At 61.9% G+C, this 229,387-nt stretch carries 202 protein-coding genes, 6 tRNA genes and 1 other RNA gene (1 of these 209 only partly in view); 91 read left to right on the top strand and 118 right to left on the bottom strand.

Translation table 11 applies throughout. The features are described 5' to 3' along the window. The 3 genes from ACQY4G_RS12075 to ACQY4G_RS12065 form a co-directional block, all read right to left on the bottom strand. On the bottom strand, positions 1-2,540 hold the 5' portion of the coding sequence (locus ACQY4G_RS12075; RefSeq protein WP_421991210.1) for an error-prone DNA polymerase. 1,300 nt of this gene lie to the left of the window's left edge; 2,540 of the gene's 3,840 nt are visible here — the first part of the coding sequence; it begins with the start codon at positions 2,538-2,540; the stop codon falls past the left edge of the window. 122 nt (positions 2,541-2,662) lie between these two features. Then, a complete protein-coding gene (locus ACQY4G_RS12070; RefSeq protein ID WP_421991208.1) occupies positions 2,663-4,111 on the bottom strand; it encodes a UdgX family uracil-DNA binding protein in 1,449 nt (482 codons plus the stop codon). A gap of 91 nt (positions 4,112-4,202) precedes the next feature. Beyond that, positions 4,203-5,447: a putative DNA modification/repair radical SAM protein gene (locus tag ACQY4G_RS12065; RefSeq protein ID WP_421991206.1), complete on the bottom strand. Its 1,245-nt coding sequence runs from the start codon at positions 5,445-5,447 to the stop codon at positions 4,203-4,205. A 218-nt stretch (positions 5,448-5,665) separates the two neighbouring features. Between ACQY4G_RS12065 and ACQY4G_RS12060 the strand changes: the two genes are divergently transcribed. Further along, complete coding sequence (locus tag ACQY4G_RS12060) at positions 5,666-6,256, top strand: phosphoribosyl-AMP cyclohydrolase (RefSeq protein WP_421991204.1); 591 nt, start codon at positions 5,666-5,668, stop codon at positions 6,254-6,256. A 53-nt stretch (positions 6,257-6,309) separates the two neighbouring features. Here ACQY4G_RS12060 and ACQY4G_RS12055 read toward each other — a convergent pair whose 3' ends face one another. Then, a complete protein-coding gene (locus ACQY4G_RS12055) occupies positions 6,310-7,815 on the bottom strand; it encodes a Y-family DNA polymerase (RefSeq protein WP_421993650.1) in 1,506 nt (501 codons plus the stop codon). 65 nt (positions 7,816-7,880) lie between these two features. Then, a complete protein-coding gene (locus tag ACQY4G_RS12050; RefSeq protein ID WP_421991202.1) occupies positions 7,881-8,630 on the bottom strand; it encodes a hypothetical protein in 750 nt (249 codons plus the stop codon). Between the two features lie 182 nt (positions 8,631-8,812). Between ACQY4G_RS12050 and ACQY4G_RS12045 the strand changes: the two genes are divergently transcribed. Further along, positions 8,813-9,298: a pyridoxamine 5'-phosphate oxidase family protein gene (locus ACQY4G_RS12045; RefSeq protein WP_421991200.1), complete on the top strand. Its 486-nt coding sequence runs from the start codon at positions 8,813-8,815 to the stop codon at positions 9,296-9,298. A gap of 62 nt (positions 9,299-9,360) precedes the next feature. On the opposite strand, the gene ACQY4G_RS12040 is transcribed toward ACQY4G_RS12045, so the two are convergent. Beyond that, positions 9,361-10,791: a sodium-dependent transporter gene (locus ACQY4G_RS12040; RefSeq protein WP_067688545.1), complete on the bottom strand. Its 1,431-nt coding sequence runs from the start codon at positions 10,789-10,791 to the stop codon at positions 9,361-9,363. A gap of 127 nt (positions 10,792-10,918) precedes the next feature. Between ACQY4G_RS12040 and panB the strand changes: the two genes are divergently transcribed. Then, positions 10,919-11,791 carry a 3-methyl-2-oxobutanoate hydroxymethyltransferase gene (panB, locus tag ACQY4G_RS12035; RefSeq protein ID WP_067688542.1) on the top strand — a complete coding sequence of 291 codons (873 nt, stop codon included), beginning with the start codon at positions 10,919-10,921 and terminating at the stop codon, positions 11,789-11,791. Positions 11,792-11,953: 162 nt separating this feature from the next. Here the strand turns inward: panB and ACQY4G_RS12030 are convergent, their stop codons facing one another. From ACQY4G_RS12030 to ACQY4G_RS12000, 7 genes are all read right to left on the bottom strand, one after another. Further along, a complete protein-coding gene (locus ACQY4G_RS12030) occupies positions 11,954-12,955 on the bottom strand; it encodes a bile acid:sodium symporter family protein (protein WP_421991198.1) in 1,002 nt (333 codons plus the stop codon). A gap of 40 nt (positions 12,956-12,995) precedes the next feature. Then, positions 12,996-14,762 carry a tetratricopeptide repeat protein gene (locus tag ACQY4G_RS12025; protein WP_421991196.1) on the bottom strand — a complete coding sequence of 589 codons (1,767 nt, stop codon included), beginning with the start codon at positions 14,760-14,762 and terminating at the stop codon, positions 12,996-12,998. Then, on the bottom strand, positions 14,746-16,113 hold the full coding sequence (prsR, locus tag ACQY4G_RS12020; protein WP_421991194.1) for a PEP-CTERM-box response regulator transcription factor: 1,368 nt from the start codon (positions 16,111-16,113) through the stop codon (positions 14,746-14,748). Before prsR ends, ACQY4G_RS12025 begins: the two co-directional genes overlap by 17 nt. Next, the gene (gene prsK, locus ACQY4G_RS12015) at positions 16,113-18,221 is read right to left on the bottom strand and encodes an XrtA/PEP-CTERM system histidine kinase PrsK (protein WP_421991192.1); all 2,109 of its coding nucleotides are present in this window, start codon (positions 18,219-18,221) and stop codon (positions 16,113-16,115) included. The genes prsR and prsK overlap by 1 nt, the downstream gene beginning before the upstream one ends. Further along, on the bottom strand, positions 18,221-19,606 hold the full coding sequence (locus ACQY4G_RS12010) for a TIGR03013 family XrtA/PEP-CTERM system glycosyltransferase (RefSeq protein WP_421991190.1): 1,386 nt from the start codon (positions 19,604-19,606) through the stop codon (positions 18,221-18,223). The genes prsK and ACQY4G_RS12010 overlap by 1 nt, the downstream gene beginning before the upstream one ends. Before the next feature lie 135 nt (positions 19,607-19,741). After that, positions 19,742-20,035 (bottom strand): hypothetical protein, encoded by a 294-nt coding sequence (locus tag ACQY4G_RS12005; RefSeq protein WP_421991188.1) that lies wholly within the window; start codon positions 20,033-20,035, stop codon positions 19,742-19,744. An 83-nt stretch (positions 20,036-20,118) separates the two neighbouring features. Next, entirely contained in the window at positions 20,119-21,501 is a 1,383-nt protein-coding gene (locus tag ACQY4G_RS12000) for a helix-turn-helix domain-containing protein (protein WP_421991186.1), read from the bottom strand. A 195-nt stretch (positions 21,502-21,696) separates the two neighbouring features. On the opposite strand from ACQY4G_RS12000, the gene ACQY4G_RS11995 reads away from it, so the two are divergent. Together ACQY4G_RS11995 and ACQY4G_RS11990 are read left to right on the top strand one after the other, a co-directional pair. Next, positions 21,697-23,277, top strand: coding sequence for an isocitrate lyase (locus ACQY4G_RS11995; protein WP_421993648.1), 1,581 nt, complete (start codon positions 21,697-21,699; stop codon positions 23,275-23,277). An 11-nt stretch (positions 23,278-23,288) separates the two neighbouring features. Next, complete coding sequence (locus tag ACQY4G_RS11990) at positions 23,289-23,480, top strand: hypothetical protein (protein WP_369815330.1); 192 nt, start codon at positions 23,289-23,291, stop codon at positions 23,478-23,480. A 94-nt stretch (positions 23,481-23,574) separates the two neighbouring features. Here the strand turns inward: ACQY4G_RS11990 and ACQY4G_RS11985 are convergent, their stop codons facing one another. The 5 genes from ACQY4G_RS11985 to efp all read right to left on the bottom strand — a co-directional run bounded on the left by ACQY4G_RS11985 (position 23,575) and on the right by efp (position 28,471). Continuing rightward, positions 23,575-24,906 (bottom strand): amidohydrolase, encoded by a 1,332-nt coding sequence (locus ACQY4G_RS11985; RefSeq protein ID WP_421991184.1) that lies wholly within the window; start codon positions 24,904-24,906, stop codon positions 23,575-23,577. Positions 24,907-25,030: 124 nt separating this feature from the next. Further along, positions 25,031-26,830 (bottom strand): SLC13 family permease, encoded by a 1,800-nt coding sequence (locus tag ACQY4G_RS11980; RefSeq protein WP_421991182.1) that lies wholly within the window; start codon positions 26,828-26,830, stop codon positions 25,031-25,033. 48 nt (positions 26,831-26,878) lie between these two features. Then, positions 26,879-26,963: transfer RNA gene (locus ACQY4G_RS11975), tRNA-Leu, on the bottom strand. Positions 26,964-27,006: 43 nt separating this feature from the next. Then, the gene (locus tag ACQY4G_RS11970) at positions 27,007-27,828 is read right to left on the bottom strand and encodes an inositol monophosphatase family protein (protein ID WP_067688519.1); all 822 of its coding nucleotides are present in this window, start codon (positions 27,826-27,828) and stop codon (positions 27,007-27,009) included. 79 nt (positions 27,829-27,907) lie between these two features. Continuing rightward, positions 27,908-28,471 carry an elongation factor P gene (efp, locus tag ACQY4G_RS11965; protein WP_067688516.1) on the bottom strand — a complete coding sequence of 188 codons (564 nt, stop codon included), beginning with the start codon at positions 28,469-28,471 and terminating at the stop codon, positions 27,908-27,910. Between the two features lie 142 nt (positions 28,472-28,613). On the opposite strand from efp, the gene ACQY4G_RS11960 reads away from it, so the two are divergent. Next, positions 28,614-28,982 (top strand): elongation factor P, encoded by a 369-nt coding sequence (locus ACQY4G_RS11960; protein WP_421991180.1) that lies wholly within the window; start codon positions 28,614-28,616, stop codon positions 28,980-28,982. Here ACQY4G_RS11960 and ACQY4G_RS11955 read toward each other — a convergent pair whose 3' ends face one another. The 4 genes from ACQY4G_RS11955 to ACQY4G_RS11940 all read right to left on the bottom strand — a co-directional run bounded on the left by ACQY4G_RS11955 (position 28,983) and on the right by ACQY4G_RS11940 (position 32,783). Further along, positions 28,983-29,681: a M23 family metallopeptidase gene (locus ACQY4G_RS11955; protein WP_421991178.1), complete on the bottom strand. Its 699-nt coding sequence runs from the start codon at positions 29,679-29,681 to the stop codon at positions 28,983-28,985. Between the two features lie 17 nt (positions 29,682-29,698). Then, entirely contained in the window at positions 29,699-30,937 is a 1,239-nt protein-coding gene (locus tag ACQY4G_RS11950; protein ID WP_421991177.1) for a L,D-transpeptidase family protein, read from the bottom strand. Positions 30,938-30,992: 55 nt separating this feature from the next. After that, entirely contained in the window at positions 30,993-31,616 is a 624-nt protein-coding gene (gene thiE / locus ACQY4G_RS11945; RefSeq protein WP_421991175.1) for a thiamine phosphate synthase, read from the bottom strand. A 279-nt stretch (positions 31,617-31,895) separates the two neighbouring features. Next, positions 31,896-32,783 carry a fructose bisphosphate aldolase gene (locus tag ACQY4G_RS11940; RefSeq protein WP_421991173.1) on the bottom strand — a complete coding sequence of 296 codons (888 nt, stop codon included), beginning with the start codon at positions 32,781-32,783 and terminating at the stop codon, positions 31,896-31,898. Between the two features lie 231 nt (positions 32,784-33,014). On the opposite strand from ACQY4G_RS11940, the gene ACQY4G_RS11935 reads away from it, so the two are divergent. Together ACQY4G_RS11935 and ACQY4G_RS11930 are read left to right on the top strand one after the other, a co-directional pair. After that, complete coding sequence (locus ACQY4G_RS11935) at positions 33,015-33,773, top strand: flavodoxin family protein (RefSeq protein WP_421991171.1); 759 nt, start codon at positions 33,015-33,017, stop codon at positions 33,771-33,773. Positions 33,774-33,824: 51 nt separating this feature from the next. Then, positions 33,825-35,051: an APC family permease gene (locus ACQY4G_RS11930; protein ID WP_421993646.1), complete on the top strand. Its 1,227-nt coding sequence runs from the start codon at positions 33,825-33,827 to the stop codon at positions 35,049-35,051. A 19-nt stretch (positions 35,052-35,070) separates the two neighbouring features. On the opposite strand, the gene ACQY4G_RS11925 is transcribed toward ACQY4G_RS11930, so the two are convergent. From ACQY4G_RS11925 to tkt, 5 genes are all read right to left on the bottom strand, one after another. Then, on the bottom strand, positions 35,071-36,150 hold the full coding sequence (locus tag ACQY4G_RS11925) for a serine hydrolase domain-containing protein (protein WP_421991169.1): 1,080 nt from the start codon (positions 36,148-36,150) through the stop codon (positions 35,071-35,073). Positions 36,151-36,154: 4 nt separating this feature from the next. Next, positions 36,155-36,610, bottom strand: a complete 456-nt coding sequence (locus ACQY4G_RS11920; protein ID WP_067688487.1) for a PaaI family thioesterase — start codon at positions 36,608-36,610, stop codon at positions 36,155-36,157. Then, positions 36,607-37,806: a phosphoglycerate kinase gene (locus ACQY4G_RS11915; protein WP_421991167.1), complete on the bottom strand. Its 1,200-nt coding sequence runs from the start codon at positions 37,804-37,806 to the stop codon at positions 36,607-36,609. Before ACQY4G_RS11915 ends, ACQY4G_RS11920 begins: the two co-directional genes overlap by 4 nt. Positions 37,807-37,898: 92 nt before the next feature. After that, complete coding sequence (gene gap / locus ACQY4G_RS11910) at positions 37,899-38,906, bottom strand: type I glyceraldehyde-3-phosphate dehydrogenase (protein ID WP_421991165.1); 1,008 nt, start codon at positions 38,904-38,906, stop codon at positions 37,899-37,901. A 16-nt stretch (positions 38,907-38,922) separates the two neighbouring features. Beyond that, complete coding sequence (gene tkt / locus ACQY4G_RS11905; RefSeq protein WP_421991163.1) at positions 38,923-40,914, bottom strand: transketolase; 1,992 nt, start codon at positions 40,912-40,914, stop codon at positions 38,923-38,925. A 179-nt stretch (positions 40,915-41,093) separates the two neighbouring features. Between tkt and ACQY4G_RS11900 the strand changes: the two genes are divergently transcribed. The 5 genes from ACQY4G_RS11900 to ACQY4G_RS11880 all read left to right on the top strand — a co-directional run bounded on the left by ACQY4G_RS11900 (position 41,094) and on the right by ACQY4G_RS11880 (position 42,761). Continuing rightward, positions 41,094-41,300: a hypothetical protein gene (locus ACQY4G_RS11900; protein ID WP_067688475.1), complete on the top strand. Its 207-nt coding sequence runs from the start codon at positions 41,094-41,096 to the stop codon at positions 41,298-41,300. Continuing rightward, complete coding sequence (locus ACQY4G_RS11895; protein WP_421991161.1) at positions 41,297-41,620, top strand: cell division protein ZapA; 324 nt, start codon at positions 41,297-41,299, stop codon at positions 41,618-41,620. Before ACQY4G_RS11900 ends, ACQY4G_RS11895 begins: the two co-directional genes overlap by 4 nt. 11 nt (positions 41,621-41,631) lie before the next feature. Then, positions 41,632-41,801: non-coding RNA, 6S RNA (gene ssrS / locus ACQY4G_RS11890), on the top strand. Between the two features lie 175 nt (positions 41,802-41,976). Then, complete coding sequence (locus ACQY4G_RS11885; protein ID WP_421991159.1) at positions 41,977-42,549, top strand: 5-formyltetrahydrofolate cyclo-ligase; 573 nt, start codon at positions 41,977-41,979, stop codon at positions 42,547-42,549. After that, on the top strand, positions 42,546-42,761 hold the full coding sequence (locus ACQY4G_RS11880) for a DUF2842 domain-containing protein (protein WP_291178218.1): 216 nt from the start codon (positions 42,546-42,548) through the stop codon (positions 42,759-42,761). The genes ACQY4G_RS11885 and ACQY4G_RS11880 overlap by 4 nt, the downstream gene beginning before the upstream one ends. Here ACQY4G_RS11880 and ACQY4G_RS11875 read toward each other — a convergent pair. Then, positions 42,758-43,282 (bottom strand): SRPBCC family protein, encoded by a 525-nt coding sequence (locus ACQY4G_RS11875; RefSeq protein WP_421991157.1) that lies wholly within the window; start codon positions 43,280-43,282, stop codon positions 42,758-42,760. The genes ACQY4G_RS11880 and ACQY4G_RS11875 overlap by 4 nt on opposite strands. Beyond that, on the bottom strand, positions 43,275-43,541 hold the full coding sequence (locus ACQY4G_RS11870; protein WP_421991155.1) for an ArsR/SmtB family transcription factor: 267 nt from the start codon (positions 43,539-43,541) through the stop codon (positions 43,275-43,277). The genes ACQY4G_RS11875 and ACQY4G_RS11870 overlap by 8 nt, the downstream gene beginning before the upstream one ends. Before the next feature lie 174 nt (positions 43,542-43,715). Between ACQY4G_RS11870 and ACQY4G_RS11865 the strand changes: the two genes are divergently transcribed. Further along, complete coding sequence (locus tag ACQY4G_RS11865) at positions 43,716-45,140, top strand: MFS transporter (protein ID WP_421991153.1); 1,425 nt, start codon at positions 43,716-43,718, stop codon at positions 45,138-45,140. Between the two features lie 5 nt (positions 45,141-45,145). After that, positions 45,146-46,219: an MBL fold metallo-hydrolase gene (locus tag ACQY4G_RS11860; protein WP_421991151.1), complete on the top strand. Its 1,074-nt coding sequence runs from the start codon at positions 45,146-45,148 to the stop codon at positions 46,217-46,219. An 11-nt stretch (positions 46,220-46,230) separates the two neighbouring features. Here ACQY4G_RS11860 and ACQY4G_RS11855 read toward each other — a convergent pair. Continuing rightward, positions 46,231-46,307: transfer RNA gene (locus ACQY4G_RS11855), tRNA-Asp, on the bottom strand. Between the two features lie 115 nt (positions 46,308-46,422). Between ACQY4G_RS11855 and ACQY4G_RS11850 the strand changes: the two genes are divergently transcribed. Beyond that, on the top strand, positions 46,423-46,668 hold the full coding sequence (locus ACQY4G_RS11850) for a hypothetical protein (RefSeq protein ID WP_421991149.1): 246 nt from the start codon (positions 46,423-46,425) through the stop codon (positions 46,666-46,668). Here the strand turns inward: ACQY4G_RS11850 and ACQY4G_RS11845 are convergent. The 5 genes from ACQY4G_RS11845 to thyA all read right to left on the bottom strand — a co-directional run bounded on the left by ACQY4G_RS11845 (position 46,665) and on the right by thyA (position 51,964). Then, positions 46,665-47,243, bottom strand: a complete 579-nt coding sequence (locus tag ACQY4G_RS11845) for a YdeI/OmpD-associated family protein (RefSeq protein ID WP_421991147.1) — start codon at positions 47,241-47,243, stop codon at positions 46,665-46,667. The two genes, ACQY4G_RS11850 and ACQY4G_RS11845, sit on opposite strands and share 4 nt — an antisense overlap. 18 nt (positions 47,244-47,261) lie before the next feature. Then, positions 47,262-48,563, bottom strand: coding sequence for a dihydrolipoamide acetyltransferase family protein (locus tag ACQY4G_RS11840; RefSeq protein ID WP_421991145.1), 1,302 nt, complete (start codon positions 48,561-48,563; stop codon positions 47,262-47,264). A gap of 5 nt (positions 48,564-48,568) precedes the next feature. Next, entirely contained in the window at positions 48,569-49,630 is a 1,062-nt protein-coding gene (locus tag ACQY4G_RS11835) for an alpha-ketoacid dehydrogenase subunit beta (protein WP_421991143.1), read from the bottom strand. Then, on the bottom strand, positions 49,630-50,946 hold the full coding sequence (locus tag ACQY4G_RS11830; RefSeq protein ID WP_421991141.1) for a 3-methyl-2-oxobutanoate dehydrogenase (2-methylpropanoyl-transferring) subunit alpha: 1,317 nt from the start codon (positions 50,944-50,946) through the stop codon (positions 49,630-49,632). The genes ACQY4G_RS11835 and ACQY4G_RS11830 overlap by 1 nt, the downstream gene beginning before the upstream one ends. Before the next feature lie 91 nt (positions 50,947-51,037). After that, entirely contained in the window at positions 51,038-51,964 is a 927-nt protein-coding gene (gene thyA / locus ACQY4G_RS11825) for a thymidylate synthase (protein ID WP_425061754.1), read from the bottom strand. A gap of 141 nt (positions 51,965-52,105) precedes the next feature. On the opposite strand from thyA, the gene ACQY4G_RS11820 reads away from it, so the two are divergent. Continuing rightward, positions 52,106-52,182 (top strand) — tRNA-Pro (locus ACQY4G_RS11820). A gap of 24 nt (positions 52,183-52,206) precedes the next feature. Here the strand turns inward: ACQY4G_RS11820 and ACQY4G_RS11815 are convergent. Further along, positions 52,207-54,216: a TonB-dependent receptor gene (locus ACQY4G_RS11815; protein WP_421991139.1), complete on the bottom strand. Its 2,010-nt coding sequence runs from the start codon at positions 54,214-54,216 to the stop codon at positions 52,207-52,209. A 106-nt stretch (positions 54,217-54,322) separates the two neighbouring features. On the opposite strand from ACQY4G_RS11815, the gene acs reads away from it, so the two are divergent. The 4 genes from acs (at position 54,323) to ACQY4G_RS11795 (ending at position 58,937) form a co-directional block, all read left to right on the top strand. Further along, positions 54,323-56,272 (top strand): acetate--CoA ligase, encoded by a 1,950-nt coding sequence (gene acs, locus ACQY4G_RS11810; protein WP_421991137.1) that lies wholly within the window; start codon positions 54,323-54,325, stop codon positions 56,270-56,272. Positions 56,273-56,431: 159 nt separating this feature from the next. Then, positions 56,432-57,631, top strand: a complete 1,200-nt coding sequence (locus tag ACQY4G_RS11805; RefSeq protein WP_421991135.1) for a sensor domain-containing diguanylate cyclase — start codon at positions 56,432-56,434, stop codon at positions 57,629-57,631. Positions 57,632-57,670: 39 nt separating this feature from the next. Then, on the top strand, positions 57,671-58,144 hold the full coding sequence (locus tag ACQY4G_RS11800) for a low molecular weight protein-tyrosine-phosphatase (protein WP_067688415.1): 474 nt from the start codon (positions 57,671-57,673) through the stop codon (positions 58,142-58,144). Beyond that, a complete protein-coding gene (locus tag ACQY4G_RS11795; RefSeq protein ID WP_421991133.1) occupies positions 58,131-58,937 on the top strand; it encodes a fructosamine kinase family protein in 807 nt (268 codons plus the stop codon). The genes ACQY4G_RS11800 and ACQY4G_RS11795 overlap by 14 nt, the downstream gene beginning before the upstream one ends. Here ACQY4G_RS11795 and recG read toward each other — a convergent pair. After that, complete coding sequence (recG, locus tag ACQY4G_RS11790) at positions 58,934-60,997, bottom strand: ATP-dependent DNA helicase RecG (protein ID WP_421991131.1); 2,064 nt, start codon at positions 60,995-60,997, stop codon at positions 58,934-58,936. The genes ACQY4G_RS11795 and recG overlap by 4 nt on opposite strands. Before the next feature lie 151 nt (positions 60,998-61,148). Between recG and ACQY4G_RS11785 the strand changes: the two genes are divergently transcribed. Together ACQY4G_RS11785 and mfd are read left to right on the top strand one after the other, a co-directional pair. Beyond that, a complete protein-coding gene (locus ACQY4G_RS11785) occupies positions 61,149-61,427 on the top strand; it encodes a succinate dehydrogenase assembly factor 2 (protein ID WP_291170518.1) in 279 nt (92 codons plus the stop codon). Between the two features lie 116 nt (positions 61,428-61,543). Beyond that, the gene (mfd, locus tag ACQY4G_RS11780) at positions 61,544-65,035 is read left to right on the top strand and encodes a transcription-repair coupling factor (RefSeq protein WP_421991129.1); all 3,492 of its coding nucleotides are present in this window, start codon (positions 61,544-61,546) and stop codon (positions 65,033-65,035) included. Here mfd and ACQY4G_RS11775 read toward each other — a convergent pair. Then, positions 65,032-66,333 carry an EAL domain-containing protein gene (locus ACQY4G_RS11775; protein ID WP_421991127.1) on the bottom strand — a complete coding sequence of 434 codons (1,302 nt, stop codon included), beginning with the start codon at positions 66,331-66,333 and terminating at the stop codon, positions 65,032-65,034. The two genes, mfd and ACQY4G_RS11775, sit on opposite strands and share 4 nt — an antisense overlap. Positions 66,334-66,485: 152 nt before the next feature. Between ACQY4G_RS11775 and ACQY4G_RS11770 the strand changes: the two genes are divergently transcribed. Both ACQY4G_RS11770 and ACQY4G_RS11765 read left to right on the top strand, forming a co-directional pair. Next, entirely contained in the window at positions 66,486-67,268 is a 783-nt protein-coding gene (locus ACQY4G_RS11770; protein WP_421991125.1) for an NAD kinase, read from the top strand. Between the two features lie 97 nt (positions 67,269-67,365). Continuing rightward, positions 67,366-67,440 (top strand) — tRNA-Asn (locus tag ACQY4G_RS11765). A gap of 6 nt (positions 67,441-67,446) precedes the next feature. Here the strand turns inward: ACQY4G_RS11765 and ACQY4G_RS11760 are convergent. After that, positions 67,447-68,187 carry a sulfite exporter TauE/SafE family protein gene (locus ACQY4G_RS11760; RefSeq protein ID WP_421991123.1) on the bottom strand — a complete coding sequence of 247 codons (741 nt, stop codon included), beginning with the start codon at positions 68,185-68,187 and terminating at the stop codon, positions 67,447-67,449. Between the two features lie 63 nt (positions 68,188-68,250). Here ACQY4G_RS11760 and ACQY4G_RS11755 point away from each other — a divergent pair, with 63 nt between their 5' ends. Further along, a complete protein-coding gene (locus ACQY4G_RS11755) occupies positions 68,251-68,868 on the top strand; it encodes a GNAT family N-acetyltransferase (RefSeq protein WP_421991121.1) in 618 nt (205 codons plus the stop codon). A gap of 21 nt (positions 68,869-68,889) precedes the next feature. On the opposite strand, the gene secA is transcribed toward ACQY4G_RS11755, so the two are convergent. After that, the gene (gene secA / locus ACQY4G_RS11750; protein WP_421991119.1) at positions 68,890-71,649 is read right to left on the bottom strand and encodes a preprotein translocase subunit SecA; all 2,760 of its coding nucleotides are present in this window, start codon (positions 71,647-71,649) and stop codon (positions 68,890-68,892) included. Between the two features lie 96 nt (positions 71,650-71,745). Further along, positions 71,746-72,018: a hypothetical protein gene (locus ACQY4G_RS11745; RefSeq protein ID WP_067688388.1), complete on the bottom strand. Its 273-nt coding sequence runs from the start codon at positions 72,016-72,018 to the stop codon at positions 71,746-71,748. A gap of 163 nt (positions 72,019-72,181) precedes the next feature. On the opposite strand from ACQY4G_RS11745, the gene ACQY4G_RS11740 reads away from it, so the two are divergent. From ACQY4G_RS11740 to ACQY4G_RS11730, 3 genes are read left to right on the top strand one after another with little or no spacing between them, the layout of a single operon-like run. Next, a complete protein-coding gene (locus ACQY4G_RS11740; RefSeq protein ID WP_421991117.1) occupies positions 72,182-74,248 on the top strand; it encodes a spermidine synthase in 2,067 nt (688 codons plus the stop codon). 39 nt (positions 74,249-74,287) lie between these two features. Further along, the gene (gene argJ, locus ACQY4G_RS11735; protein ID WP_421991115.1) at positions 74,288-75,514 is read left to right on the top strand and encodes a bifunctional glutamate N-acetyltransferase/amino-acid acetyltransferase ArgJ; all 1,227 of its coding nucleotides are present in this window, start codon (positions 74,288-74,290) and stop codon (positions 75,512-75,514) included. A 29-nt stretch (positions 75,515-75,543) separates the two neighbouring features. Beyond that, complete coding sequence (locus ACQY4G_RS11730) at positions 75,544-76,308, top strand: inositol monophosphatase family protein (RefSeq protein WP_421993642.1); 765 nt, start codon at positions 75,544-75,546, stop codon at positions 76,306-76,308. A gap of 75 nt (positions 76,309-76,383) precedes the next feature. On the opposite strand, the gene trxA is transcribed toward ACQY4G_RS11730, so the two are convergent. The 8 genes from trxA to ahcY all read right to left on the bottom strand — a co-directional run bounded on the left by trxA (position 76,384) and on the right by ahcY (position 89,207). Continuing rightward, complete coding sequence (gene trxA, locus ACQY4G_RS11725; protein ID WP_067688379.1) at positions 76,384-76,704, bottom strand: thioredoxin; 321 nt, start codon at positions 76,702-76,704, stop codon at positions 76,384-76,386. A 51-nt stretch (positions 76,705-76,755) separates the two neighbouring features. After that, positions 76,756-80,232: a double-strand break repair helicase AddA gene (gene addA, locus ACQY4G_RS11720; RefSeq protein ID WP_421991113.1), complete on the bottom strand. Its 3,477-nt coding sequence runs from the start codon at positions 80,230-80,232 to the stop codon at positions 76,756-76,758. After that, entirely contained in the window at positions 80,229-83,240 is a 3,012-nt protein-coding gene (gene addB / locus ACQY4G_RS11715; protein ID WP_421991111.1) for a double-strand break repair protein AddB, read from the bottom strand. The genes addA and addB overlap by 4 nt, the downstream gene beginning before the upstream one ends. Continuing rightward, positions 83,233-83,955 (bottom strand): nucleotidyltransferase family protein, encoded by a 723-nt coding sequence (locus ACQY4G_RS11710; RefSeq protein WP_421991109.1) that lies wholly within the window; start codon positions 83,953-83,955, stop codon positions 83,233-83,235. The genes addB and ACQY4G_RS11710 overlap by 8 nt, the downstream gene beginning before the upstream one ends. After that, positions 83,952-84,941, bottom strand: a complete 990-nt coding sequence (locus ACQY4G_RS11705; protein ID WP_421991107.1) for an aminoglycoside phosphotransferase family protein — start codon at positions 84,939-84,941, stop codon at positions 83,952-83,954. Before ACQY4G_RS11705 ends, ACQY4G_RS11710 begins: the two co-directional genes overlap by 4 nt. Then, positions 84,938-85,375 (bottom strand): tRNA (adenosine(37)-N6)-threonylcarbamoyltransferase complex ATPase subunit type 1 TsaE, encoded by a 438-nt coding sequence (gene tsaE / locus ACQY4G_RS11700; protein ID WP_421991105.1) that lies wholly within the window; start codon positions 85,373-85,375, stop codon positions 84,938-84,940. Before tsaE ends, ACQY4G_RS11705 begins: the two co-directional genes overlap by 4 nt. Continuing rightward, positions 85,372-87,717, bottom strand: a complete 2,346-nt coding sequence (locus tag ACQY4G_RS11695; RefSeq protein ID WP_421991103.1) for a PAS-domain containing protein — start codon at positions 87,715-87,717, stop codon at positions 85,372-85,374. The genes tsaE and ACQY4G_RS11695 overlap by 4 nt, the downstream gene beginning before the upstream one ends. Before the next feature lie 83 nt (positions 87,718-87,800). Continuing rightward, on the bottom strand, positions 87,801-89,207 hold the full coding sequence (gene ahcY, locus ACQY4G_RS11690) for an adenosylhomocysteinase (protein WP_421991101.1): 1,407 nt from the start codon (positions 89,205-89,207) through the stop codon (positions 87,801-87,803). A 355-nt stretch (positions 89,208-89,562) separates the two neighbouring features. Between ahcY and ACQY4G_RS11685 the strand changes: the two genes are divergently transcribed. Together ACQY4G_RS11685 and ACQY4G_RS11680 are read left to right on the top strand one after the other, a co-directional pair. Then, positions 89,563-90,042 (top strand): peroxiredoxin, encoded by a 480-nt coding sequence (locus ACQY4G_RS11685; RefSeq protein ID WP_421991099.1) that lies wholly within the window; start codon positions 89,563-89,565, stop codon positions 90,040-90,042. A gap of 582 nt (positions 90,043-90,624) precedes the next feature. Then, positions 90,625-90,960: a LuxR C-terminal-related transcriptional regulator gene (locus ACQY4G_RS11680; RefSeq protein WP_421991097.1), complete on the top strand. Its 336-nt coding sequence runs from the start codon at positions 90,625-90,627 to the stop codon at positions 90,958-90,960. A 6-nt stretch (positions 90,961-90,966) separates the two neighbouring features. Here ACQY4G_RS11680 and folE read toward each other — a convergent pair whose 3' ends face one another. Genes folE through ACQY4G_RS11665 form a run of 3 tightly spaced genes read right to left on the bottom strand, consistent with a single transcriptional unit; the run spans position 90,967 to position 93,626 of the window. Beyond that, positions 90,967-91,578, bottom strand: coding sequence for a GTP cyclohydrolase I FolE (folE, locus tag ACQY4G_RS11675; protein ID WP_421991095.1), 612 nt, complete (start codon positions 91,576-91,578; stop codon positions 90,967-90,969). Further along, entirely contained in the window at positions 91,575-93,116 is a 1,542-nt protein-coding gene (locus ACQY4G_RS11670) for a phospholipase D-like domain-containing protein (RefSeq protein WP_421991093.1), read from the bottom strand. The genes folE and ACQY4G_RS11670 overlap by 4 nt, the downstream gene beginning before the upstream one ends. Before the next feature lie 18 nt (positions 93,117-93,134). Beyond that, complete coding sequence (locus ACQY4G_RS11665) at positions 93,135-93,626, bottom strand: hemerythrin domain-containing protein (protein WP_421991091.1); 492 nt, start codon at positions 93,624-93,626, stop codon at positions 93,135-93,137. A 91-nt stretch (positions 93,627-93,717) separates the two neighbouring features. Between ACQY4G_RS11665 and ACQY4G_RS11660 the strand changes: the two genes are divergently transcribed. Continuing rightward, complete coding sequence (locus ACQY4G_RS11660) at positions 93,718-94,113, top strand: metallopeptidase family protein (protein WP_421991089.1); 396 nt, start codon at positions 93,718-93,720, stop codon at positions 94,111-94,113. A gap of 49 nt (positions 94,114-94,162) precedes the next feature. On the opposite strand, the gene ACQY4G_RS11655 is transcribed toward ACQY4G_RS11660, so the two are convergent. Together ACQY4G_RS11655 and ACQY4G_RS11650 are read right to left on the bottom strand one after the other, a co-directional pair. Beyond that, positions 94,163-94,239 (bottom strand) — tRNA-Arg (locus ACQY4G_RS11655). A 50-nt stretch (positions 94,240-94,289) separates the two neighbouring features. Beyond that, a complete protein-coding gene (locus tag ACQY4G_RS11650) occupies positions 94,290-94,637 on the bottom strand; it encodes an NUDIX domain-containing protein (RefSeq protein ID WP_421991087.1) in 348 nt (115 codons plus the stop codon). A 158-nt stretch (positions 94,638-94,795) separates the two neighbouring features. Here ACQY4G_RS11650 and ACQY4G_RS11645 point away from each other — a divergent pair, with 158 nt between their 5' ends. Both ACQY4G_RS11645 and ACQY4G_RS11640 read left to right on the top strand, forming a co-directional pair. Next, on the top strand, positions 94,796-94,975 hold the full coding sequence (locus ACQY4G_RS11645) for a Flp family type IVb pilin (RefSeq protein ID WP_291181893.1): 180 nt from the start codon (positions 94,796-94,798) through the stop codon (positions 94,973-94,975). Positions 94,976-95,098: 123 nt separating this feature from the next. After that, the gene (locus ACQY4G_RS11640; RefSeq protein WP_067688334.1) at positions 95,099-95,263 is read left to right on the top strand and encodes a Flp family type IVb pilin; all 165 of its coding nucleotides are present in this window, start codon (positions 95,099-95,101) and stop codon (positions 95,261-95,263) included. Between the two features lie 85 nt (positions 95,264-95,348). Here ACQY4G_RS11640 and ACQY4G_RS11635 read toward each other — a convergent pair whose 3' ends face one another. The 5 genes from ACQY4G_RS11635 to ACQY4G_RS11615 form a co-directional block, all read right to left on the bottom strand. Then, on the bottom strand, positions 95,349-96,827 hold the full coding sequence (locus ACQY4G_RS11635; RefSeq protein WP_421991085.1) for a M48 family metalloprotease: 1,479 nt from the start codon (positions 96,825-96,827) through the stop codon (positions 95,349-95,351). 126 nt (positions 96,828-96,953) lie between these two features. Next, positions 96,954-97,898, bottom strand: coding sequence for an acetyl-CoA carboxylase carboxyltransferase subunit alpha (locus ACQY4G_RS11630; protein WP_421991083.1), 945 nt, complete (start codon positions 97,896-97,898; stop codon positions 96,954-96,956). Between the two features lie 9 nt (positions 97,899-97,907). Further along, the gene (locus tag ACQY4G_RS11625) at positions 97,908-98,759 is read right to left on the bottom strand and encodes a tyrosine recombinase (protein ID WP_421993640.1); all 852 of its coding nucleotides are present in this window, start codon (positions 98,757-98,759) and stop codon (positions 97,908-97,910) included. Positions 98,760-98,799: 40 nt separating this feature from the next. Beyond that, positions 98,800-100,437, bottom strand: a complete 1,638-nt coding sequence (locus ACQY4G_RS11620; RefSeq protein WP_421991081.1) for a hypothetical protein — start codon at positions 100,435-100,437, stop codon at positions 98,800-98,802. A 215-nt stretch (positions 100,438-100,652) separates the two neighbouring features. Then, on the bottom strand, positions 100,653-100,787 hold the full coding sequence (locus ACQY4G_RS11615; RefSeq protein ID WP_255356003.1) for a hypothetical protein: 135 nt from the start codon (positions 100,785-100,787) through the stop codon (positions 100,653-100,655). A gap of 75 nt (positions 100,788-100,862) precedes the next feature. Here ACQY4G_RS11615 and ACQY4G_RS11610 point away from each other — a divergent pair, with 75 nt between their 5' ends. Genes ACQY4G_RS11610 through ACQY4G_RS11600 form a run of 3 tightly spaced genes read left to right on the top strand, consistent with a single transcriptional unit; the run spans position 100,863 to position 103,310 of the window. Further along, positions 100,863-101,429 carry a shikimate kinase gene (locus ACQY4G_RS11610; RefSeq protein ID WP_421991079.1) on the top strand — a complete coding sequence of 189 codons (567 nt, stop codon included), beginning with the start codon at positions 100,863-100,865 and terminating at the stop codon, positions 101,427-101,429. Then, positions 101,420-102,529: a 3-dehydroquinate synthase gene (aroB, locus tag ACQY4G_RS11605; RefSeq protein ID WP_421991077.1), complete on the top strand. Its 1,110-nt coding sequence runs from the start codon at positions 101,420-101,422 to the stop codon at positions 102,527-102,529. Before ACQY4G_RS11610 ends, aroB begins: the two co-directional genes overlap by 10 nt. A 10-nt stretch (positions 102,530-102,539) precedes the next feature. Next, positions 102,540-103,310 carry a cyclase family protein gene (locus ACQY4G_RS11600; RefSeq protein ID WP_421991075.1) on the top strand — a complete coding sequence of 257 codons (771 nt, stop codon included), beginning with the start codon at positions 102,540-102,542 and terminating at the stop codon, positions 103,308-103,310. A gap of 18 nt (positions 103,311-103,328) precedes the next feature. Here ACQY4G_RS11600 and ACQY4G_RS11595 read toward each other — a convergent pair whose 3' ends face one another. From ACQY4G_RS11595 to ACQY4G_RS11545, 11 genes are all read right to left on the bottom strand, one after another. Continuing rightward, positions 103,329-105,395 carry a biotin carboxylase N-terminal domain-containing protein gene (locus ACQY4G_RS11595; protein WP_421991073.1) on the bottom strand — a complete coding sequence of 689 codons (2,067 nt, stop codon included), beginning with the start codon at positions 105,393-105,395 and terminating at the stop codon, positions 103,329-103,331. 122 nt (positions 105,396-105,517) lie between these two features. Then, positions 105,518-106,528: a biotin synthase BioB gene (gene bioB / locus ACQY4G_RS11590; RefSeq protein ID WP_421991071.1), complete on the bottom strand. Its 1,011-nt coding sequence runs from the start codon at positions 106,526-106,528 to the stop codon at positions 105,518-105,520. Positions 106,529-106,551: 23 nt separating this feature from the next. Next, positions 106,552-106,965: a hypothetical protein gene (locus tag ACQY4G_RS11585; protein WP_421991069.1), complete on the bottom strand. Its 414-nt coding sequence runs from the start codon at positions 106,963-106,965 to the stop codon at positions 106,552-106,554. Between the two features lie 11 nt (positions 106,966-106,976). Then, the gene (locus ACQY4G_RS11580; protein WP_421993678.1) at positions 106,977-107,132 is read right to left on the bottom strand and encodes a hypothetical protein; all 156 of its coding nucleotides are present in this window, start codon (positions 107,130-107,132) and stop codon (positions 106,977-106,979) included. Then, positions 107,132-108,421: an O-acetylhomoserine aminocarboxypropyltransferase gene (locus ACQY4G_RS11575; protein WP_421991067.1), complete on the bottom strand. Its 1,290-nt coding sequence runs from the start codon at positions 108,419-108,421 to the stop codon at positions 107,132-107,134. Before ACQY4G_RS11575 ends, ACQY4G_RS11580 begins: the two co-directional genes overlap by 1 nt. Before the next feature lie 37 nt (positions 108,422-108,458). Continuing rightward, entirely contained in the window at positions 108,459-110,615 is a 2,157-nt protein-coding gene (gene scpA, locus ACQY4G_RS11570; protein ID WP_421991065.1) for a methylmalonyl-CoA mutase, read from the bottom strand. A 174-nt stretch (positions 110,616-110,789) separates the two neighbouring features. Continuing rightward, positions 110,790-111,575, bottom strand: coding sequence for an enoyl-CoA hydratase-related protein (locus tag ACQY4G_RS11565; protein WP_421991063.1), 786 nt, complete (start codon positions 111,573-111,575; stop codon positions 110,790-110,792). Between the two features lie 106 nt (positions 111,576-111,681). Beyond that, on the bottom strand, positions 111,682-112,131 hold the full coding sequence (mce, locus tag ACQY4G_RS11560) for a methylmalonyl-CoA epimerase (protein WP_067688299.1): 450 nt from the start codon (positions 112,129-112,131) through the stop codon (positions 111,682-111,684). 77 nt (positions 112,132-112,208) lie between these two features. Continuing rightward, positions 112,209-114,248, bottom strand: coding sequence for a S9 family peptidase (locus tag ACQY4G_RS11555; protein ID WP_421991061.1), 2,040 nt, complete (start codon positions 114,246-114,248; stop codon positions 112,209-112,211). A 669-nt stretch (positions 114,249-114,917) separates the two neighbouring features. Further along, positions 114,918-116,450, bottom strand: a complete 1,533-nt coding sequence (locus ACQY4G_RS11550; RefSeq protein WP_421991059.1) for an acyl-CoA carboxylase subunit beta — start codon at positions 116,448-116,450, stop codon at positions 114,918-114,920. Between the two features lie 133 nt (positions 116,451-116,583). After that, positions 116,584-117,321, bottom strand: coding sequence for a TlyA family RNA methyltransferase (locus tag ACQY4G_RS11545; RefSeq protein ID WP_421991057.1), 738 nt, complete (start codon positions 117,319-117,321; stop codon positions 116,584-116,586). Positions 117,322-117,355: 34 nt separating this feature from the next. Here ACQY4G_RS11545 and ACQY4G_RS11540 point away from each other — a divergent pair, with 34 nt between their 5' ends. Further along, positions 117,356-117,928, top strand: coding sequence for a hypothetical protein (locus ACQY4G_RS11540; RefSeq protein WP_421991055.1), 573 nt, complete (start codon positions 117,356-117,358; stop codon positions 117,926-117,928). 587 nt (positions 117,929-118,515) lie between these two features. Continuing rightward, entirely contained in the window at positions 118,516-119,598 is a 1,083-nt protein-coding gene (locus ACQY4G_RS11535; RefSeq protein ID WP_421991053.1) for a branched-chain amino acid aminotransferase, read from the top strand. Here ACQY4G_RS11535 and ACQY4G_RS11530 read toward each other — a convergent pair whose 3' ends face one another. From ACQY4G_RS11530 to ACQY4G_RS11520, 3 genes are all read right to left on the bottom strand, one after another. After that, the gene (locus ACQY4G_RS11530; RefSeq protein WP_421991051.1) at positions 119,599-120,408 is read right to left on the bottom strand and encodes a DMT family transporter; all 810 of its coding nucleotides are present in this window, start codon (positions 120,406-120,408) and stop codon (positions 119,599-119,601) included. 2 nt (positions 120,409-120,410) lie between these two features. Continuing rightward, positions 120,411-122,480 (bottom strand): NAD(+) synthase, encoded by a 2,070-nt coding sequence (locus ACQY4G_RS11525; protein ID WP_421993638.1) that lies wholly within the window; start codon positions 122,478-122,480, stop codon positions 120,411-120,413. 292 nt (positions 122,481-122,772) lie between these two features. Beyond that, positions 122,773-123,774, bottom strand: a complete 1,002-nt coding sequence (locus ACQY4G_RS11520) for a DNA topoisomerase IB (RefSeq protein WP_421991049.1) — start codon at positions 123,772-123,774, stop codon at positions 122,773-122,775. A gap of 94 nt (positions 123,775-123,868) precedes the next feature. Between ACQY4G_RS11520 and yghU the strand changes: the two genes are divergently transcribed. From yghU to ACQY4G_RS11485, 7 genes are all read left to right on the top strand, one after another. Continuing rightward, positions 123,869-124,720, top strand: coding sequence for a glutathione-dependent disulfide-bond oxidoreductase (gene yghU, locus ACQY4G_RS11515; protein ID WP_421991047.1), 852 nt, complete (start codon positions 123,869-123,871; stop codon positions 124,718-124,720). Positions 124,721-124,789: 69 nt separating this feature from the next. Then, positions 124,790-126,199, top strand: a complete 1,410-nt coding sequence (locus ACQY4G_RS11510) for an MFS transporter (RefSeq protein ID WP_421991045.1) — start codon at positions 124,790-124,792, stop codon at positions 126,197-126,199. Positions 126,200-126,213: 14 nt separating this feature from the next. Next, positions 126,214-126,288 (top strand) — tRNA-Gln (locus ACQY4G_RS11505). Between the two features lie 240 nt (positions 126,289-126,528). Beyond that, positions 126,529-128,682: a TonB-dependent siderophore receptor gene (locus tag ACQY4G_RS11500; protein WP_421991043.1), complete on the top strand. Its 2,154-nt coding sequence runs from the start codon at positions 126,529-126,531 to the stop codon at positions 128,680-128,682. Further along, positions 128,682-129,920, top strand: coding sequence for a PepSY-associated TM helix domain-containing protein (locus ACQY4G_RS11495; RefSeq protein ID WP_421991041.1), 1,239 nt, complete (start codon positions 128,682-128,684; stop codon positions 129,918-129,920). The genes ACQY4G_RS11500 and ACQY4G_RS11495 overlap by 1 nt, the downstream gene beginning before the upstream one ends. Positions 129,921-130,156: 236 nt before the next feature. After that, the gene (locus ACQY4G_RS11490) at positions 130,157-130,450 is read left to right on the top strand and encodes a putative quinol monooxygenase (protein WP_421991039.1); all 294 of its coding nucleotides are present in this window, start codon (positions 130,157-130,159) and stop codon (positions 130,448-130,450) included. Between the two features lie 4 nt (positions 130,451-130,454). After that, entirely contained in the window at positions 130,455-130,898 is a 444-nt protein-coding gene (locus ACQY4G_RS11485) for a MarR family winged helix-turn-helix transcriptional regulator (RefSeq protein ID WP_421991037.1), read from the top strand. Positions 130,899-131,189: 291 nt separating this feature from the next. Here ACQY4G_RS11485 and ACQY4G_RS11480 read toward each other — a convergent pair whose 3' ends face one another. Genes ACQY4G_RS11480 through ACQY4G_RS11470 form a run of 3 tightly spaced genes read right to left on the bottom strand, consistent with a single transcriptional unit; the run spans position 131,190 to position 135,431 of the window. After that, a complete protein-coding gene (locus tag ACQY4G_RS11480; RefSeq protein ID WP_421991035.1) occupies positions 131,190-132,680 on the bottom strand; it encodes a PepSY-associated TM helix domain-containing protein in 1,491 nt (496 codons plus the stop codon). Position 132,681: 1 nt separating this feature from the next. Beyond that, positions 132,682-133,260, bottom strand: coding sequence for a hypothetical protein (locus tag ACQY4G_RS11475; RefSeq protein ID WP_421991033.1), 579 nt, complete (start codon positions 133,258-133,260; stop codon positions 132,682-132,684). An 11-nt stretch (positions 133,261-133,271) separates the two neighbouring features. Continuing rightward, positions 133,272-135,431: a TonB-dependent siderophore receptor gene (locus ACQY4G_RS11470; protein ID WP_421991031.1), complete on the bottom strand. Its 2,160-nt coding sequence runs from the start codon at positions 135,429-135,431 to the stop codon at positions 133,272-133,274. Positions 135,432-135,746: 315 nt separating this feature from the next. Between ACQY4G_RS11470 and ACQY4G_RS11465 the strand changes: the two genes are divergently transcribed. Next, positions 135,747-137,252 carry an acetyl-CoA acetyltransferase gene (locus ACQY4G_RS11465; RefSeq protein WP_421991029.1) on the top strand — a complete coding sequence of 502 codons (1,506 nt, stop codon included), beginning with the start codon at positions 135,747-135,749 and terminating at the stop codon, positions 137,250-137,252. A 2-nt stretch (positions 137,253-137,254) separates the two neighbouring features. Here the strand turns inward: ACQY4G_RS11465 and ACQY4G_RS11460 are convergent, their stop codons facing one another. The 3 genes from ACQY4G_RS11460 to ACQY4G_RS11450 all read right to left on the bottom strand — a co-directional run bounded on the left by ACQY4G_RS11460 (position 137,255) and on the right by ACQY4G_RS11450 (position 141,614). Then, positions 137,255-138,433, bottom strand: coding sequence for a molybdopterin molybdotransferase MoeA (locus ACQY4G_RS11460; protein ID WP_421991027.1), 1,179 nt, complete (start codon positions 138,431-138,433; stop codon positions 137,255-137,257). Further along, a complete protein-coding gene (moaC, locus tag ACQY4G_RS11455) occupies positions 138,430-138,906 on the bottom strand; it encodes a cyclic pyranopterin monophosphate synthase MoaC (protein WP_421991025.1) in 477 nt (158 codons plus the stop codon). The genes ACQY4G_RS11460 and moaC overlap by 4 nt, the downstream gene beginning before the upstream one ends. A gap of 296 nt (positions 138,907-139,202) precedes the next feature. Beyond that, positions 139,203-141,614, bottom strand: a complete 2,412-nt coding sequence (locus tag ACQY4G_RS11450) for a PAS domain S-box protein (RefSeq protein WP_421991023.1) — start codon at positions 141,612-141,614, stop codon at positions 139,203-139,205. Between the two features lie 893 nt (positions 141,615-142,507). Between ACQY4G_RS11450 and ACQY4G_RS11445 the strand changes: the two genes are divergently transcribed. Both ACQY4G_RS11445 and ACQY4G_RS11440 read left to right on the top strand, forming a co-directional pair. Beyond that, positions 142,508-142,729: a hypothetical protein gene (locus ACQY4G_RS11445; RefSeq protein WP_421991022.1), complete on the top strand. Its 222-nt coding sequence runs from the start codon at positions 142,508-142,510 to the stop codon at positions 142,727-142,729. Between the two features lie 154 nt (positions 142,730-142,883). Beyond that, positions 142,884-143,675 carry a hypothetical protein gene (locus ACQY4G_RS11440; RefSeq protein ID WP_421991020.1) on the top strand — a complete coding sequence of 264 codons (792 nt, stop codon included), beginning with the start codon at positions 142,884-142,886 and terminating at the stop codon, positions 143,673-143,675. Between the two features lie 376 nt (positions 143,676-144,051). Here the strand turns inward: ACQY4G_RS11440 and ACQY4G_RS11435 are convergent, their stop codons facing one another. Continuing rightward, positions 144,052-144,954, bottom strand: a complete 903-nt coding sequence (locus ACQY4G_RS11435; protein ID WP_421991018.1) for an IS1595 family transposase — start codon at positions 144,952-144,954, stop codon at positions 144,052-144,054. Positions 144,955-145,013: 59 nt separating this feature from the next. Between ACQY4G_RS11435 and ACQY4G_RS11430 the strand changes: the two genes are divergently transcribed. After that, positions 145,014-145,649 carry a hypothetical protein gene (locus tag ACQY4G_RS11430; protein WP_421991016.1) on the top strand — a complete coding sequence of 212 codons (636 nt, stop codon included), beginning with the start codon at positions 145,014-145,016 and terminating at the stop codon, positions 145,647-145,649. 800 nt (positions 145,650-146,449) lie between these two features. Here the strand turns inward: ACQY4G_RS11430 and ACQY4G_RS11425 are convergent. After that, the gene (locus ACQY4G_RS11425; RefSeq protein WP_040464221.1) at positions 146,450-147,079 is read right to left on the bottom strand and encodes a DUF2231 domain-containing protein; all 630 of its coding nucleotides are present in this window, start codon (positions 147,077-147,079) and stop codon (positions 146,450-146,452) included. A gap of 215 nt (positions 147,080-147,294) precedes the next feature. Next, entirely contained in the window at positions 147,295-147,732 is a 438-nt protein-coding gene (locus tag ACQY4G_RS11420) for a hypothetical protein (protein WP_086438296.1), read from the bottom strand. A gap of 175 nt (positions 147,733-147,907) precedes the next feature. On the opposite strand from ACQY4G_RS11420, the gene ACQY4G_RS11415 reads away from it, so the two are divergent. Both ACQY4G_RS11415 and ACQY4G_RS11410 read left to right on the top strand, forming a co-directional pair. Beyond that, on the top strand, positions 147,908-148,195 hold the full coding sequence (locus ACQY4G_RS11415; RefSeq protein WP_007163866.1) for a hypothetical protein: 288 nt from the start codon (positions 147,908-147,910) through the stop codon (positions 148,193-148,195). Positions 148,196-148,222: 27 nt separating this feature from the next. After that, positions 148,223-148,729, top strand: coding sequence for a hypothetical protein (locus ACQY4G_RS11410; RefSeq protein ID WP_421991014.1), 507 nt, complete (start codon positions 148,223-148,225; stop codon positions 148,727-148,729). Between the two features lie 13 nt (positions 148,730-148,742). Here ACQY4G_RS11410 and ACQY4G_RS11405 read toward each other — a convergent pair whose 3' ends face one another. The 7 genes from ACQY4G_RS11405 to ACQY4G_RS11375 form a co-directional block, all read right to left on the bottom strand. Further along, on the bottom strand, positions 148,743-149,477 hold the full coding sequence (locus ACQY4G_RS11405) for a PepSY domain-containing protein (protein WP_421991012.1): 735 nt from the start codon (positions 149,475-149,477) through the stop codon (positions 148,743-148,745). Positions 149,478-149,497: 20 nt separating this feature from the next. After that, a complete protein-coding gene (locus tag ACQY4G_RS11400) occupies positions 149,498-149,983 on the bottom strand; it encodes a YybH family protein (RefSeq protein WP_086438295.1) in 486 nt (161 codons plus the stop codon). A gap of 91 nt (positions 149,984-150,074) precedes the next feature. After that, positions 150,075-151,391 (bottom strand): copper resistance protein B, encoded by a 1,317-nt coding sequence (locus tag ACQY4G_RS11395; RefSeq protein ID WP_421991010.1) that lies wholly within the window; start codon positions 151,389-151,391, stop codon positions 150,075-150,077. Further along, the gene (locus tag ACQY4G_RS11390) at positions 151,388-153,229 is read right to left on the bottom strand and encodes a copper resistance system multicopper oxidase (protein ID WP_421991008.1); all 1,842 of its coding nucleotides are present in this window, start codon (positions 153,227-153,229) and stop codon (positions 151,388-151,390) included. Before ACQY4G_RS11390 ends, ACQY4G_RS11395 begins: the two co-directional genes overlap by 4 nt. A gap of 48 nt (positions 153,230-153,277) precedes the next feature. Then, positions 153,278-153,835 carry an RNA polymerase sigma factor gene (locus tag ACQY4G_RS11385; RefSeq protein WP_371876727.1) on the bottom strand — a complete coding sequence of 186 codons (558 nt, stop codon included), beginning with the start codon at positions 153,833-153,835 and terminating at the stop codon, positions 153,278-153,280. A 15-nt stretch (positions 153,836-153,850) separates the two neighbouring features. Then, positions 153,851-154,285 (bottom strand): periplasmic heavy metal sensor, encoded by a 435-nt coding sequence (locus ACQY4G_RS11380; protein WP_086438292.1) that lies wholly within the window; start codon positions 154,283-154,285, stop codon positions 153,851-153,853. Between the two features lie 3 nt (positions 154,286-154,288). After that, positions 154,289-154,585 carry a hypothetical protein gene (locus ACQY4G_RS11375; RefSeq protein WP_007163858.1) on the bottom strand — a complete coding sequence of 99 codons (297 nt, stop codon included), beginning with the start codon at positions 154,583-154,585 and terminating at the stop codon, positions 154,289-154,291. 148 nt (positions 154,586-154,733) lie between these two features. On the opposite strand from ACQY4G_RS11375, the gene ACQY4G_RS11370 reads away from it, so the two are divergent. The 10 genes from ACQY4G_RS11370 to ACQY4G_RS11325 all read left to right on the top strand — a co-directional run bounded on the left by ACQY4G_RS11370 (position 154,734) and on the right by ACQY4G_RS11325 (position 162,272). Further along, the gene (locus tag ACQY4G_RS11370) at positions 154,734-155,420 is read left to right on the top strand and encodes a class I SAM-dependent methyltransferase (RefSeq protein WP_086438291.1); all 687 of its coding nucleotides are present in this window, start codon (positions 154,734-154,736) and stop codon (positions 155,418-155,420) included. Beyond that, positions 155,417-155,884, top strand: a complete 468-nt coding sequence (locus tag ACQY4G_RS11365; protein WP_007163856.1) for a DUF411 domain-containing protein — start codon at positions 155,417-155,419, stop codon at positions 155,882-155,884. The genes ACQY4G_RS11370 and ACQY4G_RS11365 overlap by 4 nt, the downstream gene beginning before the upstream one ends. Before the next feature lie 44 nt (positions 155,885-155,928). Next, complete coding sequence (locus tag ACQY4G_RS11360; RefSeq protein ID WP_007163855.1) at positions 155,929-156,204, top strand: hypothetical protein; 276 nt, start codon at positions 155,929-155,931, stop codon at positions 156,202-156,204. A 281-nt stretch (positions 156,205-156,485) separates the two neighbouring features. Further along, a complete protein-coding gene (locus ACQY4G_RS11355; protein WP_232725834.1) occupies positions 156,486-157,769 on the top strand; it encodes an APC family permease in 1,284 nt (427 codons plus the stop codon). Between the two features lie 112 nt (positions 157,770-157,881). After that, entirely contained in the window at positions 157,882-158,631 is a 750-nt protein-coding gene (locus ACQY4G_RS11350) for a glutaredoxin family protein (protein ID WP_090480206.1), read from the top strand. Further along, positions 158,628-159,041, top strand: a complete 414-nt coding sequence (locus ACQY4G_RS11345; RefSeq protein WP_086438290.1) for a potassium channel family protein — start codon at positions 158,628-158,630, stop codon at positions 159,039-159,041. The genes ACQY4G_RS11350 and ACQY4G_RS11345 overlap by 4 nt, the downstream gene beginning before the upstream one ends. After that, complete coding sequence (locus ACQY4G_RS11340) at positions 159,038-159,565, top strand: DUF305 domain-containing protein (RefSeq protein WP_007163851.1); 528 nt, start codon at positions 159,038-159,040, stop codon at positions 159,563-159,565. The genes ACQY4G_RS11345 and ACQY4G_RS11340 overlap by 4 nt, the downstream gene beginning before the upstream one ends. Next, positions 159,562-160,050 (top strand): DUF6692 family protein, encoded by a 489-nt coding sequence (locus ACQY4G_RS11335; protein WP_007163850.1) that lies wholly within the window; start codon positions 159,562-159,564, stop codon positions 160,048-160,050. The genes ACQY4G_RS11340 and ACQY4G_RS11335 overlap by 4 nt, the downstream gene beginning before the upstream one ends. A 92-nt stretch (positions 160,051-160,142) precedes the next feature. Further along, complete coding sequence (locus tag ACQY4G_RS11330) at positions 160,143-160,847, top strand: NAD(P)-dependent oxidoreductase (protein WP_421991006.1); 705 nt, start codon at positions 160,143-160,145, stop codon at positions 160,845-160,847. Positions 160,848-160,919: 72 nt separating this feature from the next. Then, positions 160,920-162,272 (top strand): MBL fold metallo-hydrolase, encoded by a 1,353-nt coding sequence (locus ACQY4G_RS11325; RefSeq protein WP_086438288.1) that lies wholly within the window; start codon positions 160,920-160,922, stop codon positions 162,270-162,272. 11 nt (positions 162,273-162,283) lie between these two features. Here ACQY4G_RS11325 and ACQY4G_RS11320 read toward each other — a convergent pair whose 3' ends face one another. From ACQY4G_RS11320 to ACQY4G_RS11250, 15 genes are all read right to left on the bottom strand, one after another. Further along, a complete protein-coding gene (locus tag ACQY4G_RS11320; RefSeq protein ID WP_007163847.1) occupies positions 162,284-164,614 on the bottom strand; it encodes a heavy metal translocating P-type ATPase in 2,331 nt (776 codons plus the stop codon). A gap of 12 nt (positions 164,615-164,626) precedes the next feature. Beyond that, on the bottom strand, positions 164,627-166,171 hold the full coding sequence (locus tag ACQY4G_RS11315; protein ID WP_086438287.1) for a multicopper oxidase family protein: 1,545 nt from the start codon (positions 166,169-166,171) through the stop codon (positions 164,627-164,629). Between the two features lie 56 nt (positions 166,172-166,227). Continuing rightward, positions 166,228-166,611: a copper-binding protein gene (locus ACQY4G_RS11310; protein ID WP_234990067.1), complete on the bottom strand. Its 384-nt coding sequence runs from the start codon at positions 166,609-166,611 to the stop codon at positions 166,228-166,230. Further along, on the bottom strand, positions 166,590-169,757 hold the full coding sequence (locus ACQY4G_RS11305) for an efflux RND transporter permease subunit (RefSeq protein WP_421991004.1): 3,168 nt from the start codon (positions 169,755-169,757) through the stop codon (positions 166,590-166,592). The genes ACQY4G_RS11310 and ACQY4G_RS11305 overlap by 22 nt, the downstream gene beginning before the upstream one ends. Next, entirely contained in the window at positions 169,754-171,244 is a 1,491-nt protein-coding gene (locus ACQY4G_RS11300) for an efflux RND transporter periplasmic adaptor subunit (protein ID WP_007163843.1), read from the bottom strand. The genes ACQY4G_RS11305 and ACQY4G_RS11300 overlap by 4 nt, the downstream gene beginning before the upstream one ends. Further along, the gene (locus ACQY4G_RS11295; protein ID WP_086438284.1) at positions 171,241-172,476 is read right to left on the bottom strand and encodes a TolC family protein; all 1,236 of its coding nucleotides are present in this window, start codon (positions 172,474-172,476) and stop codon (positions 171,241-171,243) included. Before ACQY4G_RS11295 ends, ACQY4G_RS11300 begins: the two co-directional genes overlap by 4 nt. A 121-nt stretch (positions 172,477-172,597) precedes the next feature. Then, entirely contained in the window at positions 172,598-172,999 is a 402-nt protein-coding gene (locus ACQY4G_RS11290; protein ID WP_421991002.1) for a hypothetical protein, read from the bottom strand. Between the two features lie 64 nt (positions 173,000-173,063). Next, positions 173,064-173,702: a cation diffusion facilitator family transporter gene (locus ACQY4G_RS11285; RefSeq protein ID WP_138615244.1), complete on the bottom strand. Its 639-nt coding sequence runs from the start codon at positions 173,700-173,702 to the stop codon at positions 173,064-173,066. Beyond that, positions 173,699-176,191 carry a heavy metal translocating P-type ATPase gene (locus tag ACQY4G_RS11280; RefSeq protein ID WP_421991000.1) on the bottom strand — a complete coding sequence of 831 codons (2,493 nt, stop codon included), beginning with the start codon at positions 176,189-176,191 and terminating at the stop codon, positions 173,699-173,701. The genes ACQY4G_RS11285 and ACQY4G_RS11280 overlap by 4 nt, the downstream gene beginning before the upstream one ends. Beyond that, on the bottom strand, positions 176,191-179,412 hold the full coding sequence (locus ACQY4G_RS11275; protein ID WP_138616261.1) for an efflux RND transporter permease subunit: 3,222 nt from the start codon (positions 179,410-179,412) through the stop codon (positions 176,191-176,193). The genes ACQY4G_RS11280 and ACQY4G_RS11275 overlap by 1 nt, the downstream gene beginning before the upstream one ends. 46 nt (positions 179,413-179,458) lie before the next feature. Beyond that, positions 179,459-180,610, bottom strand: a complete 1,152-nt coding sequence (locus tag ACQY4G_RS11270) for an efflux RND transporter periplasmic adaptor subunit (protein WP_007163837.1) — start codon at positions 180,608-180,610, stop codon at positions 179,459-179,461. An 11-nt stretch (positions 180,611-180,621) separates the two neighbouring features. After that, positions 180,622-181,860, bottom strand: coding sequence for a TolC family protein (locus tag ACQY4G_RS11265; RefSeq protein WP_086438279.1), 1,239 nt, complete (start codon positions 181,858-181,860; stop codon positions 180,622-180,624). 62 nt (positions 181,861-181,922) lie between these two features. Next, the gene (locus ACQY4G_RS11260) at positions 181,923-182,336 is read right to left on the bottom strand and encodes a hypothetical protein (RefSeq protein WP_421990998.1); all 414 of its coding nucleotides are present in this window, start codon (positions 182,334-182,336) and stop codon (positions 181,923-181,925) included. Between the two features lie 2 nt (positions 182,337-182,338). Beyond that, the gene (locus tag ACQY4G_RS11255) at positions 182,339-182,983 is read right to left on the bottom strand and encodes a class I SAM-dependent methyltransferase (protein ID WP_421990996.1); all 645 of its coding nucleotides are present in this window, start codon (positions 182,981-182,983) and stop codon (positions 182,339-182,341) included. 8 nt (positions 182,984-182,991) lie between these two features. After that, positions 182,992-183,354: a DUF3703 domain-containing protein gene (locus ACQY4G_RS11250; protein ID WP_421990994.1), complete on the bottom strand. Its 363-nt coding sequence runs from the start codon at positions 183,352-183,354 to the stop codon at positions 182,992-182,994. Positions 183,355-183,436: 82 nt separating this feature from the next. Between ACQY4G_RS11250 and ACQY4G_RS11245 the strand changes: the two genes are divergently transcribed. After that, positions 183,437-183,823, top strand: coding sequence for a MerR family transcriptional regulator (locus ACQY4G_RS11245; RefSeq protein ID WP_007163832.1), 387 nt, complete (start codon positions 183,437-183,439; stop codon positions 183,821-183,823). 47 nt (positions 183,824-183,870) lie between these two features. On the opposite strand, the gene ACQY4G_RS11240 is transcribed toward ACQY4G_RS11245, so the two are convergent. Then, positions 183,871-184,137 (bottom strand): AlpA family transcriptional regulator, encoded by a 267-nt coding sequence (locus ACQY4G_RS11240; protein WP_086438276.1) that lies wholly within the window; start codon positions 184,135-184,137, stop codon positions 183,871-183,873. A 1-nt stretch (position 184,138) separates the two neighbouring features. Then, on the bottom strand, positions 184,139-184,600 hold the full coding sequence (locus ACQY4G_RS11235; RefSeq protein ID WP_138615241.1) for a hypothetical protein: 462 nt from the start codon (positions 184,598-184,600) through the stop codon (positions 184,139-184,141). A 363-nt stretch (positions 184,601-184,963) separates the two neighbouring features. Here ACQY4G_RS11235 and ACQY4G_RS11230 point away from each other — a divergent pair, with 363 nt between their 5' ends. Genes ACQY4G_RS11230 through ACQY4G_RS11145 form a run of 18 tightly spaced genes read left to right on the top strand, consistent with a single transcriptional unit; the run spans position 184,964 to position 202,562 of the window. Then, positions 184,964-185,290, top strand: coding sequence for a hypothetical protein (locus tag ACQY4G_RS11230; protein ID WP_011413834.1), 327 nt, complete (start codon positions 184,964-184,966; stop codon positions 185,288-185,290). Between the two features lie 26 nt (positions 185,291-185,316). Next, positions 185,317-185,604 (top strand): type IV conjugative transfer system protein TraL, encoded by a 288-nt coding sequence (gene traL, locus ACQY4G_RS11225; RefSeq protein ID WP_011413833.1) that lies wholly within the window; start codon positions 185,317-185,319, stop codon positions 185,602-185,604. A gap of 12 nt (positions 185,605-185,616) precedes the next feature. Continuing rightward, the gene (locus tag ACQY4G_RS11220; protein WP_011413832.1) at positions 185,617-186,186 is read left to right on the top strand and encodes a type IV conjugative transfer system protein TraE; all 570 of its coding nucleotides are present in this window, start codon (positions 185,617-185,619) and stop codon (positions 186,184-186,186) included. Next, positions 186,183-186,938, top strand: coding sequence for a type-F conjugative transfer system secretin TraK (locus tag ACQY4G_RS11215; RefSeq protein WP_011413831.1), 756 nt, complete (start codon positions 186,183-186,185; stop codon positions 186,936-186,938). The genes ACQY4G_RS11220 and ACQY4G_RS11215 overlap by 4 nt, the downstream gene beginning before the upstream one ends. Next, positions 186,938-188,221 (top strand): TraB/VirB10 family protein, encoded by a 1,284-nt coding sequence (locus ACQY4G_RS11210; RefSeq protein WP_138615240.1) that lies wholly within the window; start codon positions 186,938-186,940, stop codon positions 188,219-188,221. Before ACQY4G_RS11215 ends, ACQY4G_RS11210 begins: the two co-directional genes overlap by 1 nt. Continuing rightward, complete coding sequence (locus ACQY4G_RS11205) at positions 188,218-189,096, top strand: DsbC family protein (protein WP_007163824.1); 879 nt, start codon at positions 188,218-188,220, stop codon at positions 189,094-189,096. Before ACQY4G_RS11210 ends, ACQY4G_RS11205 begins: the two co-directional genes overlap by 4 nt. Positions 189,097-189,140: 44 nt before the next feature. Beyond that, positions 189,141-189,677: a hypothetical protein gene (locus ACQY4G_RS11200; RefSeq protein ID WP_011413828.1), complete on the top strand. Its 537-nt coding sequence runs from the start codon at positions 189,141-189,143 to the stop codon at positions 189,675-189,677. Further along, positions 189,674-192,223 (top strand): type IV secretion system protein TraC, encoded by a 2,550-nt coding sequence (gene traC / locus ACQY4G_RS11195; RefSeq protein WP_011413827.1) that lies wholly within the window; start codon positions 189,674-189,676, stop codon positions 192,221-192,223. The genes ACQY4G_RS11200 and traC overlap by 4 nt, the downstream gene beginning before the upstream one ends. Then, positions 192,220-192,627: a hypothetical protein gene (locus tag ACQY4G_RS11190; protein ID WP_011413826.1), complete on the top strand. Its 408-nt coding sequence runs from the start codon at positions 192,220-192,222 to the stop codon at positions 192,625-192,627. The genes traC and ACQY4G_RS11190 overlap by 4 nt, the downstream gene beginning before the upstream one ends. Then, positions 192,620-193,000 (top strand): TrbI F-type domain-containing protein, encoded by a 381-nt coding sequence (locus ACQY4G_RS11185; RefSeq protein WP_421990992.1) that lies wholly within the window; start codon positions 192,620-192,622, stop codon positions 192,998-193,000. The genes ACQY4G_RS11190 and ACQY4G_RS11185 overlap by 8 nt, the downstream gene beginning before the upstream one ends. Next, a complete protein-coding gene (locus ACQY4G_RS11180) occupies positions 192,997-193,503 on the top strand; it encodes a S26 family signal peptidase (RefSeq protein WP_421990990.1) in 507 nt (168 codons plus the stop codon). Before ACQY4G_RS11185 ends, ACQY4G_RS11180 begins: the two co-directional genes overlap by 4 nt. Next, positions 193,503-194,135 (top strand): type-F conjugative transfer system protein TraW, encoded by a 633-nt coding sequence (gene traW, locus ACQY4G_RS11175; RefSeq protein ID WP_011413824.1) that lies wholly within the window; start codon positions 193,503-193,505, stop codon positions 194,133-194,135. Before ACQY4G_RS11180 ends, traW begins: the two co-directional genes overlap by 1 nt. Then, positions 194,132-195,145, top strand: coding sequence for a conjugal transfer pilus assembly protein TraU (traU, locus tag ACQY4G_RS11170; protein WP_421990988.1), 1,014 nt, complete (start codon positions 194,132-194,134; stop codon positions 195,143-195,145). Before traW ends, traU begins: the two co-directional genes overlap by 4 nt. After that, complete coding sequence (gene trbC, locus ACQY4G_RS11165; protein WP_421990986.1) at positions 195,142-195,897, top strand: type-F conjugative transfer system pilin assembly protein TrbC; 756 nt, start codon at positions 195,142-195,144, stop codon at positions 195,895-195,897. The genes traU and trbC overlap by 4 nt, the downstream gene beginning before the upstream one ends. Further along, on the top strand, positions 195,894-197,615 hold the full coding sequence (locus ACQY4G_RS11160) for a conjugal transfer protein TraN (protein ID WP_421990984.1): 1,722 nt from the start codon (positions 195,894-195,896) through the stop codon (positions 197,613-197,615). The genes trbC and ACQY4G_RS11160 overlap by 4 nt, the downstream gene beginning before the upstream one ends. Continuing rightward, positions 197,612-198,424, top strand: a complete 813-nt coding sequence (locus ACQY4G_RS11155; RefSeq protein WP_421990982.1) for a conjugal transfer protein TraF — start codon at positions 197,612-197,614, stop codon at positions 198,422-198,424. The genes ACQY4G_RS11160 and ACQY4G_RS11155 overlap by 4 nt, the downstream gene beginning before the upstream one ends. Beyond that, positions 198,414-199,850 (top strand): conjugal transfer protein TraH, encoded by a 1,437-nt coding sequence (locus tag ACQY4G_RS11150; protein WP_421990980.1) that lies wholly within the window; start codon positions 198,414-198,416, stop codon positions 199,848-199,850. Before ACQY4G_RS11155 ends, ACQY4G_RS11150 begins: the two co-directional genes overlap by 11 nt. Before the next feature lie 9 nt (positions 199,851-199,859). Further along, positions 199,860-202,562 (top strand): conjugal transfer protein TraG N-terminal domain-containing protein, encoded by a 2,703-nt coding sequence (locus ACQY4G_RS11145; RefSeq protein ID WP_421990978.1) that lies wholly within the window; start codon positions 199,860-199,862, stop codon positions 202,560-202,562. 6 nt (positions 202,563-202,568) lie between these two features. Here ACQY4G_RS11145 and ACQY4G_RS11140 read toward each other — a convergent pair whose 3' ends face one another. Beyond that, positions 202,569-202,778, bottom strand: coding sequence for a hypothetical protein (locus ACQY4G_RS11140; protein ID WP_421990976.1), 210 nt, complete (start codon positions 202,776-202,778; stop codon positions 202,569-202,571). A 157-nt stretch (positions 202,779-202,935) separates the two neighbouring features. Between ACQY4G_RS11140 and ACQY4G_RS11135 the strand changes: the two genes are divergently transcribed. From ACQY4G_RS11135 to ACQY4G_RS11120, 4 genes are all read left to right on the top strand, one after another. Then, entirely contained in the window at positions 202,936-203,463 is a 528-nt protein-coding gene (locus ACQY4G_RS11135) for a thermonuclease family protein (protein WP_421990974.1), read from the top strand. After that, positions 203,454-203,594 carry a hypothetical protein gene (locus tag ACQY4G_RS11130; RefSeq protein WP_421990972.1) on the top strand — a complete coding sequence of 47 codons (141 nt, stop codon included), beginning with the start codon at positions 203,454-203,456 and terminating at the stop codon, positions 203,592-203,594. Before ACQY4G_RS11135 ends, ACQY4G_RS11130 begins: the two co-directional genes overlap by 10 nt. A 29-nt stretch (positions 203,595-203,623) precedes the next feature. Beyond that, entirely contained in the window at positions 203,624-203,785 is a 162-nt protein-coding gene (locus tag ACQY4G_RS11125; protein WP_421990970.1) for a DUF6961 family protein, read from the top strand. 303 nt (positions 203,786-204,088) lie between these two features. Then, positions 204,089-204,724, top strand: coding sequence for a S24 family peptidase (locus ACQY4G_RS11120; protein ID WP_421990968.1), 636 nt, complete (start codon positions 204,089-204,091; stop codon positions 204,722-204,724). Positions 204,725-204,915: 191 nt separating this feature from the next. On the opposite strand, the gene ACQY4G_RS11115 is transcribed toward ACQY4G_RS11120, so the two are convergent. Beyond that, positions 204,916-207,267 carry an AAA family ATPase gene (locus ACQY4G_RS11115; protein ID WP_421990966.1) on the bottom strand — a complete coding sequence of 784 codons (2,352 nt, stop codon included), beginning with the start codon at positions 207,265-207,267 and terminating at the stop codon, positions 204,916-204,918. Between the two features lie 75 nt (positions 207,268-207,342). Here ACQY4G_RS11115 and ACQY4G_RS11110 point away from each other — a divergent pair, with 75 nt between their 5' ends. Both ACQY4G_RS11110 and ACQY4G_RS11105 read left to right on the top strand, forming a co-directional pair. Beyond that, positions 207,343-208,350 carry a hypothetical protein gene (locus tag ACQY4G_RS11110; RefSeq protein WP_421990964.1) on the top strand — a complete coding sequence of 336 codons (1,008 nt, stop codon included), beginning with the start codon at positions 207,343-207,345 and terminating at the stop codon, positions 208,348-208,350. A gap of 38 nt (positions 208,351-208,388) precedes the next feature. After that, entirely contained in the window at positions 208,389-209,840 is a 1,452-nt protein-coding gene (locus ACQY4G_RS11105) for a serine/threonine protein kinase (RefSeq protein ID WP_421990962.1), read from the top strand. 152 nt (positions 209,841-209,992) lie between these two features. Here ACQY4G_RS11105 and mobF read toward each other — a convergent pair whose 3' ends face one another. The 7 genes from mobF to ACQY4G_RS11070 form a co-directional block, all read right to left on the bottom strand. Next, the gene (mobF, locus tag ACQY4G_RS11100; RefSeq protein WP_421990960.1) at positions 209,993-212,902 is read right to left on the bottom strand and encodes a MobF family relaxase; all 2,910 of its coding nucleotides are present in this window, start codon (positions 212,900-212,902) and stop codon (positions 209,993-209,995) included. Between the two features lie 46 nt (positions 212,903-212,948). Further along, positions 212,949-215,273: a type IV secretion system DNA-binding domain-containing protein gene (locus tag ACQY4G_RS11095; RefSeq protein ID WP_421990958.1), complete on the bottom strand. Its 2,325-nt coding sequence runs from the start codon at positions 215,271-215,273 to the stop codon at positions 212,949-212,951. Continuing rightward, complete coding sequence (locus ACQY4G_RS11090) at positions 215,263-215,592, bottom strand: hypothetical protein (RefSeq protein ID WP_421990956.1); 330 nt, start codon at positions 215,590-215,592, stop codon at positions 215,263-215,265. The genes ACQY4G_RS11095 and ACQY4G_RS11090 overlap by 11 nt, the downstream gene beginning before the upstream one ends. Before the next feature lie 581 nt (positions 215,593-216,173). After that, positions 216,174-216,395, bottom strand: a complete 222-nt coding sequence (locus tag ACQY4G_RS11085) for a hypothetical protein (protein WP_421990954.1) — start codon at positions 216,393-216,395, stop codon at positions 216,174-216,176. A gap of 798 nt (positions 216,396-217,193) precedes the next feature. Then, positions 217,194-217,592 carry a single-stranded DNA-binding protein gene (locus ACQY4G_RS11080; protein ID WP_421990952.1) on the bottom strand — a complete coding sequence of 133 codons (399 nt, stop codon included), beginning with the start codon at positions 217,590-217,592 and terminating at the stop codon, positions 217,194-217,196. A 356-nt stretch (positions 217,593-217,948) separates the two neighbouring features. Continuing rightward, positions 217,949-219,304 carry a sensor histidine kinase gene (locus ACQY4G_RS11075; RefSeq protein ID WP_421990950.1) on the bottom strand — a complete coding sequence of 452 codons (1,356 nt, stop codon included), beginning with the start codon at positions 219,302-219,304 and terminating at the stop codon, positions 217,949-217,951. Beyond that, positions 219,301-219,960: a response regulator gene (locus tag ACQY4G_RS11070; RefSeq protein WP_421990948.1), complete on the bottom strand. Its 660-nt coding sequence runs from the start codon at positions 219,958-219,960 to the stop codon at positions 219,301-219,303. Before ACQY4G_RS11070 ends, ACQY4G_RS11075 begins: the two co-directional genes overlap by 4 nt. Before the next feature lie 122 nt (positions 219,961-220,082). Here ACQY4G_RS11070 and ACQY4G_RS11065 point away from each other — a divergent pair, with 122 nt between their 5' ends. The 3 genes from ACQY4G_RS11065 to ACQY4G_RS11055 are packed head-to-tail and all read left to right on the top strand — an operon-like array spanning position 220,083 to position 225,492. Next, entirely contained in the window at positions 220,083-221,150 is a 1,068-nt protein-coding gene (locus ACQY4G_RS11065; protein WP_421990946.1) for an efflux RND transporter periplasmic adaptor subunit, read from the top strand. 6 nt (positions 221,151-221,156) lie between these two features. Further along, positions 221,157-224,261: an efflux RND transporter permease subunit gene (locus ACQY4G_RS11060; protein ID WP_421990944.1), complete on the top strand. Its 3,105-nt coding sequence runs from the start codon at positions 221,157-221,159 to the stop codon at positions 224,259-224,261. 34 nt (positions 224,262-224,295) lie between these two features. Then, positions 224,296-225,492 (top strand): TolC family protein, encoded by a 1,197-nt coding sequence (locus ACQY4G_RS11055; protein WP_421990942.1) that lies wholly within the window; start codon positions 224,296-224,298, stop codon positions 225,490-225,492. A 6-nt stretch (positions 225,493-225,498) separates the two neighbouring features. On the opposite strand, the gene ACQY4G_RS11050 is transcribed toward ACQY4G_RS11055, so the two are convergent. The 3 genes from ACQY4G_RS11050 to ACQY4G_RS11040 are packed head-to-tail and all read right to left on the bottom strand — an operon-like array spanning position 225,499 to position 227,330. Beyond that, entirely contained in the window at positions 225,499-226,041 is a 543-nt protein-coding gene (locus ACQY4G_RS11050; protein WP_421990940.1) for an aspartyl/asparaginyl beta-hydroxylase domain-containing protein, read from the bottom strand. Between the two features lie 40 nt (positions 226,042-226,081). Beyond that, complete coding sequence (locus ACQY4G_RS11045; protein WP_421990938.1) at positions 226,082-226,828, bottom strand: anti-sigma factor family protein; 747 nt, start codon at positions 226,826-226,828, stop codon at positions 226,082-226,084. Continuing rightward, a complete protein-coding gene (locus ACQY4G_RS11040; RefSeq protein WP_421990936.1) occupies positions 226,812-227,330 on the bottom strand; it encodes an RNA polymerase sigma factor in 519 nt (172 codons plus the stop codon). The genes ACQY4G_RS11045 and ACQY4G_RS11040 overlap by 17 nt, the downstream gene beginning before the upstream one ends. A 254-nt stretch (positions 227,331-227,584) precedes the next feature. Here ACQY4G_RS11040 and ACQY4G_RS11035 point away from each other — a divergent pair, with 254 nt between their 5' ends. Beyond that, entirely contained in the window at positions 227,585-229,276 is a 1,692-nt protein-coding gene (locus ACQY4G_RS11035; protein WP_421990934.1) for a S8 family serine peptidase, read from the top strand. Positions 229,277-229,387: the final 111 nt, after the last annotated feature.

Below are 229,387 nucleotides of genomic sequence, written 5' to 3'. Positions count from 1 at the left end.
AAGCCCATCGGCTGCGAGTTAAGCAGCGCGCAGCCGAAGGCAGCGGGGAAGTGGCATTTGAGCCAGCTCGACACATAGACGAGATGCGCGAAGCTGGCCGCGTGGCTTTCGGGGAAGCCGTATTCGCCGAAGCCGCGGATCTGGTTGAAGCAGCGCTGCGCGAAATCGCGGTCGTAGCCGCGGTGGACCATGCGCTCGACCATCATGTCCTGCAACTCGTCGACCATGCCGCGACTGCGGAAGGTCGCCATCGCCTTGCGCAGCCGGTTGGCCTCGAGCGATGAGAATTTCGCCGCGTCGAGCGCGATTTTCATCGCCTGTTCCTGGAAGATCGGCACGCCCAATGTGCGCTCGAGAATGCTCGAAAGCTCGTCGGGCGGCCCATGCCTGGGGCTCGGGGCCGGTATGACCACCTGCTCCGCCCCGCGCCGGCGCTTGAGATAGGGGTGGACCATATCGCCCTGGATCGGCCCGGGCCGTACGATCGCCACCTGGATCACCAGGTCGTAGAATTCGCGCGGTCGCAGGCGCGGTAGCATGTTCATCTGCGCGCGGCTTTCGACCTGGAACACGCCGAGCGAATCTCCCTTGCGCAGCATGGCATAGGTTTCCGGATCCTCGCGCGGGACGCTGGCCAGGCTCAGCGGGCGATTGTGATGGTCGTCGAGCAGGTCGAGGCACTTGCGGATACAGGTCAGCATGCCCAGCGCCAGCACATCGACCTTGAGGATGCCCAATGCCTCGATATCGTCCTTGTCCCACTCGATGAACGTGCGCTCGGGCATGGCGCCATTGCCGATCGGCACCGTCTCGGTCAGCGCGCCTTCGGTAAGGATGAAACCGCCGACATGCTGCGATAGATGACGCGGCATACCAATCATTTGCTCGGTCAGTTTGAGGACACGTCGCAGGTGCGGATCGGTCACGTCCATGCCGGTTTCCGCCGCGTGGCGTTCGCTGATCTCGCGACCCCATCCGCCCCAGACGGTCTTGGCCAGCGCGGCGGTGACATCCTCGGTCAGCCCCATCGCCTTGCCCACCTCGCGGATCGCCATGCGCGGGCGATAGTGGATCACCGTGGCGCACAGGCCCGCGCGGTGGCGACCATATTTGCGATAGATGTACTGGATCACCTCCTCGCGCCGCTCGTGCTCGAAATCGACGTCGATATCGGGCGGCTCCTTGCGCTCCTCGGAGATGAAGCGGTCGAACAGCAGCGCATGCTTGGCCGGGTCGACACTGGTGATGCCGAGGCAGTAGCACACGGCGGAATTGGCCGCGCTGCCGCGCCCCTGGCACAGGATGGGCGGGTCGACGCCGGTCCGCGCGAAATCGACGATGTCCTTGATGGTGAGGAAATAGCGCGCAAGCTCGAGCTTGCCGATCAGCGCCAGCTCGCGCTCGAGCGTCTGGCGCACGCTGTCGGGCAAGCCGCCGGGATAGCGCCACTCCGCCCCCTTCCAGGTCTCGCCTTCGAGGAATTGCTGGGGGCTCTGCCCGTCGGGGTAGATTTCCTCGGGATATTCGTAGCGCAGCTCGTCGAGGCTGAAATTGCAGGCATCGGCGACCTCGCGCGTGGCGGCGATGGCGTGCGGCCAGCGCTCGAACAGGCGCACCATGGTCTCGGGCGGCTTGAGATACCGCTCGCCATTGCTGTGGAGCAGGTGCCCTGCGGCGGCGACCGTGGTCTTGTGGCGGATCGCGGTCATCACGTCCTGCAGCGGGCGTTTGTCGGGCGCCGCATAATGCACATCGTTGGTGGCGAGGATGGTGAGGCCATGCGCGTGGGCAAGCGCGTCGAGCCGCTCGATCCTGGCAATGTCGCTGTCGGTGTAGAGGAAGGCCACAGCGATATGGCGCAGTGTGGGGAGCTGAGCGGCAAGATGGGGAAGGATGTCGGCCAGACTTCCGTCCATTGCCACCTTTTCCACGTCACCCCGGCCCCCGAGCCGGGGTCCTGCTTCTTCTGGTTCAGTGCTGGAAGAAAAGCGGGGCCTCGGATCAAGTCCGGGGTGACGGAAGGGGATGATGTTGCTTTCGACTTCGATGGTGAAGCGCTGATCGAGATCGCGCGGCGGGAGGAGGATGAGTTGCACGCCCTCGGCATGCGCGGCCAGCATCGCAAGGCTGATGTCGCAGGCGCCCTTCTCCTGCCATTCGCCGTCGAGCGTGCGCATCCGGCCCGCTGAAATCAGGCGGCAGAGGCGGCCATAGGCGGCGCGATCGGTGGGATAGGCGAGGAAGGCGAGACCCTCGACCGTTTCTATCCTGCAGCCGATAAGCGGCTTCATTTTAAGCGTTTTTGCCTCTGTATGAATGCGCACCACGCCGGCCATGGTGTTGGCATCGGCGATCCCGATCGCGTCATATCCCAGCCTGCGTGCCTGCAGCACGAGATCGACCGCATCCGAAGCCCCGCGCAGGAAGCTGAAGCAGGAGACGAGGCCCAGTTCGACGAACGGGCTGCGCGGTGGCGCATCGATACCGTCCGGGTCGAGCACGATCGTCCGCTTGGGTATCTGGAGGTTGTTTTCGGGCATGGCGGACGGGCCTCGAAGCCGCCGTCATGCCTGCGAAGGCAGGGATCCATCCATCTTTGCGCATCGGCGAAAGCTTGGCTGGACCCTCGCCTTCGCGGGGGTGACGAGGGACATTAAGGGCTTCATGGCGCAGATAGTTCCGCCAGCCGGGCGCGCACCGCGGCGAGATCGGCATCGAAGAGGCGCGCCTGTTCTTCTCGCGCAGGCCCCTCCAGGCGCAGCAGGTAGGAGGGATGCGCGGTGACCCACAATTCGCTGCCGTCCTCCAGCGGGATCGGCGCGCCGCGCACCTTCGAGATGCTCACCGTCTTGCCCAGAATCGCGCGCGCTGCACTCGTACCCATCGCCAGCACCAGATTCGGCTGCACGATCGCGCGCTCGCTTTCGATCCACCAGCGACAAGTGTCGATCTCCTTCGCACCCGGGTTCTGGTGCAGCCGCCTTTTGCCGCGCTGGACATATTTGAAGTGCTTCACCGCATTGGTGACGTAAGATCCGCGCCGGTCGATCCCGGCCTTTTCCAGATGCACATCGAGCAATTGCCCGGCCGGGCCGACGAAGGGGCGCCCCGCCTGATCCTCCTGATCGCCCGGTTGCTCGCCCACGATCATTAGCGCTGCGTCCTGCGGCCCCTCGCCCATCACCGCATGGTTGTCGAGTTGGCCGATGGGGCACTTGCGGCAGGCGTGGATGGCTTTCTCGATCGCTGCCAGCGTGTCGGGCCGTTCCTCGAACTCCAACGCACCTTTCTCAACCATAGCGCTCTCCCGCTTCTGCGCGCCCGCCACCAGCTCGGGGATGAGCGATGCCTCCGGCATGTTCTTCCAGTATTTCCTGGGCATTTCCTTGAGCATCGCGCCGACCTTCAGCCGCGCGGGGTTGAAGATCGAGGCGTAATAGCTGCGCCACAGGTCCTCCATCGGATCGCCGCCGGGCGCATCGCTCCGCTCGGCGGGCGGGCCCTCGGACATGGTCTCACCGTCCCAATGCAGGCTCCCGCGCGGGGTCAGGATCGACCAGCGCATGTTGGCAAAGCGTCGCATGAAGAAACCCGCATTGGCGCGCAGGATATGGTGATCGGGTTCGAACCAGGCCACGTAATGCTCGCCCGCATCGCCATCCTCATCCTCGTTCTCGACCAGGCGGAAGCGGACGAAGGCGCGCATTTTGTGGCTGTCTCGCCGCACGTTCCTGGCGAGGTCTTCCACCCGCCGCACGTCGGGGTCGGCCTTGTCCTCCATGATGCGCGGGGTCGCCTGCAGCCGCCACAGCAGGCGAAAGAGCAGCGCGAAACGTTCGGGCTCGGAATGGAGGATGGCGTTGCGGGCCAGGCTCACGAAGCGCTTGCTCGCGCGGACCTGGCGAGCCTCCTCCGGCGGTACCGGCATGCGCCGCTCCCCGTGCGTAAAGAGATCGCCGCTGCCGCCCGGCTCGACCCAGGCGATACGATCGGGCGGGACCTCGCATTGGACCAGCGCGCGCGCCCGCTCGCGCCAGAAGTCGAAATCGTCCGGTTCGGGCAGGTGCACCACGTAATAGGTGCCGAGCTTGACGTGTTGGAGCGCGGTCATAGCCACCTCCATTCGCCTCGAGCGCAGTCGAGAGGCATTCGGGCAGAGTGTCTCGATTTCGCTCGACACGAACGGAAGGAAAGAACGAACCTCATGCGGCAAACAGCTCCAACTGCTCGGTTTTGGGCGCGAGCAGGCCCCTGAGGTCGGCGCGGTCGGTGATGGTCACGGGCCGCCAGTCGACGGTGCAGACGAAGGGGCGCACCTTGGCGATCGACTGGGTCAGTCTCGCCACATCGTCGAGCCGCAAATTGCGGTGGCGGCGGCTGGCGAGGATCCTGCCCACCGCCTTCACGCCAAGTCCCGGTACGCGCAGCAATTGCTCCTTGCTCGCGCGGTTCACATCGACCGGGAATTGCTCACGAAACTTGAGCGCCCAGGCGAGTTTTGGGTCGATATCGAGCGGCAAATTCCCGTCCGCCTCGGTCGCCTGCATCACCTCGGCCGGTTTGTAGCCATAGAAGCGCATCAGCCAGTCGGACTGGTAGAGCCTGTGTTCGCGGATCAGCGGCGGGCGTTTCAGCGGCAGCACCGCGCTGGCATCAGGGATCGGCGAGAAGGCGCTGTAGTAGACCCGGCGCAAACCGAAGCTGTCGTAAAGCCTGCTGGCCTTGCCGACGATGTCCGCATCGCTCGCCGCATCGGCCCCGACGATCATCTGGGTCGACTGGCCCGCCGGCGCGAAGCGTGGAGCGTGCTTGAATCTTTTGTGCGCGTCTTTCAGCTCGGTAATGTCGCTTTTGACCTTCCCCATCGCGCCTTCGATCTGGCGCGCATCCTTGTCGGGCGCGAGACGGGTAAGCCCGCTGTCGGTCGGCAGTTCGACATTGATCGACACGCGATCGGCATAAAGCCCCGCCTGGTGGACGATCTCTGCATCCGCCTCGGGGATGGTCTTGAGATGGATATAGCCGCGAAAATCGTGCTCTTCCCGCAGGATGCGCGCGACTTCCACCAGCTGTTCCATCGTGTGGTTCGAGCTCTTCACGATGCCCGAGGACAGGAACAGCCCCTCGATATAATTGCGCCGGTAGAAGGCCAATGTGAGGTCGACCACCTCCTGCGGCGTGAACCGCGCGCGCGCCACGTTCGAACTCTTGCGGTTGATGCAGTAGTGGCAATCGAAAATGCAGTGGTTGGTCAGCAGTATCTTGAGCAGGCTGATACAGCGGCCATCGGGCGCATAGGCGTGGCAGATGCCCATCCCCTCGGTCGAGCCGATCCCCTTCCCGCCCATCGAATTGCGCTTGGCCGTGCCCGACGAGGCGCACGATGCATCGTATTTCGCCGCATCGGCGAGAATTTCGAGCTTCTGGAGGATGGTTCGCGCGGACATTCGTTCCTTATATGTTCCGCAGCAGGATTCGCCAATATCAAAAGCTATTCGTTCGACGGGAACCGAAATTCGATTCGCGCGTAAATGCGACGCGGACCGGGCCCCTCTGGCGAGCTTCTGCTCGTGATGTCGGACGTATACTGGGGGGTTAGCCATATTCTCACATGCTGCCCTTCGGTGCCCATCCGGGCGTCAATCAATCCTGAGAAGGGAAAGACATGACCAAGATCTTGCTTACGACTATCCTTGCCGGCAGCTCGCTGGCTCTTGCTGCATGCAGCGAAACGACCACGGAAGCCGGAGACGGCAGTGCAACCGCCGAAACGGCGGCAGCAGCCGACCCCATTACCGAAGCCGAGGTCGAAGCGGCGCAGCAGGCCTGGGGCGAAGGCATCGTGGCCATCGGCCAGACCTACACCGAAGAAGGCGACTATCGCGCCCGCGCGCAGGAACACATCGCCACGCACTATGCCTATGGCGACGACCAGACGATCCTGTTCAAGCCCACGCTGGCTGCGGAGGATCAGTTCCGCGAGAATGACGGCGAGGCGCTCAGCTATTTCGTCGGCACCGAAGGGACCGAAGACGGCGGTTTCGCCATCGCACCCTATACCGGGGTTCGCTGGGAAAATAACGGCACGGTCATTTCCGACAGCGGTGACATGGCCGTGGCGATGGGCAATTACTATTTCACCGGTACCGATGGCAGCGACACGAAGGTGGAATATTCCTTCGCCTATGAGCGCGGCGATGACGGCGAGCTCAAGATCGTGCTCCATCACAGCTCGCTGCCCTACAGCGCGAACTGATCGGAGTTTTTCACGCCAAGGGCCGCTCTTCGGGGCGGCCCTTTCTTTTCGTCTCAGGCACACAATCCCTGCAGGTACCAGTCGGGCGCACCGCCGCGCCCATCACCGATGATACCCTGGCGATAAATCCAGTAGCGCCGCCCTTCCCCATCTTCGATCCGGTAATAATCGCGCAGACGTGCCCCGCCCCGTTCGCGCCACCATTCGGGCGCGATGCGCTCGGGCCCTTCCACCCGCGCAACCTCATGCACCCCGCCGCGCCAGCGAAAGCGCTGAGGATGGCCGTCGGGCGTTGCATAAAGCACCGCGATCTTCTCGGGATTATCGAGCAGCTTGAGCGGCCGCGCATGGAAGGCCAATTGCCCCTGCGAAGCCGGTTCGGGTTCGAGCGGCGGCAGCCAGCGCTGCGCGCGCTCGGGGATATAGCTGGCGAAGGGCACCGGGCGACTGACCGCCTTCGCGCCAAGACGGACCGTCAGCCGGTCGATACAGGCGGCAAGGCTGGTGCCCCGGGTCTCCGCCGCGGTCTCGATATCGCTCTGCTCCAGAGCAAGCGGCTCGGCCCAGCTGGCGCGCAGGCGCAGCATCTCGATCCCGAACCCTGCGTCGATATCGTCGAGACGTGCGGCGAACAGGCGGACGATATGCGCCGGATCGCGCGTGGCGGCGGCCATTTCGAGACGGCGCACCACCACCTCGCCATCGACTCGCCACAGCTGCAGTTCGAGTCGCCGCGCACCCTGCCCCTGCCCTTCGAGTTCGCGCGCCATATCCGCGGCAAGGTCGGCCACCACCCGGTCGAGCAATGCCCGATAGCGGATCGGCTCCAACAGCCGTCGCTGGACCAGCGGCATCTGTTGCGGGACGACGGGCAGCAGCGGCTCGGGCACGCGACCGAGCAGCTGGTCGAGGCGGATCAGGGGATTGGCGGCGGGCGATTTGCGGTTGCGGAACCGCCGCTGGATCGCATCGCGCCCAATGGTGGCGATCTCGCCCATGCGTTTGAGGCCGAGGCGGCGCAGCACCGTGACCACGTCCTCGTCGAGGCGAAGCGCGGCCACGGGCAGGTCGGCCAAGGCCCGCTCGATCGCATCGTGCCCCTCCACGATCGCGGCATCGGGGCCGTAGTGCGCCAGCGCCCAGGCTGCACCGGCGGTAGGCGCGATGGCGGCGCGGATGGACAGTCGGCGCTTGGCGAAGGCCTCGTGGACATCGGCCAGCAGATGTTTCTCGCCACCAAAGAGATGCGGTACCGAAGTCACGTCGACCAGCAGGCCGTCGGGCGCATCGAGCGCCGACCACGGCCCCCAACGCTGCGCCCAGATGGCGAGATCTTCGAGGAAAGTCAGATCGCCCGCCGGATCGGAAGGCGCGGTGGCGATTTCGGGACAAAGCGTGCGCGCATCGGCGAGCATCATGCCCCTACGCGCACCGGCAGCAGCCCCGGCGCGATTGACCGCCTCGATCCGCGGCCCATGCGCGGTATCGCCGATCAGCACGAGCGGCCCGGCATCGAGGGCAGCACCGCTCTCGCCCATCGCCATGCTCCAGCGATCCATCGCCAGCGCGGGAAGCCAGATCGACAGGATGCGGCGGGAACGCGATACGCCCGCAGGCGGCACGCTCACGCCCGGCGCGGCGGGTGTCGCAGGCACAATCCCGCCGTCCAGTCGGCCACCGCTTCGTCGGCCTCGCGCCGGGCCTTGCTCGCGGTGAGAGAGCCCTGCTCCTCAGCCAGCACCCACTCGCCCGGCGCATGCGAACGCGCACGGAACAGTTCGGCCCGCCAGCGCGGCGCCCCGGGAGCCTGCGCATTCCAGTGCGGCGACAGCGAGGGGGCCGAGGTTATCTCCCACCGCATGCGTGCAGAGGACAGGTCGCGCGCCGCATCGATCCGGACGAGAAAAAGCGGCACGCCGTGCTTCTCGCTCGCCAGCGTCAGGCGGCGCGAGGCGGTGAGATCGAGCGGCTTGGGATTGCCCGCAACCTCCCCCACCACGAAGGCCAGATCACGGCAGCGCAACCCTTCCTCGAGCGCGAAGAGCGCATCTTCCGCCTTCTCCGCCAGCACATGGATGACCCGCGCCTGCAATTCTTCGGGCAATCCCGCACGGTAGGGACGTCCGACCCGCCGCACTGCCTCGCGCGTCTGGACCCACAGTACGCTGCGCCGATCCTGCGCTTCGCCTACATCCTCGCACGGCAGGCTGCGCCAATCGTCGAGCGCCAGGGCCAATGCCGCAGCCGCCCCCACCCCCTCGCACGAGGAAGCAAAGACTTCGTTGTGCAGCGCCAGCCCCTGATTTGCCGCCAACCCCGGTCGCCAGCGTGCGTTGCGCCGCGCAGACAGCGCAGCGACGTCTTCGAAGGCCATGAACGGCAATGAGGCAAGCTCTGGTCGGGACATAGGGGAACGACTCATTCGTTCTCATTATGTTCCATATCGGATCGATTCGCAATTCGTCCTTCCATCACCCCGCCCCAGCGCAACCGAAGGAACATCCGCGCCCTAGCAGCCGTTTGAAAAACAAACGCTATCACGAAAGGACGTCACCCATGAAATATTCCGCAGGCAATCCCGACGCGCTGAAGGAGAAATTTTGGCTGGCGCTGGCCGACTCGCCGTTTCTCTTCCTCGAACTCGACGGACAATCGGACACTTCGGTGCCGATGACCGCCCAGCTCGACAAGGACGCAAACAGCGCAATCTGGTTCTTCACCAGCAAGGGCAGCAGCTTCGCCAAGCTGGGTAAGGCCACCGCCAGCTTCGCCGGCAAGGATCACGACATGTTCGCTCGTTTCGACGGCATGCTTTCCGTCGAGACCAGCAAGCAACGCTTCGACCAGTTCTGGAACAATTTCGTCGAGGCCTGGTACGATGGCGGCAAGGACGATCCCGACATCTTGTTCCTGCGCATGGATTTAGGCGATGCCGAGATCTGGAGCGGCGAATTGGGCATGCTCAACACCGCCAAGATGGCGCTCGGCATGAATGTCCGGGATGAAGCCGAAGAGCGCCACGTCGAAAAGGTCGATATCTAGCGCGACCTCACGGCCAACCGATTGCAAAGGGCCGCTCCCCAACCGGAGCGGCCCTTTGCGCGTCAGGAGCCGAGAATGCCCGGGAACAGACCGGTCACCAGGATGATCGAGACTGCCAGGGGGCACAACCAGGCGATCAGGAAGCGCCACAGGCCAAAGGCCCAGGGCGACAGTCCGGTTGTCGTGCGCAGCAGGTTCTCATCTGCCTTCCACCCGATGAAAATCGAGGTCAGCAGCGCGCCGACCGGCAGCATCACCTTGCCAGTAAAGCCATCGACCGTGTCGAGGATATCGGTGTTCTCAAACAGTGGCCAGAAACCCAACGGGCGGACATCGGCCCAAACATTGTAACCGAGCAGGCAGGCGATCCCGATAAGGAATGCTCCGCCGCCGAAGATCAGCGCCGATTTCGGACGGCTCCATCCCCGCTCGCCGATCCCGTAGGCGGTCGGCACCTCGAGCAGCGAAATAGAGCTGGTAACCGCCGCGACGAGGATCAGGACGAAGAACAGGAACCCGAACAATGCACCACCCGGCATCGTCTGGAACGCGAAGGGCAGGGTCTGGAACACCAGCGTCGGCCCTGCCGCCGGATCGAGACCGACAGCGAAGACGATCGGGAAGATCATCAGACCAGCCAGCAGCGCAACACCGGTGTCCATGACTGCGATTACGCCCGCGGTGGGCCCGAGCCCGCTATTCTCCTTGATATAGGAACCATAGGTAATCAGCCCTGCCACACCTAGCGAGAGCGAGAACAGGGCCTGGCCCAGGGCGGAATTCATCACCTGCGGGGTCAGCTTCGACCAGTCGGGAGTGAACAGGAACGCCAGCGCATCGCCGATATCGCCCTCGATCGCGCCATAGATCACGAGCCCGACCAGCAGGACGAAGAACATCGGCATGAGATAGGTCGCCGCCTTCTCGATCCCCGAGCTCACCCCACGCGCAACGATATAAAGGGTGAGGCCCATGAACAGCAAATGCATGCCAAGCAGCAGGCTCGGGCTGGCGAACATATCGCCCAACCTTTGCTGAATCTGTTCCTGGCTCTCGCCTGCAAGCGCGCCGCGGAACGGGTCGCCTGCCGCGATTGCGGAGACGAGGTCGCTTCCCATCACACCCGCGTAATAGAGCACCCAGCCGGCAACCACCGAGTAGAAGGAAACGATGAGAAAGGCCGCCAGCGCACCGACTGCGCCGAACACCGACCAGCTCGGCGACGACTGCGATTGCGCCGCCACGCGTCGGATCGATCCGACAGCGTCGGTCTGCCCCACCCGGCCGATGAAGATTTCCGACAGCACCAGCGGCAGGCCCAACAGGAACACGCAACCGATGTAGACGATCACGAAGGCCCCGCCCCCGCTTTCGCCCGCCAGTGTCGGAAAGCGCCAGATATTACCCAGCCCCACCGCGGCGCCGACCGCTGCGAGGATGAATGCCGTACGCGAGGACCAGCCCTCGCCCGTCGAAGTCGTGGTGGCGACCATGTTCAGATTGTTCCTCTCCAGGCGCGGTGATCCCTGCCGCGTGTCAGATGCGCGCTCTTAAACACGCAATTCCGCAGAATTCCAAGCTTCGCTTTGCCATCGTCCACGCGCTTGCTAGTGGAGCGCCATGTCGACCACATTCAAGCTCGATACGAGCACCAGCCGGGCCAACCCCACTCCGCAGCCGATGAAGCGCCTGACGGTGCCGAAAATTCGCGCCCACAAGGCCGATGGCGAGACCCGCGAACCGCTCGTCATGCTGACCGCCTACACCGCCCGGCAGGCACAGCTGCTCGATGCGCATTGCGACATCCTGCTGGTCGGAGATTCGCTGGCTCAAGTGATCTACGGCCTGCCGACGACCATTCCGGTCACGCTCGACATGATGGCCAACCATGCCGCCGCCGTCGTTCGCGGAAGCTATCATTCGGTTGTCGTGGTCGATATGCCGTTCGGCTCCTACGAGCAATCGCCGCAGCAGGCCTTCGAAAGCGCGACCTTCCTGCTCAAGCAATCGGGAGCGGCAGCGGTCAAACTCGAAGGTGGCGAGCAGATGGCCGAGACCGTCTCGTTCCTCAACCAGCGCGGTATCCCGGTAATGGGCCACGTCGGCCTGACTCCCCAGGCCGTGAATGTACTTGGCGGTTATGCCGCGCGCGGACGCGACGATGCGGAAGCGAAGAAGATCGTCGGCGATGCCAAGGCGCTCGATGAAGCCGGAGCCTTCGCCATCGTTCTCGAAGGCGTTCTCGAACCGATCGCGATCGAGGCGACGAAGGCGGTATCGTGCCCGACCATCGGCATCGGAGCTTCGGCCGAATGCGACGGGCAAGTCCTGGTAACCGAAGACATGCTCGGCATGTTCGAACGCGTGCCCCGCTTCGTGAAGAAGTACGAAGACATCGCCAGCGTGATCGAAAAGACCGTGGCCCAATATGCAGGGGAAGTGCGCTCGCGCAGCTTCCCGACGCAAGACCAAACCTACCAGCCCAAGGGCTGATTTCAGGAATCCCTTTCCATAGCTACGCTTCGGCGTGTCTGCGGCTTTCTGCTCGTCTTCACTCTATTCCGCCTTAGCCTCTCCGTCTGGTACGGTTTGCCTTTCGCCTTCCTCGCGATAGTGGGAACGGGCACCGGGCTGATCGGCGCGGTCCTATCGGGCTCAGCTTCTGGTGGTCGGGGCGCCATGAGCGGCGGCATCAGCCGGATGCTGATGCGCCAGCCGAGTAGCGATCGGTGCCGCCACGACCAGTTGGCAGAAGTGATAGAGCAACAGCGCGATCACGATGAAACCCGCTTGTTCGGGCGCAAAAAGTATCGTGGCCAAGGGCGCGCCCACTGCGGCGCTTTTCTGCGCTCCCGCAAACAGAAACGCGATCCGGTCCGCACGCACCAGACCGAGAGCTCCGCCGGCAATCCATGCGCCGAGATTGGCCAAGACAAGAAACACCCCGACGAGCAAACCGATCAGCACCCAATCGTAGCCATCCACTCGCGACCAGATCCCCTGCTCGACCGCGCCCGAAAAAGCGACGTAGATAGCCGCCGATATGGCGAAGCGATCCACCCAGGCGATCTTCGGTTTGTGGCGCGAAATGAACTCGCTGGTGAGATTCTGGACCGCCTGGCCGAGGGCGAAAGGCAGGATCAGCAGCAGCATGATCTTGCCGATCACCTCCATTCCCACCGCGCCGCTCCCGCTGCCTCCCAGCGCCAGGAAAATCGGGACGGTCACGAAGACCCCGAGGATGTTGAGCAATGCCGCGCCGACGACCGACAGCGCGACATTGCCTCCAGCGAGCGCGGTGTAGGACGTGGCCGATTGCACGGTGGAAGGAAGCGTGCCCAGATAGAGGAAGCCTAGCGCAACCGACGGAGTCAGCCAGCCTTGTCCCAGGGATGCAAGCGCAAGCCCCATAAGCGCCATGGCACCGAAAACCCACAGGACGAGCGGGAGGAGAAAGCGCCAGTTGGCAATTCCGGCGGCGATATCGCGTCGCGCAATCCGCATGCCGTTGAGCAGGAACAGGATGAAGATCGCCGCATTGGCGACGCCCTGTGCCACCCCCCTAGCTTCACCCGTCGCCGGAAGCAGCGCGGCCAGGCCTATGGCGGCCACGAGCATCCGCAGCATGGGGTCGGCAAATAGCGTTCTGAAAGCCATGCGCTGCACCTGCCGCTGCCTTAAGAGCTTGTCGAGACCTTCAACCCGCGCCCAGCGATCGCAGCTTGGCCTCGAGCTCGCGCCGAGCGGCTTCATCTCTTTCGGGCAGGGTGGCAATGAGAGCCGAAATCGCCAGGGGATTCATCGGCTGCAAGTCATGCGCCGCCAGCGCGAAATCGAGCGCAGTTTCGCGATCGTCGAGTTGCAGCGCACCAACGCTTCGTGCTGCGAGCACCCACGGCACCCGCACCATGCCAAGCCCCATCGAATGATCGAGAAGTCGGATAGCCCGCTCCCAATCGCCCTCTGCCGCCAACGCATCGGCAAGGATTGCTGCGGCCTCTCCGTTCATCGGATTGTCGCGCACATAGTCTTCGAGCAACTCGCGCGCGCTTTCCGGGCTGTCCTGCGCGCCTGCAAGCCGCAAGGCTAGCGGCCACGGTCGCCGTACTCGCGCAGACCGAGCATAGGCCTCGCGCGCGGCACGCTTGTTCCCGCGCGCGAATTCGGCATCGCCGAGAATGGCCTGAGCGTCGGCCGAGCCGGGAAAGCGCTTTGCGAAATCGCGTGCCCTGCGAACCGCGGCCACCGCTTCGCGTCCGGCGATGGCACTGCGCACATAGTCGCGCGTTTCGAGCCCGCCGCCGTTGCTGCCGCCAGAAATCGCCAGCAATTCATATGGGGTCATGCTGGGCAGTACCGACAGATTGGCTTGCCCGATAGCCGCGAGGTCGAGGAACATCGCTGCCCGCTCGCGATTTCCCAGCGCCTCGTAGGCGCGCCCCACCAGGGTTCGCAAATAGGCGGAACCCGAACCGCTCGAAGCAGTGGTGGCAAAGCGATAGACCAGTTCGCGTTCGCCCCCGTCGCGTGACAAGGCATAGGCGAGGAGATCGCGGATACGGGCGTTGTCGGGCTGGCGCGTGTATAAGCGGTCGAGGGCCTGCGCCGCGCTGGCGTAGTTTCCCTTTTGCAGGTCGATGATCGCCGACAGGAGGTGCGCCGACGCAAGACCATCACGCTGCAATCCTGATTTCGTCAGCAGATTCCGCGAAAGGCGGAACTGGCCCCCGCGCGCTGCGATGACCGCCTGGACGAAAAGTCCCCGCGGTGTCGCCGCAGCCGACCCATCTTCTGCCCGCAGGACCTGTAATGCCTCGTCCGCGCGCCCTGCATCGCCGAGCGTGGCGGCATATTCGACCCGTAGATCGATATTTTCAGGCTGGATCTCCAGGGCTCTTCCCAGCAGCTCTGCACCCTTTACCAGCCCCTCTGCATCGCGCGCCAGCTGACCGCGAAAACGAAGCGCCTCGCCATTGTCGGGATCGATCGCCAGCGCGCGTTCGGCCGCCTCAATTGCCTCCAACTGCTCACCGCCACGATAGCGCAACCGCCCGATATCGACCCACAATTCTGCATTGTCCGGCCTGACTCGATAGGATTGGTCGAATGCGGCACCTGCTGCCGGAAGGTTTCCTTCGGCCATTTCCAATCGGCCAAGCAATCGGAATCCACGGGCCCTTGTCTGCTCCGAAAATTCGCCCGGGGCGAGCCATTCGCGCGCTACCTGCAAATTTCCGGCGAGCAGCGCCGCCTCACCGAGCAGCGCAGCGAGTTCCTCGCGCGGCGTGCCTTCATCCAGTGCGCGATCCAGAAACACCTGCGCTGCAAGAAAATCACCGCGCGCAAGTTCGATCCGCGCGCTCTCAACAGCCGATCGATCCGGAACGGTCTCCTCGCAGCCTCCGAGCGCCGCAAGCGCAAGCGCGAGCCCAGCAATCAGCTTGAGGTCACGTCTGGAGATCATATTGCTTGAGCAAGTCGTACAGCGTCGGCCGACTTATGCCGAGCAGCTTGGCCGTGTTGGAGATATTGCCCTCGCTACGCGCCAAGGCCTGGCGGATCATCCGCCTGTCCGCCTGCTCGCGCGCCGCCTTGAGGTTGAGAGCGATGTCCACACCTTCCTCGTCGGTCTGCGCCAGATCGAGATCTTCGGCGGATACCAGCTTGGCGTCCGCCATGATCACCGCTCGTTTCACCCTGTTCTCGAGCTCGCGAACGTTGCCCGGCCAGTTCCAGCCGTCGATGGCGGCAAGCGCATCTGGCGCGAAACCCTTGACCTGCGGATTCATCTCCTTGGCAAAGCGCGCCAGAAAATGCTTGGCAAGCAGTATCGCATCGCCCGGCCGTTCGGCCAGCGTCGGCACTTTCACCACGATCTCCGCCAGCCGGTAGAAAAGATCTTCGCGAAAGCTGCCCTCGCCGATCATCACCTCGAGATCCTGATGCGTGGCGCAGACGATGCGGGTATCGACGGGAATCGGCTTGCGACCGCCGATGCGCTCGATCGTGCGTTCCTGCAGGAATCGCAGCAGCTTGACCTGCAGCGGGAGCGGAATGTCGCCGACCTCGTCGAGAAAGAGCGTGCCCCCGTCAGCCAGTTCGATCTTGCCCTCGGTCATCTTGACCGCACCGGTAAATGCGCCTTTTTCATGCCCGAACAGCTCGCTTTCGAGCAGGTTTTCGGGAATCGCTGCGCAATTGATGGCAATGAAGGCACCGTTGCGGCGGTCGCTGGAATCATGAACCCCACGCGCGAGCAATTCCTTGCCCGTACCGCTTGCGCCGAGGAGCATCACCGAGACGTTGGTCGGCGCCACACGCTCTATCGTACGCGCGACCTTGGCCATTTCCGGAGCTGCCGTCACCATCGAGCCGAGCACCGTGCGATCCTCACCGACCTTCTCGGCCAGGCGGCGGTTCTCCTTTTCGATCTGATGCAGGCGAAAGGCGCGCTGCACGATCAGCCCCAAAGTGTCGATGTCCACCGGCTTCTGGTAGAAATCGTAAGCCCCCTGTTCGACCGCGCGCAGAGCACTCTCGCGTGCACCATGCCCCGATGCGACGATGACCTTGGTGTCGGGCTTCATCGCCATGATCGCTTCGAGAACCGCGAAACCCTCGCTCGTCCCGTCAGGATCGGGCGGAAGGCCAAGGTCGAGCGTGACAACCGCCGGTTCTTCGCACCGCAATGCAGCAAGCGCCGCCTCGCGGGTTCCCGCGATTACGACGTCGAAATCGTCATAGGCCCATTTCAGCTGTGCCTGCAGGCCCTCGTCGTCCTCGACGATCAACAGTTTGGGCTTGGATTGTGCCATCAAGCGACCTCGTTTTCTCTATTGGTTCGGCCGCGTCCGATGATCGATGCCGCCGCTTTGAGCGGCAGGCTGACGGTAAACCGGGACCCGAGACCCTCGCGCGACTGCACATCCAGCCGTCCGCCCATCGAACGAATCAGTTCGCGCGCCTCGAAGGCGCCAATGCCGAAACCGCCGGTTTTCGAGGAGACGAACGGCTTGAACAATCCATTGCGCAGGAACTGGGGAGACATGCCGCAGCCATTGTCGATCACCGTCACTTTCCCCGAAACGCCGTCGCTGTACGCCTCGATCATGACCGCGCTGTCCGCTTCGCTGGCATCGACCGCATTCTGGACGAGATGGACCAACGCCTGATCGAGCGCTTCTCGATTGCCTTCCACTTTCACCGGCTCCGCTCGAAGCATGGTCACCGGATGCGTCTTGTCCAGCCGATCCGCGACCTTTTGTGCCGCTTCGGCCAGATCGAACTGGCTGCTCTTCTCGCTCTCGGGGGTACCATACCGACCCAGGCGTGCGAGCAGCGAATTGAGCTTGTCGGTGCTGTTGCGCAGCGTCACCAGCATGTCCTTGCGGAATTCGGGTTTGTCGGCGTGTTTTTCGGCATTGCGCAGCAAGAGCGACATCTGGCTCGACAGGTTCTTGATGTCGTGCATGACGAAAGCCATGCGACGGTTGAACTCGTCGAAACGGCCGGCTTCGAGCAGCGCGGCCTGGCCGGCCTGTTCCGCAAGGTAGCTCGCCAGTTGGCGCCCCACCACGGCCAGAAGATCGAAATCCTCCCAGTCGAGTTTACGCGCGACGACCGGACGCGCAAGCACTACCAGCCCGATGAGCCGGTCGAAATGAAGCAGCGGCACGGCTGCCCAGGCGCGCCTGTCTTCGCGCATCCAGTCGGGAACCAACGCCTGTTCGCCATGGTGGTCGATACCTTCTCGCACTTCATCCAGATCGATGATGAGCTCGCTTCGCTCGAGGACGTAACCCAGCGCGGCAGGTGCTGCCCGCGCGGGGATATCGCTGTCCGGCCAGCGCCAATTGGCCGCGATCTCGAACCCGCTGTCGTCGTCGGGCACCAGCAGTATACCCGACGGACTGTCGGTGATATCCGCCAGCGCCTTCACCGCCCTTTCCTGCAGTGTCGTGTTGTCGAAGCCCGTCGAGCCGATCGTGCGGGTAAACCGGATCCACTCGTTGCGATAATCGTAGCGATGTTTGAACAGATGCTTGATTGCGGTCACCCGCAACCATCCGCGCAGACGATTCGAGGGAAGCCAGATCAGCGCCAGCGCGCCAGCCGCGATGATCAGGCCGACCTGCGTCATGCGGGCCAAATCGCCGGTCAGCATGTCGAGCGAGCGGGCCAACGCCAGCATCAGACCGAAATAGGCACCGATCACCAAGAGCGAAAGGAAGCGAAAGGTTGCCGCCCGAGACGGGCGAAACTCGAGTTTCGACGAAGTGCCGGTATATCCGAGCGCAAAGGGTACGGCCACGACCGCAGCCGCAATGCCGCGCAGAGCCGCCAGTTCGGCGGGCACCGAGCCAACGATGTAACCGATAGTGAAGTAATTGAGATCGAAGGCCCACAATCCGGCCAGCGCCGCGACATTCCAGCGCAAAATCAACCGCGACGAGGCTGCGGCACCGACATAGAGATTGTGCAGCAAGACAAGCGCGCCCACCGCAACCATTACCCGAAACAGCGCCGCCGTCTCGAAAATCAGCTCGGCAATCTCTCCAGTCACGGCATAGCGATACGCCAGCAAGAGCAGCGCGAATTGAAGCACTTCGACGAAAGCGAGCGCGGCCACTGCCGGACGCACGACCCTGAGCGTTTCGTCGCGACCATCATTGGCGAAAAGCCGGAATAGCGTGAACAGCCATGCCAGATTGCGCGCGATTTCGGTCAGTTCTACGATCGGCTTGCCGGGTTCGAAACTGGCGGCGGCGAAACACCAGTTGGCGGTCAGGGCCAGCGAGACGATCGCCGGCGTGCGATCGCTGCGGGCCTGGTCGCCCTTGCGGGCAATCCAGATGGCCGCAAGCGCGCAGACGATGGCGCCGAGCGTATAGGCCACATAGGACAAGCTTGCCATCCAGCCCATCAGCGCGCTCCATCCGGCCAGAGTATCACGCGTGCGGTTTGCAGCAGGATAAGAATGTCGAGGAAAGGCGTGTAATTCTTGGCGTAATAGAGGTCGTATTCAAGCTTGTGCCGGGCATCCTCCGTGCTTGCGCCATAGGGATAATTGATCTGAGCCCACCCGGTGATCCCGGGCTTCACGACATGCCGCTCGGCATAATATGGCAGTTCCTCTTCCAGATCGACGACGAAAGCCGGCACTTCGGGTCGCGGTCCGACGAAGCTCATTTCGCCCTTCAGCACGCTCCACACCTGCGGCAACTCGTCGATCCGTACCGTTCGGATCAAGCGGCCTATCCGTGTGACTCGCGGATCGTCCTCTTCCGCCCACTTCGCGCCCGAATCGTCGGAGCCCACGCGCATCGAGCGCAGTTTGACGAGCGTGAAATGCTGACCGTACAGCCCGACGCGGGTCTGCCGGAAGAAGGCCGGTCCCTTGCTTTCCAGCTTCACCAGAAGCGCGAAAATGCCCATTAGCGGCAAACCGACTACCAAAATCAACAGGCTGACTACGATATCGAAGATACGTTTGCCGATGCTCGACAAGCGGCGACCGGCGGAAAAGCCGTCGGAAAAGATCAGCCAGCTTGGATTGAGTGTATCGAGATCAACGCGGCCCATTTCGCGTTCGAGGAAACTCGAAAAATCGCTGACCTGAACGCCCTTCGTCTTCACTCGCAGCAAATCCTTGAGCGGCAACGAATTTCGCCGTTCCTGCAGGGCCAGGACGACTTCGGTGGCGCCGACACGCTCGACGAATCTACCGAGATCGGAAATGGTTTCGCGCGGGACGGCCGCGTGAAGCGTGGGTGGAGAATCGCCCATGGCAATGAAGGCCGCCACTGTAAATCCGCTCTCCTCGCGATGCGAAAGCTTGAGCAATCGTTCGGCGCGTTCACCTGCGCCGAGAACGATGACCGTCCGGCGGAAGGCCTCGATTCCCAACAATCTGCCGGAAAGAATACGATTGGCGATCAGGACGACAATCGAGATGCCCATCGCGTAGAGCAGCACAGAGCGCCACAGCGCCGAGCCGGGAAACATGAAATTCATCAACGAGATCGCCAGAACGCCGAGGCTTACGGCCACCAGCAGCCGTGCGGTCGCAAAGCGGGTCGAGCGCAGGGCTTCGGGCCCATAAGTCCCCACCGCGATCATCGCCAGCCAGATGACGCCCGCAAAACCGCCAATTTCGAGCGCACGATCGGAAAAGTCCCCGACGCTCACCCCGATTTGCGCCACGCGCAGACGCCATGCGGCCTCGCCCGCCAGAGCGAGCAGCGCAAGGTCTATCAGGGACAGCAGCACGACATTGTGGGAAATGTAGTGCTTGAAGAGGCGGATCATCCGGACCGGCTCGCAAATTGCTAGTGTCGGAAATCTTGACTAGCAGAGAGGGATGAACCGTCGGTAAATTTTACAGTCGAAAAGAAAGGGCGGCACGCGTTATGCATGCCGCCCTTCTGAAATGAATTGAACGCGTTAGTTAGCGACAGCGTCTTCGACTGCCTCGCCCGCATTCTGGGCCGCGTCGCCGACCTGGTTGGCGGCCTCGCCAACCTCGTTCGCCGCATCCGCGATCGCGTTGTCTTTCGCCACTTCCGCGCTGTTCATCTGGGTGAAGAAGAAGATGCCGATAATCGCAATGGCAACGACCAGCATGATCAGCACCCAGTTCGTCCCTCCGCCGCGGTTGTCGCCATCGGTAACTACGGTGTGCGTCGTGTGGGTATTGCCGGAAGAATCGGTCGTTTCGGTAATGCGTTCTTCAGTCATGTAAATTCCTCCCTGCGATGGAGATCATGCGCCCAAAAACGCCGTTACGCATAGGCCGGTTCCCCGATCGCGACGATTAGTGGTTAGCCCTGCTCGAATTCGAAGGGCGTGACGCCGCGGCGGATCGTGTCGAAGGCGAGTTTGCGCCCGGCAGGAGGAAGCGAACGCTGGCTGCAGCGGATACGGTGGCAGCGAGCACATCCCGGACCGATCGGCTGCGCATCGTCCGGGCGCAACGAGATACCGCGTGCCTGGGCCAGTTCGGATGCCAGCACCGCCTCGATCCCCACAGCCACGACGAACTGGGCTTCCCCCGGCGCTCCGCTGCCTTCGACCGTGCGCGCCATCGTCAGCCATCCGCCGTCGCGGTCGCCGGTGTTGTCGAGCGACACGAACTGGACCTGCAATTCGCCCGCGCGATCGAACGCGCGATGTGCGTGCCACAGCGGGCAACTGGTCTCGGATTCCACGAAACGGGCGGTACTGGCACCGGTGAAAGTTTTCGAAAACTGCCCCGCCCTGTCGAGACGCACCATGAAGAAGGGCAAGCCGCGCTGCCCGACGCGTTGCAGTGTCGTCAGACGGTGCGCGAGCTGCTCGAAACTGACCCCGAAACGACGCTCCAATACTGGCAGGTCGTATCCCGTGGCCTCGCACGCGCGAAGGAAGCGCCCATAGGGCATGATCAGCGCCGCCGCGACGTATCCGGTCAGATGGCGAGCAAACAGGGCGCGGGCGGCCTCGTCTTCAAACCGTGCGCCCTTCGCCACCGCGTCGATATCGTCCGCGAACTCAAGCTGCGCCAGTTGCAGTGCAAGCTGGAAATTGCGCGAGGCAGAGCTGAGCATTTCCGACAGTTGGACTTGCCTGGCATGCAGATCGAGGCGCCGCAGACTATCGGGCAAGACCTCGCGCGGCAGGATGCGGACCGATAGCTGGTGTCGCTCGCGCAACCGCTCGGCCAGCGCGACGCTCATGTCTCCGCGCGAAAGTCGCATCTCATCGGCCAGCTCTTCCGCAGCCCGATCGAGATCCGCGAAATGGTTGCGCCACCGTTCGATTTCGCGTCGCGATTCCGACAGCGGGTCGCTCGACGGGCCTCCCGCGTCCCCGGCATTGTCGTAGAGACGCGCAAAAGCCGCCGCTGCCTGCGGGGCCGAGGTCAGGAATTCTTGTAGTTCCTCCCGGTCTATTCCGAGGTCGGCAAAACGTTCGTCGGCGAAACGCCTCACCAATCCGTCGATGCCACCGATCGATTCGTCTTCCCGCAGCGAGCGGGGATCGAAATCGAATTGCTCGACCAACTGCATCATCACGCGCGCGCTGACTGGGCGCTGGTTCCGCTCGATCAGATTGAGGTAGCTCGGCGAAATATCGAGCCGCGCCGCAGTGGCGGCCTGCGTCAATCCCTCGCGCTTGCGCAGGCGGCGAACGGCGGGCCCGGCAAAAAGTGCTTCCTCGGCCATTTGTCACTTTCTTTACATCATTACATATTCGATAGCGCCAAACAGCCCAGATAGACAAGATATTTTGTAAATTTCCCTGTCGCCGGATCATTCAATGCCCCATCAAGAAGCCAAGGCGAACACGCCGCAATACGACGTCCCACTCAACGGCGTCCCAATTCGACAAGGAGCTTCCTCGTGACCTATTCGGCCCGGATCACCGAACTGAACGAAACCATCGCAGCCAACGGCGCACCCTGGGGCGCGATCGACGCCGAAAGTGCCGCGCGCATGGTCGTCCAGAACCGTTTCCGCACAGGGCTCGATATTGCGCGCTATACCGCCAAGATCATGCGCGAAGACATGGACGCCTATGATGCTGACCCGACCAACTACACCCAGTCGCTCGGCACCTGGCACGGTTTCATCGCCCAGCAGAAGATGATCTCGATCAAGAAGCATTTCGGCAGTACCAAGCGCCGGTACCTCTACCTTTCGGGCTGGATGGTCGCCGCACTGCGTAGCGAATTCGGTCCGCTGCCCGACCAGTCGATGCACGAGAAGACTTCGGTGCCCGGACTGATCGAGGAGCTCTATACCTTCCTCAAGCAGGCCGATGCCCGCGAACTGGGTATGCTGTTCCGCGATCTGGACGCTGCGCGCGATGCCGGCGACGAAGTCGAAGCCCAGCGCCTGCAGAAAGCGATCGACGATCACGAAACGCACGTGGTTCCGATCATCGCCGATATCGATGCGGGCTTCGGAAATGCCGAGGCGACCTACCTGCTCGCCAAGAAGATGATCGAGGCTGGAGCCTGCGCGCTGCAGATCGAGAACCAGGTGTCCGACGAAAAGCAGTGCGGCCACCAGGACGGCAAGGTTACCGTGCCGCACGAGGACTTCCTCCAGAAGATCCGCGCGATCCGCTACGCCTTCCTCGAACTCGGCGTGCCGGAGGGCATCATCGTCGCCCGCACCGACAGCCTCGGCGCCGGCCTGACCAAGCAGATCGCTTATTCGAAGGAGCCCGGCGACCTCGGCGACCAGTACAACGGCTTCCTCGATTGCGACGAAGTCGATCCGGCCGATATCACCAACGGTCAGGTATTCATCAGCCGCGACGGCAAGCTGATGGCGCCGAAGCGGCTGCCCAGCAATCTCTACCAGTTCCGTCCCGGAACGGGCGAAGACCGCTGCGTGCTCGATTGCATCACGGCGCTGCAGCATGGTGCCGACCTGCTGTGGATCGAGACCGAGAAGCCGCATGTCGAACAGATCGCCGGCATGGTCGACAGGATTCGCGAAGTGATCCCCAACGCCAAGCTGGTCTATAACAATTCACCGAGCTTCAACTGGACGCTCAACTTCCGCCAGCAGGTTTACGATGCCTGGGTGGAAGCGGGCAAGGACGTCTCGGCCTACGATCGCGACAAGCTTATGAGCGTCGATTACGACGGCACCGTGCTTGCCGCCGAAGCTGACGAGAAGATCCGCACATTCCAGGCCGATGCCTCGAAGCGCGCCGGTATCTTCCACCACCTCATCACGCTGCCGACGTATCACACGGCCGCGCTGAGCACCGACAATCTCGCCCGCGAATACTTCGGCGAACAGGCGATGCTGGGCTACGTCAAGAACGTCCAGCGCGAGGAAATCCGCCAGGGTATCGCCTGCGTTAAGCACCAGAATATGGCGGGCTCCGACATGGGCGACGACCATAAGGAGTACTTCGCCGGCGAAGCCGCCCTCAAGGCCGGCGGCAAGGACAATACGATGAACCAGTTCGCTGCGGCGTAAGGAGAGGAAGGATGACGACCATGACAGACGACATTCCAAAGACCGAGCCGGGCCGCGCCCGGGCACTGTTCTCGACCGCCGATTTCCGGCTCTTGCGTACCGCCCTCACCCATTATGCCAGGGCCACCGAAGATCGCGACGAACTGGCCCGGATCAACGCCCTGCACCACAGGCTCGGCACCTACGTTCCCTCGGACGGCTGAGCCGCCGGCATCCTAATCAACAATTCTCCTGGGGAGGAGAATACGGCCGTCGGAGCACCCCCAATGCTCCGGCGGCCACACTTTTGCCCTGCGACTAGTTTCCGCCAACGGGCATCAGATCGATCGCCGCGCTGGCGAGCGCTTCCGCGCCGGTCGCGATCACTGCTTCCGCATCGGGCGCCCAGAACGGCGAGTGCAGCGATGGCAAGGGCGTACCATTCTCTTCCAGTGCATCGAGCATCGCCTGCGGCGTGCCACTGATCCAGAAGATCATCGATTCGACGTCGTCGGGCGCGGCGCGACGGAACTGACTGAAATCCTCGCCGCCCATGACCGCAGGCCATTGCATCACGCGGTCTTCGCCAAACCTTTGCCTGAAACTCTCGGCACGCGCTTCGCTGAAACCGGGATCGTTGAAGGTCGAAGGCGTATAGGGCTCTTCGACCGTGATCTCGGGCATCAGTTCATCCGGCAGGCCGGCGGTGATCGCCTCACCCCTCGCCACGCGGCGAATGCCGTCGAGCAGTAACTGTCGGCTTTCGTCCGAGTAGCTACGCACGGTCAGCTGCAGCCTGGCCTCGTCGCTGATGATGTTGTGCTTTGCGCCGGCATGAAAACTGCCCACCGTAATCACCGCCGGATCGAGCGGCGAGGAATTGCGGCTGACCACCGTCTGCAGTTTCATCACGATCGCGCTGGCGAGCACCACGGGATCGACCGTGGTATGCGGATAGGCCCCATGGCCGCCGATGCCCTTCACCGTGATGTCGACGCTATCGACATTGGCCAGCGCATAGCCGGGGGTATAGCCGATGGTTCCGGCCGGGACCGGAGCGGCCGCATCGTGGAAGGCAAGTGCGTAATCGGGCTTGGGGAAGCGGGTGTAGAGTCCATCCTCGAGCATGGCGAGCGCGCCAAGGCCCAACTCTTCGGCCGGTTGCAACACCATCACCAACGTGCCCTGCCACTTGTCCTTGTGGTCCACCAGCAACTGCGCGGCGCCGATGAAACCCGCCATATGCGTGTCGTGCCCGCAGGCATGCATCACCCCCGTGGTCACGCCGCTTGCCGGAGTGGCCGTGACCGTCGAGGCATAGGGCAGCCCGGTCCGCTCGACCACCGGAAGCGCGTCCATATCCGCGCGCAGCAGCACGGTCGGTCCCTCGCCATTGCGCATCACAGAGACGACACCGGTCTTGCCGATCCCCTCGGTCACTTCGAAGCCGAGATCGCGCATCCGCGTGGCCAGCTTGGCCGCCGTCTCATACTCTTCGAAACTGAGCTCGGGGTTCGCGTGGAGGTCGCGGTAGAGTTCCATCAGGCCGGGCATGTCGGCCGCCAGATCCGCGCGCAGCTCATTTGCCGCGGCGGGGGTGGCAAAGGCGATCGCTGCGGCGACCAGTGCTGTAGGACATATCTTGGACATTCTGAGCGCTCTCCCTGCGCGATGGAGCACATGGAACCGGTCCATGGGCAAAGATTCATGACCGGCGATCGGCCGCTTCGTTAGCCCGCCGAATGTTGCAGACAGGAGAGCGGCAGGAAAGCCCCTAGAGTTCGTAGGTGACCACGAGCGCGAGCGAGAGCATCAATACCATGATCAGAACGAGTGGCACGCCCGTGCGAACGTAGTCGCGGAACTCATACGACCCTTCCGCCATGATCAGCATATTGGTCTGGTAGGCGATGGGCGTCGCATAGCAAAGATTGCAGCCGAACAGCACGGCCAGAACCAACGGTTCGGGAGGCAGGCCCAGCTTGCTGGCTATGGCAAAGGCAATCGGCGTGCCGACCGTTGCCGCCGTGGCATTCGAGGCGAAATTCGTCAGGAAAGTCATCGCCAGCATGATCGCCGCCAGCGCAGCGGCTGGAGAGAGGTAGTCGAGACCGGCCGCCATGACCGTCCCGATCCAATCCGCCGCCCCGCTGTCGAGAATGATGCGGCCCAAGGCGATACTGGCTGCCACCAGCACGATCACGCTGCCGGACAGGCCGCGCCCGACACGATCGAACCGTACGCAGCCGGTTACGAACATCAGAATCGCACCCGCCAGCGAGGCAATGGCAATGGGGACCAACCCGACTGACGCGAAGGCGATGGAACCACCCATTATCCCCGCTGCCAGTGCGGCCTTGGAGCGACGCGGCAATTCGCGCATCCCTTCGAGCTGGAGCAGGCTGTCCGCGCGTGCGAAATGCTGCATGTCGTCGGGTAGGCCCATCACCAGCAGCACGTCACCCTCGGCGAACCGATGGTCGCCGCCTTCGGAGAATTGCTCCTTCTCGCCCACCAGGCGATCGGGCCGGTGCGTACCGATCACCGCAACACCGTAGAGATCGGCGATGCCCGAACTCGGTAGCGTGCGCCCTATCAGCCGCGAATCCGCCGTGACGATCATTTCGCCCACCGCGATATCCGTCCCGGTCTCGCTCGACCGGCGGCGAATGCGGTCGATCACCCAGCTCGGCGCCGCGTCACCGCGCAGCGTCGCCATGGCTTCCTCGATCGCTTCATGTGTGCCGGTCATGCGCAGGCGATGTTGCGGACGGAGCAGGCCGACCGGGACATCGTGAAACTCGATTCCCGAGGGAAGGCGCGATTCCAGCTCCGACAGCTCACGCCCGTTGAGGATCGAATTTTCGGTTACGCGCAGCCGCGTCTCGAACAAGCGCTGGGCATGGACCGTTTCGATCCGATTGTCGCCGAGCATTCGCGGCATGACGATCCAGACGAAGGGGAGCGCGACAAGCGACGCGAACAGCACGATCGGCGTGAAGTGGAAAACGCCCATTTCGGGCATGCCCAGATCGACTGCGATCGACACCACCAGAATATTCGTCGAAGTGCCGATGGTGGTGGCCATCCCACCCATCAGCGAAGCGGCATTGAGCGGGATCAGGGTCTTCGAGGCGGCCATCGCCCCGCGCATCGCCAGGTGCACGAAAATCGGCATCAGCAGCACCAGCACCGGCGTGTTGTTAACCCCCATCGACAGCACGAAGGTGACCAGCAGCGAAAAAATCAGGCCGAGCTGAAGATTGACCTTGAACAGCCGCTCCAGAAAGCGCGCCGCAGGTTCCAATGCGCCGGTCACCACCAGCCCACGCCCCATGATCATCAGCGCGCAAATGGTGATGAGCGCGTAATGGCCGAAACCCGAGAAGGCGAGGCTGAGCCCGTCGGTCGGCTTCGTATCGGGCAGCGGGAAGAAGTAGAGCCCGACCGCGATCACCGCGATCGTCAGCAGCGAAATGATCTCCACGGACATGCGCCCGCGCGCAAAAGCGACGAACATGGCGATAGTGATGACCATCGCCGCAATCGCATGGTAGGAAGGAACTCCGATCATCCGAGAGCCGGAATCCCAGTTTATCCCGCTTTGCGCAAGGATTTAGTTTGGTACCCCTGGCCGGACTCGAACCGGCACTTCAGAAGAAACTCGATTTTGAGTCGAGCGCGTCTACCAATTCCGCCACAGGGGCACTGCGTCGGGACCGCAGGCGTTAGCCGCGCCCCGGTGCGGCATCAAGCCTTGAGCGCATTGACGAGCAATTTGTGCAGTTTCGAATGCAGCGCATCGTTGGCAGCCAGCACCTGTGCCGAATGGATAGGTTGCGACCGGCCGCGGAAATCGGACACGAAACCGCCCGCCTCGCGCACGATCAGGCAGCCGGCGGCGGTATCCCAATCGTTGAGCCCACTTTCCCAGAACCCGTCGTAGCGCCCCGCGGCAAGCCAGGCGAGATCGAGCGAGGCGGCACCGAACCGGCGCACGCCCGCGACCTGCGGGCCGATGGCGCCGAAGATTTTCGTCCATTCGCCGAAATCGCCATGCCCCTGGAAAGGGATGCCGGTCGCGATCAGCGCCTCGGGCAGCTGGCGGCGGGCCGAAACGCGCAGCCGGCCATCGTGAAGCCAGGCGCCGCGGCTCTTTTCCGCCCAGAAAGTCTCGTCGGTGATGGGATTGTAGATCACCCCGGCGGAGACGTCGCCCCAGCCGCCACCACCGAGCTTGGGTTCCTGCACCGCGATGCTGATCGCGAAATGCGGAATGCCGTGGAGGAAGTTGCTCGTCCCATCGAGCGGATCGACGATCCAGCGCGGCTTGCTCTCGTCGCCTTCGATGATTCCGGCTTCTTCCATGACGAAGCCCCAATCCGGCCGCGCCGTGAGAAGTTCATCGTAGATCGTGCGTTCGGCGATGCGATCCGCCTTGGAGACGAAGTCGGCCGGACCCTTGCGGCTGACCTGGAGGTGCTCGACCTCGCCAAAGTCGCGGCGCAGGCGCCCCCCCGCCTTGCGCGCGGCTTTCTCCATTACGCGGATGACACCCGATAGAACGGCCATGGAAACTCTCTTATTCGGTCAGGGCGCGGATTGTGCGCGCCGGAAAGTGGACGGTGGCCCGATCGCGGGCCACGCGCAATCAGCTGGCCTTGCCGACGTAGCTCTGCTCGTACACGTCGACGACGATCCGCGTGCCGCTTTCGATATGCGGCGGGACCATGATGCGTACGCCGTTGTCGAGCACGGCGGGCTTGTAGCTGGAGGAGGCGGTCTGGCCCTTCACCACGGCGTCGGCCTCGACGATCTCGGCTTCGACCTGCTGCGGAAGCTCGACCGAGATGGGCTTTTCCTCCCACAGCTCGAGCTTCACCTGCATCCCATCCTGCAGGAACGGGCGGGCATCCCCCAGCAGATCGCTGGGCAGGTTGATCTGTTCGTAGGTGTTCTGGTCCATGAAGACGAGCATATCGCCGTCCTCGTAGAGGAACTGGTAATCTGCCGTATCCAAGCGCACCTTTTCGACCGTGTCGGCGCTGCGGAAGCGGACATTGGTTTTGCGGCCGTCCTGCAGGTTCTTCATCTCGACCTGCATATAGGCGCCGCCCTTGCCGGGCTGGGTGTGTTGGATCTTGGCGACCTTCCAGATGCCGCCTTCGTATTCGATGATGTTGCCCGGACGGATGTCCACGCCGCTGATCTTCATGGGGAAGCTACCTTCGACTTGTAAAAGAGCATGCCGCCCGCAAGCGGCCCGTGTGCGGCGCGCCTTAGCGGAGCCGGGCCGTGCGGGCAAGCGAGTGGAAAAACGCTGGCGACGTTGCTATGGACGTCGGCGGACGCATCGCATGAAAACTTCGACCACCCTTGCCTCGATCGCCGCATTGGCGGTCCTCGCCACTGCTCCCGTGTCTGCGCAGGGGCGGCTATCGTTGCTCGACCGTGGCGAATATGTCTGCGCGCTTCCCGGTGATGCGACGAGTTCGGCCTGGGTCGAACAGGAAGGCCGCGGTTTCGCCATCACCGGCGGTTCGAGCTATCGCACCGCGCGCGGCAGCGGTACCTATCTGATGGAGGGAAAGCAGGTCACTTTCACGCGCGGCCCGATGCGGGGCACCCGGATGATGCGGCTTGGATCGGGTATGCTGCAAGAGGTAGGACGCGACGGCAAGCTCGGCCGCTTGCGCTGCCATCGCACGGGACCGGTGGCCGACTGATCACTCGCCGCGGAGCAGCGGATAGGGGTTGACTGCATGCGCGGGTTCCCACCACGCGGCATCCGCCGTTGTCTGCAGGATGGCGAAATGCAAATGCGGCGCGTCTTCGGACGCATTGCCCGAGCTGCCCACGGTGCCCAGACGCTGGCCGCGGCGCACGCGCTGGCCTTCCTGCAGCCCTTCGGCATACTCATCGAGATGGGCATAGTAATAGATCGTTTCGCCGTCGGTCGATCGCACATAGATCGTCTTCCCGCCTGCGTCCGAACGGAAGAGCTTCTCCACCGTGCCGGGCGCCGAGGACTGCACGGTGGTGCCCTTGGGCGCCATGATGTCGATCGCCTCGTGCAAGCGTGCTCCTCCGTCACGCGAATCGCTGTAAGTGTCGGTGAGATCGGCGGGACGGATGTTTTTGACCGGGATCAGCAACTGGCTGGCCTGCGACGCGCTGGGCGTTTGCGGAACCTTCGTGTCGAGCGCGCTCGCGACCGGTGTATCGGTCGCTTCGCTCGCCACATCGGCCACGCCCGCGGCGGTCTCGCCGGGTGACGGACTGGGCGCCGCTTCGGCGGGGCGCGTCCGCTCGCGTTGGCTGGCGCTGGTGGCATTCTCGATCAGACTGCCACCGGCCACGATCCATACCGCGCTGGTGATCGTGGCCGTGATGACGATGGTGAGGATGCGATCGACGAGGTTCATGCAGCGACCCTAACGGCTTACGCTTCGAAAATCACCTGCGTCGATTGCGAGACCATCCCTGCGAGCCGCGCCGCATCCCAATTGGTCAGGCGCACGCAGCCGCTCGATTGCGCGCGCCCGATGGTTTCGGGATCGGGCGTGCCATGAATGCCGTAATGCTCCTTGCTGAGGTCGATCCATACCACTCCGACGGGTGAGTTCGGGCCTGGCGGAAGAGTGTACTCCTTGCCATCCGGGTCGTCCTTTCCCAGCACCGCGGGATCGTAACTGTAGGGCGGATTGTAAGCCTCGCCGAGAATATCCCATTCGCCGAGCGGCAGGGGGAACTCGCTCGATCCGGAACTTACGGTAAACAGCGCGACAAGTTTGTCATCGCGATAGGCCTTCAGGGTCTTGCCCGCCTTGCTCACCACGATCCGGTCGACTTCCGGCTGCTCTGTGCCGACCCCAAGCGAGGCGAGCGTGCGCTGCCAATCGCCGTCCTCCACCGAGCCGGGCGCAATCCGATCCCCGCCGATATTGGGCACGCGGACTTGCTGGCCCGCGGCGAAATAGTCCTGGTTTTCCGAAGTGCCGGATGCAGTCGTTTCAGCGGTTTCCGCCTCGTCGGTTGACGCGCTTCCGGAAGCTCCAGCAGGCCTTCCATCGGGGTTGAGGGTCCTGAGCACATCCACTGTCGTATGGAAACGTTCGGCAAGGCGTTCGTCGAGGGATTTGTAGCCGAGCCGCTGGAGCTTGGCCTTCTCGGCAACGTCTTCGGGCATGTCGGTATAGGTAGCATCACCCCAGCTTGCCGGGATGGTAACGAGTCGGGTAGCTGGAATGCGCTCCCAATCGGAAAGCGCGTTCTTGGTGGCCTCGTCGAGTTTGCCGGTTATGTCGAGATCGTTGGCTTCCTGAAAACCGCGCAGGGCATTTTCGGTGCTCATGCCCATCTTGCCATCGATCACTCCGGGCGCGAAACCGACCCGATCGAGTACGACTTGTGCCTGCATAATCGGGCGCTCTTCGGGATCGGGAGTTTCCGAAGCCTGCGCCTTCTCGCCAGCCGCGTCCTCGCCGATCTCGTTCAGATGGCGATCGTCGTTCGAGGCCATCGTGTCGGCGAGGTTGTCGTCGCCATATGTCTCGTAGCCGTAGTCGGTGCGATTATCCGCGCTGGCGACGGTTTCGCTCCCCTGGTCATTGTCCTGACCCTGCATTCCGCATGCGGTTAAGGCGAGCGAAGAAACGGCGGCAAGAATGATGGTGCGCATGAGAGAGCCTCTCCTGAATCACGGGACGCGACCCGTCCCGTTCAGGATAGCCAACTCACGCCGCGCCGATTTGCTCCGCGAAAGCCCTCACTGCCGCCGCCTCGTCGCCGTTCCACACCGCACCCGACACGGCGAGAAAATCGGCCCCGGCCTCGACCAGCGGCTTGCAATTGGCAGGCGTGATGCCCCCGATGGCGACGCAGGGGATTTCGAACAGCGCGCTCCACCAGCCGAGGATTTCGGGCTCCGGCCGATGCTCGCTCGCCTTGGTTGTACTGTCGAAAAAAGCGCCGAAGGCGACATAGTCGGCCCCCGCTTCGCCCGCCTCCATCGCGAGATGCCTCGACGCATGGCAGGTCACGCCGATCTGCGCCTCGCGCCCCAGCTGCTCGCGCGCGTCCCTTGGGTCGCCATCGCCCTGCCCCAGGTGTACGCCATCGGTCTTGAGGCGCTTCGACAGCGCGATGTCGTCATTGACGATGAAGGCCACTTCGCGCGCCGCGCAAATTTCCTGTAATGGCTCGGCAAGCCGCGCGGCCTCGTGCTGGTCGATTCCCTTCACCCGGAACTGGAAGGCCGTAACGAGCCCCGGCCCCGCACCAAGTGCGCGGTCGAGCCGCTTGGGGAATTCGCCCGACACATCGAGCGGCGAGATGAGGTAGAGTTGGCAATCGGTCATCGGCCGCGCTCTCTAATGCGCTAGTAGCAATTCGTCACGCGTGCAGACATGCGAAAGCGATCCGCATTTTTGGAGAGGCTATGAGATCCCTGTTGCCCGCCGCGCTTCCAAGACCCGTATCGCCGCCACCCGCTAAACGGAGGCCGCCCCAATCAGCTTTGGCGAACCTTATGAGGTGATGGACGCAGATACCTTCCGGTTTCGATATCGCCCGCGCGGATCACCGACCGGGCAATCCGCGGGGACGAGTATCGCTTCGTTCTCGAAAGGCTATGGGCCTCAGGCGACGCTTGCTGCGTGGATCTGGGTGATGGCACCCGACAGCGTGGCATCGAATTCCTCATCGCTCTGCGTTGCGCGCAGGTCCTGCAGGAGGCCGCGGCTGAAGCTGGCGATCATGCCAGGGTTCTTGGCGAGTTCGCGGCACGCCTCGTCGGTCGAATACCCGCCCGAGAGTGCGACGACACGCAGCACCTTGGGGTGGCGGGTGAGGCCGCCGTACAGCCCCGCTTCCTTGGGGATCGACAGCTTGAGCATGATCTGTTGGCCCTCGGGCAAAGCCTCGAGACCCTCCTCGATCGCTTCGAGCAGAATCTTTTCGCCCTCCGCGCGATCGGCGGCGGTGATATCGTATTCCGGCTCGAGGATGGGAACGAGTCCACAGCTGAGGATGCGCGCGCCTTCGGCAAACTGCTGGCGGACGACCGCCTTGATACCGACCGGGTTGGCCGACTTGATCACGCTGCGCATCTTCGTGCCGAAGACTCCGAGTTCCCGGGCACGGTTGCACATGTCCTCGAGGCCCGGATTGGGCTTCATCAGTTGCGCACCGTCGCGCTCGTCCTCAAGCCCCTTATCGACCTTGAGGAACGGCACGATGCAGCGTTCCTTGAGGCGCGCGGGCACGCTCTTGCCGCCGCTCGTGCCGTCCATCGTCTTTTCGAACAGGATCGCACCAATGACCTTGCCGTTACCGAAGCTGGGCGCTTCGATGATACGCTGGCGCATTTCATGGATCAGCGCGAACATCTCGTCTTCGGTACTCCAGTCGCCGTCCTCGACACCGTATCCCCTGAGTGCTTTGGGGGTCGAACCGCCCGACTGGTCGAGTGCCGCGATAAAGCCCTGGCCCTCGGCGATACGCGCCTTCATCTCATCGAAAGTCATCTGGAAAACCCCGTCGCTTAGGTGTGGTCTTGCATTCGTATGCGCGCCGCATACAAAAGCGATTTCGCACCTGCAACAGCGGTGGGGAACTTATTGTCAATGACAGCTCGATCGCCACCCATCTGGGCATGCGATCTAGGGCAACGCGACTTGCCCCAGCTACCGTTCCTATGAACGCAAGTAACCATCCCGCGTCCCGAGCGTATTTCTTACGATACATGGGGAGGAAACATGCTCGACGAGACCCAGCAGAAGCTTTGCGACGAGAACACGACCGATTTTTCGGACCTCAAGGCGCTGACGATCAACTGCACACTGAAGCCATCGCCGCAGGGTTCGCACACCGACAAGCTCCTTGGCGTGGTCGAAGCTATACTGGTCAAGAACGCCGTCACGCTCGATCAGCTACGGCTGGTGGATCACGATATCGCACCCGGCGTCTATCCCGACATGACCGAGCACGGATCCGCCAGCGACGACTGGCCGATCATCTGGAAGAAGGTGCGCGCAGCAGACATTCTTATCGTCGGTACGCCGATTTGGCTGGGGGAAAAAAGCTCGGTCTGCCAGCGGCTGATCGAGCGGCTTTATGGTCATTCGGGCCAGACAAACGACAAGGGCCAGTATGTCTTTTACGGCAAGGTCGGCGGGTGCATCGTCACCGGCAATGAGGATGGTATCAAACACGTCGGCATGGGCGTGCTCTACTCGCTGCAGCACGTCGGTTATACCATCCCGCCGCAGGCCGATGCGGGCTGGATCGGCGAGGCGGGCCCCGGGCCGAGCTATGGCGATCCGAAGGAAGACGGTGAGGGTTACGTCGGCTTCGACAACGACTTCACCCGCCGAAACACGACGTTCATGACCTGGAACCTGATGCACACAGCGCGCATATTGAAGGATGCGGGTGGTATTCCCGCGCATGGCAACTCGGTCGACCTGTGGAAAGAAGGGCACCGATTCGACGCCCCGAACCCCGAATACCGCTAAAACGATAGTGCCGTTCGGCAATCGCCGCCACCAAACGACAGGAGACACCAGATCTCATCGAAAGCTGAGAGTGCCGACGGTTTCAAACGCGACATCGGCCCTAAGACCCTCTCGCTCTATGGCATCGGCACCGTTGTCGGCGCGGGGATCTACGTCGTCATAGGCGATATTCTCGGCAGGGCCGATGCACTGGCGCCCTTCGCCTTTCTGCTTGCTGCATTCGCAGCGTCCCTATCCGCGCTTTCCTATGCCGAGCTGGCGGTGCGAGTACCGGAAAGTGGGGGAAGCGCCGCCTTCGTCGATGCCGGCTTCAGCAGGAAATCGCTCACCGTGGTGGTCGGATACGCAGTTGTCGCGACCGGCGTGATTTCCGCCGCGACCATTGCCACGGGCTTCGTCGGCTATGCCAATGTGTTTCTGGACATCTCCAAATGGTGGGCCATTCCGCTACTTGTCGGCATCCTGACGGGCATTGCCGCAACTGGAATACGCCAGGCCGGCTGGTTCATGGCGATAACGACCGTGCTGGGAATCGCTGGCCTTGTCTGGGTCGTCGGGCATGCGGGGAGCGACATGCTGGACTATCCGCAAATGGCGCTGGCACAATTCGAGGCTGGCAGTGGTCCGGTGATGGCATCGGCCGTCCTTCCCGCCGCCTTCCTCGCCTTCTATGCCTATATCGGTTTCGAGGATCTGGTGACGCTGTCCGAAGAAGCGGAAGAACAGGCAAGCGCGATGCCGCGTGCGATCGTTACCACCCTGATCGTTTCGCTGTTGCTCTATGTCGTCGTTTCCATTGCCGCGATAACCGTAATCCCGGCCGAAGAGCTTGCGCAAAGCGCCGCTCCACTCGTCGACGTCGTGCGAAGCGAAGGCTCCAGCGGCCAGCTACTCGGCGTGGTCAGTCTGGCGATGATCGTGAATGGCGCACTCGCCCAGATCGTCATGGCACCGCGGGTATTGCACGACCTTCACGAACATCACGGAGCCGTCCCACACTGGCTCGTGAGACTCGGTCACAGGTCCGCCACTCCGGTCAACGCCACTTTGCTTTGTGGAACGCTTGTCCTTGTCCTGGCCTTGTTTTTCCCGACCGTAACGCTTGCATCCTGGACGAGCTTCGTCGTCCTCGGCGTGTTCGCGGCCGCGAACGGCGCGCTGGTGGCCCTGAAATTGAAATCGAACGCGCGACGCGCCGGATTTGAAGTACCGCTGGTCGTGCCGATCCTCGGCATTGTCGTGTCTCTCGGGCTCATCGCAGGAGAGGCTGTGATCTGAGCGCGCAGTCGGCGGCAGCTTAGCTTGCGAATTGCTCGAGGAAACGCAGTGCGATCGCGCTTTCGACAATTTCGGCTTTTACCACCGAGTTACCCCACCAGATCGCTTCGGTATTGGCGAGGACGATCAGCGACAGCCGCTTCTCGGGCACCTTCAGATAGAGCGCGGAACCCTTCTTCTCGTTCCAGCCGGAGTGCCACAGCAGACGCTGGCCGTTCCAATCCTCCAGGAACCAGCCGGCGCGGTAGTCGCCAAGAGCGCCGATCTCCGCATCGGCGAGGTCGCGGATCATCGCGGAAGGGATCAATACACCGCTATCGAACGCGATATCGAAGGCAGCGAGCGCGCGTGGGCTGGCGATTATCCCCGCAGCAGCACGAAAATCATCATCGGGGAGCGGCTGCTTGATCGCCCTTCCCTCGACCACATGAAATGGTTCGGCAAGATAACGCAGCGCCGCGCCGCCCTCGGGGTCCCGCCAGCCGAGCGCGGTGTTTTCCATGCCTGCCGGTGTCGCTACCCGGTGACGTACGATCTCGCGCAGGTCGCGGCCCCCAGCGCCCAAAATGGCGCGATCGATCCGCGCAAAGGCGATTGGGTTGTAGACGAAGGCATCGCCATTCGCGCGCATGTCCAGCATGTCGGACAGCGTCGTCGGTTTCCTGCAATCCATCGGTGGGACGGGATTGCCATGGCGATCCTCGCCTCCTGCCATGAAGGGAATCGGCGTATTGGCGACGAAGAATTCGCACAATTCCTTCCAGCCGCCGTCGCTGGCCATCGAAGTATCGAGATGCAATTCCCCTGACGCGCTTTCCGCCAGAATCGCCGTAGCCGCTATCGGCTTCGTTACCGAAGCGATCTTATAGGTCGTCTCGGGCACAGTCGCCAGATCGCCTTCGTCGTCGTAAGTGCCGTAATAGCCCTCCCACGCGATCTGCCCGTCACGCACGATGACCGCGCTCAAGGCAGGAGTGCCGCTTTCCTTGCGGAACTCTTCGAGGAAGCGATCGAACGCTGCGAACTCGTTTTCCGGCTCACTCGCTTTTGCGCCCGTGACAGGGGCCATCAAAATAGCGAGCAGAAAGAAGAATCTCATCGCCCTATCTCCGGGTGATTTTCCGGATGATCCCGTTGAAGCTCAGCACAGGTTCGCCGTCGGCGCGGATCATGCCGACCACATAGATCGTCTTGCCCCCCGCTCGCACGACCTCTCCGCGGGCTTCGAGCAGCTGGCCAACCCGCGCGGGATCGAGGAAATCGCCGGCGAGGTGCATGGTCACTCCATGACATCCCGCCAGCGCATCGGTGGCAATGGTGAAGATCGCGCTGTCGGCGAAGGTCATCAAGCAGCCGCCGTGCATAAACCCGGCGCCGTTCATATGGCGCTCTTCCGCGCGGAAGGCCGCAAGCATCGAGCCATCCTCCTCGCGGCGCTCATAGAACGGCCCCGCGCGCTGTTCGAAGGCATCGCCCTGCCAGACCGACCAGCCCGCCCATTCGCCTTCGGTAACGGGTACGAGACCGCCGCTCGAACCTACGCCTTCGTTCTCGCTCATGCCATCAGCGCCGCCACGCCGGGCAGCGCCTTGCCTTCCATCCATTCGAGGAACGCGCCTCCGGCGGTCGAAACGAAGGTGAAGTCGTCCTTCACGCCTGCATGCGCGAGCGCGGCAACGGTGTCGCCGCCACCGGCAACCGAGGTGAGCGAGCCGTCCTGCGTCAGCGCCGCGGCTGTCTTGGCAAGCGCTACGGTGGCGGTGTCGAACGGTTCGGTCTCGAACGCGCCAAGCGGGCCGTTCCACACCAGCGTGCGACAGGTCTTGAGCACATCGCCCAGCGCTTCGGTGGCGAGCGGGCCGACATCGAGGATCATCTCGTCCGCCGCGACTTCGTGGACGTTGCAGGTACGCAGGCTTGGCGGATTGGCGGCAAATTCCTTCGCCACCACCACGTCGTAGGGCAGGTGGACCGTGCATCCCGCGTGGTCGGCCTCGTCCATGATTGTGTTCGCGGTGGCGGTCAGGTCATGCTCGCACAGCGACTTGCCGACATCGACGCCCTTTGCGGCAAGGAAGGTGTTCGCCATGCCCCCGCCGATGATCAGGTGCTGGACCTTGCCGACAAGGTTGGTGAGCACATCGAGCTTGGTCGAGACCTTGGCGCCGCCGACCACCGCCGCGACGGGCGGCTCGGGCGTGCCGAGCGCGGCATCGAGCGCCTTCAGCTCGGCTTCCATCGCGCGGCCCGCATAGGCCGGCAGGTGATGTGCGAGCCCCTCGGTCGAGGCATGCGCCCGATGCGCGGCGGAGAAGGCATCGTTGACGTAGAAATCGCCGTGAGCGGCAATACCTTTGGCGAATTCCGGATCGTTCGCCTCTTCGCCGGGCCAGAAGCGGACGTTGTCGAGCAGGCCGATATCGCCATTGCCGAGGATGCCGATCGACTGTTCGACTACCGGACCCATCACCTCGGGGATGAACATGATCTCCTTGCCCAGCACCTTTTCGACATCGCCCTGCACGAAGCTGGTCGACATGGTGGAATGGCGCTGGCCCTTGGGGCGCCCGAAATGGGCGAGCAGCAGGACCTTGGCGCCCTTGTCCGCCAGTTCGAGAATGGTGGGTTTCACCGCCTCGACACGGGTGACGTCGGTGGCCGAACCATCCTTCATCGGAAGGTTCAGGTCAACGCGCACCAGCGCGACCTTGCCGGTGATGTCGCCAAGGTCGTCAAGGGTTTTGAAATTACTCATATTCCCAACCTATCCGTTCGGTTCGAGCGAAGTCGAGAACCGCTGGCGTGGCCGTGTCTCGACTTCGCTCGACACGAACGATGATGTGGCGCTTAGAGAAACTTTGCCATCACGCCGGCGGTGTCGATCATGCGGTTCGAGAAGCCCCATTCATTGTCGTACCAGCTGACGACGCGGGCAAGCTTGCCTTCCATCACGCTGGTTTCGAGGCTGTCGATGGTCGAGCTTGCCGGATAGTGGTTGAAGTCCGAGCTGACGAGCGGCTGGTCGGTGTAGTCGAGCACGCCCTTCATCTTGCCATCTGCCGCTGCCTTGAGCGCCGCGTTCAGTTCCTCCGCGCTGGTGTCGCGGCCGGGAGTGAAGACGAGGTCGACGAGGCTGACGTTCGGGGTCGGCACGCGGACCGAGCTGCCGTCGAGCTTGCCGGCCAGTTCGGGCAGGACGAGGCCGACCGCACGGGCTGCACCGGTGGTGGTCGGGATCATGTTCTGCGCACCGCCGCGGGCACGACGCATGTCGCCATGCATCTGGTCGAGCATGCGCTGGTCGTTGGTGTAGCTGTGGATCGTGGTCATGAAACCGCGCTCGATGCCCACCGTATCGTGCAGCACCTTCGCCATCGGCGAGAGGCAATTGGTCGTGCAGCTGGCGTTCGAGACGATCACGTCATCGGCAGTCAGCGTCTCGTGGTTCACGCCATAGACGATCGTGGCGGAGACATTCTTCGCCGGGGCCGAGATGAGCACGCGCTTGGCGCCGGCCTTGAGGTGCGGTTCGGCGGCTTCGTGGCTCTGGAAGAAGCCGGTGCATTCGAGAACGATGTCGACGCCCTGGTCCGCATGTGGAAGGTCGCCCGGGTCGCGTTCGCTGGTCACCGCGATCGACTTGCCGTTCACGATGATGGCGTTGTCGCCAACCTCGACGGTACCGGGGAAACGGCCGTGGGTGGAATCGTACTGGAACAGGATCGCGTTCGACTTGGTATCGGCCAGATCGTTGATGCTGACGAGATCGAGATCGTGATCGTCACGCTCGAGGATGGCCCGCGCCACGAGGCGGCCAATACGTCCGAAACCGTTGATTGCAACCTTGGTCGCCATTGGTAAGAACTCCTGCTTATCCGTTCAATTTGTTCATGATTTGCGGAACGATCGCATCCGCCGTGAGACCGAATTTCTCGAACAGGTCGTTCGCTGGGGCGGAGGCTCCGAAGCTATCGATGCCGATGGTCAGCCCGTGCGTGCCGACATAGCGTTCCCAACCGAAAGTGGTTCCTGCCTCGATGCTTACCCGAAGGATTTCGTCGGAGGAGACGTCCGGCAGAATATCGGAGCGATAGGCTTCATCCTGCTCGTCGAAGAGCCGAGTACAGACCATCGAAACGACATCCGCCCCCACCCCTTCTTTCTCGAGCTTCTCTGCGCACTCCATCGCAAGGTGAAGTTCGGAGCCGGTCGCAATCAGGATGACCCGCCGCGGCACCTGCGCCGCCTTGAGGCGGTACCCGCCACGCTCGGACATGTTTTCGGAAAGCTGATGAGTCCGAACCTGCGGCAAATTCTGGCGGCTCAACGCGAGCACCGTTGGGCGATCCTTCTGCCGCAGCGCGACGTTCCAGCACTCGGCGGTTTCCACCGCATCCGCCGGACGCATCACGAGTACATTGGGCATCATGCGCAGCGACTGCACATGTTCGACCGGCTGGTGCGTGGGGCCATCCTCGCCGAGGCCGATGCTGTCATGCGTCATGACATAGATCACGCGCACCTGCTGCAATGCCGACAGGCGGATCGCCGCGCGGCAATAGTCGGTAAACACGAGGAAGGTTCCGCCATAGGGGATCACGCCGCCATGCAGCGCCATGCCGTTCATCGCTGCGGCCATGCCGAACTCGCGAATGCCGTAGTAGACGTAGCGCCCACCGTAATTGTCGGCTGTGAACGGCTCGACGCCGCCCGCCTTTGTGTTGTTCGACCCCGTAAGGTCGGCGCTGCCACCGATTGTGTCGGGCAGGCGAGGATTGATCTCGGCCAGCGCCATCTCGCTCGCCTTCCGGGTCGCGACATTTTGCGGTTCGGCAATCAGCGAGGCAATATAGTTTTCCGCAGCATCGCCATGCGGCAAATCGCCTGCCATGCGGCGTTCGAATTCGGCTCGCTGCTCATGGTCGACGAGCCGCCCGTGCCACTCGGCGCGCAGCTTCGCTCCACGCTCGCGCGTGCCGCGCCAGTCTGTCAGGACCTGGTCGGGAACTTCGAACGGCGGCGCATCCCAGCCCAGCACTTCGCGTGCCGCGGCAACCTCCTCGTCGCCGAGCGGTGCGCCGTGCGTGGCACTGGTGCCCTGCTTGTTCGGCGCACCCTTGCCGATCACCGTCTTGCAGGCGACGAGCGACGGCCGGTCGTCGGCCAGCGCTTCGTCGAGCGCGCGGCGGATATCGGCGAAATCATGACCGTCGCAGCCGACGACATGCCATCCGGTCGCTTCATAGCGCGCCTTGATGTCCTCGCTGGTCGACAGGTCGGTCGTGCCATCGATGGTAATGTTGTTGTCGTCCCACAGCACGATCATCCGCCCAAGCTTCAAATGCCCGGCGAGCCCGATCGCCTCGTGATTGATGCCTTCCATAAGACAGCCGTCGCCGGCAACCACCCAGGTCCGGTGGTCGACCAGGTCGTCACCGAATGTCGAATTCAGGTGCCGCTCGGCGATCGCCATGCCGACCGCCATTGCGAGGCCCTGGCCAAGCGGACCGGTGGTGCTTTCAACTCCGTCGAGAAGGAAGTTTTCCGGGTGGCCGGCACAGGGACTGCCGAGCTGGCGGAAGTTGCGGATGTCCTCCATCGTCGGGCGCGCATAGCCGGAGAGGTGGAGAAGGCTGTAGATCAGCATCGAGCCGTGACCCGCCGACAGCACGAAACGGTCGCGGTCGGCCCATTCGGGGGTCCGGGGATCGTGCTTGAGGTATTCGCCCCACAGAACGGTCGCTACATCGGCCATGCCCATCGGCATGCCGGGATGCCCCGATTTTGCCGCCTGCACCGCATCCATCGATAGTGCCCGGATGGCGTTGGCCATCTGGACCAGGCGGGCAGTGTCGAGACTCATAGGAAAAATTCTCCGGGAAAGAGGGCCGATTCGACGCGCGCGAAGCCTTCGCGGAGCACGCGCACGAGGTCAACCCGCACGGGCGACCCTGCACGGCCGCTCCTTCCCTCATCCCACTTATCAACAGATGAAGCCAAACCTTTGCATTACCGCGGCTATCTTGGTATTCGGACAACGTCATGAGTTCCGAACGCATCCAAAATGCCATGGACCGTATCGACCGTGCATTGGCGCGGATCGAAACACAGGCGGCACTGGCATCGCATACGGGCGCGGCGGGCGGCCCCGCCAATGCCGAGCTGGTCGCCCGGCACGAAGCTCTGAGGGAAAGCGTTTCGGCGACTGTCGCCGAACTCGACTCGCTCATCGAAGGGCTCGAAAAGTGAGCGACGTCACCCTGTCCGTAGGGGGCCGTAATTATACGGTGTCCTGTGCGGATGGGCAGGAAGAACACGTCCAGCGGCTCGCCGGCGTAATCGATGACAAGCTTGGTTCGATGGGGGCGAACCTGTCGAGCCAGGAGGCCAAGAATTTGCTCTTCGCCGCACTCTTGCTGGCCGACGAACTCGACGAGGCGAAAAAACAGGCGGTGCCCGCCGGGGCACCCGGTTTCGATACGGACAGGCTGGCAGGCCAGCTCGAGCGGATCGCACTCGCACTCGAGAATGCGGCATCCACCCTTGAGAGCGGCGCGGACTCATCCTAGATATCTCTACGGCGGGGCTGCCCGGCACGAGCCGCATGAACATCCCTGAGGCTATAAGCAATCCAAGGGAGCTGTCCCTGTCCCGGTCCACCGGTTCGGCCGTGGGATTGGGGCATACGGCACCCACCTGACGTTTAGGCGTCAGAGGATTTCGCCGGAAACGACCCATGGTGGTCCCGCCACTTTCCTGTTTAACCTTGAGCATGGGCGCATTTCTGCGGGCAACGCCGGAGGTTGCCCAAGGCCAGCCGCGTCTTCGACTTCGCTTTCAGTCTTGCCTGACCTGCCGCTTGGATCGGCATTCAGGAGCAAGGTGCGCATGGACGCTCTTCGTGGCTCCCGATAAGGAGGCCTGCGTGACCAAGGACGAACTTCGGAAACAACTGCGCGCCCGGCGCCGCGAGCATGTGGCCGCCCTGCCCGACAGCATGCGAACACTGGTCTTTATGCGTCCGCCTGCGCCGCTTCTCGAACTCGTGCCGGACGATGCGACCATCGGTCTCTATCGCGCAAATCCCTACGAAGCGCCGGCGGCATCGTATGCCAAGCACTTTTTCGAACAGGACCACGAGCTCGCTCTGCCGCGATTTGCCGACAGGGGCGCGCCGATGGAGTTTGCGCATTTTGCCGACCCCTTCGATGAAAGCGACTTGGAGATCGGCCCCTTCGGCTTGCTGCAACCCAAGGGCGACGTTCCCACCAGCGCACCATCGGTGCTTTTCGTCCCGCTGGTGGGTTTCACCGAGCGTGGCGACCGTCTCGGTCAGGGCGCTGGACATTACGATCGCTGGCTTGCCAGCCACTCCGTTACCGCTGCCATCGGGCTTGCGTGGGACTGCCAGCTGGTCGATGATTTGCCCAACGAGCCGCACGATATCCCGCTAACCGCCGTCGTTACGCCGACACGAATCTACGGACCCTTCGCATGAGGAAAGAACCCACCTGGCGCATCCCGGTCGGCCTGCTCGGCCTGCTGCTCGGCCTGACGATCTACGGGCTCGTCATCGCTCGCTACGCGCCGGGTCTTATCGGCGACTGGCCGACACTGGTGCAGACCGTGATCTACATCGTTCTGGGGCTGGTCTGGCTTCTTCCGCTGCGCCGCTTCCTGATTTGGATGGAGACCGGGCGTCGGGACTAGCCCACTTCGGCGTAATGATCTTCGAGCGCCATGTGCCGCGTCCAGAAATCGCGCGGATCGGTGCCCGCGAAAATATCGTCGAGCAGGTCGAAATGGGCGTGCCACCCGGCAAGCGCGCCGATTCGGAATTCGGCCGATCCAAGACCCCTGTGCGTGAGGACCAGATCGGTCCCGCCGCCATCCGCCTCGCTCAGGTCTATCTCGACCCTCGTTCCCTCGCCCTCTTCCTCGGGCCAGGTAAAGGCGAGACGGCGAAGTGGCGTGCAGGCGAAGATTTCGCCGTCGAAGCGGGCCGTCTCCTGGTCGGCGTATTTTTCGGGCGGGGGCGTGTCGGAAAGCCGACGGTGGTCGAATTCGAAAACGATTCGCCCGCCGACCCGGGCGTCGGTCTCGCCGCCGCAGAACCACCGCTTACGCTTTTCGGGATCGATCAGAAAGGCCCAGACAGTCTCGACGTCCGCATCGAAGTGCCGCCGGAATTGGATCGTATTCGCATCGACCAGCCTGCCGTAATCATTCATCGTCCAGCTCCTTCAATGCCCGGTCGAGCGCATCGAGCCGCTCGTTCCAGAATCCGACATAGCGCTCCGCCCAGTCGCGCACGGCCTCCAGCCCCCGCGGGTCGAGCGAACACACACGCTCGCGCCCGCGTTTTTGCCGTCTGATCAAACCGGCTTCCTCGAGTACGCCGATATGTTTCGAAGCGGCCGCAAGGCTCATTTCGAACGGTTCAGCCAAGGCGCCGACCGTCAAATCGCGTTCCGACAGTCTCTCGAGCATCGCTCGGCGCGTACTATCCGAGAGTGCGCGAAACAGAGAATCGGAGTCGGTGAATCGCTCAACCATTCGGTTAAATTAAGCCATAGAGATAGATAGTCAACCAGTTGGTTGATTATTTCATCCCATTGCAAACCCTTCCTCTGCCGCTTAGCCTCGACCGCAAGGGAGAGCATATTGGCGACGAGGGAAATGCCGGCGGAAAGGCCGACGGTCTGGCTCAAGCTTGCGCATGGTTCGGGTGCTGCCGCGTTCGGTATCAAAAACAACGGCTTCGACTATTTCCTGCTGCTGTTCTACGGTACGGTGATCGGTCACGAGCCCGGTCTGGTCGGGCTTGCCATTCTCATCGCATTGGTGGTCGATGCGATAAGCGATCCGCTGGTCGGCTATTGGTCCGACAATTTCCGCAGCCGCTGGGGCCGCCGCCATCCCTTCATGTACGCCGCCGCGCTGCCCGTAGCACTCAGCTACTTCCTGCTCTGGAACCCGCCGGACTGGGGACAAGGTGGGCTTTTTGCCTACCTGACGATCCTCGCGATTCTCATCCGCACTTTCATCACCTTTTACGAGACGCCCAGTTCCGCGCTGATCCCCGAATTGACGAGCGATTACGAGGAACGCACCAGCCTGCAGGCCTACCGCCTGTTCTTCGGCTGGTCGGGCGGCAACCTCATGAGCATCGTGATGTTCGGTGTATTGCTGACCGGCCCGCTCGGCATGCGCGACCAGCAGGCATACGTGACCTATGGCATAATCGGATCGCTGCTGATCTTTGCGGCGATCATGATTTCCGCGCTCGGCACGCACAGCCGTATTCCGCACCTCCACCGCCCGGTCGAAACCGGCGAACGCTACAGCATCCGCCGCATCTTCGGGGAAATGGTCGAAACGCTGAGCGAGAAGAGCTTCCTCGCGTTGTTCTTCGCTACGGTGCTCTTCGCCATCGCGACGGGGCTTTCGGCTGCGCTCGCCTTTCTGATGCTCAACTATTTCTGGGGCTTCAGCGAATTCCAGATCTTCATCTGGACCTGCACCGTGTTCCTCTCGGCGCTTCTCGGCTTCCTCCTCGCACCTTGGGCGACGCGCAAGCTGGGCAAGAAGCAGGCAACCATCGTGCTCGGCCTGCTCGCCTTCACCATCCAACCAGCGCCGGTGCTGCTTCGACTGGCCGGCCTGATGCCGGAGAATGGCGATCCGCTGCTGTTCCCGCTCGTGTTGGGCATCAATGTGATCGATCTGGCGTTGATCATCGCGGTGCAGGCGGTCGCCTATTCGATGATCGCCGACCTTGTCGAATCGAATCAGGTGAAGACGGGAAGGCGCTCCGAGGGAGTGTATTATGCGGCGATGACCTTCACGCGGAAAACCACCCAGGGCCTTGGCGTGCTGGCAGCCGGACTGATCCTGTCGTTAATCGCCTTTCCAGAAGGTGCCGACCCGGCCAGCGTCGATCCCGAAATCCTGTGGAACCTCGGCGCATTCTACGCGCCATCGCTGCTCTTCCTGTGGCTGACGGCGTTGTATTTCGTATCGCGCTATCGGATCAACAAGGAACGGCATGAGGAAAACCTGCGCAAGTTAGTGGAACGAGGAGGATAGCGAAAATGGCGCGCAGGATCGGGATCGGATTCATACTGCTTCTGCTCGCGGGGGTCCTGATTTTCGTTTTCGCGCAGCGGCAGATCGGAGAGCGCCTCTACACCCGCGCGGTCGAGCGCAATGCGGGAGTAGACCGCGTAGCCGAATGGCCCGACGGCCTTTATGCCTATGTCTGCGGTAGCGGATCGCCGATGCCGGATGCGCAGCGTGCCGGGCCCTGTATCGCGATTATCGCCGGTCAGCGCGCCTTCATTTTCGACGTCGGCTCCGGAGCCATCCGCAAGCTGCAGCCCCTGGCTTTTCCGATGGACCGGCTGGACGCGGCATTCCTGACGCATCTTCATTCCGACCATTTCGACAGCCTCGGCGAACTGATGCTCCAGGCATGGATCGCCGGGCAACGCGACTCCCCGCTGCCGGTCTACGGGCCAGAGGGCACCGATCGCGTCGTGTCCGGCTTCATCGAGGCCTATACGATCGACCGCGGTTTTCGGGTTGCGCATCATGGCCCCGAGGTTGCCCGGCCCAGCGGCTTTGGCGCCGAGGCAAGGATTATCGACGCCGCCGGCACGGCCCCTCATACAGTTTATCAGAACGACGGGGTGACGATCCGCGCGATAAGGGTCGACCATCGTCCGGTCGAACCGGCGCTTGCCTTTCGGGTCGAATATGCTGGCCGTGCCCTCGTCATCAGCGGTGATACGGTGCGGAGCGAACAGCTGGCGCAGCTTGCGCGGGGCGCCGACGTACTGTTTCACGAAGCACTCAATCCGCGCATGGTCGGCGAGATCGGAACGACGCTGGCCGAACGAGGCAATGCCGCCGGCGCGAAGATCATGGCCGATATTCCCGATTATCACACCTCGCCGGAGGATGCGGCACGCGTCGCGCAGAAGGCGGGCGTCGAGGCGCTGGTGCTATACCACTTGGTCCCGGCCCCGCCGGTGTCCCTCATCGGCCCGGCTTTTCTCGGCGAATCGGGGCAGCATTTCGACGGCAGGATCGAGCTTGCCAAGGACGGCATGCTCGTGAGCCTACCCGCCCGCGAGCAGTCGGTTCTATTCGACGAAATGTTGTAGAAAAACCCAAGTGGCGCGAGTGACGGGACTCGAACCCGCGACCTTCGGCGTGACAGGCCGACACTCTAACCAACTGAGCTACACCCGCGTAGCCACTTGGGAGCCGCGCATCTACGGGCGGCTCCGATTCCTGTCAATGACGATATGACCCTTTTTTTGTTCTTTTTGGACTGCCCGATTTCCGGTTCCGATTTCACCCCGGTATGACCACCATCGACCATCATTCGGATGGCGCTTGCGCCTCGAAGAATGATCGCGGGAGTCGCTATGCCGAAGAGGTTTTATCTCCCCTTTTCCATGGGTTTGCTCGGTGCAGGCGGCCTTGCCGAACAATCGGTCTCGATATCAAACACTCGGCCTTTTCCATGCCGGTGCCCGAAGCCATTGTCGATGTGTCGCTCGAAGCTATCAGGGTGCCGCAAGCCGTCCCGACCGTGAAAAGGCGCTAGCAGCTCTCGTATTTCCAGTTTCGCCGCTTCCCTTCGCCGATCCACTCGGCGGCGGTGGCGATGCGCTTGGTCCGGGTCGCCTCGCGTTTCGCACCGGTGATCCATTGGAGATAGTCGCGCCGCTGTGCATCGGTGAATCCGTTCCAGACATCCTCGGCGCCGGAAGTCTGTTCCAGCGCCGCGGCGAAATCGTCCGGCATTGCAATTTCGGGTTTCGGTTTCGGCTTGGCCTTGGCTGCCTTGTCTTCGCCCGAACGGATACGCTGCGCTTTTTCCTTCAGCAGGCGCACCAGCTTCTCATCGGGAGGAAGGTCGTCGAGCGCCGTGATGCGGCCGAGATCGCCCATCGCCTCGCCACCGCCCGGCCCCTCGATGACGAAAGCGCAATGGGCCTTGAAGGCCGCCATGCCGCAAAGCTGGCGACCGTCGAGGATCCAAAAGGGTGCGCCCCAGCGCAGGTCTTCTTGGGCCTCTGGCTCCGCGCGCTCAGCGAGCGAGCGCAAATGCTCGAGGATCGGACGCGCAAAGGGCTGCGCTTTGGCGATATACGCGTCGACTCGGCTGTCACGCTCCATGCGCGACAGCTTAGCAGATCAATCGACGAGGATAAGGGCCGGCGTTTCAAGCAGTTTCCGGAGAGACTGGACGAAACTTGCTGCATCCCATCCGTCGACCACGCGATGGTCGCAACTGATCGAGATGTTCATCAGCTTGCGCTTCTCGATCCGCTCGACTCCGTCGGTGCCGGTGACATACATCGGGCGCTCGATGATGCGGTTCGGACCGATGATGGCGACTTCGGGGCGGTTGATGACCGGGGTGGTCGCAACGCCGCCCAGCGGGCCGAGCGAGGTGACGGTCAGCGTGCCGCCCTGCATCTCTTCCGACTTGGCAGTACCGGTGCGAGCTGCCTCGGCCAGGCGCGAGATCTCGTTTGCAAGCTGCCACAGATTCTTCGCCTGCGCATTCTTGATCACCGGTACCATCAGGCCGGCATCTGTCTGCGCCGCCATGCCCATGTGCACCGCGCCGTGGCGCGTCACAACGCCCGCTTCGTCGTCGTAGCGCGCGTTGATCATCGGAAAGTCGGGCAACGTCTTGCAGATCGCAGTGATCAGCAGCGGCAGGATCGTCAGTTTGGGCTTGTCGCCGCGGCTCGCATTGAGCTGGGCGCGCAGGACTTCGAGATCCGTTACGTCGCACTCTTCGACATAGGAGAAGTGCGGGATGTTGCGCTTCGAGGCGGCCATATTCTCGGCGATGCGGCGGCGCATTCCGATGACCTTCTTCTCTTCGTCCTCGCGGGTCTTGGCAGCCGCGCCATAGCCCGAATTGTAGGACAGGAACTGGTCAAGATCGCCATGTCGAATGCGACCGTCCTCGGCGGGCTTCACCTGCGCGAGATCGACACCAAGCTCCTTGGCGCGCTTGCGCACCGCCGGGGTAGCGAGAACCTTAGCCTGCGGCGCCGGCTCTGGCGCCGGGGTCGGTTCCGGAATCGATTCGGGTTCGGGATCTGCGGCGAGCGCGTCATCGGCATCGCTGGCGTCCGAAGTCTCGACCTCGATGCGTTCCTCGACTTCCTCCGCCTTGGGAGCGGGCGCAGCCTCCGCCGCTTCCTTGTTTTCCTCGACGACCTCGTCAGGCACCTCGCCCTCGACCTCGATCACGACCAGCATCGAACCGATCGAGACCATGTCGCCTTCGGCACCTGCAATTTCCAGGATCTTGCCGTCGACCGGGCTTTCCATCGGCACGGTGGCCTTGTCGGTCATCATATCGACGAATTCCTCGTCTTCACGGACCGTATCGCCGACCTTTTTGTGCCACTGCACGATCTCGGCCTCGGCGATGCCTTCGCCGATATCGGGCATGTTGAAGGTGAATTTCGCCATGTGCGTCAGTCCTTGAGGATCTTGTCGATGGCCTCGCCGATGCGGATCGGGCCGGGGAAATAGGCCCATTCGAGGCTGTGGGGATAGGGTGTGTCGAAGCCGGTAACGCGTTCGACCGGGGCTTCGAGATGGTAGAAGCAACGCTCCGTCACGAGCGCGGAAAGCTCGGCGCCGAAACCGCTGGTACGCGTGGCTTCATGGACGATCAAGCAGCGTCCGGTCCGCTCGACCGACGCTTCGATCGCCTCGATATCGAGCGGGACCAGCGTGCGCAGGTCGAGGATGTCGGCTTCGACACCCTTCTCCTTGCACACCGCCTCGACCACATGGACCATGGTACCATAGGCAAGGATGGTGAGTTGTTCGCCCTCGGTTACCTGGCGCGCCTTGCCGAGCGGGATCTTGTAATAGCCTTCGGGCACCACGCTGGCGTCGAACTTCTTCCACGGCTGAACCGGCTTGTCATAATAGCCCGAGAACGGTCCGTTGTAGATGCGCTTGGGCTCGAAGAAGATGACCGGGTCGTTATCCTCGATGCACGAGATCAGCAGTCCCTTGGCATCGTAGGGTGTCGCGGGGATCACCGTCTTCAGACCCGAAACGTGGGTGAAGATCGCTTCGGGGCTCTGACTGTGCGTCTGCCCACCGAAGATGCCGCCACCGAAGGGCGAACGCACGGTCATCGGGGCGATATATTCAGCGGCCGAACGATAGCGCAGGCGCGCCGCTTCGCTGATCAGTTGGTCGAGCCCGGGGTAAATATAATCGGCGAACTGGATTTCGGGCACGGGCCGCAGGCCATAGGCTCCCATCCCCACGGCCACGGCGATGATGCCGCATTCGTTGATCGGCGTGTCGAATACACGCGTCTTGCCGTATTTCTCCTGCAGGCCCGCGGTGCAGCGGAACACGCCACCGAAGTAGCCGACGTCCTCGCCCATCACCACGACATCCTCGTCGCGGCCCATCGATACGTCGAGTGCATCGTTGATCGCCTCGATCATGTTGAGGCGACGTTCAGTGCTGCCCTCGCTGGCGGGCGCGTCCTTGGTCTCGGTTTCGCTCATCAGCCCTGCACTCCCTTGGCCGGCAGCCCTTCGGGAAACTTGGTCTCGCGCTCGCGCACCGCCTGGTCGGCCTGCTCCTTGAGGTGCCAGGGCAGCTCTTCGAAGACATCTTCGAACATGGTGCGGAACGGGTGGTGGAGGCCATGGCCGAGAATGCCGTTGGCTTCGGCTTCCTTGGTGACCTTCTTGACGTGCTCGGCCGCCTCGAGGTCCATTTTCTCCTGCCGCTCCTCGTCCCACTCGCCGATTGCGATCAGATGGCTCTTGAGGCGCATAACCGGGTCGCCCAGCGGCCATTCGTCGCGCTCCTGCGCGCTGCGATAACCGCTGGGATCGTCGGAGGTGGAATGGCCTTCGGCTCGGTAGGTGAAGAATTCGATCAGCGTCGGCCCGGCATTGGCGCGGGCACGGTTGGCGGCCCACTGCTCGGCGGCATAGCAGGCGAGCGCATCGTTACCGTCGACCCGCAGACCGGCAAGGCCATAGCCCAGCGCGCGCGCCGCAAAGGTGGTGCGCTCGGCCCCGGCAAAGCCGCTGAAGCTCGAGATCGCCCACTGGTTGTTGATGACGTTGAGGATCACCGGCGCGTTGTAGACGGTCGCAAAGGTGCAGGCCGAGTGGAAGTCGCCTTCCGCTGTGCTGCCCTCGCCCACCCAGGTCGCGGCAATGCGGCTGTCACCCTTCATCGCGCTTGCCATGGCCCAGCCAACCGCCTGCGGGGTCTGCGTGGCTAGGTTACCGCTGATGGTAAAGAAGCTGTGCTCGCGGCTCGAATACATGATCGGCAACTGGCGACCCTTCAGCTTGTCGCCCTTGTTCGAATAGATCTGGTTGATCATCTCGATCATCGGGTAACCGCGCTGGATCAGGATGCCTTGCTGGCGATAGCTGGGGAAGACCATGTCGTCGCCGGCAAGCGCCATGCTGGCCGAGATGCTTGTCGCCTCTTCGCCCGTGCACTTCATGTAGAAGCTGGTCTTGCCCTGTCGCTGGCCCCGAAACATGCGTTCATCGAACGCGCGTGTCATCGCCATATGGCCGAGCATCGTCCGCAGCGTGTCCGCATCCAGTTTCGGGTCCCAGGGACCGTGTGCCTTGTTGTCGTCGCCCAATACGCGAACGAGTCCGAAGGCCATATCGCGCATTTCGCCCGGATCGCAGGCTTCGTCGGGACGGGCCATGCTGCCCGCCTCGGGCACATCGATATGCGAGAAATCGACCGTATCGCCCGGCCGGAACTTGGGTTCGGGAACATGCAGCGACAGCTTGGGGCGATTGTCGCCCTTCGCTGCATTACCCTCGGGCCTGTCGGCCATAGAATCGTCTCCCAGACGCAATCTTACGCTCGCGCGTTATTTTATTTCGTCGGTGGGAAACGGTCAAGTACGCCTGTGCATACGATTTCGGTCACACCGCGACGGGCGCCTTGATGGGCCCGTGCGGCGCATAGTCGTGAACCGCGAAATCCTCAATCGTATAGTCGAAAATCGAACGCGGCCGCCGCACTATCTCAAGCCGCGGATGCCCTCGCGGTTCCCGCGAAAGCTGTTCGCGGATCAGCTGTTCGTGATTGAGATACAGATGCGTGTCGCCACCCATCCAGACCAGCTCGCCCGGTTCGAGATCGACCTGCTGAGCGATCATGCGTTGGAGCAACGCCGCCGACCACAGGTTGAACGGCAGGCCGAGCGCAACGTCGCAACTGCGCTGGTAGAGCAGGCAGTTCAGGCGATCACCTGCGACGTGAAACTGGTATGCTTTGTGACACGGTGGCAGCGCCATCTGCGGCACCTCGGCGACGTTCCATCCCTCGATGATATGCCGGCGGCTACCCGGATTGTCCCTCAGTGAATCGACCACTTCGGCGACCTGATTAATCCCCCGCCCCTTGCGGAAGAGCCCTCCGGCGACCGGCTGGTAGGTCGGCCAGTCGACCCACTGCTTGCCATAGACGGGACCGAGATCGCCCCACTTGGCTGCGAACTCCTCGTCTTCCCTGACCCGTTCGACGAATGTGTCGAGCGCGATCTCGTCGTCCGTCTCCTCGACATAGCGAGCATGCGGCCACTCGTTCCAGATCTTGACGTTCTGGAGCACCAGCGGGCGGATATTGGTGTCGCCGGTGAGGAACCAGAGCAGCTCGCGCGTGGCGGTCTTCCAATAGACGCGCTTGGTCGTAATCAGCGGCATCGCGCCGCCCGCAAGGTCGAACCGCAGCGTCGCACCGAAGATCGACCGGGTACCGATGCCGGTTCGGTCTTTGCGCTCGTCTCCCTCGCGCCAGATCCTGCGCATGAGGTCGAGATATTGCTGTTCGAAGTGCGGTCGGGGCACGGTTTCAGTCTCGCTGGATGTGTCATGCCGCTGTAATGCCGATTTGAGCAAATTGCCCGCTTGCGTGCCTCGCAATCCACACCTATAGGGCGCGCCTGCCTCGCACCCGTGGCCGAATTTTGCGGCCCGGTCCGATCCGGTCGGGGAGTAGCTCAGCCTGGTAGAGCACTGTCTTCGGGAGGCAGGGGCCGGAGGTTCGAATCCTCTCTCCCCGACCAATTCAACGTTTATGCGCGGCTCGTTCAGAGCCCCATTCTTAATCCCGCCCACACTGTCCGCGGCACGCCGAGGTCGATCGAGCCGCCCTGGCTGCGTGTTACGATGGTCTCATCGGTGAGATTCTCGCCGCGGAGGACCAGTGCGACATTGCCGGCCAGCGGCACCTGCACAAAGGCACCGAGCGTGGTGAATGCCGGAAGGATGTCGGTTTCGAGGTCGTCCTCGAACTGCGCGCCGACATGGCGCAAGGTCGCCGACACCAGCCATTTCTCCCCCGGACGGTAGGATAGCGTTGCCCCGCCTACGAATCGCGGCGTCTGCGAGGGACGGTTTCCGTCGAGCGCGGCGGCGAAGCCGGACCCGTCCGATTCCGCGTCGGTCCAAGCGGCGGATGCATCGAGGCTGATTCTTCCGAAGGTTGCCGAGGCCGAAGCCTCGATCCCACGCGCATGGATCGCATCGATATTGCGGCGTTGGCGCAGGTTCGTGCCGATCGTGACATTGGCGATGGCGTTCTCGACCCGATTATCGAATGCCGTGAGTGAGAACGCGACATCGGGCACCGGCGTGACGTCGATCCCTGCCTCGAAGCCTTCGAGCCGCTCGTTTTCGAGCCCCGCATTGGCCTCGGTGACGACCGGAAACACTACGAAGGGGCGGTACAGCTCGTTGAGCGTCGGCAGGCGCAGGCCCGAATAGGCGGCGGCACGCAAGGCGATCGTATCGCCGGCCCGATAAAGAACCCCGCCCCGAAACGAGGCGTCCCACCCGCCGCGGTCGGGATAGGTCGCCGAGACGACAGGACGTCCGTTGCCGTCGCGCTCTTCGAAAAAGCCATCGCGAATGGTCCAGCGATCAAGCCGCGCCCCCGCGGTCAAGACGAGCGCACCGAACGTCCAGTCGTCTTCGATGAAAAACCCGACATCGGTGTTGGTGCCGCCTGCGTTCCGGCGTGCCCGGATGGCCCCGGTGAAGGAACTGATGGCGTCTTCGAACAGCTCGCCATCCGAGCGACGATAGTCGACCCCCAAGCGCAAGACATGCGCATCGTCCACGGGAGGCCGCAATTCGAATTTGCCGCCCAGCCCGGTGGCCGGGGTGTTGCGCTGATCGAGCACGGGGACAAAGCGCGTCGAAGATATGATCCTGTTGGTGAAATTTCGCGCCTGGACGTAAGCGATGGCGTCGAATTGCCAAGCGCCGCGTCCGATCAGACGCAGGCTCGCATCCTGCCCTTCGATACTGCTGTCCGCGCCTTCGAAGCGCAGGGTGCGCTCGTCGCGATAGGCGAGGCCGCGAAACTGTAGTTCGACATCATCGGTGAGCGGGGCAACGCCACGCAACTGGGCCGACCAGCCATCGAATGCGGCACGCGCGCTGAGCGGGACGCGATCCGCTTCGGGCGTGGTGAAGAAGCCTTTCCCTCGATCCCAGCGCCCCGAGGCGACGACGAACCCACTGCCGACACGAGCGGCCGCCGTGGCCGATGTCTCGGTCTCTCCCCGATCGTTCGCGAGTATCTGTCCACCGAATCCGTTCAGTGCTTCGATGCCCGCGCTTTCAAGTTCGATCGTGCCAGCCAGCGCGCCCGCGCCGAAGGGTCCCGAACCACCACCACGCGTCACGCGGATCCGCGACAGGCGTTCGGGGGCGAGCGCGCTGAAGGGAACATAGCCGAAGAAGGGATCGCTCATCGGCACGCCATCAAGCAACACCAGGGCGCGGCTGGTGGCATTGCCGCCCAGCGCGCGCAGCGTCGCGCCTTGTGCCGACGCATTGGCCGAGCGACTGTCCGATCGGCGGAACTGCTGGAAACCGGCAACCGAGGAGAGCGCATCCTCTATCCGCCCCGACGGCACCGATAGCAGCTCTTCGCGATCGATCGTGCTTGTGTCGTAAGCCGGCGCGGCAGGCGTTTCGTCCAGGCCTTCGCCGCTAACGACGATAACCGGCTTTTCATCCTTGGCCGAGAGCGGAGCGGCCAAGGCCAGAGCGAGGCCGGGACCGGCCATCCAATATCGGGAAATAGACATCGCTGCGTGCCCTAACGGGTGATCCGAAGGAAGGCGAGAGCAAGCTAAGCGATTGCACCTTTGCGGCGATTGCCTAGAGATGGCGGGGGAAGAGGAGAGAGTTGGGATGACCGAGGCAGATGAGCGTTCGGAATGGGTCAAACGGCCCGCGGCAGCGATCGAGGGCACCGGTTGTACCCTCGATGACTATCAAGCGCTGTACGCTCGCAGTGTGGAGGACACCGACTCCTTTTGGGCCGGTCAGGCAGAGCGACTGGACTGGTTTACTGCGCCCACCACGATCGCCAACTGGTCTTTCGACCCGGTTTCGATCAAATGGTTCGAGGACGGCGTACTCAACATCTGTCACAACGCCGTAGATCGCCATGTCGCGGCGGGTCATGGCGACAAACTCGCGCTCATCTTCGAGCCCGACGATCCTGCGGGCGAGGTCCGCCGGATCACCTATGGAGAGCTTCAAACCGAAGTCGTCCGCATGGCAAACACGCTCAAGGCCATGGGGGTTCGGAAGGGCGACCGGGTCACGATCTACATGCCGATGGTGCCCGAGGGTGCCTATGCCATGCTCGCCTGCGCGCGGATCGGTGCGATCCACTCGGTCATCTTCGGCGGTTTCAGCCCCGAGGCGATTGCCGGCCGGGTCGAGGACTGCAAGAGCGACTGGATCGTCACCGCCGACGAAGGCCTGCGCGGAGGAAAGCGCATATCCCTGAAGGCCAATGTCGACGCGGCCCTGGAAAAGGTATCGGCTAAGGCGGTACTCGTGCTGCGGCACACCGGTGGCAAGGTGGCAATGACCGAGGGCCGCGACCACTGGTATCACGAACTTTCCGCCGACGTGCCCAGCGAGTGCTCCTGCGAGCCAATGAGCGCAGAAGACCCGCTGTTCATCCTCTACACTTCGGGCTCGACCGGAAAGCCAAAGGGCGTGCTCCACACCACCGGCGGCTATGCTGTATGGACCGAAACCACTTTCCGCTATGTCTTCGATTACCGCGAGGACGAGGTCTACTGGTGCACCGCCGATATCGGATGGGTCACAGGTCACAGTTACATCGTCTACGGCCCTCTGCTGAACCGCGCGACCGCGCTCATGTTCGAGGGCGTACCCAACTATCCCGATCACGACCGTTTCTGGGCGGTCTGCGCCAAGCACAACGTCAATATCTTTTACACCGCCCCCACCGCGATCCGCGCGCTGATGCGCGAGGGCGATGCGCATGTCGCCAAGCACGACCTTTCGTCGCTCCGCTTGCTCGGCAGTGTCGGCGAGCCGATCAACCCCGAGGCCTGGCGCTGGTATCACGAGACCGTTGGCAAGGGTGAGTTGCCAATCGTGGATACCTGGTGGCAGACCGAGACCGGCGGCTGCATGATCACCACCCTGCCCGGCGCGCACGACATGAAGCCGGGCAGCGCGGGCCGCCCGTTTTTCGGCGTCTGCCTCCAGCTCGTCGACAACGATGGTGAGGTGCTCGACGGTGCCACCGAAGGGAACCTGTGCATCACGCGCAGCTGGCCCGGCCAGGCACGCACCGTTTACGGCGATCACGAGCGCTTCGTGCAGACCTATTTCAGCACCTATGAAGGCAAGTACTTCACCGGCGACGGCTGCCGCCGGGACGAAGACGGATATTACTGGATCACGGGGCGCGTCGACGATGTGATCAACGTCTCGGGCCACCGGATGGGTACTGCCGAGGTGGAGAGCGCACTGGTGCTCCATCCCAAGGTATCCGAAGCCGCGGTCGTGGGATTCCCGCACGACATCAAGGGACAGGGCATCTATTGCTACGTCACGCTCAATGCGGGAGAGGAGGCGAACGAGGATCTAGCCGGCGAACTGCGCGCGCTCGTGCGCGAGGAAATCGGCCCGATCGCGAAGCCCGACCACCTGCATTTCACCCCTGCCCTGCCCAAGACTCGCAGCGGCAAGATCATGCGCCGCATCCTGCGCAAGATCGCCGAAAACGACTTCGGGTCGCTGGGCGACACATCGACGCTGGCCGATCCCGGCGTCGTCGATGCGCTGATCGAAGGACGACAAAACCGCTAACCGTGCGTCGCGCGCGCCAGTCCAATCCTGCGGCATTGAACGCTGCGGGCAGGCAGCTGGCCATCGACACACCCGGATACGGAGATTGCCCCGGCCAGAGTTATCGGGCGCTTAACCAGAAGCATGGCAGAAGTCCCATATGCATGAGGACCGACGCCAATGTGGATAGTACAGAGCGTCGCCAAACGTACGCGCAAGTCCGGCTGGCGCGGTTACTTCCTGATCGGATGCGTCGCGATCCTTGCCCTCCTCCTGGCTGGTACCAGCTGGTTCGCATGGCGATCTTCCGTAGAACGCGCTGCAGCCGATGATCGGCTCGATCAGACGCTTGGCGTATTACACGCGACCGACCAATTGCGCACTGCCGCGCTGCAGCAGATACGTGGGGGACGCGGTTTCCTGCTGACTGGCAATCGATCGTTTCTGACGCCCCATCTCAAAGGTGTGCAGGGGTCCGAAGCGGCTCTTGCCCGTCTCGCCGGTCTGGTGGCGGAGAATCCGACCCAGCTTTCCCGAATTGAGGCCTTGAGAACCGATCTCGCCCAACTTGGGTCGGTAATCGGGTTCATCATCGAAGATACCGAAAGAGGGCGCGAATCCGATGCTCTGCGGGTCATGCGCAACGGCAGCGACCGGGATGCAATCGAGGCCATCATGCGAACCCTCGACGAAATCGAAACCACGGAACGCGCAGCACTTGCTTCGCGCAAAGCCACCGCTCTTCAGTGCGCGATCGAGAATGAACAATACCAGTATATGCTGGCGGTAATCGGTCTTTTGCTGCTTTCGTTGTCGATCCTTGCAACAATTCATGTGCGCAAAGCGCTGGATAGGGAGAAAGCGGCCAGGCGCGAACTCAAGCGGCTCGCCACGACCGACCCGCTCACGTCGCTGCCCAACCGCCGGGCCTTCATGGACGCTCTCGACCGCTCGTTATCTCAGGTTGAGAGCGATCCCGATGGCAAGTTCAGTCTCGCCATATTCGATATCGACCATTTCAAGCGGATCAACGACAGGTTCGGGCATCCGGCAGGCGACGAGGTCATCAAGGAAGTAGGCGCACGCGCGCTTGCTGCCTTACGTGAAGACGACCTCGTCGGGCGGATCGGGGGGGAGGAGTTCGGCGTGATCCTTCCCCGCGCCAATCTCGAAGTCGCACGCACCGCATGCGAGCGACTGCGCGACGCCATCGCAGGAACCCCCGTCAAGCACGGCGATGCAATCATCCCCTTCACCGCAAGTATCGGCATTGCCGATTACCAAGATGGCGATGACATCGACCATTTGATGGCGCGCGCCGATGCGGCTCTGTACGAAGCGAAGACAGGCGGCCGCAACCAGGTTCGCCTCGCCGCCTGACCCTTGCACATGGCGTCCCTGCCCGCCTAGGCGTTGTGCATGGCAAAACATCGCATCCTCTTCGTATGTCTCGGCAATATCTGCCGCTCCCCACTTGCCGAAGCCGCCTTTCGCAGGGCTGCCGCCGAAGCAAGCCTCGACGTCGAGGTCGATAGCGCCGGCACTGCCGACTATCATGTGGGCGAGCCGCCAGATCCGCGCAGCATCGAGGAAGCGGAGCGCCGAGGGATCGACATCCGCCATTATCGCGGACGCCAATTGAGCACCCGCGATTTCCACGAGTTCGATTTCATCCTCGGCATGGACCGCTCGAACATGGCCAATATCGGTCGTGTCGATCCGGGCGACGGCAAGGCGAGGGTCGCGATGCTGCTCGATATCGTTCCGGGCCAGCAGGGGCGCGAAGTGGCCGATCCCTGGTATGGCGGTCCTGAGGGGTTCAGCACCACGTGGCACGAGGTCGACGCCGGCGCGCGCGCTTTGCTCGCGGTGTTGCTCGATGAGACCGCTTGAGCCTGCCGTAGAGGCGATTTGCGGCGCCGCTGCGCTCGCTGTCGAAGCGCTTGCCGGCGGAGACATTTCGGGAGCAAGCCGGGTGCGCTTGGCAGGTGATCGCACGGTGGTCGTCAAGGGCGGGCCGACCATTGAGCGCGAAGCCCGCATGCTGTCCGCGATGAAGGCGCTGGGCGCTCCTGTACCCGAGATTATCGGATGCGCCGATGGCTGGCTGGTACTGGAAGACCTCGGCCCGTCGCGCCCGTTTAGCGCGGCTGCGTGGACCGCGATTGCCGAAGCACTCGAACCGCTCAAGGATGCAGACCCGCGCGAAGGTTTCGGCTGGTCCCAAGCCTATAGCTTGGCGCATGTCGAGGTGCCCAATAGACGGGACCGGAACTGGTCCGCGTTCTGGCGCGACAACCGACTGCTGTGCCATGTCTCCGCGCTTGATCGTACCCTCGCCCGGCGTATCGAAAACCTCGCCGCGCAGCTCGACCAAATTATCCCCGAACGTCCGCCGGTGGCGCTGTTGCACGGGGATCTGTGGGGCGGGAATGTCCTGTGGGACGGAACGCGGGCATGGCTGATCGATCCCTGCTCCTATTACGGCGATCGCGAGGTCGACATTGCAGCACTGACGGTTTTCGACAGCCCGCCGGAGGAGTTCTTCGACCGGCTCGCGCTCGATCCCGGATGGCGGGAGCGACTGCTAGTCTATCGTCTGTGGATGTGGCTCATCCACGTCCGCCTCTTCGGCGACAGTTATCGCGGCGCGGTCGAGCGCGATCTCGACGCGCTGGGCTTCTAGCCGCCGCGCAGCGTCTTCACGCCGAAATCGCGTTCGAACAGGTAAAGCAGCACGCGCGCCGCCTCGCCGCGCTTGCCCTCCAACCCGCCGTCGCGCTCCATCAGCAGGCGCGCATCGTCATAGGCCTTGGGCAGCAGTTCGGTGATCTGTTCGAGGCTGGCGACGCTGAAGGGGGTGTCGCCCGACTGGCGCGTGCCAAGTAGTTCACCGCCTCCGCGAAGGCGCAGATCCTCTTCGGCGAGGTAGAAACCATCCTGACTTTCGCGCATCAGCGCCAACCGTTTCTGAGCCGTTTCGGACAGTGTCTCGCCGTGCAGCAGGACACAGAACGACTTCTCGCTTCCGCGCCCCACGCGTCCGCGCAACTGGTGCAATTGCGCCAGACCGAAACGCTCGGCCTGCTCGATCACCATGAGCGTCGCATTGGGCACGTCGACGCCCACCTCGATCACCGTAGTCGCCACCAGCAGTTTCGCCTCGCCGCGCGCGAAGCGCTCCATCGCCACGTCCTTGATCTCGGGCGCAAGCTGGCCGTGGACCATGACGACGTCCTCGCCGAACCGCTCCTTCAGCGCGGCGTAGCGCGCCTCCGCCGCAGCGATTTCGTCCGGACCATCCATCTCGCGAACCATCGGGCACACCCAATAGGCCTGACGACCATCGGCAATTTGCGCCGCAAGCCGCTCGACCAGCGCACCGATCTTGCCCTGCCCCATCACCACGGTGTCGATCGCCTGTCTACCGGGCGGTAGTTCGTCGAGCTTGCTCACGTCGAGCTCGCCATATTGCGCCAGCGTCAGCGTGCGCGGGATGGGTGTGGCGGTCATGGCGAGAACGTGCGGCGCACGCTTGCCCTTGCTCGCCAGCATCAGCCGCTGGCCGACCCCGAAACGATGCTGTTCGTCGATCACCACCATGGCGAGATTCTTATAAGCGACCGTGTCCTGGAAGATCGCATGCGTGCCGACGACGATGTCGATGCTCCCGTCGAGGAGGCCCATCAGGATGCTTTCACGCGCCCGTCCCTTGTCGCGGCCGGTGAACAGGACAACCTCGGCTCCCGTGGGCGCGGCCATGCGGCGCAGCGTCTCGTAATGCTGGCGAGCAAGAAGCTCGGTCGGCGCCAGCATCGCGGCCTGTGCGCCTGCTTCGACAGCGATCAGCATGGCTTCCAGAGCCACCACCGTCTTGCCAGCCCCGACATCGCCCTGCAGCAATCGCAGCATCGGCGCCTCCTGCGCCATGTCGCCCTCGATCTCCGCAATCGAACGTTTTTGCGCGCCGGTCAGCGGGAATGGTAGGTCGAGCTTGCCTCGGTAGCTGCCATCGCCTTGTAGCGGCTGTCCCTTGCGCTTGCGATTGTCCGCCCGCACCAGCATCAGCGCAAGGCTATTGGCAAGCAACTCGTCATAGGCCAGCCGGTCGCGCGCCGAGGCATTCTCGCCCTTGTGCGCCAACACCAGCGCATCGCGCCAGGACGGCCAGCCCTCTTTCTCCACCTGCGTAGGTTCGATCCATTCGGGGAGCTCGGGTGTGCGTGTCAGGGCCTGTTCGACCAATCCCGCAACCCTGGGCTGCGTCAGCCCCTCGGACAGGCGATAGATCGGCTCGCACAACCGCTGCAGAGTCTCGCCACCGTCTTCGACCACATGGTCCGGATGCACGATCTGGAGCATGTCGCCGAACCGCTCGAGCTTGCCGGCGACCCAACGCACCTCGCCGACCGGCAGCTGTTTCTTCGCCGTATAGGAGGCGCGACCGAAATAGGTCAGCGCCAGTACGTTGCCGATGCTATCCTGCGCCAGGACACGATAGGGCGCGCGCGGAGAACGGCCGCTGCGATGCTCGGTTACGGTGAGCTTGACGACGATCTGTTCGCCTTCGCCCGCCTCGTCGACATTCTCGACCGCGCGACGCATCACGAAACGTTCGGGCAGGTGGTAGTCGAGATCGCGCACCCGCGTAAGGCCGAGCCTGTCCAGTGGCTTCTTCACTTTGGGCCCCACGCCTTCGAGCGTCTCGGTCTCGGCAAACAGCGGATTGAGGATGTCGGGGCGCATGGCGATCTCCTAGACCAAGCGAAAACACCCCGTCACCCCCGCGCAGGCGGGGGTCCAGATAAGCTGTCGATATCGCACGGCTGCTGACCTTTTCCGGATCCCTGCCTTCGCAGGGATGACGAACAGGCAGGAAGGCGCTAGAGGCGCGGACATGCCCGATCTCCTTACCCTCGAAGGCCGCAAGCAGCGCGCGAAATTCCGCGCCTGGCACCGCGGCACGCGCGAAGCCGATTTCATGATCGGCGGCTTCTTCGACCGGTATCATGCCGACTGGGGCGAGGCCGAATTCGCCTGGTTCGAAGCCCTGCTCGAGGAAGACGATGTCGATGTCATGGCCTGGGCGATGAAAACGCAGCCCGCCCCTCCACGGTTCGAGGGCGATCTCATGCGCGCGATGCAACAACTCGATTACGTCGATATTCCGCGTTGACGCCCCGACCCGGGGCACTATCTCGCCACTGACGAATTTCTGAAGCACCCCCTCCCGTCCGGGCAGGGGGCAATCGTGCGTGTGCAGCCCGCAGCGCCCCGAACGCCAGGACCCCGATGCCCGACCTTTCCCGCATCCTGAAAGCCGATACGCCCCTCACCCTGGCGCAGGTCGCGCGCGGCGCGCAACCGCTGGTGATGGCCGACCTCGCCCGCGCCAGCACGGGCCGCGTGGTCTTCATCGCGCCGGACGATGCGGCGATGCGCGGGATCGTCGATGCCGCCGCGTTCTTCGCGCCCGAACTGGAAGTGATCGAGTTCCCCGCATGGGATTCTTTGCCTTACGACCGCGCCAGCCCCGCTCTCGCGATCAGCGCGCGACGGCTGGCCGCGCTACATCGCCTACAGGCGGGCAAGGCCAAGGCGCAGCTGGTTGTCACTACGGCCAACGCCGTGCTCCAGCGCGTACTCACTCCCTTTCGCATTCGCGAGAGCGTGCGCGAGTTCAAGCCGGGTATCGAAATCGGCCGCGAGAGCCTGTCGCTGCTGCTGCAGAAGCAAGGCTACAGCCGCACGGACACGGTGATCGACAAGGGCGAATACGCGGTGCGCGGGTCGATCGTCGACATCTTCCCCAGCGGGATGGAGGAAGCGCTGCGGCTCGATTTCTTCGGCGACGAACTGGAGAGCCTGCGCACCTTCGATCCGAATACGCAGATGAGCACCGGGCGGCTCGAATCGCACCTGCTTCTGCCCGCCAGCGAGGCGCTGCTGGACGAAGACAGCATCAAGCGATTCCGTTCGCGCTATCGCGAGATGTTCGGCGCCAATGCGACGCAGGATCCGCTCTACGAAGCGGTCAGCGACGGACGCCGCCTCGCCGGAATGGAACATTGGCTCCCGCTGTTCGAAGAAAAGCTGACGACGCTGTTCGATCACTTGGGCAAGGACGACCTCGTCGTGATCGATCAGGCTTCACTTGCGGCAGCCGACGAGCGCGTCAAAGACGTCGCCGACTATTACGAGCAACGTACCGCCATCACCGGGCAGGCCAAGGGCAATTACCGCCCTCTCGAGCCCGACGCGCTCTACCTGACGGAAGACGAGTTCAAGCAGGCCCTCACCAGCACGCCGGCCCACCGCGCCACGCCCTTCGACGAGCCCGAAAGCGAAAGTGTCGTATCCTTCGGTTTCCTTTCGGGCCGCGATTTCGCGCCGGAACGCGCACGCGGCGACAACGTCTATCCGGTGCTTGCCGAGCATCTGAAAGCGCTCTCGAAGGCGGGCAAACGTCCGCTGCTGGCGGCCTATTCGAGGGGCAGCCGTTCGCGCATCGCCTCGATTCTCGAGGAAGCTGGTGTGCCGGTGCAGCTGGCGGACACCTGGCAGGAGGCGCTCGGCCGCTCCGCCAAGGGCAAACCGGCGGCGATGGTCCTGCCGATCGAGGCGAGCTTTGCCAATGACGAGATGGAACTGCTGACGGAGCAGGACATCCTCGGCGACCGGCTCGTGCGCCGCAAGAAGAAGCGCAAGGACGCCGATGCCTTCCTCGCCGAGCTACAGGCGCTCAGTGTCGGCGACCTCATCGTCCATACCGAACACGGCATTGGGAAATACCTCGGCCTCGAACCGATCCCGGTGGGCAAGTCGAAGCACGACTGCGTCCAGCTCGAATATAAGGGCGGCGACAAGCTGTTCATTCCGGTGGAAAATATCGACGTCCTCAGTCGCTACGGTTCATCCGAGGAGGCGGTCATGCTCGACCGGCTTGGCGGCGAGGCGTGGCAGAAACGCCGCGCGCGGCTGAAGGAACGCATCCGCGAAATCGCGGGCGAGCTTATGCAGGTCGCCGCCCAACGCGCGCTCAAGAAAGCGCCGGTGCTGGAAGTGGAGGACGGGGCCTACAATCAGTTCCTCGACCGCTTCCAGTACGAGGAAACCGATGATCAGGAGCGCGCGATCGAGGACGTTCTGCGAGACCTCGAAAGCGGAAAGCCGATGGATCGGCTGGTTTGCGGCGATGTCGGCTTCGGCAAGACCGAGGTCGCACTGCGCGCCGCCTTCGTCGCGGCGATGAACGGCCAGCAAGTTGCAGTGGTCGCTCCGACCACCCTCCTCGCGCGCCAGCACTTCGAGAATTTTGCGAACCGATTCCGCGGCTTCCCTCTGAAGGTCGGGCGACTTTCACGCCTCGTCCCGGCACGCGAGATGAAGGAAACGCGCGACGGGCTTGCCAATGGACAAGTCGATATCGTCGTCGGCACGCATGCAATCCTCTCGAAGCAGACCAAGTTCGACAACCTCGGCCTCGTGATCGTCGACGAAGAGCAGCGCTTCGGTGTCACCCACAAGGAAAAGCTCAAGCAGCTCCGCGCCGATGTGCATATGCTGACGCTTACCGCCACGCCGATCCCCCGGACACTGCAGATGGCGATGACGGGGCTGCGCGAATTGTCCACCATCCAGACCCCGCCGGTCGACCGCCTCGCGGTGCGCACTTACGTCATGGAATGGGACGACATGGTCATGCGCGAAGCGCTGCTGCGCGAACACCATCGCGGCGGGCAGAGCTTCATCGTGGTGCCACGCATCTCCGACATGGAGGGCATTGCCGACTGGCTGCACGAGAACGTGCCCGAGGTAAAATTCGTCTCCGCCCATGGCCAGATGAGCGCGGGCGAGATCGAAGAGCGGATGAGCGCCTTCTACGAGGGCAAGTACGAGGTCCTGCTCGCCACGACCATCGTCGAAAGCGGGCTCGATCTGCCGAGTGCGAACACCATCATCATCCACCGCGCCGATATCTTCGGCCTTGCCCAGCTCTACCAATTGCGCGGGCGCGTCGGTCGCGCGAAGCTGCGCGCCTATGCCTATCTTACCTATGCGCAGGATACGCAGCTGTCCGAAGTGGCGGAGAAGCGGCTCAAGGTGCTGGGCGATCTCGACAGCCTCGGCGCCGGGTTCCAGCTTGCCAGCCATGACCTCGATATTCGCGGGGCGGGCAATCTGCTCGGCGACGAGCAGTCGGGCCATATCCGCGAAGTCGGCTTCGAACTCTATCAGTCGATGCTCGAGGATGCGATCCTCGCCGCCAAGGCGGGCGAACTGGGTCTGGAAGCCAAGCCCGAGAAGATCAGCCCCCAGATCACGGTCGATGCCCCGATCATGATCCCCGAAGACTATGTACCCGACCTCGCCGTGCGGATGGCGCTATATCGCCGCCTCAACGATGCGGAAGACAAGGCCGAGATCGAGGCGCTGGCGGCCGAAATGATCGATCGGTTCGGCGACCTGCCGCCTGCCACCGCCAACCTCGTCAAGCTCATCGAAATCAAGCACCAGGCGATCGATGCCAATATCGCCAAGATCGATGTCGGCGCGCAGGGCACGCTGGTAACCTTCCACAATGACGACTTCCCCGATGGCCCGGGCCTGATCGCCTATGTCGACCGGCTCCAGGGTACCGCCAAGCTAAGGCCCGACATGAAGCTGGTGATCAGCCGCGCATGGAATTCACCGGAAAGCCGGCTCAACGGATTGTTCCAGCTGACCAAGGGCTTGTCCGGCATCGTCAGGAAAGCGCGAAAGCGCGATAGGAAGGCCGCCTAAGCCTCTTCCAATTTAAGGAAATCATCGCCACTCATCGGTTCAGCGCGCAGGAATCCCTGATAGGATTCGCACCCTTCGCTGCGCGCCAGTTCGCGTTGCGCCTCGTTCTCGATCCCCTCGACCAGCACCTTCAGATCGAGCGCCACCGCCATCGCCAGGATCGCGCGAAACACCGCAAGGTCGCGCTCGTCCTCGAGCACCCCGTCGAGCATCGAGCGGTCGAGCTTGATGCAATCGATCGGCAAAACCTTGAGGTAGCGGAAATTGCAGAAGCCGGCACCGAAATCGTCGAGCGCGATCCGAATGCCGAATAGTTTAAGCTGATCGAGCACACGGCTCACGCGGTCGAGATCGGCCAGCAGAACCTGTTCGATGATCTCCAGCGTGATCCGATCCAGCGGGAACCCGGTCTCCTCGGCCATCCGTGCAAAATCGAGCGCGAAATTGTCTGCCGCAAGATCCGCAGGGGTGATGTTGAGGGAAAGCCGCAAGCCCTGGGGCCAATCACGCGCCTTTTCCAGTGCGCGGCGGGCTATGTGCCGCGACAGGTGCGCAACGTGGTCGGCGCGCTCGGCGATCTGGAAGAGCGTACCTCCCCCGATCCGGCCGATGACCGGGTGATCCCAACGGGCCAATGCCTCGGCCCCGATCAACCGGTCGTCGTCGAGCGCATATTGCGGCTGGAACAGGATCTCGATCTCGTTGCGGTCGATCGCTTCGAGGAGGTCTGCTTCGAGCTGCTGGTTCGATCGACCCGCGCGCGCCACATCGCCGGTCGACCAGTCGATCCGCCGGCGATTGCTCTCCCGCATCCGCGCAGCGACTTCGGAAAGACGGTCAAGCACGCTGTCGGGATCGTCGTTCTCGGTCACGCGCATCAGCGCGAGGCGCGGCCAAAGGCGCAGGCTCGCCCCGCCCTCCGGATTGGCGATCGGCATGGCGATCGCATCCGCCAGAGCCTCGGCCAGCCACTGCCAGCGTTCGCGGCTGCATTCCTGGCGCGCGACCAGGAGGAAATTTCCGCCGCTGAGCCGTGCCGCGAACCACGCGCTCGAGCTTTCCAGCTCATCCCCCGCAAAATGTTTGATGCGCTGAGCGACCTCGACCAGCGCGCCATCGCCCGCCGTCTCCCCGAATGCGACATTTACCGTATCGATCCGGCCGAGCGTGATCATCATCGCATGTAGTGGGCAGGCGATCGTTTGATGCGGCCATTCACGCAGCCATTGCGCGATCGTCTCGCGCGCCTGCGCCTGATCTGCGAGGCCGGTCAGCGTATCGCGGGTTTGGTCGATCATTTCTTCGGGCAAGCTCGCCATGCAGCGTCCCTTATCGCGTCCTTTGCCGAGGTTTGCCAGTTTTTCCGGCGTGTTGCCAAATGGGACGCGCGACCATAGGTAGCGCGCGGTGCCCGGCGAGCCTTGGTCGGGACGGGAGGATGCGAGGGACCATGTCCGAATTCAGCCGCCTGGCCCTGGTCGTGTCCGACGCCCCGGGTGCGCGGGAAGCGGCGGAAACCGATTTCCGCGACGTTGCGGATTGGGTGCCGCTCGACGAGGCCGACGCAGTCGTGGTGCTCGGCGGCGATGGTTTCATGCTGCAGACGCTGCATGCCATGCTCGATTCGGGCCGGATCATTCCCGCCTATGGGCTCAACCTCGGAACGGTCGGCTTCCTGATGAACCGCAACCGCAATCCCGAGACTTTGATCAAGCGCATAGGCAAGGCCAAGCCGCACCATATCGCCCCGCTGCGCATGTGCGCGGTGACTCAGGATGGCGAAACCCACACCATCTGCGCGATCAACGAAGTCAGCCTTCTGCGCGAGACACGCCAGACCGCGAAACTGGAAGTAACCGTCGACGACAAGGTCCGTATTCCCGAGCTGGTCTGCGACGGCGTGCTGGTCGCGACCCCTGCGGGCTCGACCGCATACAACCTCTCGGCGGACGGACCGATCCTGCCGCTCGATTCGAACCTGCTCGCCCTCACCCCGATCAGTCCCTTCCGCCCCAGGCGCTGGCATGGCGCGATCCTGCCTGACCGCAGCCGTATTTCGCTACGCGTACTCGAAGAGCATAAGCGCCCGGTCTCGGTCGTGGCCGACCAGCGCGAGCTGCGCGATGTCGCCCAGGTCGACCTCGAAATCGCGCGCGACAGCGAATTGACGCTGCTGTTCGACCCGGGCCATGCTCTCGACGAGCGCATCGTCGCCGAGCAATTCGTGGTCTGACGAAAACTTTCCCACCGCACCACCCAGTTTTTGCAAATTGCGTGCTTGCCAAACCGGAATCGCACCCATATAGGCGCACCCCTGCCGTACAGGCTGCTCCCCGATAGCTCAGCGGTAGAGTAGGTGACTGTTAATCACTTGGTCGTTGGTTCGAATCCAACTCGGGGAGCCATTTCTCTCACAAATTCAATAGCAAGCGCACGCCGACCCACGCGGTGAGCGCAGCTGTGCCCAGCCGGATCCAGCGCTGCGGCAGGTATTTGAGCGCGAACAGGCTCCCGATCTGGCCGCCGATGGCCACCGCTACCAACAGCGGTAGCCCGAGATCGACTGCCGCACCGAATCGCCCTGCCCCGCCCTTGAGCAATTGCCCGGCAAGACCGAATGACGAATTCACGAGAATGAAGAGGCTTGCGGTAGCGGCGATGGCTCGCGCACCGTTCCACCGCGCAAGGTGCAGCAGGGGCGCGAGGAAAATGCCGCCACCGATCCCGACCAATCCTGCGAGATACCCCAACGGAGCAGCCAGCACGGGCATGATCTTGGCGATGCGCGCTGGTTCGGCGTGCGGCACCGCGTGCGAAGGCAACAAGAGTGTTCCTGCGGTCAGGACCAGGCTCGCTCCGAGAATGGCGAGAAACGTCGTTTCGCCAATTGGGGTGAGGCCGCCGAGAAAAGACGCGGGCGCGGCGATACCGGTAAGTAGCAGCGCGCCGCGCCAAGGGGTAATCCCGGCTCTGGCGAACCGTACCGAACTGCCTGCGACCACTACGATATTGCATGACAGCGAAAGCAATGGGAGAATGCGATAATCGACCTCGGCAAGCGCGAGAAGTGCGGTATAGGTCGATCCGCCACCAAAGCCGACGCTGGCGTAGAGCAAGGCCGTAACGAAGAAAGCGATGACGATAGCGGTCATGCGGCTTGCCTAGACCGGCCGGGCGCTGCGGGCTAGCGTCGCTCCGCGCAGGAGGGGCAACGCATGATTTGGAGCGATATCGAGCTTGGCGAAGCTCTGACCCGGGCGGGACCCGCCGAGGCCGAGCTGCTGGGCGATATCACTGCCGACGCTTTCCGCCACGATCCGTTCAACCTGTGGTTGTTCGGAAATTTCGCGGGGATCGAGAATTTGTTCCACCTGCAAGCTCGGCACATCTACGCACCGCGCGGCCTCTGCTACATGCATGGCCACGAGGGTGCCTGTATGTGGATGCTGCCCGGAGGCGATCCCAGTTTCGGCTTACGGGAGTACGCAGCCTTCACACTTCCCACACTCTTCAAATGTGGGCCGCGTGCCGTGATGCGCGGTATCCAGACCGGTGAGGCAATGGACGAACGCCATCCCGCCTTCGAACACGCTTATCTCTTCAGCATCGGAGTTCGTCCCTCCGCGCAAGGCAAGGGGCTGGGCCGCAAGCTCATCCAGCCGGTGCTCGATGCCTGCGATAGAAAAGACCTGCCCGCATATCTGGAAAACTCGAACCCGGCGAATACCGGTTTCTATGTCTCCTGCGGTTTCGAACCGCAGGGAGAGCCGATCCATCCCCAACCAGGCAGCCCTCCGTTGCAACCGATGGTCAGGCAGCCCCGCCGCGCCTAGCGACGGGGCTGCACCATCCGATCAGGCGTTGGCGCCGATCGCGCCATGGCAATGCTTGTACTTATTGCCCGATCCGCACGGGCACGGCGCATTGCGGCTGATGTCCATCCCCGCATAGGGATTCTCCGGATTCGAGCCGCCCGGCCCGGCGGCAGCGCGCGCGCTGCCAGCCAAGGCACCGAACAGCGCCTCGCGACCGCGCGAGCCATCGCCATCGTCCGAATTGTCGAGACCGGTGAGCGGATCGATATGGCCGGTCAGGAAATCCGGCAGTTCGGGCAGGTCCACTTCCGGTAGCGGGGCCGGTTCGACCAGTTCGAGGCGGATCAGCTTGTTGGTCACCGTCTCGCGCAGCTTGTCGAGCATGGTTTCGAACAGGCTGAAGGCTTCCTGCTTGTATTCGTTCAGCGGTTGTTTCTGCGCATGGGCGCGCAGGCCGACAACCTGACGCAGCGCATCGAGCGTTGCCAGGTGGTCCTTCCACTGGCCGTCGAGTTCCTGCAGCAGCACGCTCTTCTCGATCCGACGCCATAGCGCGGGATCGGCGGCCGCAATCTTATTGTCCATGATGCGGTCGGCTTCGGCCGCGAGGCGCTCCTCGATAATTTCGGGTTCGACCTGATCTTCCTCGACCCATTCCTCGATCGGCGCATCGATGGTCAGCACGTCGTGCACACGGGTCTTGAGGCCTTCGATGTCCCATTGTTCGGGATAGGAGCCCGGCGGGCACGCCTCCGTGACGATTGAATTGATCGCATCGTGGCGCATGTCCACGACGACATCGTCGACCGCTTCGCTGTCCATGATTTCCGCACGCTGCTCGTAGATCACCTTGCGCTGGTCGTTCATCACGTCGTCGTACTGAACCACCTGCTTGCGGATTTCGTAATTGCGCGCCTCGACCTTCTTCTGCGCGGTCTCGATCGCCTTCGACAGCCATTTGGAGCCGATCGCCTCGCCATCTTCGAGGTTCGAATTCATCATCTTGGCGAACAACGTGTCCGGTCCGAAGATACGCAGGAGGTCGTCCTCCAGGCACAGGTAGAAGCGGCTGAGCCCCGGATCGCCCTGACGCCCCGAGCGGCCGCGTAGCTGGTTGTCGATGCGGCGGCTTTCATGTCGCTCCGTACCGAGCACGAACAGTCCACCGGCATCGAGCACCTTCTGCCGCTCCGCAGCCACCTCGGCCTTGATGCGTTCGATCTCCAGGTCCTTCTTGGCACCATCTTCCATATCGCCAAGTTCGTCCCCGACACGGAAATCGAGATTGCCGCCCAGCTGGATGTCGGTGCCGCGACCGGCCATGTTGGTGGCGATGGTGACCGCACCGATGCGGCCCGCCTGCGCTACGATATGCGCCTCGCGCTCGTGCTGGCGGGCGTTGAGGACTTCGTGCTCGACGCCTTCCTGCCTGAGGAACTCGCTGAGCATTTCGGATTTCTCGATCGACACCGTGCCGACCAGCACCGGCTGGCCGATGGCGTTCTTCTCGGCGATCGCCTTGGCGATGGCTTTGAATTTGTCCTGCGTATTCTTGTAGAACTCGTCGTCCTCGTCGATACGGGCGACGGGCACGTTGGTCGGAATTTCGACCACGTTCATCTTGTAGATGTCCCAGAATTCCGCCGCTTCGGTGGCCGCGGTGCCGGTCATGCCCGACAGCTTGGGATACATGCGGAAATAGTTCTGGAAGGTGATCGAGGCGAGCGTCTGGTTCTCCGGCTCGATCTTGACGCCTTCCTTGGCCTCGACTGCCTGGTGCAGGCCGTTCGACCAGCGGCGCCCTTCCATCATGCGGCCGGTGAATTCGTCGATGATGACGACCTTGTCGTCCTTCACGATGTAGTCGGTGTCCTTCTTGAACATGTGGACGGCGCGCAGGGCCTGGTCGAGATGATGGACCACCTGCGTGTTCTCGACATCGTAGAGGTTCTCGGTTTCCAGCAGGCCCTTCTCGACCAGCAGCTTCTCGACTTCCTCGGTGCCTTCCTCGGTCAGCTGGATATTGCGCTGCTTTTCATCCTTCTCGTACCAATCCTCGGGAAAGGTCTTCACCACCTCGTCGATCGAGATGTAAAGGTCGGACTTATCCTCGGTCGGACCCGAGATGATCAGCGGGGTGCGCGCTTCGTCGATCAGGATCGAGTCGACTTCGTCGACGATTGCGAAGTTGAAGGGGCGCTGCACCATCTGGCTGCGCTCGTGTTTCATATTGTCGCGCAGGTAATCGAAGCCGAGCTCGTTATTGGTCGAATAGGTGATGTCCGAATTATAGGCCTCGCGGCGCTGCTGTTCGCTGAGGTTCGGAACGATCACGCCCACCGTCAGGCCGAGGAATTTGTGCAGGCGGCCCATCCACTCCGCGTCGCGTTGGGCAAGATAGTCGTTGACGGTAATGACATGGACGCCCTTGCCCTCGATCGCGTTGAGATAGGTCGCAAGCGTGGCGACCAGCGTCTTGCCCTCACCGGTGCGCATTTCCGCGATTTCACCGCGATGCAGCACGATACCACCGACCATCTGCACGTCGAAATGACGCATGCCGAGGACACGAACCGAAGCCTCGCGCACGGTGGCAAATGCTTCTGGGAGGATGTCGTCCAGCGCCTTGCCGCCTTCCAGTTGCGCGCGGAACTTGTCGGTTTGCGCGGCAAGCTCCTCGTCGGACAGGGCCTGTAATTGCGGTTCGAGCGCGTTGATCTGATTGACGATCTTGCCGAGCGACTTGACGTAGCGGTCGTTGGACGAGCCAAACACGGACTTCATAAGGGAATTGAACATCGGAAGTGGGGTTCCTGAAACTATGCAGGTATCTACAGGTGAAATGCCCGCGCACGCCTGTCGTGCCGGGCCTGATGCGTCAATGAAGAACGCGGGTTATTCGTAAGCGCGGTCGGCGCCGAACATCACGGTCGGAATGACGACCCTGATCTTGCCGACTGGACGGCAAGGCCGCGACTTCTCGTCGCGAGCCTTCCTTTGCCGATCACGTTCCTCGCAAACGGCAGTCTCGCTCTTGCCGGGCTGGTCGGCCCGCTGGCTCAGTTCCAAGGCGACGCCCAGCGACTGCGAGGCGGCGACATGCGTCGGCGCTCCGGCAGCGGCGAGGCCGGTGATGATGGCCAGGCAGGTGAGCAGGCGGCGAAACATGGTGGCTACAAGATAGCGTCAATCGCGTCATTGTCCACCGCGCGCCCGTCCAAAGTCTCGGCATGCCGGTGGGGAATTCCGCTTCTTTACCTGCTTGAAACCATCTTTCCGATAGCACCGCGGAAGCGCCGGGCGATAGCAGCCCGAACCCGGGGGAACGACATTGACCGATATCACTGCCGACAGCGCCCCATTCGCCAGCGGCCCCGGCTCGCAGGCCGGCATGGGCGAAACGGCGGTCAGCGACGATAAACCCGCGGTCGTTCGCCGCCTGATACTCGCGGCCTTCACGATGCTGTTCGTCGAGCTAGCGCTGATCCGCTGGCTCGGCGCGAACGTCGTCCACCTGTCCTATTTCTCGAATTTCGTTCTCCTCGGCTCCTTCCTCGGTATCGGCGCAGGCTTTCTGATAAGCCGCAAGAGCTGGTCGATCTGGCCCTTCTCCCTCCCGCTGCTTGTCGTTCTCGTCATCGCCGTGGTCAAATTTCCGGTATCGATCGAACGCACCGGCTCGGACATCATCTATTTCACCTCGCTAAGGGTTTACGGACCGCCGGCATGGCTCGCCCTGCCGCTGGTTTTCGTGACGGTAGCGGCGATCGTGGCCGGACCGGCCGAACTCGTCGGTCGCTGTTTTGCCAAGCTCACCCCGCTTACCGCCTATCGCTGGGACCTCATCGGCTCGCTCGCCGGCATCCTCACCTTCACCGCGCTCAGCTTCCTGCACGCCCCGTCGATTGTCTGGGGCCTGATGGCTGTCGTGCCCTATCTTGTCCTGACCGATCCCAAGCGGCGCATGATCAGCGTGGCCTGGTGCGTGGCGCTGCTTATCCCCCTGGCGCAGGAAAGCCTGCGCGACGACACGCATTGGTCGCCCTATTACAAAGTCGAAACAACCAGCAATCCGGGAATGCCGGGATTCATGGAGATCCGCGCAAACGGGGTTCCGCACCAGTTGATGGCCCCTGCCGAATGGAAGATCGAGCAAGGCGAACGGATCTACGAGATGCCTTACAACCGCTTGCCGGTCGACGATCTGGACAATGTCCTGATCATCGGCGCAGGTTCCGGTTCGGACGTCGCCATCGCGCTGGCCAATGGTGCGAAGTCTATCGATGCGGTCGATATAGATCCGGTCATCATGGAATTGGGTGCCGCGCACAACATCGATCGCCCCTATGACGATCCGCGGGTCACCCGTCACGTCGACGATGGCCGCGCCTTCCTGCAGAACACGGACAAGAAATACGATCTCGTCCTTTTCGCATTGCCCGATTCGCTTACTTTGGTGAGCGGAGCCTCGCAGATCAGGCTCGAAAGCTTCCTGTTCACCGACGAAGCGTTGCAATCGGTCAGGCGTGTACTGACCGAAGACGGCGCCTTTGCAATGTACAATTATTACCGCGAGGACTGGCTGATCGACCGGCTGGCCGGAACCGCCGCCAAGGCCTTCGGCCACGCGCCCTGCGTCGACACCTTCGCGGACCGGCAGGCGGTGATCTCGATCGCCAGGCAGGAAGGCTCGCAATCCTGCGGCGAGGCGTGGTCGCGCAGCGCCTCCGCCGAAGAGGTCGGGACTGTCACCGACGACGCACCGTTCCTTTATTTCCGCGGAGAAGGCTTTCCGCCGCTCTATGCCATCACGCTGCTCGGCATCCTCGTCGTCACGGTGCTGACCGTACGCGTGCTGGGCGGTCCACTCAGGGAAATGCGTCCCTATGCCGACCTGTTCTTCATGGGCGCCGCTTTCCTGTTGCTCGAAACCAAGAACATCGCGACTTTCGCCCTGCTTTTCGGCACCACCTGGTTCGTCAATGCGCTGGTATTTGCCGGCGTGCTGATAGTGGTGCTCGCAGCGGTGGAGACGGAGCGCAGGTTCAGGACGCCGCCGCTCAAGGTCGTGTTCGCGGCGATTGCCGTGGCACTGGCGGCCGCCTGGGTGATCAAGCCCGAATGGCTGCTGACGCTTTCGTTCTGGCCGCGCCTGGTGGCGGGCACGGTCCTGGCTTTCCTGCCGATCTACCTCGCCAACATCGCCTTTGCGAAACGCTTCCGCGAATCCTCCAACTCGCAGAGCGCATTCGCGCTGAACCTGATTGGCACGATCGTGGGCGGCTGCCTCGAATATCTCGCCCTGTTCAGCGGCTACAACAATCTGCTGGTGGCGACCCTTCTGCTATACGGCCTCGCATTCTGGCTGGTCCCGCGTGGAGCCGCCCGCACCGCGTGACGCTTGGCAAAGCGGTGGCCTGGGAGTAGCGGGCGAGACATGAATCTCGCCCGCTCCCCCCTCGCCCGCCCCTTTCCCGACCTCGCGGACATCGAAGGCGTTACGCTGCGCGTGGCGCGCGCGGGCTACAAGGCTTGGGAGCGGGCCGATCTGACGCTGGCCGAACTGGCGGAGGGCACAAGCGTTGCAGGCGTCTTCACCAAATCGGCCTGCGCCTCGAGCGAGGTCGAAATGGGCCGCGAGCAGGTCGGGCTGGGCCGCGCACGAGCGCTGGTGGTCAATGCGGGCAATTCGAATGCCTTTACCGGCCATCGCGGACGCGAGGCGGTCGAGCAGATCGTCGGTCAGGTCTCCGAGGCGCTGGGCTGCGCCGGGGACGAGGTATTCGTTTCTTCCACCGGCGTGATCGGCGTGCCGCTGCCCAAGGACAAGGCGCGCGCCGGCATCGAAGCCGTTCTCGCGGCCAAGCCCTGCGGGTGGGAGGACGCCGCAAGGGCGATCGGTACCACCGATACGTTCACCAAGGGCGCGGGCGCCTCGGCCATCATCGGCGACACACGCGTCGAGCTGGCCGGGATCATCAAGGGCAGCGGCATGATCGCGCCCGAGATGGCGACCATGCTTGGATACGTCTTCACCGATGCGGCGGTCGAACCGGCCTTCCTGCAGGAGATGCTGACCAAGGCCAATGCAACGACCTTTTCCTGCATCACCGTGGACGGCGATACTTCGACCAGCGATACCGTGCTGGTTTTCGCGACCGGCAAGGCGGGCAATGCGCGGCTCGCTTCATGGAGCGATGCCGGGGCCGATGCTTTCTACGCCGCGCTGCTCGAAACCTGCCGCCAGCTCGCCCATCTCGTGGTGCGCGATGGCGAAGGCGCACAGAAATTCATCGAGATCGCGGTGACCGGCGCGGCAAACGATGCGAGCGCGCGCACCATCGGCCTCGCGATCGCCAATTCGCCGCTGGTAAAGACCGCGATCGCGGGTGGCGATGCGAACTGGGGACGCATCGTCATGGCCGTCGGTAAAGCCGGCGAGCCGGCGGATCGCGACCGGCTGTCGATCGGCTTCGGCGGCACCTGGGCGGCGAAAGACGGGCAACCGCTGGCCGATTACGACGAAGCGCCCGTCGCCCGCCACCTCGAAGGGCAGGATATCCGTGTGGATGTGGACCTCGGGATCGGCACGGGCCGCGCAAGGGTGTGGACCTGCGACCTGACGCACGGATACATCTCGATCAACGCGGACTACCGCTCGTGACCGCTATCGATCGGGAAATCCTCGGTCTGATGCGCCGCGTAACCGAGCTGGCCATCATGCCGCGCTATCGCAACCTTGCCGCGGGTGAAGTCGAGGACAAGGGCGGCAACGACCCTGTCACCATCGCCGACAAGGAAAGCGAAGCGCTGCTGCGCGAAGGACTGACCGCACTCGACAGCTCGCTCGCCTTTGTCGGCGAGGAAGCCGCGCATGCCGATCCAACGATCCTCGACAGTCTCGATCGGCCCTGCTGGATCGTCGATCCGGTCGACGGAACGCGCAATTTCGCCAATGGCAAGCCGCCTTTCGGGATCATCATCGCGCACGCCGAAAGAGGAGAGGCGCAGTCGGGCTGGCTTTACGATTGCCTGTCGGGGCGCTTCTGTGCAGCGCACAAGGGAAAAGGCGCGAGCATCGACGGCGAGATCGTATCGGCTCGCCCGACGGGGGGCACACCGCCCATCGCCGCGATCTCGATGGTCTTTATGGACGAGGATCGCCGGGAGGCGACGAAGCGTCACATTGCGCCCCATTACGAACTGGTCGACATTCCCTTTTGCGCGGCGGAACAATATCCGCGCCTTGCTCTAGGTGTGAACGACATATCGCTCTTCGAACGCACGCTCGCATGGGACCATGCGGCGGGTGCGCTGTGGCTTAACGAAGCAGGCGGCAAAGCGGCACGGCCCGACGGCTCACCCTATCGCGTGGACGAGGTGGGCCGAACGGGCCTGCTGGGTGCGGCAAGCCCTGTCCTGTGGGATGAGCTCGCCGAATTGTACGAAAAGCTCTGATCCCAGTGTAGGCGGGGCCTCAGGAATTCGGGCGCATGACGGCCTGAGATCCCGGCCTTCGCTGGGACTCGCTTCCTAAAGTGCGCCTTCAAGCCACTGCTTGAGCTGGCCTTTCGGTGCCGCACCGCGCATCTGCGCTGCAGGCTCGCCATTCTTGAACAGCACCAGATAGGGGATTGATTGCACACCCATTTCGCCGGGGATGCCGGGGTTTTCCATGATGTCCATTTTGGCGATGGTTACCTTTTCGCCCAGTTCCTCGCTCAGCTCTTCGAGCGCGGGTGCGATCATCTTGCACGGACCGCACCAGTCGGCCCAGAAATCGACCAGCACGGGCTTGTCGCTTTCGAGCACGTCGGACTTGAAGCTGGCGTCGGTGACGGCGGTGGTTGCCATGGGGTATCTCCTGGGATTTCGTGTTGCTCACGATGTGGGCAGCAGTCTCGATTACTCAACGGGCGGCAGAGCAAAACTTTCCTGCGTCTCCGCAAACGCGCTCTTGTAGGCAGCGAGCCGTACGGCGGGCAAGGCGAAGAGCTGCGGGGTCTGGGTATAGAGGATCGCGGCCTCGACGTTGCGCCCCGCATAGATGATTTCCAGCGCCGCGACATAGGCGGCCATCTGCTTCATCGTGCTATCGGGAATGGCGTCGAGCGATTGCGGAGGGCGCCGTGCAGTCTTGAAATCCACCACGGTGACCTTGTCAGGCGTGACCAACAAACGGTCTGCCGAGCCCATGACCACCTGCCCTTCCACAGTCGCAGCGAGCGGCACTTCGGCGAGTGCCTCGGGCCCGAAGACGGCGGCGAAACCGGGGTGGGTAAGCACCGCAGTGGCACGCTCCAGCATCTCCTCGCGTTCGGTCTCGCCTAGGTCGGGTGCTTGCCGTGCCAGCCAGGCTCGGGCGCGCTCAGAGCGCTCTTCCGGCGCGACCTGCGGCAAGCGTTCGAGCAGCGCGTGGATCAGCGTACCGCGTCGTGCTGCCTCGCTTGCCTGCCCCGGCGGGAGCGGCGGATCGCTGCCTTCCACCTCCCCGAGGCCCGACGGCGCCAGTGGGCGCGGGGGACGCGGTTCGGGGCCGATCGGCGTGGTCGCCCAGGTCGGAAGATCAGGTTCGAGACCCGCGACCTTCTCGGTTCTGGCCGACACGGACTGCGCCCTCTCGCCGATTTCCCAGCGCGCGCCCCAGATATCGTCGGCCAGCCCCTCGTTCTCGCCGAACAACGGTTTGAGGCGCGCATACCAGCTGTCCTCATGCGGACCATTCCCGGCGTCGCGTGGGCCGAGCGAGCCGGTAATGAACAGCGCCTCCTGCGCGCGAGTCAGCGCGACATAGAGCAGGCGCCAGTGCTCTTGCATCGCCTTGGCTGCCTCGGCCTCGTCCGCCAGCGCGACCGGCCCGACCTTCTCGTCCTTACCGAGACTTGGCAGCGGAATCTCGCGGTGTGTCTCGGTTCCGGGCAGGTCCTCGCGGAGCACCAGATCGCCCGCCCCATCGGGCCGGATCGCCGCGTCGGCCAGAATGACGATGGGCGCCTCGAGCCCCTTCGATCCGTGGACGGTCATCACGCGGACCTGGTCCCCGCCCTCGCCCGCCTCGCGCTTCAATTCGCCGTCGCCTGCGTCGAACCAGCGGATGAAGCCCTGCAGGCTCGCCGTATGCGCGCGGGCATAGGCGTTGGCGGCATTGAGAAGTTCGTCGACCGGATCGTTCGCCTCGCGCCCCAGCCGCGCGACAAGCCTACGCCTCCCGTCCATCGGCCCGATGAGCATCCAGTGCAGGAGCTGTTGCGGGCTGTCGTAGTCGGCGCGGCGCAGGATTTCGCGCAAACTCGCGATGGTTCCGGCGACGAAAGGATCGTCGCTTTCGCGCAAATGCTCCCACAACCGCTTGCCCTTGGCCCGGTAGCCATGAGCGAGCAGTTCCTCCTGGCCCCAACCCACCAGCGGCGAGACGAGCAGGCTGGCGAGCGTCAAATCGTCGAGCGGCTGGGCTGCAAAGCGCAGCGCGGCCATCAAGTCTTTGACCGCCAGCGGATTGCCTAATCGCAGCCGGTCGACGCCCGCCACGGGCACGCCATGACGATACAGCCGCGCCACGATCAGCGAGGCCAGTTCGCGCCGCTTCTGGACGAGGATCATGACGTCGCCCGCAGTCGCGCGGCGGCGCGCTCCCTTCGACAGCGTGAACCCCTCGCCTTCCGGGTCCAGCCACGCGGCGACCTGCTGCGCAATGCGGTCCGCCAAGAGGCGATCGTGGCGCGCGAGCCAGCCTTCGCGCTCGTCCTCTTCGCCTTCGTCCTCGGCAACCCGGACGACTTGCCACAGACCGACAACTCCCGGCTCGCCGCTGCCAGTGTGCGGCTCTGCCGGCGTATCCAGCCCGAACCCGCCGAACCCGACCGCATCGATCGCGCGGTCGACGAAGCGCAGCACCTCCTGATTGGTACGGTAGCTGCGGCCGAGGCCGTATTTCTCGAGCGGACGGATGCGGGGGCCGCCGCGTATCGAGCCCGCCGCCTCGGCTGCGCCGCTGATCTTCGCGTCGAAGTAATCGCGGGCCTCGCGGAAATTCTCGGGGCTTGTGCCCTGGAAGCCGAAGATAGCCTGCTTGTAGTCGCCAACCGCAAAGATGGTGCGGATCGCGTCGCCCTGCGCGCCCGAACCGTCGAAGTAATCGTCCGTCAGCGCCTTCACGATGTTCCACTGCGCTTCATTGGTGTCCTGCGCTTCGTCGACAAGGATGTGGTCGAAGCTGCGGTCGAGCTTGTAGCGGATCCAGTCCGCCATCGTGCTGTCGGACAACAGCGTCGCGGCACGCGCGATGAGATCGTCGAAATCGACCAGCCCCTCGCGCTCCTTGGCCTCCTGCCATGCGAGTGCGAAGGCACGGCCCGCTTCAAGCTGGGGGGCGAGGAAAGCGGCGAGTTCGAGCAGCGTCTTGCGTTCGCGCACGACACCGATGGCCTCGGCAATCCGCTGTTGGTTGTCCGGAAAAGATGGATCGGCCTTTTCGGCGCCGCCCATCTTGCGAGGGCTGCCGTCTTTCTTGAGCAGCGTGTCGAGGAAACCGTCGATCCGGAGAAGCCGGGCTTCCGGATCCTCCGCGAACCACCCTTCGATGAAATCGGCCGCTTTCTGCCCGGTCTTCGCCGACCATTCGCGTGTCGCCGCCAGACAGCCACGCAAAGCCGCAGTCGGGAATCCATGATCCGAACAGGCTTCGGCAACCCATGCCTCGTCGGCATCGGCAGGAATGCCTAGCAGACGGTGTACGCGTGGGGCCATCGGTGGCTGCCAGCTACCCGTTCCTTCCCACAGTTCCATGTGCTGTGCGCAGCGCATCAGCCAGCCGCGCACCGCATCGGGACCCTTGCGCTTGCTCATTTCGGCGATCGCGCCGGTGACGCGCGGGTCGCCTTGGGCCAGCAGATCGGACAGGACCTCGCGGCTCAGCAGGTCGCGCTCGCGATCCTCCATCGGTCGCGATCCCGGCAGGATACCCGCTTCTCCCGGAAAGGCGGCAAGGAGGTATTGCGCGAAGGCATGGATCGTATCGATCCGCAGCCCCCCGCCCGGGCAATCGAGCACTCGGGCAAAGAGGGAACGCGCACGAGCCTGTGTTTCAGGATCGATTGGCGCACCGAGATAGCCAAGCTCTTGCGCAAGATCGGTACTCTTCAGTCGTACCCAGCGCGCAAGCACGGCGTTGACGCGCACCGCCATTTCCGCAGCCCCTGCCTTGGTGAAGGTCAGGCACAACACTTGCGCCGGATCGGCACCTGGTTCGAGCAGCAGTCGCAGGACACGCGCGGAAAGCACCTGCGTCTTGCCCGTCCCCGCGCTGGCCGAAAGCCAAACGCTGCCCTGCGGATCGACCGCGAGGCGCTGCTTGTCCCGCAGTTCGTAGACGGTCCCGCTCATCTCTCGTCCCCACCATCCTGGTGCGCGATCCATTCATCGAGGCGCATGAGCTGGTCGTAGGTGTCGTAGGCGGGGTAATCGGGGTTTTCGCGCGCGGTGAACGGATCGCGCCCTTTGATGAAGCGATCGATTGCAAGCGCGAGCTTGTTTTCGGTGAGCGGCAGGAAGTCCTCCGGCAGCACGCCCGAAGTTTTGCGTCCGACCTTCAGCGGAACCTCGATATAACCAAAGCCGAAGGGGTTATCGTCCTTGGCCTTGCCGAGCGACCAATATTCATAGCCCTCGGGATCGCCCGACAGCCCGTCGAAGCCGCCCTTCTCGGCAATCAGTCCGAGAATACCGAGCTGCAGCGCAAAGCCCTGCTCGACCATCGCCGCGCTGGGCGGCTTGCCGATCTTGTAGTCGATGATCGCGAGGCCGCCTTCCTCCAATCGGTCGATCCGGTCGGCTCGCCCGTGGACCTGCACGCCTTCAAAGGTCATCCGGCCTTCCTTCTCGACTGCCAGCAGACGGCGGTCCTTATAACTCTCGACCTTGTGCTCGACCCAGCGCAGCGCCGCTTCGAGCCGCGGTTGCCACAGCCCGCGCATCAACGGGTCGGCATTTTCCTCGTCGAGCACCGCCGCCATGATCGGCGCCAGCGGCGCGGTGTCATCCTGTTCGCGCGCCTCGTGCCAGCGCTGGAGAATGGTGTGCGCGACATTGCCCTGCCACAGTGCGGACGGCTCGGCATCGAGCACGTCGAGATCAGAAAGCCCCATGATCTTGCCCGCGTAGAACTGGTAGGGGTCGCCCAGAAGCCGGTCGAGCGCGGTGGCGGAGATATCGACGTCGCGCTGCTCGGGCGATGGGTCGGGCCCAGGACGCGGATAGCGCTCGGTAGCCGGTGCCCGAGTCATGGCTCGGGCCAGTTCGACCGCGTCCCTTTCCTCGTAGCGATCCAGCATCTCGCCAAGCAATGCCTGCACGCGAAGCAGAAAGCGCGACGGGATGGCAGGTCCTGCCTCATCGCGCTCTGAACGCGAGAGCACGACTTCCGGAGCGCCCATCGCGCCCGCGAGATCATGCGCGGACAGGCCGATACGGAAATCGGCTCCCGGAACGCCCAGCGCCCGCAAGATCGGCGGCGCGAGCAGAGCATCGACCCCACCGCGCGTCGGCCAGACGCCCTCGTTGAGTCCGGCGCAGATCACCAGCTCCGCGCGGTTCATCCGACTTTCGAGAAGGCCGAGGATCTGCACGCGCGCATGGCCGCCATAGGGTGGCCGCACCGCGACCTGTTCCATCGCATCGCGCAGCGCGATCGCGGAGTCGGCAGGAGCGAGGGCGAAACCGGCGTCGCGCGCGTGCAGGCGAAATTCCTCGACGAAGGCAGCCAGAGCGCGGCCGTCCTCCTTGCTCCACAGCTTCTCGCCGCACAGCGCTTCGCCGGTCGCTACCAGCCTGTCGAACAGGTCGGCGAGCGAGATTTCTGCTTGGTTGCCCAGCGCCAGCAGCGATTCTAGCGCCTCTTCGACGATGGCAAACCAATCGCCGACCCGCAAATGCCGTTTCGCCAGCGTGGCGGCGATTGTGCCGACCGGTGTCAGCCCCCCCCCCCTGCGCGGTCCGCGCAGTTCGCGTTCGACGCGGCGCAACTGGCGCAGCCACACGCCGCGTTCCATCCCGCCATCGACCAGCGGGTGCGCAAGAAGTGCCATCAGAGGCACCGGGGCGGCCATCTCCGCCATCGCCTCCGCGAGCAGCAGCAGCAAACGGCCGGCTGGTGTCTGCGACAGCGGTCGTCCTGCGGAATCGTCGGCAAGGATGTTCCAGCGGTCGAGGTGGTGCACGACGCGGCGTGCCAGTGCGCGGTCGGGCGTCACCACAGCGACGCGCTTTTCCGGCTCTTCCAGCGCCTCACGCACCAGCAAGGCAATGGCTTGCGCCTCCTCTTCCGGATTGGCGCAGGTCAAGATCCTGACGCCCGACAGGCGACGTTTTTCGGCAGGCAGGTCAACCCAGCTCTTGCTCGCTTCGGGCGGCAGGAACAGCGAGCCGATCGCATGGCTGCGTCCGGGCGGCGCGGCGACGAGGCCTTTGCGGTGCCAGGGCTGCACCTCCTCGCGCGCCACACCCATTCGGTTGAGCAACAGCTTGAGATGATACTGCGGGTGCGTCACCGCATCGTCGCGGGCGAATGGCGTATCGCCAGGTTCGGGAGCCGCGCCCGCCCGGCCAAGCTCCTCCCACACCGCCTGCGGCATGGTCAGGTCGAAATCGGGCAGGATTACCGCGCCATTTTCGAGGTTGGCGATGACACGCAGCAGTTTCGCCAACGAGGGCGCCGCGCTGGTTACACCGGCAGCGACGATGGGCGTGTCCGGCGGATCGTCTTTCCATCGCCGTGCGGCCCATTCAAAGAGGCCGTTGCGCCGCGCGGCGGCATCGAGAAGCCCCTTCCGCGCAAGCTCCTGCTTCCACAATAGCTGGACCGCGGAGAAGGCGCGCAGGCTGTTTTGCCAGTGGTCGGATAGATCGGGATAGATGCCCGTTACCGCCTCATCCAGCAGGTCGGAGGGATCGACATTTTCCACCAGCAGGCGATCCATCGTCGCGCCAGCCTCGCGCGCGAGGCGCAGCAAGGTTGCGCCCTTGGGTGCGCGTTCGCCCATCACGCTGCTCAGCAGCTTCGCCAGTTCGAATAGGCGCCTTTGCGGATCGATGGCAGGCGGGATGTCGGCCGCGCCCAATGGGTCGAGCAGTGGCCCGAGGGTCTCGTCGAGATCGAGATCGCCGACCACGGCCATGCGCGGCATCAGGAGGCCCGGGCTGCCCGTCTCGCCCGCGTGACGGATGAAGGCCTCGGAAATCGCCCGGCGTGCGCGGCTGCTCGGGACCAGCAAGGTCAGCCCGGCCAGTCCGAGTTCGGGATCGGCGTAGCGCGGCACCAATCCCGCCACCAGCGCATCGGCGAAGCCGCGATGCGCGGCGATCGAATAGACCTTCGGCTGCGCGCGCTCAGCCACCCGTGAGCGCCTCCTCGGTCGGGCGGATATGCGCGGGCGTGCCCACCTCGTACCACTGGCCGGTGAAGGCGAGGCCGTAGAGCCGGCCTTCCTCGATGGCCCGATCCCACAACACGTTGGTCGAAAACTTGCCGTCGGGCGCCTCGCGCAGCAGGCGGTGCGAAACGATCTGGATGCCGGTATAGATGAACGGCGCGATCCGGCCCGGGAGCTTGCGCTTCAACCGGCCCGTGCCGTCCATGTAGAAATCGCCCGTGCCGTCGAAATTGAAGGCGCGCGCATGCGTTACGACCAGCAGCAGCGCGTCCATCTTATCCGGGTCCCAACGCGCCGACAGGTCCGCAAAGGCATTGCGCGGCCCGTCGAGCCAGATGCTGTCGGCATTGCAGGCGAAGAACGGATTGGGGAGCAGGCCGGCTGCACTGGCCTTGACCATGCCTCCCCCGGTTTCGAGCAACAGGTCGCGCTCGTCGGAGAAGGTGATCGCGGGAGCCTTGCGCGGGCCGACATGCGCCTCGATCGCGTCCGCGAGATAGTGAACATTGACCACGGCCGTCGAAACGCCCGCTTCTTCCAACCGGTCGAGCGCGCGATCGATCAAAGGCTTGCCCGCTACCCGCACCAGCGGCTTGGGCATGGTGGCGGTCAGCGGGCGCATCCGCTTGCCCAGCCCGGCGGCCATGAGCATCGCGGTATCGGAGGCAAGGGCGGTCACCGGATTTCCCCGCCCTGCCTGTCGCGGACTTCCTGCGGGATATTGGCAGCGAACCAGTCTGCGACCGGCTGCAGGGCGTCATGCGCGAGATCGCGCTCCATCGCTGCCCAGACACGCGGGATCAGGGACAGGTAGCGCGCCTTGCCGTCGCGCTTCCATAGGCGGGTGAAGATGCCGACGATCTTGGCGTTGCGCTGCGCGCCGAGCCGCGCATAGTCGGCGGCGAAACCGTCGCCGGGATCGGCGGCGGCGTGGTAGCTTGCGAGCATGTCCGCCTCCAATTCTTCCGATACGTCGCGCCGCGCATCCTGCAGCAGGCTGACGAGATCGTAAGCTGGGTGTCCTACGAGAGCGTCCTGAAAATCGATCAAACCCTGCGCGCCCGTGGTTTCGCCCGGTTCCAGCAACATGATGTTCTCCGCATGATAGTCGCGTAGCACGGTCACACCGGGGTCCTGCCGACCCAGAACCGGAACAAGCGCCTGCTGCCAAGCCGAATTCCAACCGGGCACATCGACCTCCAGCCCCATCGCCGGACAAAACCATTCGACGAAGAGGTTCGCCTCGCGCTGATAGACTTCCATGTCGTAGGGATCGAACGGCCCGGGCGGCAGCCTGTGCAACTTCACAAGGGCGTCGATCGCGCGTCCATATATGTCGTGCTCATCTCCGGGATGGTCATCGACCCATTCGCGCATGCGTTGATCGCCGAAATCTTCGATCAGCACCCAGCCCTCTGTCACGTCTTCAGCGAAGATATGGGGCGCACGCATGCCGTTGCCGCACAGCCAATGCGCAACATGCAGGAAAGGCTTCGGATCCTCGTGCGGTGGCGGAGCATGCATGAGCATCGCGCTCTTACCAGCCATTCTCAGGCGGAAATAGCGGCGGAAACTGGCATCGCCGACGAGCGGTGCGATTTCCGCCCCTTCCCATTCGGTATCGCCAAGGAAGCTGTGTAGCCCGTCGGGCAGCGCATCACTCATGGCCAGCGGCTTTGCCAAGATGTGCCGGGGGTTACAACGGCCTCACGCCCTTCGCCCACTTTTTCCAGCGCGATCCAGAGGCAGCCCGCCTCATGCGCGAAACCGCCGGCATTGTCGGGCCATTCGGCTAGCAGCGCTGCACCCTCGCGATAGTCGTCGAGACCGATCTCCTCGACCTCGGCCGGATCTTCCAGGCGGTAGAAATCGGCATGGACCAGCGGCACCTGCGTATCGTCATAGGTTTCGATGATCGTATAGGTCGGCGACGGCACCTCGCCGACATGTCCAAGCGCGGAGATTATCGCCCGCGCCAGCGTGGTCTTGCCGGTTCCCAGCTTTCCAGAAAGCGCGACGACGTCACCCGGGACCAGCCGCTCGGCGATGCGCTTGCCGAAGGCCTCCATTGCCTCCAGATCGGGAAGCGAGACCCTCATGGAAGGGTTATCGTGGCAGTCGTACCGCCATTTTTGCGGCTCTGGATCTCGAGCGTTCCGCCATGCGCCTCGATCAACTGGCGCGCGAGCGGGATGCCAAGCCCCTGGCGGCGTTCGATGCCCTTGCCGTCTGCCGACATGCGAATGCCCTCGAGCGCGCGCGCAAGTTCGTGCTGGCTCATCCCGCGACCGTTATCGGAAATGACGATCTTAGTTTCGCCGCGCTTGCGCCCGATATCGACGACGATCCGGCCGCCGCGCGGCGTCCCGTTGATGGCATTGTCGAGCAGCTGCGAAATCGCCCTGCGGAGCTGCTGAGGATCGGCGGTGATGGTCTTGTCCGGATTGCCCTTGAGATCGAGCGTCAGCCCGCCGTCGAGAATGCGTCGTTCATGATGGCGGACGATCTCGGTGATGAAAGGCAGCAGTTCGAGCCTGGTCTTGCGCAGTGGCATCAGCCCTGCTTCCGATTGCGACAGGTCGAGTACGTTTTCGACCTGTTCGGTCAACTTTCCGACCGAGAGCGAAATCGCCTGCGCATATTCCTTGGCCTGCGGGGTCAGTTCACCGGCAATACCGCTGGTGAGTAGCTCAGCAAAACCGCCGATCGAGGTTAGCGGCGTACGGAATTCGTAGCTCATATTGGCGAGGAACCGGGTCATTACGGCATCCGCTTCTTCGAGGGCGCGGTTGCGTTCGCGCAGGGCTTCTTCCGCCTGGCGCGAGGAGGTAACGTCCAGAACCGTCAGCATTCCATTGCCGTCGGGCAGCGGGACGCCCGCGAAATCGAGCGTCCGCCCATCGGCAAGCTCGATCCGCCCGTCGCTCTTCTTGCGGTCCAGCGTGGCTGCGCGAATGACCTGATTGATACGCGAAACCGCTTGGGGATCGGCCAGGTTCTTGGCGATCGCGCCGAGCAGGTCTTCAGCCTGCGGATGTCCGTCGAGCACTTCGGCGTCGATCCCCCAAGCGCCCGCAAAGCCGCGATTCCACAATTCGAGATGGCCGTCGGGGGCGAATACGGCGAGCGCTTCGAACAGATTGTCGAACGTCGCCGTGCGCGTTCTTAGCAACGTATCGCGTGTTGCAGACAGCGCCAATTGTTCGGTCTGGTCCTCCGCTATCATAACCAGGCCGCCGTCCGGCAATGGCTGCGCGACGATGCGCAGGTGGGTGCTGTCCGGCAGTGGCCAGGCCTCTTCATGCGGCTCGTCGCGCAGGAACCATTCGCCCAATTCGTTCCGCCAGGCGGGAAAATCGCGCACCTCGGGAATCCGGCCGTTTTCGCGCGCGATCAACAGCATCTGCTCGAATGTGGTGCGATCGTTGACCACGCCGGGGGGCAATGCGAACACGCGGTGGAACGGCTGGTTTGCGAAGGTCAAGCGATGCGCGGCATCGAACTGAGCAACGCCGATCGAGAGCTGGTCGAGCATCGAGCGTTGGGCCTCGCGGAAGGCGCGGAATTCACGCGCCTGCTCTTCCATCTCCTCGATGTCGACCGCATAGCCCGCGATCCCCTCGCCCATCAGCGGCAGGTCGGTGACGCGTATCGTGCGTCTCGCGCGGTCGATCGTGGCGCTGAGAATCCGTTCGATCGGCTGGCGGCGATCCGCCGCCTGTTGGGCGACTTCCGCCGCAGTGCGGCCATTGACCGTTTCCACGAGTTCGATCTGATCGGCGACCACCTGGTCCGCACTTTCCGCCCCAACAGCGGAAACATAGGCCTTGTTGACCAATCGCAACTGCATGTCCGCACCCCGGAACCACATTGGCATGGGTGCCGCCTCGATCAGGCCGACGAGCGCGCCGAAATCCTCTCGCGCACGGGCCGCCTCTTCACGCAGCTGCGCGAGTTCCGCCTGGCTGTCGCTGAAGTCGAAGACCCAGACCAGCGCCGCACCCCCCGGTGAAACCGCCGGGTCGGCCAGCGAACCGTGCATGGCCAACGCCTTGCCCGATCCCGGCGAAACCGTGATCGCCATCTGGAACGGTCGTGCCGTCTTCTGCGTGCGGCGAACGTTGCGGGTCAGATCGTTGATCTGCGGTTCGGTCAGGCCGCGACCGTCCGAACCGGCCAGTTCGCTCAGATATTCGGGGACCTTGGCAAGTCCGATCCAGCGGGCGAGGCGATCGGGGGCCTCGATCCGGCCGTCCGCCCGCACTAACATGGGGATCGCCGGGCCTTCTTCGATCAGGCGCGAGAGCCGCTGGGCGAGCCTACGGTTTGCCGCCGATTTCTGATCGCCCCCGCTGGCGCGCAGCATCACCCACACCGCGCCCGCGGTCCACAGAGCCAGTAGGAGGCCGATAACGGCCAGCGTAGCGGGTGAAAGTTCCATTACCCGCCAGCTATGCCGACGCGCGCGGGAGTGCAATGCCCCCGCGCGCGTTCATGCAACGGTATCTCCGCAGGTTGCGACGATCAGTAGCGGTAATGCTCGGGCTTGAACGGCCCCTCTACCGGCACACCGATGTAATCGGCCTGCTTCTGACTGAGCTGGGTCAGCTTCACGCCGAGTTTGTCGAGATGCAGTGCCGCGACCTTCTCGTCGAGGTGCTTGGGCAGGACGTAGACGTCGTTCTCATATTCGTCGCCCTTGGTCCACAGCTCGATCTGCGCCAGCGTCTGGTTGGTGAAGCTGAAGCTCATCACGAAGCTCGGGTGGCCGGTCGCGCAGGCGAGGTTCACCAGGCGCCCCTGACCCAGAACGATGATTTCCTTGCCGTCGGGGAACTTCACCAGGTCGGTGCCCGGCTTCAGCTCGTTCCACTCGTAATTGTCGAGTGCCGAGATCTGGATCTCGCTGTCGAAGTGGCCGATGTTGCAGACGATCGCCTTGTCCTTCATCGCCTTCATGTGTTCGGCGGTGATGACGTGTTCGTTGCCGGTGGCGGTGCAGAAGATGTCGGCGACCTTCACCGCTTCTTCCATGGTGACGACCTCGAACCCGTCCATCGCCGCCTGCAGTGCGCAGATCGGGTCGATCTCAGTCACGAGCACACGCGCGCCGCCGTTGCGGAGCGACTGGGCAGAACCTTTGCCCACATCGCCGAAGCCGGCGACGCAGGCGACCTTGCCCGACAGCATGACGTCGGTCGCGCGGCGGATCGCATCGACCAGCGATTCGCGGCAACCGTAGAGGTTGTCGAACTTAGACTTGGTCACGCTGTCGTTCACATTGATCGCGGGGAACGGCAGCTTGCCCTGCTTGGCAAGGTGGTAGAGACGGTGGACACCGGTGGTCGTCTCTTCCGAGACACCCACGATGTTCTTGACCGACTTGGTCAGATAGCCGGGCTTGGCTTTGATGAAGGCTTTCAGCGCCCGCTGGAATTCGATTTCCTCGGCGTTCTGCGGCTCGGGCAGTTCTTCGCCCGCTTCGACGCGTGCGCCCCACAGCGCGAACATGGTAGCATCGCCGCCATCGTCGAGAATGATGTTGGCGGTGCGGTCTGCATCGTCATCGGTCGACCAGTCGAAGATCTTGCCGACATAGTCCCAATAATCGGCCAGGCTTTCACCCTTTACGGCGAAGACGGGAATGTCCTGCGCAGCGATGGCGGCGGCTGCATGGTCCTGCGTCGAGAAGATGTTGCAGGTCGCCCAGCGCACTTCGGCGCCGAGCGCGACCAGCGTTTCGATCAGAACGGCCGTCTGGATCGTCATGTGCAGCGAACCGGTAATCCGCGCACCCTTGAGCGGCTTCTCCGCATATTCCTCGCGCAGCGCCATCAGGCCCGGCATTTCGGTTTCGGCAATGGCGATTTCGGCGCGGCCATATTCGGCGAGCGCAATGTCCTTGATGACGTAATCGGTAAAATCGGTCACGAAAATATCCTCGTCTTTCGGGATGGTGACCGCACAGGAAACGCGGCGGCCGACGCATTGGCGCCGCCCCTAGCCCGTCAGCGAAGCAAGGGCAACAGCCCCTGTCGGCGGCAATTTTGGCTGGAGGTTCAATGCACCACGAAGCATTCCTATTGACGCGGCGCAGAGGCGAGCAATCCGACCGCCGCAATCACTAGGGGGAATAGGATCGAGCGATACCGCGAGATGCGAAGGGGTACACCTGACCTGGGCACCGCCCGGCGGCGAAGGCCCCTTTCAACCGTGCCGCAGAGCTTGCGTACCCTTCCGCGCAAGCCTACTTCACGTAGCGGACGGGACAGACGGAGTTTCGAAAATGACGATTTCGGTGGGCGAAAAACTGCCCGATGTTACGCTGGTCAAGGCAACCGAGAACGGGCCCGAGCAGGTCAGCTCGGCCGAGTATTTCAAGGGCAAGAAAGTGGCGCTTTTCTCGGTGCCCGGCGCCTTCACCCCGACCTGTTCGGCGCGCCACCTGCCCGGCTATGTCGAAAAGGCCGATGAACTGAAAGCCAAGGGCGTGGACGAGATCGTGGCGACGGCGGTCAACGATGCCTTCGTCATGGACGCATGGAAAAACGCAGCCGGTTCGGACGACATCACCATGCTGGCCGACGGCAACGCCGATTTCGCGGAAGCCGTGGGCCTGACCATGGATGGTTCGGGATTCGGCATGGGCAAACGCGGTCAGCGCTATTCGATGGTCGTCGAGGACGGAGTGGTCACGCAGCTCAATGTCGAAGCACCAGGCGATTTCTCGGTTTCGAGCGCCGAACACATGCTCGGGCAGATGTAAGCACCCACTGCCACATCGCGATATAATAATCGCCCCGCCCGGCTTCGTGCCGGGCGGGGCGTTGCTATTTGGCGGCCGCAATCCGCGGGCCGATGGGGCCTTGATTACACCGCGCACAGTCCAAGAATTCGGCGTGCGCGAGCGCGCAGGCTGAGGTCAAAATGAGCCGGTCGAGCCCGCACCGCCTTGATTCGACGGATTTTTACAAGACATCGAGGGATTTTGCCTCAAAAGTAGCGACCTCGCGATTTCCTGGGGGAGGTCGAGAAACAGTCCCGACTTGATCGACCGGGACTGTATTTGCAGAGCAGGTAATGCAACGACCGAGGCCAACGATCGAAAGGTCCCGCGTATGTGTGGAGCCGCTGCGGCGCCAGACGAAGCAGCCAACGCCGTGAGCAGCGATCTCCAGCCATCATCCCCTGCCGCTCCATCCAGAAGCATTTCTTCGCCGGGATGGCGAAGCTGGGTCGATCTTTCCGTGGGCCAAAGTCTTGCCGAAGCTCCGATACGTAGAGACGACCTTTCGACACGTTTTGTCGGGGGATGGAACCGGCCAAAGCAACGCGAAAGGATCTGCAAATGACCCGCGAAATTCTCGGCGTCGGTTTCGACACGGCCTCGCGCGATTGGTCGCGACCGGATCCGAAGACACAGCGTCTGGCGGAGAGGTTGTCCAAAAGGGAAAAGCAGGTGCTTCGATTGCTGATCGGCGGCTACACCAGTCGCGAGGTCGCCTTGCGGCTCAACATCAGCGTGCGCACCGTCGAAATCTACCGCATCCTGATCAACCAGAAACTCGACGAACCCGATTCGTCGTTCACTTTCGCTACCGCTGTCGCGTTCGACTGGTCGTCATTGGCCGCTTGCAGGCCACAGCCGAAACCTAGGCCCCTCAGATCCCATCGCGGGAACTGACAGAGATCATCCGTAACCCATCAGCTTGAGCACTTCCTCGCGACTTCGGTTATCTTCGAGGAAGGCGCCCATCATGCGGCTGGTGACCATGTTCACACCCGGCGTCTTCACACCGCGGGCAGTCATGCAACTATGCGCGGCTTCAATGACGACTGCGACACCCTGGGGTTGCAGATTGTCCCAGATGCAGTCGGCGACCTCCGCAGTCAGGCGTTCCTGCACCTGAAGGCGACGCGCAAAGCCATGGAGGACTCTTGCAAGCTTGGAGATACCGACAACGCGATCGTTCGGCAGATAGGCGATCGCCGCCTTGCCGATGATCGGCGCCATATGGTGCTCGCAATGCGACTGGAAGGGAATGTCCTTGAGCAGCACAATTTCGTTGTAACCGCCCACTTCCTCGAACACGCGGCTGAGATGATATGCCGGATCTTCCGCATATCCGACGCAGTATTCCTTCCACGCACGGGCCACGCGCGCGGGCGTATCGAGCAGTCCCTCCCGCGAGGGATCATCGCCGGCCCATTCGAGCAGCGTACGGATGGCATCCTGGACGTTTTCGGGGACTGGCGGTTTCCCGCGCGGATCATCCTCGTCGGGTCCAACTAGGCTGCTCACGTTTCCCTGATCCTTCTGAATTTCTCGCGAAAGCGTGCGAGTCTGCTCCCCTTGCGGAAAAGCCCGCCCTTTGCAAACGGCTCAAACATATCGTCCGGATCCTCGGGATCGAGAAGCGCGCTTTCGGCCAGTGTCCGTTGCGCACCATTGAGGTCCGGCGGATGGTACCGGTGCAGGGTACGCGTGCCATCGCCGCGAGAATGGTCGATCAGGCCGGCCATCGATCCGTAGCGTGACAGCAATTGCCCGACTTCGCGCTCGTTCAGCCCGCAGTGTTCACCCAGCAGCTTTCGACGCAGGCTGGCAATTGCCTCGGCGGCATGGCCGTTGCCATCGCGCGTGGAATCGATGAACACGTCGCATTCGCTGTCGAGCCCCATCGAGCGATTGTTGAGGTTGGCCGAACCGATCCGCAGGATTTCGTCGTCGACGATCATGATCTTCGCATGAACGTAAATCGCCGTTTCTCCACTGAAGGGCGACCAGATCGAAAATCGCTTCTTCGCATCCGCTTCCTCTATTGCCCGGACCAGTTCGGCGCGCGCATGGTCCATCGCCTGCTGCTCCAGCCAGCCATCGGCGTGGCAGGGATGGACGATCACGATTTCGGGAGGGTCATCGTCCTGCAGCCGGTCGATGATCGCCTCGCCCACACTGCGCGAGGCGAAATACTGGCTTTCGGCATAGATGAACCGCTTGGCTCTGGCGATCTGCTGAAGGTAAAGCTGTTCGATCTCGTTGACGCGGTCCCAATCGCGATAGGCCGCACGGGTCCGGGCGATGCCGATCTCGACATTCTCGAACTGGGCTTCGAGCGCGCTTGGCCAAGGACTGCCCGGCCTGTCCTCGACTTTGGGAAGCTGCTCACCGCCGGCCCGGGTCCAGCGGTCCTCGCCCAGTTCCGCCAGCGCCAGCGAAACCTCGCCCTCCATCATCATCGTCGCATCATGCCACGGACGATAGGGTTCCCCGCGCGGAGTCGTGCGTCTCGGGTCGTCTTCCTTGTGTTCGCTGGTATCCCACCGCTGGTCGGTAATATCGATCCCGCCGCAAACGGCCACTTGGTTGTCGAGCACGGCGATCTTCTGGTGGTGGGTACAGCCAACCGGATGCGCGGTATCGAACTTGAAGTGTATCCGGCGATGGCGGAACCACCGCGTGAGGTCCCACCACATCGATGCACGCCCGATGGTGGATAGTGCGCCGACGCTCCATTTGAGAATGCGGATGTCGAGCTGTGTCCGATGCCGCGCGAGCCAGGCGATGAAACTGCCAAGCCGCGAAGGGTAACCGCGTTTCCATGGCCGCTGCCACCACCGGCGGCCGCGCTCCAGATGGATTCGCGTGTCGAAATCCCAGCCGATAAGCAGGATGCGACGCCGCGAATTCAGCATCGCTTCCTGCATCAGCGCAAAATAATCGGCCGCATCGACGACTACACTTGCGCGGGTCGCTTTTGCATAGCGCCACACACCCGGTTCCACCGAAGGGTCCAGATGCGAGACACGGCTGGGATCGGTGTTACCGTTTTTGCTCACGGCCCTCCCCTGCCAAGGCTATTCCTTCGCGTCTTCCTTTTTCTCGGGCGTCAATTCGGCCTCGGCCTTTTCCTCTTCCTTGCGACGTTCGAACACACGCTCCATATGCTGCCTATCCTCATCATCGAGATGCTTCTCGAAATCGGGGAAGTGGTCTTCCTCTTCCTCGTCGATATGATGGCGATAGCGGTGTTCGAAGCTCTTGAATTTCATCAGCCAGCCGCCTTCGGACATGTCGGTGGCGGCAAGGTCGTTGAGCGCCTCGTCAATCTCGTGATGCTCGGCAACCGAATGGCGCGTCTCGTCCGTAGTCGGCGGCTTTCGAAGCATCGTCGAGTAGAGCGCCTGCTCTTCGGCTGCCGCGTGCGATTTCAGCTCCTTGGTAAGTTCTTCGAACAGCGTTTTGCGCTCGGCGCTGTCGCCACTTGTCTCGAGCAACTTGTCGAGCAGTTCGCGGTGCTTGTCGTGATCCTTCTTGAGGCGCTGGAAAATCTCGGTGGCTTCGGTCATCGAATCTATCTCCTTCGCCAAATGAACAGGCCACGCGCGCCACGGTTCCGATCTTGTGCGATACGCGGCCCGAACCCATATCCGCGATACGATGCACGACCGGCAGGCACCGACGAAGGCACAGATGCAGATGATGGCGGATGCCGCCTTTGCCGCCCTGCCCGCCCAATTCCGCGAGCAGATGGGTGATGTCGTGCTTCAGGTCGAGGATTTCGCCACATCCGAACAGCTGGCATCGGTCGAGCTGGACGATCCCTGGCATTTGTCGGGCCTCTACGAAGGCGCACCACTGCCCGACCAGTCGATATGGGAAAGCGGGCGCATGCCGCCGCGCATCTGGTTGTTTCGCCGGCCGCTGATCGCCGAATGGCGCGAAACGGGCGTGCGCATGGATCATCTCGTGCGCCATGTCGTGGTCCACGAGGCGGGACACCACTTCGGTTTCAGCGATGACGATATGCACTGGCTCGAGGACGAGGCCGATTAGCCGCAAAGCAAAAAGCCCGCCCCCCGGGTAAGGGGCGGGCTTTTGAAAGTGGCGCGCCCGGAAGGATTCGAACCTCCGGCCCCCAGATTCGTAGTCTGGTGCTCTATCCAGCTGAGCTACGGGCGCGCTTGGAGGGCGCCACATAGGCAGGTGCCCACAGCTTGGCAATCCCTAAATCACGCTTTTTCGAGCATGCGTGACGCGAGTTCGACATCGAGCGGAGGTTTGGCGAGTTGCGTGACTTCTTCGGGCGTGAGCCACGCCACTTCGCCGCCCTCCAGCGCCTGGGGCATGGGCCCGCTCCACAATGACTTGTAAAGCATTATGACAATCGGCCGAGGACTTTCGTCCGGGGATTCCTCGGCGAAGGCCACGGGGGTTAGCGTATCGATTTCGAGGGCGATTCCCAATTCCTCCTGGATCTCGCGAACCAGCGCATTCCTCGGGTTTTCTCCGCTTTCGACCTTGCCGCCGGGGAACTCCCATAGCCCGCCATGATGCTTGTGCGATGGGCGCCGATGCATCAGCCAACGGCCCTTTTCATCGAATAGCGCCGCCGCGACTACGCAGGTCCATGTCGGAAAATTTTCCAAAACTCTCTTCGCTCTCAACACTTCTTTAACCCGGTTTGCCGTAATCCCCCATTGTCCGCTTAGACAAGTGACGATTGGGGCAACGACAGATGGTCAAATTCCTGCGCAAACTGGGACATGACACACGCGGCGCCACGGCTGTCGAGTACGGGTTGATCCTCGCTCTGGTTTTTCTCGCCATGGTGGGTGCAATTCAGACGTTCGCCACGGTGACCACGGACATGTGGTCGGATGTCGCAACGGCTGTGGTCGGGAGTTCCGGCAGCTGAGGGGACCAAGGGGTGGCAGGGAGCGGTTAGGACTTTCTCAACCTATCCCATGCAAAATGTGAAGTTGCTCGCACCATTGTTTCGGAGCGAGCCGGGTACGAAGACTGAACCAGGAGACGAGACATGAAATTCTTCCGCAAGCTGCGCCGTGACGAAGAAGGCGCAACCGCCATCGAATACGGCCTCATCGCCGCGCTGATCGCCGTTGCTGCGATCACCGCGATGCAGAGCCTCGGCAACGAGCTGAGCACGACCTTCAACAAGGTCACCACCACGATGAGCGGCTGATAAGCCTCTAATCCAGATTAAATAGAAAGGGCGGCGGGTCGATCCCGCCGCCCTTTTCTTTTGCGCGATACGGCTGCGCGAGGCCTCAACTTCCCCTGACCACGATCTTCACTTTCTGGCCAGCTCGGACGCCTTCATTCGAAGTAAGGCCGTTGAGTACGCGGAATCGCTCGACCTGGTTGTCGCTATAGGCCATCCGGCGCGCCAGCGAATTGACCGTATCGCCGCTGCGAACCGTGACGACATCGATCACCCGCGGAATCACATTCGCCGCGGCCCGGGCATCGATCCGCCGCATCGATGCGAACATCTGATTGAAGATCGAGGCCCGTCCCGCCGGGGTGATCGCGAGGAAGTGATAGGCCCGGTCGTTGGAAAATTCATAGGCGAAAACGGTCACGTCGACCTGGCCATTGTTCGAATTGACCCGCGCGGTGCCATAGGCAGCTGGCAGCCCGTTGACCGTCGTCCTCTGAATCGTCTGCGGACGGATCTGCTGCTGGTTGCTGACGCCCGCGAAAACACTGGCCACATAGCTATCGAGATTGTTGTTGTAGGGGCCGAGCGTGAACTGCGCCTGTCCGCTTTGCCCGTTGATAGTGACCGCGCGCGTGCCGTTCATCATGTAGAAGCCCTGCGGTACGGTGAAGGCCAAGCGCAGATCCGGATGGATGAAATTGCGGCCTTCGACGACGCCCTGCGACGGATCGTCGCCATAGGTGAGGCCGTCGATGCGCGTCAGGAAGGTGTCGCGATTGGTTATCCCGCCGGTAACGCCCGTAGCCCGTGCTGTCGCGAGAGCGGTTTGCACGCGGCTGGCTGGATCGGGATGGGTGGAAGCCCATTCGGGAATGCGCGCATTGTCGCGGCCTTGCACCCGTGCATCGAGCGCGTTCTGCAAGGCAAGGCTCTGCAGCACCGTGGCCATCGCGCGCGGATCGTAGCCCGCGCTGTTGAGGTAGCGAATGCCGAGCTCGTCGGCCTCCAGTTCCTGGCTGCGCGAGAATTTCAGCGTGAGCAGCTGCGAGCCCTGCAGTGCCGCCTGGCCGAGCTGCTGGCCGAGACCACTATTGCCGAGGAGGATTCCCGACAGGATGGCCCCCGCAGCGCCCAGCAAGGTATTGCGTTGGGCGGCGGCCTGTCTGCGCTGCGAATGGCGTGCGGCGACATGGCCGACCTCGTGACCAAGCACGCCGGCCAGTTCCGCCTCGTTGTTCATCAAGGCGACCAGCTGGCGCGTGGTGTAAACATACCCTCCGGGTATCGCGAAAGCGTTGTTCACCGGACTGTTGAGCAGCGACACTGTGAAGGATTCGCGGGCATTGCCAAGGCCGGACTGGACCGCGATGTTCTTGCCGACTTGCTCGACATATTGCGCGTGACTACCAGTCATCGCGCCGCCGAATTCGGAGAGCAATTGTGGATGCGCTTCGGCGCCCATCTGCGCCTCGCTCTGCGTGATCGGCGCAGAAGCGCTGGGAATGTCGCCTCCGCCCATACAGCCCGAGAGGGCCAGCGAGAGTGCGGAAACGGATGCGGCGGCGGCAAGCTTGGTGCGCGACATAAGGGTTCTCCCCGAAAGATCCGGCGCGCGCGAGCCGGCGTCATGCGACCCGCACGGCTGTGTTCATTTACGCTAGGGAGAACCTGAGCAGGTACGGGTTTGTTCCCGGCTGCCGTGCGAAGGGCGTTACCCTGCCATTGCCAGAAAGCGCTCTTCGCGCAGGCGCTTGAGTTCGTGCGGCGCAAAGCGGGAAAGCTTGTCGAGTTCCTCCGCAATGGCCGTACCGAGCGTGCTCGCCGCAAGGCGCGGATCGCGATGCGCGCCACCGACGGGTTCGGCCACGATCCGGTCGATCACGCCAAGCTTTTCTAGGTCTTGTGCCGTAACTTTCATGGCCTCCGCGGCATCGGGTGCCTTCTCGGCCGTGCGCCACAGGATCGAAGCGCAGCCTTCGGGCGAAATCACCGAGTAGACCGCATGTTCCATCATCAGCACGCGTTCGGCGCTCGCCAGCGCGACAGCGCCGCCCGAACCACCCTCACCCACGATCGCGGCGACCATGGGTACCGGAAGCGCGAGGCAGGCCTCGGTCGAGCGCGCGATGGCTTCCGCCTGCCCACGTTCTTCGGCTTCGACTCCCGGGAAGGCTCCCGACGTATCCACCAGCGTCACCACCGGCAGGCCGAAGCGCCCGGCCAGTTCCATCAGGCGGATCGCCTTGCGATAGCCCTCGGGCTTGCCCATCCCGAAATTGTGGCGGATTCGGCTCGCGGTATCGTTGCCCTTTTCGTGCCCGATCAGCACGACCTTGCGCCCTTCCAGCTTGGCGAAACCGCCCAGGATCGCCTCATCGTCACCATAGCAGCGATCACCGCCGAGCGGCACGAATTCCTCGAACGCCTGTTGGACATAGTCGCGGAAATGCGGTCGCGAGGGATGCCTGGCAACCTGCGTTTTCTGCCACGGCGTGAGCGATTCGTACGTGCTCGCGAGGAGATTGGCGCTCTTTAGTTCGAGCCGCCGGAGTTCGTTCGAGATATCGACGTCGTCGCCTTCGGCCGCATTGCGCAGCTCGGCGATGCGCTGTTCGAGCTCGGCAACCGGCTTCTCGAATTCGAGATAGGAAATCATGCGCTCGCGCTAGTCCGAACTCCGCCCGCGCGCAAGCGGATGCCGTTCGTTGACCAGCCTTACCAACCGCTCCGCATCGACATGGGTGTAGATTTGCGTGGTCGAGATATCGGCATGGCCGAGCAGTGTCTGTAGCGCGCGAAGGTCCGCTCCGCCTTCGAGCAAGTGAGTGGCGAAGGCATGGCGCAACACATGCGGACTGATCTTTTCCGGCGGCAGATCGGCACGGACAGCCAGGCCCTTGAGCAGCTGGAACAGCCGCACGCGCGAAATATGGCCGGTGCGCGACGGGAACAGCCACGGGGAATCCCCCGGCCTCAGGGCCAACCAGCGCTGGAGAGCCTTGCCCGCCCGCTGGCTAACCGGCACCATTCGCGCCTGCCCCCCCTTGCCGGTCACGGTCAGGAAAGGGACGTCGCGCGGCACTGCCGAGACCGGGAGCGAGACGAGCTCGGTCGCGCGGAGGCCCGAGCCATAGAGCATTTCCAGCAACGTCAGTAGCCGCACGGCAGCCGGGGAATCGCCGCTGGCCTCGTCCTCGACCGTGGCGAACAACATCTCCACTTCGGCGTGCGAGAGGATTTTGGGCAGGGGGCGCCGCGTCGCCGGCCGCGGCAGCGCATGGGTCGGGTCATCCTCGCGCAGACCCTCGTCGACAAGAAAGCCGAAATACTGCCGGAGCGCCGAGATCTTGCGCGCCAGCGTCGATGGCGCAAGCGAGGACCACCCTTGGCCGAGCCTGGCCAGTTGCGCGGGACTGGCCACGTCGAGCTGGCCTCCGATCATCTCCTGAGCCTGCTCCAGATCTCGTCCGTAGGCGAGAATGGTATTGCGCGCAGCTCCTCGCTCGGCGGCGAGCATGGCGAGGAAATCGGCGATCGATGACCCCGGGGTGCTCACGTCAGGCGCGTGCGACCGCCTCCGCGGCGATCATTCGAGCTTCGGCTTCGAGCCCCACGCTGCGCAGGGCCGATACGATGTGGTAGAGGTGACGTGCGGTCATCTGTTCCCAGTCTGATCCCTGCATTCCGAGCCCTGCCAACATGGCGACCAGCGTCGGATTACCGGCCTCCGCCGCGCGCTCGATCATCCGCGTCCAGCGAGTCTGCGCAGACAGGGTGATGCCCAGCCGGTCGCTGTATTCCGCGATTTCCGCGCTCTCGACGCGCCCCAGGCCTGCCAGCCCGGCGAGCAACATGCGTGACTTGTGTTGCCCAGCAGAACCGTCGTCGTCGACGAATGCGTCGAGCTCGCCATCGGTGATCGTTTCCGTGCCATCGGGATCGGCCAGTGCGAGAAGACCCCACGCTAGGCTGCCGGCATCGACCTCGCCCGCCCAACGCAGCGCATCGCGGTCGAGTCCGGCAGTCAGCATGGAAGCGATCAGCCCGCCCGCATCGTCGGCAAAATCGCCACTGACCGGCATGCGCGCAGCGGCGTAGGCGGTGAGTACTTGGCGGCCATAGGAAAAGTCCCCGCCCCCCGACCAGATATCGCGAATTGCCGCGAGACGCTGCGCCGGATCAGAGCCCACATAGGCCTCGCGCAAGCGCGATGCCGTCAATGCCGGATCGCCCTCCGCCCCCTGTTCGGCAAAGATCTGGCTGTAAAGATCGACCATCGCCGCGGCCGACAATACCCCGCCCGCCCCCGCGATATCCGCGGCAGCGGCGCGCTGGACGGGTGCCAAGGCGGGCGTGATCGCCGCGTTGCGCAGCACCTCCGCTCCCGCCTCGTCGAGCAGGTCGTCGGGAATCGGCTCTCCGAGCGAATTGGCTAGCGCGAACCGCCACGGGGTGATCGCCCCCGTGCCGTCCCATTCGATGGTGACTGCCCGGCGACCGCGTCCGGCCGAACCGGCAAATCGCTGCGCCAGAAGGACATCGATGCGATCATCCTCGGTGCGGTTGAGCAGGCGACGCAAATCGTTCTGCGCGCGGGTCTCCTCGCCTGCGAAGGCGTTGCAGATTCCCGCCAGCATCTGCCATTCGGTGTCATCGCGCTCCGCGTCGACCAGGCGGACCGCCGGACAAGCGCCGACGATATCCGATGTGCCGATGTAAGCCGCAATCGCCGCATTCGCGAGCGCGGGCGAATAATTCGCCGTATCGACGTCTTGCACCAACGCACGCGCCACGACGTGCTCACCCATGGCATTGAGCACATCGGCGCGCAGGGTCGCGAATTCGACCGGGTCCATTCCTTGCGGCGCCGCCAGCCTGCTCGCGAGCGCGCGGCGCAGCAGGATGTGTCCCCAGCGCGAAACCATCGGTCGCGTGGTCCCCGCCAGCACTGCCCGGACCAGATCTGCGGGCTGGAGCGCCAGCGAGGCCGAAGGCAATCCGCCCTCCCCGTCCCCGAGAACCCCGACCCGCTCGGTCGATCGCCGCGCGGCGGGAGGAATGTCGTATTTGGGTTTCAGGCCGAGCAGCTCGTCGAGTTCATCGGTCGACATCGCCTCGAGCTCTTCGAGCGTCGGCAAATCGGACAAATCGAGGTCGGCGCTCGGCACGGATGGCTGCGTGGGGAGTGGTTGCACTATCTCGCCTGATTGCGTAGCCGTTGGTTGCGGTGCATTCGGTTGAGCAGCTTGTGTCGGCGTCGCAGCAGGCGCCCGTGTGGCTCGTGGCGTCGGAGTCGGAGCGGGTGCCGGGTCGTCGAATCCCGGAGGCAGCAGGTCGACCGGAGCGTCCTGCGCAAACACCACCGCCGAAGTGAGCGCGAGGGCCGCGCCGCCGACCAGCCAGGCCGATTTCATCGCACGTTCTCCGGCATTTCGACTGCCTGTTCGATCGGGTGCAGCGGCTCTTCACCACCATGGATCAGCGCCGCAACGATCAGCACCACGAAGAGCAAAGTCAGAATAGCTCCGATCCGTTTTCCGCTCATCGCCAAGTTTTTCGCGTCCCGCTTCAAGTGCTGATACCTTGCCCGCTCCCTAGCCCAGTTCTAGGCACGGCGGCAATGACCCATGCAATCGGCCTCACCCCGGCCCAGATCGGGAAAATCGCGGAGCGGATCGACCGTCCGGTGGTACTGGTCGGCCTGATGGGCGTCGGAAAATCGACCGTCGGCCGGAGGCTTGCGGCCATGCTGCAAACCGACTTCGTCGATGTCGACGACGAGATCGAGCGTGCTGCCGACCGCACGGTAAGCGAGATTTTCGATGCCCATGGCGAGGCCTATTTCCGCGATGGCGAACGCCGGGTGATCGCCCGGTTGATGGACGAGGCGCATGGAGTCATCGCCACCGGCGGCGGTGCCTTCGTCGATCCGGAGACGAGAGCCCTGATTGTCGAGCGCGCGATCGCGGTCTGGCTCGATTGCGACATCGATACGCTGGTGGAGCGGACTGCGCGCCGCGACAACCGTCCGCTTCTGCAACAGGGAAACCCGCGCGAAATCCTGACGGAACTGAAGGACAAGCGAGGCGCTGCCTATGCCGAGGCGCAAATCCACGTGGTCACCGACAATGGCCCGCATGCCCAGACCGCGCAGCGCATTCTGGAGGCGATCGACACATGGCTGTAATTCCCGTCGCATTGGCCGGCCGCAGCTACGAAGTGCGCGCCGGTTCCGGTCTGCTGGCCAATCTCGCCGGAGAAGCGAAGGACTACCTGCGCAAGGATCACGTCTGCATCGTGGCCGACGTCAATGCCCGGGACAATTGGGGTGAGGCTCTCGCCCGCTCGTTGCAATCGGCCGGTATCGAACCGCGCTGGTACGATGTGGCTCCCGGCGAAGGCTCGAAAAGCTGGGAAAGCTTGGCGCAGCTGACCGACTGGTTGCTCGCCCAGGGCGTGGAGCGCGGCGACCATGTGCTCGCGCTCGGCGGCGGGGTGGTCGGCGACCTCACCGGCTTCGCCTGCGCGATCCTCAAGCGCGGCTGCGGCTTCGTCCAGCTACCCACCACGCTGCTGGCACAGGTCGACAGTTCGGTCGGCGGCAAGACCGCTATCAACACCGCGGCGGGCAAAAACCTCATTGGCGCCTTCCACCAGCCTTCGCTGGTCCTGGCCGACCTCGACACGCTGTCCACGCTTCCGCAGCGCGAATTGCGCGCAGGATATGCCGAGGTGCTCAAATACGGCATACTCGGCGATAGCGACTTCTTCGCCTGGCTCGAGGAGCGCGGCCATTCGATACTCGCGCTCGACAAGGAGGCCTTGGAACAGGCAGTGGCGACCAGCGTCGCGGCAAAGGCGCGGATCGTGGCAGAGGACGAGCGCGAAACCAGCGGTACCCGCGCGCTGCTCAACCTCGGGCATACTTTCGGCCACGCATTGGAAGTCGAGACTGGCTTTTCCGACAGATTGCTCCACGGCGAAGCCGTCGCGCTCGGCATGGTGCTGGCCGCCCGCTATTCCGCGCGACTCGGACGAATACCGGAAGCGCAGGCGGAACGCATCACCAAGGCGATCGATCTTGCCGGCTTGCCCGCGGAGATTTCCGCTCTGGCACTCGATTGCGACGGGCGAACGCTTACTGCGCATATGCTCCACGACAAGAAGATGGACGCGGGCACACTGCCCTTCGTCCTGCTGCGGGGAATCGGCTCGGCCTATCTCGATCGCGAAGTCGATCTGTCCGATGTTGCCGCCTTCCTCGACGAGCAGCTGCAGGCGCACTAGTCTCGCGCAGATGACGCGTTTTATCGATCTTTCGATACCGATCACCAAAGAGGTGGTCTCCGATCCGGAAGTGATGCGGCCAAAAGTCACCTACATGACCCACGAAAGCACCTGGCAGCAGATTGCCATGTTCTTTCCCGGGTTGGAAAAGGAAGATCTGCCCGACGGCGAAGGCTGGGCGGTGGAGATGCTCGAGCTGTCGACGCATAACGGCACGCACATGGACGCGCCGTGGCACTACCATTCGACTACCGATAGCGGCGCCCGGCCCGCGCCCAGTATCGACGAGGCCCCGCTCGACCGCTTTTTCCGCCCTGGTGTCAAGCTCGATTTCAGCCATCTACCGCACGGGCATGTGGTAAGCGCGGCGGAAGTCGAAAAGGCCTTCGACATGATCGGTTATGATCTCCAGCCGCTCGACATCGTGCTGGTGCAATCAGGCGCGGTCTACGGGACCGAGAATTTCACCGATCAGGGTGTCGGCCTGGGCGCAGAAGCAACGCTGTGGCTGACCGAGCGTGGCGTCGAGGTCGTCGGCACCGATGCCTGGAGCTGGGACGCGCCCTTCAGCCACACGGCCAAGCGCTGGGCTGAGACGAAGGACCCTTCGATCATCTGGGAAGGGCACAAGGCCGGTCGCATCCGCCCCTATTACCAGATCGAAAAGCTGACCAATCTCGAAAGCCTACCCGACCACGACTTCACCTTCAGCTGTTTCCCAGTGAAGATCAAACGCGCAAGTGCGGGCTGGATTCGTGCAGTGGCGATAGTGGAAGGGTGATGGCCCGCGCGGCGGCGATTACTCCAGTTCCAGAATCACCGCGTCGACCGCCAGGCTCTCGCCCTCAGCGGCGTTGATCTTGGACACAGTTGCCTGCTTTTCGGCGCGCAGAATGTTTTCCATCTTCATCGCCTCTACCGTGGCGAGCGGCTGGCCCGGCTGGACTTCCTCGCCCTCTCCGACATGCAGCTTCACCAGCAGACCCGGCATCGGGCAGATCAGCATCTTGGAAAGATCGGGCGGCTCTTTCTCGATCATGTGCGAGGCGAGGTGCGCGATACGCGTTTGGAGAATGCGCAAGCTGTGCGTCGCCCCGCGCGTAGTGACGGCATAGCCGGTGCGCGTGGGTTCGAGCTGGAAGGTGTAGCTCTCGACGGGCGCAGCATCCTCTTCGGCGCCGTTCTCGAACAGTGCGACGTCGATCATCGGCTCGCCCGGCGTGTACTGCATCTCGATGGTGACCTGCTCGCCATCGACGGTCAGAGCATTTTCTTCGAGCCGGACTTCATGCGTGGTCGAGCCCTCCTCGCGCTCGCCGATTCGCACGGTCCAGTCGCCAGGCGCGTAGAGATCGTCGGAGAGCTGCCCTTCGATCCGCCGCGCGCGATCAGCGTCGGCAGTGGCGATCACACCGCCGACCGCGGCAAGCACCTTGGTCAGCTGCTCCGACGCAGGCGCGCCTTCGAAGCCCTCGGGATACTCCTCGGCAATGAAGCCGGTGGTCAGCTCGCCCGAGCGGAACCGCTCGTGCTGCATAATGGCGCTGAGGAAATCGACATTGTGCCCCAGCCCCTCGATGCGGAAGGCGTCGAGCGCCGCGATCTGAAGATCGGCGGCCTCATCACGGGTTTCGCCCCAGGTCACCAGCTTGGCGATCATCGGGTCGTAGAACATCGACACTTCGCCGCCTTCGAATACGCCGTCATCCACACGCACGCCGTCGACACCGCGGCGACCGTTTTCTTCGCCATCGTCGGCCCAGGGCTCGACCGGCGGCTGGTAGCGCACGAGGCGACCGGTCGAGGGCAGGAAGCCGCGATAGGGATCTTCGGCATAGACGCGGTTCTCGATCGCCCAACCGTCGATCTTCACGTCGTCCTGAGTGATCTTAAGTTTCTCACCTGCCGCCACACGAATCATCTGCTCGACGAGATCGACGCCGGTGATCGCCTCCGTCACCGGGTGCTCCACCTGCAGGCGGGTGTTCATTTCGAGAAAATAGAAACTCTCGCCGGTCTTGTCCGCGCCCGAGACGATCAGTTCGACCGTACCCGCGCTGTGATAGCCGACCGCCTTGGACAGCGCGACGCACTGCTCGCCCATGGCCTTGCGCATCTTGGGCGTGACAAAAGGCGACGGGGCTTCCTCGACCACCTTCTGGTGGCGGCGCTGGATCGAGCATTCGCGCTCGTTCAGATAGATCACGTTGCCGTGCGTGTCGCCGAGGATCTGGATCTCGATATGACGCGGGTCTTCGATGAATTTCTCGATGAAGACCCGGTCGTCGCCGAAAGAGTTGAGCCCCTCGCGCTTGGTCGCCTCGAAGCCTTCCTCGACGTCCTTGTCGTTCCAGGCGAGGCGCATGCCCTTGCCGCCGCCGCCCGCGCTGGCCTTCATCATCACCGGATAGCCGATCTCGTTGGAGACCTCGAGCGCTTCCTCGGTGGTGTCGATCGCATCTTCGGAACCCGGGACGGTGTTGACCCCGGCATCCTTGGCGATGCGCTTCGATTCGATCTTGTCGCCCATCGCGGCGATAGCCTTGGCCGGCGGGCCGATGAAGGCGATCCCCGCCTCGTCCAGCGCCTCGACGAAGCTCGCGCGCTCGGAAAGAAAGCCATAGCCAGGATGCACTGCCTCGGCGCCGGTCTGCTTGGCTGCGGCAATGATTTTGTCCGCGACGAGATAGCTTTCGGCTGCGGGCGCGGGGCCGATATGCACCGCCTCGTCGGCCATGCGCACGAAGGGCGCGCGGGCGTCGGCATCGGAATAGACCGCGACAGTCGCGATACCCATGCGCTTGGCCGTCTTGATGACCCGGCAGGCGATTTCGCCCCGGTTGGCGATCAGTATTTTCGTGAACATCTAGCCCCCAAGATCATCGTCACCCTGAACTTGTTTCAGGGTCCATCGAGCCTCTGCGATCGACGGTACTATCTGAAAAATGGATGCTGAAACAAGTTCGGCATGACGGGAATCGTGCGAGGTCACTCGGCCGGTTCCGTAACCTTGCAAGCCCGCATCGGCTCTTCCTGCGCCAGCGCGGTCAGGCCCAGCTTCGCGAAAAGCGCGGCGTCGCTGTCGTCGCCCGCATTAGGCGCGGTCAGCAGCTTGTCGCCGGTAAATATCGAATTCGCGCCCGCCATGAAGCACAGCGCCTGCGTTGCTTCCGACATGCTTTCGCGCCCGGCGGAGAGGCGCACCATGCTCATCGGCATAGTGATACGCGCCACCGCGACCGTGCGGACGAACTCGATATCGTCGATCTTGGCGAGCGGCGTGTCGGCCAGCATATCGCCCAGCACAGTGCCTTTGACCGGGACCAGCGCGTTGACCGGCACGCTTTCGGGATGTCGCTCCAGCGTGGCGAGCGTGTGGACGAAGCCTACCCTATCCTCGCGCGTCTCGCCCATGCCCACGATCCCGCCGCTGCACACGTTGATCCCCGCATCGCGCACGTTCTGCAGCGTATCGAGCCGGTCCTGGTAATTGCGGGTCGAAATCACGCGCTCGTAATATTCCGGCCCGGTATCGACATTGTGGTTGTAGTAATCGAGCCCCGCTTCCTTGAGCATATCCGCCTGTTTGGGCGTCAACATGCCCAGCGTCATGCAGGTCTCCAGACCCATGTCGCGCACGCCCTTCACGATCTCGACGATCGCGGGCATGTCGCGGTCCTTGGGATTGCGCCATGCGGCGCCCATGCAGAAGCGCTGCGAACCTGCATCCTTGGCCTGCGCCGCGCGCTGGAGGACCGATTGCACCTCCATCAGCTTGGTCGCCTCGACCCCGCTATCGGCCTTCACCGATTGCGAGCAATAGCCACAATCCTCGGGACACCCGCCAGTCTTGATCGACAGCAGCGTGCAGAGCTGGATCTGCTCGGGCGGATGGTGCTCGCGGTGGACCGAGGCTGCGCGGAACAGCAGCTCGGTGAAAGGGAGATCGAACAGGTCCGCGATCTGCTCGCGGGTCCAGTCGGTGCGGATTTGGGTCATGATTTGATCCGGTTCTACAATCGTCAGAAGAAAGCAAACCAGCAGATAGCGATGTATGCCAAGGCCATCACCACCGAACTGGAATACACGAGAATTGTTACCAGTGTTTCGCGCGATTTCGACGCGGTGTGGCCCGCGCCCGCGATGGGGAGAGCCTCGCTCGCCCCGAAAATGCCGGAAAGCGGGATACCCATAGTGAGAACATAGGATGAGCCGATGACGGCATAAACGAGAAGGCCGGACCACGCCTCGGAAATGTCAAGATATTCCCAGAACAATGCCAAAGCCACCAGCATAGCACCTGTCTGAACGGCGGTCAGATGCGCGGAAAGCCCCAACCGTGCATTGCGTATCTTGGCCAGCACGAAGCCGATGAGCAGCCCCAGCGTGAATAGCAGAATTCCTGCCTTCCCAAGCGTCAGTGCCATTTCGTTCATCTGACCGTCCCTCACTCCGCCGCCTCGTCCAGATTCTCTTCGGCGGGCGGCCTGTTGTGGCCGAGCAGGCGCAGCACATCCGCTGCGCATACGGCCACGTTGCTGCCCGGGCCGTAGATGCCCTGCACCCCGGCATCGCGCTGGGAGTGAGAGGCAAACCCTGTCATCAGATCTCCTCCAATGCCTGCGTAAGGTCGGCCTTGATGTCCTCGATGTTCTCGATGCCGACGGATACGCGGACCACGTCGGGGCCTGCTCCTGCAGCAATCAGCTCGGTTTCGCCCAGCTGGCTGTGGGTGGTCGAGGCAGGGTGGATGATCAGCGAGCGGGTATCGCCGATATTGGCCAGGTGGCTGAACAGCTTGACGTTGGACACCAGCGCCTTGCCGGCCTCGTAGCCGCCCTTCAGCCCGAAAGTGAACACGGCCCCGCCCCGCCCGCCGAGATATTTGACGGCATACGCGTGATACTCGCTTTCGGGCAGGCCGGCATAGGATACCCAGGCAACCTTTTCATGCCCCTTGAGCCATTCGGCGAGCGCCTTGGCGTTCTGGCAATGCCGCTCCATGCGCAGGTGCAGCGTTTCGATGCCCGTCATCGCGAGAAAGGCGTTCATCGGTGCCATGGCAGGGCCGAGATCGCGCAGGCCCAGCACGCGGCAGGCGATAATGAAGGCGACCGGCCCGACCGGCTCGAGCGCATCGACCAGCACGGCGCCGTGGTAAGAACCGTTGGGCTGCGTGAGCGAGGGGTACTTGTCACCCTGCGCCTTCCAGTCGAAATTGCCGCTGTCGACGATTACCCCGCCGATCGAATTTCCATGTCCATTGAGGAATTTGGTCGTCGAATGGGTGACGATGTCCGCCCCGTGATCGAAGGGGCGGCACAGCGCCGGCGTTGCCATGGTGTTGTCCACGATCAGCGGCACGCCGCCCGCATGGGCGACATCGGCGATCGCCTGAATATCGCACACGACCCCGCCCGGATTGGCGAGGCTCTCGATAAAGACGCATCGGGTCTTGTCGTCCATCGCCGCTCGGACATTCTCCGGATCGTCGGCATCGACGAAGCGGGTTTCCCAGCCGAACTTGAGAAAGGCTTCCCCCATCTGGTTGAGCGAACCGCCGTACAACTTTTTTGCCGCCACGATGTTGCAGCCCGGTTCCATCAGCGTGTGGAAGGCGACCAGCTGCGCAGCATGGCCCGAAGCGACGCCGAGCGCCCCAACGCCCCCTTCCATCGCCGCGATCTTCTTTTCCAACGCATCGTTCGTCGGGTTCATGATGCGTGAATAGATGTTCCCGAATTCGGAGAGCGAGAACAGGTTCGCTGCGTGCTCCGGGCTGTCGAAAACGTAGCTTGCCGTCTGGTAGATCGGCGTAATGCGCGCATTCGTGGCGGGGTCGGGCTCGCACCCGGCATGGACGGCAAGGGTTTCGGGATGGAAATCGGCCATGGAGAACTTTCCGTCTGCTTGAGGTGCCCGAGCCGGCCTACTGCGCCGCTTCGTCGAGGTCTTCGCCGGCTGGCGGCATGTTGTGGCCGAGCAGGCGCAGCATGTCCGCTGCGCATTCGACCACATTGCTGCCCGGGCCGTAGATGCCCTGCACCCCGGCATCGCGCAGGAAGTCGTAATCCTTCTGCGGGATCACGCCGCCGGCAATGACCTTGATGTCACCGCGGCCTGCCTCTTTCAGCAGGTCGATCAGTTCGGGGATAAGCGTCTTGTGGCCCGCTGCGAGGCTGCTTGCGCCGATTGCGTCGACATCGTTTTCCAGCGCCAGGTCGCGCGCTTCCTCCGGAGTCTGGAACAGCGGGCCCGAGACGACCTCGAAACCCATGTCGGCAAAGGCGGATGCGATGACATTGGCGCCGCGATCGTGACCGTCCTGGCCCATCTTGGCGACCATCAGCTTGGGCGCACGGCCGAGGCGGTGCTCGACCGCCTTCACGCCCTCGACCACCTGCCGGTAGCGGTCGTCCTCTGCATAGGCGGAGGAATACACGCCGCGCACTGGCGTCGGCATGGTGTCGTAACGGCCATAGGCGTCCTCCATAGCCTGGCTGATCTCGCCCAGCGTCGCATCGTGGCGCGCTGCCTCTACCGCGAGTTCGAGGAGGTTGCCTTCGCGCTGTGCCGCGCCGCGGGCCAGCGCATCGAGCGCGGCCTTACAGGCGAAATCGTCGCGGCCCGCGCGGACCTTTTCGATCCGCGCAATCTGGCTCTGGCGGACCTTGTGGTTGTCGATATCGAGCGTGTCGATCTCGTCTTCCTTGTCGCGGCGGTACTTGTTCACGCCGACGATCACCGTGTCGCCCTTGTCGACGCTAGCCTGCTTGGCAGCGGCGGCTTCCTCGATCTGTGCCTTGGGTTTGCCGCTGGCGACATATTCGGTCATGCCGCCTGCCGCCTCGACCTCGTCGAGCAGCTTGCGGGCTTCCTCGACCAGCGCGGCAGTGAGGCTTTCGATGTAGTAGCTCCCGCCCAGCGGATCGGCGACATTGGTGATGCCGGTTTCTTCCTGGATCACCAATTGCGTGTTGCGCGCGATGCGGGCGGAAAAGTCGGTCGGCAGCGCGATCGCCTCGTCCAGCGCATTGGTGTGGAGCGATTGCGTGCCGCCCAGCACCGCCGCCATCGCCTCTACCGTGGTGCGGATGACGTTGTTGTAAGGGTCCTGCTCCTGCAGGCTGACACCGCTGGTCTGGCAGTGCGTGCGCAGCATTTTCGACTTGGGGTTCTGCGCCCCCAGCCCTTCCATCACATCGTGCCACAGCGCACGCGCGGCGCGCATCTTGGCGATCTCCATGAAGAAGTTCATGCCGATGCCCCAGAAGAAGGACAGGCGCGGCGCGAAGGCATCGATGTCGAGCCCCGCTTCCATGGCGCGTTTGGCGTATTCCTTGCCGTCGGCAATGGTGAAGGCGAGTTCCTGCACCGCCGTCGCCCCGGCTTCGTGCATGTGATAGCCCGAGATCGAAATGCTGTTGAATTTCGGCATGTTGGCCGAAGTATATGCGATGATATCGGAGACGATCCGCATGCTCGGTTCGGGCGGATAGATATAGGTGTTGCGGACCATGAACTCCTTGAGGATGTCGTTCTGGATGGTCCCCGAAAGCTTGTCCTGCGAAACGCCCTGCCGTTCCGCCGCGACGATGTAGAACGCCATGACCGGGATCACCGCGCCGTTCATCGTCATCGATACGCTCATCTGGTCGAGCGGGATCTGGTCGAACAGGATTTCCATATCGCGCACGGTATCGATCGCGACGCCCGCCTTGCCGACATCGCCGACCACGCGGCTGTGGTCGCTGTCATATCCGCGGTGCGTGGCGAGGTCGAAGGCGACCGACAGGCCCTTCTGCCCGGCGGCCAAATTGCGGCGATAGAAGGCGTTCGATTCCTCGGCGGTCGAAAAGCCCGCATATTGCCGGATCGTCCACGGGCGCCCGGTATACATCGAGGCGTAGGGCCCGCGCGTGAAAGGGGCCATGCCGGGGACGCCGGGATCGAGATCGGCGGTATCCTCGGACGTGTAGAGCGGCTTCACGTCGATCCCCTCGGGCGTGTGCCAGGTGAGATCGCGGCCCTTCACCTCCTTGTCGGCGAGGGTTTTCCAGTCATCATAGTTCGGCGTGTCACTCATGCGTGGCCCTAAACCACAATCGTATGCGCAGGGGAAGGGTGGCTGTCGTATCCAAGGCAAACCTTCCACGTCACCCCGGCGAAGGCGGGGTCCCAAGAAAGGGTGCGAACGACAGCATGGTTAGCTGGATCCCAGCCTTCGCGGGGATGACGAAAGACTTGCGTCGCTAGCCTCTTACTCCCCCTTGAACGCCGGTTGGCGCTTCTGGAGAAACGCCATGCCGCCTTCCATCGCGTCCTTGCTTGCCCCCGCAAGCCGCTGGCCTTCGGCTTCGGCGAGGAACACCTCGGTGATATTGCCGTCGAGCGCGGTGGCGATGTTCTTCTTCATCGTCGCATAGGCCACGGTCGGCCCGTTGGCGAGCTTCTCTGCCAGCGCCTTCGCCTCGGCCAGCAGCGCCTCGTCATCGACCGCCCTGTAGATCAGGCCCCACTCCTCGGCCTGGTCGGCGCCGATCTTCTCGCCCAGCATCATCATCCGGGTAGCGCGCGCGCGACCGATGGCGCGGCTCAGCAGCCAGGTCGAACCGCCATCGGGCACGAGGCCGATATTGACGAAGGCCTGCAGGAAATAGGCCGAGCGCCCGGCAAGCACGAAATCCCCGGCCAGAGCGAGCGAACAGCCCACGCCCGCCGCCGGGCCGTTGACCGCGCAAACCACGGGCACCGGCGCGCGCAGCACCATGTTCACTGCCGGATTGTAATGGTTCTGCAGCGCGCGGTGGCTGCCACCCTTGCTGTCCAGCGCGCTGCCCTCGCCCCGCGCGGACAGGTCCGCACCCGAGCAGAAGCCCTTGCCCGCGCCGGTAATCAGCACCGCGCGGCTGTCGCCGAGGTCGTAGAAGGCCGCGCCGATCTCGTCCGCCATCTGCGGCGGCATCGCGTTCAGCCGGTCGGGCCGGTTGAGCGTAATCGTGGTAAGCGGGCCGTCCTTCTCGACGATGATGGTTTCGTAGCTCACGCGTCTCTCCCCTAAGCTCCGATAGGCTCGTTTCTTATTGCAACTCGAATAGGCCGCGACCAAGCCGATAGGCAAGTCCGTTACGACGCGCGGCGTCAACTGCCTGTCAGTTCGACCAGTGGCTGTCGTCAGAGGGCGTTTCCATGATCTCGGTCAGCTGGCCCATCATGTCCCTGGGGTGGAGGAAGAAGATCGGCGTGCCATGCGCACCGATGCGCGTCGGGCCCAGGATACGCTTGCCCAGCCCTTCGAACCACGCTCGGGCCTCCTCGATATCCTCGACCTCGTAGCACACATGGTGCTGCCCGCCGGCCGGGTTCTTGGCGAGGAAATTGTTGATCGGGCTGTCGGGGCCGAGCGGTTCGATCAGTTCGACCTGCGTGCCGTGTGTGCCGTCCTCGCCCGGCGTGTCGACGAAGCACACCTTGACCCCCTGCGCTTCCAGGTCGAAAGGCTCGTGGAATTCCGTCGCGCCCATCACGTCACGGTAATAGCGGATCGACTCCTCGATGGATGGCGTCGCAACGCCGATATGGTTGAGGCGGCCGAGTTTCATATACCTGCTCCGAAAAAGTTGCGGCGCGGCTCCACAATGGAACCGCGCCGCATGTTTGGAGCGTTAGTTCGGCGCAATCAACCGCCGGACGACACATCCTCGAGCCCGTCGACATATTCCGCACCCGCGAGCACTTCGGCGGAGCTGCCTTCGAAGCTTTCCCCGATCGGCTGCACGCGGCCGCCGAGGCAGGTGCCGAGGAACCCTTCCATCGCCGCGAAGAAGCTCATGCGGTTTTCCGGCTTCTGGAAGCCGTGCCCTTCGTCGGGATAGTTGATGTAGGTCACGGGCAGCCCCTTGGCCTGCATCGCCTCGACCAGCTGGTCGGCCTCCTGCTTGGTCACGCGCGGATCGTTACCGCCCTGCCCGACCAGCAGCGGCACCTTGATATCGTCGATCCGGGTAATCGCCGAGCGCGAGAGCAGGTCTTCGCGCTGTTCGGGATCGGCCGGGTCGCCGACATAGCGGAACCAGGTGCCGGCGAGAAACGGCTTCCAATATTCGGGGAAGCTCTCGATCAGCGTCACCAGGCTGGACGGGCCGACGATGTTGACGCCGCAGGCGAAGGTGTCGGGGGTGAAGGCGACGCCGGTCAGCGTGGCGTAGCCGCCATAGCTGCCTCCGCCGATGGCGACCTTGTCCTCGATCGCGATGCCTTCGTCGACCGCCCAGTCGACCGCGTCGATCAGATCGTCATGCATCTTGCCGGCGAATTCCTTCACCGCCGCATTGGTGAAATCCTTCCCGAAGCCGGTCGAGCCGCGGTAGTTGACGCTGAGTACGGCGTAACCGCGATTGGCCATCCACTGGTGGATCGTGTTGTAGCCATAGCTGTCGCGCGCCCACGGCCCGCCATGCACCCACAGCAGCATCGGCAACGCCTCGTCGGGGCGGCCGTCGCCATCGGGATCGCTGCCCGGCGGCAGGGTGAGGTAGGATACCAGCGTGAGGCCGTCCGAGGACTTGAGCTCGAGCGGATGCATCGGCTGCAGCGGCGCATCGGCCAGGTCGGGCCGCGTGACGAACCACGGGGTCAGCGTGTCGCTCTGGCGATCATAGACGTAATACTGGCCGGGGGCTTCCGCCGCGCCGCCCCAGACGACCCACTTCTGGTCGTCCTCGGTGCGCGAGACGACCTGGAACTCGCCGGCGATATTGCTCGAAAGATAATCGAGTTCGGCTGCCGCCTCGTCGGTCAGCGCCTTCCATTCGTCGCGCAGGTAATTGGTCGAATAGGCGATCGGCGCATAAGTCTCATTGTCGACCAGAATCCCGCTGAGGTCGGCTTTCTCGGGCTCGACGATGACCGTGCGCTCACCCGTGGCCAGGTCCACCGCGACGCCCGCCGCAAGGTTCCGCTCGCGGCTGTCGATCATGTAAACCGTATTGTTGTCGCGCGAGAACTGGACGATGTTGGTGTTGAGCATGTCCTCGCTGGGGATGTCGGCGAAAGTCTCGCCCGGGGTCATGTCCTCGTTGAGGTAGACCGCCTTCATGCCCCCGTCGGGCTGCGGCGCCAGGGCGAGCCGCGGCGTGTAAGTGTTGTCAGTGATCCACTGCGCATAGCCGGGATTCTCGGCAATCAACGTGCGTTCGCCGGTCTCGATATTGTATTCGTAGAGATCGGTCAGCTGCGGGTTGCGTTCGTTCGTGCCGACGAGGATCACGCCAGGCCGGTCGCGGCTGACGCCCATGATCTGCGCGCGGATGCCATCTTCCAGTGGCGTGAGATCGCGCGTTTCGCCGGTGCGCGGATCGGTGACGTAGACGTGGTAGTTCTCGTCGCCGTCATTGTCCTTGACGAACATGACGTAGCGGCTGTCGGTCGACCAGAAATGGTTCGAAATGCCGCGATGGCGATCGTCGGTGACGACCTTGCCCTGCGAGGGGTTGTCCGCCGGGGCGACCCAGACGTTCATCACGCCCTCGTCGGGGGCGATCCAGCTGACCCATTCGCCATCGGGGCTGATGCGGCCCTGCGAAGCGACCGGATTGCCGAACAATTCGGTACGGTCGATCAGCTCGTATTCGGCCAGCGCATGGTGTTGGGCATGGCCGACCCCGGGCAAGAGCGCCGCACTCGCAAGCGCCGCGGCGGTAAGCGTGAGTTTATTCATGCAGATAGTCTCCTCTGGTTGCAGCGGAGACTAACGGAGCAGGGGTGTGTTGTCTAGATAGGACAGCCGATCGCAGTCCAAGTGTCACAATGCGGGGAATCTTGTCGTGGGAAGGCGGAGGAGTAGCCGTCTCGATACACAGATACGGTTGAGATGGCTGAGTCTTATCTCACTTTTCCGTCGTTGCGAGCGCAGCAAAGCAATGTCGAAAGAGACGGCCGCGTCTTAATTCTTTCCTCCGGTTGCGCTTCCGAAAACCAGTCCAAAGAGCTCAACTCTAATGCCCCTGTCGTTTCTTCCAACCGAGTCCCTGCGCATCGCCAAAAGAACCTCGTAGAGCCTGTGCTGATCCAAAGGGGAATCAAGGGTCACGGTGTGTTCAAACAAGTGTGCCGTCTGGCTGACCACATTCTTGGATCCGAAAAGTGCGATTCTAGAGCGAGTGGCGACTAGCTTGGCCTGCGCAGCTTCGAATTCGGGACCACCGCACGAGTAGATGCTCAATTCGGTTAGCGCAGATACGAAATTCTCATAAGCTTCCCTACGCTGGTCTCTAATAAATCGGGACCTCTCGAATCGTCCTGCAAGGATTGCCTGAACCAGCGCGCCGAGAAGACCTGCACTAAGCGCAATGAGGGCAACTATGATCGGTTCAGGCAAAATGACATCTCACAACGGAATGTTATCATGCTTCTTCCACGGGTTCTCGAGCTGCTTGGTCCGCAGCTTCCTTAGCCCCAGCGCGATCCGCTTGCGGGTCGAGTGCGGGTAGATCACCTCGTCGATATAGCCGCGCTGGGCGGCCACGAAGGGATTGGCGAAGCGGTTTTCGTATTCCTTCGTTTTCTCGGCGATCTTTTCGGGATCGTCGCGATCCTGGCGGAAGATGATCTCCACCGCGCCCTTCGCGCCCATCACTGCGATTTCGGCGGTCGGCCAGGCGTAATTGAGGTCGCCGCGCAGGTGCTTGGAGGCCATCACGTCATAGGCGCCGCCATAGGCCTTGCGGGTGATGACGGTGATCTTGGGCACGGTCGCCTCGGCATAGGCGAAGAGCAGCTTCGCGCCATGCTTGATGATGCCGTTATGTTCCTGCGCGGTGCCGGGGAGGAAGCCGGGCACGTCGACGAAGGTCAGGATCGGGATTTCGAAGGCATCGCAGAAACGAACGAAGCGCGCGGCCTTTTTCGAGGAATTGATGTCGAGCACGCCGGCGAGCACCATCGGCTGGTTCGCCACCACACCCACCGTGCGCCCTTCGACGCGGCCGAAACCGCAGATGATGTTGGCGGCGTGGTTGGGCTGGATCTCGAAAAAATCGCCCTCGTCCAGCGTCTTCCGGATGACCTCGTGCATGTCGTAGGGCTGATTGGCATTGTCGGGGATCAGCGTGTCGAGGCTGTCCTCCATGCGGTCCCACGGATCGCTCGTCGGGCGCTCGGGCACCTCCTCGCGGTTCGACAGGGGCAGGAAATCGAAGAAATTGCGCGTTGCGAGCAGCGTCTCGATGTCATTTTCGAATGCGACGTCGGCGACCGAAGTCTTGGTGGTGTGCGTCTTCGCCCCGCCCAGTTCTTCCTGCGTTACGACTTCGTTGGTCACCGTCTTCACCACATCGGGTCCGGTGACAAACATGTAGCTGCTGTCCTCAACCATGAAGATGAAGTCTGTCATTGCGGGGCTGTAGACCGCGCCGCCCGCGCACGGCCCCATAATGAGGCTGATCTGCGGCACCACGCCCGATGCTAGGACGTTGCGCTGGAACACCTCGGCATAACCGCCGAGCGAAGCGACGCCTTCCTGGATGCGCGCGCCGCCCGAATCGTTGAGGCCGATGACAGGCGCGCCGACCTTCATCGCACTGTCCATGACCTTGCAGATCTTCTCGGCATGGCGCTTCGAAAGCGAACCGCCGAATACGGTGAAATCCTGGCTGAAAACATAAACCAGTCGGCCGTTGATCGTGCCCGATCCGGTGACCACGCCATCACCCGGGATTTTCTGAGCCTCCATGCCGAAATCGGTGCAGTCGTGCTCGACATAGGTATCGAGTTCTTCGAAGCTGCCTTCGTCGAGCAGCACGTTGAGCCGCTCGCGCGCGGTCAGCTTGCCCTTGGCGTGCTGCGCATCGATCCGCTTCTGCCCGCCGCCCATCCGGGCAGCTTCGCGGCGGCGTTCCATTTCGGCGATATTGGCGGACATGCAGTTCCCCTGAATACGTTTGCGAATGCGCCTAGCCAGCGCAGGCCATCGAGACAAGCATGTGTCCCGGCGCAGGCTGGGACCTCAGGCTATCTGGCGCTCGGCTGACCGAGGCCCCGGCCTCCGCCGGGGATCAGCTTCTTTGCGCCGAGATCAGGAACTCCACATTACCCTCCGGCCCCTTGATCGGGCTTTCGACGATTCCCTGCACCGCGAAACCCAACCCCTCGATCCATGTCCGAACCTCGTCGCAGACCCGCCGGTGGAGTGCGGGATCGCTGACCACGCCCTTCTTGCCGACCTCCTCGCGCCCGACTTCGAACTGGGGCTTGATCAGCGCCACCAGTCGACATTCACGCCCGGCGAGTTCGAGCGGGCGTTCGAGCACCTTGGCGAGGCCAATGAAGCTCGCATCGCACACCACCCAGGTCACGGGCCGGTCGATCATCGCGGGCGTGAGGATGCGCGCGCTCGTCTGCTCGAGCACGGTCACCCGCTCGTCCTGCCGCAGTTTCCAGGCGAGCTGGTTGGTGCCGCTGTCGACAGCAAAGACATGCTCTGCCCCGCCCTGCAACAGCACGTCGGTAAAGCCGCCGGTCGAACTGCCGATATCCATCGCGGTGACACCGGACGGGTCGAGATCGAAATGCTCGATCGCATGCGCGAGTTTGATGCCCCCGCGCGAAACCCAAGGATGGTCGCGCCCGCGCACCTCGAGCGGCGCATCCTCGGCAAGCTGCTGCCCGGGTTTGACGAGCTTCTGCTCGCCCGAGAACACAAGCCCCGCCATGACCAGCGCCTGCGCCCGCGTCCTGCTCTCCACGAGCCCGCGGTCCACCAGCATCTGATCGAGGCGTTTCTTTTTCGGCATCGGAAACATGGGCGTTAGCGAGCATTGGTGCTGCATGAAACCTGTCCTCTATCGCAGCTGGACCCAGCTGGGCGGCGCACTGGCGCTTACCTTCACCATCGCCGCCTGCGTGCCGGCACCGGAATCCACCCCCGCACCGACGGGCAGCCCCACGCCCACTCCTACGCCGACGGCCACCACGCCCCCGCCGCCACCGCCCGCTCCGCCACCCAGCGAAAACTGGATCGACGAACCGCGAACTGCAGGCAGCTGGACCTACCGCACTGCGGTAAACGGCGGGCTGGCCCGGTTCGGCGACAGTAGCGGCCAGGCACAATTTTCGATCGGTTGCGAACGCGATGCCGGTCGCATCCTCCTGACTCGCGCCGGCCAAGGCCCGCGCCAGGCCGTCATGACCATCCGGACCGAAACCGCCGAGCGTACCTTGCCCGCCCGTCCCGCCGGGGGAGGCAGCCCGCAAGTGGTGGCTACACTCTCCGCCACCGATCCCCTCCTCGACGCCATGGCATTGACCCGCGGGCGATTCGCTGTGGAAATCTCGGGGTTGTCCACACTCTACCTGCCACCATGGGCCGAAGTGACGCGCGCGATAGAGGCGTGTCGATGAACGGATTCGGCCTCCGGCGATCCTCGCGATCCGCCCGCTTTCGAGATATGAAAACGGCCCGGAGAACGCTCCGGGCCACAAACGCCAATTCTGACGTGGGAAAACTTTTTTTCAAGGGTTGTTTTCACAGGCTTCGAGCAACAAATTGGTACTCAAGATCAGCGGCGAAACGCGGTCTTGTTCCCCGGATACGGGGTACTTTGGCTCTAAACAGCGCGAAAGGAGGTGATCCGATGTCTCATGGTTCAGCAGAGAGGTCGGCAAGTTTCCGCGCGAGGTACTATCGGTAAGCAGAGCCGATAGAGACTTCGTGAGCGGCACTTCCCGCCGCTGACCATGCGAAGGGCAGTTCCACCTACGGGCGTGGAGCTGCCCTTCTCATTTGTTGGATGGACGCGGTCAGGACCTTCGTTCTGACCTTTCGGCACCAGCCCACTCCCCCACCCGGCCACCCAATCAATATCGTGCCGTGGGTGGTCGGGTGGGGAGTGGGCTGGTGCCACCGCAAGGAAATCGCGGAGGCGGTTTCCGCGCGCAGCCAACACTCATCCTTGCGCGCCGCCTTCCTTCCCATTACGCGCGCAGCCATGGATTTCGAGCATTTTCCCCACCCCGCCCCGGTCCCCGGCGAGACCCGCCGGCAGGCGCTGGAAAACCCCGGCTTCGGCAAACTTTTCACCGACCACATGGTCGTGATCGACTATGACGAGGACAAGGGCGGCTGGCACAAAGGGGCACTCGGCCCGCGCGAGCCGATCAGCCTCGATCCGGCAGCGGCGGTGCTGCACTACGCTCAGGAAATCTTCGAAGGCATGAAAGCCTACAAGCGGGAAGACGGGTCGCTCGCGCTCTTCCGGCCCGAGCAGAACGCAAGGCGTTTCAACGAAAGCGCGCGGCGCATGGCGATGCCGGAGCTGCCCGAGGAACTGTTCCTCGAATCGATCCGTCAGCTGGTGGCGAAGGACCGCCACTGGGTGCCCGGCGATCCGGACGGCTCGCTCTACCTACGGCCCTTCATGTTTGCTTCCGAGGCCTTCCTCGGCGTGCGCCCGGCGCGCCAGTACAAATATGTCCTGATCGCTTCGCCTGTCGGGCCCTATTTCACGGGTGGCGCCAAACCGGTGAAGATCTGGGTCAGCCGCAATTATACTCGCGCCGCACCTGGCGGCACGGGCGCGGCCAAAACCGGCGGCAATTACGCTGCCAGTCTGGTGCCGCAGGCCGAGGGTATAAAGAACGGCTGCGACCAGGTGGTCTTCCTCGATGCCGTCGAGAAGAAATGGGTCGAGGAACTGGGCGGCATGAATCTGTTCTTCGTCTTCGACGACGGTACGGTCATCACCCCGCCGCTCACTGGTACGATCCTGCCCGGCATCACTCGCGACAGCCTGATCCAACTACTTCGAGAAGAAGGCCTGCAGGTGCGCGAGGAACCCTACAGCATCGACCAGTGGCGCGCCGACGCGATCGAGGGCCGCCTGCTCGAGACGATGGCTTGCGGAACCGCCGCGGTGGTCACGCCGGTGGGCACCGTGCTCGGCCCCGATGGAGAATTCACCATCGGCAGCGGCGGAACCGGCCAGATGACCCATAAGGTCCGCGAAAAGCTCGTCAGCATCCAGAAGGGTGCCGTCGAAGACACGCATGGCTGGACGGTTAAGCTCGACTGATCAGAAGCGCGGTCGCACGAGGAAACGGCGGGTGAAGGTTTCGCTCGGCCGCAACACGATGATCGCCACGCCCGCGAGCGCAATCGCGCCGCCGATCACCAGCCGCTCGCCGATTGCGTCGCCCGTCAGCCATGCCCCGAAGACGATCGTCAGGATCGGGGTAAGCAGAGTGAGCGGGACGACGAGGTTGGCGTCGTGCTCCTGCAGCAGGCGATAGTAGGCGGTGTGCGCGCCGACCGAGACGACGATCGCGGCAAAAATCAGGCAGGCAGCAAGTTCCCACGGCGCGTTCGACAGTGCCGCTACCTGACCAGTTTCCATCGCGGCGGTTAGCGGGATTAGCACTGCGACCGATGCGACCGCCGCCCAGGCTTGCAATCGGATAGAGGGTATTTCGAGCCGCTTGACGAAAACCGATCCCAGTGCGCCAACCACGGCCGACAAAAACACCAGCAAAAGGCCGGTGCTCGTCTCCATCTGATTGTCACCGGCCATGGCGAACAGGACGGTCATCGGTGCGCCGGTCAGACTGACTACCCCCGCCGCCGAAGGGCTGGCGGTCTCGAGCCCCATGAAGAGCAACGCGAAAGAGCCGCCGCTGATGGCAAGGCCGATGACCAGTACCTGCCAGAGCTTTGCCGGGAGCGGACGCAGCAGCGGCACGAGAACCATCGCAACAATCACCGAACGCAGCAGCGCATAGAATAATGGCGGTGTTGCGAGGTCGGCGATGGCAATCTTGCTGACGACCACGTTGAGCGCCCAGACGACGTTGCAAAACGTCATGATGAGCAGCGCGCGCAGCGGCATCGTCAGTCGTGCAGCGGCGGCAGGGTCGCGGCCAATTCGGCCAGCCAAGTGTCGGCCACCGCATCGCTCGGGGCGCGCCAGTCGCCGCGCGGGCTCAGCGCCCCGCCCGAGCTGACCTTGGGCCCGTTGGGCAGCGCGCTGCGCTTGAACTGGCTGAATCCGAAAAAGCGCTTGAGGAAGTTTTCCAGCCACTTCGCGATCGTGGCGAGATCGTATTCGTTCTTCGCATCGTCCGGGAAATCGATCGGCCAAAGTCCCGATTTCGCGTCGTTCCAGGCATGCCAGGCGAGAAAGGCGACATGGCTCGGCTTCTGCCCCCAGCGGATGATGTGGTGGAGGAAGAAGTCGTTGAGTTCGTATGGCCCTATGATCGATTGCGTGCTCTGGATCCGCCCGTCCTCGTCCGCGGGTACCAGTTCGGGGCTGATCTCGGTATCGACGATATCGTCGAGCACCGCATCGCACCGCTTGTCGAACTGGCCGGTGCGAACGGTCCAGCGGATCAGATACTGGATCAGGGTCTTGGGAACGCCCGCATTGACACCGTAATGGCTCATGTGGTCGCCCACACCATAGGTGCACCAGCCCAGCGCGAGTTCGCTGAGGTCCCCCGTCCCGATCACCCAGCCGCCATGCTGCCCCGCCAAGCGGAACAGATAGTCGGTGCGCAGCCCCGCCTGGACGTTCTCGAACGTGACGTCGTAGACCGGTTCACCATCGGCGAAAGCGTGGCCGATGTTCTCCAGCATCATCGCGGCCGTCGGCTTGATATCGATTTCCTCGGCGGTGATGCCGAAGGCCTCCATCAGGCGCCAGGCGTTGGACTTAGTGTCCTCCGAGGTCGCAAAGCCGGGCATGGTGTAGCCGCGGATATCGCTGCGCGGGCGGCCCAGCCGGTCCATCGCCTTGGCAGCGACGATCAGCGCATGCGTGCTGTCGAGCCCGCCGGATATGCCGATGATGAGACACTTGGGATCGGTCGCTTGAATACGCCGCATCAGCGCATCGACCTGAATGTTGAACGCCTCGTAGCAATCCTCGTCCAGCTTGTGCGCACGGTTGGGCACGAAGGGGAATCGCCGAACCGGGCGGCGAAGGCCGATATCGGCAAGCGGTGCGGCGTGCTCAAACGCGATCGATCGGTACCAGTCCTCCGGGCGGCCCTCCGCCTCGGCTGCATCGTTGAAGGTCTGCATCCGCATGCGTTCGGACAGGATCCGCTGCGTATCGATATCGGCCACGCACAATTCGGGTTCGAGGTCGAAGCGCACGCTTTCGACCAAGAGGTCGCCCAGTTCGTAGATCATGCCCTGCCCGTCCCAGGCGAGATCGGTGGTGCTCTCGCCGTGACCGCTGGCCGAATAGGCATAGGCGGAGACCGAGCGGCTGGAACTGGCGCGGCTGAGCAGGTGGCGCTCGTCCGACTTGCCGATGGTGATGTTCGATGCCGAAAGGTTGAGCAGGATCGTCGCGCCCGCGAGCGCGGCCATCGTGCCGGGCGGATTGGGCGACCAGAAATCCTCGCAGATCTCGATCCCGAAAGTGAAACCCGGCAGGTCGCTGGCGGCGAAGACCAGATCGGTGCCGAAAGGCACCTGGTGCACGCCGCAACGGATCGTCAGCCCGACGCACTCGCGACCATGCGCGAACCAGCGCTTTTCATAATACTCGCGATAGTTGGGCAGAAAGCTCTTAGGGACCACGCCGAGCAGTGCGCCGCGCGCCACCACCAGCGCGCAATTGTAGATGCGGCCGTTGCGGCGCAGCGGCGCGCCGAAGACGAGCACCGGCAGAAGATCGCGCGAGGCTTCTACGATCGCATCGACCTGATCCTCGACCGCATCGAGCAGTGCCGATTGCATGTGCAGATCGTCCAGCGCGTAGGAGGACAGGGCCAGTTCGGGATAGAGCAGCAGGTCGACCGACTGCGCATCCGCCTTGCGCGCCTGTTCCAGAATTCCCTGCGCATTATGGGCGACATCCGCCGTGCGCACCTTTGGCGTGCTGGTCGCCACGCGGACGAAACCTTGCGTATGCAGGTCGTAGAAGGAATGGATGTCATTGCCGCTCATGAAGGCGGGACCTTTCTCGTCGGGTTCTTCAGGCGCGGGTTCGAGCCAGTCGGCGGGCTGGCAGACGCCCAGTTCGGCAAGGCGTTTCTGGACCGATGCGCGGGCGATCTTGCCCTTGGCTTCCCAGCCGTAAACGGTGCGGCTGGGCCAGGGTTCGGGATCGCCGAAACGCGCGCCGAATTCCTCCGCGCTGAGCGGCGGATCGTGCGCCTCTCGAAAGGCACGTATCTTGAACCCTGCCAAATGCATGCCCGCCCAGTATCCCTTTAGGATACCATATGCAAGGCACCTCTCAGGCAGCCAGCAATTCCGCCGCCGCAGGACTTTTCTGAAGCAATTCGATCAGCCCCCGCTCCTCGCGCGTCAGCCACTTGGTCGCGCGCGGCAGGCGCGCCTCGGCGCGCCATTCCTCCTGCCGCTCGACCAGATCGATCACCGCCGGATGGATATAGCTCTTGCGCGTCACCGCTGGCGTATTGCCGAGCCGTTCCGCGACGCAGTCGAGCAATGCCTTGATCGGCAGATCGCCCTCGCCTTCGAGCAGGCATTGAAAGGCCATCACGCTGCCGTGCCAGGTGCGAAAATTCTTAGCCGTGAATCGCTCGCCCATGGTTTCGGCGAGGTATTCGTTGACGTCGGACGAACCCACCGCCTGCACTTCGCCCTCCTCGTCGACGTATTTGAACAGGTTCTGGCCGGGCAAATCCTGCATCTTGCGCACCAGCCGCGACAGGCTGCCATCGGATAGCGTCACCTCGCGCGGCTTGCCGCCCTTGCCCTTATAGCGCAGCCGCAAGGTCTTTCCGGTCAGTTCGGCGTGCCGCTTACGCAAAGTCGTCGCACCGAAGCTCCGGTTCTGCTGTGCATAGCCTTCGTTCCCGATACGAACCGCGCCCAGGTCGAGCAGCCGCACCACGCTGGCGATCGCCCGCTCGCGGGTCAGTGTGCGGCCGCGCAGATCGTCGTCCACACGCTTGCGAACCAGCGGCAATAGGCTTCCGAAGCTGACGCAGCTGTCGAACTTCTCGCCCTCGCGCGCCGTGCGAAATTCGGGGTGATAGCGATATTGCTTACGACCCCTCGCATCCACGCCGGTGGCGAGGATGTGGCCGTTGGGTGCGGGGCAAAACCAGGCATCGCCATAGGCTGGCGGCAGTGCGATCGCATTGAGCCGTCGCTTTTCCGCCGGATCGGTGATCAACTGGCCTTCGGGATCGTAATAGGCCCATCCCCTGCCCGCGCCCTTGCGCGTAATGCCGGGCAGGTCGTCGTCGACATAGATGAGCTTCGTCATAGCGAAGGGAAGAACCGTGGGATCGCTGTCACGGTTCCCCACCTTGCGACGAACGGTCGGGTGAACTAGCCACCCCGCAACGAGGAGAACGCAATTGGCAGACGCAACCTACAACCCGCCCAAGGTCTGGACTTTCGATGCCGAGAACGGCGGCCGCTTCGCCAACATCAACCGTCCGACTTCAGGCGCGCGCGAGGACAAGCACCTCCCCGTCGGCGAGCACGACTTTCAGCTCTATTCGCTCGCCACGCCCAACGGCGTAAAGGCAACGATCATGTTCGAAGAACTGCTCGAGGCGGGTCATTCGGGCGCAGAGTACGACGCGTGGACGATCGATATCGGCGAAGGCGACCAGTTCGGCTCGGGCTTCGTCGACCTCAACCCCAATTCGAAGATTCCGGCGCTGCTCGACCGTAGCGGCGATCAGCCCGTGAGGGTGTTCGAAAGCGGCGCGATCCTGATGCATCTGGCCGAGAAATTCGGCGCCTTCCTGCCCACCGACCAGACTCGCGCCGAAGTGCTCAGCTGGCTGTTCTGGCAGGTCGGCAGCGCACCCTTCATCGGGGGCGGCTTCGGCCACTTCTATGCCTATGCGCCCGAGAAATACGAATATCCGATCAACCGTTATGCGATGGAAACCAAGCGCCTGTTCGACGTCGCCGACAAACGCCTGGCGGATAGCGAGTTCCTTGGCGGCAAGGACTATACCGTGGCCGACATCGCGGCCTATCCGTGGATCGCACCCTTCGTGTTCGGCGTGATCTACGAGGAGGCGAAGACCTTCCTCTCGATCCATGAATACACGAATGTCGAGCGTTGGGTGAAGCAGCTCGCCGAACGCCCCGCCGTCCGCCGCGGCCGGATCGTCAACAAGGCCTGGGGCGAAGAGGACGAACAGCTGCTCGAACGCCATTCGGCCGCCGATTTCGACGGCAAGAAGTTCTGACAGGCCGGGGCGGGCCTTGACTTCGAGCCTACCATGACGGCCTATTAGGTTTCATGGGAGGACCGAAGTTTGACTAAGCCGCTTCCCGCGGCCGGCCGATTGGAGAAGATCGGCTACGGGATCGGCGATCTCGCCTCGTCCTTCTACATCAACTTCTTCAACATCTACCTGCTCTACTTCTTCGTCGAGCTGGGCGGCGTTGGCCCTGCGGCAATGGGCCTGATGCTGCTGCTGACCAAGTTCTTCGATGCGGTGACCGATCCGGTCATGGGCGCGATCGGCGACCGCACGCGCAGCCGCTGGGGGCGTTACCGACCCTATTTGCTGTGGGGCGCGGTTCCCTTCGGCCTGTTCGGTGCGGCAATTTTCGCCGCGCCCGATTTGTCGAGCGATGCGATGCTGGTGTGGGCCTATGTCACCTACACGCTGACGATGGTGGCCTTCACCGCGACCAACGTTCCCTATTCGGCGCTGATGGGCGTGGTTTCGCCCAACGCCGACACGCGCTCATCCTTCGCCGCTTATCGCATGGTTTTCTCGGCCCTGGCGGTGGTGGCCGTGGCCGTCATCGCGACGACGCTGGTACGCGAACTGGGCGCGGGCGACGAGCGGCGCGGCATCATGCTGACCATGTTCGTCATTTCGGGCGCCGGGGCGCTGTCGTTGCTTATCGCCTTCCTCGCCAGCAAGGAACGCATCCCGCCTGTACCGTCGAACGGGCGCGTGCGCGACGATGTCAAGCTGCTGGTTCGCACGCCTGCCTGGATAGCCGTTGCGATCGCCGCCATGCTGACCCCCGTCGCACTCGCATCGCGAGCAAGCAGCGCCCTGTTCTGGTTTCGCTATGTAGCGGGCGATGACGGCACTCCGCTCTTCCTTTTCCTCGATCGGATCGGCCTGTTCTACACCGCCTTCGCATTAGGCCAGCTGGTCGGGGTGATCTTTGCCGCGTCCATGGCGAGGCGCTTCGACAAGGCGCACCTGCTGATCCTTGCGGGGTCGATCGAGGTCGCAGCCATAGCCGTCTTCCACGTGATGCCGCTCGACGCGGTTTGGCCCCAGACCGCGGCGCAAGTCTTCGTCGGAGTCGGACTCGGCATGATGATGATGTTGGCCTATTCGATGTTCACCGACATCGCCGAATACCTCGAGTGGTCCACCGGTCGGCAAATGACCGGCCTGGCGGTTTCCGGCGCGGTCTTCGCGATCAAGACCGGTGTGGCGGTCGGTGCGGCGCTGCCGGGAATGCTGTTTGCATTGACCGGTTTCGAAGCAGGCGCGGTCCAGACCGAATCCGCAAAGCTGGGCATCGACCTGGCCTTCGCGATCGTTCCCGCTGCCATCATCATCCCCGCAGGGGCCGCGATGTTCTTCTACAAGCTCGATCGCAAGACGATTGCGCATTTCGAGGGCGAGCTGGCCGAGCGGCGCATGCAATCGGCGCCCACCCCCTTCCCTTCCGCGCCGGAGGCGCTATAGGGGCGCGCACCTGCTGGGGTGTAGCCAAGTGGTAAGGCACCGGTTTTTGGTACCGGCATTCGCAGGTTCGATCCCTGCCACCCCAGCCAACTTCCCGACATAGCTCAAGATAGCGCAAGCGCCTCAAGGCACTACCGTCACACCGCTCGCCGAAGCGCAGTGGTGCCCTATCGCACGAACGCTTCGACCGGTCCGGTGCGACGCCGGCCGGGTTTCCTCTCGTTTGTACAAAACGACGCGCTAAAACATCTTGCTCGCGGTGCTAATGCGAATTAGTCGCATCACGCAACAGCCGCCCAATCCAGGCGATTCGCTATTCGAGGTCATTGATGCACGTACGCAGTTCGAAGGTACTCAAGGTCTCTTTCCTGGCGTCGGGCGCAGCCTTGGGGCTGTCGGCAGCATCGGCGATGGCGCAAGCCGATGGCGGCTCGGACGAGGCGGAAACGCCGCTCGCAAGCGCCATCATCGTGACCGGGCGTGCGCAGCAGCTGTACCGCGTCGATGAAACCAGCTCGGGCAAGCTGGCGACGCCTCCGCTTGAATCGAGCCTGGTCGTCACCTCGATCACGCAGGAGTTGATCGAGGACCAGGGCGCCCGCGACGCGCAGGACCTCTATCGCAATATCTCCGGCGTCAGCTTTTTCAGCTATGCCGGCGTGACGGCACGCGGGTTCCGGCAGGAAGAAATCTTCTATGACGGATTGCGCGGCGATCCCTACGCCGGCTTTTCGGTGCCGCAGCTCTTCAACGTCGAGCGGGTCGAGTTCCTCAAGGGCCCGAGCGGCATGCTCTATGGTCCGGGCGCCCCCGGCGGTCTCTTCAACTACATCACAAAGAAACCCGATGCGGACGAGTTCACCGGCGAGATCAAGGCGATACTCGGCACCGAGGATCGTGTGGGCGGTTCGGCAGAGATCAACGCACCACTGGGCGGAGGTTTCGCCGCACGCGGCGGCGTGTTCTACGAAGACCGCGGCCTGTTCCGCTTCAATGCCGCCTCGCGCACGCTGATCGTCGATGGCGGCGTCTCATTCGAGGAAGGACCGGCCCGGATCATCCTGCAGGCCACGCGGTACGATCAGGAGCTGGACGCCAATCGCCTGCGGGGCGTGCCGGTCGACGACAATGGCGATTTTCTCACCAGCCGCCGCTGGAACCACAACGAGCCGGGCGACTTCCTCAACCTGGAATCCGACGTCGTCCAGGGCCGGATCGAGGCCGATGTGACCCGCAATCTCAGCATCGATATCACCGCGCGCTACAATGATGCGGTGGAAGTGCAGAACTATCACGAACCGCGCGGTCTCTTCGATTCTGACGGCGATGGACAGGTCGATGCCTCGGTCCGCGAATTTCGCGACCAGCTTCGTGCGCAGGAAACCTTCTCGCTGGGTGCCAATGCGGTCTGGTCCGCGGACCTGGGCGGCAACCTTGGCAACCGCGTACTGGTCGGCGCGGATTTCTTCGATGCCGAAAGCAACTTCACCGGTCGTGCGCTGCGCGGCACAACGAGCAATGTTGCGGGCTTGCCCAATCCGCTGAGCCTGTTCGATCCGCAGTACGGTCGAACCGACCCGACTTCCTACGCACTCCCCGCCTTTCGTACATCGCTGTCCGACAACGAACGGTTCGGTTTTTACCTGCTCGACGAATTGACGATCGGCCGCCTGATCCTGACCGGCGGCGTCCGCTTCGATAGCTTCACCGACAATGCGAACGGAACGGTATTCGAAGACGAAGAAGTCACCTATCGCGCAGGAGCTGTCTATCGCGTTACCGACGAGATTTCCCTGTTCGCGCAATACGCCGACAGTTTCGAACCCCAAGACGTTGACGACCAGGATCCGCTCGCCGGTGGTCCATTCGCGCCGACCACGGGCGACATCGTAGAGGGCGGGATCAAGACAGCACTGATGGGCGGACGCATCCAGTCGAGCCTGTCGGCTTACCAAATCCGCCGACAAAATCTGTTGCAGACCGATCCGCGAGGCGATGTGGGCGGCGACGGCGTGGATGATCTTGTCGCTTTCGGCGAAGTCACAAGCAAGGGTGTCGAGGTCGATATCGCCGCCGACATCACGCCCAACTGGGTGGCCACGCTCGCCTATGGCTACAACGACACCAAGATCACCGAAGACAATGGCAAAGGCGGCTTTTCCAACAGTGTCGGCGACCGCTTCGCCAACGCGCCCGAACACCAGCTTGGATTCTGGACCCGTTATCAGTTTCCCGAGATCGGCCTCGCCGTGGCACTTGGCGGGGACTATGTGTCGGATCGTGTCAGTCTCAGCGATCAGCCGGTGAACGACTATTTCGTTTTCGATGCCTCGCTGATCTACGAAACCGGACCGATCCGCGCGATGGTCCGCGTCGATAATCTGTTCGATACCACATACGCTGCTTCCGGCTTTATCGAGCGAACCGGCCACTTCCCCGGCGAACCCCGTTCGCTCTTCGTGGAGGTGGGATACAGGTTCTGATGGAACTGGCGCGGGATATCGAAAGGCAGCACAGGCTGCATCGAAAAGCCGCGCCCAAGGCCGCCCGCACATGGTGGGTGGTGCATCAGTGGGTCGGGCTGAAGGCCAGCCTGTTCATGGCCTTCATCCTGTTCACCGGGACGCTGGCCGTGCTGAGCGCGGAGATCGACTGGTTGCTCCAGCCCAGCCTGCGCGTAGCCCCCTCCAGCGTGGAAGGACCGGTGGCCTGGGCCGAAATCGCGCACAACGCAGCCGAGTATCCAGGCTTAGCCAAGGCGAATGCGATTTCGGCGCCGACTGCCTCGGCCTTTGCTGCGAAGGTGACGGTCGAGAACGAGGCCGGCAACCTCTTCTTCCTCCATGCGCATCCATCGACCGGCGAGATCCTCGGGACCGGACCATGGGTCGATGCGCAACGCGTGCTCAGGAACATGCACCGGCATCTCAACCTGCCAACCTGGCTGGGGGTGCCGATCGTCTCGTCGCTGGCGTTTCTCCTGCTGATCAGCCTCGTCACCTCCTTCGTCGTCTACAAGAAATGGTGGCGCGGCTTCACCAAGCCATTGCGGACGCGCGATGCCCGGACCTGGTGGGGCGATTTCCACCGGCTTGCCGGGGTTTGGTCGCTGTGGTTCGTTGCGCTGATCACGCTCACCAGCATCTGGTACTTCGTCGAGAGCCTGGGCGGCAACGCGCCACCGCATCCCCGCGTCGATCGTGAAATTCCGACCGAGATCATCGCGGAGCCGGGAGAGTTGGGACTGGCGGTGGATGCAGCGCTAGCCGCATATCCCGGTCTGCGCGTGAAAAACGTGCGTTTGCCGGGCGAAGATGGCGTGCTCGAACTCAATGGCCAGTATGAAGCGGTGCTGGTGCGGTCGCGCTCGAACGCCGTTTATGTCGATGCCAGAACGGCGGAGGTCCTGCTCACAACCGACGGGCGCGATCTCAATGTCCACCAGCGCATCTCCGAAATGGCCGATCCGCTGCATTTCGGAAACTTCGGCGGCTACTGGACCAAGATTCCATGGTTCCTGTTCGGGCTGGCGATGACCGGCCTCGCATTGTCGGGTGCGGCAATTTACTCTTTACGGATAGCCAAGGAACGCGGCGATGGGGTTTCTTTGCGCCAGAGCTTTCGCGGCATGTGGGTCGGGATGGAGCGATGGCGCTGGCTGTCGGGCGCTTTGATCACCATCGGCTTCGTCTTTCTCGGAGTACTGATCGCAACGCGCTGAGCAACCCATCGCAGCCATTTGGCCCTTCCGGTTTCCCGCTCGAGAAATCCGGCCGCGCTTCTCCAGGAGTGGTGATCTCACTGCGCCCCCCAAAGTACCGGCAACTTTGCGCACTCGCCAACCCTATCGATGCCAAGTTCGCAGGGCACAGCGGACAGTCCACCCTCGGAACATGCAGGATCTTGACCCTCGCTGCTTAGACCCATATATTTATCATGATAACTAATGGAGTGTTTATGAGTAGCCAGCTGAATGTCATCGCGCGGATCAGGCCCCATGCAGACCATTTCGACGCGGCCCGCGCGGCGATCTGCAACATCATCGAGCGCACGCGGGCGGAGCCGGGGTGTATCGAGTTCCGGCTAAGCGAGAATACCGAAACGGGAACCTTGCATCTCTACGAAGAGTGGCGCGACGAGGCTGCGCTCGAAACACATCACGCCCAATCCTACACGCAGGACGTCTTCGAAGCCTACAGACAATGGCTGGCCGAGGAGCCGGAAATCCTGCACCTGCGCCCGGTTCGCTAGCTGCATGTTCTTCTTGAAGGAACTGCCGAGCCGGCGAATGGTCGAGGGATATGCGGATCGCTTCGATGGTGTCGATCCCGCCAAGGTGCTCGGCGCGCTCGAACTAATGCGCGCCGGTAGTATCCTGATCCGCGAACTCGAGGCTTATTTCGCATCGCGCGACCTTTCGCAACTGCGGTTTCTCACGCTTATCCTTGTCGATCGAGAATCCGATCGCACCTCTCTTACGGTAGGCGAGATTGCCGAAAGGCTGGACGTATCCCGCCCCGTGGTTACACGCACGATGCAAAGCCTCGAGCAAGCGGGGTTGATCGCGATCTCCGCAAACGAGGACGACGCGAGGTCGAAAGAAGTCTCCCTGACCCGAACCGGCCAAAGCAAGCTCGGCGAAGTCCTGCCGGGCTATTTCGCAATCCTGCATCGCGCGATGTCGGCGGGCGAGGTGTGAAAATGCAGGTCATCCTCTTGCGCACCTTCCTTGTCTGGCTTGTGGTTTGGCCTCTTGTGACGGCGATGCTCGTGTTGCTCGGGCTACTGGCAGCCGACCTTTCGCTCGGTCTACAAACGCTGATTTTGACGTCGATACTCGTCCCGCTCATCGGCCTAATACTCGGCCCTGTAATGCAAAGGCTTGCATCCCGCCTTCTGGGAAGCACCTCTTGAAAGGCCATTGTCTTCCGTCCCTGTCACACATCTTGGTGCCAGAGACGCAGTCGCATCCAAGCAATTGGGGCCGCGGCTATTCCGCGGGCTGACCCACCCATTCGGCCTGTCCGCTCTTGCGGTGACCGACCTTGCCGCTCGAGCGAATGACGGCTGTCGCAAGTGCGACAACCAGCAGCATAGCGATGGTCGACACACCCAACCCGGCGTCGGACAGAACGGCCGATCCGTAACGTAGCGAATATGCAAAGAGGGCCGAGAGGAGCGCCAGAGCCGTGAGCGCTTGCACCGCTTTCTTCGCGCGGCTCGATCCGGCCAAGCCCGAAAGAAAAATCAGCATGGCGAGACCCAGCCAGAATGCGGTGACCAATCCCGCGCCCTCGAGGCCCAGGAAAGACAATCCCAATGTCACCGCGAGCATGGCCGGCGTTCCCCACACCACGCCCTGCCAGGCGCCCGCAAGCCGCGGCGCAGGACGGCCGTTGGCTACTCTCTTGGAGAAGTAAATGCTGAGCCCGCTCGCGATTATGACGCACAGCCCAAGACCGAACCCAAGATAGGCCAGCTTGACCGGCAGCCCACCCCAGTTCCCGAAATGCACGTTGTACACCGCGCCGGTGACCTGCTGCCCGATCGTCCCATCCGAGATACCGACGTTACCCTGATACTCGCCCTCCGAGGTAAAGTTGTAGTAGTCGCCAAATATCAAGCGGTCGGAGTGTTCGGCGATGACCGAACTGTGCTGCCCCGCGGTGCCCGGATCGTGCAGTATGAAATAGGTCACGTCGAGTTCCGGGAACTCGCGCGCCATGAAAGCCAGCGGTTCAGCTATCGATGCCATCGCGGCCTGGCCTTCGATCGGCTCGGGTTCGGCGCCGAACACCGGATCGAAGACCGCGCCGGTATCGCCGTCGAAGCCAACCGCGGCGATGGCAAGGGCAAGAACGCTTGCCAGTCCGAGGATCGAACCGGTCAGCGCATTGGAAAAATGGAATGGCAGCGTCCAGACACTTAGCCGATTATGCAGGTCGATCGTAGTCAGGCGCCCCGCCCCATGCCGAAAGGTGAAGGCATCGCGAAAGATGCGCGGGTGGGCCAAAAGCCCCGAAAACGAGAGCGCGATCAGCATAGCGCCGAGCGCACCCACGACCGTCAGGCCGAGTGTCTGCGGAAGATGCAGATAGTAATGCAGGTCGAGCAGGAACTGCGTCCAGGGAAATTTTTCGGGACCCGCGATCGTCCCTTCGGGCGCGGCGAAGAACGCCTGCGTGTCCGTGGTAATAACTGTACGCGGCAGGTCTTCCTGCGGAAAGTTCACATAGAGATGCGTGGTCGGAACCTCCTCGCTTTCGAGCACCGACAATGCCGCACGCTCGGCCGCCTCGGGCGCGATCGAGGTCATCTCCGGGACATTTGGCTGTTCCCACCGCTGCAACTCGTGGTTGAACACGGAGAGTGTGCCAGTGGCCGCTAGAATGTAGAGCAGGGCACCGAAAACTATCGCCACCAGGCGGTGCGCTTCGAGCGATTTCGCGACCCGCATGGCCGATCTCTTGATCCGTGCCATTTCAGCCTCCCGTTGATGTCACTGCAATGATCGCCGCAGATATGGCCATTGCGCCTAAGGCCACGACCGCTCGGGCCACCATACTGCGCGAGTAACCGATGAAGGTGGTGAGTGCGGCCCAGACGACCGGGAAAGCAAACATCGTTACCGTAAGGTTGGCCGTGTGCTCCGTTCCAGCGGACCGGCCGGCCATGAAAATGGCCGTCACGACGGTAATCGAGGTGAGAAACCCCAACAAGACGATCGCCACCGCATTGGCCGTGATCGCAAGGTTCTTGCTTCCCGGTCGTTCGACCAGTTGTGCCACTATGCGCGGTTCGATCCTGCGGCGCCGTTTGACCGGCGCCCGCACCGCGACGAGCAGCACCCCGGCGCTCGCGACCATGACAACCACGACGATCCCGAGCGCCGGCCCCTTGTCGACGCCGCTCGTGTTTCCCCACGCGACGACCGCGCCGAGCAAGAGGGTCCAGCCGCTCAGAACCAGCGGCCAACTGCGTCGCCGGCTTCGCCATGACAGATAGAGAGCGACGACACCCGCAATTGCCAGAATAGTACCCCCGATCTGCCAAGCCATCATCGCGACTGCCTTTAGAACCGGACGCCGGCGCGCAGCTGTATCGTCCGGCCTTCACCGGGGAAACAGTCGCCGCGCGAAAGGCAGGTGCCGTAATATTCGGTATCGAAGATGTTCCGGCCATTGAGCGTGAGTGAGTATCGATCGAAGCTGTAACCGATCAGGCCGTCGAAAACGGTGTAGCCGTCGGTTTCGATCAAGACCGGCGTCGGGGCAAAGCCATTGGCCGCGAGGAAAGCGGTGCCGCTGCTTTCGTTGCCCCCGGCGAAGCGGACGCCAGCGCCCAGGGCAAGCCCCTTGAGCGAGCCGGACGATGGACGCCACGACGCCCAGGCCGAGCCTTGCACTTCGGGGACGCTCGGGAAGCGCGCGCCATTGGGATCCTGCGTATCGATCACGCTGAAGGCGGCATCGAGGGTCAGATCGCCGATCGCGGTCTGCGCCTCGATCTCGAAACCGTCGATCTTGGCGATCCCCTCCTGCTGTGAGGGCGCATTGGGCAGCCCGGCCGGATTGGGCAGATTGGACTGCTCGATGTCGAAATAGGCCATCGTCACATAAGTGCGCGTTCCGGGAGGCTGGTACTTCAGTCCGACCTCGATCTGCTTGCCTTCCTGCGGCAGCAGCGGCTGGTTTGTGACCATGTCGTTGCCGACCACCGCCTGGAAGCTTTCCGCATAGCTGGCATAGGGATTGAGACCGATGGAAGTCTTGTAGAGCGCGCCGAAGCTGAGGCTCGTCGCGCTGTCGTCCTGATTGGTGGTGCCGTTGCCGGTCTCCAGCTCGTCGAACCGGACGCCCGCGTTTAGCACGAGGTCGCCGAGTGTCATCTGGTTGTTGATGTAATAGCCGACGCTATCGATCTCGTTGATCGAGCTTCCGCGTACCGCCTCGAACGCTGCCTCGGCCGGAATCTCCAAGCCATCGTAGATCGGATTGAGCAGGTTGAAGGTCGTCGGGAGGGCATAGAGGAAGGAGGCTTCAGTCAGCGTGTCGACCGACTGATAGTTGATGCCGGCCAGCACCTCGTGCTCGATCGGACCGGTATCGAAGCGCGCGCGGAACCGACCGTCGACCGCAAACTGATCCGAGCCGGCCGGTGCATCGTACCAGCTGCGACCCGCTGCCGTGCCATCCGCCAGGACACGCGGATTGCCGCTGCCAAGGAACGACACCCAGGTCTGCCTGTAAGCGGCACTGTTGTCGCGATAGCGTGCAGTTGCTTCGAAACCGAGCGCATCGCTGAACCGATGCTGGAAAAACCCGGTGAGCGAGAAACTCTCGCTATCGTAACGGTTGAATGCGGGATCGCCGACATAGAGCGAAGCGTCGACTTCCTGGCCGCTATTGCCGGAACAGATGTTCGATTCCGATACCGTGACCTCCTCGCTGGCGCAGGCAGTCACGGCAAGTGGCAGGAACTGGTGTGCCGTATCGCTCTCGCGATCGGTGTAGTTTGCAAGCAAGGTCGCGACGGTCCGCCCATCGTCATAGGTTATCGAAGGGGCCAAGATGAACGCATCGTCGTTGACGAAATCGACTTGCGTATCGGCATCGCGGAATAGCGTTACCAGTCGCGCGGTGAGCGTGCCGTCGCCAGACAGGTCTGCACCGATATCGGCCGAGACCTGCGTCCGGTCGAACGTCCCGTATTCGACATAGAATTCGCTGCCGATCGCGTCGGGTCCGGCGCGTTTGCTGACGGTGTTGAGGATACCGCCGGGCGAACCCTGCCCGTATAGGACAGATGCGGGGCCTTTCAGCACCTCTACCTGTTCGAGGGTGAAGATGTCGGAGCGGGCATTATTGTAGAACCCGAAGAGCACCTGGATATTGTCGAGATATTCGGGAACGTCGAGGCCGCGCACCCGCGGAAAATCGCCGCGCGTCGAAAAGCCGAACGTATCGCCCACCACGCCGGCGGTGTAATTCAACGTGTCATCCAGCGTCAGAGCGCCTCGCTCGCGCCAATCCTCGGCGCTGATAACCGAAACCGAACGAGCGGTTTCGATGATGGGGGTTTCGGATTTCGTTGCACCGAAGGTCGACACTTCGCCTGTCACGACGATGACGTCCTCATCCTCGTCGAGGGCTATGGGGCCTACCTCCTGGGCGCTAGCGGTGCCGGCGAACGCCGTCGAGAGAAGGAGAGATGCTGTGATGGTTCTGCGCATTGATTGACCCTGTTTCGAATTCGCAGGCGCTGTTGGCGATAATGCTTCTGCGAGTCAATCGCAATTAGAGACTTTTGATCGAACGGCTTGAGTCGAACCGGTGCTCGCCGGCCTTGCATGAGCGACCGAAGCCGTGGTGCTAGATGAAGCACGGCTTTCGATCTCCGCGTCGGTTTAGCAGGTAGCGGGAGCCCGACCGTCCAGATCCTTGCCGCGTTGGTCGCCCAAGCCCCCGCCCACCGGTCAAACCACTCCGAACTTCCGGTTGCAGCGTGAAACCTGCTTGCTAGGCATGGCGTGGAGAGGAGAGCGTGCGTGCCCGAACAGGATCCCGAGTATACCCCCGTCATCGTCGGCGTCGGCCAGATCAACGATCGGCCCGAAGTGCCCGGCGATGGACTCGACCCCGTCGCCCTGATGGTCGAGGCTCTGCGTCGCGCCGAAACCGATGCCGGCGGCGGACTGCTCGCCGATTGCGACTCGCTTGCAGTGGTCGCCCAACTTGCCTGGCCGCAGCTCAATCCGGTCGACGGAAAGGTGGCCGAAGCGCTGGGCATCGATCCAATTCACCGGATGCAGACCGCCCTTCCCAATGGCGACAGCCCTATCCTGCTGTTGCACGAAGCCGCCAATCGTATCGGCAAGGGCGAAGCGAAAATCTGCGCCATCACGGGCGGCGAGGCGCTTCGCACCGCCGGCCAGCTTGCCGCGCTCAAGAAGCGAAAAAATGGCGATAAGCCCAATGCACTACGCGATGCGACGCATCGTGTCCGCAAGGGATATGCGCAGAGATACGGTCTGGTGGTGCCGACCGACGTCTATCCCTTGTACGAGAATGCCGGACGCGCCGCCTATGGCCAGACGCTTGGCGAAGGGCAGGCGGAAAGCGGTACGATCTGGGAAGGGATGAGCGAGGTTGCAGCCCACAGCGAGGGCGCATGGATTCGCAAGCCGATCAGCGCGGATGAAGTGATCACGCCTTCGGGCGGCAACCGCCTGATCGCTTTTCCCTATACCAAGTTCCAGGTAGCCAATTCCTCGGTCAACCAGGGCGCGGGCTTCATCGTTACCTCGCTGGCCGAAGCGCGGCGCAGGGGCATCCCCGAGGACAGATTGGTATGGCTTGGCCACGGCGCGGCCGCGCATGAGAGCGGCAACTTCCTCGCCCGCGACCGTTACGATGCCTCGCCCAGCCTCGCGACATCGATCGAGCGGACCATGAAACTCAATGCCGTGAATGCCGACGATCTCGCCCATGTCGAACTTTACAGCTGCTTTCCCTGCGTCCCCAAAATGGCACGCCGGGTCCTTGGCTGGCCACTCGACAAACCCGCCACGGTTTTCGGTGGCCTCACCTTCGGCGGCGGGCCAATCGGCAACTACATGAGCCATGCAGTTGTCGCGATGGTGCAAAAGTTGCGCGGCACGAAGGACAAGGGTCTGCTGTTCGCCAATGGCGGCTATGCGACGCACAACCACACGATCCTCCTCTCGGGCGCACCGACCGATGCCACCTTCCCACAGGATTTCGACTATCAGGCCGAAGCCGACGAGCGGCGCGGCGATGTCCCGCCACTGGACGAAGATTATACGGGGCCGGCGACGATCGAAAGCTACACCGTGCACTATGACCGCGATGGGTCGGCAAGGTCGGGCGTGATCGTCGCAAAGACGCCGGACGGATCGCGCACGCTTGCCAGCGTTCCCGGTGCGGATGCCGGCACCATCGCATTTCTGACGGACGGAAAACGCGAACCGGTCGGTGCTGGCGGCGTGATCCGCCGCGAGGGCGGAGAGCTGGCGATCTGGCACCGAGGCTGATTTCAGAACCGAATAGCCCGGACCGTTTCCCCAGCTACTCGCTTCGCCTGCCCCGGCGGGCACCGGATCAGCCAATCCGCACGCACGAGATCGCCCTGTACGCCGCTGTCCTGATTCCCGAGAGGGCGCAGGCCGTCCTTTTCCCAGCTGGCCCTGGCAAAGGTTTCGCGGTCGCCGGTCTCAGGCAGATCCAATGCAAGCGGCATTGCGCGCCAATGATGGTCTCCGGCACCGCCCTGTAACAGGGCGAGCAGCGGCACGAGAAACAAACGCGCCGTCACCATCGCCGAGGTCGGGTTTCCCGGCAGGCCGAGCACTGTGCTCGGCCCCACCCGACCGAGCCAGACAGGTTTGCCCGGCTTGATCGCCACCTTGTCGAAAACGAGTTCCAGTCCGTGGGCGGCGAACATCGGCTTGGCGAAATCGCGCTCGCCGACCGATGCGCCCCCGGTCACAACTATGAGGTCAGCTGTGCCGAGCAATTCCCCAGCCAGTTTCTCCAGCGCGGGCAAATCGTCTTGCGCGCGATGGCGCGCAACGACACTGCCGCCACCTTTCTGAACCAATGCCGCAAGCGCAGGGCTGATGGTGTCGGGAATGGCATTAGGCTCGTACCGCGCGCGGCCCGGGTCTGTCAGTTCGTCGCCCGTAGCAAGTAATGCGACCCGGGGACGGCTTCCCACCTGAACCCGTCCACTATCGCCGGCGGCAGCGGCAACCAGCGCCTTGGGCCCGAGCCGCGTCCCCTTTGCCAGCAGGACGGCGCCCTTGGCGAAATCGCTTCCCGCGATGCGGACATGTCGCGCGGGGCCATAGCCTTCGGCGAATTTCACGGTTTCGCCGTCACGCTGCGCGTATTCTTGCATGATGACGCTATCGGCGCCGTCGGGCAGCGGCGCCCCGGTGAATATCCGCACCGCTTCGCCCGGTGCCAACCGCGCCTCAAAAGCCTTGCCAGGGCGCGCTTCTCCGGCGATCCGCAGCGCTCGGCCCGGTTCCAGTCCCGCTTCGGTCACTGCATAGCCATCCATGGCCGACACTGTGAGCCGCGGAGACGCAAGCCCGGCGACGAGATCCTCGGCAAGGATACGCCCCGCCGCGTCTTCGAGCGCGACCGTTTCGCTTCCCAGCGCAGCGACATACTGCTCGAGCAGCGCTATCGCCGCGTCGAAACAGATCATGCCCCCTGCCAACTACCGGAGCGTCCACCCTCCTTCGAGGTCACGCGGATTGTCCCGATCGTCATCGTCCTGTCGATGGCCTTGAGCATGTCGTACAACGTTAGGCAGGCGACCGAAACAGCGGTGAGTGCCTCCATTTCCACGCCGGTACGACCCTCGGTGCGGACCATGGCCGCAACCCGAAAACCGGGCAGTCCCTCATCGAGTCCGATCGAGACTTCGACCTTGGAGAGGGGCAAGGGATGGCACAGCGGGATCAGATCGGCGGTTCGCTTGCCGGCCATAACTCCGGCCAATTCCGCGGTTGCGACGACTGAACCTTTCGGCGCCTGCCCTGCCTTCACTGCCGCAAGCGTTTCGGACGCGCATCGCAATTCACCCTCCGCGCTCGCCCTGCGCCGGGAGACAGGTTTGTCGCCCACATCGACCATTCTCGCCCGGCCCTGTTCGTCGATGTGCGAAAGCTCGGCCACCTGCGGTTCCTTTTCCGAAATTCTGTGGTGTATCACTTCCAGCATCATCGACGCATCCTGTCGAGGACGTTTGGTGCGCCGCGCCGAGGTATTTCCAACCGCGTCAGCGGTGGCTATGCAATCAGGGGCTCGCGTGAATTGTCCCGCGTCTTGCTGGACCGCGCTTCCGGTCCGATAACCAGAAAGGCGTTGGTCGCGCAAACTCCTTGTGAAGCAACCGTGGCGGAATTTCCGGCACTGGCCGTCGTCGAAGCGGATCAACGAATTCGGCCAGCCGGAGGTCTGCGAGGCTGGAACTAGAGTCCCAGCGCCTTTTTCAGGGCATCACCCGAAAAGGGCTTTCTGAGAATCGAAACGGGCATCTGTTCCAGCTCTTCGGGCACATTGCCGCCTGTAGCCAGAACGATGTCGACGTCGGGGTTCTTCTGCAGGACCTCTTGCAGGAACTGAGTGGCTTTGCCGTCCGGCAGCCCGAAGTCGGAGACGACGACGTCGACTTGGGTACGTTTGATCCTTTCCCGTGCCGTCTTGAGAGAGTCGGCCTCCAAGACTTCGTAGCCGGCGCGCTCCAAGGGGCGGATCAAGGTCATGCGGATAAGCGGCTCGTCCTCGACGACGAGGGCCCGGCCGATCCGGTCCCCATCGGTGCCCTTACCATTGCCATTCTGGCGATATTTAACCGCTTCGGTCGTGTCCCCGGCCTCGGGTTCGCCGGCCATGTCCAAGGTCGCCCGAATCTTCTGACTTAGCTGCTCCGTGGAATAGGGTTTGCTGATCAGCTCGATATCGTCATCGAGCTTCCCGCCATGGACGATCGCGTTTTTGGTATAGCCCGAGGTAAACAGAACCGCGAGGTTCGGCATTCGCTCCTTGGCCATGCGCGCCAACTCGGGAGAGCGTAATTTACCTGGCATGACGACGTCTGTGAACAGTAGGTCGATCGAAATTCCGCACTGGATGATGGCCAGCGCACTATCGGCGCTCGATGCCTCGATTACGCGGTAACCGAGGTTGCCGAGCTGTTCGACCACGGTCGCGCGGACATCCTCATCGTCCTCCACGACCAGAATTACCTCGTCATTGCCCTGGGCAGTCACCAATCCGGATGCTGGGCGCTTGGACATTTCCTCCTTGTGCGTCCGCGGAAGATAGATGCGGACGGTCGTGCCCTCCCCTTCTTCGCTGTAGATTGCGATATGCCCGCCCGATTGCTTGACGAAACCGAAGACCATCGAAAGGCCCAATCCCGTGCCCTCTCCAGGTGCTTTCGTCGTGAAGAACGGTTCGAAGACCTTCGACAGGCTCTCCTCGGGGATGCCACGCCCCGTATCGGTTACCGCGATCATGACGTATTTTCCGACCGAGGCGTCGGGATTTGCAGCGACGTATTCTTCGTCCAGCGAGGCATTGCCAGCTTCAAGCGTCAGCTTGCCCCGGCCATTCATCGCATCGCGCGCGTTGATCGCCAGGTTGAGCAGCACATTCTCCAGGAGCCGCGGGTCGGCCAGACAGTTCCACAGTCCGGCGGAAACGATGGTCTCTATCTGCACGGTTTCGCCCAGCGTGCGGCGCAGCATGTCGCCCATCCCGCGCAGGACGCGACCGGCATTGATCGGTTTGGGATTGAGCGGCTGCTGCCTGCCGAAGGCGAGCAATTGCGAGGCCAGCTTCGCCCCTCGCTCGACTCCGGAAATGGCATTGTTGATGCGCGCAGTATTGCGCCCATCGATGATCGGGTCTTGTTTTAGCAGCTCCAGATTGCCGCCGATCACCTGGAGCAGATTGTTGAAATCATGTGCCACGCCGCCGGTTAGCTGGCCCAACGCCTCCATCTTCTGTGCCTGAACGAGCTGGACTTCGAGCTCTTCCCGCTCGGTCATTGCCTCGTCCACCCGGTCCCTCAATGCGGCGTTGAACGAAGTCAGAGCTTCCCTGGCTTGCAATTCTTCTTCGATGTTGTGTGCTTCGATGACAGTGCCCACGGGGGTCCCGTCGGAATCTATCACCGGCGAAGCTGTAAAGCCGACGTGATAGAAGCTGCCGTCTTTGTGGACGAAAACTTCCTCGCCTTGCGTCTTGTGGTTCTCGGGAAAGGCACGGTCGATGGGACATTCCTCGATCGGGAACGGCCGACCATCGGGATAGGTGTGGTGCACCACATCGTGCAACGGTTTGCCTCGTGTCTCCTCGAATGTGTATCCGGTCAGCTCTTCCGCGGCCTTGTTCATGAAGGAGCAGTGCTGCCGCTCGTCCATCATGAACACCGCCATGGTGGTGTTATTGAGGATGGCATCGAGACGGCCGGATACTTCCTGGAGCTCTTTGCGCACCTGGTTCTGCTCGGTGATGTCCTGGATCGCGGCATAGAAAACCGGAAGGTCGTCGCTCGAGATAAGCTGCAGGCGCACGCTGGCGTCGTAGGTCGATCCATCCTTCCGCTCGTGGACGGTCTCGAATTGCAAGTGCTCTTCGCGGCCGTCGAGCAGCGGCCGAACGAATTCGATGAACTGTTTCTTGGTATATTCGGGCTTCAGATCCCACGGGTGGAGTCGAGCCAGCTCTTTCTTGGAGTAACCGAGATTGTCCCGCGCGCCCTTGTTTACGAGAAGAAAGCGAAGGTCGTCGTGGCCGAAAATATAGATTTCCGCCGCGGCGCCCTCGACGATCTGGCCAAGGCGTTCCGCCGTCATCTCTCGAGTATCTGGCATACTTCAAACCCCCTGATTCCAGCGGATTAGCCACATCCATCCAAAACACTAGGCGGGAACCGAGATTCCTACCGACAGACCCCAAGTACGCAATTCAACCCTTTAAAAATGCGGCAATTCCCCGTTGGTTTCCAACCGGGACCGATATGGCAATGATGGTTGAGCGAATATCCTTACCAAATCGTTAACCAATTGCCCGCGAGCAGGGTACCGAGAAAAGGCGGACACCGGCACTCGGTAATGGTCGACGGGCCGCCCGGAGTACGCGGTTCGAACCGTTCCCATTGCGCCCGCGGCATATCGGTCGTCAGCGATCGCAGTCGCGGCAGTCGATCGGCTTCCTAATCTACGGGAAGTTTTGGTAGCGGAGGAGGGACTTGAACCCCCGACACGCGGATTATGATTTCAAACGGCTCATTGTTTTTATTGGGTTTTTTTGGAAACTTTTTTCCCGCACCCTCCTTAACTTTTCGGCACTTACCCGCACCTTGTAAACCGGATTGAGCCAGAAATCAGGGGCGATGGCGTCGGATAGGAGAGGTATGGCTCACCCATTGAAGTTCCCTACATCACCCGAAATCAAGCGCGTTCTTTCTGCCGTAAGAGCAGCAGGGATAGCGGTGAGCTTCATCGAGATTGAACCATCTCGGCTTCGGATTTTTACTTCGCAAGAATGGGGGGGGGGGGTCGTCGCCAGACGAGACCGCTTTCGATCGTTGGAAAGCCAAGGAACGTTATGCCGAAAAACGTGGTCGGAGCTAGTTCCGCCCCTTGGGCAGAGAGATATCTTCTGATTTACTTATACCATCAATATCCGAAGGGGGGCAAAAGTGCCGTCAGGCTCTAGGGTCCGAAACGGGCGATACACCGACGCCGACGTTCTTGCTCTCTACATGAAGCACAGAGAGGCAAAACTCGGCCCATTCATCCGTGAAGTCGGAGACTTTATTGCACACGCGAAGAGAGATAGAGGTGCGACCTGCGATGCGATGGCCTTCGTTTTCGCCCAAACAGCCTTTTTTCAAACCTATCAGATGGATCCGAAACAATCACTGGAGCCGAATGGCGTCTGCGGCTGGTGGCTGCGGCATTATCTTTCCCGTTTATCCCCTTGACGCATGTATGCGCGCTGCGACACCTGCAAGAGTAATGTTCACCTAGCGTTCTCAGTTATCCCCGCCCGCGTTTGCGGGCTGTTTGCGGGACTGTTGACTCAATCCTCAAACACCATTAACCATCCTGCCTTAGCAACAGGCGGGAGATTACCCCATGTCAGGCGAAACGGTTCAATTCGAGCAAGCGGCGCAGCAGGCCAAGCCTGAAGCTGAGAAGCGTCAGGTCTCTACAATCTCGTTCCCCTATCTTGATCTCGACGCAGCAATCGAGGTCGCCAAGGCGATGTATGAGACCCGCGGGCACGGTCCGATGGAGGCCGCCGATCTCGCTGCCACGCTTGACCAAACCATAAGCGGTAATTTCCGCCTCAAGACTGGCACGGCTCGGATATTCGGGCTTTCCGAGCGTGAGGGTCGCGACCACACCAAGCTCAGTGACCTTGGCTTGCGAATAATTGAGCCGCAAACCGAAGCAGAAGCACGGGCCGAAGCTTTCCTCGAGGTTGAACTGTATGCTGCGATCTTTGAGCAATACAAAGGACAGCGCCTGCCACCCCCCAAGGCGCTAGAACGAGAGATGCAAGGCCTCGGGGTTTCTAGCAAGCAGACGGACAAGGCTAGGCAAGCTTTCGAGCGCTCAGCGAGGCAAGCAGGCTTTTTCGCGAAGGGCGAAGACCGTCTTGTGAAACCTCACTTTGGCAATAGCCCTCCCGAACCGGAGGAAGAAGTTGAACGAGATAACGAAAGAAAAGATCGATCGAAAGGCGGCGGGGGCGGCGGCGGAAACAGCGGCCAATATCACCCGCTGATACAGGGCATGCTCGAGACGCTGCCAGACGTGGGTGATGAATGGCCGGATGCCGACCGCACGTCCTGGCTTAAGATGGCCGAGTCGATATTCGCGATGATCTACAAACGCTCATCTACTGATGAGTTGGTTGGATAAAGGCGGCTGACGAATGAACGCCAACCGCCCTGTAATCCTAGCCCAGCGCGCCGTTTCCTTGGCCGGAAGCGCGCTGGTTGCCCACTTGGAGGAAAGGAGGTGCGCCATGTGGTCCATGGCCCGGACATTATAGGGTGACGCCTCCGGGCGACCCCATCCTGCCCCCTTCCACAAGGGGTAAGAGTGACGGCGCGCTTCCAGTCCAACCGGGGGTGCGCCGTCGTGCTTTTCTGCTATAGGAAGCTTATGAAACAGTCAAGAATCTCATTAAGCGATGCGATTAAAAACGGTCGATTAAGTGACTTTGTCGATCAGGCCGAAGCCGATGGTGTAGGCCCTGCCGACCGCGCTCAGTTCGACGCTTTGGTCGGGACGCTCACAGCGCCCCAACCAGAAGATCAAACATCCCGTTCACGCGGTGGCGGTTCGAAGCGCGGAAAGTGAATTCGTCGAGATAGCGCTGCATGTGCTTCGCGCTGATCTGGACGTGAGTTGACCGCACCGAAGCTTTGAACAGCTTCCAGAAGCCTTCAACCGTGTTCACATGGAAGTTCTCGCCACGCTGGTAGTCATACCAAGTGTATTCCTTACGGCCGTGCTTCACGGCACCGTGCGAGTAGCCATCGCCAGTCAGTAAGCTGTAACTGTAGAGTTCGTCCGTCGATACGGTTGCACCCTCTTCGACGTTGGCCAGAACCACATCGCGCAGCGTGTTTTTCTTCACGTTCGGAATGACGACCGCCTTCATGCGGCCTTCGCGTTCGGCAAGGCCCATGACGATAGTCTTGCCAGCGGCACCGCGACCACGCTTGCCGGAACGGCGACCACCTACATAGGCTTCGTCCAGTTCGATGTGGCCAGTCAGGAGAGCGTCGAAACCCTGCGCTTTGCTCATTAGATCGCGGATTTGCTGCCCGATGCGATAGGCGGTCTTGTAGGTCACTCCCAGCTGACGCTGGAGTTCCTTGCCGCTCACACCGTGGCGCGTCGTGCAGAACAGATAGATCGCGTAGAACCACGAAACGAGCGGGGTGCGCGTGTTCTCAAGGATGGTGCCAGCGGTCGGGTTCACATGGTGGCCGCAAGAGGCACAAACATAGGTGCGGCGCTTTTGCAGCTTGTGGAAGGTGCTTTCGACCGTGCCGCACTTGGGGCAATCAAAGCGGGTGCCGCCGAACCGCACTTGCATGATGTGTTCAAGGCAAGCGTCTTCCGAATTGAAGCGCTGAAAAAACTCACGAACTGAAAAGTCGGGGCTGGCGGAAGGGCTCTTTGTCATGCCCTATTTTATGCCAGAATCTCATACATGCGTCAAGGGGATAAACGGGTTATCTTTTGATGAATATCAGGAATGCTAAAGAGTCGAAGATAAGACGTTCTATCGGAATTACGAAAAAGCAGCCGAACGATGCAGTCAAATCCTGGTTTCCGGACCGCTCAATCTATCCCACCCAAATTCACTGCAGCGAGCCTTCTCTCCTCTACAAACTAGCAACATTCTTTTCGCGTAAAATCGTCATCGAAGCTCCGTTCAACCTCTCGCAAGCAAAAAGAGAAATTGCGAGCATGTTCAAAATCGAAGGGATCAACTTAACCGAGATTGATAGATTCTTGGTTGGAACAGCAGTGCTGTTAAACGGAAGATCTGTGGAGATAGTCCCAGGAGTTCAAGCAGACTTATCTCTGGACGTTCAAAACCCACGCACCATCCCACAAGATCATTCCGGGAATACCGGAGGTGATTATGAGATTGTGCACTTACTCCCCGATGGCAACCTAAGTGTCTTGGCCTCAGTCAGCAATCAAAGAGGAGATGGACTGGTCGGCGTGGCGAGCGAATTTATCGACACGAAGACAGACACAGAGCGATTTTTCGCACGCTCGTTGGTGATAAGGCAAGACGCTAGAATTCCTCGGCTAGATCTGAAACGAGAGCTGAGTTTCGATACCAGCCGTTCCCGTCCTGTATCCTAGCCAACAACCAATTCAATCGACCAACAGCTAACACTGTTCGAAAGGCAAAAATTCTACGTGGGATTACAGGAGTTTAGATGGCTGGTTTACACAGGTTTACAAACCTATGCGTGCTTCAACAAACCAGCCCCGCGGCGCGATCCGGGATTTTGTTTATAAAATCAACGTTTTCTGGTAGCGGAGGAGGGAAATATAGAGAGCATATAACGTGCTGATTTACCTAATAAACTTTTTGAGTCGTCTTGCAAATACCCCCATCAATACCCCCAAAATCGGACAGATGAGATAAAGCGCCTTTGGCAAACGACGACTTGTTATTCGTAGTGACTGGTAAAACGAGCGTCGGCCGTTTTTGGGCCGATCAGAAGGCGAAACGCCAGGTCACGATCCATGCGCCTGATCGGACATCGAGGGCATGTCATGGTCGGGCATGGATGGCATATAGTGGCCCGCATGAGGATCGGGTGTATTGCTAGGCTGGGCTTTCACCGGCGGGGGAGTGGCCGCAGGGGACGACGCTACTACCGGAGTGCTCGCCGGTCGGTCTGGTTGCCTACCGGCAGTCGCAGCTTCACCCGACCGGTTCGTGTTGGCCTCTCCAGCGGGAAAGGCAGCGTTGTCTCTTTCGCCTTCGCCAGCACCTGTGCTCTCGGTCGGCGGGGCCGTATACAGTGGCAAGGCTTCAGCTTCTGATGAAGTGTCCTGCGTCTGATCACAGGCAGCGAGCCCTAGCCCCAATGCCGCCGCAGCAAGGGGGGCAACAAACGCGTTCCGATTTGATCTGCGCATCATTCTATCCTTCAAAGCCAGGAGATACCAAGATGATTGGCACCGTGCGCAAGCTCGCCGCCCAGAAATCCCTGCACCAGCACTAGAGCGGCCATGGCAAAGATTGCGGCGCGAAACGCGGTCCGGCTCGCGGAAGCACGGCTCGCCAGATAGGCCATCGCCAGACCGAGAACCGCGATCAGCATTCCGTTCCAGCGATGAACCTGCATCGCAGTATCTCCGCCGAACCAGAGACCGGTATGGATCCAACCGAATATGGCCGCCACGACCGCCCCGGCGGCACCGCCATAAACAAGTACGCGCACTGCCGACTCTAGGCCTGTGCCCTTCCGTGCGATGACGAATAGCTCGGTGAGAGCGGCCATAAAGAACAAGGCGATCGGAAAGTGTACGGTGGCGGGATGCAGCGACTTGAGCACACCGACCACGCCCTTGTCGCCTTCGTCTGCATCTTGTCCCTTCGCCCCGTCATGATCAGCAGCCGTGTCGCCGTGCCCCTGCGCAGCCTGGATATCTTTTGACGCCGCATCGGAGACGACAGCACTGGCCGCTTCGCCATGTTCCTCGTCGCCATGGGCCTGGGCCGGACTTATCCAGAGCAGACTGGCGGCCACAATAGCCATGAATTGTATTCGTTTCATTCTCTACGGGCTCCGGTCTTGGCGATGGTCGTGCAACCTATTGTGTCTGTAATGCTCTGCGAACCTTCATCTCTTGCGGTGATAGAGCGCGGCGATCGTCGACGCGTGAGGGTTCAAATTTTACTCACGAGATGGTCGGACCTCCTGCCTTGCACCGCGCCCTGGTAAGAGTGTGGCCAGGCTCAGGCACAAAGCGAGAGCCCGGCCACCGCCTCCTAATCGTCTTGCGCCATGTTCTCGTGAGCCGCCATCTGCTCCATCATGTCATGCATCATCATCATGTGCTGGTGACAGGCCGCCATCATATCGGCGTTGTCCCCCTGCATCATGCCCGCCATGTGTTCCTGCATTTTTGCACGATGTTCGGCCATAAGCCTTTGGCGTTCGGCAGGATCGCTCGCCGCGTGGGCCTGCTGCATCAGCGCGCGCATTTCAGCCATCTTCTCGCGGTGGGCCGTCATGGCCGCCGAATCCTGCATCATATGGCCAGCGTGTGACTGCTGCTGCGCCGCCGCTTGATCCCCGTGGTCATGCTGTTGCCGGGCCATTGCCGGGGTGGTTGCCAGGCCGGTGGCGAGCGCGAAAGCTAGAACTGTCAGTTTCATGGTCGATTTCCTTTCGTCGGTCTTGCGGTGGATGCTGTGTGCAGTCATCCTCTTTACGCAGCCGCCATCTCTTCCCCTCAAACAATCCGCAGCAGCGGTGGGGCTGGTGGGCCGAAGCACGGCCGGTTGCAGCGGTGCTGTTTTTCGGCCACCTTTTTGAGAGAAGCCGATAACGACGAATGGGGAGTATCATGGTGCCAGCAGAGCCGTCGGAGAAGCAGTCGTGAGCACGGTCAATGAGAACGGCAGCTGGGATATCCCGGAGCCCGATCATGCCGATCTGGTGCAAATGCGCATTCGCCTCATTACTCTCGAGAACATAGTTCTTGGCCTTTTGTCCGGGGCGAGCGATGAACAGATCGAACAGATTAGGAAACGTGCGGACATGATCGAACCGCGCCCCGATGCGAGCCGGCACCCGCTTACCGAACTGGCAGCAGGTGACATGCGGAAATTTCTCAAACGCGCTGCTCGCATGGCCGAGTCGGAGGGCCGCGAAAATCATGACTGATCCGGGCTTTGGGGCAGCGAAGGCGCTATGCAGGAAGTGGAAATCCGGCCGCTTGCTATTTGCTGGCGCAGATTTTTCGGGCGTACCTGCAACATGACCAGAACCCATTGGCTGATCCTTATTTGCGGGAGCCTGATCGCGTTCGTCTGGGAGATTTTCCAGATGCCATTCTTCGAACCGGGTGATCTCGAACCCTTCGAGCGGACCATTCGCTGCGGCATTGCAAGCCTGGGCGATGGCGTGATCCTGCTGACAGCTTATAGCCTTGCAGGATTACGTGGCGGGCACGCGTGGCTCTGGCAAGCCGCCAAAATGCCCTATGCGATCTATTTCAGCTTCGGGCTTGTCGTCGCGATCGCCGTCGAAATGATCGCCACATCGCTTCCGGCAAACAGTTTCCTGAGCTGGCGCTACAGCGAGTTGATGCCGCAAGAGCCAGTGACGGGACTGGCGCTGATCCCGATCGCGATGTGGACGATCGTGCCCGCGCTAACGATCCTTCTGGTCCGCTTTGCCCGAGCCGAACCTGATTAAACTGGGAGCGGCTTCAGGGGGCATTCGGCACATGTTTCGCCCGCCGCCTGATCCTGGGAAACCGGTTGGCAAGCAGGACAAAGCCCGAAACCGCGATGATTGTCCCGCCGATCCCGAACAGTAGCAGCCACCAGCTGTTGATGCGGTCGCGCTGCGTCCAGTCCATGATATGCAGCCCCCAGATAAAATCGAACAGACGCCAGGTGTCGCTGCGGGCAGCGAGCACCGAGCCGCTCGATGCATCGATGTAGACGCGGGTATTGTCCTCATCGCCATAGGTAATCTGCCACGCGGGGAACGGACCCCGGGATTCGGTCCCGACAGCACCTTCGATGAGGCGCGTGGTCGCTATGGTGGTTGGTGGCCCCGTCCAAGCATGGCGAGCGATGGCCTGTGCGCTCGCGCTCGAAAGAGGCGAAAGGAGAGCGCCGCTGTTCGGGTCGCGGAGCGTGACGCTTCCATCGTCCCGACGGATCTCGGTTACTGTCCTGCCGCCGACCGCGCGCGTCGCAAGGGAAACCACCCCCTCCCTGCTATCGAGCCACTCGGGCATGGCAGCATTAGCGGGCAGAACCTCCGGTGCGCGCGAAACGACATGTTCGGACCGGACCTCTTCGATGTCGAGGAACGACATCAGCGCCCCGGTGGCCATCCATAGAAGCACCTGGACGCCGACAAAGACTGCCAGCCATTTGTGAAGCTTGCTGCCCAGCACATGCAGACGCAGCTTGAAAGAGCGTGTCGCCAATCGGTGTTCCCCCGATCAAATCAGTTGTTACGCGGCGCTCGTGACGACGAATGGTACTGAACGATCTTCCAGCCATCCGCATCATGGGCAAGCACCGAGGTCGCAACGCCTTCGCGGTCGATCACGCGGCCGTCGGCCAGTTCGATCCGATAGGTGTACGATTCGCGGCCATACGCCATATGTCCCATCCGGGTGACTGCGAGCGTCGGTTCGCCGAAGGTGAAGCTGGTTATTGCATCGAGTTCCGGTCCCAGGTGATGCTCCATGTAATACGTGAAGCTGCCTTCCGCCTTGCCGTTTTCGTAAACGAAGGATTCCTCGGCAAACAGCGCGGCCATGGCCTCTGCATCGCGCGACGTCAGGGCATCCCGATATGATGTCAGAACCGCCTCGGCTTCCGCAACGTCATCATTCATCGCATCCATATGCTCGGCGTGGTTCATGCCCTGCTCCGTATGGTCCATCTGCGTCGAAGCCGTAGGGTCCGAGTGCGCGGAATGATCCATGGATTGTGCCAGGGCGGGAGTGCCGCCTGCAGCCAAGGCCAGGGCGACCGCGCTTAGAGATAGTCTTATCCTCATTGTATATTTCCTTCTCTTAAAACCAGAATCGCATGCCCACGACGTAATTCGTCACGCTAGGGTCTTCCCCTGCGGCGCGTGCAAAATCGGCACTCTGACCGATCCGCCACTCCTGGGAGACGCCGACATAGGGCGCGAATTCGCGTGCGAACTCGTAGCGAAGACGCAGACCTGCCTCGATCCGGTCGAGGCCAGCGCCAATGCCGAGTTCGGGAATATCCTGAGCCGAAAGAGCGATTTCGGCTCGCGGCTGGAGGATCAGCCGCTGCGTGATGCGCTGATCAAGCTCGCCCTCGAAGCGCGCGGTTACATCACCCTTGTTCGATACGAACGCTGCAACGTCGACCTCGAACTGGTAGGGAGCAATGCCCTGTATGCCAATGACAGCATGGGTGCGCTCGGGTCCTGTTAAATCCTGGCGCACACCTGTCTGTAGGTCGAAAAAGGGAGCGATCGCCCGGCTCCAGAGTGCCTGGACTTCGGCTCCCTCGACAGGCTCACCGAAGCTGCCTTCGCCCTCGGATTTGAACCAGAACTTGTCGATATCACCACCATAATAGCCCTGGATGTCCCAAAGATATCCATCCACTCCCTCGCGGGCGCGGTATTCGAGCCGGTCGCCCTGAAACCAGAAGCGCATCCCGCCGTCGGTCTCGCGGACAAGTTCGCGCCGCGCTTCGTTCATGGCTTCCTCGCCGCAGATCGCGACCGCCGCGCGCGCGGGACCGCTCCCGGCTTCGGGAGGAGGCGGCAGCAGCGGGATATCGTCGTTCGAGCCCATCTGCATCGCCGAATGGTCCATGCCCTGCATATCCTGCGATCCCGTCTGCCCATGGTTCATCTGGCTGTGATCCATCTGCCCATGGTCCATCGACGAGTTGCTGGCTTCCGCCTGACCCATGTCGCCTTGGTTCATCTGCGAATGATCCATCGCGCCTTCGGCAGGCGTGCCATGCGGCATCGAGCCATGATCCATTCCTTCATGACTCCCGGGTGTAGTCTCCGGACGGGCAGCGTCCATCGGCATTGCCATGCCCGAATGACCATCCTGAGCGGTCGTCGAACCATGAGACATAGTCGAATGGTCCATCGTCGAATGATCCATGGCAACTTCAGGCTGGGCCACTGGTTCGCAAGCTCCTTCGGCTACCGGGTGCCCCATCGCGCGATGGCGCTGGGCTTCTTCTTCGCACTTTGTCTTGGCGTCAGCCTGCGCCTCGGCGCTCTGCTGCGGCTCCGCGGGCGAATGACCGGCATGCTGCGCCGCAGCGGGGGAGGCGAGAACTGAGCCGACTGCGATCGATGCGAGCAGGCTGGTAATACGAATCTTCATGCTTCGCTCCCATCGGGATTGGCGACAGTGACGATCTGAAACATCCCGGCATGCATGTGGTAGAGAAGGTGGCAGTGGAAGGCCCAGTCGCCCGGCTCGTCCGCCGTCAGGTCGAACTGCGCGCTGCCGCCCGGCTGCACGTTAACCGTGTGCTTGAGCGGCTGACGATCGGCAGGTGCGCCGTTAACCAGTTCGAAGAAGTGCCCATGCAAGTGGATCGGGTGCGCCATCATCGTGTTGTTTATCAATTTGACACGCACGCGTTCGTTATAGGCAAAGCGGATCGGCTCGTCGGAGACGGCGGAGAACTTCTTGCCGTCGAACGACCACATATAGCGTTCCATGTTCCCGGTGAGATGGATTTCCATCCGCCGCGAGGGAGTCCGCCCCTCCTGATGAGGTGTCAGCGAGCGGAGCTTGCGATAGTCGAGGGTGCGGTGGGGGACATCGGCAAGGCCGATGCCGGGGTCGCCCATACGGTCGACCGGGTTCATCGAGACCATGTCGAGACCGGGCCCGACCTTCACGTCGGGAGGCAGGAGCGATGTATCGCGCATCTGCATACCTCCCGCCATGCCAGCCATCTCCGCCGAACCGCCATCCATACCGGACATCCCATCCGCGCCAGCCGCTCCGCTCGATCCGTGGTCCATTCCGGCCATACCGCCGGCGCCATCATCCATGCCGGTCATACCGGCATCGTTGCTGCCAGCCCCGTGGTCCATACCGCTCATGCCCATATCAGCCATGGTCAGAAGCGGGGGATCGCGCAGCGGCGGAATGGCCGCGCGCGCGCCAGGCGCGCTCGCAAGCGTTGCGATCCCCATTCCGGACCTATCCACCGACTCGGCCACCAATGTGTACGCCTGCTGCTCACCCGGCGTCACGACGACGTCGTAGGTCTCCGCGACGCCGATCTGGAACTCGTCCACTTCGACCGGCTCGACGTTCTGCCCGTCGGCTTGAACGACGGTCATCGGCAGGCCTGGAATGCGGATATTGAAGAAGGTCATGGCCCCGGCATTGATGAAGCGCAGCCGCACGCGCTCGCCCGGACGGAAGAGATATTCCAGATTGTCGAGCGGGCCATGACCGTTCAGCAGGTAAGTGTAGGCTGGGGCCGACACATCGCTAAGGTCGGTCGGCATCATACGCATTCTCGCCCACATCCGGCGATCCTCGCCCGAAAGCGGATAGTCGTCGGTCCAGGTATTCATGTTGTAGTTGAAGTAGCCTTCGCCCTTCTTGAGCTTGTCGAAAATCGTGTGGGGCGACATTTCGCTGAATTCGCTGAGCACCACGATATATTCGCGGTCCGCCTGGACCGGATCGGGTCCAGCCGGATCCACCACAATGGCGCCGTAATGCCCGGCCTGTTCCTGCAGGCCGCTATGCGAGTGCCACCAGTAGGTGCCCGACTGGCGCACCGGGAATTCAGCGGTGAAGGTCTCTCCGGGCTTGACGCCGGGGAAGCTTACACCTGGCACCCCGTCGAGTTCGAATGGCACGAGCAGCCCGTGCCAGTGGATCGAGGTGTCTTCCTCGAGCTGGTTATGGACGTTCAATCGGACGGTCGTGCCTTCCTTCAAACGCAACAACGGGCCGGGGATCGTGCCGTTGACGGCGATGGCGCCGCCGCGTCTGTTGCCGGTTGCAAAGGCAGACCGCGCGACAGTGAGGTCGATATTCGGCCCGGATACTTCATCCAGCCCTTTGCGGGCGTTTCCTGCAAGGATGTCCGCGCCGCGCGCCCAGGCCGGCATGGCACCGGAGAGACCAAGCAGGCCCAGCCCGCTAGCACTTGTTCCAAGGAATCTTCGGCGATTGAGGGCAGGCATAGGGGGCTCCTGAAAATGCGTATACCGTCACATACGCGGTCAGCTGCCCTACCCCTCAAACTTTTCGAACCGCTCCTTCAGCCGGTTGCGCGCACGATAGATGCGCGTCTCGACGGCTTTCTCGGTGGTGCCGAGCAGCTCGGCAGCCTCGGCCTGGCTGTACCCCTCGACAGTGACCAGCACGAGCGCCTCTTGTAGGCGCACCGGCAAGCGCCCGATTTCGGCCTGGACCAGCCGCAGCTGTTCGCGGGCTCCGGCAACATTTTCGGGATTAGGGGCATCGTCGGCAACGGCGTCGGCTTCCCGCCCATCCGGCAAACCAAGGAAGCCAATAACTTTCCTGCGGCGGAGCTTGTCGCGGCACCGGTTGAGAACGATTGTCGTCAAATAGGGACCGATGGGCTTGCTCGGATCGAGGCGATGACGTGTCAGCCAGACCGACGCGAGACCGTCCTGAACGACATCTTCGGCCCGCGATGGTGAACCCAGCATGCGCGTGGCAAGCGCAATCAACCGGGCGATCTCGCTCTCGACGAGAGCTGTGAACGCCCGCTTGTCACCGGCTATCGCCCGCCCGATCAGAGCTTCATCCGAAGTGTCATCCACCGCTGCCAAGGCTGGTCAGTCACGCGGATCGCGCGTGAGGGCCGCGGACACTTTCCGGTCGAACTGGAGCTGCTGATCGGAATCGAGAATTTCCCGCATGTCGAAGACGTGGCGCACGGTCGCTTTTTGCAAATCGCCCATGCGCGCATGCACCTCGTCGATCGCGGCACTGACTTCGGGCCCGTATTCGTGCTCGGTTTCCATTGCCTGGGCGAGCTGGGCGTTGGCTGCGCGCGCAGAGGCTTCGAGCCTTGCCTGTTCTACCGCGAAACGCGCTTCGAGCGCATCGAGCCGCTGCTCCTGGTCAGCCGTGAGCGACAGCTCATCGTGCACGAACTGGTGCAGGCCGCCCTCGGCATCGTTGTTGGCCCAGCGATCGGCGGCAAGCGCTCCTAGGCATCCGGCGAGCGCCGCCAGCAGGACCGCAAGGACAAGGTGAAACTTCTTCAACGTCTATGACCCCACATGAAGCAATGCAGCGGGTGACAGGGATTCTCCGCCAACGAGGCTCTCGCCAACAATTTCTGTAGGAGCGCCGTTTTCGGACGGCCATCCGCTGGTCCCTGCGCCTGCCGTTAGGCCGACGACAAACAGACCGGCGAACAAGGCCATTCTGCGCCGCTGATCGGCAATTTCCCCCAGCTGCCCTGCGCGCTGCCAGACGCCGTTCATGAAGTCGGGCGGCACGTCGCCAGCCTTCTGCGAGGCCATGGTGCCGAGCATCGCATCGAGTGTCTGATTGTCACGCATCCCTTGCTCCTGTCGGTTGCACGGTTCCTATACGCGATGCTTCGCGCAAACCCTCAAGTTTCTTTTTTGAGGGGTGCGGGTCGGCGACGCGTAAGAGGAGTAAGTCAAGCAACAGCGGCAAGTACCAGCGTCGAATAGGAGCCATGGCATGAAAAGCGCGGCAGTTCCGCCAAAAGAGCGCGAGTTCACTCCGCCGCTGGGCAAAAGCTGGCTCACGCCGTTCTATGATCGCGCGATCGCAGTCTTTACGCGCGAGAGACGGTGGCGCCGCGCAATCGTCGAAAAGGCCGCATTGCTGCCCGGCGACAAGGTCATCGATGTCGGGTGCGGCACCGGGACCTTGCTCAGGGCGCTGATGGCCAACTGCCCCGAAGCCGGCTTCATCGGCGTTGAGCCCGACCCCGCAGCGCTGGCTATCGCGCAGCGCAAGTTCGGTGCCGGAGCCGATATGGTCCGGTGGCACAACGGCTTTCTCGATAGTCTCGAGCTTTCCGACGGCTGGCGGCCAAACAAGATCGTCAGCAGCCTCGTCCTTCACCAGGTCCCCGTATCGCAAAAGCGCGCGATCCTCGACCAGATCGAGAACCTGCTCGCCCCCGGGGGCATGGCGCTGATTGCCGACTATATGCGGCAGGATGCTCCACTCATGCGCGCGCTGTTCCGTTCGAGCGTTCAGCTTCTCGACGGCGTCAAGGACACCCAGCCGAGCGCCGACGGAGCCGTCGAGAAATTGCTCGCCGAGATTTTCGCGGACGCCGAATTGCTCGATCGTATCCATACCGCGACCGGAACCATTTCTCTCTGGCGCGGCATCAAGAAAGGCAATGCTCAATGAACCTCATGAAAGATTCGAGACCGCTACGCCGTTCGCTGGCGGCCTCGCTCCTCCTCGCCATTGCAGCCTGCTCGAATGCGGCCCAGGCCGCGACCTACACCATGTTCCGCGACGCAGGGTGCGGCTGCTGTCTCAATTGGGCCGGTCACGTAGAACACGGACTCGAAGCAGAGGTCGCCTCGGTCGACACCGACGACATGGCTGCGCTCAAGACAGCCAGGGGTGTGTCGCAGGATCTGTGGTCGTGCCACACGATGGAAGTCGATGGCTATATCATCGAAGGCCACGTGCCCGCCGATGCCATCGCGAAACTATTACGCGAAAGCCCCGAAGGCGTGGCAGGCCTGGCTGTGCCCGGAATGCCGCTTGGCTCGCCCGGAATGGAAGCCGGGGACCGGGTGCAGCCGTATGATGTCATCGCCTTCGGCTCAGGCGGGCAGCGCGTTTTCGCATCCTACCCGTGACCATGGACAAGCCATCTCAGCGCCAACTCTAACGGAGGACCATCATGTCAGACTATTCGGTCAAAACCTCAATACTGATATGGGGCTGGACACTCAGCCTCTTCCTGCTTTTCAGCTACCTGATCTGCATCGGTTTCGGCCTGCTCGCGCCCGAACAGGCGCACATGCACGAAGCGTGGGCGCCGCTGCTTCCCGGGTTCGAATGGCTGACCATCTCGGGCTTTCTGGCAGGCGCTCTCGGCAGCTTTTTGTACGGTTGGTACATCGCGATCATTGGGGTGCCAATGCTGCGATTTTTCCGGAACCGATTCAGGACGTAGCAGATCGGCGGCGATGGCCGCTTGCCTTGAAACTCGCGGAGCGTTTTTCGGTCGCGCAGGCAGTCCGCTTTAGGCCGCAATTTGCTCGAGCGCCCCGAGCAAAACGCAACTCTCCGGCTTTGTCCTGAAAGTTTTTTGAGGGACGCGGCAAGGGCGAACGTACTGGTCGACATAATCTTTCTTTCACGGGAGACCATCGACAGGGGAAAGTCTTGCAAGACCATGAGCACGAGAATCAAAGCGAAACGGCTGGCTCGATAACCCTGCTGGGCGGCGTTGCGATGGGTACCGGCGTCATGATCGGTGCCGGCATATTCGCGCTGACCGGGCAGATCGCCGAGCTCGCCGGTCCGCTCTTCCCCCTGTCTTTCATCGCCGGCGCGCTGGTAACTTCGCTGGCGGCCTACAGCTATATCAAGATGTCGAACAAATGGCCGTCTTCGGGCGGCATCGCGATGATCTTGCAGAAGGCCTACGGACCCGGCGTCATTGCCGCGTCGGCATCGCTCCTGATGGCTCTGTCGATGGTCATCAATGAAAGCCTCGTGGCCCGCACCTTTGCGACTTACGCGCTGCGCCCGTTTGGCCTCGAAAGCAGCGGGTGGCTCGTTTCGCTGGCAGCGCTTGCACTCATCATCTTCGCCTATCTCGTCAATGCAGCGGGCAACAAGTCGGTAAGCGGCTTCTCGCTCATCATGTCCGCCATCAAGATCGGCGGTATCGCGCTGTTCGCAGTCGCGGCGATCTGGGCCAGCGGATTTTCATCAGGCGCATTTTCGCAGTCCGTTTCGCTGACCAATGCAGAAGCCCTGCTCGCCTCGGTTGCTTTCTCGATCCTCGCCTTCAAAGGCTTCACCACGATTACCAATAGCGGCGGCGAAATCGTTGACCCGCACAAGAATGTCGGCCGAACCATCATGATCTCGATAGCCGTCTGCATCGTGATCTATCTGCTTGTCGCAGTGGCGGTGGGTTCGAGCCTGAGCATATCCGAGATCGTCGAGGCGCGCGATTATTCGCTCGCGGCTGCGGCGCGTCCGGCGCTGGGAGAACTGGGCTTCTATTTCACCGTGGCGATCGCGATCGCCGCCACCACTTCGGGCGTGATAGCGAGCGTATTTGCCGTGTCGCGCATGCTTGCGATGCTGACCGACATGAAGATGATCCCGCACAGCCATTTCGGCATGAGCGGCGGGATTCGCAGCCACATGCTGGTCTATACGGTGGTCATTGCCGGGACGCTTGCGGTCCTGTTCGATCTGTCAAGGATCGCCTCGCTGGGCGCCTTCTTCTACCTCGTCATGGATATGCTGGTTCACTGGGGCGTCCTGCGCCACCTGCGCAAGGAAGTCGGCGCGCGCGCAACAATACTTCTGACAGCGCTCGCGGCAGATGGCGTGGTCCTCGCAGCCTTTACCGCGGCCAAATTGCGCAGCGATCCTGCCGTTGTCGCCTACGCGGCGATCGGCATCGTCGCAGTCTTCGTGGGAGAATGGATCTACCTCTCGCGCAATTCCGAAGCGCCCGCATCTCCTGAAGATGATGGGTCAGGAGAGAAAAGGTGATGGCACCTTCTTCAACCAGCTTTGCCGCTTTTACGCCGGGCTCTTTCGAAACCGTTCACCGAAAACCGGCGTTGAGCACGAGAAACGTCAGGCAAAACAGATGGAGCGATTCATGACGACCCGAACAGCGGCGGTCTACCGTATGGTCATGGAGGACCATGTCTGTCCCTATGGCATCAAGACGGTCGATCTCCTCACACGGCAAGGCTTCGAGGTCGAGGATCATCACCTGACCAGCAGGGAGGAAACCGACGCATTCAAGGACAAGCACAACGTCGAGACCACCCCGCAGACCTTTATCGAAGACAAGCGCATTGGCGGCTATGACGATGTCCGCGAGTTCTTCGGCAAGAGCCGTTCGCAGCCAGAGGAAGGCGAGACCAGCTATCAGCCGGTCATTGCGATTTTCGCGGTCGCGCTGCTGCTCGCGCTAGGGCTGAGCTGGGCGTTTTTTGACGATCTGTTCACCGTCCGGGCCGCGGAATGGTTCGTCAGCCTGTCGATGACCCTGCTCGCCGTCCAGAAGCTTCAGGACGTGCGCAGTTTCTCGACAATGTTCCTCAACTACGATCTGCTCGCACGGCGCTGGGTGCCCTATGGCTTCGTCTACCCGTTCGGCGAAGCCGCTGCCGGCATTCTGATGACCGCAGGCGCGCTGACCTGGCTCTCGGCCCCGCTGGCATTGTTCATTGGCACCGTCGGCACTGTCAGCGTCTTCAAGGCTGTCTACATCGACAAGCGTGAGCTCAAATGCGCTTGCGTCGGTGGGGGCAGCAATGTGCCGCTCGGCTTCGTCTCGCTGACCGAAAATCTGTTCATGATCGGAATGGGTCTGTGGATGGGCGCGAAGCTTCTCGCATGATCACCGCGCTCCTTCTCGCCGTCTTTCTGTTCCTTGCAGCCGTCGCTTCCCACCTTGCCATTCTGGGTGTCGGCCACCGGCTTCTCGATCGCCGCCGCGATACGCTGGGAAAGCTTGCAGTCTCGCTACTCGTGCTCGCGTCGCATTTCCTGGTCGCGATCCTTTTTGCCGCAGGTTTCTGGCTGGGCGCGCAATGGGGCCTGGGAGGGTTCGACAAGGCGCCTTCCATGCACTGGATGGACTACTTCTATTTCTCGCTCATCAACGTGACCACACTGGGCCTGGGCGACATTTATCCGACCGAGCACCTGAGAGTTCTCGCCGGCGTCGAGGCCCTTACCGGCTTCGCTCTCATCAGCTGCTCGGCGCAGCTATTCTGGACCATGATGCAAAAAGGAGAAAAAGCATGACCGAAAAGACCTCCCACTCGGACAAGGGAGGGGGCGGCAGCTACTGGCGATTCATGGCCATGGTGTCGACCTCGACCGTGATCATGTTCTTCCTGATGTATGCCAACACCTTTACCGTCGATGATCTTTTCTGGAGCGAAACGCGCTTCTGGATGATGTTCGTCATGGGCGCGATGATGATGGTTGTCATGCTGCTCTTCATGTGGGGCATGTACAAGGACCGGACCAAGAACTTGATCATCCTGGGCGTCGGGGCCTTTGTGTTCGCGCTCGCACTATGGCTGGTGCGCAGCCAGACCACCGTTGACGATACCGAATATATGGCAGCAATGATCCCGCACCACTCAATCGCGATCATGACCAGCGAACGCGCGAGCCTGAAAGATCCTCGCGTGCGCGAACTCGCGCAGGCCATCATTGTCGCACAGCGCCGCGAAATCGCCGAGATGAAATACCTCATAGACGATATCGAGCAGAACGGTCCTCGAACCGAAGAACGCCTGCCCGAGGAGATGCAGCCATGAACAAGATAGCTTTCACGGCGCTCATCGCGCTGCCGCTTGCCGCCTGCAATTCGAACACCGCTCCGGGCAACGACCGCGAAGCCCAGCTCGACCCGCCTGCCACTGCCGCGCCGATCGAGGACGCGGCCAGTGCACTGGCAAATGTTGACCCGGGCCTCATGCTTCCCGGGACCATGAATGACGCGGACCTTGCTGCTCTGGGCGCAGGACAGGCCTGCCAGTTCCGCCTGACCGAAGTGGCCTTTCCCTCGTTTGTCTATGACGGTGACGGGGGCGGAGCGATCAAGATCAATGGCAAATTGATCCCCGTGACCGCCGATGGCCCTGGCAGCTATGCGAACGGCGAGCTTCGGATCAAAACCCGCATGCTGGATGATGAAGGCGATGCGGGCCTGCAAATGCAGGAGATGATCGTGGCAGCACCAAGAGCCAAGGATGAGTTCGGCTTTTGGGGTTATACCACCTGTCCGGCCGACGGAGCCTGATACTGGCAGGGCGCATGGGCGGGCCGTCGGCTAACCCATGCGCCCGCGCCTCCGCCCTTCGTCGCCCTCACCATTTTTACAGGAACAAGCAGATGACCGATACGAGGCCCATCGCTGTCTTCGGCGCAGGCGGGAAGACCGGCACCGAGCTCTTGAGGCGTGCCATTGCCCGAGACATACCGATCCGCGCCTTTGAACACACCGTGCCTGGGCCAGGCGAGCGGGTGGGCGACTTCGAATATATCGAATGCGATGTGCTGTCGGATAATTTCGCGGGCGATCTCGATGGCTGCCGCGCGGTTATCTCGACCCTCGGTGTCGCTTTCGGTCCGGGCAATGCGATCGATCCACCGCCGCTCTATACCGATGGCACGCGCAACCTGCTCGAGGCGATGGCACAAGCGAAGATCGACCGCATTGCCGTAATCTCCGCTGCCTTCGTCGAACATCAGTCGAGCGTCCCGGCCTGGTTTGAACTCACTGCCAAGCCTGCATTGTTCAATATACTCGAGCAGATGCGCTCCATGGAAGTGATGCTCAGCGACGCCCAAGGTATTAAATGGACGGCCGCACGGCCGGGCTGGCTGCTGGATGAGCCTTACACTGGCGACGCCGTGATTACGGACGAGCGGCTGGCGGAAGGCTGTTTCCGGTGCCGTCATGCTGATCTCGCGGCGAGCCTGCTTGAATTCGTGTGCGAAGACACCTGGATCAACGCAAAGCCTGCCATCGGCAGGCCCGAAGCCGAACGTTTCGAAAGTCCTGGTTCCATCAAGGCCGAACTCGGTATCGATTGAGCGTCGTATCATTTATCGTTCTGTAACAAGCCCGAACGTTACAAGTTTTGAGCAACAGACAAGGAAAATTGTATGTTTCTGGAGAAGATCAAAACCCCTGGCCTCTCGCACCTTTCCTACATCATCGGTTCGGGCGGACAGGCAGCGGTCATCGATCCGCGCCGGGACTTCGAGGTCTATGTCGAAAGGGCCCGGGCTGAAGGGCTGGAGATAACGCATATCTTCGAAACCCATCGCAATGAGGATCTGCTCAGCGGCTCGCCGATCCTTGCGGACTTGACTGGTGCGACGGTTCACCACGGTCCCAATCCGGCCGGAAACGTGGCCTTCGCCAACACTACGCGCGAAGGCGATTGTTTCGAGCTGGGTCAATTGAAGATCGAAGTGCTTGAAACACCTGGACACACCGACGATCATCTCGCTTTCGTCATCCATGACAGCGAATATTCCGAGGGACCGGTCGGCGTCTTTACCGGCGATGCCTTGTTCGTCGGCGATGTCGGACGCACCGATTTCTATCCCGAGCGCAAGGAAGAAGTCGCGGGCCTTCTTTTCGACTCCCTGCAGAAACTTTGCCGCCTCGGCGACCAGGCGATCATCTACCCGGCGCATGGTGCGGGCTCGGTCTGCGGGTCGGGAATGGCGGACCGGGAATTCTCGACAATCGGCCACGAGCGGCGCAACAACCCGCGCCTGCGCATCTCCGACCGCGATGAGTTCATCAAGGCGAAGGTAGCAGAACACCACTACCAACCTCCCTATTTCCGGCTGATGGAACGGCTTAACCTCGAAGGGGCCGATGCCGCGCCGCGGATTATGCGGCCAAGGCGTCTGGGGCTGGACGACCTTCGCGAGAGCGGCGCCGATCACCTGGTCGATGTGCGCGAGCCGCTCGCCTATGCCGCCGGTCATATGCCGGGTGCCATGTGCCTTCCGGTGGGAATGATACCGGCCTTTGCCGGATGGTTCCTCGGTGAAGGCGACAGGATTGCCCTCGTCGCTTCCGAGGAAGACCAGCTAGCCCACGCCATGGCCCATCTGGTGCGCATCGGTCTCGATAATGTTGTCGGCGGCTATGTCGGCGTGGTTCCAGCCGCTGCTCAGGGCAAAGCGATGCGCAGCATTCCCATGATTGGCACCGAGGAAGTCGCGCGCAGGCTCGATCAAGACAGCTGCGAATGGACTTTGCTCGACGTGCGCGACGCGGACGAACGACAAGATGCAAGCATCGACGGGTCAGAGCATATCTATGTTGGCGAGCTCAACAAGCGATGGAAAGAGCTCGACCGCGACCGCCACTACACGCTGATGTGCGCGAGCGGCATGCGGGCGAGCGTTGCGGCAGGCTGGCTCGCAAGCCAGGGCTTCAAGCGCCTCGACATCTATCTCGGTTCCATGGGCGCTTGGAAAAACGCGCATGGCTGAAGTTTGGCCTGTCAGACTTCGAGGCGCAGACCCCGCAGCCGCAGCGCATTGCCTATCACCGATACGGAAGAGAGGCTCATGGCTGCGGCCGCAATCATCGGGCTGAGCAGCACTCCGAAGAAGGGATACAGCACGCCTGCCGCGACCGGAATGCCGAGTGTGTTGTAAGCGAAGGCGAAAAACAGGTTCTGCCGGATGTTGCGCATCGTCCCACGCGACAGCACGATGGCCTGCACCACTCCTGTCAGGTCGCCGCGAACCAGCGTCACGCCTGCGCTTTCGATTGCGACATCGGTGCCGGTGCCCATCGCAATACCAACATCGGCGGCAGCCAGCGCAGGAGCATCGTTGATCCCGTCCCCGGCCATGCCGACCCGGCGACCTTGCGCTTTCAGCTCTTCGATCTTGCGGTGCTTGTCTTCGGGCGAGACATTCGCATGCACTTCGTCGATTCCCATTTCACGGGCGACCGCTTCGGCAGTGCCGCGGCTGTCGCCCGTGAGCATAACGACCCGGATATCGCGCTTGTGCAGTGCCGCAATGACCGCTGCACTGGTAGGCTTGATCGGATCGGCCACCGCGATGAGCCCTGCCGGACGGCCATCGAATGCCACGAACATCACTGTTTGACCCTGCCTGCGGCCACTTTCGGCCGTGCCGAGCCAGGCCTCGTCATCGATCCCGACGCGCCGCATCATCTTCTCATTGCCGATCGCAACCCGGCGGCCCTGGACATTGGCTTCAACACCTTCCCCGGTCGTCGAAGCGAGATCCGTGGCATTGGCGGGCGAGACCCCGCGCGTCCGCGCACCTTCGACGATGGCGTGGGCCAGCGGATGTTCGCTCCCCATTTCGACGCCTGCAACCGCAGCCAGGAAATCGGCTTCGTCGATTCCTTCTGCTGGCGTCACCGCCACCAGATCGGGCTTGCCCATCGTCAACGTGCCGGTCTTGTCGACCACTAGCGTATCGATCTTCTCGAGTGTCTCCAGCGCCTCGGCATTGCGGATCAGGATGCCATGCTGGGCACCCTTGCCCGTGCCGGTCATGATCGACATCGGCGTAGCGAGACCAAGCGCGCAGGGACAAGCGATGATCAGGACCGCAATGGCATTGACCAATGCGTAGGCAAGCGCAGGTGCGGGACCCCAGATTCCCCAGACCACGAAGGTGGCGATGGCTATCACCACCACCGCAGGCACAAACCAGCCCGCCACCTGATCCGCCAGTCGCTGGATCGGTGCGCGGCTGCGCTGCGCCTCGGCCACCATCTGGACGATCTTGGACAGCATCGTGTCCTTGCCCACGCCGGTTGCGCGCATAATGAACCCACCAGTCTGGTTGACTGTGCCGCCGATGACTGTGTCGCCAGCCTGTTTGGCGACCGGAAGCGGTTCGCCGCTGATCATGGATTCGTCGATGGCGCTCGATCCCTCCTCGATTTCTCCATCGACCGGAACCTTATCGCCGGGGCGGACGCGCAGACGATCGCCTGTGGCCAGCTGGTCGAGCGGCACCTCGCGCTCATCGCCGGAGCCGAAGATCTTGACCGCGCTGGGCGGTGCCAGCTCGAGCAATGCGCGCAAGGCGCTCGAGGTCGAGCCCCTGGCCTTGAGCTCGAGGACCTGTCCGAGCAGGACAAGCGTGGTTATGACCGCTGCCGCCTCGAAATAGACCCCGACCCGTCCCGAATGGTCGCGGAACGCTGCAGGGAACAGATCGGGCGCGACCGTCGCCACCACGCTGAACAGATAGGCGATGGCAACGCCAAACCCGATCAGCGTGAACATGTTGAGATTGCGCGTCTTGAGCGACTGGATGGCCCGAACGAAGAACGGCCAGGCTCCCCAAAGAACAACCGGTGTGGCAAGGGCAAACTGCGCCCATTGCGCCCAGGCAGGTTCGATCAGCCCGTCGAAACTGAGCCCCGGTGCCATGTCGCTCATCGCGTAGACGAACAGAGGCAGCGTAAGCAGTGCGCTCCACCAGAACCTACGCCGCATGTCGACCAGTTCGGGGTCGGGGCCATCGCCCAGCGAAACCGTTTCCGGTTCGAGCGCCATGCCGCAAATCGGGCATGAACCTGGCCCGGGCTGGCGGATTTCAGGGTGCATCGGGCAGGTGTAGATCGTGCCTTCGGGCACATCCTCGACCGCGTCGAGATGCGCGCCCGAGAGATAGAGCTCGGGATCGGTGACGAACTTGTCGTGACAGCGCGGCGAACAGAAATAGTGTTTCGCGCCATCATGCGTCGCGATATGCTGAGCCCCGTCGATTGCAACGCTCATGCCGCAAACCGGGTCGATCGCAGTACCCTCGATTACGCTCTCGTTCTTGCTCATCGCCTGTCCTTCCTAGCTCTTCACGACTACGAACTGCCCCATCATGCCTGCATCCTCGTGTTCGAGAATGTGGCAGTGATACATGTAGGGCAGGTCTGGGTCGGTGTGTTCTTCAAAACGCAGGAGAAGGCGTACCTGCTCGCGCGGGTTGACGATCACGGTATCCTTCAAACTGGTTTCCAATGGTGGGGGCGCTCGGCCATCGCGGTCGATCACACGAAACTGGACGTTATGGATATGAAACGGGTGGGCCATCATCGAAGCGTTGGCGATCTCCCAGATTTCCCATTGGCCGACCGGCACACGTTCGTTGATCACATTCATGTCCATCGCAGCACCGTTAATGGACATTCCGCCGCCCATCATGCCCATGTCGAGAACGAAACGCCGGGTTCGGACGGCTGACGACAGGTCGGGTGGAGCAAGCGATGCCAGTTGTGTCGGCACCCTGATGCGCTGGGCCGAACTTGCCGGCCTGATATCGAGGATTTGAAACACGTCTGCGGAAGCATCGCCGCTATCGCCGCGCCCCGTCATCCCGCCGCCCATCATTCCGCGTCCGCCCATCATGTCCATGGCGTTTTCGGGACTGCTGGCAAGAAGGCGAAGCGGGCGTCCTTCCGAGAGATCGATAATTACCTGCGCGCGCTCCCCCGGGGCGAGCCTGACCGAGCGGACGATGTGCGGACGATCGAGCAAGCCGCCATCGCTCGCGATCAGTTGCATCGAACGATCACCTTCGAGCGAAAGATCGTAAAGGCGGGCGTTCGATCCATTGAGGATGCGCAGCCGCAATTGGCCTGTCTGTGCGTCGAACACAGCGTTTTCAGTGCCGTTGACGAATATCCGGCTCCCGCGCACGCCCATCATCCGCGTGTGCACGCTCAGCGGGTACACCAAGCGGCCGGATCCATCGATGACGCGGTCCTGCACGATCAGCGGAATGTCGTCGACGCCATAGTCGCTCGGCAAGTCGAGGCGCTCTTCCTCGTCATCGCGAACAAAAATCGGCGCGGCAAGCCCGGCATAGACCTGCGGCCCGGCTTCGCGTTCCAAATGCGAATGACACCAGTAGAGCGAAGCCCGCTGGCGAACTTCGAAAGAGGGGCTCCAGCGTTCGCCGGGACGGATCAACTGATGCGGTCCGCCATCGGCTGCGGCAGGAAGTTCGAAACCATGCCAATGGACCGTAGCGCCTTCGGCCAGCTTGTTGTCGATATGAAACTGCACCCACTCGCCCCGGCGCATTTCAAGCGTCGGTCCCAGATAGGGTGCGTCGATGCCGATGGTGGGCGAAGCAACACCGGGGACGAATTCCTTCTGGCCCGGTGTCAAAGACAGGCGGAAAACCCGTGCGCCCTGCTCAATCTCGCCACGCTGCAAGGGCGGTATAGCGAGTGGATTGGACCCGTCAGTGCTGTCCAGCATCGATGCGTCTTGCGCCTTGCATCCCGCAAGCGGGAACGCGGCAAAGCCTGCAGCAGCAAAACCAGCGCTTTTGATCAGTGTGCGGCGGTCCACGGGGAATGCCTGGGTGATGCGCGGTATCCGGATCATGCTCCTCCTGTTTCGCGATGGGCGGCACCAGATTTGCCTGGCACCACCCAACCGATTTACTCCTTCGTGATCGACGTGATCACACTGCCTTCAGAACCAGTACGAAATTCAAAGGCAATTCCCTCACCGACGCTTACTTCGCTGCGCAGTTGCTCATCGGCTTCAAAAGCCATGGTCATCGCAGGCCATTCGATCGCTGGGACCGGACCGTGGTCGACGGTTATCGTGCCCGCTTCGGCATCGATTGCAGTGACCGTGCCTTCTGCGCTGACGGTTTGCATTTCGCTGCCAGGTTCCATCATTGGCATATCCTCGCCGTCCATCATCATTTCATTTTCTGCCATCGGCATGTCGTTCATGTCGGCAGTGTCCTGGCCAGAATCGCAGGCCGCCAGCGCCAGCGGAAAGGCCAGTAGGCTCATGAGGGTTGTGGTACGCATTCTTCTTCTCCTTGCGGTTGGGTTGGCCGTTCGGGCCGGGGGCGCCGCATCAACAAATATGCGGCGGGGATAACGAACATCGAAAGCAGCGGCGCGGTGATCATGCCGCCCAACATCGGCGCGGCGATGCGGCTCATGACCTCCGAACCTGCGCCGGTTCCAATGAGGATAGGGAAGAGACCGGCAAGAATGACGGCCACGGTCATCGCCTTGGGACGCACGCGCAGAAGAGCACCCTCCCTGATGGCTTCGCCCACGCCGTCCGCATCGAGGGCACCGCTGCGCCGGGCCAGCGCAGACTTGAGGTAGATCAGCATGATGACGCCGAACTCGGCAGACACACCGGCAAGCGCAATAAAACCCACCGATGTCGCAACAGACTGGTTGTAGCCCATCAGATAGAGCAGCCAGAAGCCGCCGGTGAGGGCAAAGGGCAGCGTGCCCATAACAAGTAGCGCTTCGTCGAAGCGGCGGAAGATCAGGTACAGCAAAACGAAAATGATGCCGAGCGTCGCGGGAACGACGACCTGCAACCGCTCATTGGCGCGGGTGAGATATTCAAACTGGCCCGCGTAGGAAATGCTTACACCGGCAGGCAGATCGACGCCCTCTGAAACTGCCGCCTGAAGATCGCTTACGACCGAGGTCAAATCGCGCCCGCGCGTATCGACATAGACCACGCTGATGAGACGGCCTTGCTCATTCTTGAGCATCGGGGGGCCATCGCTGACGCTCACCTGCGCTACGGTGCCGAGCGTAATTTGCTGGCCAGAGGGGGTTAGCAAAGGCAGCGCGTGCAGTTCTGCGAGGCTGTCGCGGATCTCGCGCGGATAGCGCACATTGATGGGATATCGCGCCAATCCTTCGACCGTTCTGCCGATATTCGCGCCGCCGATCGCGCCTGACACAATCTGCTGAACATCGGCGATATTCAGCCCGAAACGCGCCGCAGCGACCCGGTCGATGTCCACATCGACATAGCGGCCTCCCGAAAGACGCTCTGCCAAAGCGGAGCTGACGCCGGGAACCTGTTTTGCGACATTCTCGACCTGCAACGCCACGCGCTCGATCTCGCCAAGGTTCTCGCCAGACACTTTCACGCCTATCGGGCTCTTGATACCGGTCGCGAGCATGTCGATGCGATTGCGGATCGGGGGCACCCAGACATTGGCGAGCCCCGGCACCTGCACCGCACGATCAAGCTCTTCGACGAGCTTCTCCGGCGTCATTCCGGGTCGCCACTCTTCTCGAGGTTTGAACCGGATGGTCGTCTCGAACATCGTGAGCGGCGCCGGGTCTGTTGCGGTATCCGCGCGTCCTGCCTTGCCGAACACGGTGTCGACTTCGGGTACGGATTTGATCAGTCGATCAGTCCGCTGAAGCAATGCCGACGCTTCACCAGGAGACAGACCAGGCAACGCGCTTGGCATATAAAGCAAGTCGCCTTCGTCGAGCGGCGGCAGGAATTCTCCTCCAAGGCGGGTGAACGGGACCAGCGCTGTAAGGAATACGAGGCCTGCCACAACCAATGTGGTTTTCGGTCGGCGCATTACCCAATCAAGACCGGGCCGGTAGGCGCTGGTCAGCAAGCGATTGAGGAGGTTGGTGTCCTCCTTGGGTATCTTGCCGCGGATCAGCCAGCCCATGAGTACGGGAACCAGTGTCACCGACAGAATGGCGGCCGCCGCCATGGCATAGGTCTTGGTAAAGGCCAGTGGGGAAAAAAGGCGGCCTTCCTGCGCCTGCAGAGTAAACACCGGCAGGAACGATAGGGTTATGATCAGGAGGCTGAAAAACAGCGCTGGCCCCACCTCTTTCGATGCGTCCGCAATCAGTTTCCAGCGTTCATCGTTGGACATCTGCTCGTCGGGATGGTCCTCTTCCCAATGCTCGATATGCTTGTGCGCGTTCTCGATCATGACGATGGCAGCGTCGACCATCGCGCCGATTGCGATGGCTATGCCGCCCAAGGACATGACGTTCGCATCGACCCCTTGAAAACGCATCACGATAAAGGCCGCCAGCACCCCCAATGGAAGCGTGACGATCGCCACCAATGCTGACCGCACATGCCATAAGAATAGCGCGCAAACGATCGCGACGATAATAAACTCGGCGATGAGCTTTCCGGTCAGGTTTTCGATCGAGGCATCGATCAGCTTCGAACGATCATAGGTCGTGACAATCTCGACCCCTTCGGGAAGACTGGCCTGGAGCACGTCGAGCTTCTCTTCGACAGCCGCGATGGTTGCCCGCGCATCCTCACCCTGTCTGAGCACGACAATACCGCCTGCGACCTCGCCTTCGCCATTGAGTTCGGCGATTCCTCGCCGCATTTCGGGGCCAAGCTGGATCGTGGCGACATCGGACAAGGTGACGGGGATACCGTTACCCACCGATTTCAGCGGAATCTGTCTGAAGTCGTTGAGAGATGTGAGATAGCCCGAAGCGCGGACCATGAATTCGGCCTCGCCCATTTCAACCACCGATCCGCCGGCCTCCTGATTTGAGGCCTGGATGGCACGCACGACATCGCTGTATGTGACGCCAAGCGAAGCCATCCGGTAGGGTTCCAGCACGACCTGGTACTGCTTGACCATGCCGCCAACGCTTGCAACCTCTGCAATGCCGGGGATGGTCTGGAGCTCATAGCGCAGGAACCAGTCCTGAAGACTTCTGAGCCCAGCAAGATCGCTGTTCCCCGTTCGGTCGACGAGAGCATATTCGTAAATCCAGCCCACCCCCGTCGCGTCCGGCCCCAGCGAGCTTGTCACACCTTCGGGCAATTCGTTTTGCACTTGGTTGAGATATTCCAGCACGCGCGAGCGCGCCCAGTAGAGGTCCGTACCGTCCTCGAAGATCACATAGACGAAGCTGTCGCCGAACATCGAATAGCCGCGCACCGTTTCCGCGCCCGGCACCGAGAGCATCGTCGTTGCGAGCGGGTATGTGACCTGATCCTCAACGATGCGCGGAGCTTGGCCCGGATAATTAGACCGCACCACGACCTGCACATCAGACAGATCGGGGATCGCATCGACAGGCGTTGCGCGCACCGCCCAGAAGCCAGCCAGCGTGACCGCGATAGCCGCCAGAACGATGAAAAACCGATTGGCGATCGATGCATCGATTATGCGCGCGATCATCGGTCGGTCTTCCGAATGGATTCGATACGCGGACCGGTGTCGTGCTGCGAGAACGTAAACTCGACCTTGTCGCCCGGTTCAATACCGTCAACTAGAGCGGCGTCTTCGAGTGCGAAGGGCATGACCATGCTCGGCCATTCGAGAGCGGGAACCGGCGCGTGATTGAGAGTGATCGAAGCACCAGCGATTTTCGTCACTCTTCCCGTAGCGGTGTACGTCCTCATGTTTGGCGAGCCTTCCGACGCCATGCTCATGGTCCCATCGATCGACCTGACGTCGATCCCGCTAAGACTTGCTTCGGAGTCGATCAGGAACTGACCTGAAGTGACGACCTGCTCGCCCTCCGCAAGGCCTGCGAGTATCTCTGTCCTGCCATTCGCTTCGCGCCCGATTTCGACCTCAGCAGGCAGGAACGCGCCTTCATCCTGCTTGAGCATCACGAGATTTCGGCGTCCGGTTCGAATGACCGCCTCCGACGGTACCAGCAAGGCTCGCCGTGTGTCGGGTGAAAGCGACACCTGCGCGAACATCCCCGGTTTCAACCTGCCGCGCGGATTGGGTAGCTCAGCCCGAACGGTGATGGTTCGGCTCGCGGCATCGGCGCTTGGAAGGATGGCAACAATCCGTCCCGCAAATCGCTGATCCGGATACGCTGCCAAGGTCGCACTGATGGGCTGGCCCTGCCGGACATTTGCGGCCTGGACTTCAGGAACCGAAGCTTCAAGCCATATCGGCGTAAAGCCCGTAATCTCGGCCAAAGTCTGACCTTCCATTACAGTCATGCCCGAGCGCACCCCAAGCATTGTTACGGCACCGCCCACGGGAGCCGTGACGGTGATCGTGTTTTGAGCTCTGCGTGTGCGTTCAACCGACGCGATCATTGCATCGGTCATGCCGAGCAAGCGCATGCGCTGCCGCATCGCGTCTGCAAGTGCCTGATCGCCGGTATCGAGCACAGCAATGTATTCACGCTGCGCGCCGCCCCAGTCAGGGACAAGAATGTCGACTATCGGAGCGCCGCGACGCACGACATCGTCCTGTGCAAGACCATAGGTGCGTTGGACATATCCGCCCGCTCTTGGCTGGACGATGGCAACATCCCGGCTGTTGTACGCGAGGACGCCCGTCACGGTGATTTCCGGCTCGAGAACTCCGAACTCGGCCGCTGCAGTGCGAATGCCGAAATTCTGGACAAGGCCCGGATCGATCCGGACGCCCGCTTCCGCAGCTTCTCCCGCGCACTTGGGAACCAGCATCATGTCCATGAAGGGCGACTTACCGGGCTCGTCAAAGCGTTGTCCGGGCACCATCGGATCGTACCAATAGAGCACGTCCTCACAGTCAGTATCCGTCGCCGACCCAGCCCCGCTGCTCTCGCCGCCGAGCATGTGAAGACCGTAGCCAGCAGCCAGGCTGACAAGGGCAATACCTAGCCCAGCCGCAAACAAGCGTTGGCGCTGCGTAAATCGTTCGAGCACGGAGTTCATGGCCTGCCCTCCCCGTATGTGAGTTGTAGTTTGACCGCCGCCTGCACCGCCGCCTGTTCGCGTTCGAGAATTTCCAGCTCGAGCAGGGCAAGTGCGGATTTCGCCGCAATCACATCGACGAGATCGGCACGCCCGGCCGCAAAGCTGGCTGTCTCGAGCTCAACGCGGTCACGCGCGAGCGGAAGAAGTTCATCACGCGCGCGGCGCCATTGGCGCGTAGTGCTGCGCCAAGTGGCGAGATGGGCTTCGAAATCCGCAACCAGCGCGCGCCTGCGATCCTCGCGGTCGGCCAAAGCGGCAGCGGCATCGGCTTCGGCGGCGGCGATGCGCGGATTCTGCCGCCGGTCGGTGAAGATCGGAAGAGTAATCGACCCCATGACCGACACCGCATCGCCAAACGCCTGGTCGCGACGACCATAGGTGACGCTCACCCCAAAATCCGGCCGCTTTTCAGCGCGAGCGAGCGCCACACCGGCTTCGGCCCGATCTTGTTCCGCATCGGCCAGAATGAGTTCGGGATTCTCTTCCAGTTCGAAGCGAAGCTGGTTTTCATCCAGAGCCGCCGTGGGAGCCTCACCCAAGGCAACCGGGTCAGGGAACGGTATGTATCGGGAAAGCTGCGCTTGCGCCGTCTCGCGCTCGGCCTCGATCGACGTCGCTGCATCCTCGATCCCAAGCAGTTCGCGCCGGATCGCCAGACTCTCTGCCGGGCGGGCCGACCCGGAGGCGACGGCGCTGTTCGCTGCGGGTACGAATGCCCTCAATTCGTCCAGCGCGGCGTGGGCAAGCTCAATCCGCGCCTGCGCATAATAGAGCCTCACCCAAGCCGTTCCCGCATCGGCGAGGAGATCACGGTCGGTCACACCCAGGCGCGCTTCGGCTAGCCTCACTTCCGAACTGGCAACGCCAAATTTCGCCCGTCGGCGGGCGAGGTTGGGTATCTCCTGCTCGATACCGATGGCGACTTGCGTAGGAAGTTGCCGGTCAAGCTCGAACGCCGCGGGACCGCTGACCGGAAGATTCATAACCCCTGCGCGTACACGCGGGTCAGGAAGCTCGTCTGCCGCTTCCGCAGCCTCGCGCCGTGATTGCACACGCAGCGCGCCAGCTTCTAGAGCGGGTTGCTCGACTCTTACCGATGCAAGGGCTTCTTCGTATCCGACAGACTGCGCTTGCGCAGCTTGTGCGCTGAGCAGGGCCGAAAACGGCAACAAGCCAATTCGCCAATCCATAATTCTCACTCTTTCAAAGCGAACTGGCCGGGAACGACTGCGGCGTACGCGTCAATCGACACGGCGCAAGTCAAGTAATCCGTCAAGCTCGCAAACGGCGCAGAGCACCGCCCGGGAAATGCTAGATGGTGAGTTCAGTTTGTGGAGGGGGAGATTCCGGCGGTCGAGGCTGGCCGTCGAGCCTGCTGGCGCTAGCGGCCAGATACGTAGGCGCAACACGAAACGGTCCTGCATGCGCCAGTCCCGGACCCGCAAGCGCTAGCGGCGGGAGGCAATTCATGGCTACGAGACAATCGAGGCTCATCTCGCAGCATGAGCCATGCTGTTCGGTGGAGTCCGTTTCGGAAACCATCTGTTCGGGCATCGCGTGTTCAGACATGCAGTGCTCGGCCATGCTTTGCGCCATTTCAGCACAATCAGCCGACCCAGCCATATCGCTCTGCGGAACGGCCGCTTGCGCAGCAACCTGCACAAACAGTCCGAAACTGAAGCAAATCAGGGTCAAGGCGCGAACAAACTTCACGAACCTGCGATAGTCTGAATACGGAGCCGAGGCAATCCAGCGACCAAAATGCGAATTTCGAGCATCATCTTCCGAATTCGTCGCCTTTGATATGTTCGGTGCCCGCTTCCTTATGCTTATCCCTGTGCGCATCGCGAAGGATATCGATCCCGCCATACAGGGCAATGCCAGCAACCGCGATCCCAACCACGAGATCCGGCCAATTTGCGCCTGTAAGCATAACGATGATCCCGGCGACGATGATGCCGCCGTTCGATATGAAATCGTTGAAGCTAAAGGTGGTCGCTGCGCGCAGATTAACATCCTTTTGCTGAAGCTTCTGGAGCATGCGCAGGCAGATGAGGTTCACCACCGCCGCGATGGCCGCCATGGCGATCATCATCAGGCCGCCCGGCTCCGAGCCTTCGATGAAACGCCTGACGGCATCGGCGATAACACCTCCGGCGAAGATCAGGAGCATGATGCCTGAGAAACGCGCGGCCCCTCGTTTCCAGGATTGCGAACGGGTGAGAGCCAGAAGACTGAGCGCGTAGACAAATGCATCGGAAGAATTGTCGAGCCCGTTGGCCAAGAGCGCGTTCGAGTCCGCAAAATAGGCAACGACAAAGAAACCAACCGCGATTGCGACGTTGAGCCACAATACGATCCACAATGTGCGTCGTTTGTCCGCCGAATCCAGATCGAAGTCATCGTTGCAGCTCATACTGGCTTCTCCGCTATGTCTTTTGTGCTGCCCTTCTCTTTATACGCCAGAAGGCGAAGCGCATTGGCGACCACGATCAGCGTTGATCCCTCGTGAACCGCGACAGCGGGGCCTATCCCGAGACCGAAAATGGTTGCCGGGATGAGCACGACAACAATTCCAAGACTGACGATCATATTCTGCCGGATGATCGACCGGGTCTGTCGGCTCAGATCGACGGCGAAAGGCAGTCGGGCGAGATCATCGGCCATCAGCGCGACATCGGCTGTCTCCAATGCAACGTCCGATCCGGCAGCCCCCATTGCTATCCCGACGGTGGCATTCGCCATGGCCGGAGCGTCATTGACCCCGTCTCCGACCATCGCAACCTTGTCCTGGCCGGCAAGCTTGCGGATGGCCTTGACCTTGTCATCGGGCATGAGATTGCCCCAGGCCTCGTCGAGGCCGACTTCCGTTCCAACCGCATCGGCCACTCTTTGGTCGTCGCCCGAGATCATGATCATTCGGGTGATCCCGAGGCCGCGCAACGCTTCGAGCGTCGCCTTTGCCGCCGCTCGCGGCGTGTCGAGCAAACCGATCGCTCCGAGATCGCGCGTTTCCGAGCGAACGCCCATTGTCGTTCGCCCGCGCTCGCGCATGCCCTCGATAGCATCCGACAGTTCGGCACTGAGCGGAGGGACCCCGTCTTGCCCGAACATTTCGAGCTTTCCGATCCACACCCGCTCACCGCCGACAAGCGCGGTGATGCCCTTGCCTGTGAAGCTTTCGAGATTGGTAGCTTCGGGCAGAGTCTCATCGCCAAGCCGCTGCTTGCCGTCCCTGACAATCGCCTGTGCCAGGGGATGATCGCTCAGATTTTCAGCCGCCGAAGCAATCGCAAGCAGTTCGTTTTCAGATACACCCTGCTCGGGTTCGACATCGGTAATGCGGGGTTCGCCTTCGGTAAGAGTACCGGTCTTGTCGAACGCGATGGCCTTGAGCGCACCGAGATCCTCGAGCGGCGCGCCGCCCTTCACCAGAATGCCGCTGCGTGCAGCTCTGGCCACTCCGGACAAGACCGCGCTCGGGGTCGCGATCGCCAAAGCGCACGGGCTCGCAGCCACAAGCACCGCCATCGCCCGGTAGAAACTGTCGCGGAACGGCTCGTCGATGACAACCCATGCGAAAAGGAGCAGGCCGGCCAGAGCGAGCACGGCAGGCACGAAAATTCGCTCGAAGCGCTGCGTGAAGCGCTGGGTAGGAGATTGCTGAGCCTCGGCTTCGCTCACCATTTGGACGACCTTGGCTAGGGTCGTATCGCTCGATCGCCGGGTCACTTCCACTTCGAGCGCGCCCGATCCGTTGATCGTCCCCGCGAAGACGCGATTGTCATCCGCAAGATTGTCAGGATTGGCGCGCGCAGAAGCGACATCCGAAACCGCGCTCTTGTCGACCGGCACGCTTTCGCCGGTCACCGGAGCCTGATTGATGGCACTGACGCCGTCCAAGATGAAGCCGTCAGCCGGAAGGCGTTCGTTCGGACGCACGATTACCACGTCGCCTAGCGCAAGCTCCTCGACCGGGATCTCAACTACGTCAGGTCCGCGCTTTACCCGTGCGGTGTCCGGGGCAAGCTCGGCGAGCGCTTCGATAGCATTCTTCGCGCGCCCCATCGCGTAGTGTTCGAGCGCGTGGCCGAAACTGAACAGGAACAGCAGTAGCGCGCCTTCGGCCCATTCCCCGAGAAAGGCGGCGCCCGCAGCGGCGACAAGCATGAGGCTGTCGATTTCGAACCGGCGGAGGCGCAAATTGTCCCACGCCTCTCGGAGAGTGAAGAAGCCTCCGAAGAAATATGCCGCTATATAGCAAGCGAACGGCAGCCAGACCGGATGCCCGTCCCACAGTTTCTCGATCCCGAAGCCGATGGCGAGAAATGCGCCCGAAGCGAGCGAGAAAAAGAGTTCAGTATTAGCGCCGAAGATGCCGCCGTGACTGTGCCCGGAATGATCTTTATCGTCATGGCGGTGTTCTTCAGCATCCCTGGCATTTGCGGCGATTTTGTCGGCCTTGATTGAAACCCCCAGTTCTTGCAGCGCATTGGCAATCGCGGTCTCATCGGTACGCCGGCGGTCGAACTCGGCGACCAGCTTTCCGCTCGCATCGGCATTTGCTTCAAGTACGCCGGATTCGCGGGCTACCAGATCTGCGACCGTCTGCGCCCGGCGCACCGAATTAATGCCCTCGGTTTGCCACACAACATGCCCGTAGCGCCCGGAAATTTCCGCTCCTGCTACGTGCGCAAGTTCTCTGATCCGCGCGATCGTGAGACGATCGGGATCGTAAGATATTGCAAGCTGGGCAGGTGTACTGTTCGATCCTGCAAGGACCTCGACCGCATGCACCCCGGCCCGCGAACTGAGCAACGACTGCAGCCGAGCGATACATCTGTCGGTGTCGCTCGGAATGTCCGGGAGAAGCGACGATAGTTCGAGTTCGATATTCCGTGTCACTAGCTGTCGCTCCTCGCTGCTGCTGATGTCTCAACCTGGGTCGCGCGCGGTTTTCTCGCGAAGATCAGGCTTACAATGGCTGGCAATACGAACAGGGTGAGCGCGGTGGCGGTGATCAACCCGCCAATGACAACCGTAGCCAATGGACGTTGCACTTCGGCCCCGGTTCCCGTCGCAAGCGCCATCGGAACAAAGCCGAGCGATGCGACAAGCGCTGTCATCAACACTGGCCGCAGCCGTGCGATCGCGCCCTCGATGATCGCGTCGCCCAGTTCCAAGCCTTGTTCGAGACGCTGCTTGATCGCTGTGATCATGACGAGGCCGTTCAGCGTCGCAACTCCGGAGAGAGCAATGAACCCCACCGCTGCCGAGATGGAAAAAGGCATGCCGCGCATAGCCAGGAAAAAGACCCCGCCAGCCAGTGCCATGGGGATTGCGCTGAACACCGCCAGCGCAGGGACCCAACCGCCGACCGCCAAATACAGGAGCAACAAGATGACGCCGAAGGCGAGCGGAACCACGATCAGCAGACGCTGCTGAGCCTGTTGCAGGTTCTGGTACTGACCGCCCCATTCGATGAACGATGCGGAAGGCAAATCAACGCCTGCAGCGACCTCGGATTGCGCCTGTTCGACGAATGACCCAAGATCGCGCTCGCGCACGTTGGCGGATACGATCACCAGCCGGCGACCCTGCTCGCGCCGGACCTCGGCCAAGCCATCAATCACCTGAAACTTTGCCACTGCGCGCAACGGCACGGTTCCTCCATTGGGAAGCACGATCGGCAATGATCCGAGCTGGTCGAAGTCATTGCGATTTGCATCCGATAGCCTGACCACGACATCGAAACGTCGATCGCCTTCGAACACCAGCCCTGCGTTTCGACCTCCAAGCGCTATGGCAACGGACTGCGCCACGTCTTCGACCGTGAGGCCGTAGCGCGCAATCGTTGGCCTATCGAAGGCTATATCGAGCGTCGGAAAACCCGAAACCTGCTGGACCTTCACATCGGCCGCGCCCTCGACACCGCGGAGCACGACCGCGACCTGGTTTGCAGCCGCAGTCATAGCCGTAAGATCATCCCCGTAGAGTTTGACCGCGACATCGCCGCGAACGCCTGCGATGAGCTCGTTGAAGCGCAGCTCGATGGGCTGGCTGAATTCGTAGAGATTACCAACGAGATTACCGAGCGCCTCTTCCATCTCGCTTACAAGCTGATCCTTAGACAGCGAGGGGTCCGGCCATTCTTCGCGCGGTTTGAGGATAACATAGGCATCCGAGATGTTCGGCGGCATAGGGTCGGTCGCGACCTCTGCCGTGCCGGTGCGCGAGAATACCAGCTCAACCTGCGGGAATTGCTTCAATCGCGCTTCGACCTGGCGCTGCATTGTAAGCGACTGCTCCAGTGGGGTGGAAGGAATACGCAATGACTGGACAGCCAGATCACGCTCGTCGAGCTGCGGTGTAAATTCGCTGCCGATGAAGCTGAAGACAAGCGCCGCGAGCGCGAACACGCCAACTCCGGTACCGATGACAGGCCATGGACGGGCAAGCGCTCTGCGCAGCAGCGGACCATAGCGCTCTTTCGCCAATCGGATGGGCTTTGCTTCCTGCTCGTTGATTTTCTTGTTCAGCAAGAGAGCGATCATCGCTGGGACGAAAGTAAGCGAGAGTATGAATGCTGAGGCAAGTGCCAGCATCACCGTGATGGCCATGGGCGAAAATGTCTTGCCCTCAACCCCGGTGAAGGTGAGGAGCGGCGCAAAAACCAGAAAGATGATCGCCTGGCCATACACCGTTGGCTTGATCATCTCATGCGCCGCTGCCCGCGTCTCGGCAAGGCGTTCGCGCAGTGTGAGCAAACGTCCCTCGTGCTCCTGCCTTGCGGCGAGGCGCGCGATGCTGTTTTCGACGATGATGACAGCGCCATCGACAATCAGGCCGAAATCAAGCGCACCAAGACTCATCAGGTTGCCAGATACGCCAAGCCGGTTCATGCCAATAGCTGCCATCAGCATCGACAAAGGGATGACCAGAGCTGCAATGATGGCGGCGCGGATGTTTCCAAGCAGCAGGAACAAAACGACAATGACGAGCAGCGCGCCCTCGACAAGGTTGTTGCGTACCGTCACGATGGTCGCATCGACGAGTGTCGAACGGTTGTAGACGATCTCCGCCTCAACTCCTGCTGGAAGCGACGACCGTACCTCGTCGAGCCTGTCGGCAGCACCCGCAGCTACGGTGCGGCTGTTTTCGCCTGCGCGCATCAGCACAGTACCGACGACGGCTTCCTCGCCATTCAGCGAGGCTGCACCTGTGCGGAGATCGCCGCCAATTTCGACCGTTGCCACGTCGCCGACGCGGATCGGCACACCTTCGCGCGTTGCCACCACTGCCTGCGCAATGTCTTCTACGGAATTCAGCCGGGAATCGACCCGTGCAAGAAGAGCTTCGCCAGCCCGTTCGACAAAGTTGGCGCCTTCGGCCTGGTTCGCCGCTTCCAGCGCGGTAATCAGCTGGTCGAGCGAAACGCCGTAGCCGTTGAGGCGGTCGGGGTCTGGCTGCACCAAGTACTGCTTCTCAAAGCCACCGATCGAGTCTACGCCCGCCACGCCGTTGGCCGAACGCATCAGCGGCGCGACGACCCAATCCTGTACCGTACGCAGATAGGCGGCTCTCGCCACCGCCGTGTCCAATCGCTCGCCCCGGTCCGTGACAAAGCTGCCGTCATTCTGCCAGCCAACAGCACCACCCTTGGGCGCATCGGTTCCGCCCGGATGCTCAAACTCGATGGTATACATCAACACCTCGCCGAGACCGGTCGCAATCGGACCCATCGACGGCTCCGCGCCTGCAGGAAGCGAAGAGGCGAGCGTGGCGAGCCGTTCCTCCACCTGCGATCGCGCGAAATAGATATCCGTGCCTTCCTCGAAGATCGCCGTGACCTGGCTAAAGCCATTGCGCGAGATCGAGCGGGTCATCTCCAGTCCCTCGATTCCGGCCATGCCGGTTTCGACAGGGAAGGTTACCTGCGTTTCGATCTGCGAGGGCGAGAGCGCCGGTGCCTCGGTGTTGATCTGCACCTGAACATTGGTGATGTCCGGCACCGCATCGATGGGCAATCGGGCGAGATTGAAAGCCCCCCAAATCGCTACGCAGAGGGCCAGAACCACGACCGCCCAGCGGTTTCGAACAGACCAGTCTAGGACGCTGCCAATCACGCCATCATGGCTGCTGCGCTCCTCCTCGAAGCCGCTTTCAGACCGATCAATGTCCATGTTCGGCCTCCTCTTTTCCGAGTTCGGCTTTGAGCAGGAAGGCGTTTTCGGTCGCGATCCGCTGGCCATTCTGCAATCCGGACTCGATCACGATGCGCCCTCCCGAGCGCGATCCCGTCACGACAGGCATCGCCCGAAAGCCGGTACGCGTGCGAACGAACACCACTTCACGGCCTTCGACCATCTGAACTGCGGATTCAGGCACCGAGATCAAGGTCGCATCGGTTTCACCTGAGGGCCGGATGCGCGCCTGCAAGAATGCGCCTGGCTGCAATCCGGGGACCGCTCCAGCGAGCGAAATAACTGCGGTTGCGCTGCGGCTTTCCGGATCGAGCGCGGGGGTTATCGAGCGCACACGTCCGCCGATCTCCCGCTCCTCTCCGAATTCCAGCGTTGCCTCGTCGCCGGGCCTAATTCTCGCAGCATCACTGGCGGGCAGAGCAACCTGCACTTGCAAGCCGCTCGCGTTCACGATCTGGAACATCTCTTCACCGGCGGAGACGTAGGAGCCAAGCACGATCGGCGCGCTGGTGATCTGCCCTGAAATCGGACTCGTCACGGCCAGCGAACGTCCATCCCCGCTGACACCAGCAGCGGCGGATGCAGCTTGTGCGCGTGACAGCTCCGATCTTGCCACTTGCAGATTGGCCTGCGCCGCTTCGAGATCCTGCCGGGCCGTCACATTGGCCTCGAACAGCCGCTTTTCGCGGTCGTAGAGCGCAGACAGTTCATTGACCCGCGCACGCGCGGTAGCGACCTGCGCAGCCAGTCCGGCAGCATCAGCGCTCTCGATCCGCGCGATCGCCTCCCCCTGCCTGACATAATCGCCCAGCATCTTGTTCACGCTCCTCACCACACCGGATGCACGCGCATCGATCCGTGCGCTGGCATTCGGCGCCGCGGCGACGGTCGCTGGGAATACAAGCTCCGTTGCTGCGCCGAATTGGACAGCTTCGATTTCTATCGACGAAGCTGCGATCTGCTTCGCGTCGATCAGCAGAACGCCTTCGGGGACTTCGCTCTTTTCACCTTGTTCCGCTTGCTGGTCGGGCCCGTTTGAGTCAGCGGGCCAGAAGACCCAGGCCAAGGCGGCCAGCAAGATCAGGACACCGATTACGGCGATCAAATGGCTACGTTTCATGGAAATGGGCCTCACTGTGTGGTGAGCCAGATGAGCCGCGCCGCGAGCAGGCCGCGGGTCTCTTCTGCCTGAATCAGATTTTCACGAATGGCGTCGCGCGCTTCGGCAGCCGCCAGAACTTCGATCAGCGGAAATCTGCCATTGCGGTAGCCGATTTCGACGAGCCTGAGCGCTTCCTCAGCCTGCGGCAGGGATGCGCTGGAGAGGGTCTCCACACGCGTTTCGGCGGCCAGATAAAGCGTTCGCGTCCGCTCGAACTCCACGCGGTAGTCCGCCTCGGCTATCGCCTCGCTCGCGCTTGCCGCGCGGTATTGCGCCTCGGCGGCTGCGATGTTGCCCTGGTTGCGGTTGCGAAAGGGAAGCGGAATGGAAATCCCGACGATGAACGCTTGATCGCTGCTTTCCTCAAAACGGCGCACACCTGCCGACAGCGTTGGGTCGGGAACGCCAAGCGAGCGCTCACGCGCAATTTCGGCTTCAGCAAAGGTGGTTCGAGCGCCCGCAATGCGCAGTTGCAACGGATCTTCGGAAACCGGCGGCGCAAGGGGCGGCGATAAGTCAGGAAAGACGTTCGATACTGCGGGATTGGGCTGTCCGGATACCCAGAGAGCCGCGAGCGCCTGACGTGCTGCTAAATCGTCTGCTTGTGCAGCCTGCAATTCGGCCTCCGCCTCGGCAAGCGTAGCTTGTGCACGCATAGCTCGAAGAGGCGGCTCCCGCCCGACCTCTACAAGCACGTTGGCGATCCGCGTCAGTTCACGGTTTCGCTCGACGATTTCCCGCGCGAGAACGAGGCGCTGGCCTGCGGCGACGGCCTGCACATAACGCTCGCGCACCCCCAAAGCGAGTTGCGACAAGGCAAATTCGCTCTGCAAGCCGGCGAAATCGGACGATGCGCGTGCGCTCGCGATGCGTGCGCTTCGCTTGCCGCCGAGTTCGAGCGGCTGACCGATCGCTAGGGTATATTCGGTCGATCGCAGCCCGGAGAAAGCGCCGGAGCCCGCGATGTTCTCGGCCTCAAGCGATAGCTCGGGATTGGGTCGGAGGCGTGCTTGGTCGATAGCCGCACGCGCGGCTTCGGCCTCCGCCTGAGGGCCGTAAACCCGTGGATTGCTGGAAGGGTCATCTTCCCCTTCAATGCCGACGCCCGCTCGAGCGAGCGCTTCCTCGAGTGTAACTGTTTCCTGTGCCAATACTGGCGAACCCGTGGACACGGCAATCAAGGCCGCGGCCAGTGCAAAGCACCGCATTATTGTATCTCCTGACTGAAACCAATCGAGCGCGCGCAGGCGCACTCGCACATGATTTGCTGTCAGGCTTTGGGAGGTTGGATCAGAACCGGCGGCGCGCGCGAGGTGAGCATCGAAGTCGCAAGCGGACCCTTCAGGCTATTCGTGCGCGCAAAGGGCGACCCCAGGAACACTCCACTATCGGCGAGACCGAAGCTGCAATTGTGATGATGCGTTGCCGAATGATCCTGACCATCATGGTCCGGCTCGGGATCATTCCTATCGAAGTGGTCAGCCCCATGCGCATAAACGTGATCGGCCGCATGAACGAAGCTTTCGCCTTCTGAAGCATGCGCGTCAGGTAACGATAGGACACTACCGAAAAGAATGGCGATGATCGCAAGGAAGGGCAACACAAAACGCGGCACGTTACTCAACCCTTTAGGAGCCTTGCAAAGCTCGCGCAACCACGGCTGTCTGAGCGCTTGTCTTTTCATGATCACGATTTGGCACCGACGAATTCATACGCACAACCGGCTAGAAACTCGCGGAAATGAACTTCACGCAGAAACTGGCATGCTGGAAGCCAAGGGCGGAACTCTTCATATTCCCGCGCCACACCGAACGGTTTGGTCAGCAATATGCCGATTTCAATCAGCCATCGCGGCCAGCGCTCGGGGTGCTTCAGGCCAAGCAGGGCCATCCGGCCACCCGTCGGGAGAGCAGCCGAGGCGCGCTCGATGATCGCGGCGTAGTCAGGTGGCATTTCCAGTCCAAAGGTGCTGATGACTGCGCTAGTCTCGCTCGGAAAGCGGAAGGCGGCTACGTCTGACTGCACAAATTCGACATTACTTGCTCGCAGGCGCTTCGCTCGTCGACGGGCTTGGTCGAGCATGCCTTGCGAAAGGTCGACCAGCGTCACCTTGCCGCTTGGTCCTACTCTCTCAAGCAGAAACGCGAGGTTTGCGCCGGTGCCAGCACACAGATCCACCACATGGTCGCCGGCGTTGAGTTCAAGCCGGTTAACCAGATCGCGTCGCCAGCGACCAAGACCGGCCCACCGAAACCCCGAGACCAATCGGTCATAGATTCCCGCGTTCTTGTCGTAGAGGCGTTCAACCTGTTCGTTGGAGAGAATTGCCATGGCGCGAGCTAGATGGCTTCGCCAGAAGAGATCGTAAGAACCTCTGAGAGGTCGTCCGGGTATGGCATTGGCGCGAACGCGCTCACGTTTGCGCGTCCGGTATTCCCCCAAGGAAGCCGTCCGGTGAGATTGCCAAGGGGAGCGAGCGAAAGACGTATGACCTGCCCCAGAACTTCCCGGCCATCGCGGGTTTCAACCGCATAGCCCAGCATCGTCATATGTGAACGAAGGTGCGGCCCGAAGAAGCCCTGGCCCAGAATATGTTCTCGCTCGAGCGCGGTCCAAGCCAAAGCCCGGTCACCAGACTGCCTGGCGGTACGGAAAACGCGCCGCTCAGCTTCGATAAGTTCAATAATGTCCTTCTTTGCCACAGGATTTTACCGTTCTGCTTGCATCCTCGAATTGTCTTATGCACCTTGTAGTGGCTACAAGGTCAAGCATTGCGAGAAACCCATGAAGATTGGTGCCCTGGCGCGGAAGACCGGCACGACCGCCGAAACCATCCGCTACTACGAACGGACCGGATTGCTGGAGGAACCACCACGCACCGCCGGCAACTACCGGGACTATGGCCCGACCGAATTGGCCAGATTGCGGTTTATCCGCCGCGCACGCGACCTCGGCTTCACCATGGCGGAGGTGCGCCAATTGCTTTCTTTGGCGGATGATCCATCGCAATCGTGCGAAGCCGTGGACTCTATTGCCAGCCTCCACCTGCGCGAGGTGGATCGGAAGCTTGGTGACTTGCGAAAACTGCGAACCGAACTGCGCCATATGGTCGACGACTGCCAGCACGGAGCGGTTGGCGAATGCCGGATAATCGAAGTGCTTTCCGGCTAGCCGGACAGAGGGCGTTTATGGGAGCAGTGACGGGACGCAAGACATGATCATCTCGAAATTCGGGGCGTGTTCTGACATATCTCGTCGGTGCGTTCGACAACAGAACCGATCCAGTCATCGATCTCGGATTCGACCCAAACCGTGCAACGGGGACCGAGCGAACGCGACTTTGGAAAACGGCCTTCGCGCATCCGCTGATAGATTGCCGTTCGGCGCAGGCCCACGCGCGCCATGACCTCGGGAAGACGAATGAGCCGGTCTGGCGTTGGCTCGACAGGAACGGCTTCCGCGTCCGTTTCGAGACCGGTCGTCATTTCAGAGAGCGAAGCTTTGTTCATCCTGCCGCTCCAGTTGCGCGAGGTGATCCGACAGGAGACCGGCGGTGCGGTGCGCGGTCCCCTTTGCCCAGCGCGGTCTCACATCGAGCAGCCTCTCGCCCAGCGCCTGATCCAAAGCAGACGGCAACTCGCTTATGAAGGTTTCAAGAAATTCCAGCACGCCGCTATTCTGCCAATCCTCGCTACGCTGCGAGTACCCCGCGAGTGCCAGCATCAGGGAGGTGCGCGGCGCGTGTCCGCTCGCGTCAAGGATGGCCAGCGCCTCTGGCAGTGTGGCTGACCGTGTCCCGGCGAGGATGCGTCGGAGCGCGTCCTTGTTGATATTCGTCTGTGCGGCAATCGTCCGCCGGGACTTGCCACTTTCGTCCACGGCATGGTCGAGGAAAGCTGCGACTCCTCGCGATAGTTCTTCCCATTTGTCGTTTGCGTTTCGCGCCATTGTTCCTGCTTCCGGTGATCTTTAGCGAATCACCAACAGGCTAGGCAACGCGTCAAACTGTAGGAAAGGAAAAAGAACAAATAAGGAACACGTAGGAAACCGGCTCATCGTCACACGATTTGATTCGCGCAGATTCCGGTCCCTCGATCTCAGATTTCGGTATGGGTGGCGCAATGATCGGTATTCTTGGCCGCAATGTCTGCACCGGTCGCGCAAAACCCGGTCAGATTGCCCAGAATCGACGATTTCTCTTGGTCGGAATACCGCGTGCTGCAGTTTCCGTTTTCCTACACCCTGCCTTCCAATCGAGGAAAGAACATACAGCGAACGCATCGCTGCCAATGTTCGAAACGGAGTTCCTCGATGACCAAAGCAATCACTCTTCAGCGCCAATCCAGCAAAGGCATTCGTGCCCGCAACTATATTCTTCCGGCCGCCATTGCGCTCGCCTGCGCCGGTGCCGCCTATGCCGGTGCCGATACGACCTTTGATCCGGCGCTGCAGAAATTTACCGACTTCCTCGAAGGTTCGGGCGGGAAAATCATCACCGTCCTCAGCCTTGCCGGCGGGCTTATCGCGCTCGCCTCGGGCCGCTTCGCCCTCGGGCAGGTCGCGGTCCCGGTCGGTGTCGGTATCGGCGTCGGCACCGGTGTGCCGATCGTCACCTCGGTCGTGACCGCGACCATCTGATCGCGGTCTAACGACGGGAGGGCGGCATGGCCGACAGATACCTCGTTCCACGGCGGCTCGACGATCCGGAGCTCATCGGTTTCTGGACCATCGACGAGTTTGCGGGACTGCTCGTCCCGTTCGCCTGGGGCATCCTTGCGCAGCACATCATCATCGGCACCGGCCTATCGGTCATGACCTGGTTCGCCCTTCGAAAGGCCAAAGCTTCAGGTGCAGGGTCGAAACTGGTGCATGCTGCCTACTGGTATCTGCCGGGGAGCTTCCTCGGGCTGAAAGCCACGCCGCCCTCCCACTGTCGCCTGCTCGCAGGCTGAGGGAGGACATCCATGAAACACGAATTCGCCTACGAGGAAGCGCAGCGTCACCTCAAGCAGCGTAACCGCTTTGCCGCGCTGGCATCCGTTCTCGGCCTTACCAGCCTGCTGGCGGTCGGCGCGGCGGCAACGCGCGAGGAAAGCATGATCCTCGTGCCTGTCACGAGCGAGCGCCTGACGCTCGGCAGCGGCGCGACCGATGCGCACTACCTCGAGCTTGTCACCCGCGACACCGCGCTGATGCTGCTCAATCGCGCACCCGAGAGCCTCGACTACTGGATGGAACAGGTCCTGAAGGTGGCAGATCCCTCTGCGCACGGCCGCCTCAAGGCCGAGCTCGTCAAGATCGTCGACGAGCAACGCGGCTCGGACATCAGCCAGGCCTTCGTCATCTCGCGGATGGAGGTCGACCCGCAGGCGCTCACCGCGACCGTCACCGGAACGCTCAAGACCTTTGTCGGCGCGCAGGTGATCGCGAGCCAGCAGCGCAGCTTCGAATTCAGCTGGAACCGCCGCGGCCTCAGCCTCGGCCTCACCGGCTTCCGCCAGCTCCCAACCGAAACCGAGGAGGAGAACCCATGACACTCCTATCCCGCCCCTTCCCCGCCGCGCTGACCAGCGTTGCGCTGGCAATCGCCACGGCCGCCTACGCTTCACCGGCACATGCCGACCAGTTCGTCGAGGCCGCTGATGGCGCCGCGATCGATTGCGTGCTCGCGCGCGGCGCGCTGACCCGTATCGCCCTCATCGAGGATGGTTTCGCCAATGTCTCGAAGATGGCGAGCGGCTATCCCTACAACGATTTCGAGGTGACCCACGAACCGGTGCGCGGCGACATTTATGTCTCGGTGCCGCTGCAATATGCGAGCGCCAGAGTCAGCTTCTTCGCGACCAGCAGCGCGGGCTATGTCTATAAGTTCGCCTGCCGCGTCGATGGCGAGGAAGCGAGCCAGCTCTTCGTCACCAATCCCGCGCTCGCCAAGTCCCAGGCGAGCGAATGGGAAGGCTATGCAGCGACGCGCGACGAAGCCGCGATCCGCCTGATCGAGGCGATGGCGAGCGACGGTGTTCTGCCGGGCTTCCGGGCGCGCGCCGAACTCTCGCGACCACGCCGCACCGACAGCCTCGAAGTGCAGCAGGTCGCCGAATATGAAGGTGCCGAGCTGATCGGTCAGGCCTTCACCCTGCGCAATCTCGGCCCGATGCCCGTCGACCTTGCCGGTGAACGCGAGGCGCCCGCCGGGGCGCTGGCCTTTGCTTATGGCCGCGACAGTCTCCAGCCCGGCGAGAGCACGCAGGCCTTCCTCGTCTTTGCGAAGGGAGGGCTCGAATAATGGCCGATACCGACAGACACGATACGCCCGCCGCAGCGCCCAAGGACGAGACGCGCGGCGAAGCCCGGCGCAATCTCAACCGCACGGTCGCGCAGCGCCAGAAGCTGCTGCTCGCCGGCATCGGCGGGGTGGCACTCATCTCCGGTTCGATGTTCATCTTCGGCGGCGAGGATGAAGCCGGCGCCGGCGGCGCGGGCGCGACCACGATCGAGACCGGCGCGCTGGTCAATCGCAATCTCTCGCAGCGCGAATTCGTCGCCACTTATGGCAACCGTCTTGATGCGCAGGGCCGCGCGATCAAGGACCTGCAGGAAAGCCAGCTTCCCAAGGCCTCGATCGAGCAGGAGCTCGAGACATTGCGCGGCGAAAACGCGCGGATGATCAGCGACGGTCAGGCGGCGATCGATGCGATCTCGGCCGAGAACGCCGCCTTGCGCTCGGAACTCGAGACGGTGCGCGCCAATCCCCCAGTTACGCCGGTTCCCTCAGCCGATCCGCGGGCTCCGGGCTTCCCTCCCGGAGCGCTCGAGCCACCCAGCGAACCCAAGGCAAGCCTGCTGAGTTTCTCATCCGACAAGCCGGGCGCCGCCAAGACCAAGGCAATCGAAAGCGCGCCGACGCTGCTGCTCGAGGCAAGCCGCGATTACCTGCCGCCCAACAGCTATGCACCTGCCACCGTGATCGTCGGGGTCGACGCCTCGACGGGCGTTACCAGCCAGAGCGATCCGCTGCCCGTGGTGCTGCGTATCACCGGTCCGGCGCGCTCGGTGCTGCAGGGCAACAAGCTTCTCACCACCGATCTCACCGGCTGCCTCGTCAACGGCGCGGCGCGCGGCGATCTCTCGGCCGAGAAGGTTTACGTCAAGCTTGTGCGCATGACCTGTGCGCAACCGGGCGGACGCTTTGCGGTGAGCGAGGTCAAGGGGTTCATCGCCTTTGCCGGCAAGTCGGGCGTTCGCGGCAATGTCGTCAGCCGCGAAGGCAGCCTCGTCAGCCAGGCGCTGCTCGCCGGGATCGTCGGCGGGTTCGGACGCGGCTTCTCGGCCAATGCCAACGGCATCTTTGCGCAGCCTGTCGGCAGCGACGGCAGGCGCGACGCGCTCTCGCCGACCGACATTCTCGCAGGCGGCCTCGGCCAGGGCGCGGGCGAAGCCGCCGACACGGTCAGCAAATACCTCATCGAACGCGCAGAACAGTACCAACCCGTCGTCGAGATGCCGACCGGCATCGCAGTCGAGATCGTCTTTCTCGACGGCGTCCATGTCAGGAGCACACCCCAATGAACTACTCGAACCAGCGGCCCGGCCTCAAGGCGCGCGCCGCGCACATATCGCTCGCCGCCGCCAGCGCAGCAGCCCTCCTTACAAGCGGTGTCGCGGTAGTGACCGCCATGCCGGCGCAGGCCGCGATCACGCAGAATGTGGTTGAAGCGCTCAAGCTTCGTCTGCCCAAGACACCGATCGACGCGCTCGATTGCAAGACATTCGCGCCGTGGTGCGAGGTCGTCTCGGGAGAGACGCTGTTCTACATCGACGAAGCGGCACGCTACCTCTTCGTCGGGCGGCTCTACGACATGGAGGAGCGGCGCGACGTAACCGCCGCGCGCCTGCTTGAACTCAATCCCGACCTGCTCGCCGCCGGCGCAGCCCGCGCTGCCGGCGAGGACACTGCCGGTCGGCACGACGTTGCAGAACCCCGCGACAGGCGGGCCGCGACGCATGTCGATCTCAAAGTCTTGCCCGCAGTAGGCGCGATCCTGTGGGGCAATCCCAAGGGGCCGAAGCTGGTTGTCTTCTCGGATTTCCAGTGCGGCTACTGCAAGCGGCTCACCGGCGAACTCGAGAAGGCAGGCGTCCTTGTCGAGGAGCGGCCGATCTCGATCTTCGGCGCATCGAGCCGCCGCATGTCCGAGGCGGTGCTGTGCGCCGCCGATCCGGTCGGGGCGCTCCATGCCGCCTACACCGGCAAGCACCTCGAACCGCGCGCTGCCTGCAAGAAAGCAGCTGCGCTCGATGCCAACGAAGCCTTTGCACAGGCCAACGGCTTTGCCGGAACCCCGGTGATCGTCAGAGCGCGCGACGGTGCGGTGCTGCACGGCTACCGCGATGCAAAGACACTGCGCGCATTTGCCAATGCCAAGACCGGATCGAAGCAATGAGCGGCCGTGTGACCCGTGTCGGAGCGACGGCAACCCTCTCCTTGATGATCGCCAGCTGCGCGACGCTTGGCGGCAACGTCAAGGGCGACTTTTCCTGCCGCGCGCCGGAGGGAAGCTGCGCGCCAACCTCGATGATCGACGATGCCGCCACCCGCGCTTCACAGGCAGAACGGTCCGGTCATGCCTCTGCGCGAGCTCACGGGGTCGGTGATCGCGAATTGCGGATCGTCGTTGCGGGCTACCGCGACGAGGCGGGCCGCATCCACGAGGCCCGGGTCGTTCATGTCGTGCTGCCCGATCGCGCTGCCGAGCGCTGGCGCGCGCCGCGTTCGACCGGCGACGTTCTGCGCGCACTGGCGCGCCCGGCTGAAGCGGAAGGCCCGCCGCCCGCCGCCGCAGAAGCACGTCCATTCCAGCATTCCAATCCCTCCCCCCAGCAGCCTCCCGATGTCCTGGTCATCCCCTCACAGGATCTGACGGAGCTGCCCGGTGCCAAAGCGCCGGACCCCGGGGCACCTGGTCGTTCCCCCTCCCCCGGCCAGGTGCCCCACCCTGTTCTGCCCGAAGGAGAGCCCAAGTGAACCTCTCGCTATCCTCTGCGCGCGACGCGCTCCTCGCTGGCCTGTTCGGCGATGCGAAGAAAGCCGACCATGCGCAGCCGCGTTTCGCGCTCGACATGCTGTCGGACTGGCTTCCGTACCGCATCTATGACGAGGGCCCGGGGCTCTACCGGAACGCGCACTCGAAGGGCTTCATTCTCGAAGTCACCCCGCTCATCGGCGCCGATGAGCGCACCGGTGAAATCCTCGGGCAGTTCTTCTCCGAGAGCCTGCCGCAAGGCGCCTGTTTGCAGGTGCTGAACTTCGCGTCTCCGCGCATCGGCGCCATCGTCGGCCCCTGGTTCGCGCCGCGCTACGAGCAGGGCGGGATCTACGAAGCGATCGCGAAGGCCCGCACCAACCGGCTCTACGATCTCGTCTGGAAGTCGGGCTCGGCACACGCGCCGTTTCATGCGCGCCATGTGCGTCTCGTGCTGTCGCTGGGCGTTCCGGTGCCCGGAAACGTGACCGATGCAGAACTCACCGAATGCCGCGACGGGATGGCGGGGATGCTGAACTCGCTCGGCCTTGCATCGAACAGGCTCGAGCCCGCAGGCCTGCTCGCACTGGTCGACGAACTCACCTCGCCGACGACAGCGCGCGAACCCGATCTCACCCACTGGAACCGCGAGGACACGCTCGACGCGCAGGCCATCCGCCGCGATATCGAACTCGAGGTCGAGGACGACCGGCTTATCTTGCGCACCGAGCGCTTCCGCGAGACCGGGCGCTCGCGAGATGGCGTGCCTCAGGTAGGTGAATGCTATCCCGACCGCTTCGATGTGCGCCATTACGGCGTGCGCTCTACCCCTGAGCGCTGGGCACCGTGGGAATGCGCGCGGCTCATCGGCGACATGTTTACTGACAAGCTGCGCTTTCCCTGTCCCGCCGCGACAATGCTGTGCCTGCACTATCCCGACCAGGAGGCCGCCTCGGCGCGCGCCGGCTACAAGTTCATGCGCACCACCAGCCTTTCGGAAACGAAGAGCGCGCGCTTCCTCCCTAGGCTTGGCGAGCAATCGGCCGAATGGAGACACGTCCAGGCCGAACTCCAGGCGGGCAAGAAGCTCGTCAAGCTGTTCTATGGTCTCACCACGATCTCGCCGCTCGGCGAAGGCGATGCGCATGAGCGCACGGTCAAGGCGATCTACAAGGCGGCCGGATGGGACCTTGCCGACGAGCGCTTCCTCCAGCTCCAGGGCCTCGTCGCCTCGTTCCCGTTGAGCCTCGCCGATGGTCTGGTCCACGACCTTGCGCGGCTCAAACGCTTCCGGACCATGCTCTCGACCACCGCGGCCAATATCGCCCCCCTGCAGGGCGAGTATCTCGGCGGGACGATCCCGCACCTGCTGCTCCTCGGACGGCGCGGCCAGCCCTTCTTCTGGTCGCCCTTCGAGAACGCGGCGGGCAACCACAACATCGCGATCTGCGGAAAGTCGGGCTCGGGCAAGTCGGTGCTGCTGCAGGAGCTGTGCGCCGCGCTGCGCGGCGCGGGCGCCAAGGTCGTGGTGATCGACGACGGACGCAGTTTTGAGCATTCGGTCAAGTTACAGGGCGGCCGCTTCGTCGAGTTCACGCTCGCCTCGGGATTCTCGCTCAACCCCTTCTCGATGGTCGACGATGCGCGCGCGCATGAAGACGAGGATTACCGGCTCGACTGCTTCGCCATGATCAAGGCCATCGTTGGCCAGATGGCGCGGCCAAGCGCCGCGCCTTCGGACACGGAGCGCGGGCTGATCGACCGCGCGGTGACGCAGGTGTGGGAAGCGCTCGGCAGCGGCGGGGCGATCGACGACGTCGCGCATGCGCTCCATCAGAGCGAGAACGAGGCGGGCAAGGATCTCGCCACAGCGATCGCGCCCTTCTGCCGCGGTGGCAGCTATGCCGGGTTCTTCTCGGGGAAAGCGAGTTTCGCGCTCGAAGACGATTTCACCGTCTTCGAGATGAGCGACCTCGCGTCCCGCGAGGAGCTTCGAAGCGTTGTCCTCTCGGCAATCATGTTCATGACCGGTCAGGCGATGACGCGCTCGTCGCGCTCGACCAAGAAGCTGCTGCTGATCGACGAGGCCTGGGCGATGCTCAAGGGCGGTTCGATGGGCGAGTTCGTCGAGACCTATGCCCGCACCGCGCGCAAATATGGCGGCGCGCTTGCGACCGCGACCCAGTCCTTGAACGACTACTACAAGTCCGATGGTGCGCGCGCCGCGCTCGAAAACAGCGACTGGATGCTGGTGCTCCAACAGAAGCCCGAGACCATCGCCGATTTCCGCAAGGAGGCCCGGCTCGACATGGACGACCGGACCGAGACGCTGATCCGCAGCCTCAAGCGCTCGGGCACCGAGTACAGCGAGATCTACCTCAAAGGTCCCGAGATGGAAGCCGTTGGACGCCTGGTGCTCGACCCACTCTCGGCAACCATCTTCTCCTCCGATCCTGACACCTATGCCGCGATCCGCCGCCATGTCGAAAACGGCATGCCGCTCGAGCGCGCGGTCGCGCTGGTCGCAGGTGTGGAAGGAGGCGCATGATGGTGCTCGAGACCACCACGCTCATAGATCGCGTGCCGCTTCCGTCAGTCAGACAAGCCCGCGACAAGCACCGTGTGATCGACTGGCTGGCGCTGTCCCAGGGCACCTGCCTGGTGCTGATCGAAACGGCAAGCTTCGCGGCGAGCACGCTGCTGCTGGTCCTCGGCCTGCCGCTGTTCGTGTTCCTTCTCATCGCTGGATGGGACCTGACGGCGCTGTTCGCGCAGATCGGCAATCTTGCCGACCATTACCGCACCGCTGAACCGGTCGCGCGCCGCTTCTTTGCCCAGGACCTCCAGATCGCATTCCTCATCGCAGCCGGCGGCCTCGCCCTGCTGCGATTGCCGGCTTTCCTGCGCCGCCTCGATCGCCGCCTCGCCGAAGGATCTCCCCGCCATGGATAGACTGAACCTCCCACTTAGCCAGCTGGGCCCGAAACTCCTCGCCGTAGCCTTGCTCGTTGCCGCGCTCCTGTGGGGTGCGTGGATTACGCAGCAGGTCACCAGCTCGCCAGAGCAGCGGATCGTCACGGTCCGGCTCGCCGAGACCATCGGGACATTCGTCGAGGAAGCCGCGCGCGCCGATGCCGATCCGGCGGTCGTCCAGGCGGCTAGCCTTGCCTACCTCAAGGCCGCCGAAAGCGCCGTTGCCGACATGGGCCATGACGGCCGCGTGGTGCTGATTGCCGAGGCCGTGCTCGCGGGCGCTGCCGAAGACGCAACCTCCGAACTCGAGCAGCGCATCGCGGACAAGCTCGCAGGGGAGATCCAGCCATGAGCCTGCCCCGCTCGATCCGCCGTTCGCTGCTGCTCTCGGGGCTGGTCCTGCTGCCGCTCGCCTGGGCGCCGCTCGATGCCTTCAGCAAGGACCACGCTTTCCTCATCAATGCGAGCCCGAGCCTGCCAAACTGGGCGTTCTGGCTCGACAAGCGCGCGCCGATCGAACGCGGCAGCCTGATCTTCTTTGAGCCGCCGCAAAGCGAACTCGTCGAAAGGCATTTCGGAAAGGAACCGCAGATGTTCGGCAAGCACGTGCTTGGCATGCCGGGCGATGTCGTGCGCCACGAGGGCGATGCGGTCTTCATCGACGGAAAGCAGGTCGCGAGCCTGCTCGAGGTCACCCGCCTTGGCGCGCCGCTCACGCGCGGTCCCGAAGGCGCAATACCGGAAGGTTGCTACTACACCGGAACCGACCATCCACGCGGGCTAGACAGCCGCTACGGGGAAATCGGCTTCGTCTGCCGCGGGCAGATCCTCGGCAGCGGGAGGGCAATCCTGTGATGCGCTCTTTCCTTCCGATTGGCGCGCTTCTCCTCGCCATGCTCCCTGCCAGCCTGCAGGCACGAGACTACGGCCAGCGCGGCGCGGTCTTCCCTGTGATCGAGCGCGACCTGCTCGAACAGATTCATACGCGCCTCGCGCAGATGGAAAAGTCGGGCGAGACCGCGCGGCTCAACGAGGAACTCAAGCGTCGCACGATCGCACGCGTCAACCGACCCGATCCGGTTGCCGGCCTCATTCGCGCAAGCGCAAGCCGCAGCTGGGCGTTCGATCCGACAATCGCGCTTGCTGCCGATATCCGGGGCGCAAAAGGCGAGCTGATCCATGCCGCCGGAACCCGGGTCAATCCGCTCGACAGCGTCAAGCTGCGCTCCGACCTCCTGTTTCTCGACGGCGACGACCCTGCGCAGATCGCCTGGGCGCTGAGGCAGGACGCCAATGCCAAGCTGATCCTCGTGAAAGGCGCACCGCTCGAGCTGATGAAGGCCCGTCAACGCCGCTTCTATTTCGACCAGGGCGGCAAGCTGACGCAAAAATTCGGTATCAAGGCTGTTCCCGCGCGGGTGCGCCAGAACGGGCGCTTCCTCGAAGTCAGCGAGATTGCGCTGCCGCGCCGGAAGGCACAGCCATGACCGGAATCCGCGCCTTCCTCGTGCTTTTCACGGCGATGCTGTCGCTGGTCTTCGCATCACCCGCTTCGGCCGATGCCGGTCCGGGCAAGTGCACCGGGCAATTCGTCAATCCGATCACCGACATCTGCTGGTCGTGCCTGTTCCCGATCTCGATCGGCGGGCTCGAAATCTGGCCGAGCAATCGTCCCGATCCGGACAACCCCGATTTCCCGCTGTGCCTGTGCGGTCTTCGGCCCGGCATCGCGATGGGGTTCTGGGAGCCGGTCCGGCTCGCCGATGTCAGCATGAAGCCTTGGTGCTTCGTGAACCTCGGCGGCATGAAGCTCGATCCCGGCTTTGATGTCGGCTTCCGCTCGATCTCGGGTCCTTCGGCCGTGGGCGGCGCCAGCCAGTATTATTCGAGCTGGCACGTCCACTGGTATGCCTATCCGCTGATCTACTGGATGGAGATCGTCGCCGATTTTCTGTGCCTCGAGCCGGGTTCGATCGACATCCTCTACATCTCCGAGATCGATCCGCTGTGGCAGGACAGCGAGCTCACCGCGATCATCAATCCCGAGGCCGTGCTGTTTGCCAACCCGCTGGCGCTTGCCGCGTGCGCGGCGGATTGTGCTGCAGCGACCGCGAACCTGCCGCTCGACGAGATGTTCTGGTGCGCGGGCTGCCAAGGGTCGATGTACCCGATGAACGGCAACGTCTCGGCCTCGATCGGACACGTCCAGGCCTCGCGGCTCGTGCTCTCGCGTTTCGCCTACAAGCTCCACCGCGAACTCGTCTCGTGGGGCACGATGGGCTCCAAAGGTCTTTGCGGAAAATATCTGATGCCGGTGATGCGCAAACAGCAATACCGCTTCCAGGCCACCAACCCCAACCCGGCAACCAAGGGCCGCTTCGCCTGCCCGCCCATCGGTGCCTCCACCACCTTCCAGTCCCCCGGACAGGTCATCCCCGCCATTGGCGAAGACATGGGATACCTCGTCTGGCGCAAGAGGAATTGCTGCGCATTATGAGAAACGCCTTCCCCCTGCTCGTCACTATCAGCCTTGCGACCGCCGCCGCCTTTGCTGCCGCGTCTGCGCAGGAGAGTTCGCCCGAACTTGATCTTGCCGAGATCCGCGCGCGTGCAAATGAACATGCCGCCGATGCCGAAGCGCTCGCCACGTCGGTGAGGACAAAAGCCGATGCGTTGGCAGAAGACGCGCGCGTAGCTCAGCAAACGGCCCACGCGAACCGCGCTGCCTATGCAGAAACGGCAGAGGCGACTCCCGACACCGGCCCGCTCGATCTCGATGGCATGATCCGCGCCCAAGCCGATGCGGAAGTGGCAGCGATGGGCGAGACGCCCCGGTTCATTGCCTTTGCCTCGCTGGGAATGCCCGAGCCCTCATTGAAGGCACTCGTTCGCGATGTCTCGAGGGCCGGCGGCGTCACCGTCCTGCGCGGATTTCCGCAAGGCGACAGCGCGCGCTTCAAGAAACGCATCGCGGCGATCTGGAGCGGCGGCCAAGACGCCGGCGCGCTCGGTATAGACCCGCGCCTGTTCCGCACCTTCGATATCAAGGTTGCTCCGAGCTTCGTCATGATCGCAAGCGATTTTGCCCCCTGCGACGGGTTCGATTGCAGCGATATCCTCCCGCCGCACGACCGCATCGCAGGCAACATCAGCGTTGCCGAAGTGCTCGACACCTTCGCTTCGGGAGGCGGTCCGGGCGCACAGCTCGCACGGCTCCATCTCCGCCGCCTCGAAGGAGAGCGGCCATGAAGTTCACACAATCGCTTCGCCTGGGACTGCTCGCCGTTCTCGCCGTCGCCGCGCCCCTCTCCGCGCAGGAACAGGATGCGCGGGCCGACGGAAAGGCCTTCGGCGAAAGCCTGCGCAGCGAAGCACAAGAAGCCGCCAACTCGCAGCCCGACGCAGCCACGCTCCCCAATTATGATCGCAATGCCGTGCGTGACCTCGAAACGCTCGCCGATGATCCCGAGCGGATCGAGAGCAATGCGGCCGCCGCTGCTACCGGACACCAGGGCTATCGGGCGATGCGCGACAGCGTGGCCAATCGCGCGCGCTTCGATCCAAGTGAGATCGAGGACGTTATTGCGCGCAGCCTCGCCATCAACGATACCCCGCTCGACTACACCAGCGGCATGGCAATCTCGGGTGGCCAGGGTAATTGCGTGCCGCTGCCGACCGGGTCCGGATCGGCTGGGACCTACACCGCTACCTGCAACTCTGGCACGCGGATCGACCAGTCGGTGGGTCAGTGCGCGGTGCCGCTCGTTGCCAGCGTGACCCGGCGCCAGCAATGGCACTATCTCTGCAATGAGACGAGCACAGTCTATGGATATCCCTGGTGCTCGGCATTCGATGGGGGGTCGTGCCGGATCACCGGGTATCGGCCCGGACCCTGCCTCCAGTGGCGGGAGGACCAGTTCTATAGATACTGCACCGAACCTGGCGATCCCATCGCTGAAATCACATGCGACACTCCGGATGCGCGCTACACGCCCTATGCGGTGACCACGGACAACTCGATCGATACCTTTTCCGACGAGAGCCAGTGCATCGGATTTGCCGATAATGGCGATTGCACACTCGACAATGAGATCTGCACCGATGCCGATCCGCAGACCCGCGTGATCGACGGTGTCTCGGTTACGCGGCCCTGCTGGGAATGGCAGCGCAGCTACACCTGCACATCGCGCGAGGCGGCGAGCGACTGTTCGGATATCGAAAGCCAGGGCACCTGCCGGTTCATCGGCGAGGAATGCCTCACCGACGAGATGCCCTGCGAGACCTGGGAGCGCATCTACGAATGTCCCCTGCCCGGTACGGACATCTCCACCCAGTATGTCTGCGACGGCGATGTCTATTGCATTGATGGCAGCTGCGAGACGATCGAGCGCACCGCCAATGATGAGTTCAAGGATGCGGCGGTCGCATTGCACGCCATGGACGAGGCGCGCGGCCAGTTCGATCCGAACACGCTGACGCTGTTCCGCGGCACGCGCAACACCTGCTCGTCCAAGGTCTTCGGCGTCCTCAACTGCTGCAAGGGCAAGGGCTTCCCGCTCATCCCCGGAATCAGCCTGCTGGTCGCACTCGGCTGCAGCCGCGAGGAAGTGCTGCTCCACGAACGCGATGCGCAGGGACTGTGCGCCTATGTCGGGACCTATTGTTCGGACAAGTTCCTTGGCGTCTGCCTGACGAAGAAGAAGGTCTATTGCTGTTTCGAGAGCAAGCTGTCGCGGATCCTGCAGGAACAGGGCCGTAAGCAGCTCCCCAAGCCATGGGACAAGCCCAAAGAAGAACAATGTGAGGGGTTCACTCTCGACGAGTTTGCCCGGCTCGACCTCAGCCGGATGGATTTCAGCGAGGTCTATGCCGAGTTCACAGATGCCGCACGGCTGCCCGACGAACTCGAGACCAGCATCCTCATCCAGCAGAAAATCGAAGATTATTACGCAAGGGGCGGCCAATGACCCATCTGCATCACCTCACGGCGCTCGCGCTCGGCATCGCTGCCCTGCCCGCCACTCTGGCCCAGGCGCAGGAGCGGCGGGACACAAGATCGACCACCTCGGCAGACGCGCTCTACTGCGAAGAGCGCAGGCTCGGCTACTGGTTCTACTGCGTGAAGCCCGCTCCCATTGAAGAGCCAAAACAGCCTGAAGCCGAGCAGGTCGCGGCCAGCCAAGAACTCGACGCGATCACCTCCGAGCTTCGCGAACTCAAGGCGCGCGCGATCCTCTATCCGACCGAGGCCAATGTCGCGGCCTATATCCGCTTCCAGCGCGCGCAGCTCGACCGCGCCTCGCTGTTCTCCGATGTCTGGCAGCGGGCGATCTGGCAGGACCCGGACCTCGACTACACGCTTGAACGCCCCGTCGGAGCGGTCGCCAAGAAGCAGTGGCAGGATGCCCGCAGCGCGGAGCGCGATCACGTCATGGCAACGCTCTCGCAGCGCTACGGCCTTTTCTATTTCTTCAGTTCGACCTGCGGACCGTGCGAAGTGATGAGCCCGATCGTGAAGGGCGTCGCCGACCGATGGCGGATCACCGTGCGCGCGATCTCCACCGATGGCGGTTCATCCCGGCATTTTCCCGACTATCGGGTCGAGACGAACCAGCGCGGCAAGCTTGGTCTCGAAGGCAAAGCCACCCCCGCTCTGGTGCTGTGGGACAGCGTGACCAAACGCCCGATTCCGATCGGCTACGGCGTGCTCTCGGCCGACGAGCTGCAGGACCGCATCTACCTTCTCACCTCCAAGGAAGCCGGACATGATTACTAGCATCCGCAATGCGGCATTGACCCTCGCCACCGCCAGCATGGTTGCCTCACCGGTCGCCGCGAATGTTGGCGACAGCATGGACCGCTTCATAGACGACATGGGGGCGGCGGCGAATGTCACCGGCCCGACCGCCTTCGAAGGCCAGTCGGCAGGCTATTACAGCCTCGGCAATGTCTGGACGCGCTTCCCTCAGAAGACGACCAACATCGCCAATCTCCAGCTGCCGCGCGCAAGGGCGGGCTGCGGGGGCATCGATATCTTTGCCGGGTCCTTTTCGTTCATCAACGCGAGCGAGATGGTCGCGCTCCTGAAGGCCGTTGCCAACAACGCGGTCGGCTTCGCGTTCAGCCTGGCGATCGATACCGTCTGTCCCGAGTGCAACAAGATCATGCAGGAATTTAGCCAGAAAGCGCAGCTCATGAACAATCTCTCGATCAATTCCTGCGAGATGGCGCAGGGGCTGGTCGGCGGCCTGTGGCCCAAGGGCGATCTCGCCGACAAGGCGATCTGCGAGGCGATCGGCAATTCCGAAGGTATCTTCACCGACTATGCGGCCGCCAAGCACGGCTGCGGCTCGCGAGGACAGCGCGCCTCGACCAACGAGGGAGCCGGTAGCGACTATGCCGACATAAATCCCGGCGTGCCGCGCAACTACACCTGGCACGTCCTGAAAAAGAGCGCCTTCTTCAATCCTGGCGGCACCTTCGACCGCGAACTCGCCGAGTACGCCATGACGCTGATTGGCACGGTCATCTACGTGCCACCCAAGGATGATGAACCCGGCAAATTCGTGCCGTTCGCGGGCGACGCGTCCTCGACGCTCGTAAGCGCGCTCCTAGACGGGACGCAGGGGCAGACCGTGCGCGTTTTCCGCTGCGACGAGACCGATCTCTGCCTCAGTCCCACCTTCGAGCAGATGAGCCTATCGAATGCAAAGGCCATCCGCCCGCGGGTCGCGCTCCTGATCGGGAACATGGTCGATGCGATCCGGGCCGACACCGCGATCGGCAATGCCGAAAAGGAACTGCTGCAGGTGGCCTCTATCCCCTTATACAAGATCCTTACCGTCCAGGCTGCCTATGGGCGCGGAATGCCGACCGACGATCGCGACACGCTCGCCGAGATCGCCAGCATCGACCTGCTCTATGCCATCCTCGACCGGATCGTGTCCGAAGCCGGGCGTTCGATGGCAAGCTTCATCGCCGCCGATGAAGCCAAGCTTGCGATCTGGCGCGGCCAGGTCGCCGAAGTGCGTTCTGGCCTGGTCCAGAGGCAGGCTACCGGACAGGCCAAGGTCTCGGCGATCATGCAGATCATCGAGAAGACCGCGATGATCGAGAACGCCCTCGCCGCTTCGATGTCGCCCTCGATGTCCGCAGCGCTCGACTGGTCGCGCGGGCTCCAGTCGCGCTCCATTATCCCCTGAGGCCGCTACATGGTCGAGATCTTCACAACCGGCGGCGGCGAATACATCGTCAATGTCTTGAACGCCGTCGCCTCGTGGACCGGGGCCGGTGGCTACAAGAGCCTGATCCAGGTGGCGCTGGTCATGGGGATGGCGCTTGCGGTCATTGTCGTCGCGTTCAATCAGGACTGGCGCGCCTGGCTCAACTGGTTCCTCGGCGCGACACTCATTTACATGTGCCTGATGGTGCCGCGCATGGATGTGCAGGTCACCGACCGTGTCAATCCGAGCCTCGCTCCGGCGACAGTCGCCAATGTCCCGCTCGGTCTTGCCCTGATGGCAAGCTTCACCAGCCAGGCGGGCGACTACCTCACCCGTTCCGCAGAGCTCGTCTTCGGCCTTCCCGACGATCTCAACTATTCGAAGAACGGCATGATTTACGGCGCGCGCCTGCTCGAAGCGACACGCTCGCTGCGCATTGCCGATCCCGAGTTTGCCGCCAATTTCGACGAGCACGTGCGCCAATGCGTGTTCTACGACCTGCTTCTCGGACGCTACTCGATGAAGGAATTGTCCGAGAGCAATGACATCTGGGCGACCATCGCGCCCGGGAGCGCGGCGCGCGCGCAGAAGTTCCTGACCCGCCAGGCCGATGACAGCGTCACGGCATCGATCGTCACTTGCCGAGAGGCTTACACAACGCTTTCGAACCAATGGGCGGGTATGATCGACGACATGACGCTTGTTGCTGGCCGCCAGCTCTATCCCAAGCAGACCGAAGCGCTAGCCAAGGCCAAGTTGATCGCCGACCTGCCGGTGGCCTACCAATATCTCACCGGCATCTCGAAGGACGCGAGCAGCATCTTTCGCCAGGTCCTGACCATCAATGCCATGAACCAGGCGATGCACGGCTTTGCCGGAGCAAGCGGCGCATCGAGCGTAGATGTGTTTGCGCAGACCCGCGCCGATATCCAGACCGAGCGAACCTATTCCTCGATCGCGCACAACGCGATGAAATGGGTGCCGATCCTCAATGTGGTGCTGACCGTCGTGTTCTACGCGCTCTTCCCGGTGCTTTTCCCGTTATTCCTCATGCCAAGGACCGGCCCGATCGCGCTGAGAGGCTATGTCACGGGGTTCTTCTACCTTGCGGCATGGGGACCGCTCTTCGTCATCCTCCACATGATCCTGATGCTCAAAGGCGCAGGCGACGTAGCGGCAGCTGGCGGCACGAGCGGGCTTACGCTGGCGACCTTCTCGGGGATGACCGACGTCAACAACGATATTGGTATTCTTGCCGGCTATCTCGTCGCCTCGATCCCGTTTCTTGCGGGCGGCGTTGCTCGCGGCGCGATGGCGATCTCGGGTCAGGCCACAAGTTACCTCAATCCGAGCCAGAATGCGGCCGAGGAAGCCGCACGCGAGGCAAGTACGGGCAATGTCTCGCTCGGCAACACCAATCTCGACAATTCGAGCGTGTTTTCGCGGCAATTCGCTCAAGGCAGTCTCGCGCCAAACATCGCGTATGGCGCTGCACAGACGAGAGGAATCGGCGAGAGCGGAACACAGACAACCGGATTCCCGCAGGCAGAATTCGCGACCGTGCCGACCTCAAGCTATCCCTTCACCCCGACGCTCGGGCAGGACTTTTCGAGCAGGCTGTCAACCATGGCGAGCGAGAGCCGTGGCCAGAGCGAGACCTTCTCCAACCTCGCCCAGCAGTCGACGAGTTCGGCGGTCACCCGGTTCAGCGAATTGCGCGATGCCTACACAAGCTCGCGTTCGAACGAGAGTGTCAGCGGCACTTCGACCAGCGACAGCATCGGGAGCGCCTTCAGCGAGGTCGACAACGCCTCGAAGACTCTCCAGCAGCAATTCGGGCTATCGCGCCGCGCGGCAGATGACATCACTGTCTCGTGGTTCTTGAATGGCGAAGGGTCGCTCGGTCTCAAGGGCGAGAGGGGCGCTGGCTATGCTGGGGTTGGGGTCAAGGGCGGACGGAACAAGAGTTGGACCGACAGCGATATCGGGATCGCCTCCGAAGACCGCTCGCGGATCATGGGCGCGCTGCGCCAGATCTCGGACAGCCGTAGCTGGTCGAACACGCGCGAAGGGTTCCTGCGCGAAACAAGCTCGAGTTCCGAGGCTCTGGTCTCGAGCAGTTCTGCTGGCATCACAACCTCGATCACAGAGGCGCAGAGCTACACGCGCGAAGCGCGCCGCGCCGAAGAGATCGCCAGCCGTCTGGATAACCAGGCGAGCTGGTACGAGAGCGCCAATGCCGCGGGCAGTCTCAACCTCAGCCAGGCATATCGCGAATGGGGTATGGCGGAGATCGATGCCAACCGCGATTACTATGGCCAGGTCCGCTTCGACGATATCGATTTCCAGATGAGCGCGCGCGGCCAGCAACTCCAGGCGCGGTTCGTCGAGAGCTACGCCGATCAGCTCAATGAGGATATTGCTAGCGAACTCGTACCTCCTGGCAGCGCGCCTGTCGTGCGCCCCTCGGTGAGTAGCGCAAGCGGCGTCCGCAGCTCGGTCAATCTTGGGGGAGTGCCCGGTTCGCTCGCAGAACCTTCGAGCGGTCGAGAGGACATCGCGCGCGATGTCGAACGGGTACAGCAACAGGGTGAGCGACGGGTTGGAAGCGTGAAGGGCTATCTCGACCGGAAGACGCGCGATGCTAAGGGCGCGTCCGCTGAAGCGGCCGACGATGTAAAAAAATGGTAGGGCGCGTCAAAAAACTAGATCGTCCACCAGCACGAAGGCTACGAATGCCAGCAACCCGGCGATTACCAAGATAAGTTTCAGTCGCCCCCACGGGTCAGCCCAGGTCTTCTTCCACGTGTAGGATGTGACACGGTTCTCGGCGATCGCGCGATCGATCTCGCGCAAACCTTCCCAATCCTTGTTGCCCTTGGGTGGTGTGTTTTCGGGTCTGCCCATCGCTTCTTCTCCTTCGCGAGAATGGGAGCCCCCTCTTCTCCACTCTTTCAGCTGATTGTTTGCTTGAAAGTAGCTCAAAACTATCGGGAAAGCGAGCTTGCAAGGCTTGGCCGTGTTCACGGAAAGTGAAAGAACACGCGATACTGAAGAGCAGGTCATGAGTACGAACGAACCATCAGAACCAAACCTATTCGACTTCCGCGACGAACTTGTCCGGCAGCAGCGGGACAAGCGGCGCAAAGTCTTGCTCCTCGCTCTGGGCGGATTGTTCGCCGGGGTTCTCGGGGGCGTGATCGGGATCAATTGGCCCTTTGGGTCCGCCAGCGCCGAGGCGCGAACGACGCATACCTTTGGCGTATGCGGGATGGTGAGGAAAACCTGCGTTGTCGATGGCGACACGATCTGGCTCGAGGGCGTGAAGATCCGCGTGGCAGCCATCGACACGCCGGAAATCTCGCAACCCAGGTGCGACTACGAATACGATCTCGGTATCAAGGCTCGAGAGCGGTTGGTTACCTTGCTCAACCAAGGCGAATTCTCCGCGGTTCCGATCGGCAATCGGGACGAAGACCAGTACGGTCGCAAGCTGCGGGTGCTGATGCGTGACGGACGCTCTCTGGGTGATCAGCTGGTTGCCGAAGGTCTTGCCCGAACCTGGACCGGGCGCCGGGAGCCATGGTGCTGATGCGTGTTTGGCCGGATAGAGACGAACCGCTGGCGAGCGGCGAGAGCGATTGGAAGCTGAAGCTTGAAGCCTGGCTTCTGGGCATTCCGATCATCCTTGGTATCGCAGCAGCTACCTGGTCGCTGTTTTGACACTCACGCCGGACCAAGAAATTTGGGGAATGGCGCTCTGGGTCGAGAAGCATCACGGCGATGGTGGCCGCGATTTCATCGATGCGAAGATCGAGCAGTTGACCCGTTCGAACGAGCCGGACGGCGTGAAACTTTGGCAGCCAGTTGCGCGTCGTTTGGAGCAGTTGAACGATCGTACTCCTCGTTCCTGATTACGCCGTTCCCCGCCGCCGATTGGGATGATGCGAGGTAAGCTTCCAGCCGTTCAATGGTTCGGCGCCGAGGCCTACGCCCCATTCTCAAGTCGAGCACGAATCGCGGATCGCCGACCGCGCGCCTGCCAAAACGAGTCGCGGAAATGTGGTTTTCTTTCAGATGCTTCTCGATCCGTTCAAGCAAGTTCATTTCCGCGCATCTCCGACTCGCAAATCTCTTGTGTTCTTGTTATGTTCCTACTAGGATTGCATCCGTGAGTCTAGGAAAATTCCTACGATTGAGATTCGAAGGACAGGCGAATGGAACATGTCAGGGAAGAGCTGGACCGGTTGATCCTCAAGGGCGGATATGGCTACGCATCGATCTCGCGGCTGCTCGGTCGTAACCCGGCCTACATCCAGCAGTTCATCAAGCGCGGTTCGCCAAGGAAGCTCGATGACGAGGATCGAAAGACGCTCGCCTGTTTCTTCGGCGTCGATGAGCAAGTGCTTGGCGGTCCGGCCAATCCTGTAAGCGATGGAATGGTCGAAATTCCCGTTCTCGATGTGGAAGCCTCTGCTGGATTTGGTGCTGTTGCTGCCAGCGAGAGTGCGCATACTAGGTTCGGGTTCGACGAACGCTGGTTGCGGCACCTGACGTCAGCGAAGAGCGCCAGCCTGTCGATCGTCGGCGTAAAGGGAGACTCGATGGAGCCCACGCTAAGCGATGGTGACGAGGTTCTGGTCGATGCGTCTGATCATGGCTCGCGGCTGCGCGACGGTATTTACGTGCTGCGCTCTGATGACAGCCTCGTTGTGAAACGCATCGCTATTAGGCCAGGCGGCAAGCAGATCACAATTGCGAGCGATAATCCCGCCTACCCTACTTGGCACGACATGGATCGGTCCGAGGTCCACGTCGTCGGTCGTGTGATCTGGTTTGGTCGTGCTCTCTAGAGGCCTTTTTTTGGGCCGATTCAAGACTGTCCGTTTCCGATACTGGACCGTGGAAAGCGGAGATGCAGATCAAGACCCCTTACGGGCCAGTGGGCTGGTCACTTGAGCCAGGTAGTTCACGTCATGAAAATGCATGACGATCGAGCAACAAACGTTAGAAGCAAGCCCAGAAAATTTCTTGGAGCATGAACTCAGGCTTCCGCTTCGTCGTTCACTGCTTTTGGCGCCGCGGACAAACTGTCGTTCTCGATCCGCATCATCATGTTGTAATGCGCTTTGTGTCCGGTTGCGATGAAGATCCTTTTAAACACATTGAGGTATTGTTGGACGGCGTTGTCGTCTGCAGCGAGGTAGATTTCGTCATGCGCAGTATGGGATCCATCGTGGGCCCAAGAGAAAAGGGAACGACAGATCTGCGCCTCTCGGCCCTCGAACCGCGCAACAATATCGTCTGGGCGCAAGCCGCCGAGCACAACTAAGTAGTTCTCAATAATCCGACGCATGGTATTTTGGATGGTTAGGTTCGCGCGCTTATTATCGCGGATTTCCTCCCACAGCATTTCGTAGGATGTTTTGACTGGATTGAACCCATAGCGCTGGACAGAAGAAATGCCATCGCGCTTGCGCACAACCCAAAAAGACTCTTCGCGACGACAGCCGTCCGCGGGTCGCATAGGGTCGAAGCTGACTTCCTTGTGAAAATATATGTTGTGGGTCAGCACGAACACTTGCTTGGCGGATCCCTGCCCATTGCAGACCTGCTCAATGACCCTTCTAATAAGCGAACTGACGACGAAAAGCACATCGGCATCGAGGCTCGATACTGGATCGTCAAAGACGACCACCTTTTCTACCGTAGTTCCCGTTCCTGACGTGCTGCCAGCTAGCATATGGTAGAAATAGAGAAACGTTACGAAGGAGCGCTCTCCTTCGCTGAGTGTATCTCTCGCATCGGAACCATCGGGTCGGACGATGCGATACATATCGCCGCGATCACCTGCGACCGAGAGATTGAAGCTGACAAAGCCAAATGATGCCAAGATCGCGTTGATCGCATCAACGGTTGGTTTCACGCTTGTTGCTGCGGCTTCCAGCTCTTTCAATCGCGTGCCTAGTTCCGTTCGCCTCTTGCGCTTAGTCGCAATCCCCTGCTCCAATCCACGTATTGCTTTCGAAACTGTCTCAGTCGTCGCTTCGTAAGTGGCCAAATCCGTTTTGCGCTCCTCCACGATGAAGCGCCAGACTTGGCTTCTCAGCGCTACTTGGGAGGCAGCCAAATCGCGAACCAACTCGTTGTGAGTTTGGATTTCTTTGTTCGCCTGAGAGATTAACCCGGCAACTGCATTCGCCGCTTCGGCGCTGCTCTCCAAGTGGATAGCCTCGCTCGGATTGCGCCGTTTAGCCTCCAGTCTTTCAAGATTGAGGTCGAATGTGCGTCTGAGTGTCGAATAGCGTTTCGTCAGAGCATCGGTGTTGATGAAACGCGATGGCTTGGCGAGCAAGCTCTGTACAAGATTCTCTGCTGTCTCGACGGCGTTGGCATATCGGTTGGCGAGCGCGGAGATTTCCGCGAGATCTTTTTCGTACTGCTCGTCGAAGAATGCGTTGAGGTTAGCGAGCAAGTCCGCCGGCACGCGCTGTTGGCAAAAGGGACAGAGCCCATCTGCTGGTTCGAGATAGCCAACACCTTGTTGCACCCAATCACTGTTGCCTAGCCGCTGAATGAGTTGAGCGACAATAGCGTCGTCGCGTCCGACGATCTCACGTCCGAGGATGGAAGACGTCTCCAGCTGCTCGATGTCCGTGAAGTCGATTTGCGCGATCGGCGTCTGATTCGCCGCATCGGATTTGAATGTCGTCTCCGCACGCGCGGTAAGGGTATCGAGGTCAATTGGGTCTGACGCGTTGCTTGCCGCTTCGTTCAAGACTTTGGTGCAGAAGGCGGCTTTGCTCTGCCTGTGCCCAGCCATCGCTTGCTCGAAATCTCCCTTGTGTTCTTGCTGTGACGCCCAGCACGCTTCTTCCAGTTGTGCCTTGGCATTCTGGAGTTCTTTACGCCGCCCGCCTTGGCCATCGTCGCCTTCTAGATTGCGCCTCAACCCGTCTATCTCGCGGTCGAGCTTGCCAATCTCGCCCTGCAACCGTTCGATTTCTTCCGCACTCTTGGTCGCGTCTTCGCCGAGCGTGAAGATACCTTTTAGCTGCTCGCCGAAATTGTTGTCCGCAAAATCCCGGTTGTAGACAAGTGTCGCGATCGGGCGACCGTTTTCCCATTTCACGGAATAGCCGGCACGTGCATCGGGATCAGCAATTGCCCGCGAAATCGTCGTCTTGCCGCACCCGTTATGGCCAAACAAATAGTTGACCTTTTTAAGGTCGCCCATTTCGACGCCGTCGGCAGGAAATGTAGCCTCGCCTGCCACCGTTACATGAGTAAGCATATGCTCCATCCCCGTTCGATCTACGAAATTTCTTTGCAATAAGCGCAGGTCGACGCAATCCCAAAAAACATTGGAAAAGCCTTGAATAATCGCTTTCTTCATCAGAGAAAGGTTGCCGCTGAAGAAGATTGGGGGTGATTTGTGATCAGAAGAGCAACTTTTGCAGTATTCTTGTCAATGCTTGCTGTCAGCGCACCAGCAGCAGCATACAATATTCACGCCAAAGGCAAGCATCATGAAAGGATGACTTGGCTATCCGAGAAGTGTCTTGCAGATAGCGAAGGGCTACCGGAAAAATGTGAATTTCCTGCCAACGCTGATGAATTCGAAGACATAAGCGGTCCAACTTTCCGAAGGGGGGAATACTGGAAAGCAGTGCGTTGGCCAGATGATCCCACGAGGCAGCTAGACGAGCTTTGGACGATGGCGAAGTTCGCTGGGACGGTTCAGTTTGTTTGTCCTAGTCTTGTCGAAGAGCAAGGTTTCTTCGCCGGCCTCACCTGCGGCAGCCATTATGGGCAGATGCAGTTCCTTCACGCCATGTCTAGCGCAGAAGACGAAACCACTGAGCACACACGTGCATTGATCGAGGGGTGGAGCCGATTTTCGTTCCGCGTCGCTGTTGGAGCGATTGAACCATCTGAGAATTATTGCGAGTCAACTCATCGGAATGCTGGCGCCGCGGCGACGAGACTCGCTCCAGAGGGGTTAGAGTATTGTGAGGCGCGTACGGTTGATGGTGTAAATTTCGATGCTTGGACTGTTGGCACCCTCCTCACGTTTCATTGTGATAAGATGTTTAGTTCGAAAACCTGCGACCTGCTTGTTGACGAGGATGGAAGTTTGGCTCGCAGATCGGCGGTGGGCGCTTTGCTGCACTTGATTCAGGATAGCTATTCACAAGCTCATACTGGTCGCGGAGAAGACAACCCAACTGGTCCATACACGCCGAAAGTCGAATGTTCGCCTGTCGAAAGCTTCTACCTTTACGTACACAATGAAGCGAACCACTCTGCCGCGGATAGAGCTCCATACTTTGCTGAATCGTGCTCGTCTGAAAATGGAACACTCGACCCAATCACGGCAGGCGCAAGACTGCTCTATTATGTGCAGCAAGGCTCAGAATCAGAAGAAGCGACGATTGATATGATCCTAAATGATGTGCTCGGGGGTAATGCGTCCTAATTGTGAGGGCTATGTGAAGTCAGCTGATGAGCTAGTCTATGGCGAAGACCAAAATCCGTCGGCCAGGCGACAAACTAGGTGATTGGGTTTTGCGGGACCGCATCGCCACGGGAGGCAATGGCCATGTTTGGGCCGCAACGAACCGCAATGGCGACGAGACAGTATACGCCCTCAAACTGCTAAAACGGACCAGCCCTGCAATACTTGGGAGATTCCGCGCTGAAATCGAAGCCCTCAGAAGGGCAGACGGCGTTGCCGGCATAATCCCCCTCGTAGACTATGAGCTGCCACATAAGTCGGACCAAGACGCGCGGTGGTATGTAATGCCGCTCGCGATCCAGTTTCATGAGTTCCTGAACCAAAAAACTCCTCGTCAAATCGTTGAAGCTTTCGTTCCGTTGGCGGGGACTCTTCGTGATCTACACGAACTCGAAATCTACCATAGAGATATCAAACCAGCGAATATTCTGGGCTTAGGCGACCGCCTTTGCTTCAGTGACTTTGGCCTAGTAAAATACCCTGACAAACAAGATCAAACTCCCGAGCGGGCTTCTCTGGGACCAAAAGTTACGATGGCTCCTGAAATGCGGAGGGAGGCGAAAAATGCCAATCCCGCACCTGCGGACGTCTATTCGTTTGCTAAAGTGCTTTGGATTGCGCTGACGGGCGAGAGACGAGGTTTCGATGGGCAGTATTCTGCCACGAGCACCTTGGCATTGGCGAACTTCTTACCAGCCCTGTTTAATGCGCCGCTCGATGAGTTGCTCGCTCGATGCACGGAGAATGCCCACGATCTTCGCCCACCAATGGCTGAGGTTTGCGAGAAACTGGAAGAATGGGTGCGGCTGGAAAACGACTTCCACAGCCGAAACATTAGAGAATGGGTCGAGCTTCAGCGGTTGCTGTTTCCGTCAGGACGTCCATCAACGTCCAAATGGGAGGATATTCCAAGCATCTTGAATATACTTGCTGCCGTCTCGAAAAATCAGGCGTTGAACCACATGTTCTTCCCGACTGGCGGTGGATTTGATTTGGCCGGAGCCCGTCGGTCCCATGAGAGAGGTGCAATCGAGTTAAAGGCTGGGGGAAGCTATGTTATCCATCCAAGCTTTATCTCTTATGAAAGCTTTGGCGACGGTACGATATGGAGCTACTTTTGGATTCAGTGCGCCGAGGTTGAACCATCTGGAACCGAGGGTGCTTATATCCACAAAAGTGGCATGACCGAACAAGTGGTTGAGATAGCACCAAACGAATACATTTCGATCGATGCGTGGGATGAAGGCGAGTTCGAAGGTCGCCCCCTCCCGAAAGGTGCGCGACCCGTAACCCGGATACTGAACGGGGCCTTGGTCATTTTCGCCAAACGGTCTTGGTACAATTTGGCTTCTCGCACCTACGATGCGCGTCATCAGAAATTGGGATATGAAGCCTTTCGAGAGCATATTGCCGAGGTCGCAAAAAAGCATCCAGAGGCCCCGCCAAATTGACACGCTTCGAACCTATTTTTACTTCACCATTCACTAAGCTATCGCCAAGCGTCTCTACGGGCCAATTTCTTGAAAGATGGACGTGCAGACGTCTGGTTTTGGGAAAACGACAGTCTGGCTTGGAAGTCGGAAATTAGGGCGCAAAGCTGACGCTAAATCCCGATATCGAGTGTTTTGCTCTTGGTTCGAGTCAGTTCCTTCTCGAATTTCGGCTGATCGGGTTTGGGCTGTTCAATGGATATGCCCTTGGCCGCTGCGGCTCGAAGCCTCTCGGTCACTTCAAGGGCCGAGGCCTTCTCACCCCTGTTTCTAGTCACCGCTGCGCCGAGCTTTCGCGTATTGTCGATTACGAGTGTGAGGTGATCGCGAAGCCTGGTCACCGTTACCAGAAACGTTTTCTGGTTCGAGAGATTGCGCTCGCGGCTATCCATCACCGCGATCCCGCGGTCTGAAGTTAGACCTTGCGCCATATGAGCGTTGAGAGCATAGGCGAGATCGATCCGTTTCAGCATAGGATCGCCTTTGGCCAGCGAAAGCTGCTCGCCGTTCGAGGTCTCGACGATCACCTTTCCATGATCGATCGTCACGATCTTTGCCCGAGCGGCGTTGAAAAGACCGCGCCTGTGATCGTTGCGTGTCCAGCGGATCTTGTCTCCCTCATGGACCTCCAACTTCCTCTCTTCGAACAGTGAGAGGCTATCATTCGCTTGGCCCGCCTTGAGCCGGGAAGGATCAAAGCTGAAACGCCTGCCGCGCTTGTTTACCACGGTGATATGCTTGGTACCGTTACGGCCATCCAATATCCGATACTCTCCCGGCATAAGGCCGAGCGTCTTCTCTCGCCGCGAGACCTCCAGAATGCGACCTGCTTGATAGGAGGCCCGATATCGCAGTTCTTCGCGCGTGGTGTTCACACGGTCGAGAACGCGTAGCGCCATCTTGCCTGGTCCGATTTCGCGATTGGCAAGGAGGCCGGTCTGGACGGCATCGTTGACGGCAGAACGAATTTTCCGTCCCGATGCATAGATCGCTGTCCGCTCGCGCTCGGACTCAGGCAGAGAAAGCCACTGTTCGGCAGCTACAATGGCGCCATCACCCTTTGCCTCGATCGTGTGATCCTTCAGCTGCGCCAGTGCTTTTGAGACATCGCCCTTTTGTGCGGCAGCCTGAGCTTCGCGGACGACAGGATTTCGGGCGCGTAGATTGGTGTTCATGTCTGCCCGAGCAATCCCTGCCTTTTGGAGCAGGGCAAAGGGCTTGCCTGCATCGACCGCGCCCAACTGCTTGCGATCACCCATCAGGACGAGCCTATGTACACCAGCCAAGTTTGCCAGCCGGACTAGCTTTTCCTTGTCATTGTTCGAGACCATCGAGGCCTCGTCGAGCACCAGAACACTGCCTTTGAGAGCCGATTGCGCTTCGGTGCAGTGCACGAGGTTTGCGGGCTCGTCGAGTAGCTTCTTCCAGCCTTCGAGGAAGCGCGCCAGCGTTTGCGAGCCGATACCGGTGTCGCGCTCGAGCATCTGGACCAGAGTATTCTGGATCGCGAGCCCAACGACCTCCCGGCCCTCCTCGCGGAGGACTTGTGCAACGGGCGCCAGAACGCTGCTTTTGCCCGCTCCGGCAATGCCCTGAATTGCAACAGTTCGATCCTGTGAAGTCAGGATCAGTCGGGCAGCCGACAGCTGGCCGTCATTGAGACGAAATCCGTGACCAATCTCGGCCGATGCCTGTACCCGATCCTCGGCCTCCTTCGGCGAGAGGGCGATTTCAACTTCCCCTTTTCCAGCCTCGACCTCGGAAATGATGCGCTGCTCGGTCTCAATGGCGCTGCGGGATGCAAGGCAACCTCTATGATTGCCCTTCCCGGCAACAAGGTGGCCTCTACGGACGAGTGCGCGGGTTCGCTTCTCGACATCTGCGATTGTTGTTGGCAATCCGAAATCCAGTGCCGTCTTGTAGAGCGCTTCGCGTTCAAATGCCGCTTCGCGCTGCGATAGATGACGCACGGCCGAGGCCACCGCCTGCGCTGCGGCAATGGTCTGCTTGTCCTGTTTAAGCACCGAAGCCGGAATGAGCGGGTCTGCCGCTGAACTGCGCACGTGCGCTGCGAATTGCCTGAGAAGCGCACGGCCACGTTCGACCAGGGAGGTAAAGGTGCTTCCCGGTGTAGCGGCTTGCGCAGCGCGTCCCTGCGCGCGCTCTGTTATTGGAGAGAGATCAAGCCTGATCGACTTTGCGGTCTCATCCCAGACTTTGCCGAGCGTGTCCCGATCCTCGATTCCCTTCTTGGCAGCGCGTGTGTCGAGCGCGGCGATCCGGCCGGCTTCTAGCCCCGGGCCGCGCCGGGCTGCGAGCACCTCCTTGCGTCTCGAAGAGAACGCCATGACCTGGTCGCGGGAGACCCCTTGCGCCTCGAAATTACCGTGCCTGAGGGTTGGCCCCGGTTCGTAACCAAGCTTTTCGACTGCCACCCGAAAGCGCGCCATCGCAATTGAATTGAGCGTGGTGTTGAGCTGCCAAAGGCGATCATTCTTGAGGGTTCGCCATTTGCCATCCTTGCCCTGGGTCACGTTAGCGATGACCGCGTGAAAATGAAGGTTGGGCTCCTGGTTGCGGTTGGTGTCGTGCTGGAACAAACCAATCGCAAGGTTGCCGGTCGGTTGGGTGAGAACCTTGCCGTGCTTCACAATGCGGGTTTCGGAGGCGTTCTTCTCGGCCCATTGCAGCGCCTCGACGACAGCCTCGCGGTAGGCGGTGATAATCCGTTCGTCCTTGCCGACTAGCGCGAGGAGCGACCAGCTCTTGGGCACGGAGAATGTAAGATCGGTGCCCGGTCGATGCGCTTGTCCGGAATTGCCAACGCTTGTTCCATCGGGCAGCTCGCCGCGCAGCAGGGCGTCGAAGGTCTTGGCATCGACCCGCCCATCCAGCCCAAGCGTCTTGGCGCCCTCACCGAGCCATTGCCCAGAACGGTCGGCATCCGCCTTGGCGTAGTAATTGTCGGACGCGAAGTAATTGGCCGCCGCTGAGGAGGAGCGGACATTGGCAACAGAAAGCATGAGTCAGACTTCGTTTAAGACCCCTCGCCCTCCCCGGTGCCAGCGATCAGATCTCCGCGTCTACGTCACCCAAATCGTGATCATATTTCTCATGGGCCGCTCCACCAAGAAGCGAACGCTGCTGTTCTTCCTGAAGCGTTCGGTCGGCCTTTCCACGCTGATCATCGTCGCGCTGCCGAGCATCAGGATCGGGTACATCGCTTCGCGGTGATCCTTCGCGCTCTTTTGCAACGTCTCGCGCCGTGTCGTCATCGCCTGTACCTTCCGGAAGCGGAAGTTCGCCCTGGCGACGATCCTGCGGCTGACGTTGCCCGACCTTTGGTTGGGTCTCATCGACCGCTTTCGTGTGAGCCTGTTTTGCGTGCCTGGTCGAAGGCTTCTCTGCCTCATCCCGAACCTTCGGTCCGCTCTTCGAGTTGACGTTGGCTGAGCGCGAGGGCTGTCGTTTCTGCTTATTCCTGTCCTTCATCTTGCGCGGATCGCCGTCGTCGTCGTTGCCGGTAGTGCCGTCATCCACACACTTAGTCTTGGCCTCGGCGGTAGTGCTCGCCTGCGCATAAGGCGGTGTTGTGGTGTCGACGCGTGCAATGAACCCTTCGGCTCGCCGAGGCCAATCGCGCGGGGACAAGGTGACAGGCGCTGCCGGAAAACCGTCAGGAAATTTGATAAAGCCTTCAAGGCTTCTGAGGCCCATGAATTCATCGGGAAGAAGTAGCGGCACAACTTGCCGGCGAGGCGTCAGGCTCACCGCATCGCGGGCGTTGTTGTAGCCATAGCTGTAGCCCTCTTCCATCTCGCGAACTTCCCGGTGGCCGATAATGTCCGAGCACCATGTGGCGGTCTCACGATCGGCAGTAGCCAGGATCAACTTGGTCCTTGCAAGCGAAGACAGAGTCATCGCCATGTTCTCGCCGTAGACCTCCTTGAGCTTGGCAAAAGTGTGGACGCCCGTGACGATCGCGCCCCCGAAGTTGCGCGCGGTTTGCAGGCCCTTTTCAAGCGAGGGTAGACGATGGAGCGCGCCCAATTCGTCGACCAGGAACCACAGCTTGAGTTCACGCGTCCGCCGTCCAGTCATGAGCGTGTTTATCGCTGTGTCGAGCCACAGTGTGAGCAACTGCGAGAGAACTGTCATGTCGACATAGCGCGCTGACAGGAACAGCAGCGAACCTTCCTCGCACTCGCCTGCGACCCATTGACGGACCGAAAACGGCTCACCTTTATCGGGCAGCATCTGCATCGCCTTGGCGTTGACGTTGAACACCGCACGGACCGATTCCGCCATTCTGGCAGCGCTGGGCGTGCTGATCGGCCCAGCCATCGTGTCTTCTACAAGGCGGTGCAAATCGGAGAGATCGGCATTCATCAACTCGTTGGCGAGCGCGGCATTGGACCCGCGTCCTGCCTCCTTCAACTTGATGCATGTCTCGACGAACAAGGTGCGCGCGGCGAGCACCCAAAACTGTTCAGAGCCTCCGCCATCATGAGGCACAAGCGACTCTGCCGCTGCATGGAATTCAGAGCGCGAAGTGCAATCGTCAAACACGCTCCACGCAGGGCACCGCTGATCGAGCGGGTTGAGGATAATGTCGCGCTCGGGTTCGTAGAAGGTCTCGATAAAAGCACCGGTAAGGTCGAAAATGACCGCGCGCTCTCCCCTCATTCTGATCTCCGAAACGAGTTCGGTGAGGGCAACAGTCTTTCCGGTACCTGTTGTGCCAACGAGCATGGTATGGCTTTGTTCGCGGCGCCAGGGCCAACTGACACCGGCCACATGAGCGGGCGAATAGAGGCCTGCCGATTGGAGGGTAGTTGCCCCTGCAAACCTCCATTTCCAGCCAAATGAATTTCCATACTCACGGGCGCGTTCGACCCGGTTGTGCTGCCCGATTTCCCGTTCGAGTTCGGATTGCGTCGCGAGCGATGCGCCGCGAACATGCTTCCTTTGCTTGGAGCGTTCTCCGAAATGTTCGGCCACCCACCAGAAGAGGACAAACAGCGGCGCCAGAACAAGTCCCGAGGTGACAAGCGCGTCCTTCACCGATGCCTGAAAAAGAGCCATCGCTTCGCGCATTGGTGGGTAGTCGGTGATGACCGAAATGGGGAAGGCAACCATGCTTCCATCGGCCAGCTTCAGATTCACAAGTTTGTCTGGATCGAACTCCATAAAGCCGTATCCCGACGCATAGATGTGCATCCAGAGTAAGTAGGTCTGATGGTCACTCAGCGTTCCTGTGACTTCCCAGTAGATGACGCCCAGAACGACCAGTAATGTGACGATCAACGGTCCTTTCAGGCCCGCTGCAAACATGAAACCGAAGTGCCCGAGAAGCTGGCTGCCGCGGGTAAAATTGACCAGATTATGCTTCATCGCTGCCTCCCGCCGGACGGGGTGCAACGAGCCCGAGACGTTCAAGCCTGCGCTGGTAGGCGGCGACCGTTCGATCGCGAAGATCGGTTTCTGGATGGTGCGTTAGCAGGGCGTCGAGTGCGACCGTGATGAAGATATTCTGGCGCACTGGATCGGTCGCAGGTGTCCGCAAATCCGCCTCGTTGGCGCGGTTCCAAGCATCGAAGATACAGTCTCCGATGACTATGCTTGAACTGACATTGCGCTCGCGCGCCTGCTCCCTGATCCAGTCAGCGATCAGGGGTGTGACATAGGCCACAAATCGTTTGTCTCTAGGCATAAACCCAAGCTCCTTGTGTCTCAAAGAACCTGGCTCACCCTTCGAAAGGCAAGTGCCATTCTATGCCAGTAGCCAAGGTGTAGGAAATCGAAAACTTTCTTCTGAAATTCCGCGACTTACAGCAGTTTGGACCAGTTCGGCACAGTCCGGATTGCTGCTGGGCCGAGCCTGGCACAGAAGCGGGCACCTCCCGTTTGCGCCGGAATTGCGCCAGATTTCAGGCAGCATCGCTGCGTACGGTGTGCTGTCAAGTTCCAATGTGCGCGGGCGTTTCCGGCAACTTGGAGCAACCGTTCAATGCGTTGAATTTTCGACCTTATTTTTGGAGCGGGAGCAGTCGGGCGTTTTGGGGACAGAGCGAGATTTTTGGCGCAGACAGCTCTGGGCTACCAACTGGCCTTAGTTTGGTGACAAATGGCCCGCTGCACGGACGCCTGTGTACATGAAATAGCTGCTTAGACCCGCCAGACCAATTAACGTGCGAGGACCAGTCCGGTCGCCGAGCGGAAGGTCAACCGCTTTCACCTGCGAACAAAAAAAAAGGGCAGGAACCGTTACCGGCCCCTGCCCTGATCCTATGGTCAGAATTCGTCTGACATTGCCCCTCGGACGGTATGAACTACGCGCGCTGCAAGGTGTGCCGGAAGTGCGTTGTAGTCTCCCTCGTCCAAGGCAAAGTATCCGAGTTCTCGGTCCTCAACGATATGCTGATCGAAGAAGCTGTGTAGCGCCCGACGCTCTGCAACAGCCAATGCCGCAAAGTAGCGATCTGAGTTCGAATTGTGCTGAGCAATTGAAGCCATAATATCCTCCTGATGTCTGCCGTTGACGGCAGGAGCAGGACGGATGGGCGTGCGGCCGGCGGGTCAGGGATCGCCCCGAGGGGCGACCGCGCAGCGGTGGTAGGGGTAACGATTTTGTCGGACCGTAGCGAAGCGAAGGGGAGGCAAAATGGTGGGGCCCTGCCGTCCTTGACGCGCCGGTTGTGCGGCCATCAGAATGGGACAACCGTGAGCCAGGCCCCCTCCCCCAACCCATCGTTTTAGATGATCGCTGAAACCTTCTGCGCGACTTCTGCGAGCGTGGCTTGCAGGCGGTTTATTTCGGATAAGGACGTACCGCTTGGCACGTACCGGGTAATCAGAAACTCGCGCGATTGCGACATGGTATGCAGGTGTTCATGGGTACGTTTCCTGAGTGCTAGTCCGAGTTCTACCGCGAGGTCGGCGCGTGCGGCGAGGTTATGCTGAAACCCTCGTATCTGTGCCGCATCGTGGCCGGAGTGGAGAATAAACGCATTCAGATAAAGTTCGATCGCATGGATCGCACCATACGAAACGGTGCGCGCGATTTCGGCTCCTTAGGCCGCCCATTTTCCAACAGTAGCAGTGCCGCCAACCGATACTCATCGGCGAGAGAGCTCACCTCAGCCGGAGTTGCTTTGTCACCCGGATAACTGACGCTGGACTGATCGTTCATGTTGCTGGTGATAGCAGCAAATCTGCAAACGAAAGCTGAAAACTCCTATGACTCCAATCGCATGAAAGGGGTCCTGTCCGGCTTGGACAGGACCCCTTTGGGAGAAAGATCGAAGAGAGAGTTTAGTCGATCTCGGGAGCATCCTTGTTGTCGTCGTTCTCGCTCGAACCGTTGCCGCGGGAGAGGAAGTCGACTTTGTCGGCGAGGATCTCGGTGCCGTAGCGCGTAACCCCGTCCTTGTCTTCCCACTGGGTGTAGTGGATGCGGCCCTGGACGGAAACCAACTGGCCCTTGGTGCAGTACTGCCCGACGGTCTTGGCAAGGCCGTTGAAGCAGGTCACCCGGTGGAACTCGCTTTCCTTGGCGGTGTAGCCGTTCTCGTCTTTGTAGGTCTTGCCGTCCTTGTCACGTGCGGGGCGATCGGTGACGACAGTGATCCCGGTGACATTGGTACCGCCCTTGGTCTCGCGGGTTTCCGGATCGCGGGCGATGCGGCCGGTGAGGATTGCGATATTGGTCATGGTTGTATTCCTTCAGTTCCTCAAACCGGAGACCATCTCCGGCTTGCGAACATCTGAAAGAAGCAGGGCATGGGAGGACTGCACCGCAGGCCTGAAGGGCCGAAGGGAAACCTGTTCATGACGGGTGGTGCGGGCAGGCGCGCGAAGCGCGACAACACGGCCGTCAAAGGAACGGGTTGCGGCTCCTCAGCTGACCTGGTTCAGGACTGTTCGCGAAGAAAGCCGGATGGGTATCGGGTGCGGGTCTGAAGGGTCACATAATCAAAGTTGATTAAGTGCTGCTTGCGCAAACTCTCGTGAATCAAGCATACGAGATTAGTCTAGGTATGGGCATGTTCGTTCCGCAGCTGTGGGCCTCATTCGGAACGCGGCGCATAGCGTAATTTGCCCACGAAACCAGAGGAAAGCGACTTAAACGAAAGCGCCAGCCCAAGGCTGTCCGCAATCTCTTTGGCGATGGCCAGCCCCAAGCCGGAGCCGGGTTTTGAGGCATCGAAACGTATTCCTGGCTCGGTCGCGCGTTCGATCTGATCATCGGTCATCCCTGGCCCATCGTCGTGTATCGATGCCGTAAGGCTATCGGCAGTATCCGCCTTGAAAATGAGGGTCACCTTGGATTTGGCCCACTTGCCGGCATTGTCGAGCAAGATCGCGAGCAGTTCTGCGTAGTCGATCCGGTCAATCGGCAAGATCATCTTGTCAAAGCCCTCGATCTGCAGATGAAACTCTTTTTCGGGATGCAAGCGCTGCATGGCCTTCAATATCGGCTGTGCTACATCAGGCACGATTACCCTGTGCTCACCGCGCGCCATACCGCTTGAGGCCCGCGCCCGAGCGAGCTGGTATTCAATCTGCTGCTCCATTGTCCGGGCCTGCTCGAGCAGCAAGTGCGCCGACTCCCTGGTTGCTGACTCCGATGCCAGACGTTCGGCCTCGTCGGTTATAACGGCCAACGGCGTTCTGAGTGAATGCGCGAGATTTCCTGCTGATGTGCGCGACTTCGCAATCATGGCCTCGTTCTGCTGTGCGTACACATTGAGATCGGACACCAGCGGGGCGATCTCGACAGGAAAGTCGCCCTCGATTGACTTTCGCTCACCACTGCGCAGCAGACCGATTGCCCCACGCAGTCTTTGAAGCGGACGCAGCCCGATACCGAGAAATGCATATCCGACCAAAAGCAACACTAAGGCCAAAAGCACAAGAGCAATGGTGAGATCGCGCGTGAATGACTGGATCAAGCTGTCGAGGTGACGCTGATCTGTGGCGATCACGTAGTGGATCTCTTCGCCGTCAGGTCCGCTTCCTATCAAGCCATATGTAATCGCGGGTCCAGTGGGCCCTTTCTCAAGTACATGCAGAACCTCAGGGGAATGGGCGATATGCTCGTCTAGCTCTCCCCGGGTCATGGAGCCTGAGCGAAGTGGTCGCCTGCCTTCCATTGTTACTTGCCAATAAAAGCCGGAAAGCGGCAGGTTGTAGCGGGGATCAGATAAAGGTCGGTCGAGTTCCAGCTCGCCCTTCTCGTTTACAAGGGTAAGGACCGCGAGTTCCCTTACGTGAACTTCGAGTTCTTCATGGTAGGAATCTTCTACATGCTGGCGAAAGATCGCGTTGGCCACCAACAAAGTTGCTCCGGTGGCAATAACCACCCACAGCAACAGGGTGACAAGCAGCCGTGTTCGAAGCGAATTTGTCACGACCTTCTTCATTGGGCTTCGAGCCTGTAACCAAGGCCGCGCAAGGTTGTGATCCGCTTCTTTCCAATCTTCCTGCGCAATCGTCCGACAAGAACTTCAACCGTATTCAGTTCTCGCTCGCTTTCGAGGTCATACAGATTTTCGAGGATATCCGACTGCGAGAGCACTTGCCCGGCGCGACGCATGAACAAATGAAGCAGCCGAAACTCCTGTTTGCTAAGTGCCAGCGTGTTTCCGTCAAGGTCCACACGGCTCGTCAGCGGGTCAAGTGCCAAACTACCCACCTCAGCAACGGTGTTACGCGTGCCATTCTGTCTTCGGAACAGAGCATTCAAGCGCGCCAAGAGTTCCTCGAAACGAACCGGCTTGACGACAAAATCATCAGCACCCTTGTTGAGGCCAGCGACCTTGTCTTCCCAGGCCCCACGCGCCGTCAGGATGATAACCGGGGTATCCACTTTCCGGTTTCTCCAACTGCCAAGCACTTTCATTCCATCGCCATCAGGCAAGCCAAGATCAAGAATGACCGCCGCCATCTTGTCGACGTCGGGCCAGTTCTCCGCGTCAGCCCTGTTTGCGGCAAGGTCGACGGCAAAGCCCGCGTTCCGCAGGCGCTCACTCAATCGCCGACCCAACTCGGGATCATCCTCGACCAGCAGTAGCCGCATAGCAATCTTCTCTAAAGAGCATGGGGCAACGTATCGGGAATAAAACTGACAGAAAGCTGTCAAACTGACAAGTTATTGTCAGCTTCATGAGCCATTGCGCGAGGATGACAAGAAACTCTTTAATGCTCTCTTTGGCACTGACGGCCTTAACGTCCCTCCCCGGCTGTTCTGGAGATACAAGTGAAGCTCCGAGCGAGGCTGCAACGACTGATCCGCTCAGCGGTCTCGATATCCAGACCTCGAAGGCAGCGGAAATCAGCGACGCCCCGGTTGGGGAAGCACCGGGCAGGATCGTTCTTCCACCTGAGGCAAGAGTCGCCGTGACAGCGCCATTCCCGGGCGCTGCTGTGAGGGTATTTGTTGTCGAAGGTCAAGCCGTGCGCCGTGGACAGGCGCTGGCTTTGGTTCGTGCGCCCCAGACTGTGCAAATCCGCGGCGAGTTGGCGCGGGCGCGTTCACAGCTAGGCGTTGCGCAGGCGCGAGCCGACCGTCTCAAGCAATTGGCTGACGAAGGCATCATAGCGCGGGCGCGGTCCGAAGAGGCACAAGCCGAGCTTGCGCAAGCCCGTGCTAGCCTGGCTGAGCAGCAACGCCTTGCTTCTCTGGGTGGAACGGGGCCGGACGGGACAATGACACTGCGCGCGCCCATTGGCGGCAAAGTAGCGCATGTCGGTGTCGATGCAGGCGGCCCGGTCGATGGAATGGAGGCTCCGTTCGTCATTGAAGGCACGGGTTCCTATCAGGTCGAGTTGCAGCTGTCCGAGGCGCTTGCCCGCAAGGTATCGCCCGGCATGCCTATCGAGGTCGAGGTTGCGACTCGCGAGGGTGCCGAACCGATCATGGTGGGCGGACAGATCCTGACAGTCTCACCTTCGATCGATCCCGCAACCCGGTCCGTGCTCGCGCGCGCATCAATTGGTGCTGCGCCGGGAATCGTCGCCGGACGCAATGTGAGAGTGACCCTTAAAGGAACCGCTGGACAAACCGGGATCGCTATCCCTGCCTCAGCAGTGACGAGGATCAACGGGTCAGACAGCGTTTTTGTAAAGAAGGGCGATGGGTTCGAGCTGCGCACGGTCACCGTCGCGACAATCGGTGGAGGGCAGGTAATCATCTCCGAAGGGTTGAAGGCAGGCGAGGTTGTCGCGACCAGCAGCGTTGCCGAACTCAAGGCCATGACGGCGGAGTAACCGGCCATGCTTCGTAAACTCATCGAAAAAGCGCTCGCCCTGCGCTTGGGCGTAATCGGTCTGGCCATCGTCCTGGCGGGAATGGGCGGCTGGTCGTTCGCCAATCTGCCGATTGATGCATTCCCGGATATCAGCACCACTCAGGTCAAGATCATTATCAAGGCTCCCGGCATGACACCCGAAGAGGTCGAGAGTCGGGTGATTACGCCGGTCGAGATGGAGATGCTTGGCATACCCGACCAGACCGTGCTTCGCTCGGTCGCCAAATATGCGATTGCCGATATAACCATCGACTTCAAGGACAGCACCGACATCTACTGGGCGCGCCAGCAGGTCAGCGAGCGGCTGAATGCGGTGATGGGTGATCTCCCTTCAACAGTCGAAGGCGGCCTCGCTCCGATCTCCACGCCGCTGTCCGAAATGTTCATGTTCACCATCGAGGGTCCGCAATCGCTAGCGGAAAAGCGCCGGGCTCTCGATTGGACCATTCGCCCCGCACTCAGGACTGTTCCGGGGGTCGCCGATGTCAATGCGCTTGGCGGCTTTGTCGAGACCTTCGAGGTCGCACCCGACAATGCGGCGTTTGCCGCTGTCGGTCTCGGCACTGCGGACTTGTCCGCAGCCATAAAGGCCGGCAACCGTAATGACGGTGCCGGCCGTCTGAGTGTGGGCGAAGAATCGCTGATTGTCCGTTCGACCGGGGCGATCCGGTCGCTCGACGATCTCGCCAATATCGTCGTCAAGTCTGATAACGGCGGAGTCGTGCGGGTCGGCGACGTTGCCACAGTGCGAACCGGAAGCCTTACTCGCTACGGCGCTGTCACCAAGAACGGCAAAGGCGAAGCGGTTCAGGGGCTGGTGATCGCTTTGCGCGGAAGCGACACTTCGAAAGTTGTCGCGGGCGTGAAGGAGCGGCTGACCGAGGTCGAGGCAACGCTACCCGAAGGTATGAGCATCGACGTATTCTACGACCGTTCGAACCTGATCGAACGTGCGGTCGGGACGGTCGAAAGCGCATTGCTAGAAGCCAGCATCCTCGTCGTCATTCTGCTGCTGCTGTTCCTGGGCGATGTGCGCGCCTCGGTTATCGTTGCCCTCGCATTGCCGATGGCGGTGCTGCTGACCTTCAACTTCATGCGTGCCGTAGGCCTGACGGCCAATCTGATGAGTCTCGGAGGACTCGCAATCGCAATCGGCATATTGGTCGATGGCGCGGTAGTGGTCGTCGAGAATGTCGTTGAACGTCTTTCCGACGAGAAACACTCGAAAGACAGCAAGCTGCATAACATATTCGTTGCCACCGTCGAAGTGGCCAAGCCTGTCACTTCGGGTCTGGCGATCATTGCGCTTGTGTTTCTGCCTCTGCTCACGCTCGAAGGGCTCGAGGGTAAGCTCTTTTCACCAGTCGCAAAAACCATTGTGCTCGCGCTTCTGTCGGCGCTCGTTTTGTCTCTAACTCTGATCCCGGCTCTGTGTTTCTACCTGCTCAAGGTCAAGCAAGGCCATCACGAACCTTGGCTGATGCGGAAAATTGCGCCGCGCTATTCCAGCCTTCTTGCGTCCTCCTTTGCGCGCAAGCGCTTGGTTTTCTCCCTCGCAGGTGTCTCCCTCGTACTTACTGGCGTCGCTTACTCCATGACAGGCAAGACCTTCCTCCCGGTGATGGATGAAGGGTCAGTAATTGTGCAGCTCAGCAAGCTGCCTTCAATCTCGCTCGAACACAGCGTCGAAGGCGATATGAAGGTGCAGCGCGCAATCCTTGCACAAGTGCCCGAAGTGGAGGCAGTGATCGCGCGGGTCGGGTCGGACGAGCTGGGTCTTGACCCGATGAGCCCCAATGAGACCGACAGCTTTCTCCAACTGAAACCGCGCGAGGAATGGCGGGTGCAGGACAAGGAATGGCTGCTCAACGAACTGCGAAAGGTCACCGACCAGTTTCCCGGTATCGAGCCGACCTTTACCCAGCCCATCGACATGCGCACCTCCGAAATGCTGACCGGTGCGCGAGGCGATCTGGCGATCAAGCTGTTCGGTCCCGATCTTGACGAGCTCTCACGCTTGGCGGGAGAAATCCAGACGCGGCTTGAAACCATTGACGGCACTAGCGAGGCCATGACGGTCGCAAATGACACGGTCGATTATCTACTGGTTGACGTTGATCGTGTGGCGGCAGGCCGTCTGGGAATGCCCGTTACCGAATTGCAGGATGCCATGCGCGCAAGGGTTGAAGGCGTCCGCGCGGGTGTGGTCAATGATGGCGTACGGCGGGTTCCGATCGTTGTCCGCGGCGACGATACAGAAAACGCCTCGGCCGGTGCTTTTGCAGATCATGTTTATCGCTCGCCAACAGGCCAGATGGTCAGGGCAAGCGACGTTGCGCAGGTCACGCGCATGGAAGGCCCGGTCAAACTCGAACACGAGAACGGATCACGCTTCGCGATGGTCCAGGCCTTTGTCTCCGGGCGCGACCTTGTCGGTTATGTCGATGAAGCGAAGGCGGATATTGCGGCCAATGTCGAGTTGCCGAGTGGGTACCGCCTCGAATGGGGTGGGCAGTTTGAGAATCAGCAACGTGCCTCTGCCCGTCTCGCATTGGTCTTGCCGATCTCGATCCTGATGATTTTCGCGATCCTCTATTTCTCACTGGGATCGGTGCGCGCATCGCTCTTGATCCTGACCAATATTCCCTTCGCGATGGTTGGCGGGATGATCGCGCTGGCTGTTTCCGGTGAATACCTCTCGGTCCCTGCGTCCGTCGGGTTCATTGCCCTGCTCGGTATCGCGGTCCTCAACGGCCTCGTGATGGTGACTTATTTCCGCCAGTTGCGCGAACGTGGCGAGCCGCTCGCACAAGCGGTGCGGCAAGGCGCAGAACGCCGATTGCGCCCCGTACTCATGACCGCAAGCATTGCGGCGTTTGGCCTCGTGCCTCTGCTTTTTGCCAGCGGGCCGGGTTCGGAAATCCAGAAGCCGCTCGCCATTGTGGTCATCGGCGGGCTGGTGTCCGCCACCCTGCTGACTTTGGTGCTCCTTCCAATCCTGTACGAACGTTTCGGGGAGGGCGCTGCCGAACGCGAGGCAGGCGACCTCGAACACATCGCGGAGAATTGAGATGGCGCTAAGGACACTTCTCGCGCTTCCGTTATTGTTTGCTGCGCTGCCCGCCGTGGCACAGGAGCCGGGCCTGCCAGACGAGGCGTCCGTTCAGGGAGCCCTCGATGAGCACCCCAGCGTGGCCGCCGCACGGGCCCGGGTCGACGCGGCACGGGCAGAGGCGGAAGCGCTGCGCAGGGGCTCGCAGGAATTCGAGATTTCGGGCAGTTACACGCGCCGCGATGTCGATATGCTCGGACAGTTCAACGAATACGATGCCCAATTGACACGCCCTATTCGCCTACCCGGCAAAGGCAGGCTTGATAGAGAGATCGGCCGCTATGGAATCGATGCCGCGGAGAACATAGCTGAGGATGCTCGCCATCGGGCCGCTCTGCTGCTCGCCGGGCATTGGTTCGATTGGCAAACTGCATCCGCCCTAGCCGAAGTCGATCGGACAGCGGTCTCAAATTACGAGCGCTCGCTTGCAGCGGTTCAGCGGCGTGAAGAACTTGGTGATGCGTCGCAGCTTGACGTGGATTTGGCGCGCGCCGCCTTGGCCCGTGCGCGAATTGCTGCGGAAACGTCAGAGGGCGAAGCCCGGCTCGCCCGTGGCAGGCTGAGCGCCCATTTCCCTGGCCTCGCAGTTCCGGCGACCGCCCCCGCCATTCCTGCACCGGAAATCGCGGACCAAGAGCTTGCCAGGCTTCGTGACCAGGTCGAGCTCAACAGCCACGAAATCGCTGCAGCCGAGGCCGAAGCACGCCGAAGCGAGAGCGTTTCGGACCGCGTTCGGCGGGATCGTGTAGCCGATCCCTCCGTCGGCGTGCGTGTATTTTCCGAGTTCGGCGGACAGGAACGCGGCGCCGGCCTCGTTTTCTCGATGCCTCTTGGTGGTCGCTATCGGCGTTCGCTGGCTGAACGATCTGAAGCCGAGGCGCTTGCAGCCCAATCGGATCTGAGTCTCGTTCGCTTCACGGTTCGCGAAACTGCCGATGCTGACCTTGCCAACGCCCGTTTCCGTCTTTCGGCATGGCAGCGTTCGCGCGAGGCGCTTGAGGCCCAGATGGACGCGCTGCAGAAGCTGAGGCGCGGCTACGAGCTAGGGGAGGTCGATTTGGACGATCTACTGCTCGGTGAACGTATGACTCATGACGCATTCCGCGAGAATGTCCGTGCGCGTGCCGATGCCGCCCGTGCCGTTACGCAGCTCCGGATCGACAGTCATGCGCTGTGGCTTGCCGATTAATACGCCCTACTGGCGTTTCAGAAGATCGAAGATGAAGTGAATGCGATCTTCCTCGCTTGCATTCTCTGCTGCGTGATCCTTTTTGTTATCGAACCACCACAGCTCCCCCACGCGCATGTGAAGCGTTTCGTCCGCGCATGTCAGCGTATTGCCCGGAGACGTTTGCAAGACCAGGTGATAGCGATCTCGCTCGCGATAATATTCGCCACGATCGATATGGGAGTAAACTTTACCTCCCGGAGGCAGTCTGACAACCTTCGCGCGGGAAAGTTCGCTATCTAGTTCATCAGCGATTGAAACAAGTAACTCTCGGATTTTCGGAAATTTCTTCGACGTGTTTGTAAATCGCGATTCATGCACGTCGCGCGGTTTACGACCATTGGCCATGGATTTGCGCATACCGCGGATGGGGATTGCATCCGCCTCGCGTTGGACCTTGATCTTGTCCTTGCGACCGGAATTCAGGTCCCACGCATTAGGGACGGAGGCAATTTCCTGCAAATAGGGTGATACATCGATAGCATCCCGAATGAGTTGGAAGTTCTTCATCGTATTTCTCCCGATTGCAGCAAATTCGGCAGGTCCCTTGTTAGGGCTTCCAGCTTTTTTCAATCAAGGCCTGCTCATCCTCGGCATTTAACGGATCTGATTGCATCATCGCGCTAACGGCGGAACTAAACGCCTCCCCGCCTGCCGAAGCTGTCTGATAGACCGACGGATCAGTAGGACGTGTGTTTGGTGAAACCGCAGCGATTTCCACATTCCACTGGGGGGCGCTGCCACGGCAGGCCACGCCAAACGTCGTCAATTCTGCTCCGATAACCCTAAACTCACGGCACGGACGACCTTCGAGGCCGACGAAGGTAAGCTGCACTTGTGCGCTGCCGCCCTTTATTTCGAGAGCGTCCCCGCTCGCGCCTCTTTCGAGCAATCCACCGAATTCGGTTGAACTTTCATAACTCGCGAGGCGGATAGAATCGCCGGCATTCTGGTCGAAATTAAACATGGTTCCGCCGGCAAAGAGTCCGACAGCCAGAGCGACAGACGCGGTAATCGCCAATCGCCACCAATTGTCATTGGCCGCTGGTGGCAATGGCTTCGAGCGCTCCACAGGACTGGTATCTGTAGTAGAGGGCGCAGTGCTGGCGCTAGATTCAGCACTCGCTTCCAGCCGATCAACAGCACCCCGAAACAGCACATCCACTTTCGCCAACTGGTCAAGCCGCACGGATAGCTTGTCATTGGCAGCCACCGCCCGTTCGATTTCGTTTGCCTCACTTTCCGGCAATTCGCCATCGAGATAGGCATTGAGCTGTTCGTCATTCACCTTTGCCACTCGACAACTCCTGTTGTTTTTCGATCGCAGCGGCAATCTGACCGCGCGCCCTGGAAATTCGGCTCATAACAGTGCCAATCGGCACTTCTGTTATCTCTGCTACCTCGCGATAGCTCTTTCCCTCGATCGCAACGAGCGACAGCGCAAAATACTGCTCGTCGGGCAGCTGCGACATAGCGCGCATCACGAAATCCAGCTCCGATCTCTCTTCCGTCCGGGCCGCGCCATCCTCAACGATTGGTCCAAGTTCCCGAACGGTCTCTGCCGCCTCCAGCCTGACCTTTTTCCTTCTCAGCTGATCGAACCAGACATTCTTGCAAACCCGAAAGGCCCAGCGTTGCAGGTCCGCATCCTCAGGGATCTCGCTTCGTACGAGCCTGAGGCTGACCTCCTGCACTAGGTCTTCCGCCTGTTCAGAATCACGGGTCAACGACAGCGCGAACCGCCTCAGATCAGGCAATGCATCCAGCCACTTTTTTTTGTCTTGGTCAGCTGGCAACATTTCCTCCAAAGACGCACCAATGCGATTTTTATTCCAGACCCAATGGAATTTTATTCCTGAATGCGCGTCATGCTATGTAGGAAAAAACGCAGGATAGCATGTTCGGCAACAGGAATGGCTAGACATGTCGGTCCACAGGTTCAAATCTATTCCGTGAAGTCTGTATGAAAATTTTGTTCTCAGTTTTCTTGGCGAGTGCTCTCGTATTGGTTCCGGTCGCAGAAGTCGGCGGGGGATTGAAGGCGCATGGCTCATTGTCGTTCGATCCTGATCTCGACGATGACATTGACGATGAAGCCGAGGACGAAGCCGAGGACGAGGCCGAAGACGAAGCCGAAGACGAAGCCGAGGACGAGGCCGAAGACGAAGCCGAGGACGAAGCCGAAGACGAGGCCGAAGACGAGGCCGAAGACGAGGCCGAAGACGAGGCCGAGGACGAAGCCGAGGACGAGGCCGAAGACGAAGCCGAAGACGAAGCCGAGGACGAGGCCGAAGACGAAGCCGAGGACGAAGCCGAAGACGAGGCCGAAGACGAGGCCGAAGACGAGGCCGAAGACGAGGCCGAAGACGAGGCCGAGGACGAAGCCGAGGACGAGGCCGAAGACGAAGCCGAAGACGAAGCCGAGGACGAGGCCGAAGACGAAGCCGAGGACGAAGCCGAAGACGAGGCCGAAGACGAGGCCGAAGACGAGGCCGAAGACGAGGCCGAAGACGAGGCCGAAGACGAGGCCGAAGACGAGAGCGAGGAAGAGGCTGAAGACGAAAGCGAAGAAGAAGCTGAAGGCGAGCGTGAAGACGATGATGCCGACGAGCAGTATGAAGGAATCACTGAAAGCGAGACGGAGTTTGAGGCTAGCTTTGAAGCAACCCTAGAATTAGAGAGCATCGACCAAGACGAAGACGATTTCGACATTGCGAGTGGTGAATGGCTGGTATTGTCTTCATCCGTGGAACTGGAGAGGATGGAAGCGGCTGGGTTCGTGGTCCGATCGAGTGAGCGTATCGATCTGCTCGACCAGGTCATGTCGCGGCTCGCGCCGCCGCCGAACTTCGCTGGCCAGCAAGGTCGGACGGCACTGCTTGCAATCGCGCCAGATGCTGTGGTCGAGTACAATCACGTTTACTCTCCGCAATCGAGCTATCGCAGACGGAGAGCCGGGCGATCACCGCTTTCTGCAATGCCACTCTCGCCAGCACAGCGATCGACAAGCGCGCGGATCGGGTTGATCGACACGGCTGTATCACAATCCGACCCTGCGTTTTCCGGCGCGGATTTGGTCTTTCGAGACTTTGTTCGTAGCCGGAATCCTCGACCAAACCGGCACGGCACCACAATAGCCTCTATACTAATAGGAAAAGGTTCGGATTTCGAAGGACTGCTACCGCACTCGAAACTTTACGCGGCATCTGTGTTTGAACGACTACCGGGCCGTGGGAATTCCGCATCAACAACAGCCTTGGTCAGGGCCCTCGACTGGATGACGCAAAACCGCGTTATGGTGGTCAATATGAGCCTTTCCGGCCCACCAAACCGGGTCTTGCAGCGTGCCGTCGATCGAGCCCGAGCAAGCGGCGTAGTGATCGTTGCCGCTGTGGGGAATGAGGGGCCTAGATCCGGCCCGCTCTACCCAGCGGCGTATCCAGGCGTTGTGTCCGTGACAGCGCTCGACGAGAGAAACCGCGTCTTCCGGCTTTCCAGTCGCGGCGAACACCTCGATTTTGCCGCTCCTGGTGTGGGAATTCGCCACGCGGCAGCGGGCACTGGTCCGCGAAGCTCGAGCGGGACTTCTATCGCAGCGCCGTTTGCAGCGGTTGCAATCTTGCTCGCCACCGGACGCAATGGTCAACTCGACGAAGCCGAATTGCGATCGCTTCGCGCCAGAGCGCAAGACCTTGGTGAGCCAGGCCATGATCCTGTTTACGGATACGGACTTATCCGCCCGTAAGGGGCAACTCGTCGCGCTCCGGGCACGGCTCGCACCCGAATTGCCACGTTTTTTTAAGCTCTTGGGAATAAGGGGCGTTTCACTACGTCTTTATGGTCAGTCGGGTCAGCG

The sequence above is a fragment of the Qipengyuania sp. genome (genome assembly GCF_965277845.1).
Classification (GTDB): domain Bacteria; phylum Pseudomonadota; class Alphaproteobacteria; order Sphingomonadales; family Sphingomonadaceae; genus Qipengyuania.
Note: the sequence above shows the minus strand (reverse complement) of the source record. Positions and strands in the feature narration are given on the sequence as shown.

What these genes read in the sequence shown, in the direction of transcription:
- ACQY4G_RS12070 (WP_421991208.1), bottom strand. Translation starts at nt 4,111, where the DNA reads ATGACCGCGCTCCAACACGTCAAGCTCGGCACCTATTACGTGGTGCAC.
- ACQY4G_RS12065 (WP_421991206.1), bottom strand. Translation starts at nt 5,447, where the DNA reads ATGTCCGCGCGAACCATCCTCCAGAAGCTCGAAATTCTCGCCGATGCG.
- ACQY4G_RS12060 (WP_421991204.1), top strand. Translation starts at nt 5,666, where the DNA reads ATGACCAAGATCTTGCTTACGACTATCCTTGCCGGCAGCTCGCTGGCT.
- ACQY4G_RS12055 (WP_421993650.1), bottom strand. Translation starts at nt 7,815, where the DNA reads ATGGATCGCTGGAGCATGGCGATGGGCGAGAGCGGTGCTGCCCTCGAT.
- ACQY4G_RS12050 (WP_421991202.1), bottom strand. Translation starts at nt 8,630, where the DNA reads ATGGCCTTCGAAGACGTCGCTGCGCTGTCTGCGCGGCGCAACGCACGC.
- ACQY4G_RS12045 (WP_421991200.1), top strand. Translation starts at nt 8,813, where the DNA reads ATGAAATATTCCGCAGGCAATCCCGACGCGCTGAAGGAGAAATTTTGG.
- ACQY4G_RS12040 (WP_067688545.1), bottom strand. Translation starts at nt 10,791, where the DNA reads ATGGTCGCCACCACGACTTCGACGGGCGAGGGCTGGTCCTCGCGTACG.
- panB (WP_067688542.1), top strand. Translation starts at nt 10,919, where the DNA reads ATGTCGACCACATTCAAGCTCGATACGAGCACCAGCCGGGCCAACCCC.
- ACQY4G_RS12030 (WP_421991198.1), bottom strand. Translation starts at nt 12,955, where the DNA reads ATGGCTTTCAGAACGCTATTTGCCGACCCCATGCTGCGGATGCTCGTG.
- ACQY4G_RS12025 (WP_421991196.1), bottom strand. Translation starts at nt 14,762, where the DNA reads ATGATCTCCAGACGTGACCTCAAGCTGATTGCTGGGCTCGCGCTTGCG.
- prsR (WP_421991194.1), bottom strand. Translation starts at nt 16,113, where the DNA reads ATGGCACAATCCAAGCCCAAACTGTTGATCGTCGAGGACGACGAGGGC.
- prsK (WP_421991192.1), bottom strand. Translation starts at nt 18,221, where the DNA reads ATGGGCTGGATGGCAAGCTTGTCCTATGTGGCCTATACGCTCGGCGCC.
- ACQY4G_RS12010 (WP_421991190.1), bottom strand. Translation starts at nt 19,606, where the DNA reads ATGATCCGCCTCTTCAAGCACTACATTTCCCACAATGTCGTGCTGCTG.
- ACQY4G_RS12005 (WP_421991188.1), bottom strand. Translation starts at nt 20,035, where the DNA reads ATGACTGAAGAACGCATTACCGAAACGACCGATTCTTCCGGCAATACC.
- ACQY4G_RS12000 (WP_421991186.1), bottom strand. Translation starts at nt 21,501, where the DNA reads ATGGCCGAGGAAGCACTTTTTGCCGGGCCCGCCGTTCGCCGCCTGCGC.
- ACQY4G_RS11990 (WP_369815330.1), top strand. Translation starts at nt 23,289, where the DNA reads ATGACGACCATGACAGACGACATTCCAAAGACCGAGCCGGGCCGCGCC.
- ACQY4G_RS11985 (WP_421991184.1), bottom strand. Translation starts at nt 24,906, where the DNA reads ATGTCCAAGATATGTCCTACAGCACTGGTCGCCGCAGCGATCGCCTTT.
- ACQY4G_RS11980 (WP_421991182.1), bottom strand. Translation starts at nt 26,830, where the DNA reads ATGATCGGAGTTCCTTCCTACCATGCGATTGCGGCGATGGTCATCACT.
- ACQY4G_RS11970 (WP_067688519.1), bottom strand. Translation starts at nt 27,828, where the DNA reads ATGGCCGTTCTATCGGGTGTCATCCGCGTAATGGAGAAAGCCGCGCGC.
- efp (WP_067688516.1), bottom strand. Translation starts at nt 28,471, where the DNA reads ATGAAGATCAGCGGCGTGGACATCCGTCCGGGCAACATCATCGAATAC.
- ACQY4G_RS11960 (WP_421991180.1), top strand. Translation starts at nt 28,614, where the DNA reads ATGAAAACTTCGACCACCCTTGCCTCGATCGCCGCATTGGCGGTCCTC.
- ACQY4G_RS11955 (WP_421991178.1), bottom strand. Translation starts at nt 29,681, where the DNA reads ATGAACCTCGTCGATCGCATCCTCACCATCGTCATCACGGCCACGATC.
- ACQY4G_RS11950 (WP_421991177.1), bottom strand. Translation starts at nt 30,937, where the DNA reads ATGCGCACCATCATTCTTGCCGCCGTTTCTTCGCTCGCCTTAACCGCA.
- thiE (WP_421991175.1), bottom strand. Translation starts at nt 31,616, where the DNA reads ATGACCGATTGCCAACTCTACCTCATCTCGCCGCTCGATGTGTCGGGC.
- ACQY4G_RS11940 (WP_421991173.1), bottom strand. Translation starts at nt 32,783, where the DNA reads ATGACTTTCGATGAGATGAAGGCGCGTATCGCCGAGGGCCAGGGCTTT.
- ACQY4G_RS11935 (WP_421991171.1), top strand. Translation starts at nt 33,015, where the DNA reads ATGCTCGACGAGACCCAGCAGAAGCTTTGCGACGAGAACACGACCGAT.
- ACQY4G_RS11925 (WP_421991169.1), bottom strand. Translation starts at nt 36,150, where the DNA reads ATGAGATTCTTCTTTCTGCTCGCTATTTTGATGGCCCCTGTCACGGGC.
- ACQY4G_RS11920 (WP_067688487.1), bottom strand. Translation starts at nt 36,610, where the DNA reads ATGAGCGAGAACGAAGGCGTAGGTTCGAGCGGCGGTCTCGTACCCGTT.
- ACQY4G_RS11915 (WP_421991167.1), bottom strand. Translation starts at nt 37,806, where the DNA reads ATGAGTAATTTCAAAACCCTTGACGACCTTGGCGACATCACCGGCAAG.
- gap (WP_421991165.1), bottom strand. Translation starts at nt 38,906, where the DNA reads ATGGCGACCAAGGTTGCAATCAACGGTTTCGGACGTATTGGCCGCCTC.
- tkt (WP_421991163.1), bottom strand. Translation starts at nt 40,914, where the DNA reads ATGAGTCTCGACACTGCCCGCCTGGTCCAGATGGCCAACGCCATCCGG.
- ACQY4G_RS11900 (WP_067688475.1), top strand. Translation starts at nt 41,094, where the DNA reads ATGAGTTCCGAACGCATCCAAAATGCCATGGACCGTATCGACCGTGCA.
- ACQY4G_RS11880 (WP_291178218.1), top strand. Translation starts at nt 42,546, where the DNA reads ATGAGGAAAGAACCCACCTGGCGCATCCCGGTCGGCCTGCTCGGCCTG.
- ACQY4G_RS11875 (WP_421991157.1), bottom strand. Translation starts at nt 43,282, where the DNA reads ATGAATGATTACGGCAGGCTGGTCGATGCGAATACGATCCAATTCCGG.
- ACQY4G_RS11870 (WP_421991155.1), bottom strand. Translation starts at nt 43,541, where the DNA reads ATGCTCGAGAGACTGTCGGAACGCGATTTGACGGTCGGCGCCTTGGCT.
- ACQY4G_RS11860 (WP_421991151.1), top strand. Translation starts at nt 45,146, where the DNA reads ATGGCGCGCAGGATCGGGATCGGATTCATACTGCTTCTGCTCGCGGGG.
- ACQY4G_RS11850 (WP_421991149.1), top strand. Translation starts at nt 46,423, where the DNA reads ATGACCACCATCGACCATCATTCGGATGGCGCTTGCGCCTCGAAGAAT.
- ACQY4G_RS11845 (WP_421991147.1), bottom strand. Translation starts at nt 47,243, where the DNA reads ATGGAGCGTGACAGCCGAGTCGACGCGTATATCGCCAAAGCGCAGCCC.
- ACQY4G_RS11840 (WP_421991145.1), bottom strand. Translation starts at nt 48,563, where the DNA reads ATGGCGAAATTCACCTTCAACATGCCCGATATCGGCGAAGGCATCGCC.
- ACQY4G_RS11835 (WP_421991143.1), bottom strand. Translation starts at nt 49,630, where the DNA reads ATGAGCGAAACCGAGACCAAGGACGCGCCCGCCAGCGAGGGCAGCACT.
- ACQY4G_RS11830 (WP_421991141.1), bottom strand. Translation starts at nt 50,946, where the DNA reads ATGGCCGACAGGCCCGAGGGTAATGCAGCGAAGGGCGACAATCGCCCC.
- ACQY4G_RS11815 (WP_421991139.1), bottom strand. Translation starts at nt 54,216, where the DNA reads ATGTCTATTTCCCGATATTGGATGGCCGGTCCCGGCCTCGCTCTGGCC.
- acs (WP_421991137.1), top strand. Translation starts at nt 54,323, where the DNA reads ATGACCGAGGCAGATGAGCGTTCGGAATGGGTCAAACGGCCCGCGGCA.
- ACQY4G_RS11805 (WP_421991135.1), top strand. Translation starts at nt 56,432, where the DNA reads ATGTGGATAGTACAGAGCGTCGCCAAACGTACGCGCAAGTCCGGCTGG.
- ACQY4G_RS11800 (WP_067688415.1), top strand. Translation starts at nt 57,671, where the DNA reads ATGGCAAAACATCGCATCCTCTTCGTATGTCTCGGCAATATCTGCCGC.
- ACQY4G_RS11795 (WP_421991133.1), top strand. Translation starts at nt 58,131, where the DNA reads ATGAGACCGCTTGAGCCTGCCGTAGAGGCGATTTGCGGCGCCGCTGCG.
- recG (WP_421991131.1), bottom strand. Translation starts at nt 60,997, where the DNA reads ATGCGCCCCGACATCCTCAATCCGCTGTTTGCCGAGACCGAGACGCTC.
- ACQY4G_RS11785 (WP_291170518.1), top strand. Translation starts at nt 61,149, where the DNA reads ATGCCCGATCTCCTTACCCTCGAAGGCCGCAAGCAGCGCGCGAAATTC.
- mfd (WP_421991129.1), top strand. Translation starts at nt 61,544, where the DNA reads ATGCCCGACCTTTCCCGCATCCTGAAAGCCGATACGCCCCTCACCCTG.
- ACQY4G_RS11775 (WP_421991127.1), bottom strand. Translation starts at nt 66,333, where the DNA reads ATGATCGACCAAACCCGCGATACGCTGACCGGCCTCGCAGATCAGGCG.
- ACQY4G_RS11770 (WP_421991125.1), top strand. Translation starts at nt 66,486, where the DNA reads ATGTCCGAATTCAGCCGCCTGGCCCTGGTCGTGTCCGACGCCCCGGGT.
- ACQY4G_RS11760 (WP_421991123.1), bottom strand. Translation starts at nt 68,187, where the DNA reads ATGACCGCTATCGTCATCGCTTTCTTCGTTACGGCCTTGCTCTACGCC.
- ACQY4G_RS11755 (WP_421991121.1), top strand. Translation starts at nt 68,251, where the DNA reads ATGATTTGGAGCGATATCGAGCTTGGCGAAGCTCTGACCCGGGCGGGA.
- secA (WP_421991119.1), bottom strand. Translation starts at nt 71,649, where the DNA reads ATGTTCAATTCCCTTATGAAGTCCGTGTTTGGCTCGTCCAACGACCGC.
- ACQY4G_RS11745 (WP_067688388.1), bottom strand. Translation starts at nt 72,018, where the DNA reads ATGTTTCGCCGCCTGCTCACCTGCCTGGCCATCATCACCGGCCTCGCC.
- argJ (WP_421991115.1), top strand. Translation starts at nt 74,288, where the DNA reads ATGAATCTCGCCCGCTCCCCCCTCGCCCGCCCCTTTCCCGACCTCGCG.
- ACQY4G_RS11730 (WP_421993642.1), top strand. Translation starts at nt 75,544, where the DNA reads ATGCGCCGCGTAACCGAGCTGGCCATCATGCCGCGCTATCGCAACCTT.
- trxA (WP_067688379.1), bottom strand. Translation starts at nt 76,704, where the DNA reads ATGGCAACCACCGCCGTCACCGACGCCAGCTTCAAGTCCGACGTGCTC.
- addA (WP_421991113.1), bottom strand. Translation starts at nt 80,232, where the DNA reads ATGAGCGGGACCGTCTACGAACTGCGGGACAAGCAGCGCCTCGCGGTC.
- ACQY4G_RS11705 (WP_421991107.1), bottom strand. Translation starts at nt 84,941, where the DNA reads ATGAGTGATGCGCTGCCCGACGGGCTACACAGCTTCCTTGGCGATACC.
- tsaE (WP_421991105.1), bottom strand. Translation starts at nt 85,375, where the DNA reads ATGAGGGTCTCGCTTCCCGATCTGGAGGCAATGGAGGCCTTCGGCAAG.
- ACQY4G_RS11695 (WP_421991103.1), bottom strand. Translation starts at nt 87,717, where the DNA reads ATGGAACTTTCACCCGCTACGCTGGCCGTTATCGGCCTCCTACTGGCT.
- ACQY4G_RS11685 (WP_421991099.1), top strand. Translation starts at nt 89,563, where the DNA reads ATGACGATTTCGGTGGGCGAAAAACTGCCCGATGTTACGCTGGTCAAG.
- ACQY4G_RS11680 (WP_421991097.1), top strand. Translation starts at nt 90,625, where the DNA reads ATGACCCGCGAAATTCTCGGCGTCGGTTTCGACACGGCCTCGCGCGAT.
- ACQY4G_RS11665 (WP_421991091.1), bottom strand. Translation starts at nt 93,626, where the DNA reads ATGACCGAAGCCACCGAGATTTTCCAGCGCCTCAAGAAGGATCACGAC.
- ACQY4G_RS11660 (WP_421991089.1), top strand. Translation starts at nt 93,718, where the DNA reads ATGCACGACCGGCAGGCACCGACGAAGGCACAGATGCAGATGATGGCG.
- ACQY4G_RS11650 (WP_421991087.1), bottom strand. Translation starts at nt 94,637, where the DNA reads ATGCATCGGCGCCCATCGCACAAGCATCATGGCGGGCTATGGGAGTTC.
- ACQY4G_RS11645 (WP_291181893.1), top strand. Translation starts at nt 94,796, where the DNA reads ATGGTCAAATTCCTGCGCAAACTGGGACATGACACACGCGGCGCCACG.
- ACQY4G_RS11640 (WP_067688334.1), top strand. Translation starts at nt 95,099, where the DNA reads ATGAAATTCTTCCGCAAGCTGCGCCGTGACGAAGAAGGCGCAACCGCC.
- ACQY4G_RS11635 (WP_421991085.1), bottom strand. Translation starts at nt 96,827, where the DNA reads ATGTCGCGCACCAAGCTTGCCGCCGCCGCATCCGTTTCCGCACTCTCG.
- ACQY4G_RS11630 (WP_421991083.1), bottom strand. Translation starts at nt 97,898, where the DNA reads ATGATTTCCTATCTCGAATTCGAGAAGCCGGTTGCCGAGCTCGAACAG.
- ACQY4G_RS11625 (WP_421993640.1), bottom strand. Translation starts at nt 98,759, where the DNA reads ATGCTCGCCGCCGAGCGAGGAGCTGCGCGCAATACCATTCTCGCCTAC.
- ACQY4G_RS11615 (WP_255356003.1), bottom strand. Translation starts at nt 100,787, where the DNA reads ATGAGCGGAAAACGGATCGGAGCTATTCTGACTTTGCTCTTCGTGGTG.
- ACQY4G_RS11610 (WP_421991079.1), top strand. Translation starts at nt 100,863, where the DNA reads ATGACCCATGCAATCGGCCTCACCCCGGCCCAGATCGGGAAAATCGCG.
- aroB (WP_421991077.1), top strand. Translation starts at nt 101,420, where the DNA reads ATGGCTGTAATTCCCGTCGCATTGGCCGGCCGCAGCTACGAAGTGCGC.
- ACQY4G_RS11600 (WP_421991075.1), top strand. Translation starts at nt 102,540, where the DNA reads ATGACGCGTTTTATCGATCTTTCGATACCGATCACCAAAGAGGTGGTC.
- ACQY4G_RS11595 (WP_421991073.1), bottom strand. Translation starts at nt 105,395, where the DNA reads ATGTTCACGAAAATACTGATCGCCAACCGGGGCGAAATCGCCTGCCGG.
- bioB (WP_421991071.1), bottom strand. Translation starts at nt 106,528, where the DNA reads ATGACCCAAATCCGCACCGACTGGACCCGCGAGCAGATCGCGGACCTG.
- ACQY4G_RS11585 (WP_421991069.1), bottom strand. Translation starts at nt 106,965, where the DNA reads ATGAACGAAATGGCACTGACGCTTGGGAAGGCAGGAATTCTGCTATTC.
- ACQY4G_RS11580 (WP_421993678.1), bottom strand. Translation starts at nt 107,132, where the DNA reads ATGACAGGGTTTGCCTCTCACTCCCAGCGCGATGCCGGGGTGCAGGGC.
- ACQY4G_RS11575 (WP_421991067.1), bottom strand. Translation starts at nt 108,421, where the DNA reads ATGGCCGATTTCCATCCCGAAACCCTTGCCGTCCATGCCGGGTGCGAG.
- scpA (WP_421991065.1), bottom strand. Translation starts at nt 110,615, where the DNA reads ATGAGTGACACGCCGAACTATGATGACTGGAAAACCCTCGCCGACAAG.
- mce (WP_067688299.1), bottom strand. Translation starts at nt 112,131, where the DNA reads ATGAAACTCGGCCGCCTCAACCATATCGGCGTTGCGACGCCATCCATC.
- ACQY4G_RS11555 (WP_421991061.1), bottom strand. Translation starts at nt 114,248, where the DNA reads ATGAATAAACTCACGCTTACCGCCGCGGCGCTTGCGAGTGCGGCGCTC.
- ACQY4G_RS11550 (WP_421991059.1), bottom strand. Translation starts at nt 116,450, where the DNA reads ATGTCCGCCAATATCGCCGAAATGGAACGCCGCCGCGAAGCTGCCCGG.
- ACQY4G_RS11545 (WP_421991057.1), bottom strand. Translation starts at nt 117,321, where the DNA reads ATGCCGAAAAAGAAACGCCTCGATCAGATGCTGGTGGACCGCGGGCTC.
- ACQY4G_RS11540 (WP_421991055.1), top strand. Translation starts at nt 117,356, where the DNA reads ATGAAACCTGTCCTCTATCGCAGCTGGACCCAGCTGGGCGGCGCACTG.
- ACQY4G_RS11535 (WP_421991053.1), top strand. Translation starts at nt 118,516, where the DNA reads ATGGATTTCGAGCATTTTCCCCACCCCGCCCCGGTCCCCGGCGAGACC.
- ACQY4G_RS11530 (WP_421991051.1), bottom strand. Translation starts at nt 120,408, where the DNA reads ATGCCGCTGCGCGCGCTGCTCATCATGACGTTTTGCAACGTCGTCTGG.
- ACQY4G_RS11525 (WP_421993638.1), bottom strand. Translation starts at nt 122,480, where the DNA reads ATGAGCGGCAATGACATCCATTCCTTCTACGACCTGCATACGCAAGGT.
- ACQY4G_RS11520 (WP_421991049.1), bottom strand. Translation starts at nt 123,774, where the DNA reads ATGACGAAGCTCATCTATGTCGACGACGACCTGCCCGGCATTACGCGC.
- ACQY4G_RS11500 (WP_421991043.1), top strand. Translation starts at nt 126,529, where the DNA reads ATGCACGTACGCAGTTCGAAGGTACTCAAGGTCTCTTTCCTGGCGTCG.
- ACQY4G_RS11495 (WP_421991041.1), top strand. Translation starts at nt 128,682, where the DNA reads ATGGAACTGGCGCGGGATATCGAAAGGCAGCACAGGCTGCATCGAAAA.
- ACQY4G_RS11490 (WP_421991039.1), top strand. Translation starts at nt 130,157, where the DNA reads ATGAGTAGCCAGCTGAATGTCATCGCGCGGATCAGGCCCCATGCAGAC.
- ACQY4G_RS11485 (WP_421991037.1), top strand. Translation starts at nt 130,455, where the DNA reads ATGTTCTTCTTGAAGGAACTGCCGAGCCGGCGAATGGTCGAGGGATAT.
- ACQY4G_RS11480 (WP_421991035.1), bottom strand. Translation starts at nt 132,680, where the DNA reads ATGGCACGGATCAAGAGATCGGCCATGCGGGTCGCGAAATCGCTCGAA.
- ACQY4G_RS11475 (WP_421991033.1), bottom strand. Translation starts at nt 133,260, where the DNA reads ATGATGGCTTGGCAGATCGGGGGTACTATTCTGGCAATTGCGGGTGTC.
- ACQY4G_RS11470 (WP_421991031.1), bottom strand. Translation starts at nt 135,431, where the DNA reads ATGCGCAGAACCATCACAGCATCTCTCCTTCTCTCGACGGCGTTCGCC.
- ACQY4G_RS11460 (WP_421991027.1), bottom strand. Translation starts at nt 138,433, where the DNA reads ATGATCTGTTTCGACGCGGCGATAGCGCTGCTCGAGCAGTATGTCGCT.
- ACQY4G_RS11450 (WP_421991023.1), bottom strand. Translation starts at nt 141,614, where the DNA reads ATGCCAGATACTCGAGAGATGACGGCGGAACGCCTTGGCCAGATCGTC.
- ACQY4G_RS11445 (WP_421991022.1), top strand. Translation starts at nt 142,508, where the DNA reads ATGAAGCACAGAGAGGCAAAACTCGGCCCATTCATCCGTGAAGTCGGA.
- ACQY4G_RS11440 (WP_421991020.1), top strand. Translation starts at nt 142,884, where the DNA reads ATGTCAGGCGAAACGGTTCAATTCGAGCAAGCGGCGCAGCAGGCCAAG.
- ACQY4G_RS11435 (WP_421991018.1), bottom strand. Translation starts at nt 144,954, where the DNA reads ATGACAAAGAGCCCTTCCGCCAGCCCCGACTTTTCAGTTCGTGAGTTT.
- ACQY4G_RS11430 (WP_421991016.1), top strand. Translation starts at nt 145,014, where the DNA reads ATGAATATCAGGAATGCTAAAGAGTCGAAGATAAGACGTTCTATCGGA.
- ACQY4G_RS11425 (WP_040464221.1), bottom strand. Translation starts at nt 147,079, where the DNA reads ATGAAACGAATACAATTCATGGCTATTGTGGCCGCCAGTCTGCTCTGG.
- ACQY4G_RS11420 (WP_086438296.1), bottom strand. Translation starts at nt 147,732, where the DNA reads ATGACTGCACACAGCATCCACCGCAAGACCGACGAAAGGAAATCGACC.
- ACQY4G_RS11410 (WP_421991014.1), top strand. Translation starts at nt 148,223, where the DNA reads ATGCAGGAAGTGGAAATCCGGCCGCTTGCTATTTGCTGGCGCAGATTT.
- ACQY4G_RS11400 (WP_086438295.1), bottom strand. Translation starts at nt 149,983, where the DNA reads ATGGATCATTCCGCGCACTCGGACCCTACGGCTTCGACGCAGATGGAC.
- ACQY4G_RS11395 (WP_421991010.1), bottom strand. Translation starts at nt 151,391, where the DNA reads ATGAAGATTCGTATTACCAGCCTGCTCGCATCGATCGCAGTCGGCTCA.
- ACQY4G_RS11390 (WP_421991008.1), bottom strand. Translation starts at nt 153,229, where the DNA reads ATGCCTGCCCTCAATCGCCGAAGATTCCTTGGAACAAGTGCTAGCGGG.
- ACQY4G_RS11375 (WP_007163858.1), bottom strand. Translation starts at nt 154,585, where the DNA reads ATGCGTGACAATCAGACACTCGATGCGATGCTCGGCACCATGGCCTCG.
- ACQY4G_RS11370 (WP_086438291.1), top strand. Translation starts at nt 154,734, where the DNA reads ATGAAAAGCGCGGCAGTTCCGCCAAAAGAGCGCGAGTTCACTCCGCCG.
- ACQY4G_RS11365 (WP_007163856.1), top strand. Translation starts at nt 155,417, where the DNA reads ATGAACCTCATGAAAGATTCGAGACCGCTACGCCGTTCGCTGGCGGCC.
- ACQY4G_RS11360 (WP_007163855.1), top strand. Translation starts at nt 155,929, where the DNA reads ATGTCAGACTATTCGGTCAAAACCTCAATACTGATATGGGGCTGGACA.
- ACQY4G_RS11355 (WP_232725834.1), top strand. Translation starts at nt 156,486, where the DNA reads ATGGGTACCGGCGTCATGATCGGTGCCGGCATATTCGCGCTGACCGGG.
- ACQY4G_RS11350 (WP_090480206.1), top strand. Translation starts at nt 157,882, where the DNA reads ATGACGACCCGAACAGCGGCGGTCTACCGTATGGTCATGGAGGACCAT.
- ACQY4G_RS11345 (WP_086438290.1), top strand. Translation starts at nt 158,628, where the DNA reads ATGATCACCGCGCTCCTTCTCGCCGTCTTTCTGTTCCTTGCAGCCGTC.
- ACQY4G_RS11340 (WP_007163851.1), top strand. Translation starts at nt 159,038, where the DNA reads ATGACCGAAAAGACCTCCCACTCGGACAAGGGAGGGGGCGGCAGCTAC.
- ACQY4G_RS11335 (WP_007163850.1), top strand. Translation starts at nt 159,562, where the DNA reads ATGAACAAGATAGCTTTCACGGCGCTCATCGCGCTGCCGCTTGCCGCC.
- ACQY4G_RS11330 (WP_421991006.1), top strand. Translation starts at nt 160,143, where the DNA reads ATGACCGATACGAGGCCCATCGCTGTCTTCGGCGCAGGCGGGAAGACC.
- ACQY4G_RS11325 (WP_086438288.1), top strand. Translation starts at nt 160,920, where the DNA reads ATGTTTCTGGAGAAGATCAAAACCCCTGGCCTCTCGCACCTTTCCTAC.
- ACQY4G_RS11320 (WP_007163847.1), bottom strand. Translation starts at nt 164,614, where the DNA reads ATGAGCAAGAACGAGAGCGTAATCGAGGGTACTGCGATCGACCCGGTT.
- ACQY4G_RS11315 (WP_086438287.1), bottom strand. Translation starts at nt 166,171, where the DNA reads ATGATCCGGATACCGCGCATCACCCAGGCATTCCCCGTGGACCGCCGC.
- ACQY4G_RS11310 (WP_234990067.1), bottom strand. Translation starts at nt 166,611, where the DNA reads ATGCGTACCACAACCCTCATGAGCCTACTGGCCTTTCCGCTGGCGCTG.
- ACQY4G_RS11305 (WP_421991004.1), bottom strand. Translation starts at nt 169,757, where the DNA reads ATGATCGCGCGCATAATCGATGCATCGATCGCCAATCGGTTTTTCATC.
- ACQY4G_RS11300 (WP_007163843.1), bottom strand. Translation starts at nt 171,244, where the DNA reads ATGAACTCCGTGCTCGAACGATTTACGCAGCGCCAACGCTTGTTTGCG.
- ACQY4G_RS11295 (WP_086438284.1), bottom strand. Translation starts at nt 172,476, where the DNA reads ATGGATTGGCGAATTGGCTTGTTGCCGTTTTCGGCCCTGCTCAGCGCA.
- ACQY4G_RS11285 (WP_138615244.1), bottom strand. Translation starts at nt 173,702, where the DNA reads ATGAGCTGCAACGATGACTTCGATCTGGATTCGGCGGACAAACGACGC.
- ACQY4G_RS11270 (WP_007163837.1), bottom strand. Translation starts at nt 180,610, where the DNA reads ATGAAACGTAGCCATTTGATCGCCGTAATCGGTGTCCTGATCTTGCTG.
- ACQY4G_RS11265 (WP_086438279.1), bottom strand. Translation starts at nt 181,860, where the DNA reads ATGCGGTGCTTTGCACTGGCCGCGGCCTTGATTGCCGTGTCCACGGGT.
- ACQY4G_RS11260 (WP_421990998.1), bottom strand. Translation starts at nt 182,336, where the DNA reads ATGAAAAGACAAGCGCTCAGACAGCCGTGGTTGCGCGAGCTTTGCAAG.
- ACQY4G_RS11255 (WP_421990996.1), bottom strand. Translation starts at nt 182,983, where the DNA reads ATGGCAATTCTCTCCAACGAACAGGTTGAACGCCTCTACGACAAGAAC.
- ACQY4G_RS11245 (WP_007163832.1), top strand. Translation starts at nt 183,437, where the DNA reads ATGAAGATTGGTGCCCTGGCGCGGAAGACCGGCACGACCGCCGAAACC.
- ACQY4G_RS11240 (WP_086438276.1), bottom strand. Translation starts at nt 184,137, where the DNA reads ATGACGACCGGTCTCGAAACGGACGCGGAAGCCGTTCCTGTCGAGCCA.
- ACQY4G_RS11235 (WP_138615241.1), bottom strand. Translation starts at nt 184,600, where the DNA reads ATGGCGCGAAACGCAAACGACAAATGGGAAGAACTATCGCGAGGAGTC.
- ACQY4G_RS11230 (WP_011413834.1), top strand. Translation starts at nt 184,964, where the DNA reads ATGACCAAAGCAATCACTCTTCAGCGCCAATCCAGCAAAGGCATTCGT.
- traL (WP_011413833.1), top strand. Translation starts at nt 185,317, where the DNA reads ATGGCCGACAGATACCTCGTTCCACGGCGGCTCGACGATCCGGAGCTC.
- ACQY4G_RS11220 (WP_011413832.1), top strand. Translation starts at nt 185,617, where the DNA reads ATGAAACACGAATTCGCCTACGAGGAAGCGCAGCGTCACCTCAAGCAG.
- ACQY4G_RS11215 (WP_011413831.1), top strand. Translation starts at nt 186,183, where the DNA reads ATGACACTCCTATCCCGCCCCTTCCCCGCCGCGCTGACCAGCGTTGCG.
- ACQY4G_RS11210 (WP_138615240.1), top strand. Translation starts at nt 186,938, where the DNA reads ATGGCCGATACCGACAGACACGATACGCCCGCCGCAGCGCCCAAGGAC.
- ACQY4G_RS11205 (WP_007163824.1), top strand. Translation starts at nt 188,218, where the DNA reads ATGAACTACTCGAACCAGCGGCCCGGCCTCAAGGCGCGCGCCGCGCAC.
- ACQY4G_RS11200 (WP_011413828.1), top strand. Translation starts at nt 189,141, where the DNA reads ATGATCGCCAGCTGCGCGACGCTTGGCGGCAACGTCAAGGGCGACTTT.
- ACQY4G_RS11190 (WP_011413826.1), top strand. Translation starts at nt 192,220, where the DNA reads ATGATGGTGCTCGAGACCACCACGCTCATAGATCGCGTGCCGCTTCCG.
- ACQY4G_RS11185 (WP_421990992.1), top strand. Translation starts at nt 192,620, where the DNA reads ATGGATAGACTGAACCTCCCACTTAGCCAGCTGGGCCCGAAACTCCTC.
- ACQY4G_RS11180 (WP_421990990.1), top strand. Translation starts at nt 192,997, where the DNA reads ATGAGCCTGCCCCGCTCGATCCGCCGTTCGCTGCTGCTCTCGGGGCTG.
- traW (WP_011413824.1), top strand. Translation starts at nt 193,503, where the DNA reads ATGCGCTCTTTCCTTCCGATTGGCGCGCTTCTCCTCGCCATGCTCCCT.
- traU (WP_421990988.1), top strand. Translation starts at nt 194,132, where the DNA reads ATGACCGGAATCCGCGCCTTCCTCGTGCTTTTCACGGCGATGCTGTCG.
- trbC (WP_421990986.1), top strand. Translation starts at nt 195,142, where the DNA reads ATGAGAAACGCCTTCCCCCTGCTCGTCACTATCAGCCTTGCGACCGCC.
- ACQY4G_RS11160 (WP_421990984.1), top strand. Translation starts at nt 195,894, where the DNA reads ATGAAGTTCACACAATCGCTTCGCCTGGGACTGCTCGCCGTTCTCGCC.
- ACQY4G_RS11155 (WP_421990982.1), top strand. Translation starts at nt 197,612, where the DNA reads ATGACCCATCTGCATCACCTCACGGCGCTCGCGCTCGGCATCGCTGCC.
- ACQY4G_RS11150 (WP_421990980.1), top strand. Translation starts at nt 198,414, where the DNA reads ATGATTACTAGCATCCGCAATGCGGCATTGACCCTCGCCACCGCCAGC.
- ACQY4G_RS11145 (WP_421990978.1), top strand. Translation starts at nt 199,860, where the DNA reads ATGGTCGAGATCTTCACAACCGGCGGCGGCGAATACATCGTCAATGTC.
- ACQY4G_RS11140 (WP_421990976.1), bottom strand. Translation starts at nt 202,778, where the DNA reads ATGGGCAGACCCGAAAACACACCACCCAAGGGCAACAAGGATTGGGAA.
- ACQY4G_RS11135 (WP_421990974.1), top strand. Translation starts at nt 202,936, where the DNA reads ATGAGTACGAACGAACCATCAGAACCAAACCTATTCGACTTCCGCGAC.
- ACQY4G_RS11130 (WP_421990972.1), top strand. Translation starts at nt 203,454, where the DNA reads ATGGTGCTGATGCGTGTTTGGCCGGATAGAGACGAACCGCTGGCGAGC.
- ACQY4G_RS11125 (WP_421990970.1), top strand. Translation starts at nt 203,624, where the DNA reads ATGGCGCTCTGGGTCGAGAAGCATCACGGCGATGGTGGCCGCGATTTC.
- ACQY4G_RS11120 (WP_421990968.1), top strand. Translation starts at nt 204,089, where the DNA reads ATGGAACATGTCAGGGAAGAGCTGGACCGGTTGATCCTCAAGGGCGGA.
- ACQY4G_RS11115 (WP_421990966.1), bottom strand. Translation starts at nt 207,267, where the DNA reads ATGAAGAAAGCGATTATTCAAGGCTTTTCCAATGTTTTTTGGGATTGC.
- ACQY4G_RS11110 (WP_421990964.1), top strand. Translation starts at nt 207,343, where the DNA reads ATGCTTGCTGTCAGCGCACCAGCAGCAGCATACAATATTCACGCCAAA.
- ACQY4G_RS11105 (WP_421990962.1), top strand. Translation starts at nt 208,389, where the DNA reads ATGGCGAAGACCAAAATCCGTCGGCCAGGCGACAAACTAGGTGATTGG.
- mobF (WP_421990960.1), bottom strand. Translation starts at nt 212,902, where the DNA reads ATGCTTTCTGTTGCCAATGTCCGCTCCTCCTCAGCGGCGGCCAATTAC.
- ACQY4G_RS11095 (WP_421990958.1), bottom strand. Translation starts at nt 215,273, where the DNA reads ATGAAGCATAATCTGGTCAATTTTACCCGCGGCAGCCAGCTTCTCGGG.
- ACQY4G_RS11090 (WP_421990956.1), bottom strand. Translation starts at nt 215,592, where the DNA reads ATGCCTAGAGACAAACGATTTGTGGCCTATGTCACACCCCTGATCGCT.
- ACQY4G_RS11085 (WP_421990954.1), bottom strand. Translation starts at nt 216,395, where the DNA reads ATGGCTTCAATTGCTCAGCACAATTCGAACTCAGATCGCTACTTTGCG.
- ACQY4G_RS11080 (WP_421990952.1), bottom strand. Translation starts at nt 217,592, where the DNA reads ATGACCAATATCGCAATCCTCACCGGCCGCATCGCCCGCGATCCGGAA.
- ACQY4G_RS11075 (WP_421990950.1), bottom strand. Translation starts at nt 219,304, where the DNA reads ATGAAGAAGGTCGTGACAAATTCGCTTCGAACACGGCTGCTTGTCACC.
- ACQY4G_RS11070 (WP_421990948.1), bottom strand. Translation starts at nt 219,960, where the DNA reads ATGCGGCTACTGCTGGTCGAGGATGATCCCGAGTTGGGTCGGCGATTG.
- ACQY4G_RS11065 (WP_421990946.1), top strand. Translation starts at nt 220,083, where the DNA reads ATGCTCTCTTTGGCACTGACGGCCTTAACGTCCCTCCCCGGCTGTTCT.
- ACQY4G_RS11060 (WP_421990944.1), top strand. Translation starts at nt 221,157, where the DNA reads ATGCTTCGTAAACTCATCGAAAAAGCGCTCGCCCTGCGCTTGGGCGTA.
- ACQY4G_RS11050 (WP_421990940.1), bottom strand. Translation starts at nt 226,041, where the DNA reads ATGAAGAACTTCCAACTCATTCGGGATGCTATCGATGTATCACCCTAT.
- ACQY4G_RS11040 (WP_421990936.1), bottom strand. Translation starts at nt 227,330, where the DNA reads ATGTTGCCAGCTGACCAAGACAAAAAAAAGTGGCTGGATGCATTGCCT.